Here is a 220,826-nt window from a genome sequence, read left to right as displayed (position 1 = left end):
GGCTCTGACCGACCGCAAGCGATGCGGTGGATCGACGCCACCGCACTGAGCCGCCGACTCCTCCCGGACACCGTTCGAGATCGAGCGGTCTCCATCGGGGTCTCGACGCCGCGGACCGAGTACGCCTCCGGCGAGTGGATCCCGTTCCGGGTCACCATGCGGAACTCGATGCCGTTCCCGATCACGTTTCGGACCGCCTCGCCGATCCCGTGGACCTGGTCCGTCGACGGGGTGCGGGAGGCGTCGATCGCCTCGCTCCGGGACCCACCGGCCGAACCCGGAGAGTTCAAGTTCGGTCGCGGCGAGCGAAAGCGGTTCCCGAAGCGCTGGACGCAGACGTTTCGCGTCTCGAAGTCCGAGTGGGAGCGAGTCGGGCGAGGGGAGTACACGATCGGCGCGGGTCTCAACGTCGCGAACGCGTTCGAGAGGGGACTGTACGACGAGGTGACGGTGCGCGTCGTTCGAGGACGGGAGTAGAACCGAGGCGGCCGGATCGAACGTCGCCGTTCAGGACTGGACGCCCGTTTCGTCTCCTCGGAGTTCGACGTCGGCCGGATTGAACTCGAGCAGCGACGCGCCACAGTCGACACACCCGACCGTGAGGACCTCGTAGGACCGACAGCACGACTCGACCGTCCCGTCGCTCAGGCGTATCGTGCCGGCACATCGCGGACAGACGTCGTGAAACGAGCGAAGGGCCTTCAGTATCCCGAGACGCTGTACGAGCGGGACGTCGGTCCAGCGGTCGGTCCACTCCCGAAGGGTTCGTCGCCGGCGAGATCGGCGACGAGTGCCGCCTCTGAGGGCCACTTCCGGACGCGACGTCCGATCCTGAACGCGGGGTGCTCGCGTTCGAGTGCGGTGATCGAGTCAGGATCGGCGCCGAACACGTCAGCGATCCTCTTGCGGTCGATCCGATCGGACTCCAGCCTCGCGCTTCGGTCGCTGAGACGGCGGGCGAACGCGTCAGTCAGACACAGGTCGTCCTCGCGCTCACACGGCTCGACGGCGCCGACGTCGAGGAGGAACCGCTCGGGGTCGACCGCGTTCTCCCGCCGGTGTTCGAGTCTCTCGCCGGTCTCCCAGGTCTCCTCGCGTCGCTCGATGGAGTGGGAATCGAACGGCGTGACCGCGCGGTCGGGGAGGTATCGCTCGGTGAGCGTTGGCGTTCCGGGGACTAGATACCCGCGGAGGTAGATCGTGACCAGTGAGGAGAGGAGGGCGACGAGGCCGAGCGGAACGGACAGCAGGGCGAGAACGGCGCTCGCTACGAGGGCGATCAGTACGTTGACCGCGGTACAGGGGAGACACCGGTTTGCCCCCGTGTACTCCGGCCGTCGCAGCCGTTCGAGGGGCGAGTCGGGCAGGCTCGCCATGACCGGACGTCGGGTTCGGCCGACAAAAGCGGTACGGACCGTACTCCCGTCTCTCAGCGTTTCGGAACCTCGAGGGACGGGTCCCGACTTCCGATCGTGGCGAACTCGCCCCGTTCGGGCCCCATCGGACCGCGTCTCGGCTTCGAGCTCCTCGCTCGTGAGTCGGATTCGGAAGAAGTAGCGGGAGGTAGATTTGAACCGCGGTCGCAGCGAAGCTGCTCCCTGCTTCAAATCTACTCCGAGCGAGTTCGTCGGACACCGCTCTCACTCGCTACGCTCGTTCGAGGTAGCGTCCGATAGAATATAGCGGGAGGTAGATTTGAACTACCGATCTGCGGGTTATGAGCCCGCCGGAATCTCCTGGCTATCCCATCCCGCTACCAGTTCCTACCCCGGTAACACAGTTAAGAATTGTGATTCGGAACCGCAAGCCGGCGCCACGATCGTGCTACCGAGACCCGGACGGTACGAACAGCTATGACGCCGGCGTGAGCAGGTGGCGTATGACGCGACTCGCGCTGATCGCTCACGACGAGAAGAAGGACGACCTGATCGAGTTCGCCGGCGAACACGAGGAGCTGTTGTCGGGCTGTGAGCTCATCGCCACGGGAACCACCGGCAAGCGGCTCAACGACGAGACGGCGCTCGACGTCGATCCCGTGGAATCGGGGCCGCAGGGCGGCGACCTGATGATCGGCGCGGAGGTCGCGAAGAGGGCCCTCGACGGGATCGTCTTCCTGCGCGATCCGCTTCGGGCCCAGCCACACGAGCCCGACATCACCGCGCTGTTGCGCATCTGTGACGTCCACGAGACGGCGATGGCGACGAACCTCACGAGCGCGACGTTCCTGATCGAGGGGCTCGAGGGACGGGAGGCGTAAGAACTCCTGAGAATTCACGACACGGTCTACTTCGTTCGCTTTTCGCCATCCCTCCGATTCGACGGTGGGCGTGACGTCGGCGAGCGAGATCCGTCGGACGTCGCGGGTGGATCCGGCCGGAGGAATCAGGCGCCGCGCGCTCTGATCACGTCGACCGCCTCGGCGTCGATCGACTCGGTCTCGAGGAAGTGGGGGATGTAGTTCTGCTCCTCGAAGTCGCTTCGTTCGTCCTCGGTGCCGATGACACACCAGAGCTGGGGCCGTTCGGGGCCGTGCCAGTCGCCGTTCCGGGTGACCGAGAAGAGCACCATCTCCCGGTCGTCGTAGTCGATGATCCCCTCCTTCCTGATCCCGGGATCGCCGTGAACGATCAGTCGCTTCATGCCCGCGGCTTCGGGGGAGGGGAAATTAAGCGCTTCGAGTGATCGACAGAGCTTTCGGCCGGACGGTGGTAGACCGAGGCGATGAATCGGTTCCTGCGCGCGATCGGTGCCGGCGCCGCCGCGACCACGGTGATGATGTTCATCTTCCTCTTTACGGAGGTACAGACGCGATCACGCCTCAACGCACCCGACGCGATCGCCAGATTCGTCGGCCTCCCCGACCAACCGTTCGTGGGGTTCGTGATCTTCGCCGCGATCGGCGTGCTCGTCTGGCCGATCGTCTTCGTCGCGATCGAGGAGTATCTCGCGAGGCTACCCGGAGGTCGTGACGTCGCCATCCGGGGACTCGTCTTCGGGCTGGTGCTCTGGGTCGCCTTCCTCGTGCTCGGCACCGGCGAGCTGACCTGGCCGTTCGTGCTGCTCTACGTCCTCTTCACGCTGATCGGCCACCTCGCCTACGGGTTCACGCTGGGGGTCGTCTATCAGCGTTTGACCTGAGTTTCACGCCTCGGTCTCCTCGGGTTCGGCCTGTTGTACCTGCTCGAGGCGTGCCTCGAACCACTCCCACTCCTTGGTGAACTGTCCGTACTTCTTCAGCCCCCAGACGTCTGCGTCCATGACGATCCGTCCCCGGCGGTAGGACTGGACCATGTTCCACAGCCAGACGAGCTGTCCGAGCGCGAGCAGCGCGGCGCCGATGCTCGCGACCACCTGTAGCGGGAGGAACTCCACGGGGTAGGTCGCGGACCGCCGGGGCAACCCGATCAGTCCGACGATCAGCATGGCGAACGAGAGCAGGTTGACGCCGACGAAGCTCAGCACGAAGTGAACGATCGCGAGCGGCTTGTCGTACATGCGGCGGCTCATCAGCGGGAACCAGTAGTAGATGCCGGCGAAGATGGCGAACGCGATGACCCCGGCGACGATGAAGTGGAAGTGGCCGACCACGTAGTAGGTGCCGTGGACGAGCGTATCGACGGGGACCGATGCGAGGAACACGCCCGTCACGCCGCCGACGATGAACGTCGAGATGCCGCCGACGCAGAAGAGCATTGGCGCCTCGAGCCGGACGTTGCCGGTCCACATGGTGGTGATCCAGTTGAACACCTTCACCGCGCTCGGCACCGCGATGGCGATGGTGACGGCCATGAACGCCGACCGGAGGCGGGGGTCGATGCCCGTAGTGAACATGTGGTGGGCCCAGACGCCAAAGGAGAGGACGCCGATCGCCATCGTCGAGTAGACGACGAACTTGTAGCCGAAGAGCCTCCGACCCGCGAACTTCGGCAGGATCAGGCTGATCAGCCCGAACGGCGGCAGCACGAGGATGTAGACCTCGGGATGGCCGAAGAACCAGAAGAGGTGCTGGTAGAGGATGTAGCCGCCGTATTCGATGGCGAAGAAGGAGGTGCCGACGTTCCGATCGAGCAGCAGCATGATCAGCACGGCGCCCAGCAGCGGGAACGCGAAGAGGATGAGGCCCGCCTGGGTGAGCAGCGTCCAGGAGAAGATGTCGAGGCGCTCCCAGCCGACGTCGGGCGCGCGGTCGGTGAAGATGGTCGCGATGATGTTGATCGCGCCGAGCGTCGTCCCGATTCCCGAGAGGTGCAGGCCCAGCAACACCATGTCGATCTGCGCGTTGATCGTCTGGGTCGAGAGCGGTGGATAGAGCGTCCACCCGACGTCGATGGGTTTGAACGCGACGAGCAGCTGCGCGAGCGCGGGGCTCACCGGAGCGAGAAGCGCCGCCACCGTGTCGCTGAGGATGCCGAAGCGGATCAGCACCGCTGCGGGCGGCAGCACCCAGAAGCCGATGGCGTTGATCCGGGGAAACGCCATGTCGTCGGCGCCGATCAGCAGCGGGAGGAAGTAGTTCGCCAGCCCGAAGAGGATCGGCGTGGCGAACAGGAACAGCATCGTAATGGCGTGGGTGGTGAACAGCTGGTTGTACGTCTCGATGCCGAACACCTCCGCCTGCGGGGTGAGGAGTTCCGTCCGGGCCATCATCGCGTCCATCCCGCCCCAGAGGAACATGAACACGCCGAAGGTGAGATAGAGGATCCCGATGTCGCGGTGGTCGACCGTCGTGAACCACCGGATCAGGCCGGTCGGCTTCGACGTGACGAACCCGTAGCCGGTCGCGACGCCGCCGTCGGGGGAGACCTCAGAGGAGGACGACGCATTGCTCCGTTCGCCACCGTCGGTCATCACGGCCCCGACCCGTCGATCCAGGGAGCGGGCGATTCCAACGCAGAGCGTGAGGAGGAGCGCGCCGATGAGCGCCCCACCGAGGATGTCGATGTACATGCTGTGTCTGTAGCTTCGGCTCCGATAGTCCGCTACCGTCGGTTTCGGCGGGGAGAACCGTCGTCACGTCCGTCGGTTCCGAGCCCCTCCCAACGGTAGCAGTTCACGTCGTCCACTCAGGCCAGTACCCTAATCAACCTTTGCAGGGAGGACCGATACGACGGCCGGCAACCAAACGGGTTTTACCTTCGGCCTGCCAACCGGCGGGCAAGGCCATGCAGATCCCACGACGCTTCAACACGTACTGTCCGTACTGCAACGAACATCACCAGCACGAGCTCGAAAAGGTCCGCACCGGCCGCCAGACCGGAATGAAGTGGATCGACCGACAGCGAAAGCGCCAGACCGGCATCGGCAACGACGGGAAGTTCTCGAAGGTGCCGAGCGGCGGGAAGCCGACCCGGAAGACCGACTTCAAGTACCGCTGTGGCGAGTGCGGCAAGGCCCACCTGCGCAAGGGATGGCGCGCCGGCCGCGTGGAGTTCCAGGAGTAACCATGGCGGGGAGCTTTCACCGCGTCGCGTGTCCGGACTGCGAGAACGAACAGATCGTCTTCGGACGGGCCTCCACCGAGGTCGCCTGTGCCGTCTGTGGTCACACGCTCGTACGCCCCACCGGCGGAAAGGCCGATATCGAGGGCGAAGTGCTCGAGACCGTCGAGCACCGCTCGGCGGACCGGGACGAGCCCGGTGAGACCGCCGAGGTCCGATGAAGTACAGCGGCTGGCCCAACCCCGGCGAACTCGTCGTCGGCAAGGTCGATGAGATCGAGGACTTCGGCGTGTTCGTCGACCTCGAGGAGTACGAGGACAAGCGCGGCCTGATCCACATCAGCGAGGTCGCCTCGGGCTGGATCAAGAACGTCCGCGATCACGTCCGCGAGGGCCAGACGGTCGTCTGTAAGGTGCTCGAGGTCGACCGGGACTCCCAGCAGATCGACCTCACGCTGAAGGACGTCAACGAACACCAGCACAAGGAGACGATCCAGCGCTGGAAGAACGAACAGAAGGCCGACAACTGGATGTCGCTCGCCTTCGGCGAGGACGTCGACGAGGAGACCTACGGCGCCGTCGCGAACGAGCTCATCGACGTCCACGGCAGCCTCTACGAGGGGTTCGAACAGGCCGCGATCCACGGCCCCTCCGCGCTCTCGGAGACCGATCTCTCCGACGAGGAGGCCGAGGCGATCGTCGAGACCGCCCGCGAGAACGTCTCGGTGCCGTACGTGACGGTGACGGGCTACGTCGATCTGGTCTGTTCCACCGACGAGGGCGTCGACGCGGTCAAGGAGGCGCTACGGGCGGCGGAGGGCAACGGCGAGGTGAGCGACGAGATCGACCTCGAGGTCACCTACGTCGGCGCGCCCGAGTACCGCATCCGGGTGCAGGCGCCCAACTACAAGACCGCCGAGAGCGAGCTCGAGAAGAGCGCCCAGCGCGCGAGCGAGGCGATCGCCGCGCTCGGCGGGAGCGGGAGCTTCCACCGCGAGCGAAAGACCGACGACGAGTAGCGCGATGAAGTCCGACATCCGGATCTGTTTGGCGTGGCGTGCGCGCCACGACCGCCCGGTGTACACCCTCTCTCCGAGCTGTCCAGACTGCGGCGCGAAAGCGGTGAACAGCGCGCCGGCGCCGTTCAACCCCGAGGACCCCTACGGCGAGTACCGACGCGCTCTTAAGCGCCGGAGCCGCGAGTGAGGGCATGGACGACGTAGAGGTCGAGGTACTCGCCGAGCCCGAACTCGACGAGCCGGTGCTGATCGAGGGGCTCCCCGGCGTCGGGCACGTCGGCACCCTCGTCGCCGAACAGCTGATCGAGGAACGCGAGGGCGAACCGATCCGGCGGCTCTACTCCGAACACCTCCCGCCACAGGTGAGCGTCGACGAGTCCGGGCTGGCCGAACTGGTCTCCGTCGAGCTCCACCACGTCCCCACCGACGGCCGGGACCTGCTCGTGCTCACGGGCGACCAGCAGGCCGCGAGCGGCATCGGCCACTACCGTATCGCCGACGCCGTCCTCGACGCCGCCGAGGAGACCGGCGTCGAGCGCGTGTTCGCGCTCGGCGGGATCCCAACCGGCGAGCTCGTCGAGGACCACGCCGTCCTCGGGGCGGCCACCGACGAATCGCTGATCGAGACCCTCGAGGACGCGGGCGTCGAGTTCCGCGAGAACGAGCCCGAGGGCGGCATCGTCGGGATCAGCGGCCTGCTCGTGGGGCTGGGCGGCCGGCGTGGCTTCGAGGCGGCGTGTCTGATGGGAGAGACCAGCGGCTACCTCGTCGATCCCAAGAGCGCTCAGGCGGTGCTGGGCGTCCTCGAGGAGCTGCTCGGGCTCGACGTCGACCTCACCCAGCTCGAGGAGCGCGCCGACGAGATGGAGGACGTCGTCGAGCGGATGCAGGAGATCGAGAACCAGAACGTCCCGACCGACGACGACCTGCGCTACATCGGCTGACTCGGTCGGGAACCTTCTTTATCGTCGATCCCCTACGCCGGAGCGTGCAGTCGGATCCCGTGTTGGTCCTCCCCTGGTGGCTGGTCGTCGGCGTCCTCGTCGGGCTAGCCATCGGCGTCGTCATCGCCGCGGTCTTCGTGATCGGATCGCGACTCTTCCCCGACGACGAGCGGACGGACGGCGGCGTGAACGCCACGAGCCGAAAAGGCACGGAGATCCGTCACTATCTGCGGGCCATCGGCGAGGAGTTCGTCGAGGACTACGATCTGAACGGCCAGCCGGTCGCTTTCTACCTCCCCCGACGTGACGTGGCGATCACGTTCGACGCCCGCGCGTACTTCCGGATCGAGGCCAGCGACACCTACGCCGTACTGGTCGAACACGAGATGCCGAGCATTCACCTCGGACGACGCCTCCCGTTCGAGACGCCCGAGTTGACCACGAGGGCCGACGACGGGGAGACGACCGCCGCGTTCGCGCTTCTGGGGCTCGAGACCGACGCCACGGAGAGCGAGATCCGCTCGGCCTACCGCCAGAAGGTCAAACGCGTTCACCCCGACCAGGGTGGCGATCCCGAGACGTTCCGGCGGGTTCGCGACGCCTACACGACCGCACACGCCCACGCCGCCGACCGGGAGGGCGAGGCGACGGCGCCGGCCACCTCGTGAGCAGTGACTCCCGGGTTCGGTCGGCCCTCGCGCGATCCGACGGCCCACCCGCAATGGCCCGATCCCTGGAACGATGGCGTAAACCCGACAGCCTCATGGCCCGAGCCGCCGAGTGATTGCCCGTGCTCGAGGAGGCCGTCTTCCACGATCGTGCCGTCTTCTTTCCGGACACGGGAGCGCTCGTCCTCGCGGACGTCCATCTGGGCCGGGATCGCGCCTCGAACGTCGATCTCCCGCTGGGCGAGCGTGCGGACGTTCTCGACCGTCTGGAACGGCTGCTCGAGCGGTTCGACCCCGAGGAGGTGGTCGTCGCCGGTGACCTGCTCCACTCGTTCGACCGGGTTCCGTGGTCGGTCGAGCGAACCCTCGCCGCGATCGAGGAAGGCGTCGCCGAGGCCGGCGCGGCGCTGGTCGCCGTCGAGGGCAACCACGACACGATGCTCGGCTCGCTGCTCGAGACCGCTCCCGAACACGCCGTCGGCGAGGCGCTGGTCACCCACGGCCACGAGCTCCCGGACGCGGACGCGTCGCTGTACGTGATCGGTCACGAACACCCGGCGATCACGATCGAGGGCCGAAAGCGCCCCTGTTATCTCGTCGGTCCCGCCGTCCCCGGCGGCCGGGCGCTCGTCCTGCCGGCGTTCACCCGACTGGCCCCCGGAACCGACGTCTCGCGGAGGCGCCGGTTTCGCTCGCCGCTGCTCGCCGAGCCGGGCGAGTACCGACCGATCGTTCGCGACGAGGACGCCGATGAGACGCTGTGGTTCCCGCCGCTCGCGGAGTTCCGCGCCATGCTCTGAGCGTCCGAGGGCGCCTCGGCCGTCACTCGACGTCTTCGACGACCGCGTCAGCCGCGCGCGCACCGCCCTCCATCGCGCCCTGGATCGCCGACCACTCGACGTAATCGCCCGCGAGGTAGACCGGCCCCGACGGCGCGCGTACGTCGGGACGTTCCCTGTAGAAGCCGGGCGGTTGGACGAACTGTGCGAACGGGATCCGGTCGGTGTGCAGCGGGGAGAGCGACTCGAGGGAGCGTGCGGGGTACCACGAGGAGAGCGCCTCGCGGGTCCGTGCAGCGAGCTCCTCGTCGCTCTCGTCCGGTTCGCCGAGGAACGTCGCGCTCAACAGCGTCTCGCCGTCGGGCGCGTACTCCGGAGCGACGGCGGTGTGGTCGACGACGTGGTTCGGCGTCTCCCCGTCGGCGTTGAGCAGCAGCCGTCGACCCGCGTCGAGTTCGCCGTCGAAGGCGTACCACTGGGTGACACAGCCGCGCGCCTCGGTCGGGATCGACCCGACGCCGGTGAGTTCGCGGGCAGTGCGCGGGTCGGTCGCGACGACGACCGCGTCGGGAGCGAGGGTCTCGTCGCCGGCGACGACGGTCGCTCCCTCGCCGTCTCCCTCGACGGAGTCGACCGCTCGTCCGGTCTCGATCGCCGCGCCGGCCTCCCGGGCGGCGCCGGCGAGCTGTCGGCTGATCGCGCCCATCCCCTCCGCGGGGACGGCGATCTCCCCGCGCGCGAGCATCGTGAAGGTGTAGTCGAACGTCGCCGCCGAACTCGAGAGCGAGCGATCGAGCGTGATCCCGCCGTAGAAGGGCGCGGCGAAGTTCTCGACGAACCGCTCGGAGAAGCCGCGTTCGAGCAGCGCCGCCCGGATCGTCTGGTCGCCGCCGTCGAAGAGTGTCTCGGGATCGACGCCCGAGAGCCGGCGGCGAAGCGCGAGCGTCCGGAGCTTGTCGAGCGTCGACACCTCGGTGTTGACCGTCGACTCCGCGAGCGCCCTCGGATCGCGAAGCGGGTCCGAGAGGACCGAGCGGCTTCCGGGCCGGGCGAGCACCGCGCCAGGCTTGAACCGTCGCAGGTCGAGGGCGTCGTAGTCGAGTTCACGGCGGGCGGTCGGGTAGGCGGTGAACAGCACCTGAAAGCCCCGGTCGAACGTGTAGCCGTCCTCGTGGGTCGAGCGGACCCGGCCGCCGACCTCGGCTTCGCGCTCGAGCAGCGTTACCTCCGCACCGCGGCTCCCGAGCCGGCGGGCCGCGACCAGCCCCGCCAGTCCCCCACCGACGACCACGACGGACGCGTCCATGAGCGCGGTTGGGAGCCGACCGCCAAACCTCTGGCGGGTTCGACGGTCTCCGGCTCGTCCCTCGAACGTCCTCGTCACCGAAGACATTAGGCGTCCGCCGGCAAGCCACGGGTATGGAAACGACGGCCGCGTTCGCCGGGCTGACGTGCGTCGACTGCGACGGGCGCTTCGACCCTGAGGTGGCGACCCACCGCTGTCCCGGCTGCGGGGGGATCCTCGACCCGACCTACGAGTACGACGCGATCGAGGTCGATCACGGGACCTTCGACGAACGACCGTTCGAGTCGATGTGGCGCTACGAGGAGCTGTTGCCCTTCCCCCGGGAGGCCGCGGTGACGATGGACGAGGGGGCGACCCCGCTGGTCGACTGCCCGGGGATGGCCGACGAACTCGGCGTCGAGCGCGTGGTGATCAAGGACGAGGGCCGGAACCCGACGGGGAGCTTCAAGGACCGCGGTCAGACGGTCGCGCTGACGGCGGCGCGCGAACACGGCGCGAGCGACGTCGCGCTCGCCTCGGCGGGCAACGCGGGCCAGGCCGCCGCGGCGTACGCGGCGCGTGCGGGGGTCGACGCCCACGTCTTCCTGCCCGCGCGCTCGAACCACACCAACAAGGCGATGGTGAACGTCCACGGCGGCGACATGACGGTCGTCGGCGGGCGGATCGACGACGCGGGCGCGGCCTACGCCGACGCGATGGCCGAGGAGGAGTGGTACTCCGTCGGGACGTTCGTCACGCCGTATCGCCACGAGGGCAAGAAGACGATGCTCTACGAGATCGTCGAACAGCTCGACTGGGAGGTGCCGGACGCCGTCGTCTATCCGACGGGCGGCGGCGTCGGGCTCGTCGGGATGCACAAGGGGGCGAAGGAGCTCCGCGATCTGGATCTGATCGACGGGCTGCCGGCGATGTACGCCGCCCAAGCCTCGGGCTGTGCGCCGATCGTCGAGGCGTTCGAGGCGGGCCGCGGCCGCCACGAGCCCTGGGAGACCCCCGACACCATCTGCGGCGGGATCGAGATCCCCGACCCCGGGGCGAGCCCGCTGATCCTGGAGGCGCTGCGCGAGTCGGGAGGCGGCGCCGTTGCGACGGACGACGAGGAGATCCTCGAGAGCGCGATCGCCGTCTCGAAGGGCGAGGGATTGGAGATGGGCGCGACCCCTGCGGCCGCCGCGAGCGGCGCGTGGACGCTCGCGGCGGAGGGCGCGTTCGACGGGGACGACACCGTCGTGTTGCTCAACACCGCGAGCGCGAACAAGGACGCGGACGTCCTCCGGAGCCACCTGATGGGGAAGGGGATCTGAACGACCCTCCGCAGCATGGTAGCGCGCCGCCCTGGGTTAGACGAAGAATACATACGCTTTAGTCAACTCTAATCCGATGGAGATGTCGAGCGACGCACCGGAGGAGCGCCTCGAGACGACCCCTCGTCCCGAACGAGCCGAGGAGCCGCCCTATCCTCCCGGATCGAGAAACGAAGCGGAGACCGGGGTCGAGGACGCATGACGGGCTGGGTCGAGGTGCTGGTGATCGCCTTCGCCGCACAGCTGTTCGCGCTTCCCGGCGAGAAGGGACAGTTCGTCATCGCCGGACTTGCGACGAGGTTCCACCCGCTCGTCGTCGTCGCCGGCGCCAGCTGTGCGTTCGGCGGCTGGACGGTTCTCGAGATCGCGCTCGGCCAGGCGCTTCAAGGGGCGCTCCCGAAGCTGTACCTCGACGCCGCGACCGCCGCGCTGTTCGTCGCGTTCGCGGCGCTCCTGATCTACTCGGCGCCCGAGAAGGGCACATCGACTGCGACGGACGGCGGGCTGCTCCCTGATATCGACGTCGGCGACGGCGGTCGGCTGGCCGGGTTCGTCCCCTCGTTCTCGGTGATGGCGCTCGGCGAGTTCGGCGACAAGACCCAGATCGTCACCATCGGGCTCGCGGCCCGGTACGCCGAAGGGTCGGCGATCTGGCTGGGTGAGATGCTGGCGATCGTGCCCGTGAGCCTCGTGAACGCGTACTTCTTCGATCGGTTCGCCCATCGGTTGGAGGCGTACGACGGGAAGCGCTATCTCTACTTCTGTTCCGCGGCGGTGTTCCTCCTGTTCGCCGCGGACGTCGTCCTCGAGCACGCGATCGGCGTCTCGTTGCTTCCGCTGTAGGCGACGACGCACCGCCCGCTGGCGCGCGATTTTTGGTGGTTCGCGGTCGACGACGATACGTGTCGTCGATCGTCGCAGCCGTCGCCGGCGTCGTGCTCGGGCTCTCGCTCGCGGCGCCGCCGGGACCGATGAACGCCGTCATCGCCGAGGAGAGCGCCGTCCGAGGGTGGATCGCGGGATTTCGAGCCGGACTGGGCGCGATGAGCGCCGACGCCTGCTTCCTCCTCGTCGCGCTCGCCGGCGTCGCGACCGTGCTGCGGGACGCCCCGACGCTGCGGGCAGTGATGACCGGCGTCGGCGGCGTTCTCATGCTCTACTTCGCGCTCGACGCCGCCAGGAGCGCCCGCGAGTCGTTCGGCGGTCGCGAGGCCGGCCCCTCGAGGGGGTTTCGACGGACGTTCGTACTCTCGCTCACCAACCCGTATCAGGTCCTCTGGTGGCTCACGGTCGGCGTGACGCTGCTCGATTCCGGCAGCCTCGCGTTCACGGTGCCCGCCGCGGGGACGATCGCGGTCTCGACGGGGAGCGTCGCCATCGTCGTCGGCTTCTTCGCCGGGATCGCGCTCTGGATCACGGCGTTTCCCGCGACGCTGGTCGCGCTCGGCCGACGGATCGACGGGTTCGCGCCGCTGGTCGCGGGCGCGAGCGCCGCGGTGCTCGCGGGGTTCGGCCTGCTGTTTCTCTACCGGGCGGCCGTGACGCTATAGCCCCTCGGGCGGCTCGCAGTCCATCTCGGGCACCTCGCTCTCGAGCCACTCGCGAAACCAGCGCACCCGCTTGAGCCGCTCGTGGGCCATGCTCCGTGCGGTGTCGCTCTCGACGCGCGAGACCGCCTCCTTTCCGCGTTCGTACACCCGGTCGACGATCGTCGCGGCGTCCATGTGCGTTCGGGCCTCGTAGCCCATGCGAAGCAGCATCAGCGCGGTGCCGTTCGCGCCGACCTTATCGAGCAGGTCGGCCTCGATGAGACAGCGCGCCTCGAGCGAGACGGCGTCCAGTTCGCCCTGGTGGGAGTGGGCCTCGATCGCGTTACATACCCGGTCGATGAACGACCCGGGGACCGACGTTCGCGAGGAGAGGTACTCGCGGGCGACGCGCGCGCCCTCCTCGGCGTGGACGTCCTGGTCGGCGTCGAGTTTGGCGACGTCGTGAAACAGCGTCGCGACCCGGACCACGTCGACGTCAGCTCCCTCCTTGCGGGCGATCTCCGTCGCGAGCGAGAGGACGTTCAGCGTGTGGTTGAAGCGGTACTCCGCGGAGTGCCACGGGTACCATCGCATCCGGCCCCCCTCGTCCTCGTTCTTGACGCTCGCGTCGAGGTACTCGTAGACGAACCGCTTCATCGACTCGAACTCGGCGTCGGAGACGGGCGTCTCCTTGATTTCAACGCCCATAGAACCGCCTCCGCAGATCCGTGTCGTCGTTCATTGTTAACTACGAAGAGGTCTGTTTTACTCTTTAGCGTTACGACGGGACGGCGGCCGTTTCCCTCCGATCCCTCGTCGACGGCATCGACGCTTATGCGCGTCGAACGAGTACACCCCCCGTGACCGAACCGCTCTACCTCGAGGACTCGACGGTCAGAACGTTCGAGGCGACGGTCGAGCGCGCCGACGGCGAGCGCGTCGTCCTCGATCGAACCCACTTCTACCCGACGGGCGGCGGCCAGCCCCACGATACCGGCGTCCTCCGAACGGACGGAGGCCGCGCCCGCGTCGTCGACGTGCAGGGACGGAACGTGATCCACCACACGCTCGAGGGCGAAGTCCCCGAGCCCGGGACGACCGTCCGTGGTGAACTCGACTGGGAGCGCCGTCTGGCACACATGCGCTACCACACCGCCCAGCACCTGCTCTCGGCGCTGTTGCTCGCGGAGTACGACGCGCCGACGGTCGGAAACCAGCTCTACGCGGACCACGCCCGCCTCGACTGTCGGTATCCCCGGTTCGACGAACGGGACCTCGACGACGTCGAACGCCGGCTGAACGAACTGATCGACGAGGGTCGGCCGGTGCGGTGGTACACGCTCGAGCGCGAGAGCGCGGAGCGCGAACTCGATCCCAAGCGGACCCGTCTCGATCTCCTGCCCGAGTCGATCACCGAGGTGCGGATCGTCGAGATCGGAACGGAGCACGAGTCCGAGTCCGAGTCCGGCGGTCCGAACGGTCGCCGGTCGGCGGCCGGAGAGGCGTACGACAGGACCGCGTGTGCGGGCACGCACGTCTCGAACACGGCCGATATCGGCCGCGCGACGGTGACGGGACGACGGACGCAGGGAAGTGATGGGGAACGTCTCGAGTTCGTCCTCGGAGACGAATAGGTTATCTCGATCGGGGACGGAGGAAAGCCGTGCGCATCGAGAACAGCTTCATCTTCGTCGACGGGGTCGGCGAACGCACCGAACGGCGCCTGTGGGAGGCGGGAGTCACCCACTGGGACGCCTTCGCCGACTGCGACGTACTGGGGCCGAAGACGAACGCGAGCGTCGATCGGGCGCTCGAGGCCGCCCGCGAGGCGCTCGCCGCCGAGAACACGCGTTTCTTCGCCGATCGGCTCCCCGCGAAGCGTCGCTGGCGGCTCTTCGAGAACGCCCGCGAGAACGCCTGTTTCTTCGACATCGAGACCACCGGGCTGGATCGGTACTCCGACGAAGTGACGACCGTCAGCTTCCACCGCGGGGGCGAGACGCGGACGCTCGTCGCCGGCCGGAACCTCACGCCCGAGGCGCTCGATCGCGAACTCGATCGGGCGTCGCTGCTCGTCTCGTTCAACGGCGCGCGCTTCGACGTCCCCTTCCTCGAGACCGCGTTCGACCGCTCGATCGACACTCCGCACCTGGACCTCATGTACCCCTGTAAGCGGCTCGGCCTCGAGGGCGGGCTGAAGGCGATCGAACGCGAACTCGGCATCGAACGCGCTGACGACGACGTCGACGGCCGGGAAGCCGTCCGGCTCTGGCACCGCTACGAGCGCGGCGACGAGGACGCGCTCGATCGCTTGGTTCGGTACAACCGCGCGGACGCGCGCAACCTGGAGGCGATCTCGGGACGCGTCGTCGACGCGCTCGATCGCGAGGTCTTCGAAGCGTATCGCTAACCCGCCCGACTCGGTTCGGGGGCCCGCTCGAAGCGGCCGGTACGGCGATCCAGAGTACTCGGTCCGTCGGTCGGCCGATCCCGGTTGGACGAGGCCGATCTTATAGACCACGCACCGGCATGCCGGTCACTCTTGCGATTAGTGCGACAACATATCATATGACACGGGAGGTGGTAGTCGCGATCGACGACTCGGATCCGGCCAGGGCTGCCCTGGAACACGCTCTGAGACGGTTCGCCGACGCGACGATCACCGTTCTCCACGTGATCGACGCCGACCAGTCCGACGGCAGCATTCGCCAGCGAGTGCTCCCGACCGAGTACGACGCATACCGCAACGCGGCCGAAGAGACCGCCGAAACCGTTCTGGAGAACGCCCGCGCGTACGCCGACGAACACGGGTTGACGGTCACGACTGCCACGCGCTACGGCAGGCCCGCCCGTCAGATCGTCGCGTACGCCGAGGAGAACGACGTCGACAGGATCGTCATCGGGACCCACGATCGATCCGGGCTCTCGCGACTGCTTCTCGGCAGTCTGTCGGAGCTCGTCGTACTGCGGTCGTCGGTTCCGGTCACGACCGTGAGCGAACCGACCACCACCGGATCGACGACTCCGGCTCGGAAGGCTCACCGGGAACTGATCTCGAGAGTGACGGATGGATCTCCACCGTCCCTCCGACGGTGTCCGGGTTGTGCCGTCACCCTCCACACCCGATCGGAGTTCTGTCCAGGCTGTCTGGGGGTGACCCTCCCGCTCGGCCAAACGCCCGCCTGAGCCGTCGCTGCTCCGGAATCACGCCGGCCCGTTCCCCGACACCGTGGAACGGATCGCCGGGGATCGGTCGACCTCGCCGTTCGAGTCGGGAGGGACGAGCGAGTCTCGGCGGGCAGAACTGGCGACACGCCGCGAGGATCGTTCTCACTCCTCGAAGTCGTGTCCGTCGCTTCGACCCCCCTCGATCACGTGGGTCTCGATCAGGTTGCGGTGTGCGCGGCGGAGCTGCTCGGAGAGCGACTGGTGGGACGTTCCCCGTGATTCGGCGAGCTCGCCCAGCGTCGTTCGACGCGGGATGTCGTAGTAACCCAGATCGAACGCCTCGATCACCGTTTTCTGCTGGTTCTCGGTCAGGAGCGACGTCCCCTCGTCGCCACCTTTGGCCCGATAAACCCGGATGACGTCGACGGCAAGCCCCTCCCGTCGGCACTCCTCGTAGCTTCGCGAGAGCGACTCGTGCGTCGGGTACAGCAACCGGAAGAACCAGCAGTCCGTCCCGCCGGTCGCGTGGAGAACGGCGCCGCCCTCCTCGATCAGCCGGAGGACGACGTCGGCGTCCCGCGACCACTCCATCTCGTACAGGACGCTGCCGTCGCTCTTCTCGGTGAGCCGGCGGTAGGAGCCGACCGAGGGGTCGGCGTCGAACGCCGACTCGAGCCGGTCGACGCCGACACCGGAGACCCAGACGAACGGGGAAACGACGTCGTCGTGGGCGACGATCTCCTGAACGTCGAATTCGATCTCGTCGAACTGCGTCAGCGTGTCGCTCATCGCGATCCGGTCCGACGGGATTTCGAACTCCACGATGACAGCTGTCATTGGTCGTGTAAGACGGCGCTACCGGATAGCTATAGTGATCGTCGTACCGCCGTCGCTCCGCGGGGCCTCTCCTCTCGGGTTCGAGACCCACCTCACGTGGCGTCGGTCGTGAGGCGTAAATCGCGGCGACGCCTACCGGTGTCATGACCGTCGACGAGGCGCTGTTGTTGCGCGTCGGGATCGACACCGGCACCGGCGGCGCCCACGGCCCGCTGTTTCCCGACGGGCGCTTCGAGTACGTCCCTATCCCGGAGTCGAAGGAAACCGAAGAACGCCGGACGTACGCCGACCTCCTCGGACGCCACGGCGAGGCGCTCTCGACGTACGTCCCCCACCTCGCCGATCGCGTCCCCCATTACGACCCCGAGTTCACCACCTACACCTACGGCGACGTCGGGAGGATCAAGTGCTCACAGCTCTCGCGGCTCACCGATGGCGACCTGCTGGTGTTCTATGCCGGACTCGAACCGATCGACGGCTCGGGTCCCGCGCGGCTGTACGCCATCGGCTATCTCACCGTGAGCGAGGTCTGCGACCTCGAGGCGATGAACCGGGACGAGCGGACGGCCGCGTGCGAGCGTTTCCCCCACAACGCCCACGTGAAACGGGCGGCCCTCGGCCCGGACTCCCGGGCGAGCGACCGGTATCCCGTGATCGTCCGGGGGAAGCCGACGCGAAGCGGCCTGTTCGCTCGCGCCCGCCCGCTCGGGACCGACGAACGCCTCGTCAGACCCGAGGTCGCGCGGGCGATCGGGTTCGAGGGCGATCTGACCCGGGCGGGCGCGGCCCGGATCCTCGACGTCGACCGAATCGCGGAGATCCGGCGGTGGCTCGACGGCGACCTGCCGTGAGCGGGGCTTTTCACTCCCCCGCCCGCAGGGTTCGACATGGAGTTTCCCGCCGCCGAGACGATCACGGGGACGCTCGACCCCGTCGAGTTCCCGGAGTTCGCGACCGTCGAGTACGACCCCCCGACGCCCGAGTGTGACGACCCGGCCGCGGCCGCACACGAGGCAGTTGGCGACCTGCCGCTGGAGGACCTCCCGGCAGGCGCGACCGTCGCCGTCGGTCTGGGAAGTCGCGGCATCACCGACGTCGTCCCGGTCGCGCGGGCGACGATCGATGAACTGCGCGATCGGGGGTTCGATCCCGTCGTCGTACCCGCGATGGGCTCGCACGGTGGAGCGACGCCCGAGGGCCAGCGCGAGACGCTCGCGGGGATCGGACTCACCGAGGAGGCGCTCGACTGTCCGATCGACGCCCGGATGGAGGTCGAATCGGTGGGCGCCGGGAACGAACCCGTCTACCTCGCACGCGCGGCCCTCGAGGCCGACGCGATCCTCGCGGTCAACCGCGTGAAACCCCACACGAACTTCGACGGCCCGATCGAGAGCGGGCTCTGTAAGATGCTCGCCGTCGGTTTCGGCAAGCACCGCGGCGCGCAGGCGATCCACCGACGGGCGCTGGATCGCGGCTACGTCCCCGTCCTCACCGACGCCCTCGAGCGGATCCTCGAGTCGACGACCGTCCTAGGGGGGATCGCAATCGTCGAGAACTTCCACGACCAGACGGCTCGCGTCGAGGGCGTACCCGGGGATCGGATCCTCGAACGCGAGCCGGCGCTCCTCGAGCTCGCGCGCGAGGAAATGCCGACGCTCCCGTTCGACGCGCTCGACGTGCTGGTCGTCGACCGCATCGGCAAGGACGTCTCGGGAGCGGGGATGGACACGAACGTGATCGGTCGCTACGAGGTGCTCAACGCCGACGAGCCCGGGTCGCCGGAGATCGACCGAATCGTCGTCCGCGGGCTCACCGAGGCGACCCATGGCAACGGCCAGGGTATCGGGCTGGCCGACCTCACCACCGTCGACGTCCTCGAGTCGCTGGACCTGGATCAGGTCTACACCAACGCGCTAACGAGCAGTTCGCTCTCGAAGGCCCGCCTCCCGGTCGCGCTGCCGACCGACGAGCACGCGCTGACCGCGGCGGTCTCGACGATCGGCTCGTACGACCCCGCCGAGGCGCGCATCGCCTGGATCGAGGACACGGGCCATCTCTCGCGGTTTCGAGTCTCCGAGGCGCTGGCGGCGAACCTCCCCGAGCACTGTTCGACCACTCGCCACGAACGACTGGTCTTCGAGGACGGATCGCCCCGATTCGAGGATCGATAGACCCGCGCCGTTCGGCGAGTCCGGACGGCTCCGAACGACGCTCGAACCGATGGCGATTAACCCATCATTAGTAAAATATGTATGTTTTCTTATATTCGCCTATGAACGATCACCGATCGAACGCCACCAGGCGAACGGTCCTAGCGATCCTCGGTGCCGGGGCTCTCGCGGGCTGTCTCGAGCGTGACTCGAGCGAGGAGGTCGACGACGTCGCGAGCGCGTCGCCGGCCCCCGAATCGGAATCGAGCCCCGAGTCCGAAACCGAGCCGGAGCCGGAACCGGAACCCCGGGAACCGACGCTGTGGCTCGAGGAGGACTCACGGGACCGCTGTCGGGACGCCGGCGAGTCGTGGCGCGACTGCGAGGCGCTCGACGAGTGGGAGGTGCTCCAGGGATCGCTCGAGGTCGAGACGGACCGTACCTACGACGGCTCGCAGTGCGCGCATCTGACCGCCGATGGCGACGGGGGGACCGTCGTGCGGATCCCGATCGACGGCTACGACCTCTCGCGGACGACGTTCTCGCTCGCGGCGTACGTCGAGACGCCCGGCGACCACTACTCGCCGTTCTTCGACGTCAACGACCCCGCACACGACCAGCAGCTACACTTCCGCAGCCGCCACAAGATCGACGAGCCCGGCTGGCTTCGATACGATCTCGGAGTGACGTTTCGCTCGAACGCGGAGTCGGCCGACGAACCGTATCTCACCGTCGCCTGGTACGGAACCGACGTCGACTGGTACGTCGACGACATCCGCGCAGTGCCGGTCACCGAGGATCCCCACGTGATCGTCCAGTTCGACGACTCGCTGCGGACGACCTACGACACCGCCTATCCGATCATGCGCGAGTACGGGATCCCCGCGACGGTGTTCACGATCACCGGCCGGGTGGGCAACAGCCGGAGTCTCACCCTCGAGCAGATGCGGGAGATGCAGGACGACGGCTGGGAGTTCGGCAGCCACACGGTCTCCCACCCCCGACTGGGCGACCTCTCCCCCGAGGAACAGCGCGAGGAGCTCGAGGGATCGAAGCGGTGGCTGCTCGAGAACGGCTTCGAGGAGTCCGCCGGGCTGTTCGCCTACCCGTTCGGCTCGTTCACCGCGGAGACCGTCGACGTCGCTGCGGACTACTACTACTTCGCCACGCACGGCCAGCGCGGCGCGACCAACCGTACCGTCACGTCGCCGCTGTCCGCGAACCGTCATCCGGGCGACGATCCCGAGCGTTCGAAGGAGCTGGTGGACCTGTTGATGGACGAGACGGTGCCGACCGACACGCTGATCCTCTACTACCACGACGTGATCGAGGGCCACGAGACCTGGATCGATCCGAAGGGCTTCCGCGAGACGATGGCCTACATCAACGAGAAGGACGTCCCTCACCTGCGTACGAGCGACCTCTGGCGACACCAGCTGAACCGGGGTTGAACCGTCCCCGGCGACCGCCTCGGGACCGTCGATCGGTATACGCCCGTCGTCCGGTCGAAGGGGCGACGTCGGAGACTTCCGGAGAATGATTACACCACACTCTAGAATAAAATAACGAGTATCTTCATTAACGTCGCGTCGAGTCCCCTCAGAGGATGGGTGGGTATCCAGCGCATCGGAGTCGGGCGATATCGGTCGATGAACGTCGGACGGGCGGTACGAAGCGGGGGTTCACCTGATGGCGTCGAGACCTCGACGGGTCGTCAGCGAGTTCTTCACCGCGCTCGGCGCCGTCGCGAGTCGACTCGTCCAGCGATACCTCCGCTCGTGCTCGCGAACCAGGGGCCCTCGAGCCCGGGCGCGCTGGTGATGGCAGACGACTCCGGGACGGTCAACTTCATGCTCGACGCCGCCGGTTCGATCAGCATGACGACGTTCGTCCTCGATCCGGCGAACGCCCTCTCCAACGTCGTCCTGGTGCTGACGCTGCCGCTGATCCTGGTCGCACTGGCTCCCGATGCGGAGGCCGACCGGACGACACTGGACGGCGATCCGTTGTTCGACGCCAGCATCGCCGAGACGCTCGATCACTACTCTCCGCCGCCGCGCGAGAAGTACACCGCGGCCGACGTCCTCGAACAGTCCCCCCTCATCTCGATGGTGGCGGTGGTCATCGGAATGGCCTCCGTCGGGCTCTACTTCGCCACCGGCGGAGCGCTGACGCTGTTGTGGCTGCTCTTCTTCCTCATGATGCTGGGGCTGCTGGTTCACGTCCGCCCCATGGCGTTCCGGTCGAAGACCACCCGGACGACCCGGTGGGCGAACCACGTCGCGATCCCGTTCATGCTGTACGCGGTCGTCTTTGCGCTCCTCTCGGAGGCGGGGCTGTACGAGGCGGTCGGGAGCGCGCTCGCGCCCGGCGCGGTCGGATCGTTCCTCACGGCGCTCGGCCTCGGTCTCCTCATCCCCGATCCCGGCTCGGTCTGGGTCGTGGCGGGACCGGTGCTGGTCGGCGAGACGGAGCTCGTCACCTCGCTTGTGGCCGCCATGTACGGTGCGGGGCTCTCGAACCTCTGGCTCGGCTTCCTCTTTCTCGGAGTTCTCTCGATCGGCGGGTTCGACTGGCGCGAGTTCGTCCGCTACGCGGCGGTGATCACCCTCTACGTCTCCGTGGTGATCCTCTCGCTGGTGCTGGTGTTCTGATTCGGTTCTCCGCTCGATCGGCCGTTCCACCGAGCGGTCGCCTCATCGCTACGTCCCGGAAAAACGCGTTGAACGACCCTGAGTCGGGGCGATGGTGAACCGCGGTTGGCGCCCTTCGGTCGGTTCCGCGAGCCGAACCCCACAGTCGCCACGGAGGGAGGCGACCTTCCCGGGTCGACGTAGCGACCGGAGCCACCGAATCCCAACGCTTACTTCGCGTTCCGCGGTACTGGGGGCGTGGACGAAGTCGAACTGAGCACGGTCGTCTATCTGCCGCCCGAGGAGGTCTACGAGTTCCTCATCGACTTCCCCCGATACGCGAACTACTCCAAGTACCTCACCGACGTTCGCCAGCACGGCGACGGCTCGCCCGGCACGCAGTACGACCTCCGTCTGGCGTGGTGGAAGATCACCCACACGGCCCGGTCGGAGGTGACGGCGGTCGATCCCCCACACAGCATCGATTGGCGGCTCGTCAAGGACATCGACGCTCGGGGCCGGTGGTCGATCGAGGAGGTGCCCGAGGAGGCGCCCGAGGGGTACGAGACCGCCTCCCGGATCCGTCTGGAGGTCGGCTTCGACCCCGGCTCGGCCGACGGAAGCGCGATCGACCTTCCCCGGCTCGTCTCGATCGGCTGGGTGATATCGAAGGTCAAACCCCTCGTCCTCCAGGAGGCCGAACGCGTCGTCGAACGGGTCGTTGCCGACCTCGAGGGCGAGTCCCGCCCGATCGAACTGGTCGTCCACCAGAAACCGGACTCGATCTGAGGCCGAAGGGAAATACCCATACGCGGCGGCACCGAACCGCGCGACAATGACACTATCGGTGGTTTCGTGCGGGTGATCATCATCGGCGCGGGAGAGGTCGGCTCCTCCATCGCGGCCGATCTGTCCGATACCCATGAGGTCGTCGTGATCGACGTCGACGGCGACCGCGTCGACGAGCTGACCTACTCGGTCGACGCCCTCCCGATCAAGGGTGACGGTACCTCCGTGCCGGTTCTCGAGGAGGCCGGCATCGACGAGGCCGACATGCTGATCGCGAGCACCGACAACGACGAGACCAACATCGTCGCCTGCAGCGCCGCGAAGGCCGTGAGCGACGTCTTCACGATCGCGCGGGTGAAGAAGCCGGACCTGCTCGACACCTGGGAGCGCTCGGACAAGGCGTTCGGCGTCGACTTCATGGTCTGTACCGATCTGCTCGCCGCGGAGGCGATCGTCGCCCTCATCGGCCTGCCGGCGGCCCGCGACGTCGACCGCTTCGCAGGCGGGGCCGTCCAGATGGCGGAATTCCAGATCCCCGAGGACAGTCCCGTGACCGGCCACACCGTCGCGGAGGCCGATCGTTTCGACTCGCTCACCTTCGTCGGCGTGATCCGCGAGGACGACGTCGAGATCGCGAGCGGGGAGACCGTCCTCTCGGCGGACGACTACGTCGTCGTCATCGGCAGCCCCGAGAGCGTCCAGGGGTTCGCGGCCGAACTGACGCCGACCGAGACGCCCGACTCGGCCGAGCAGATCGTCATCATCGGGGGCAGCGAGATCGGCTTTCAGACCGCCCGAATGCTCGAGGAGCGCGGTCTGCGTCCCCGGCTGATCGAGTCCGATCACGACCGGGCGCGAGAACTCGCCGAACGGCTCCCGAAGACGATGGTCATGGAGAGCGACGCGACCGACATCGAGTTCCTCTCGCGCGAGCACATCGACGAGGCCGACGTCGTCGTGAGCGCGCTCACCCACGACGAGACCAACCTATTGATCTCGCTGCTCGCGAAACAGCTCGGTGCCAGACGGGCGGACGCGGTGGTCGAACACGGCGACTACGTCGATCTCTTCGAGGCGGTCGGCGTCGACGCCGCGGTCAACCCCCGCGAGGTGGTCGCCGAGGAGATCACCCGCTTCACCCACGAGGGGCGGGCGGAGAACGTCTCGCTGGTGCACAACGACCGGGCGGAGATCCTCGAGATCGAGATCGACGACGAGAGCATCCTCGCCGGCCGGAGCCTCGCCGACGCGATGGCCGATCTCCCGACGGAGGTGGTGATCGGCGCGATCACCCGTGACGGCGAGTGTATCATCCCTCGTGGGGAGACCGTCATCGAGCCGGGAGATCACGTCGTCGCGTTCATGAAGACCGAGTTCGTCGACGCCGTCACGGCAGCGCTGTGAGTCGGTAATACCTCTCCAGCGGTCTCGTGGAGGACGTCGGCGAGCGGCCCCGATCCACCGGCGGGCTCGGATCTCGGGATCCGATTCCGTCGGTGCGGTACGTATCTGTCGTCCGTCCGAAGTGCTGGTCGCATCCTCCCGATCGAGGGGTCGCTCGCGACCTACTCGACCTGGTCGCCCTCGTAGTCGCCACCGTATCGCATGAACATGTAGGCGAAGCCGAGGGTCGAGCCCAGCGCGACGGTGAGCGCGACCCCGACCGCCCGCGCCGCGCCCGGGAGCTGGACGCCTCCGGCGTCCTCCCCACCCTCGCCGCCACCCTCTGACTGGACCTCCTGGGTCTCGATGTCCTCGCCGACGGCGACGCCGCCGTGCATCCCCTGTCCGGTGTGGGGCTCACACTCGTACGTGGTGATGCCCCCCTCCTCGAAGGTGTTCTCGAAGGTGAACCCGGCCTCGTCGGTGACCTCGCTCGCGAACTCTCCCCCTTCGACCGCCGCGACGTTGTGGCCGCCGCCCTCGCCGGTCCACTCCCAGATCACGTTCGTGCCCGTGTCGACCCAGACCGCCGGCGGCGCGAACGCCAATCCGTCGTCGCCGGCGCCGACCTCGACGGTGGCCTCCTCCTGGCCGCGGAGGTCCTCGGTGCCGTCGTAGTTGTTCGCGTCCGTGACGAACGACGGCCAGGCGGGCTCGACGTTACCGCTCGCGCCGCCACTCTCGTTGCCGCCACCGCTTTCGTTGCCGCCGCTTTCGTTCCCTTCTCCGCTCTCGTTCCCCCCGCCGCTCTCGTTCCCCCCGCCGCTCTCGTTGCCACTCGCGTTTTCCTCCTGTGCGCTCGCCACCCCGCTCGCGGCGGCTGCTCCGGTAGCCGCGGTGGCGCCGAACGCCGTTTCCCGCATGAACGATCGGCGCGAGAGGTCCTTCGGATTCTCGTCGTCCTCGATCATACGCGGGGCTTGGGAACGCCCCGTACTGAATATGTTGGTTTGCCTCAGAACGCGTAGTCCCGCTCCCCCGTTTCGCTCTCGAGAAACGCCGTTAGAAGGTCGATCGTCGCCGCGACGTCCTCCGCGTGGGCGCTCTCGGTAACGGTGTGGAGATACCGGGTAGGGATCGAGATCGCACCTACCGGTTTGGCGCCCGCGGGCGTCTGGAAGCCCGCGGTGTCGGTGCCGCCGGCGGGCAGGATCTCGAACTGGTGGGGGATCGACTCCGACTCGGCGACCTCGCGTAGACGGCGGTGGACCTTCGGGCTGGTGATCACGCTCGAGTCCTTCAGCTTGATCGCCGTCCCCTCGCCGCACTCGGTGACGTACTTGCCGGCCTCGAAGCCGGGGACGTCGTTCGCGACGGTCACGTCGAGCGCGATCGCCAGATCGGGATCGAGATCGACACCCAGGGCACGAGCCCCTCGGAGGCCGACCTCCTCCTGGACGGTGGCGGCGAAGTGGATCGTCGGCGTGGGATCCTCGATCCGGCGTGCGGCCTCGATCATCGCGAAGACGCTCACCCGGTCGTCGAGCGCCTTGCCGGTGACGTGCTCGCCGACGCGTTCGGTGGTCTGAGAGAGCGTCACGGGGTCACCCGGCGAGACGCGCTCGTCGGCCTCCTCCGCGGGGAGCCCGAGGTCGATGCGGACGTCCTCGACCTTCGGGGTTCGCTCGCGTTCCTCCTCGTCGAGCGTGTGTGGCGGTGGCGAGCCGATCACGCCGGGGAGGTCGCCGTCAGCGCGAGACGGCGTCTCGCTGGCTCCCGATTCCTCGGACTCGGATTCGGGAACCTCGGTGTGGACGGTCACCCGCTGGGCCTTCAACACCCGCGCGTCGAACCCGCCGAGGGGGTCGACCGAGACGAACCCGTCCTCGTCGACGTGCGTGACCATGAAGCCGATCTCGTCCATGTGTGCTGCGACCGCCACCGAGAACTCGGAGTCGCCCTCGACGGTGCCGATCACGTTGCCCATCGCGTCCGAGCGGATCTCGTCGACCGCTCCCGAGAGCTCCTCGCGGACGATCCCGCGGATGCGGTCCTCGTAGCCGGGGACGCCGCGTTCCTCGGTGAGGCGTTTCAGGAGGTCGAAGTCGAAGTCGAAGTGGGGGTCGTCCGCCATACGCGTTCATGGCGGGTCGGCCGGCATAAATCACGAGGGGACCCTCTCGATGGAGCCGGCCAGATACGTACACTGGTGCTCGTTCGTTGAGACGACGGAAAGGATTTACCGAGATAGCGGGGAAGACGCGGTATGAGACGTGAATCGGCTGCCAAGGGCGTCCTTCCCGATCGCCTCCCGTTTCTCGTCTCCGCGCTCGGAGTTCTCGTCGCGGTCCTTCCGGTGGCGTATCTCCCCTCGTCCAGCGGGGCCCTCGCTTTCGTCATGCTCGTGGCGAAGGGCATCGCCGTCACGACCGGCCTCGGAGTGGTCGTCGTGGGTCTGTACTCGTATCGCACCGGCGATTCCCGACCGGCGGCGGTAGCGGGATCGGTGGTCGGCGGTCTCGTCGTCGTCGGCGTGGTCGGCGGTCTCGTGGAGTCGGCGAGCGGTCGCTTCGTCCCCATCTGGGTGTGGTTCTCGTCGGTGGTGCTAGTGGTTGGCGCCACTCCGATACTGATCTACCGGTTCGTCGACGGGCCGTCCCGCTGACCGACGGCTCTCCGGCGGCTCGCGAGCGGAGAACGGACGTCCGTGTCCCTTCCGGCGGAGGGAGTAGATGATGGAAACGGCACGTCTCACGCGTCCCGTTCGATGACGAACGCGGTGAACGACGCGAGCTGGTCGGCACGCTCCTCCTCGAGGGGAACGTTCGCGAGGTGGCCGCGTGCGGACTCGGCGAACGTGAGCGCCCGTTCGCGGGCGTACTCGATGCTGCCGGCGGTCTGGAGGATCTCGATCGCCTCCAGGACCTCCTCGCGCGAGTTCTCCTCGGCGTGGAGGATGGAGACGAGCCGGTCGGCCTCCCGTTGCTCCACGCTGTCGAGTGCGTGGATCACCATCAGGGTCCGCTTGCCCTCGCGGATGTCGTTGCCGAAGGCCTTGCCGAACTCGCCGGCCTGCTCGAGGCTGTTCTCGACGTCGAGGATGTCGTCACCGATCTGGAAGGCGATCGACATCTCCTCGGCGTAGGCGGCGACCTCGCGCTCGACCTCGTCGGGCTGGTCGGTGAGGATCGCGGCGAGGCGCGCGACGATCCGCCCGAGACAGCCCGTCTTGCACGCACACATCTCGAGGTACTCCGCCTCCTCGACGGTCGCCTCCCGGTTCCGGTGCCAGTAGATGTCCATGCCCTGTCCGAGGTGGGTGCGGTTCAGCTCGTAGATCAGCATGTCGTACGCCGCGAGCTGGGTCTCCGCGTCGAGGTCGCCGGGGTTCGCGTTGATCACCTTCAGCGGTAGGAAGTACATCGCGTTGCCCGCGTTGAGCGCGACGTCCTGTCCGAACCGGTGGTGGAGCGCGGGCTCGCCCCGGCGCATCTCTGCGCCGTCCTCGACGTCGTCGACGATGATCGTCCCGTTGTGGAGGAGCTCGGGAATGCAGGCGTAGAGCAGGTGGTCCTCGGGATCCGCGCCGAACCCGTCGAGCAGGAGCAGACAGACGACCGCCCGCCAGCGCTTCCCGCCCCGATCGAGCAGGTCCCAGATCGGGTCCGAGAGCGCACGCTGAATCGCGTCTGGATCGTGGCAGTAGCTCGCCGGCCCGAACCACTCGGCGAGGTAGTCCTCGTCGATCTCGCGGGGCAGGAGCTCCTCGAGCGCTCGATCGACGACCGGTCGCCACTCGGCTAGAACGTCCCGCATACCGCGGGACTCGACCGGCGCGGTCAAAAAGCTTCAGTTCCGTCGCCGTCGATCCCCCCCCGTTCCCAGTCGTTCCCGAACCCTTTTTGTCCGATGCGCGTACACACACGGCCGATGGCCGACAGAGACGAACTCCGCTCGCAGCTGTACGACGCCTTCGAAGGCGCCGACTATCCCGTTAAGAACCAGATGGACCTCGTCCCCGCGCTGCCCAACGGTCCCGCGACGAAGTTCGAGTCCGGCGACACCAGCTTCACCGCGATGGAGATCGCCAGCCGGCTGTCGGGTCACCAGGAGTTCCCCTACGAGGATCCCGACTCGCTCGTCGACGACGTGATGACCGGCCTCGAGGAGGAAGGGATGATCTGACGCCGCACTCGTCACGTCCCGGCCGGTACCGTCAGCCCACCGCCTCACACCACTCGTATGAACCCTTCACGACCGATTCGGTCGTCGCTCGCGGTCACGGTCGCCGTTGGACCGTGCCCGTACGTCTCCTGTCGCTTCAGTCGGAGTCGGGGTCGTTCGTAGAGCCTACTGTGCTCCCCATGGAAGCTATCGGAACGGAGTCATACTAGACTATGCTCCGAGGTATCCAATGATCTATGATGTAGGTCATGCCGATAGCAGCAACTACACCACCGTCGGAGACCGTCATCGAAGCGTTCAGAACCGAATTCAGAGGTGACGTGCTGGTCTCGACCGACGACGGATACGACGAGGCGCGTTCGATCTGGAACGCGGTGATCGACAAGGCGCCGGCGGTCGTCGTCCGGCCGCTCGGCGCGAGCGACGTGATGACGGCGATCGCGTTCGCCCACGAACACGACCTGGAGATCGCCGTTCGCGGCGGCGGGCACAACGTCGCCGGGAACGCCGTCTGTGACGGCGGCCTGATGATCGACTGCTCCGCGATGAGATCCGTCCGCGTCGATCCGAAGGCCAAGACTGCCTGGATCGAACCCGGCGCCCTCCTCCACGACGTCGACGTCGAAACCCAGGCACACGGGCTCGTTCTCCCGGGTGGGTTCGTCTCCTCGACGGGCATCGCCGGTCTGACGCTGGGCGGTGGATTCGGGTACCTCTCGCGGGCGTTCGGGCTGACGGTCGACAACCTTCGATCGGTCGAGTTGGTGACCGCCGACGGGCGGTTCGTCACGGCCAGCGAGGACGAGAACCCCGACCTGTTCTGGGCGCTTCGCGGCGGCGGCGGTAACTTCGGCGTCGTAACGGCCTTCGAGTTCGATCTCCACGAACTCGAGTCGACCGTTTTAGCGGGACCGATCGCTTACGACTTCGCGGACGCCCCCGCAGTGATGCGCGAGGTCGCGACGGCCGTCCGCGAGGCGCCCGACGAGGTCGCGTGTCTCATGGCGATCCGCAAAGCGCCGCCCGCACCGTTCCTTCCGGAGGAGGTTCACGGCGAACTGGTGCTGATGGTGGTGGTGATGTATGCCGGCAGCGTGGAGGCAGGGGAGAAAGCGCTCGCACCCATCCGTGGGATCGGGTCGCCCATCGTCGACGCCGTCGGACCGAAACCGTACGCGACGTTCCAGACCATGTTCGACGCGGCGACCGACGCCGGTGCGCGCAACTACTGGAAGGCACACTACCTGTCGGAGATGAGCGGCGAGGCCATCGACGCCATGTGTGACTACGCCATTACGATCGTCTCCCCGGAGACCACCATCGGCATGATGGCGCTCGGGGGCGAGATCTCGCGGCGGCCCGCTGGATCGACCCCGTACCAGCATCGGGACGCCGAATGGGTAGTGAACGTCCAGTCGCGCTGGCGCGAAGCGGCCGAGGACGACGTCCACATCGCCTGGGCGCGCGATCTGTTCGACGCCCTAACGCCACACGCGACCGGCGGAACATACGTCAACTTCATCAGCCACGACGAGGGCGAACAGCGCATCCACGATGCCTTCGGGACGGACGCCTACGAGCGACTGGTCGCTGTCAAGGCCGAGTGGGATCCGGAGAACGTATTCCACCTCAACCAGAACGTACGGCCGGCGGTCTGATCTCCTCCCGATGGCGTCTTCGTCTGTAGTGGTCGACGATCCTTCACCGAACGTTCGTAGGGACACGCGCCCGTCGTTCGGTACGCCGTTTTCAGCATACCCGTGCGTGTCGACAACGTCGCCGTGTTCCGTCCGGGAAGCCGCGAGTCCTCCGGTTTCGCTTCGAAACGCTTAGGCCCGCGCCGGCGTCACGCGGGAGCATGACCGACTGGATCGGACGGACGTTCACCAGCACGACCGGCTGGGACCACCTGGAGGACCTCGTCGACCTCGGGAATCGGATGGCCGGCACCGAGGGCGAGCGACGCGGCGCCGAACTCACCCGGGAGGCACTCTCGGAGGCGGGCGCTCGCGACGCCTCGATCGAGGAGTTCCCCATCCAGGGCTGGGAGCGCGGAACGAGCGAGATCCGCGCCGGCGAGACGGTCCAGGACTGTATCGCGCTCCCACGCAGCCCGAGCGAGGAGGCGGAGGGGGAGTTCGTCGATCTGGGCTACGGCCTGCCGGAGGACTTCGAGGAGAGCGACGTCGAGGGAAAGGTCGTGATGGCCAGAAGCGACGTCCCCGACCACTACGACCGGTACATCCACCGCCGCGAGAAGTACTACTACGCGGTCGAGGGCGGAGCGGCGGCGTTCGTCTACCGAAACCACGTCCAGGGCTGTCTCCCCCCGACGGGAAGCGTCGGGACGCCGGAGGAGCCGATCGGGGCGATCCCGGCCGTCGGCGTGAGCTCGGAGGTGGGTGCACGCCTCGCCCGTCGGTTCGAGGGCGACGAACTCGCGGTGGGGGTGGAGGCCGAGATCGGCGACGCCACGAGTCAGAACGTCCACGCCGAACTGGGCCCCGAGACCGACGAGCGCTTGCTCGTCACGAGCCACGTCGACGCCCACGACATCGCGGAGGGCGCGGCGGACAACGGCGCGGGGACGGCGATGGTCGTCGAACTCGCGAACGCGCTGGTCGATCGGGAGGACGAACTCGAGACCCGAGTGGAGTTCGTCGTTTACGGCGCCGAGGAAGTGGGGTTGATCGGCTCGGAGCACTACGCCGCGAACGCCGACCACGACGCGATCGAGGCGATCGTCAACAACGACGGGGTCGTCCGCGGACGAACCCTCGAGTTCTCCACTCACGGCTTTCCCGAGCTGCGCGAGGCCGCCGAGACGATCGGCGAGCGCTTCGGCCACCCTGTCGAGACGATTCCCCAGCAGGGCCCCCACAGCGACCATTGGCCGTTCGTCCAGTGGGGGGTGCCCGGCTACCACGTGATGAGCGACACCGGCGAGCAGGGCCGGGGCTGGGGCCACACGTTCGCCGACACGCTCGAGAAGATCGAGGTCCGGGACCTGCGCGAGCAGGCGATCCTGTTGACCGAACTCGTCGTCCACCTCGCGCGCGACGACGTCGAGATCGAACGCCGCTCGCCCGAAGCGATCGAGGCCGACCTCGAGGACGAGAACCAGGCCGAGGGCATGCGGGTGATCGGCGACTGGCCGTACGACGACTGATCCCGCATCCTTTTGCCGTCCGGCGTCCACCGTTCGACGTATGCGAAACCGAGTTCGGGCGGTCGGCGTGACGGCGCTCGCGGCCGCGCTTCCCGCCGCACAGGCGCCCCGTCGAGGGGGTCGCCGGTGACCGTCGGCGTCGTCCCCGGCGATGCCGTGGCGACCGACCTGCTCGTTGAAGCGATCGAGGCCGCCGGCGAGAGCGCCCGCGTGGGCGCACCCGGCACGCTCCAGGACGCGAAGCCCTCGACGTACGTGACCGTCGGCGAGGAGGCGCTGCTCGCGCTGGCGGACGAGCGGCCGACGGCACCCATCCTGCCGATCGGCGTGGGGCCGGGGATCGAGTCGCCGAACGGATCGGACGCCGCCGCCGCGGTCTCGAGCGCGCTCGACGGCGCCGGCGTCGAACGGCCGCATCCGCATCTGACGGTCGTCCTCGACGGCGAGCCGGTCGATACGGCGCTGATGGACGTGATGCTCGTGACGACCGAACCGGCCCGCATCTCGGAGTACGCGATCGAGCGCGACGCCGAACGCCTCTCCAGCGTTCGGGCCGACGGCGTCGTCGTCGCCACGGCGGTGGGGAGCCACGGCTACGTGGCCGCCGCCGACGGGCCGGCGCTCGTCGTCGGCACCGATGCCGTCTGCGTGGTCCCGATCGCGCCCTTCCACACCTCCGTTCCCTCCTGGGTCCTCGAGCCCGATGACGTCGCGCTGTCGGTGCTGCGCGACGAGGGCGACGTCTCGTTGCTCGTCGACGGTCACGATCGGGGGACCGTCGGTCGCGACGCCCGTCTCGAACTCCGTACCGACGGATCGATCCGGTTGTTGTGCGTCCCGGAGGGACGACCCGCCTACCCCTGACCGGGCGCAGATTGGAAACACTCTAATGGACGAACGACCGATACTGGCGCATGCAACCGCTACAGGTCGAAGCGGTCGACGCCGTGCTGGCGTCGGCCATCCCGTTCATCGTCCTGGTGCTCGCGATAGCCAACGTCGCAACGCGATATCTCGCCCACCGGCGCCACGTCAGGCAGGCCGACGAACACGGTGCGGACGGGATCGAGCGGTATCCGGTTCATACGGCGACGACGCTCGCGCTCGTGTTCGCGACGTTCTACTACGTCCTCGTCGATCTGCACTTCGGCATCCCGCTCGCGGCGTTCACGCTGACGGCCTTCGTCGCTGACTTCTTCGAGTACGAGGCGCGGCTGGTCGAGGCACGGACCGACCGACCGCTCGAAGCGCCGAAGGCGTCGATCGGCGCGTCGCTGTTCGTCGCCGTATACGCGGGTTTCATCGTCCTCGTCGTGCTGCTCGGTCCGTTCTGGAGCATCGTCATCTAACCGGCCCGCGCTCGGTTTTTTTAGTCGCCTCGTGCCGGTATCGGACGGCGTCTCGCCGATCCGGTGGTCGGCTACCGGTCGATCGGTCGATCGACCACTCGTCGTGAGAGCCGTACGGGGAGAGACCTGAGACGGCGGCGGGGACGAACGGCGCGTCGCTACTGGCGTTTCGGAAGCTGACTTCTAAGAACGGGGATCGGACGGATCTCAGTCCGCGCTCCGCTGGCGCTCCTCGTACGCCCGACGCCCCTCGCGGACGGCGGGGATGACGAACCAGAAGGTGAGCGCGCCGAGGATGCCGAACCAGACGGCGACGTCCTTGATGCCGATCAGGATGTCGGCGTACAGCCCGACGTCATCCGGGTTCGGCGCGACCAGCTGCGTGCCCCCGAAGCTCTCCGTGTTGAACCACGCCGCCACGATGAACCAGAACAGGCCGGCACTCGTCAGGATCCCGAACCCTTTCATGAACTCGTCACTCATGGTTCGAGTCTTCGGCCTCGCCGTCTTTAGCGTTTCCCATTCCCGCAGCCTGAAACCGAGTCGAGAAGGCGTACGTCACCGCGGAGGCGACGATCAGCGCCAGTCCGCCCAACGCCACGAGCGGTTCGATCTGCGCGAGATCGGCCTGGGCGCGATCGGTGGCGACGTCGAGGAGAACGAACCCGCCGACGACGCCGACCACCGCGAAGAGCGTCGAGAACACGGTGACGGCCTTGTAGACGCGCATCGGGACGACGACGCTTCGGTCGTCGTCGGAGCGTTCAGGGGACGGTTCCGACATGGAAGGACGTTACGCGGGAGACCGTATTACCTCGGCGGTCGAAGCCGGTAGTATCGCCGGTTGAGCGAGTACATGTACCCCTCGCGCATCGTCTTCAGGATGGCGTACGTGAGGAAGAACCCGATCAACGGCAGGAAGAAGACCAGGTTGAACACGAGCTCTCCCGGGATGAAGGTGATCATGTCCTCCAGGGGCAGGGCCGCGATGGTGATCGCGAAGATGATCCCGGCGACGCCCAGCGCCGCCCAGAAGGGCTCCTCGACTGGTCGACGGGCGGAGCCCTTGTTGAGGAACGGAACGATGGCGATGATGCTGACGACGACGACGTTCGCCATCACACCGTAGACGCGGTCGCTCACCAGCTTCTCGCCGCCGAGGATGGCGAGTTCGGGGTTGATCGGGTCGAGGTGGAGCAGGCCGTACGACCAGTAGAGATACCAGTCGGGAAGGATCACCGGCGGCGTCGAACTGGGGTCCGCGGCCTCCGGCATGTGTGGCGGCGCCGCCGCCGAGACGAGGAACATCATTCCCACGAAGAACGACGCCAGCGCGAGATTGCGGATCGTCTCGTGGGGCCACGTCGGGAAGGCGAGTACGTCGCGCTCGACGTACGTCGACTCCTGGCGGAGGTCCTGGTCCTCGCGGCGCGAGCGTTCGAAGTACTCGTAGGTCAGCCTGGACAGGCCCTGCGTTCGCTCCTTTCGCTCGCGCCAGGTGGGCGTTTCGTCGTCCGGCGGAACGGCCGGAACGCCGCCTCCGCCGTCGGTTCGGGGCTCTTCCCCCTCGGACTGTGAATCGGTTTCTTGGCTCATTGGTCGATCAGTGTGGCTCCGCGATTCCCTGCATCCAGACGATACCGATGTGGATGGCGATTAGCGCCGTCACCACGAACGGTAGGACGAACACGTGGAGGATGTACATCCGCTGGAGCGTCGGTGCTCCGAGGCTGAACCCGCCGAAGACCAGCTGGGCGACCCACTCGCCGATGAACGGGACCGACAGCGCCATCTCGACGCCGATCTGTCCCGCCCAGTACGACAGCTGGGTCCAGGGCAGCAGGTAGCCCGTGTACCCGAACGCCATCGTCAGACTGATCAGCACGATCCCGATCAGCCAGTTGACCTCCCGGGGCTCCTTGTACGAACCGGTGAAGTAGACCCGGAGCATGTGAAGGAACACGGCCGCGGTCATGATCTGGGCGGACCACCGGTGGAGGCTCCGGAGGAAGTACCCGAAGTTCATCTCCATCATGATCATCACGACCTGGTCGTAGGCGACCGTCGCCTCCTCGGCGGCGGCTGTCGACGGCGCGTAGTAGAAGCCGAGCAACGCGCCCGTTACCGCGGCGACGATGTACGCGATGGTCGAGAACGCGCCCAGCGAGTACAGCGGGTACCAGTACCAGAACTTGTTGTCGAGGTTGTACTGCTCCGTGTGGCTCTTGGGCATCTGGAGGTTGACCCGGTAGTACATCGTCTCGAGCAGCTCGAGGTAGTCGACCACGCGGAACCGCTTGTCGAGCCACATCAGCGTCATCAGGTAGCCCTGCTCGATGGGCGAGAGGTTACGCTCCTCCATCCAGCCGCGGTGGTCGTGCTCATCCTTGCGTTCGAGGCTCATGGGTACTAGTGCCCCCCTCCGCCGTCACCGCCCTCTTCCTCGCCGCCCCCGCCGCCCCCTTCCTCGGGAAGCTGGACGTCGTCGGGCTGCGGGAACGAGAGGAACGACTGCTCGAGGATCGTGAACGGGTCGTAGACCGACGCGTGACACTGACAGTAGATGACGTTACCGTCCTCGAACCGCTCGGCGGTATCGGAGACCTTGAAGCCCGGCACGCAACAGAAGTGCGTACAGACGTTCAGGTACGCGAACACCCCGTCCTGGGTGGCGGCCTCGAGGAACTCGTCTTCCTGGGCGGCCTCCTCGATCCGTGGGCTCCGCATGACGATCGCGTTGAGGACGTCGCCGCCCTCGAGTCCGTCCGAGCGCCACGTCGCGGCGGCGGGCTTGCCGGCTCCGTCCTCGCCGATCTCGTTGCCCCAGTCCTCGTAGTCGTCGAAGTGCTCGATGTTGAGCGGCTCGTCGGCCTCGAGCTCCGACTGCCACTCGTACTGGGTCTCCTCCGACGAGAGAAATCGGTTGTCCTGATCCGCACGCGGGAGCAACGCCGGCGAGGTCTGTTTCCCGCAGTACTGGAACCACTGCGAGGTGTAGGTGATCCCGCCGATCTCCTCCTCCGCCAGGTACTCCGTCTGTCCCTGGACCGTCTCCTCTTTGACCTCGGGCCACCGGCCGCTGATGACGCCCTCGTCGTCGATCTCGACCGGGATGATCGGCATCCCGCGCGGTGCGGGACCGTCGATCCGCTCGATCCCCATGAAGGGGGTGATTCCGCCGCCCGATCCCGTCGGAGGGGTCGCGGTGTTGACCGCCGCCGCCCCGGTCGAACCGATCCCGGCGATCGCCGACGCACCGACGACTCCCTTCACGAACCTCCTCCTGTCCGATTCAACCGGATACTTGTCTTCGTTTGCTGACATTGTTACTTCTTGTAGTACGGGTAGACCGCTCGTTTGAAGTGCTCCATCGCGCCGTCCGCGAACTCCTGACCCTCGGCGTGTTCCTCGCGCACGTAGAGGTCCTCCCACTTGCGTCGGCGCTTCTTGACGATCATCACGTCGGGGAGGAACTCCTTCCGGTAGAGCAGGAGGATGAACGCCAGGTTGATGAAGGTCATCGCGAGCAGCATCCCGAGGAAGATGTTCCCGTCCTGTGTCGTCCCCCAGGCCAGCACGAGCCCGTAGGTGAACAGCCCGACCATCACGACCTCGATGATGGTCAACACGACGATCGCGATCGCGGCGACGGTGCTCTCGCGGGCGGGCTCGTACCGGTGGATGTCTCCGTAGCTGTTGCCCGATGACGACATCTCAGTCCCCTCCTTTGGCGTGTGGCGACTCGCCGTACTTGAGCGTGAAGAACGTGAAGACCAGTGAGACGGAGACCATCAGGACGGCGCCGATGCCGACCCAGTGCTCCTGGACCTGAATGCCCATCTCGTGCGGGTCGGTCGCGACGCCCGTCTGGGCCTCCCGGGTCTCCACCTCACCGACGGCGACGCCGCCGTGCATCCCCTGGCCCGCGTGGGGTTCACACTTGTAGGTGTTCATCTGGCCGTCCTCCTCGAAGGTGTGCTCGAAGGTGAAGCCGGCCTCGTCGGTGACCTCGCTCGAGTACTCCTCGCCCTCCTCGCTGGCGACGTTGTGGCCGCCGCCCTCGCCGGTCCACTCCCAGATCACGTTCGTGCCCGCGTCGACCCAGATCGCCGGCGGGGCGAACGCCAGCCCGTCGCCGGCGCCGACCTCGACGGTGGCCTCCTCCTGGCCGCGGAGGTCCTCGGTCTCGCCGCTCGAGTACTCGTTCGCTTCGTCGACGAACTCCGGCCAGTCGGGCTCCTCGTCTCCCCCTTCCTCCTGGGCGGCTGCGCTCCCGACGGCACCCGTCGCACCGGCCGCCGTCGCGGCGCTCCCGACACCCGCTGCCGTGATAAATTCCCGCCTCTTCATACACACGACGGTCAGGACCGGGCTCGCATAAACCCACCGATGAGGGCGATGAACGGGGGCCGTGCGGACCGTTCCCGTCCGGCTATTCGGACCGCTCGCGTCCCTCTTCGAAGGGGACGATCTTCCCGTCCTCGACGGGGACGAAGTCGGGTCGCTCGGCCGAGCGCACCCCCGCCGATCGAAGCCGGTTCTTGTACTCCTCCGCACGGAAGCGATCCGACAGCCGAGCGTTGGCGACGATCAGGAAGAGGAAGACGCTGGCGACCAGGAAGATCACCCCTAGGAGGAGGACGACCACGCCGGCGTTGCCGCCCCCGCCGAAGACGGTTCCGCCGATCATGATCGCCCCCGCCGCGAGCAGTCCGAACGCTACTACCTGGAGCATCTTGTTGCCCAGGTCGCCGCTCCCCTCGGGGACTTCCTCCGGGTCGGGAAGCGACCAGTCCGCCGGAGGATCGGCCACCTCGTAGTCGTCCATCGAACAGAGCGCGACGCTCGGCTTGACGTCCCTGAGTACGGTCCCCTCGCCCTCGACGGTCCCGTCCGGGTAGACGATCGCATAGCCCTCGTCGGAGTAAGCCAGAAGCGCCGGAGCGTCCTCCTCGAGTCGTTCGAGCACCGCGAACACGTCCCGGCTCGCGATCCGCCCCTTGAGGTCCGCCTCGACCCGATCGAGCAGTTCGGGGCCGGTGATCCAGGAGTCGGGATCGAACGCGCTCTCCCACTCCTCGGGGCTCATCCGGTCCATCTCCGCCGGGCCGAACTTCTCGAAGTCGTACTCCTCGTCGATCGGACGCTCGACGCGTCGCTCGTCGTCGGGGGACTCGTCCTCGGAGGAACGAGCGTCAGCCATCGTTCGATATTGGGCCGGGACGGACATACGTGTTCCGGGAGCGAGTTCGGGTGGTTTAACGCGCCACGCCGCGTACCGTCGGCCAATGGTCGAACCGGTCGTCTGGGCGACGCTCGCCGCCCTGGCCGTGACGGCGAGCTTTCCCTTCTACCTCTACGGCGCGTGGATCATCATCGAGAACGAACCGGTCACGTGGTCCGTGCTGGTCCGCCACCTCTCCTTTATCCTCGTCGGGCTGGCGCTGACGACCGGCCCCGTTCTGGGATGGATGGCGCCCCGGCTGCTCGATCAGCTCACGGGGTTCGCCGCCATGCACGCCGTCTTCGGGCTCCAGGCGTACGCCTTCCTGGTCTTCGCGCTGACCGGGATCGTTCGGATCTTCCAGGCGAAGTACGAACACGACCTCTACGGCGATCCCGGCCAGGAGGTCGCGATCGACGATCTCCACGAGAACATGTCCGCGTGGCGCTTCCGGCTTCGCGTCGGCGTCGCCGGCTACGTCCTGTGTTGGCTGATCGCCTATCTATTGGGGATCGCCCAGTACGTGGTTCGCTACGTGCTGTAGCCGCGATCAGCGGTTGTTGAACGGGCGCTCGTCACGGTGGGCGTCGGGGTTCGCCGTCTCCTCGGCGGCGGCCTCCCGTTGTTCGTCCTCGTCGTCGAGCTTCTCCTCGGCCTCCTCCTCCTGGGCCCGTCGTCGCTCCTCCTCCTGTTCGCGTTCGACCTCCTCGTCGACGTCCTCCTCCGCGTCGGGGTCGCTCTTCTCCTTGGACAGTTCGACGTCGCGTCCGTGTTCGTCCCCTTCGGTCATAGCGTTCCGAGTTGAACGCCCAGGATCAAAGGCGTTTTCCACGCGCCCTCCGGGTCACCACGCCTCGCCGCTTGCCAGGTCGACTCCGCCGTCGAGCTTCGAGGAGGGACAGACGTCCTCGAGCACGCAGTCGCCACAGTCGGGATTGCGTGCCGTACACGTCGCCCGACCGTGGCTGATGCAGAGGTGGGTGAACTCCTGCCAGCGTTCTCTGGGAACTAGCTCCATCAGCTCGCGCTCGATCCGCTCGGGCGAGGACTCCTCAGTGATGCCCAACCGACGGCTGAGGCGCTGTACGTGGGTGTCGACGACGACGCCCTCGACGACCTCGTGGCCGTGCTGGAGGACGACGTTCGCGGTCTTTCGTCCCACGCCCGGCAGGTCGGTGAGCTCGTCCATCGTGTCGGGCACCTCGCCGCCGTGCTCGGAGACGATGAGCTCGCAGGCCTCGCGGATGTAGCCCGCCTTGTTGTTGTAGTAGGTGATCGAGCTGAGGTCCTCCGCGAGCTCCTCCTGGTCGGCCTCGGCGTACGCTTCGGCGCCCTCGTACTTCTCGAAGAGCTCTTCGGTGACCCGGTTGACCCGCTCGTCGGTACACTGTGCTGAGAGGATCACCGCGATCAGCAGTTCCAGTCGATCGGAGAACCGAAGCGAGATCGTCGCCTCGGGGTACTCCGCGGAGAGACGATCGACCACCTCGACGGTCTGCGCCTCGCGTGACTCCAGTCGGCTACCCATGACGGGGGTGGGGAGCGGATCCCTTTCAGCGGTTCGATCCGACCGGGCCGCCGATTCCGGGACGTTTAACCGTCCGTCCCCCGCGTTCACCGACATGAAGGCCACCGCGATCGCCCACCCCATCCAGGGGCTCGCGAAGTACCACGGGATGCGCGATCCCGAGCTCCGGCTGCCGTACCACGACAGCATCAGCGTCTGCACCGCCCCCAGTCACACGCGGACGACCGCCGAGTTCGAGTCCGACCGCGAGGCGGACGTCTACGTCGTCGACGGCGAGGAGCTCTCCGGTCGGGGCGCCGAACGGGTCGAGGCGGTCGTCGATCGGGTTCGCGAGCTCGCGGAGTTCGACGAGCGGGTGCGCCTCGAGAGCGAGAACTCCTTTCGTTCGAACGTCGGCTTCGGCTCCTCCTCATCGGGTTTCGCCGCCGCGGCGATGGCGCTCTGTGAGGCCGCGGGACTCGAGCTCTCGCGACCCGAGATCTCGACGGTCGCCCGCCGGGGCTCCTCGTCCGCGGCGCGCGCGGTCACCGGCGCGTTCAGCCATCTCCACACGGGACTGAACGATCACGACTGTCGCTCCGAGCGGATCGAGACGCCCCTCGAGGACGACCTGCGGATCGTCGGCGGGCTCGTCCCCTCGTACAAGGAGACCGAACAGGCCCACGAGGAGGCCGCCGACAGCCACATGTTCGGGGCGCGGATGGCCCACATGCACGGCCAGATCGCCGAACTGCGCGACGCGCTCCGTTCGGGCGACTTCGACCGCACCTTCGAGCTGGCCGAACACGACTCGCTCTCGCTCGCGGCGACGACCATGACCGGCCCCGCGGGGTGGGTCTACTGGCAGCCCGAGACGATCGAGATCTTCAACGCGGTACAGGAGCTCCGCGACGACGGCGTTCCCGTCTACTACTCGACGGACACGGGGGCGAGCGTCTACGTCAACACCATCGAGGAACACGTCGACCGGGTCGAGCGTGCCGTCTCCGGGTGCGGCGTCGACACCCACGTCTGGGAGGTCGGCGGCCCCGCCCGAATCGTCGACGACCCGCTGTTCTGATCGCCGCCGTTGCCGTCTGCCCGATCCGAACGGTGGTCCTTTATCGGGTGCGTCCCTAGCGGAAGCGATGCGCATCGTCGTCTGTGGGGCGGGCTACGCGGGGGTAACGCTGGCGCGCTCGCTCGAACGCCGCCTGCCGGAGGACGTCGAGCTCGTCGTCGTCGACGAGCGACCCTACCACCTCATCCAGCACGAGCTCCATCGGGTGATCCGGCGGCCCGGGCTCGCGGACGTGATCGCCGTGCCGCTCGACTCGCTGTTCGAACGCGCGACCGTTCGCGAGACCCGAATCGAGGCGATCGATGCCGACGAGCGGGTCGTCCGGTGTGCGGACGGCGAGATCAGGTACGACTACGCCGCGATCTGTCTGGGCGCGGAGACCGCCTACTACGGACTGCCCGGCGTCGAGGAACACTCGATCCCGCTCAAACGTCTCGAGCACGCCACCGAGATCCGCAAGCGCGTTCTCCCGCTGCTCGACTCGGGAGGGCGGGTGGTCGTCGGCGGCGCCGGCCTCTCGGGGGTGCAGGTCGCCGGCGAGCTCGCCGCACTCGCCCGCGAGGAGGACGCTCCGCTCGAGGTCACTCTGCTCGAGCGGCTCGACAGCGTCGCGCCGAACTTCCCCGAGAACTTCAGGACGGCGGTGACACAGGAGCTCACCGAGCGGGGCGTCGACGTTCGAACGAGGGCGGCCGTTCGGCGGACGACGGCCGACGTGATCGAGACCGACGACGGGCCGATCCCCTACGACGCGTTCGTCTGGACCGGCGGGATCCGCGGACCGGGCGCTCTCTGCGAACGGAGACCCCCGGTCAGAAGCGACCTGCGACTCGACGCGAGGACGTTCGTCGTCGGGGACGCGGCAAAGGCGGTCGACCGCGACGGGGAGGCGGTCCCCGCGAGCGCGCAGGCCGCGATCCGCGAGGCCCGCGTCGTCGCCGACAGCCTCGTCGGGATCGTCGAAAGCTGGGACGCGGGCGGGTTCGGTCCCCGACCCGAACGATTCGGCTTCGACTCGCCGGGCTGGCTCGTCAGCGTCGGTGACGGCGCGGTCGCGCAGGTCGGACCGTCCGTGTTACGGGGCCGGGCCGCCCTCGCGCTGAAGGCGAGCGTCGGCGCCGGCTATCTCTCCTCGGTGGGCGCGGTACGAAACGCGGTCGATCTCGTCGACGAGGAACTGGGGATCGCGGGGCTGGTCGATCGGGACTAGGCACCCGGAACGCCGAACGCGCCGACGCCGAGGCCCAGCACCGAGTTCAGGACGAACAACAGCACCAGCGCGGCGAGCCAGGCGACGACGCCGATGATGGTCGCGTCGACCCAGCCGCCGGGGTAGCGCCAGTTGATGACGCCGATCCAGACGATCAGCGCGATCACCGGGCCGAACAGCGGGATCCACGCGGTGAGTCCCCAGGCGATCGCCCCGAGAAGGGCCGTGATCACCGCGTGGCTGTAGTTCTGGATGTCCATGACTAGGCTGGCGCTGGCGTAGATCGCCAGTCCGCCGACCAGGAGCGCGATCAGGAACGCGACGACCGATCCCATCACTGCACCGTTCAGTACCATGTCTCCGTGTTCTTCGCTCCCACCTTTATATCCCATGCCGGCCCTATCAAGGGTGGATCGGTCGGCTGACGTGCGTCTGACGAACCGTTTAAGAAGCCGGGCCGGGACTATCCGACGATGAGCGACGACGGTCCCATGGATCGGGCCGGACCGGACGAACGTGCCTGGAGGGAGATCGTGGACCGAACCGTTCGGTCGGACGACGACTGCTGTGAGCTAGTGGACGGTCTGCGAGCGAGCCGCTCGGAGTTCGACGAGAACGCCGATGCCGACGCCGCCGGCGTCTCACGAGCCCAGACGGCGATGGCCGCGCTGATCGTCCTCGCGATCCCCGTGATCCTCTACAGCGACCTGGTGACGCCCAACGGTGCGATCAACTACGCCGGAATGGGAACCGGGCTGGTCCTGATGGTCGCCGCCGGCCTCGCGCATTTCTGATCCCCTCGTGTCGACGAATCGCGGGACTTAAGAACGAGACCCCCGAACCCCGAATCCAGGGCGCTTAGCTCAGTCTGGACAGAGTGCTTGGCTTCGGACAATTGACACGTTTGAAGAAGTCGGTTCCGTACAGCACTTTTCACCAGAATTCCTGTTGAACTCAACTCCTTCGCCGATTCTTCCCATAGCTCGACGAACGTCAATCGAACCGAAAACCGCACGCTAGCGAAGGATTCCAGACAATGTCAACCGAAGCTAAGGACTTTCCGATCGTTCCGCAACGAACGCGAGAAAAGCTGAACAACAGACAGCTAACTGATTACAAAACTCATCGCACATCACTCGTCAAATGGATGCTCAAACTCGGGCGCGATCCCGACCGAGCAATCGGCTACCAACCGACGACTGTAAGAGCACGATGCTACCACACGGACGCATTCTACAACTGGGTCTGGGACGAAGACGACCAGTACACTACTCACGTCACCCACGAACACGCGAACGAATACACCAGACAACTCGCATTTACCGACCATTCTGCGACCCACAAAACGAACCTCGTCAAATCAGTGAAGATGTTGTTCCGATGGCGCGAGTGGCAATTCGGTGAAAAGGGAGCCTGGAATCCACCGATCACATACGCGCGGACTGAGACGCAAACGACTCCGCGTGACTACCTAACGCGGAAAGAGCGACAGCGTCTTCGAGACGTCTCACTCGAATACGGGAGCGTCCCTCACTATAACGCGGTTACACCTGATGAACGAACGAGATGGAAACAACATCTGGCGAGACGGCTCGGCAAACCGATGCACGAGATAGGACCGGAGGAGTTCAACGAAGCAAATAGCCACAAGATCACGAGTCTCATTTGGACAGCGCTCGATACAGGGCTCAGACCGATCGAGGTCGAACGGGCGTCTGTCAGTTGGATCGACCCAGAAAACGCACTCCTTCGTATTCCAGCCGAAGATTCGGCAAAGAATACCGAGCACTGGCACGTCAGTATTCGTGAGCAAACCGCTCAGTTCCTCGAAAATTGGCTTCAAGAACGAGCTCTAATCGAAAAATACGACGACACTGACACGCTCTGGTTAACGCGCCATGGTAATCCATATCAGAGCACCTCACTCAAATTCGTGCTTCATAAGCTCTGTGAGATGGCCGATATTCCAATTGAAAACCGTCAGATGACGTGGTATTCTATCCGGCACTCTGTCGGGACGTACATGACGCGCGAAGAAGGCCTCGCCGCTGCCAAGTCCCAACTCCGTCATAAGAGCGTGAATACGACGATGAAATACGACCAGACCCCTGTCGAAGATCGACGTAAGGCCCTCAATAGAATGGGATGATTGCCTACGCAGATCCAGTATAATCACATGTAACGACATGTAGGTCGGTGCTGGTCGGACCAAGTTGCCGCGGGTTCAAATCGTTCCTCTCGTACTTTTCGTCTTTGGTATGGTCGGAGCGAGTTCAACGAAGAGCACGAATGGGACTACGAAAAATCACATGGAGCCGCTGGCCTCGATGTCCAAGCATTGATCGCGACAGTCGACTAACCTTACCAACTCTGACAACCACCACTCAGATACTATCAAGAAAATGAAATCATTTCGCTGTCATCTACGAACCTCTAGCATTCGTCGTGATTTGCCTATATCCGGGTACAAACACCTCATTGCACGGTTTTATCCATAGAAGAATCTATAGTGATAGTATCCTATTTTATCATTGAGCGGCACTCCGAATCATTCAAACCTATGGATCAAATGGAATTCGAATGCAAATATCCGACTCTGAGCGCTCTTCTTCCTGATGATCTGATAAATAGATGTGACGACGATCACCCTTTGAAAATTTGTATTGACCGAGATCGTGAACCCGCTTTAGAAATGTGGTCAAAACTGGTAGAGCAATCGCCGGCAGAAAAACTCGTGAAGACCTATGATAATAACCTTTACTCGCGCGGTAAGTTCAACGCATTCGTGACAGAGTTGTGGTGCTATCAGGCGCTAATACAGTGGTTGTGTGAGGATCCACAAGTGCTTGATCTCCCTGACAAGCAAGGGATGCCTGACTTTGCATGTGAGGATTTCGACGTTGATGCAACATTGTTACAAGAGGCAGATGAAGAATACCGCATCCGAAGAAAGCTAGAAGACGTGATGGATAACCTGCCTTACATTGGGAGATTATCATTGAAGTCGGAGTTCGATATTCAAGCGACAACCCATGAAAGGTGGAGCGAAAATGAAGAGGCAGTTGACGATTTCATTAATCTAATTGAGCAAGACTTGAATCCCGATGACCCCGAAACAATAGAAACCAACGCACTTCGGGTAGAATTTGAAGAAAAAGAACAGGGATCGTTTGCCTGGATAGGAACTTGGGATCGTAGGCGAGGAATAAAACCTGATGACGAAGGCAAGATCGCCGAACGGTTACGAACGAAGGCCGATCAACCTCGAAATGGTAGGCCATTGGTAGTGTTCATAAATTGTGAGCACACTTCTATTAGTTCCGCGGATGAAGTCCGTGATATTTTGATTGGAGAACCGTATGGATTCGCAATTCGAGAGAACGTAGATCTGTCACCAAGGGTTCAGTCTATTTCAAATGAATGGGAAGACTACCTAATTGAGATTAGTGCTATTCCTAATCCTAATGACAAGCGTGAGATAGCTTTTATTGAGAAAAGTGAGGATTCGAGTACTGGCAAATACCGAAGTTTCCCAGCAATTCGACCAGGTGATGAGGGAGTGTTTCAGGAGGATGACTTGGATCAAATTGCTGGCGTAATGCTTCGCATGAAAAATTCAAATGTTTGTTATATCCCAAATACATATACCAATACTGTCGATGCGAGATCCATCTACGAGAATTTAGGCTGGAAGTTGGAAACCTTTAAACTAACTTCAGAAGATCTGTAGCGCAATACTATGATAGAGACGATGAATATTTTATATGAGAAGAACTATTCACTTATATGGCAAACGAATTTCCGGAACAAGAGCTTCGAGAATTCATTTATCTGAATGATGAAAGTATAAACAGCCATCTTTCTTCTCTTGGTGTTGGACTAGAAACAGAGCATGTAACAGCTAGTTCAGACGAAAAAGAAACTACTAGTCGGTTCGCAGCTCTTGTTCCATCTCCTTTTGGCAGTTTTGGAGGTTCAGGAGGAGTTAGAAATGTGGATTTAGAAGAAACAGAACGTAATGTAGATATAACCGCACCATATAGATTCCAAGAATTAATTAGGCAAATAAAAGGTAGCTACGAAATCAAATTACCTGAACAAGGAGACGAGGTAAATTACGGAGATGTGGTGGCAATAGAAGGGATTGTGTCACCGCTTTCGCTCTTTCGATTCGAAATTGCTCAAGACTCTAATCTTACTCTTCAGCACTCAACCATAGCTATAATGAAACAAATGGAGAATTTCAGAAGTGTACTTGAAGATCATGGATTGAGTTCAGAACTAGATGAAATTAAGCGGCAGCAAGAGGGAGACAACGTAGTGAAAGACCCTACCGAGGTACAGGAAGCCCGATCTGATTTAACGGATACTTTTGTGAATATCTCGAAAGGACTCATCGGAGAAAGGGTACCTATCAGGGTAGATAGTCAAGGTAAGTTTAGAGGCCATTCTTACGGAGCTGTTTTAGATCGGAATCAGCTAAGAGTTCCAGTCAAACGAGCATTTTCTAAGCCAAAAAAGTATACAATATTTGGTAGAGTCGAAGATACGATCTCTGAATCTGAAGAATGGGATCCTATCGATACAACTAGGGTATTAGAGTCTTTTGCTAATGAGGATATAGGTATTAGTCGGTTTATGAAAGTTATCCGTAATATAGCGGAAGAAAACAAGGTCGAAATGTTAGATGAGCATGTAACAGTAGACGGACCGGCAACTGTAATTGATCCTCTCGCCGTCTACTGGTAAGAGATAGTTGGAAGAAACGAGACGAAAATTGGTGTGATCAACTTCTCTTTCAGACAGTCTGAGTTTTTCGAATAGTAATTTCTATATTAATCGCTATTCTAACACATAAATAGATGAGTTGGGGAGCGAAAATGCGATCTATTGTTAGCTCAGCTACTCTCTTATTTGTACTAATAGGCTTAGTAATTGGAGTTACAGTGTTTCTCCAGTACGTTAGCCAACAAACAATATTTACTGATGACTTAACCACTAATATCTTTTCAGGTTTGTTAGTTGCCTTCACTTATCTTCTCTACGCCGTTACCAGAAAACAGACTAGTATTTCAGAATCCCAACGAGAACTATTGAAACTCACATATCAACCACAGCTTCAACTTCGAATCCCACACGTCGAGGGGAACGAAATTAACATTCTAATCAAAAATAAAGGAAAAGGGATAGGGAAAAATTTTCGTCTTAGGATCGATCTCAAGTTAATGGATGGAACAAAAATAGAAGAGTATCGTCGCAATGAGGGGAGAGAACGTAGTCTGATACCTGTAGAAACTACGATCGAAAATGCGGAACATAGGTCTGCGTATGAAAGTACTAGTGAGATTCTTGAACCAGGTGAACAAGGGAATTACATAGTCAAACCACAGATGTGTGTTCTTGAACGTCTTGAGGACGAAACCACAATATCAACCTTGGCCTTCAAAATCATAAATTATTTTGAGGCGTTAGGAGGGGCAGAACGTCTTGCTAGCCGCTACTTTGATGATGAATTGCTTAGCATAAATTTCGTGGAAAAGAAGGACGAGGATAATTGGCTTAATGCCACTCTTCTTGCCCCGGTTTACAATCCATTCTGGGTACCCGCGTTGTCAAGAATGGATATCAACAACTGTGTTTATGCTCTTTCATTAGTGTATGAAGATGAGCAAGATGAGACACACATTGATATAATACAGCAAGGAAAAGTAAGAGATACAGAAAAACTGTCTAATACTGAGGATTTGATGGGTAATAAATATAGAACCGGAAAAGTTTCTATTACCGAGGGAGAAATCAGAGAAAGTATGGAGAAATCATATGTCTAACCGTTAGTAACGTGAAGATAGTCTCGTGCTAGCCTATATTGTCTAAGGCATCTCGTCGCCTCTTGGCGGAAACAGTGTCATTTGCCTTGATGATCAGAAAGAATCACGTATTCGGCTTGTAAAGGTAGAGTATCAAGTTATGGAAATAAATATTTCAAGCGTTTCATATGACTGTGGCAATCCGGATCTTACTGAATGGGGCGACTTCGTTCTCATTGGCCTGTGACCGAGTATTTCGATGTTTATGCCGTGTGAATTATTTCACTCTGTAGAGTAGGTACTGCCAATCGAAGAATATGCGGCCGCGAAGGCGGCAAAGAACGGGTATCCCTTAGCCCATTCGATCGAGGGCATCTCGTCGACGTTCAGTTGAGACGTTGTCGTACTTCATCGTCGTCTTGGGATCGCGGTGGCGAAGTTGCATCTGTGCCGCCTTTAGTCCTTCTTCCTCTGACATAGTTGTTCCAGTGCTGTGTCTGATCGCGTACCAAGTGAGACCCCGATCTGTAGTATCGATCCCAGCGATATCACAAACCTTCTCAAGGACGATTTTGAGCGAGCTAGATCCGTATGAAAGTTCCTGATGCCACACTCGTGGCACGTACGCACACGTTCTTGCATAGACTCAGTGCTTCAAACGTAGGAATTGGGATTCTCATGTCAGTCGAAAATGACAGCTCACGAAAACAGGTAACCCCACGTTCTCGAAACGTGGGACCCAGGCCTTGTGAATTTTATATAACAGTGATTGTAAGCAATTGCTCGAATAGGACCTCTACTATCGATCCAAAGTATAGTTGAGCTTCGAATAGCGAAGAGCTTCTCATCTGCCTCTTTTATTGTACTGGCACTGGTAGCATTGATCATGTCGAGATGGGATCACGCGAAGGAGTAAATCGCGGGAGTTAAACGGGGCTAGCCCGAAGCGGTTCGCGTAGGGCGCTTAGCTCAGTCTGGACAGAGTGCTTGGCTTCGGACCAAGTTGCCGCGGGTTCAAATCCTGCAGCGCCCACTTGCTTTCTCGTTGCATCAAAACCACATGACGGCATCGGTCCACTCGTAAATATTGTCAGGATGCGTATAGGGGATACATACGTGTTGCCTGTTGACTCCTCGCTGTCCTACGATTTTCCGGATACAAAGACGGTTTCGTAAATCGTTCTCATACCCGTACTGCCGCGACTCGGCTATAATAATATCATATTATTACCATATTTGCGATGCTTGAATAGCAGTAATCGAACATCTCTCGTCAGACCTGTCTGGTGCTGATGCTGGCGACGAGAATTGCCGGACTCGCAAAACCCCACCGAGTGTTCGGAAGGTGAACCTGTCTGAGTCGGGATGCCGCGCTACCAATTCTGATAGCATGGATGTAAACCGCCCAACCTCATCCCGTTCCATCGCGGAACAGGGAGTTCTCTCCCACGCTGGGGGAACTACAAACGACGCGGGTCGCCCGAACCGTGGTCGTTTACGAGGACCCCAAGGAACGGTCTCTCTTATCTCCTGAATGGTGGTAAGGGTTCGATACACGTTCGACAGAACCGATAGAGAGAGTCGTTGCAAGTCCCGCACTTCGAACAGGTCACGTTTACTCCCCCGTTCTCCAACAGCTGTGACGAGGTGGAATCACCCCCGTTCTGCCCGGACGGACTGCCCGGTATCTGGTGATTCTGGTTGTGGGGCTCGGCGAGAAGAATGTCCATCAGAACGGCTAAGCCAACGAGGATCCCGATTGAAAGCCCGAGATACAGGGCGATGTGGATAGTGCTCGGCATATGTTACAGATTTTAGTAGATGATAAAAACTTTCTCCGGAGCAACGAGAGGCCCATCCCGAGTTTGGAGATCGAACACTGAGTGATCTCCGAAATAGTGGTAAATCAGTTCTCGAGCGAAAAACCGTAGAATAGACTGTGGACCTCTCTGTATCCTCTCTAGAAGACAGTGAACTAAAAGACACTAGCTGTTATCCAGAGATAGAGGCATCCTGAACAAGCCTTTGCAAATGCATTTCAAAGAGGGCGATCGAGTACGAATTGATATTCCGGACCAATCCGGTCCTGACATCAAATCCCTGGAGAGCAGGGAATAATCGTTGACATTCTTCATGATGACGCTGAGTCTGAAACAGGGTATCGCCGAGCCCGTCCTCCGAGCCCGCCCAACACTCGTCTCTATCAGGGATCGAGGGACTCCCCGATCCCTTCAGTCATCTGGCTCGGTCTTCGATGGGGAGTCGTCCTTCGGTTCCGGCTGGAGCTGGCGGACGAGATTCAAATGCATCAGGTGAAGATGCATCCCGATTCCATAGAGGATGAGGCCCAGTCCAACGAACGTGAGTGGCATGAGTATCGCCCCGATCGCCTGTGAGGGACTACCGAGATTGGCGGGAAGGACGCCACCAACGGCCAACAGAAACGCACTCAGAATGACTCCCAATCCTGCGCGAATGACACGGGAGTACTGTCCGACCTGTTGAAGCCGCTCTTCGATCTCCTCTCGGGAGGGTGGTGATGTCTCGTGAGCCATGACTTACGACTCTTCTCTATTTCTCCTGAAGTAAAACCATGAGGGGGGAGTGGAGTTGGCGTTGGGTGCCGAGCCGAGGCCGTGTTCCGACAGGTCTCGGCGCGGTCACGCAGCACGTCAGCGCGGACCTGCCAGTGTTCGGCGTCATGACGGTCACACTCTTCAGCACGCTCCTCGCATGCTCCGGCACAGACTTCGGCACGTTCGGTGCTGTAGTTGCCGCCTCGTGTGCCGGGTCGTCACCTTCGTGCGATCGTCGGCCGGTCGGAGGGACTCTCGTCCGATACGACGAACGGGAGCTCAAGGGGTGCGCTCCAACGGCTCGCGCAATCGCCAGACGTCGGTCTCCGGATCGAGGCGATGTGGCTCGGACCCTCGTTCAGTGAGGATGCCGCTGTGGTAGAGCATCGCCTTCAGCTGGAAGACCGTCGGCGAGTGAAAGACGGTCCCGTCCCTCAACTCTCCGACTCGAAGATCGCCCTCTGCATCCAACACTCGACCACGCACGTCGTCGGTTCCGCGCAGGAACAGTTCGACTGTGAACGTCGGGTTCTGGACGTGCAACCACTCGACGAGGTCGACGAGCGATGGTTCGCGGATGCCGTCGTCATGCATGGTCTGGAGCTCCTCGACCAAGAGCCGGGTCGCCGGATACGCCCAGACGACGCGCCTGGTCAACAGCCCCCACTCCGGAGCGAGGTCACAGAACCGTTTCTGCGAGCGCTTCCAGTCGTCGAACGCTGTGAACGCGGCGTCGATCGATCCATAGCGCCCCAGCGCGAACCGGACCACCTCTTCGCCGAGCGGCGTGATTTCGGTGTGATCGGGTTTCTCCGCTATCAGTCCGAGGAAGACGACCCCGCGACGGGCGTCGGTCGTTGCTCCGACGACGTGTTCCGCGAGTACTCCGTCGGTATCGTCGCGGTGGTAGAGTGCGAGCGGAACGCCGAGATAGTTCTTCGGGTGATTCAGCCCGAACGACCCGTCAGTGACTCCCTGCACCGTGGCCTGAAACCGGATAGCTGCGGCGCCATCGGACGTCCGATTACCGACGACACGCGGGATCTCTAGCGGATCGACTTCCCCACCTGCATCGACTCCCAGTACGCCGATGTTGAGTTCGCGAGCGAGCGTCCGCGCCGATTGTGAAATCGCCTGGACGGGTGCTGCGACGTAAGCGGCGTTGGCCTCGTGGAGGCGATCGTACGCTTGGACCACGCCGCGTTCGACGTCGACGGTCCCCAAACCAGTGTACCCCTTGGCCTCGATGGCGATCAGTGGTGGTTGGTTCCCGAAGCGCTCCACAGCGAGGAGGTCCGACTCGAGGAGACGGACGCCAACGAGGTCGGGGTAGCCCGAACCCAGTTGAACGTGGTTGAACGGCGCGAGCTGCTCACGTACGTCCGGGGAAATGGGTTGGTCAGGGAGCCACTCGTCCATTGCAAACTGCGTATCCACGACCGAATAGGTCTGAGACTCGTCTTCGTCAGGAAAGAGGCGGCGCTTAGCGTGAGCGAGGACTTCCGGTTCCGGAAGAGATACTGCACTGGTCATACAGTTGGGTCTCGAGTAAACCGGATGAACGTTCGGTACCCTCGAGGAGAGTCGATTTGGACCGGTTCGTCTCGGTATGCACGGGTCAGTTACCTCACTACTCGTCGCTAGCCTGTCCTCTCGTCCGACGGATTCGGCTGTGTTCCTCCACGAGAGGTCGGTCGCATCTGACCGTCACTCGAAATTGCTGAGACAGTCCGTGGTCGTCGTTTGCTTGACTGGTCGGTGGAGAAGGGAATGCCCAGGTGCGCCGCGCTTCTGGGCCTGTTCGCGGGTTACCGAATCGTTCGATTGGATCCTCCCTGATAACAGATCCTCCACGAGATCGATGCAACGAAAAGTACTATAAACGTTCGCGCCATTCGCTGAACGACGGTAATTGATCATGGATGATAGACGACCAGCGGTAAATTGGAATCGGCGGAGGGTACTGGGGACTATCGGCGTTACGGTGACCGGCGGGTTTACGGGCTCTGTATCGGGGACGGCGGACACGAGTAGGGGTCTCGAGGGAGGTTCACCGCGTCCGGGGCCCGACGTACTTTACGACGAGCTAACCACCGCACCTCAGTTCGAGAACGGCGAACACTGGGATGCGGATCCGCTCTTGGTCTGTGGTACCGACGCCTACATCGACGGCGAGTATCTCTATCAGGATTACGTCCACGACGACTATGGCGCTAACACGACCGATGCGGTCGTCCCGCCCCATCCTCAGCCTAACGACGACACCGCCTACGGCGAGAACGGTGGGATGACGGGCGACGTCGTCTATCCAACTGATGATGAGACGTTTCATCACAACGCTGCCGATCTCCTCGAGTTCCGTGCCACGGTAGAGGGTAACCAGGTCCGCTACCGAATCACGCTCAACACGATGGTCGACCCGGAAGCGACGGGAATCGCCATCGGTATCGATCGTAGCGGGGACGGGGGTACTGACGACTGGGGCTATGGTATCGGCGAGCTCGGACCGCTTGGCTTGGACGACGTTCTCGTTACCTGGGGAACTGGCGCGGAATTCAACGGTGAACCGGTCGAGTCGACCGTTGATCCCGATCGAAATCAGATCGAGGTCGTCGTCCCGCGTGCTCCCGGCGAGGAAGTCTGGCGTCACTACCTGGCCGTCGGGCTGTTCGACGCCGACGAAAAACGGTTCAGAGCGGTCCAAGAACTGCCTGACGGGTCGAATCCGGGCGGTGCTCACGGTGAGAACCCACCGCCGATCTTCAACGTCGGCTTTCGCTTCGACGAGCCCGTCGGCGCACCGAACATCGACCGCGATACCGGTGAGATCACCGTCGATCTCGAAACCGGCGAGACGCTCGAAGACGGGACTGAAACCGGCTCACGTGGCCTGGGCTACGGCCATTACCGTGATCACGCCCAGGCCTCTGCCCTCGATAAGCGCGACATCAGCGAGTTCCATGCTGACATCGACTTCGAAAGGCTCCGGCGACGAGAGACCGAACGGCACGTCCCCGAATCGGGCTTCATGACCCGGCTGTATTCCTCACGCTACGAGTTGGGATCGGGAGTCGATACTGAGGAGGACGTCCTGCTCGGTCGAGTCCAGCCCTATGGGGTCTACGTACCCGAGAACCTCGAAACGGACGACCCCGCTCGGCTTCACCTCCACATGCATTCTCTGGGCTCGACCTACAACGAGTATGCCGTCCTGAGTCCGAACCTCTATCAACAGCTCGGCGAGGATCGGAACGCAATCGTACTGACCCCGGGTGGGCGTGGTCCCGCGGGTTGGTACCGCCAAGAGGCCGAGCTCGACGTTTTCGAAGCGTGGAACGACCTCGCGGCGTGCTACGAGATCGACTTCGATAACGTGACCCTCGGCGGATACTCGATGGGCGGGTTCGGCACGTTCCGTCTCGGAGCGTTCTATCCCGATCTCTTCGCGCGAACGTTCATCGTCGCTGCGGCGGCAAACGATACCTACGAAGGGAGCTCCGACCGGCTTCTCGATACGTTCCGGTCGCTTCCGGTCTTGATGTGGAACGGCGCCAACGACCAGCTCGTTCCGGCCCCTGCATATACGGCCACCCAAGAACGACTTCGGGAGCTGGGCTATCGCCACGAACTCGATGTCTTCCCCGGTTACGATCATTTCACGTTCGCGATCGATGACGAGTGGGGCCCCGGCCGAGAGTTCCTCAACGACTCGGAGGTACCTCGGCGTCCATCGGAAGTAACCTACCGTCGGATTCCCCGCTTCGATGCCGAGCAGTTCGATCTCGTTCACGATGGCGCGTTCTGGATCTCGGACATCGGAGTCGAAGGGAACGTCGACGATGGGACGATCAGCGTTCGATCGCTCGCGATCGGCGAGACACCCCCTGAAACGAATGATTACGAACGTACGGGTACTGAGCCTGCGCCTCATCAGAAGCGCGGCACCGAGTGGGATCTGCCGCGGGATTCTGCGCCGACGGAGAACGCCCTTGAGATCGACCTCTCCGACGTAACCCGGTCCACGATCTGGGTGACGGAGGCCGGATTAGCGTCCGAGGATCCGATCACGCTCCATCTCGACAGCGATCAGGAGGCAACGCTTCGACTCACTGACGGTGAACGGGAGGAGACCGTCGAGGTACCGACGGGCGAGAGCGAGCAGACGATTGAGCTATGAGGGAGTAGGTGACCTCTGCTCGTTACGCGTATAGAGCGCAGAACCCGGAAACCTCCCGCTCCAATCACCTATTATCTCAGAGTATATTCATAGAACATTAGTGGAGAAATACTAATATAATATTATTTATAAATAGGTATAAGACGTACGTTCATCGAATTCAGCAGGGGAGCTGAGAGGTAAGAGACGCCTCAGTCGGGTCCCCTCACGCCACGATCATCCATGCAACGTAGATCATTCCTGAAAACGGTCGGCGTCGCATCGATCGGCTTCGGAGCCATCGGAACGGCGAGTGCTGACCCGGATAGAGACAAGTATCGACCGGGTGGGCCACAGCTCGGCAGCCCGAAGTCGATCAATCTGAACGCCTTTCGCACGAACGAGGAGCTCACGAAAGAACTCGAAAAGATCGACCGAAAGAGCGGCCGTGTCTCGCTAGAGGAGATCGGCCGCTCGGCCGGTCGACATGACCCGATCTGGGAGGTCGAAGTCGGCGATGGCGATACGGTCGTCCATCTGATCACACAGATCCACGGGGACGAAGCGATCGGCACCGAGGTCGCGCTCAAACTGATCAAGAGCCTCGGCATGAGCAACTCACGACGGGTCGATCACATCCTCGACAACCTCTCGTTTACCATCGTTCCGCGGGTCAATCCCGACGGTGCGATGTATCACTATGACTTCGATAACGACGGTGACGACGAGTGGGTCGGGCGTCGTCAGAACACCCAGTCATGGAGCGAGACTGATTCACGATATCGGCCGTATTATCATTCCACTTCTCCCGGAGACAGCCCGGGTTATGACATGAATCGTGACTTCAACATCCGCCCACCGTCGGAGTTCGATCCGCAGACGGACGACCAAGAGGAGTGGTGGTCCGACCAACAGTACTTGGACATGCCGTATGAGGGCCATACACTCTTCGCGAGTGGTCTTCGGTTAGCGCCTGAAGTCAGGGCAGTCACGGAGTCGTTCATCGACGCTGACCCCGATTACGCGATCACACATCATCACAAGGGCGGGAGCCTATATCCGAACTCCGGCGACGGAAACAAACCCGCCGAACAGACCCTCATGAGCGTGATGGCGGCCTACGGCGAGGAGTATCTCGATCGTTCGCCGTTCTATCCTGCGGATCATGAGCCAGTTACCGAAGCGGTCAACCCGTTTCTCGACTACGAGACGAGCACGCGTTCGATTCGGCTGAACTCGCTGGTAATCGACGCACTCGCCGAGCGGGGCAACAGCGTCTTCGATAGCATCACTCGGTACGGGTATTATCCGCTTTGGGGGTCGTACCTCGACGGCCTGTGTCCGAACATCGCCAATGGTGGCGACGGCGTCGCAGGGATGCTTTACGAAGTCGCCTATCAGACAGATGATCTCGGCCAGAAGGCCATTGGCCGGCAGATGGAACTCACGAAGGTCGGATTTCTCGAATCGTTCGACGCGCTCGCCGACGATCCCGAACTGAGCGACTACAGCGTCGAGACCTACTTCGACGCTCCGCTATATGGTGAGGAGGTCGAACTGCGATGACAGAGCTATCCCTTCACCGCCGACGCGTGCTGAAAGCAGCAGGGGGATCGCTTGGCGCTCTCACGCTGGGATCGTCGCTCGCAGCAGGTGATTCGACCCAGCGGTTCATCGTTGACAGCAAAGGCCTTCAAAACGACGACGGCCTCGAGATCGTCCATGATTTGAGTCCCGTCGATCTCCTCGTAGTGCGGGCAACCGAAGCACGGCTCGACGATTCACGAGCCGCCTTTGTGTCGGACAGGCGGATGGCACGCGGTCCGTATCAGCCGGTGCGGCAGGACAGATTCGAGTATCCCGAGGAAGGAACCGATCTCTTCGGCTATCAGTGGGACAAGCATGATCAGGGGGTTCCAGAGGCCCACGAGATCACTAGAGGGGAGGGCACTCGCGTCGCGATAATCGATACCGGTATCGCGGCTGGTCACCCCGATCTCGATGGCCAGGTCGATCTCGATCTCTCGAAGAGCTTTGCTAGCGATGAGTATGGAGTCGGAGAGCCGTACGGCGGAGCGCACGGCACACACGTTGCGGGTATCGTTGCTGCTAACGATCGGAGAGACGGTGGTGTCGTCGGTTCCGCTCCAGGCACGGACCTCGTCGATCTGCGTGTCTTCGATGCGGTACTCAGTAGCCGGGGTCGACAGGATCTGCCCCCTGAGTACTGGGGCGAGACGTGGATGGGATCGGTGATTGCGGCTCTCGTCTATGCTGCCGAGATCGGTTGTGACGCTGTGAACCTCAGCCTTGGCTGGACGTGGGAGATGCGCAGCGAAGGCTGGGGGGAATTCTGGGGGCGAGTCCACCAGCGAGTCGGGAACCATGCACGGCGACGAGGGACACTCCACACCCATGCAAGTGGCAACTGGGGTGAGAGCCTCCAGTTCAACCAAGACGAAACGGACTCGTCCCAGACTGCTGGTGGCATCACGACCAGTGCGACCGGCCCCGTCGGCTTCGATCCCGAGACTGGCAACTACGAGGAACCCCCGTACTCACCGGCGACCTACACGACACACGGCGTCGGTGCGATCGATCTTGCCGCTCCAGGTGGGAAGGGCGGTGATTCCAAATACGATAACGTCGTGAACACGGTAGCGTATCCGAACTTCGCCGAGGACGGTGCCTATCTCGGCACCGACTACGGATACGGCTGGTTTGCGGGAACGTCAATGGCTGCACCACAGGTAGCGGGGGCGGCTGCCCTCGTGAAAAGCGCCAATCAGCACTACAACAGCAACCAGGTCAGAACGACTTTGCTACGGACTGCTGAGATTCCTGACGACTACGAGAAGAAATACTACGGACGAGGTGGCTATCTCGACACCGCAGCAGCGCTACAGGAGTGAATCGTCTCCCGGAGGAGATCTCCTTCCATTGCGTTCGATGCGTCAGCTAGTGACTCAGGAGGATAGACCTCCGGCCAACTGGTCAGCAGGTGGTCCGTATCGACGTACATCCGTGACAGCCCCATCTCGACCCCAGAGATACCGACTGCTATTCGGTCATCACGGAGAGTCAGTCCACATGGAACGGATGGATCGAGGCGGGTCGAGATTCCGCCCGACGAAGTAGGGCGTCTCCAAGACCGGTCCATACCTTTTCTAGTCCACGCTAGGATCGCCAGCCAGTCCGGGGGGAGTGACCGGATCGTCCTCGATGTCGTAGCTGCTGATGGTCCTACTGCCCCTCGAACCACTCCATCCCTTCGAGCGAGATCTCGTACGTGTCGTCGCGTTCGCAGTACCGGATCACGTACTCGGTCGGGTAGTATCCGGCCGTGGGGAAGACCGCCGGCGTTTCGACGGGTACGCTGACTTCCCCCTGCTCGAGGAACTGATCCGACCGGAGGAACTCCTCAGTGATCATCGGTTCGGTGAACGTGAGTTCGCCAGTTCCATCGCCGCTGTAGGTGTTGACCGAGACCGTGGATCCATCCGGTCCGATCGGTAGATCGACCGTCCCATCCGGCTCGTCCAAGTCGATGCTCGGGTCATACACGCCGTAGATGTAGGTGTGGGTGAACGTCCCTCCCGGATGGAACTCGGGCGTGTTCTCGTTGTAGATGTGTTCGCCCATGTTTTTGATGATGAACCGAGGTTCCTCGTAAACGTAGTCGGTGGGGAACTGCTCCTCGGGGAGGTCGTAAGTCGCAACTCCGACCAGCGGGAGCGGCCCGGGAGCGGTGATGGCCTCTACGTCAGCCTCCTCCACGAAGTAGAAGTGGAGGTCGAAGTGGGGTACGGACCAAATGCCGACCGGCGGGTGGCCCTGTGGGTTCCAGTCGATCCCCGCGAACGTGTAGTTCAACCCCTCTACGTCGGGGAAATCGAGATGGAAGTGCTCCCCCTCCGGGAGACCGGTGAGATGGTCGAATGCATCTCCCGTCATCCGAATGCTGAGCCGTATCGGCTTGTTTGCCTCGTTGACCGTGGCCGACGTCCAGACGTTGTCGCTGCCACTGCCGAGGACGTCGACTCCTTCTCCGACTGCGGTCTCGGGAGCGCCTCGATGTGACGGCCGAGCACCAGCTACCCCGCTAAGAGCCATCGATCCGATGAGTGTAGCACCGACTCCCTGGAGCATTGTTCGCCGGTTGATTCCTTGTGAAACGAAGTATGATGACGTGTTCATCATCATCATTAACTATTACTTATGAAGGCATAAAGAGGCGTGAATAGTGTTAGCAGTAGTCCTAGATCGATGAAGGAGTGAGAGCTCACGAGCAGGTCCGACATCGCCGACCCATCGGATGAAGCGCTTCCTCTCGGACCACAGAGACACCGTTGGCACGGATCGGTACGTCGTCCGAGCGTAGTTGCTGCTCGCGAATCGACGACTAACCAGGAACGCGGCCGCTGATGACGTTCGCGGTCGTCCCGAGAAGGTCCCTGCGGGGCTCGCCATACACCGTTGTGATCCGGCGAACGAACATCCCGTACCGTCCATTCGAGATGGCCTCCGGTGCCCTTTTCTGAGATCGATCCGACCCCTTGCATGTCAGTTCGTCTTTAGGCTAGCCTAAAATCCGGAGCCTTTATCATCTTTTAGGCAAGCCTAAAGTACGGATGCGACGAGCAAGTATACAAGCGACGACCGCCGCAGCGGTTCCGACCTGGTACGGAGGGAGCGGCCGATGAGCTACCGGGATACGGGAAACGCCACGATACTCTCTCAACAGGCCGAGCGGGAATCGAACGCGCGAACGTATCCACGTCACCTTCCCTTGGCCATCCGCGAGGCAGAAGGACTACGCGTGACGGACATGGATGGGAACGACTACTACGACTGTCTCGCCGGGGCAGGCACGCTCGCGCTCGGGCATAACCACCCCCGAGTAATCGAGGCGATGGAACGAACGTTGGATGCTAATCGACCGATCCATACCCTCGATGTCTCTACGCCGACGAAAGAGCGGTTCGTCGACTCGCTCTTCGAGAGTCTTCCCGACGAGTTCAGCGAACACGCAAAGATTCAATTCTGTAGCCCCGCCGGTACGGACGCCGTCGAGGCGGCCTTGAAGCTCGTCAAGACTGCGACGGGAAACCGGAGCGTGCTGGGGTTCCAGGGCGCCTACCACGGGATGACGAACGGCGCGCTCAGCCTGATGGGTGATACCGATGCCAAGGAGCCGATTCCAGGGCTGATGAACGACGTCCATCACCTCCCGTATCCGTCCGACTATCGCTGTCCCTTCGGTATCGGCGGCGAGGAGGGGCACCGAACGGCCAGCCAGTACGTCGAGGGACTCCTCTCGGATCCCGGAAGTGGCGTTCCGGAGCCCGCCGGAATGATCCTCGAACCGGTTCAGGGCGAGGCGGGCGCCGTCCCCGCTCCCGACGAGTGGCTCCGGGAAATTCGACGCATCACTCGCGAGCGCGACGTTCCGCTGATCCTCGATGAGATCCAGACGGGCCTCGGTCGCACGGGCGAGCTGTACGCGTTCGAACGCGCTGATATCTCGCCCGACGTCCTCACGCTCTCGAAGGCCATCGGCGGCGGTCTGCCGCTCGCGGTCGTCGTCTACGACGAATCGCTCGACGTCTGGGAGCCGGGCGCTCACGCCGGTACGTTCCGCGGCAACCAGCTCGCGATGGCCGCCGGCGAAGCGACGATCGATCACGTCCTCGAGCACGACCTCGCGGATCACGCCGCCGGCGTCGGCGCACGCCTGCGTGACCGACTCGAATCGACCGCCGGACGGTTCGACGCGATCGGCGACGTGCACGGTCGCGGCCTGATGCTCGGCGTCGAGTTCGTCGACCGGGATGCCGACTGGAGCGGGCCGGGTCCTCACGCTCCGAACGGCGACCTCGCCGAGTCCGTACAGGCCGAGTGTTTCGATCGCGGTCTCATCATCGAACTCGGCGGTCGGGAAAGCGCCACCGCGCGGTTCCTCCCGCCGCTGATCGTCTCCGCGAAACAGATCGGCGAGATCGCGACGATCTTCGACGAGGCCGTCGCGTCCGTCCTTGAGGGGCGGAAAGGAACCCGAGAGGTGAGCGCATGAGCACGGACGGACTGTTTCTGGGAACCGACCGCGGCGACGCCGAGTACAGAGCGGCGATGAAGCAGGCGATCGACGCCGTGCTCGACGTGGTCGCGGATCGCGAGGACCCGTACTCGGGTGCCGCTCCCGACGCGCTTTCGGAGTCCCTCGGCGACCCCGTCGTCCCCGAGGAGGGACGCGGTCTCGAGACGACGCTCGACGAGGTCGCCGAACGGGTACTGGCACACTCGGTCGACCCGTCGAACCCGCGGTGTGGAGCCCACCTCCAGTGTCCGCCGATGGTTCCGGGACTGGCCGCCGAGGCGCTGCTGTCGGCGACGAATCAGTCGCTCGACTCGTTCGATCAGGCGCCCGCCGCCACGGTGGTCGAAGAGCGGGTCGTCGACGCGCTCTGTGACCTGTTCGACCTTCCCAGGGAGGCGGACGGCGTCTTCACGAGTGGCGGCACCCAGTCGAACTTCCAGGCGCTGTTGCTCGCCCGCGATCGGTACTGCGCCCGCCAGTTCGACCGAGACGTCCAAAACGAGGGCCTTCCCCCCGAGGCCGACTCGTTGCGGGTCCTCTGCTCGGCCGAAGCCCACTTCACCGCGAAGCAGGCCGCGCACCATCTCGGACTCGGCGAGGACGCCGTCGTTACCGTCCCGACGGACGGCGACCGTCGAATGGAGCCCGACGCGCTCGAGACGACGCTCGCGGCCCTCCGGGATCGAGGGGCCGCTCCGTTCGCTCTCGTCGGCACCGCGGGCACCACCGACTTCGGCAGCATCGACCCGCTCGACGCTCTCGCCGACTCGGCCGCCGAACATGGCCTCTGGTTCCACGTGGATGCGGCCTACGGCGGGGCACTCGCCGTGAGCGACGAGTACGGGGATCTCCTCGAGGGACTCGAACGGGCCGACTCCGTCGCCGTCGACTTCCACAAGTTGTTCTACCAGCCGATCAGCTGTGGAGCGCTCCTCGTTCGGGACGGCGGGACGTTCCGGTGGATGGCCCGCAACGCCGCCTACCTCAACCCCGAGGCCGACGACGACCGCGGGGTACCGAACCTCGTCGCGAAGTCCGTCCAGACGACTCGCCGGTTCGACGCGCTGAAGCCCTACGTCGCGTTCCGGACGCTCGGGCGGTCGGGGATGGCCGCCCTCGTCGAACGGACCCTCGCGCTGGCCGACGAGGTCGCCGAGTTACTCGGATCGGCCGACGACTTCGAACTGCTCGGCGATCCGACGCTGAACGCCGTCGTCTTCCGCTACCGACCCCACGAGGGGATGACCGACGAGGAGACGAGCCGGCTGAACGCCGCCGTCCGGCGGGAGCTCCTCGCGGACGGGCGGGCGGTCGTGGCCCGCACCGAGGTCGACGGCGCCACCAGCCTGAAACTCACCCTGCTGAACCCGACTGCGACCCTCGAGGACGTCGGAGCGATTCTCGAGGCCGTCCGCGACTGCGGGACGACGGTCAGCGGGACCCGGGAGGTGGCTGCATGAGCTCCGGCGTCGATCCACGCGTAATGGACGGGGTGACCGACGTCGATCCCGCCCAACGGGCCGACGCGGCGACCGTCCACGCCCTCCTCAACTGCTATCTCCGCGAGACCGGCGAGTACGACGTTCTCGATGGAGGTGCCGTCGGCGTCGAGCCCGGATCCGACGGCCTCCTCCGGGCGATGCTCCCCGAACAGGGCATCGAGCTGGTGGCGCCGCTCGCGTATCGTTCACCGACGGAACGACATCTGTTCGTGACGCCCGTTCGCTACCGGCTCCCGAACGGGACGGTCCAGCCGGTCGACGCGGCGACCCTCGCCGCGCTCGTCCTGAAGGACCTCTCGCTCGCCGGCGACGGTGACGCCGTTCCGGACGAACTGCTCGAGCGCGTCCTCCGGAGCAAGCAGAACGTCGAGTCGTTCGTCGCGACACGGGCCGACGACGACCGGCTCTACGCCCCGGAACAGTCGTTCCGGGACGCCGAGCAGGCGCTCGTTTTCGGGCACCATCGTCACCCCACCCCGAAGAGCCGGCAGGGAATCGCGGCGCGCGACCGGGCGACCTACGCGCCGGAGCTGCGGGGCTCGTTCCCGCTTCACTACTTCCGAGCCGAGCCGGATCTCGTGACGACCGACTCGGCGCTCGAGCGAAGCGCCGCGACCTGGGTGAACGACGCCCTCCGAGACGATCCGGCGGTGTCCGCGTCGTTCGTCGCCGAGCACGTCGAGAGCGAGGACGTTCTCCTGCCGATCCACCCCTGGCAGGCCGACTACCTCCTCGATCAGCCCCACGTTCGGCGTCACCTCGGCGACGGCCTCGAACACCTCGGCGCAGTCGGGCAGGAGTTCTACCCGACGACCTCGGTCCGAACGCTCTACAGCGAGACCGCGCCGTTCATGGTGAAGTCGTCGCTGCACGTGACGATCACCAATTCAGTCCGGACGAACAAGCGCCCCGAACTCGAGCGTGGCGTCGCCGTCGCCGAACTCCTCGACACCGAGTTCGGCGACGAACTGGAGGCGGCATTTCCCGCCTTCGATGTCGTTCGCGATCCCGCGTACCTCGCGCTCGACGTCGGCGATGACCGCGAGTCGGGACTGGAGACGATACTGCGGGCTAACCCGTTCCAGGGTAGGGCCGCCGAGAACGCGACCCCCCTGGCGTCGCTGTGCCAGGACGCCATCGCCGGTCCCTCGCGGCTCGGCCGGGTCGTCGCGGGAATCGCCGAGCACGAGGGCCGATCGACGGAGGCGGTCAGCGCGGAGTGGTTCCGTCGGTATCTCGAGATCGGGATCCGACCGGTGCTCTGGCTCTACCTCGTCCAGGGAGTGGGCCTCGAGGCCCACCAGCAGAACTCCGTTCTCACCCTCGACGAGGCGGGCTACCCCGACGCGTTCCGCTACCGGGACAACCAGGGGTTCTACTTCCCCGAATCGCTCCACTCGACGGTCGATGCGTATCTACCCGGGGTCGGCGAGCGTGCAGACACCGTCTGTGCGGACGCCATCGCGGACGAACGGCTCCGGTACTACGTGATCCTGAACAACGTTCTCGACCTGATCAACGCGTTCGGCTGTGCCGGACTCGTCTCGGAACGGCGGCTGCTGGGGTTGCTCCGCGAGGAACTCGAACGCGCTTGCGACCGGTACGACCGCCCCTCGTCGGACTTCCTCGAACCACTGCTCGAGTCACCGACGATCCCCTGCAAGGCGAACCTGCTCACCCGGTTTCGGGGGCTCGACGAACTGGAGAACGACCTCGAGAACCAGTCAGTCTACACTGACGTGACCAATCCGCTCGTCACCGAATTCGATCGACGACAATGACAGGACCAGACGCGATCATCGCGGCCGATTACGACTACCAGATCCACGACCGACGCATCGACCGAACGATTTCGCTCCGGCAGGCGACCCTCGAGCGTGACCTCGGCCGTCTTCACGCGTGGCTCGGCAGCGAACACGTGAAACCGTACTGGCAGCTCGACCTTCCCGTGCCGGCGTTTCGCGACCGACTCGTCTCGAAGCTCTCGGACGACCACCTCACGCCCTACGTCGGCTGTCTCGACCACGTCCCGATGAGCTACTGGGAGTGTTACCGGGCCGCCGAAGACGACGTCGCGAACCACTACGACGCGGCGCCGACGGACCGGGGCGTTCACCTGCTGATCGGCCCCGAGGAGTATCTCGGTCGGGGCTACGCCCGCCCGCTGTTGCGGGCCGTCGTCGCCATGCAGTTTCGCGACCCCGAGACCGATCGGGTGATCGCGGAGCCCGACGCCCGCAACGACCGCGCGATCGACGTCTTCGAGGACTGTGGGTTCGAACCCCGCAGGGAGTTTCGCTTCGAGAAGGCCGAGAAGGACGCCGTTCTGGTGGTCTGTGAGCGCGAGCGCTTCGAGTCCGCGATGCCCGGCGACGTCGGCGATATCGCCGACGGAGCGACCGCTCGAGCCGACGCCGAGGGTGAACACCGATGATCGAGACCGACGAAGGATCCGTCCACGACGTCGTCGGCGTCGGTCTCGGTCCGTTCAACCTCGGCCTCGCGGCCCTGCTCGATGGCCTCGAGGAGGACGTCGACGCCGCCTTCCTCGAACGCGACGCCGAGTTTCACTGGCACGAGGGAATGCTGCTCGAGGGGGCGACGCTGGAGGTGCCGTTCCTCGCGGACCTCGTGACGCTTGCGGACCCGACGAACCCCCATAGCTACCTCAACTACCTGCGGGAGCGAGGACGGATCTACGAGTTTTACTTCTACGAGACGTTCCAGATCCCTCGGCGGGAGTACGACGAGTACCTCCGCTGGGTCGCCGAGCGTCTCGAGAGCTGTCGATTCGAGCGGGAGGTCATCGCCGTCCGGTGGGACGACGACCGCGAGAACTACGTCGTTGCCGCCGAGCGCCCTGAGACCGGCGAACGCTTCGAGTACCGCGGAGAGCACCTCGCGCTCGGGATCGGGTCTCGACCGCGGGTTCCCGAACCGCTTCGGGGACACTCCGAGGAGGACGTCTTTCACACCGCGCGATATCGCCACAACCGCGATCGCGCGCTCGACGCGGACTCGATCACCGTCGTCGGCTCCGGCCAGAGCGCCGCCGAGGTGTTCCAGGATCTGCTGGAACGCCAGCCCGAAGGCGGCTACCGCCTCGATTGGCTGACCCGCTCGGAGGGCTTCTTTCCCATGGAATACTCGAAACTCGGCCTCCAGCACTTCACGCCCGAGTACATGCAGTACGTCTACGACCTCCCCCAGGACGTCAGAGACGACCTCGTGTCGGATCAGGACCTGCTCTATAAGGGGATCGACCCGGGGACGAGCGCCGAGATCTACGACCTGCTCTACCGGCGCTCGATCGGCGACCGGGAGCCGGACGTCGGGCTCTTCGCGATGACCGAAGTCCGAGACATCGAATCGATCGGCGACGCGTACGCGCTCGACTGTCACCAGTGGCAGGCCGAGGAGTCGTTCGTCCACGAGAGCGAGGTCACGATCCTCGGCACCGGTTACGAGCGGGTCGTTCCGTCGTTCCTCGCGCCGCTCGAGGACCGAATCGCGTGGGACGATCGCGGACGATTCCACGTGACCGAGGACCACCGACTCGAGATCGACCTGCCGGGGGACGTCTTCCTCCAGAACGCCGAACTCCACACCCACGGCGTCGGCGTTCCCGATCTCGGGCTTGGCTGTCATCGCAACGCGACGTTCGTCAACCGGCTGGTCGGCCACGAGCTCTACCCTGCGGACACCGACACCGTCTACCAGGACTTCTCGGTCGACCGATTCGTCGACCGCGCGCCAGGCGCCTCCCAGCGTGGGAGCGAATCGACCGCGAGCACGACGCCGACGCAGGACGATTAGTACGATGGATCCGAACGACACCACCCGACGGAACGCGCTAGACGCAGAGATCTGGGAGACGGTCGAACGCCGTCTTCTGACGAAGATGGTAGAGGAGTTCACCTACGAGGAGATCCTCACGCCACGACGAGTCGACGCCGGCGATGAGCGCGTCACCTATCGCTTCGATCTCGCCGACGCGGCGTACCGCTTCGAGGCGACCGAACGGCTGATGGACAGCGTTCACGTCCACGAAGGGACCGTCGAACGGCACGATGACGCGTGGGAGTCCCTCGACGATCCGCTCCGCCTGCTGCGGGACCTGGGCGAGGCGACCGAGCTCGAGGGACTCACCGAGGGCAACCTCGTCCGCGAGTACAAGCGCACGCTGCTGGCCGAGGCCCACGTCGAGGCCCGCCAGCGCGACCGGGAGGAGTTCGACCCGCTCGAACTCGACTACGCCCGTCTCGAGGGCGAGATGGACGGCCATCCGTGGATCACCTACAACAAGGGCCGGCTCGGCTGGGGATACGACGACTACAGGCGCTACGCTCCGGAGCGAAAGGAACCCGTGACCCTCTCCTGGGCCGCCGTCAGTCGGGAGAAGGCGACGTTCGTCGGCACCGAGGACGTCGACCACGACGCGCTCGTCCGGAGCGAACTGGGCGATACCTACGGCACGTTCCGGGACCGGCTTACCGATCGGGGGCTCGATCCGGACGCCTACTACTTCCTGCCGGTTCACGACTGGCAGTGGGACAACAGCGTCGTCCCGCTGTTCCCCGACGACATCGCCAGCGACGATATCGTCCCGCTGGGCGAAGGACCGGATCGGTACCTCCCGCAGCAGTCGGTCCGCACGTTCGTCAACCTCGACGACGAGGACAAACACCACGTGAAGGTACCGATGCGCATCCTCAACACGCTCGTCTGGCGCGGGCTGCCGGGCGAACGGACGGAGCTCGCGCCGACGGTCACCGAGTACATCCAGGGGATCTACGAGGACGACGAGTTCCTCCAGGACCAGGGACTGGTGTTGCCCGGCGAGATCGCCGGGATCAACTACGATCACTCGACGTTCACCGACATCGAGGACTCGCCGTACCAGTATCACGAGCTGCTCGGGACCGTCTGGCGGGAGTCGATCTACACGTTCCTCGACGAGAACGAGCGCGCGGTCACGCTCTCGGCGCTCATGCACGTCGACGGCGAGAGCGAGCCGTACGTCTCCCGGCTCGTCGAGCGTTCCGGCCTCACCACCGACGAGTGGCTCGAGGAGTTCTTCGACACCGTGCTCCCGCCGCTACTTCACTTCCTCTACCGCTACGGAACGGTGTTCTCCCCACACGGCCAGAACACGATCCTGATCGTCGAGGACGGCGTGCCGACGCGGCTGGCGGTCAAGGACTTCGTCGACGACGTGAACGTGAGCGATCGGTCCCTGCCCGAACTCGAGGCGCTTCCCGACGAGATGCACGCCGTGCTTCGAAAGGAACCGCCGGAGGGTCTCTGTCAGTTCATCTTCTCCGGGCTGTTCGTCTGCGTGCTCCGCTACGTCGCGGACGTCCTCGAGGTCCACGAGGAGTATCCCGAGGAGCGGTTCTGGGCCCATGCCCGGGAGGCGATCCTCGACTACCAGGCCCGGTTCCCCGAACTCGAGGAGCGCTTCGAGCTGTTCGACCTGCTCCAGCCGGAGTTCACGAAGCTCACCCTCAACCGCAACCGGATCTTCGAGTACGGCTACGACGACGCACCCGGTCGCCCGCACGCCTCCGAGCACGGGACGGTCACGAACGCGCTGTACGAAGTCCGGGACGTCGTTCCCGAGAGAGCGAAACAGCCAGGTGTTACCGACGAGTAGTTCGGAGCGGACGGTTGCGAACCATCTGTGCCTCCCGAGTGCGATCACCTCGTCCAGCGAATCGGTGTCGATGAACCGGTAGAGCGCCAGCAGCCCCTCCCTCACCCTCGTCGCCGACGAACCCTCGCTAGATCCCTCCGCACCTCCGGTGTCGAGAGGGGGAACGAAGGCCGTATTCGTCCCTCTCCTCCGCCGGAGACGGCGTCCGTTCGGTCCGCGAATCGCTCTCCCGTTCGACGAGCGTCAAAAACTGGTAGCGGACGGAACGCCCGCCGGCGCCGACGGGAACGACCGTAACCGGGAACGCAGGGAGCTCATCCATTCACCCTTCGTGACCCGTCGGTACCGTATGATCGCATTGTAATACGTGATAATAACCTTTCGGATCCGTCCTCCTCGGGGAGAACGGCGAGTCCCGAGGAGCGGCGAATCGGACGAACCCCGAGACGTCACCGACGGGCCGGTGCGGTTCGATCGGCGTGCCACGACCGCGACGGCGTCGGCGGCCGCACGTCCCGCGCGTTTATGCCGCCGGGCACACTCTTCTCCGCCAAACATGAGCAACGATCTCACGGTGGCCGAGGAGACCGTTCGGAAGGCCTGTGGCGAGGGAACGCTTCCTCAGATGGGGGTCATAGAACAGATCTGGGACGCGGACCCGATTCCGACCGAGCGGGTCGAGGACCGGGCGGCGACGGCGGTGGCCGATCTGGAATTCGAGGGGGTCCCGGACGGCGGCGAGGTGGCGATCGGCGCGGGCAGCCGAGGGATCGCGAACCTCTCCGAACTCGTCGCCGGCACGGTCCGGGGCGTCCGGGAATCGGGCTACGAGCCGTTCGTCTTTCCGGCGATGGGATCGCACGGCGGGGCGACCGCCGAGGGCCAACGCGAGAAGCTCGCGACCCTCGGCGTCACCGAGGACTCGATCGGCTGTGAGATCCGCGCGACGATGGACGTCGTCGAGATCGGACGCACGCCCGAACGGGACGTGCCGGTCTACGCCGACGCCCACGCCGTCGAGGCGGACGCGATCGTCCCCGTGAACCGGATCAAGCCCCACACCGACTTCGGCGGCGAGGTCGAGAGTGGGCTCTCGAAGATGCTCGTCATCGGCATGGGCAAGCAGGCCGGCGCCAAGACCGCTCACGACTGGGCCGTCGACTGGAGCCTCCGCAACATGCTCCCCGAGATCACCGAGCGACTGCTGGAGGAGCTCCCCGTCGCGGGCGGGGTCGCCGTCGTCGAGGACCAGCACGACGACACCGCCCTGATCGAGGGGATCCCGCCCTCGGGGTTCCTGCGGCGCGAGGCCGAACTCCTCGAGACGGCGCAGGAGCTCATGCCGACGCTCCCGTTCGACGCCGTCGACGTGCTCGTCGTCGATCGGATCGGCAAGGACGTCAGCGGCCAGGGGATGGACACCAACGTCACCGGTCGCCGACACTTCACCATCGACGAGCCCGAACCCGAGTCCCCCGACGTGAAGCGGATCTACGTCCGCGGCTTCACCGACTGGACGAAGGGGAACGCGATGGGGATGGGGGCGGCGGACTTCGCCCACCGCGATCTCCTGGCGGGGCTCGATAGCTCGAAGTCGCTGATCAACGCCATCACCGCGAGCACCGTTCGCGGAGTCCGTCTCCCGCCCGTGGTCGAGACGGACCGGGCGGGACTGATCGCCGCCCTCGGAACGATCGGCCCCGTGACCGGTGACGAGGCCCGCGTCCTCCGGGTCACTGACACGATGCGCCTGAAGCGGTGTTACGCCTCCGAGCCGCTGATCGAGGCCGCCCGCGACCGCGACGACCTCCGGGTCGTCGACGAGCCCGCCCCCGTCGGGTTCGACGACGAAGGGGAGTTCGTTGCCCCCTCGCCGGAGTGAGACCGGAGCCGACGCGGTCCGGGTCGTGACCCCTCGATCTAGATACGTAGCCACCCGAACGATCGACGGCTTCTAGCGTAGCTCCAACTGCTATGGTCGGGAGGAGTCTACTCGGTGTAAGAATGACGGAGATCCAACGAACCTCGATCGAGGTGGAGACGCAGACCCGAACGCCGAGCATGGCCGTCGTTGCCGCGGTAGCGGACGCGAGGGGCGTCGATCCGCTCCGACTCGAGCCGCTCGCGAACTCGATCGATCCCGAGGCGCTGGATCGGCTCTTCGCGGACACCTACGGCGGTCAATCCCGGATGGTCGGGCGCGTCACCTTCGAGTTGGCCGGCTGTGAGGTGACCGTAACGCGCGCCGACGGCGGCGCCGTTACGGCGACGGTCGCCGGAAACGGGTTGGAGGCCGTCGTCGAGGGGTGATGATACGAGACCGGAGCGAGCGAACGGACGGGTCCACGGACGGAAACGACGTCGAACGGTGTGTCAACTGCGGTGATCGGATCGAGACCGACGAGTGGCACCCCGTCGATACCGCTCGAGATGCCGACGGCGAGTTCGTGCTCGTCCAGTTCTGTACGGAGGCCTGTCGCGACGCATGGTCGAAGGAGTGACGCGCGACTCGCGTATCCCCTCGCCGGCCGGGCCGCCGCCTCGCGGCGGCCGTCCCTTCCCAGCACAATTTATTATATACTACAACCATACGGAACGAAAGGTTAAAACCCGAAACCCTCTTCACTAAGAGGGATAGCACATGTCCTCACTCGCAGCGGATGATCGACAGCATCGAGGGATCGGTGGCGACCGACGGGGTAGCCGGAACGCCCTCGTAGCGATCGGTGGCGAGCTATGAGTGGGGACGCCCTGGAGGCGACCCCGCCCGGAACGCTCGGCTTGGAGAGCGGCCTCGAGGCGCTTCGTTCGAGCCCCACCTTTCGCGGCCCCGTCGAACCGCTCGAGGGCCACGACACGAACGATCATCTCGCGCTGGTCTACGAGACGAACGAGGAGCGGTTCGCGGCCGTCGTTCCGTTCATGCAACAGGGGTTGGAGGAGGGTGAGCGGTGTCTGTACGTCGTCGACGAGAGCTCCGAGTCCGAGGTGCTCGAGGCACTGCGACTCGGCGGCATCGACGTCGACGCCGCCCTCGAGTCCGGGGCGCTGACGATCCACAGCGTCGAGGAGACGTACCTCAGAAACGGCACGTTCGAGCCCGACGAGATGCTCTCGTTCTACGCCGACGCCATCGAGGACGCCACCGCCGAGTACGAGGCGCTCCGGGTGGGCGCCGAGACCTCGTGGATCCTCGAGGAGGAGACGACGCTCGAGAAGTTCATGGAGTACGAGAGCAAGGTGAACGAGCTCTTCCACGGCGAGGACTGCATCGCGCTCTGTCAGTACGATCGAACGCAGGTCCCGGCGGAGACCCTCTCCGACATCGTCCGGATCCACCCCCATCTCGTCTACGACGACACGGTCTGTCACAACTTCTACTACACGCCGCCCGAGGAGTTCTTCGGCCCCGAACGGCCCGAACGCGAGGTCGAACGAATGCTGGGCACGCTACTGGATCGAACGCGGGCCAAAACGGCGCTTCAGGACCACGAGCGGTTTCTGCGCGCCCTCTACGAGACGACCGCCGATCCGCAAACGTCGTTCATGGCGAAGATCCGGAGGCTGCTCGAGATGGGCTGTGAGCGGTTCGATCTCGAGATCGGGTACTTCGCGCGTACCGGCGACGACACGTTCGAGATCCTCGAGGCGGTCGGCGATCACGAGCTGATCGAGGCCGGGGTCACGGATTCGCTCCGCGACACCTACTGCGAGAAGCTACTCGCGTCGTCCGGTCCGGTCTCCGTGATCGACGCCGCCGAGGTGGGATGGACTGACGACCCCGCATACGACCGGTTCGGACTGGACGCCTACTTCGCGACGACGGTCCACGTCGGCAGCGAGGAGTACGGGACCTTGTGTTTCGCATCCGAGACGACGTGTGAACGGCCGTATACGGACGCCGAACGCGCCCTCCTCGATCTGATGGGCCAGTGGGTGAGCTACGAACTCGATCGTCAACGCCGAGAGCGGTACCTGCGAGAGAGCTACGAGATCACGTCCGATCACACCCTTTCGTTCGAGAGAAAGCTCGATCGGCTGCTCGAGATGGGATGTGAGTGGTTCGGCCTTGAGATGGCCGGGCTGAACTACCTGCCGTCATGGGACGGATCGTTCCGACTGGAGAAGGGCGTCGGATTCGGGTCGGAGACCTCCTCGAACGGGCCCATCACGACGAATCCGAGCGAGGGGTGTTTCTGCCGACGGACGATCACGGAAAGCGAACCGGTTGCCATGACCGACGTACACGGGACCGACTGGGAGGACGATCGGATCCACCGTGAGGTGGGGCTGACGAGTTATCTCGGCACGAAGGTCACGAGCGGCACCTCGCTGTACGGGACCCTCTGGTTCGGAAGCACCGAGCCGCGCGAGCGTCCGTTCTCGGAGGCCGAACGCACCTTCATCGAACTGATCGGACAGTGGATCGGCTACGAGATCGAGCGCCGCGATCACGAGCGATCCCAGCGGGCGCTGTCCGAGATCGCGGCCGACACCGACCGGACGTTCGACAGGAAGCTGCGCGATCTGTTCGACCTCGGCTGTGAGCGGTTCGACCTCGAGCTGGGAGGGATCGCCCGCGTCGATCCCGAGACCGACCTGTTCGAGGTGGAGGCCGTGAGCGAGGACCACGAACACCTCGTTCCCGGGGCGCGAGTCGTGCTCTCGGAGACGTACTGTCGGGTGATCGCCAACGAGGGCGGGACGGCCGGCGTCACCGACCCCATGAACGACGGGTTCGCCGACACGAGAGCGTACGAGGAGTTCGGCGTGAGAGCCTATCTCGGGACGCGAATCGAACTGGACGGCGACCACGACCGGACGCTGTTCTTCGTCGCCTCCAAGCCCCGGGATCGGGAGTTCTCGGAGGCCGAGCGGACGTTTCAGCACTTGATGGGCCAGTGGGTGAAGTACGAACTCGAGCGCGAACGGCGGGAGGGTCGGCTGACCGCGCTCAACGAGATGAGTCGTGAGCTGACGGACGCCGAGACGCCCGACGAGGTCGCCGACTGCGTCATCAGGCACGCCCAGCGCGGTCTCCAGCTCCCGCTGACGACCGTCGCGTACTACGACGAGGACACCGGCGAACTGTCGACCGCCGCACAGACCGCGAGCGCGGAGGACGGGCTGCCGACCGCGACGCTCTGCGCTCCGGGAACCGGCGCGGCATGGGACGCGTTCGTCCTGAACAAGACCCGGTTCGTCGACGGCGACGGGAACGAACGGTCGGTCGGGACCCGCTTCTCCGAGGTCGCAGCGATACCGCTCGCGAGACACGGCGTGTTCCTCACCGCGTCGACGTCCGACGGGTTCGGCCCCAGCGAGCGGGACTTCCTCGGCACCGTCGCGGCCACGATCGAATCCGTCCTCACCCGGACGGAGCGAAAACGGCTCCTCCAGGAACGAGAGCGAACTCTGGAGTCCCAGAACGAGACGCTTCAGCGACTCAACCGAGTCAACGGCATCATCCGGAACATCGACCAGGCGCTCGTCCGCGCGTCTACGCGATCCGAGATCGAGGCCGTCGTCTGTACCCAACTCGCCAGAACGGGGCCGTACGATCTCGCGTGGATCGGCGGTTACGACGCCGTGACGGGCGATTTGACCCCTCGAGAACGCGACGGCGACGAGACGGGGGATCCCGACCTGACCGCCGACACCGTCGACGATGAACGAACCCCGACCGCCGGGGCGATCACGACCCGGGAGCCGCAGGTCGTCGACAACGTGCTCACCGACCCCCCGCTCGAGGAGTGGCAGAAACGAGCGCTCGACCGTGGTTACCGGTCGATCATCGCCCTCCCGTTGGTCTACAAGGAATCGTTGTACGGCGTTCTGACCGTGTACACGAGCCAGCCCGGCGTCTTCGACGGTCTGGAGGGAGCCGTACTCGAGGAGCTCAGCGACACGATCGCCTACGCGATGCACGTCGTCGAGAGCAGGCAGGCGATCGTCGACGACTCGACCGTCGAGCTCGAGTTCGACGTCGGCGATCTACGAGCGGACGTTACCGAACTCGTCGAGCGAACCGACGGCGAGTTCGAGTTCGAGAGCGTCGTCCCGCGATCGGACGGCTCGATCAGAGGCTACTTCACGATGCGCGGAGCGACGGCTGACGAGGTGAGCGAGGCGGCCCGGTCGCTCTCGCTCACGGACGTCGCGCTCGTCACCGAACGCGACGGGTCGGACGGCCCGGAGGGGCTGTTCGAGGCGACGCTCACCGCCGACTGCCCGCTCGTGACCGTGCTGGAACACGGGGCGACGCCACGGGGACTCACGGTGACGCCCGAGGAGGCGCGGTTCGTCGTCGAACTCGCCGCGCAGGCGGACGTCCGGCAGTTCGTCGAGCGGCTCCGGGCCCGTCACTCCGGAATGGAGCTGGTCGCCAAACGTGAACGCGAGCGCGAGCGAACCGCCACGACCCGCCAGGGGTTCGGAACCACGCTCTCGGACGAGCTGACCGACCGTCAGCTCGAGGTGTTGAAGACGGCCTACGCCAGCGGCTACTTCGAGTCGCCGCGCGAGCGAACCGGTACCGAGATCGCGACGACGCTCGACATCTCACAGCCCACCTTCAACACCCACCTCCGCACCGCCCACCGGAAGCTCTGTGGCCTCCTCTTCGAGGGTTCGGGCGGGTAGCCAGGTTCGAGCCACCGTCTCAGTCATCCGCGCTCGTGTTCGCGCGCCCCGTCCCGTCGACCACGAACGCGATCCGGTCGCACGGCCCGTCGGCGACGCTCATGTCGTGTGTCGTCAGGCCCACGGCTCTATCACGGTGATCTCGATTTCCGGGAGTAGCAGGCTACAAGGCGATGGACGGAGACGAGTCGTTCGTGAACGACGGGTCCCTCACCCGGATCGGCACCGCGTGCCTGCTCCTCAGTATCGGCTGGCTCCTCGTCGGCGGCGTTCTGGCACTGCTCGGAACGGTTCCCGTCCTCTGGGTCGGTTACGGTGTGGCCGTCGGATTCACGGTGGGAACGGTAGCGCTCGCCGCCGGTTCGCCGCCGGGTGACACCCCTCCGGAGGCGGCCGTCGGGGCCGGTAGCGCGCTCGCCGGCGTCGCGTGGCTCCTCATTGGGGCGGGAGCGTACCTCCTCACGGGGACGCTCCTGGCGATCGCCGTCGGCGCCGTTCTGCTGATCGGCGGCGTGCTCGTCTTCTCCCGCTACGATCCGGACGAGCGCGCGGTCGACGACTGGGAACGCGACCGATCCGAGCGATGACGGTCGAGGCTCACGGGGACGTGGACGGCTGCCGTCGCCGTCCGTAATGGCCGCCACGTCGATCTACCGAACGCCGGAGGGAGGGGCGTGGATCGAGGTCGCCACGCATGGCCGCGTTCACGCCGATCGAACCCGATCCGCGACCTCGCGGACGGTCTCGTACTCCGAGTCCGAGTACGCGATCACGCGGACGGCGTTCAGCCCCGTCGGTTCGTAGCGAGCGATCTCCTCGCAGACGAACCGTGCACCCTCGGCGAGGTCGAACCCGGCCGCACCCGTCCCAAGGACCGGGACGACGATCGACTCACAGCCCGAGTCGTCCGCCGTTTCGAGCGCGTTTCGTGTCGCCTCGCGGATGCTCTCCTCGGTCGCCCGGCCGTCTCCGTAGTGGGGCATCGCCGCGGCGTGGATCACGTACTCGGCGTCGAGGTCGTACGCGTCGGTGACGGCGACGTCCCCGAGATCGATCGGTCCCTCCGCCATCGCCGCCTCGTTGATCGGTCCGTTCGCGGCCCGTCGAAGCGCGCCGGCGACGCCGCTGCCCATCCGGAGGCTGGTTCCGGCGGCGTTCACGAGCGCGTCTGCCTCCTCTCGAGCGATGTCGCCCTGGACGACGGTGAACTCCATGTCGTGGCCGTACGCGCCGTTCGCACTAAAAATCCGAACCTCGGACGAACCGCTCGTCCCTCGATCCTACTCGATCCACCGCGTCCGTCACGTCCCGCTCGGCTCGTTCGCCGCGACGGACCGCTCCGAGGACGCACGCGAGCAGAAACAGGTCCAGTATTTCGACGGCGTGGCCCTCGAAGCCGGCGTCGTTGCCCTCGACCGCGGCGGTCTCATCGGGCCGTCGTCGGTCCCGATACGGCGAAGGGACGCTCGTCCCTTCTGATACTTCTCGACCGGACCCCGTCCCGGAACCGGGGAGACCGAACGGCTACGCGTCGTCCTCGCCCTCGTCCTCCTCGTCGGAGTCGAACCGGACGCGCTCCTCGGGGTGGGGTTCGACGTGGCTGAGGATCTCGTGGGGGACGTAACCCACGTTGTAGCCGTCCTCGTTCCGAAGCACGATGCCCCGCTCGTATTCTCTGAAGTCGAAACAGTTGATCTCCTCGTAGGCGTTCCCGGGCTTGAACACGACCTTCATACGACGACGGTTGCGACCGACCGCGACAAAAAACCCGTCCTTCGAGGACGGCGGATCGCGGACGTGGTCTCCGGAAGTCTCTGGACGCTCTTTCCATGCGCAGCGAGGGGCTTAATGGCCCAGCGGACCAACGGGAGGTATGAACGAGGAGACCGAGTACGCGACGTTCGCTGGCGGCTGTTTCTGGTGTATCGAGGCGGCGTTCGAGGAGCTCGGCGGCGTCCGCGAGACGACCTCGGGATACTGCGGCGGCCACGTCGAGGAGCCGACCTACCGGGAGGTCTGCAGCGGGAACACGGGCCACGCGGAGGCGGTCCGGATCGGCTACGATCCCGACGTGCTCGACTACCCCGACCTCCTGCGGGTGTTCTTCACCGTCCACGACCCGACGACGCTCAATCGCCAGGGTCCGGACGTCGGCACGCAGTACCGCTCGGCGATCTACCACCACGACGAGCGCCAGCGCGAGCTCGCGGCGGCGTTCATCGCGGAACTCGAGGAACGCGGCGCCTACGACGACGAGATCGTCACCGAACTCGAACCCCTCGGCACGTTCTACGAGGCCGAGCAGGAGCACCAGGACTACTACGAGAAGAACCCGAACGACCGCTACTGCACGATCAACGTCGACCCCAAGATCCGGAAGGTCCGCGAGCAGTTCGCCGAGAAGGCGAAGTAGCCACCGAACGCGGCGTTCCGAACTCGACGATCGGATCGGACGAGATACCGAAAACGTATCCCGATCCGCAGCACAGGGAACCCGATGACAGCGGGCGAACCGTCCGAGGACGACCGGATCTACTACTTCATCAGCGACCTCCACATCGGCGGTGACGAGCAGCTCGAGCACGTCGACTTCCTCGAGGAGCTGCTCGGCTTTCTCCGCGAGCTCGAGTCGACGGAGGAGAACGCGGAGCTGATCATCAACGGCGACGCGTTCGGCCTCTGGGAGTTCACCGGGGTAGAGGGGATCGAGAAATTCAACGTGCTGGTCGAGGGGTATCCGGAGCTGTTCGAGCAGCTCCGCGCGACCGGCGAGAACGTCCGGATCACGCTGATTCCGGGCAATCACGACTACGAACTCGCGGCCTACGACGAGTACGTCGAGCGCCTCGCGGCGTACAACGTAGTGCTCGAACAGGCGGAGTCGATCACGCGGCCGGTCGGCGACAGGTCGGTCTGGATCGAACACGGGATGCAGCGCGACCCGAACAACCGCGTCGAGGACTTCGGCAGCCCGTACGCCAGCCCGCTCGGCTACTACGTGAACCGCCACGTGACGAGCCGGGCGGGCAAGCTCTCGGATCTGGGTCGGTACAACTGGCTCAAGGACATCCAGGCCGTCTCGCCGACCGAACGGATCCCGATGTGGGTGATCTCGAAGTACTTCTACCGCGAGATGCATCCGGTGTTGCGCTACGCGGCGATACCGTTCCTGCTGCTGTTCGAGATCAGCGTGCTCTCCCTGTTCCTCCTGGGCCTCGATATGGCGGGGATCTGGTCGACCCCGGTCACGCTCGCCACCGACGCTACCGGACGACTCGGACTCATCGGGTGGGTGATCGACGGCCTGTTGATCGCCAACCTCGTCGTGGTCGCGCTGCTGGTGCTCGTCGCGATCCCGCTCTACCTCTTCGCCCGGGACGTACGGACGACGCTCGATCGCTTCGGCATCGTCAGGTCGGAGGAGCCGCGAAATCCGGACGAACCGTACGTCGAGGCGGCACGCGAGGTGTTCGAGTCGGCCCCCGAGACCGCGGCGTTCGTCTACGGCCACACCCACCGCCCGGCGGTGACCGAGGTCGACGACCGGGTCGTGATCAACACGGGGACGTGGCTCAAACGCCTTCACCGCCGCGACGTGGTCTTCGGGCTGTTGCCGCCCGTGTTCTACCCGTCCTTTCGCCTGAACTACGTCCGGATCTCCGAGTCGGCCGACGGCGTCGTCGTCGACTACCGGGTCATCGACAAGCCCGATCCGGTGAAGGAGGAACTGACGCTGACCGAACGACTGCTCACCCACCACAGACGGGTCGAGGCGGACGTCCCGGACCGGGTGGTCGTCGACGCCGGCGTCCGGATCACCGAGGACGCCGAGCGGGATTGATCGACGCTTCGGTTCGCCCGCGTCCGGATCGACCGAAGTCGTTCGGCCGTGATCGACGGGGGTCGTCCATCGAGAGAGCGTTGGCCGTCACCGCCGACGGTCACTCGGTCCGGGTTCGAGGCCGGCCGCTGGACGGACGATCGCGACGAAAAAACGGGACGTTGCCGCAGACGGCGAGTGGGTCAACGGGTTCGGTATTCGGCCTCGTCCCGTACCGGGCGTCGATCGAACCATGCAGTGTCCGCCCTCTCAGTGCCCGGTATGCTAACGTATGACACGAGAGCTTGTATTTCTTTCCGTTACTGTCACAGTACCAAGGTGAACGGCTCGACGTCGACGGCTCGAGAGTGCGCGGCGAACCTCGTTCGAGTCCACTCGGGTTCCGTCTAACGCCGAAGACGTCGGGGAGCGAATCGCCCGCCGCAACAGCTATGAACCGACCGTTCAATGTCGCGTGTATGGCGTCGTACTACGTGGTATCCGGCGACTCGGTCGTCGAGGGACCGTTCGAGACCCGCGACGAGGCGCGGAAGCGAAAGGCCGATCTCTCGACGAGCGACGTGGGCGTCACCTACCGGGTCGAACGGCGGTGAACTACCCCGTGTCGTTTGCTCACGGCGTTCGCCGTTCGCTCCGTGAGCGACGAACGTACCACCTGAAATCAGTTACTCCGTGGTCAGACGTACCAGCACGTCGTCCTCGTCGCGAGGGAACCGACCGCCGGCGCGTCCGTCGCGGTTCGACGTGATCGCGTATAGGTCGCCGTCTGGCGCCTGCCCCACGTGACGAATCCGTCCGAGTTCGTCCTGAAGCGTTCGTTGGGACACCGCCGTGTAGGCGTCGTCCATCCACCGGTCTTCGTATCGTGTCCCCTCCTCAGGGAGCTCGTCATCCCCCTCGAACAGATCGATGACGATCACCTGCTGTGAACGCAACCCGCCGACGAGTAGCCGGCCGCTGGACTCGGGGTTGGCGTCTCCGTTCTCGTAGATACTCATCCCCGATGGAGCCCACGTCTCCTCGGTACCGGTGTTTACGAGCGGGCGGTCGTAGTCGGAATCCGAGTACTCGTCGCCGTCTCGGGCTGCCGGCCAGCCGTAGTTCCCGCCCGCGGTCAAGCGGCTGATCTCGTCACGAGCCGTCGGACCGTGTTCGGCGACGATCGGGGTACCGCCCGGGAGCCAGTCGATCCCCTGTGGGTTCCGATGTCCGATCGTATAGCAGCGCGGCTCGTCGAACCCGGGATTCGCATCGCTCGGTTCGCCGTCCGGGGTCACCCGGAGGACGCTTCCGGCCATCGAGTCGGGGTTCTGTGCGAGATCAGTGTCGTTCGCGTCGCCGGCGAGAATCCAGAGGTCGTCCTCCGGACCGAACGCGATCCGTCCACCGTTGTGGATCCGCGCCGACGGTATTCCCTCGACGATCGTCTCCGCCTCCGGGTCGGTCGAACCATCCAGATCGTACCGAACGACGCGGTTGTCCCCTGCGGTCGTGTAGTAGGCGTACAACCGATCGTCGAGATCGCCGGAACCGAGCGCGAGTCCGAGCAGCCCGCCCTCGCCGCGCTCGGTGGCATCGGGCTCGAGTACCGTCTCGCGTTCACCGTTCCCGAGATCGACCCGACTGATGCGGCCGGAACGTTCGGAGACGAACGCCCCGTCTTCGCCGGAGAACGTCAGATCCCATGGCGTGTCGAGATCGGTGAGAAGGGGATCGACGGTGAACCCGAGGTCGGCTCCCTCCGGGCGATCCTCGTCGGGCTCGAGACCGAGACATCCCGCGAGTGCCGCCGTTCCGAGGGCAGCGACCGCACGCCGTCGAGTGAAGGTCATGGCCCCGGTACGGCCGTCGGGCGCAAAAGCCCGCCGTCCTCCCGATCGGAGAACGAGATATGTACCGCCCCGTCGAAACCGGATCATGCCGTCGAACTACGGAATCGCCGACCTGACCTGGCGGGAACTCGAAGCGACGATCGACGAGACGAGCACGCTGTTGCTCCCGGTGGGAAGCACCGAACAACACGGCCACCACCTGCCCCTCGGGGTCGACACCTACGTTCCCGAGGCGATCGCCGATCGGGTCGCGGAGCGCAGCTCCTGTCTGGTCGCCCCGTCGATCCCCTACGGCGTCAGCCCGCACCACACGTTCAAGCCGGGGACGGTCACCGTGGGGAGCGAGACCTTTCGACGGTACGTCCGGGACGTCTGTACCTCCGTCGGCGAGTGGGGCATCGAGAACGTGCTGCTGCTCAACGGCCACTACCTCGTCCAGGACCCCGAACTCGAGATCGTCGTACGCGACCTCCGCGTCGAGGACGGGATGCGGGCGTTCCACGTTCCGCTGGTGGATCTCTTCGACGACGTCGCCCGTGAGGTCCGCGAGAGCGAGCTCTCCTTTCACGCCTCCGAGTTCGAGACGAGCCTGATGCTCGCGCTGTTCCCCGATCTCGTTCACATGGATCGCGCGGAGGCCACGACCGCGCCCGACGCGCTGCCGCTGACCGACTACGACGCCCTGGGCGAGAACCGAGTGGGGTGGGCGCTCTCGGCCGAGGAGATGGCCGACCTCACCCCGACGGGGAACCTCGGCGATCCGACCGGCGCCACCGTGGAGACCGGCGAGCGGCTGGTCGAGGCGGTCGTCTCGAGGACGGCCGCGCTGGTCGACGCGCTCGAGGGGTCGTAGGACGGTCGACCGCCGCGTCGACGGAACGGAGACGGGCGATTTATCTCTCCCGCGGGTGGAGGGCGCACGATGGTCGGGACGAACGCGTCGCTGGGCGGACTGCTCGAACTCACGCGGCCGGTCAACGCCCTCGTTGCCGGCGTTCTGACGGGGATCGGGGCGTTCGTCGCCGGCGGACTGCTCGCGGCTCCGGCGGCGGCGGCCGCGGCCGTCGGCGCCACGGCGTTCGCGACCGCGGCCGGCAACGCGATCAACGACTACTTCGACCGCGGGATCGACGCGATCAACCAGCCCGACCGGCCGATCCCCCGCGGAGCGGTCTCGCCGCGGGCGGCGCTCGCGTTCAGCGCCGCGCTGTTCGCCGGCGCCGTCCTCCTGGCACTGACGCTGCCGGCGCTCGCGCTCGCCATCGCCGTCGTCAACCTCCTGTTGCTGATCGCGTACACCCAGCTGTTCAAGGGGCTCCCCGGCGTCGGTAACGCCGTCGTCGCCGCGCTCGGCGGGAGCACGTTCCTCTTCGGCGGTGCGGCGGTGGGCGACGTCGCCGCTCCTGGCGTGCTGTTCGTGCTGGCGGCGCTCTCGACCTTCACGAGGGAGGTGATCAAGGACGTCGAGGACCTCGAGGGCGACCGCGAGGAGGGACTCAACACGCTGCCGATCGCGATCGGCGAGCGACCGGCGCTCTGGGTAGGGACTGCGTGTCTGCTCGTCGCCGTCCTCGCGAGCCCGCTTCCCTACCTGCTCGGCGCGCTCGGCGTGACCTACCTGCTCGCGGTGCTGCCGGCGAACGTCGTGATGCTCGCGGCCGCCGCCTCGAGCTTTCGCGACCCGACGACGGGTCAGAAGCGTCTGAAGTACGGGATGTTCCTCGCGGCGTTCGCGTTCGTCGTCGGACGAGTCGCGCTCGAGATTCCCGGGGGGATCTAAGCGACCGGTCGACGGCGTCGATTGCCCGACCCAGAAGGGTTAATTCCCGCGCCCGTCTCGAACCGCGTATGCCCGTCGAGAGCGATGCCGAGCTGCGTGAGCTGCTCGGCCTTCGCACCGTCGCGGTGGTCGGCTGTTCCGCGACGCCCGGCAAGGACGCCCACGAGAACCCGAGCTATCTCCTCGAACACGGCTACGAGGTGATTCCGGTGAACCCCAACCGCGAGACGGTATTCGGCCGGGAAGCGTACGACTCGCTCTCGGACGTCGATCGGGAGATCGAGGTCGTCAACGTCTTTCGTCCCAGCGAGGAGGTCTCGGACGTCGTCGATCAGGTGCTCGAGCGCGAGGACGTGAAGGTGCTCTGGCTCCAGTTGGGCATCTCGGATCCCGACGCCGAGGCCCGTGCCGAGGACGCGGAGATTCACGTCGTCTCGGACCGCTGCATGAAGGTCGAACACCAGCGACTGCACGCGCCGTAACACCGCCTCGAGACGTCCTGGCGTCCGGCGGCCGTCGCGTGTCTCCCGGCTCCGGAGCCACTCGGCCCCCGACGTGGAGCCAGCGCACGATCCCCGCGGAACCGAATCCGGAGCAGTGGCGAACCCGGTCGTGAACCACGGCCCGGGCTCGACCGCTCCGCTCGACTCGGTAGTCACGTAGCGTCTCCTCGAACACGATACGGCACGAACGTTCATCGCTTCGACTCTCCGCCAATGTCAATTATCTCCTATATTTAGGAAATCTCATATTACCGTAGATATACTCTAGAACATGGTACGACGACCGACGAGATCCGCTATCGAATTCCCGAGGCGAAACGGGTGTTGGGGTGATTGAGCATGCCACGAACGCGTTTCGTCGTCGCGGTGGTGCTCACCGCAGTCATGGTCCTGGGCGCCGGTTGCGCCGGCTTCGGAACCGATGGTCCCGCCGATCCCTCGGAGGTGTCCAACGGGGACGCGGACGACCAGGAGAACGAGAGTCCGAGTAACGACACGGAAGCCACCAACGAGTCCTCGTCGAACTCCTCCGACGACTCGAACGAGCACGACGAGACGGATCCACCCGAGTCCTCCGACGAGGACGACCCCGATGAGTCACCTGCCGTTGACGGGTCCGACGACGGCGGATCGGCGGACGGGACCGAGGGTACCGATAGCACCGGCGACGCCGAGGAGAGTGACGACGCCGACTCCGGAACGAACTCCGGCCAGGAGGACACCGCTAGCTCGGACGACGGCAACGGTGACACAGCGAACGACGGCAACGGCGACGACGCTCCCGCCGAGAACGGAGGCGACGGTGACGGCGGTGAGGACTCGCCGGAGAGCGGTGATGAGAACGCTGACGGCGGCGATGGCGGCGACGCGGACAACGAGAGCGGCGAGGAGGAGCAAGTCTACACCCTGACGGTCGAGGCCGACTCGCCGGTGACGCTGGAACGGACTTGGGAGGACGCCAGCACGACCCGGGAGCCGACCGACGGCACCGTCGAGTTCTCGGTGATCGAGGGTAGCTACGCCCTCTCGGCCGGCGGATACCACGACGTCCCCGAGGAGATGGCGATCCAGGTCGACTCGGACACCACCGTCACCCTGCAGAGCGAGGACGGTGGGGAGATCGAGGTGAACGTCGTCGACGCCGAGACCGGCGAGCCGATCGAGGGCGCCGAGATCAGTGGCGTCTGCGACTGGTACTACTCCTCCGGTGACGCCTACGTGACCGGCGAGACCGACGCTGACGGCATCGCGACCGCCCACGCGGAGCTGGCGCCGACGGACTGTGACGCGACCGTCTCCGCCGAGGGGTACGAGAGCGAGAGCGTGGCCCTGTCGGTCCCCGACGACGACGGCGTGACGGTCGAACTCGAACCCGAGGTGTCCGAGACGCCCGAGACCAACACGCTGACCGTCGAGGTCACCAACGCCGAGACCGGCGAACCGATCGAGGGCGCCGCCGTCGAGGCCCACGGCGCCGACGGCGACCCCGGCGACACGAGGGACCTGCGATACGAGGCGCAGACGAACGAGAACGGCGTCGCCGAGATGGAGGTTCAGGCAGCCATGAACTACGTCATCACCGTCGAGGCCGCGGGCTACGAGACCGGCCACGGTGAGGTGTCCCTGGATCGTGAGACCAGCATCGAACTGACGCCTGAGGAGGGCGAGGAAATGAATAGCCATGATTCTTTGTCTGATCGGTAACTCGAACCGAGAGGGCATCGAACCAGAAAGATGGTAATATCGACATTCTCATGCCAGGCGAATGTATTAGCGATCCAGTTTCTTGATTAGGGCAGAATAATTCTCTCCAGATCGTACCTTTATATTGCACCCCCTTACACAATCAGAGAAGTCATGGTTGATGGAACGGATTACCCGGGATTCTCCGAGCCAGAGCAAGAAAAACCTCCGTTGACCAAAGAGGGTCTGAAGGACTCTCTTCTAATGTGGGGTCCTGCTTATCTTGAAGGGATCTTTGGATCACTCAAAATGACTACTGCTGCTTTTGCAGGCGCTTTGATTGCTGCCAATGTCGACCTCAATCTGCCAGCAGGGGATGCCTTTTCTTTTGCAACAGATTTGGCAGCCCTGTTTATAATGATATATTTCATGGAGTATCTACTCATCGGTCTCATTAATCGAGATTTCACCGATGAGAAATCCTAACTACCCCTCTGAAGTCCAGTAGATGACTATTGGCCATCCGGTCTTTCGCCCTTGTAGGATGTCTTTCCTAGCCCTGATCTAGAGATCTCTGATTGTCCTGATAGGCTTCCGCTCTGGTATTACTAGCGGGGTCCCAACGTCACCCATCATCCTTCCCACTCCTCGAACGACCGGTAGATTCCCTTCGAGAGGTAGCGCTCGCTCGAGTCGGGGAAGATCGTGACGACGCCGTCGTGGGGTGTGTCGATCTCGCCTCCTTCGATCCGTTCTGCGACTCCGCGGGCGGCGATGCTCGCCGCGCCCGCGCTCGAGGCGACGAGGTGACCCTCCTCGCTCGCCAACCGTTTGAGCTCCTCCTGGGCGGCTCGGTCGGTCACCTGGATCACCTCGTCGACCAGGTCGGGCTCGAACAGCTCGTTCGTCGTGGGGTCGTGGGTACCGATCCCCTCGGTCTTGTACTCCGCCTCCTCGACGTCCTCGCCCTTGGTCCCGGCGTAGAGCGACCCATCGGGTTCGACCGCCACGACGTGGGTCTCCGGGTCCTGCTCCAACGCGTACTTCGCGAGCCCCATCAGCGTCCCCGCGGTGCCACAGCCGGCGACGATCGCGCCCACCTCGCCGTCGAGCGCCTCGTAGATCTCCGGGGCGGTGGTCTCGTAGTGGGCCTCCGTGTTCAGCGGGTTCGAGAACTGCTGGGGGACGACGGCGTTATCGAGCTCCTCCGCGAGCCCGTGTGCGCGCTCGATCGCTCCGCCCATCCCCTCCGCGGAGGGCGTGTTGATCACCTCCGCGCCAAGCGCCGCCATCAGCTGCTGTTTCTCGACGCTGAAGCGCTCGGGGACGACGAAGATCGCCTTCAGATCGAGCTGGCCGGCCGCGACCGCGATCCCGATCCCCGTGTTGCCTGCCGTGGGCTCGATCACCGTTCCGCCCGGAGAGACGTCGCCGCGCTCGAGCATCCGTTCGAGCATGTACTTCCCGATGCGGTCCTTGACGCTGGCGCCGGGGTTGAACGACTCGAGCTTCGCGTAGACGGGCACCGACTCGGGCGCGGCGTTGATCGCGACAAGCGGCGTCCGGCCGACGGTTTCGAGAACGGACCCCTTTGGCTCCAGGTGGTCGGTCATCGTCCCCCCGATGCCCTCGGAGCTACTTAACTGGTCTCGCTTCCCGTGCCCGCGTCCTCGGTCGCTTTCGGGGTCTCGGACGGGTCGGCGTCGGCGGCCGCCCCGGTCCGTGTGCTCGCGTCGACGTCGTCGATCGAGGCATCGGTGAGCACCTCCTCGACGTCGATGCCTTGCTCCTCGGCGAGCGCCTCGAGCAGCGCACGGTTCTGCTCGTGTTTGACCTTCAGTTCAGTAACGGTATCGTGGGTGGTGTCGACCTTCACCCGGAGCTCCGCGAGCTGTTCGCGGAGCTCGTCGACCTGTGCGTACACCTGTTCGGCCTTGTCGGCGATGATCTGGATCTTCTTCGTCGTACTGCCCAGTCCCATGACTCGTCCGTTCGTCCCGCGAGTAATGGGTGTTGCGCTCGCGTTCGAACGTCTCCCCCGCTATCGAACGACCGTCACCTCACCGGCGACCCCTTCACGACGTCCTCGGCGACGTTATCAGAACGCATAGCGTTCTGATTGGCTCGAAGATCCGACGGATCTTCGAACGCTCCCCAACAGGATCTTCGAGATCCTCGAGCGGTCGTGACTCCCCATGACGATGCGGTCGACGTCGTTCTCTCGTGCGTACTCAACGATCGTGCTTCCGGGCGGACCCCGTTCGATGACCGTCGTGATCTCGGCTCCGTCTTGCTCCGCCCGCCGCTCCGCGTCGGCCAACAGCTCTTCCATCTCCTCACGGCGCCGTCCGGACGGATCGCCGGCCGCGGCTCCCTCGAGGCCGTGGCCGGAGCTGCCGGGATCGATCGCGTGGAGTAGGACGATTTCGTCGTCCGGATACTCCCGCAGGGCCTCCTCGAACGCCTCCGAGGCTGGGTCGGACTCGTCGAACGGAACGAGAACGCGCTGGCTCATGCGAAGGCGTATCACCGCCCACGGCCAATAGCCCGCGCCTGCGCTCGCGCCGCTCGCCTTCGGCCGGACGAGAACTGCGGTCGTCTCCCCGAGGTGGGTCGATCCGTCCGTTCCGAGAGCCGGGCGTTAATGTACGGGCGTTTCCTCTCCCCGGGCATGGACCTCACGCGTCGTGCCCCCCAACTGGGGATCGTCGCCTGTCTCGCCGCCATCGCCGTCGCGGTCGCCCCGTACGTTCTGCTCCCGGCGGATGCGAGCACGGGGATCGCCCGCTACTACGGCGCCGGCGCGTTCGGCCCCACGATCGTCGCGGTGTTCGCCGCCGTCAACGTCGTCGTCCTCGGCGCCGCCGTTCGCGAGCGCTCGGATCCGGTCACGATCGCCGGTGCCGCGCTGGTGATCGGGCTGTTCATGACGCTGATGTCGCTCGAGTGGATCGTCTCGCTGTCGCCCGAACGCGTGACGGGCATCACGACCCAGGACTGGCTCGTCTACCACCGCTGGGCGGTCCTGGCCTGCTCCGTTCTGGTCGCCGTCACCGCCGGGCTGTACGCCAGGGCGCTCGACGTGCTCTGAGCCCGCCGGCTCCGTCCGACAGCCTCTTAAGGACCGTTCCCCTACGATTAGATGGACTCAGGTCGGGCAGTTAGGCCCTGCTCGCAACCCGCACTACGGTCTTCAGCGGGGACCGAACCCCGGGTGCGTCCGGACCGACCGGCGCGGGCCCCGGGAGCCAACTGAGAAGCCTCGTCCGTCGGGGACAGCGGTCCGCGGCGAGCGTCCGCAGGGACGTGCCGCTGCGGTTGGTCGGTGGAAATCCGTCAGGCACGGAAGTGAGCAGCGGGCCACCGGACACCTGTCGCTCGACGGATCGCGGGGTGGAGAAGGCAACCGGGATTCCCCGCGCCGGAACGCCGGGCAACCCCGGGCGTCCACCATTCATATCGAATCCCTTCATCGAGCAGCCGAGCGGCCGGAAGGGCTATCACCGGCCTGCTCCGTCCCGCTACATGCTCGACTCGCACGAGCCGTCGTTTCGTCGACGGCTCCGCCAGTCGCTGATCACCGGCACCGCGATCACGATCCCGTTCGTCCTCACGCTGATCGTCCTCGGATTCGTCCTCAACTTCGTCGCCCAGACGTTGAACCCCGTCGTCTGGCTCGCCGACTACTCCGAGGTCGAGGTCGCCGACCCGATCGTCCAGGCGACGACGATCCTCACCCTGGTCGCGCTCGTGATGGTCGTCGGCGTCGTCGCCGAACACACCGACGGCGATCGGGTTGTCGGCGGTTTCCACGCCGCAATGGAGTCGATCCCCGGCGTGAGTTCGATCTACAACAGCTTCCGACGGATGAGCGACGTTCTCCTCGAGAGCGACGTCGAGAGCTTTCAGGAGGTGGTGCTCGTCGAGTTCCCACGGGAGGGGACGTTCGCGCTCGGCTATCTCACCGGCCGTCCGCCCGCGGAGGTGGTCGCGGCCGCGGGCTACGAGGAGATGCTCACGCTGTTCGTACCGCTCGCGCCCAACCCAGTGATGGGCGGCTTTCTGGTCTACGTCCCCGAGTCACAGGTGTACGACCTCGAGATGACCGTCGAGGAGAGCGTCCAGGCGATCATCACCAGCGGCGTCGCCCACAACGAGTCGGCCGCCGGGCGGACGGACTGAGCGAATCGATCACTCGGCGGGCTCGTTCGCGCTCGCCTGCGCGCCGATCGTATCGGCGCTGCCGACCGAGAGACCGCCCTCGAGGACCCGATAGGGGTAGGGGATGTCGATCCCCTCGGCGTCGAAACGCTCCTTGACGGCGGTGACGTACTCCCCCTGGACCTTCATGAAGTCCGCCCGCGAAGGGTCGGCGATCCAGAAGCGCGACTGCAGTCCGACGTCCGAATCGTTGAGCTCGGTCAGCCGAACCGACGGCTCGGGGTCGTCGAGGATCTCGTCGTGCGCGCGTGCCTCCTCGATGATGATGTCGGTCGCCTTCTGGATGTCGTCGTCGTAGCCGATACCGAAGACGAACTTCCGGCGGAGCTTGTCCTTGGCGACGGGGTTCTTCACCGCGTTGTCGGTGAGCTCGGAGTTCGGGACGGTGACGAGTTCGTTGTCGAAGGTGCGCACCCGCGTCACGCGCAGGCTGATGTCCTCGACGACGCCGGAGTACTCGCCCTCCTGCCACTCGATCCAGTCGCCGATCCGGAAGGGTTTCTCGGTGAAGATGAACACGCCGGCGACGAAGTTCGAGATGACCGACTGCATCGCGATACCGATCGCGAGCGCCGCGGCGGCGGCGATCGTCGCGAGCGACGTGAGGAAGTTCCCGTATCCTCCGAAGCCGAACGCGGCCGCGATCGCCCCGAACAACACCCCGAACCAGACGAGCTTCTTCAGTGGACGGCGGGCGTGTGGTTCGAGATCCCGGGTCTCGAAGGCTCGATCGAGCAGGGGGAGGACCACCACACGGCCGAGGAACACCAGGGCGACGAACGCGACGAGAAAGCGGATCGCACCGTCGATCGCCGCGGCGGGTCCCGGGCGAAGCCCGACGTCTACGAGGGCCCCCTCCAGGACCATCAGTGATACACCGCCGTGTTCCCACGCGTCTCGATCAGCGTCGCGTCGACTCGGTCCGCGAGCTCCTCGGCGAGCTCCTCGACCGTCGTCCCGCCGCGGGCCGCCCGGTGGAACTTCACCTTCACCAGCTCGCGGTCGTCGAGCTGGTCGCTCAGCTCGTCCGTGACGGCGCCGATCCCGCTCTTCCCGACCCAGACGGTCACGTCGACGTCGTGTGCGTTCTTCCGCAGCTCCTGTCTGTCCATGGCTGGTCTCACGTCCGACATACAGGGGCTCCACACTTTGAACGTTCGACTTCGCCACGCCCTACCGGCCGGCGGCCGAGGTGTGAGCCACTCGGTCGTCTCACTCAGTCGTAGGGGTAGCGGTGCTGGGTGCCGCAGTCACACGTGACGACCACGTGGCCGTCGCGCAGGCGAACCCGGGCGTTTCGGCCCGGCCGGTGGTACCGGTCGCACCGATCACAGGTCGAGCGTTCGAACTCACGGGGAAAGCGCAGCCGGTTCCGCTCGGCGATCCGCCGCGCGAGCGAGACGTACTCGCGCGCCAGGTCGTCGTCGCCGTCGGCCGCGGCTGACGCGGCGAGCGTCTGCAGCCGGTCGATGCGTTCGCGGGCGATGGACATCGCTCCTCGACGGTTTCGCAAGAAGGTATATGGCTCGTGCGGTCGGCGCTCGACCGTGCCGGCTCAGTCCTCGAGCGCGTCGGCGATGCGCTCGAGGTGGCGATTGACGTCGCGGACCTCGTCGCGGAGCTGTCGGACCTCGCGCGTGAGCTCCTCGTTGCCGCCCTCGGCGCCGCCCGGACCGCCGGGGCCGGCACCGGGACCGCCCGCGCCGGGGCCGCCGCCCATGCCGCCGGGACCGCCGCCGCCACCCATCATGCCGCCCATCATCTGCGCGAACGGGTTGCCGCCCATGCCGCCGGGGCCACCGCCACCGCCCATCATCTCTTCGAGGCGCTCCTCGCGCGACCCCTCGCCTTCGCCGCCCTCGCCCTCCTCGGCGCGCTGCTCGCGGATCTCCTCGACGCGCTCTCGGAACGATTTCTCCTCCTCGCCGCCCTCGCCCGGTTCGGCGTTCTCGTCGTTCTCGTTTGCCATACTCCCGCGTTCTCCGGCCGAACCGAAAAGCGTTGGGTTGTCCCTCGCAAGCCGCCGGCAGTGGTCCCGACGGCCGGCGTTCCATGACGCCGGGATCGACACCGTGGCGCCCACTACCCGAACGCGCCCAGGCTCGACTGCAGCGAGCGCTCGACCGGCCCCTCGCTCACCTCGTATCCCACGAGGTCGCGCATATCGACGGCGTACGTCGTCCCGCCGCGTTCGAGCACGAGCACCCGGCCCTTCGTCCCCCGCACGACCCCGCTCGCGATCGTCTCTCCCACCGGTCGCTCGTCGAGCTCGAGGCCGTACTCGAGGGCGACCGTCTCGATGGGGTCGTACTCCTCGAGCAGCGCCGCCCACGCCGCGGCGTCGACCGGCTCGGCCAGCCCGCGGACCTTCGTCGGGACGCGCACGCTGTCGCCGACCTCGCGAGCGATCTCGCTCTCGATCTCGCGGGCGATCCGTCCGTTCGAGACGGTGTGGAGGTGGGCCGCCCGATCGGCACCCTGCTCGCGAAGGCGGGTGTCGAGCCGCCAGGCGCGGGTCACACCCACCTTGAAGGTGGCCGGCGTGAACGCCGCGAGGTACACCGCGTGCTCCTCGAAGCAGTCCATCTCGTCCTTGAGACAGACGCCGGTACACCGCGCACAGACCCAGGTCCGGGAGTGTTCCTCGCAGTAGGGTGCGCGCGCGTTCGCGCATCCGTGGTGCTCGCCGTCGACGATCGTGCCCGCACACCGGCGCTCGCCGAGCGCGTAGGCGAGTTCCCGCCCGACCGGAAGCGGCTCGCGCACCGGCTCGCCGTCGGCCGCGAGCACCAGCGCGGGCTCGCTCTCGCCGGTCCCCACGTCGTAGCCTACGACCTGCACGCTCTCCGGTAGCGGCCGACGGTAGAAAGGGATAGCGCTCGCTACGGAGTCGAGTCGACGACCTCCGACGGCGCGCGGTGGCGCCGCTTCGAGAGCCCTCCGGACCCGAAGCGACCGCGGGCGAAGGCTTATCTTCCGATCGGCCGTCGTCGTGTCATACGATGACACCGCCCTCCGACGGCCGTCGTTTCGACCCGTCGCCGGCGTTCACGGAGCGGGCGAACGTATCGGACGGGTCGATCTACGAGGAGTTCGAGCAGAACTGGCCCGAGTGCTGGGAGCGGGCGGCCGACCTGCTCGAGTGGCAGGAGGAGTACGACACCGTCCTCGACGAGAGCGACGCCCCCTTCTACGAGTGGTTTCCCGATGGCGAACTCAACGCCTCCTACAACTGCGTCGACCGCCACGTCGAGGAGGGCCGGAAGAACCACGCGGCGATCCGGTGGGAGGGAAAGCTCGGCGACCGGCGCACCTACACCTACCAGGACCTCTACAGGGAGGTGAACGAGTTCGCCGCCGCCCTCCGGGGACTCGGGGTCGAGGAGGACGACGTGGTGACGATCTACCTCCCGATGATCCCGGAGCTGCCGATCGCGATGCTGGCGTGTGCGCGCATCGGCGCGCCCCACTCGGTCGTGTTCGCGGGCTTCTCGGCGGACGCTCTCGCGACCCGCATGAAGAGCGCCGACTCGGAGCACCTGATCACCTGCGACGGCTACTACCGCCGTGGTAACGCGTTCGACCAGAAGAGTAAGGCCGACAACGCCCTGCTCGATCTCGACGCGAGCGCGACCACCGTCGTCGTCGACCGGCTGGACGAGAGCGTCGGTCACGTCCTCGCCGATCGCCAGCACGACTACCGGGAACTGATCCGATCACGGGCCGGCGTGACCGTCGAACCGGTGGTTCGGGACGCGGGTGACGTGTTGTTCGTCATGTACACCTCCGGCACCACCGGCGATCCCAAGGGCGTCGTCCACTCGACCGGCGGCTACCTGGCGTACTCGGCGTGGACGACCCAGACCGTGCTGGACGTCAAGCCGGAGGACACCTACTGGTGTTCGGCGGACATCGGCTGGATCACCGGCCACTCCTACGGCGTTTACGGTCCGCTCGCGCTCGGGACGACGAGCGTGATGTACGAGGGGTCCCCCGACTACCCCGACCGATCGCGGCTCTGGGAGATCATCGAACGCAACGCCGTCGACGTCTTCTACACGGCGCCGACGGCGATCCGAGCGTTCATGAAGTGGGGCCAGCAGTACCCCGATCGCCACGACCTCTCCTCGCTCCGATTGTTGGGAACCGTCGGCGAACCGATCAATCCTCGTGCCTGGCAGTGGTACTACGAGCACGTCGGCAACGGAGAGTGCCCGATCGTCGACACGTGGTGGCAGACCGAGACCGGCGGGATGATGGTCACTACCCTCCCGGGGGTTGGAACCATGAAACCCGGCTCGGCCGGCCCGCCGCTTCCGGGGATCAGCATCGAGGTCGTCGACGAGGAGGGAGAGCCGGTCCCGACCGGCGAGTCCGGCTACCTCACGGTCGACAGGCCGTGGCCCGGGATGCTCCGAAGCCTCTCGGATGACGACCAGTTCTTCGAGGAGTACTGGAGCCGGTTCTCGGATCCCGACAACGACGAGTGGGTCTACTTCTCCGGCGACGGCGCGAGGATCGACGAGGACGGTTACGTCACGGTGTTGGGCCGGGTCGACGACGTGCTGAACGTCTCCGGACACCGTCTGGGTACCATGGAGATCGAGTCGGCGGTCGTGGACGTCGAGGGCGTCGCCGAGGCCGCCGTCGTGGTCGGTCGGCAGGGCGGCCATGGGGGGACGGTCCACGCCTACGCCAGCACCGAGCACGGCTACGAGGGCGACGGGGAGCTTCGCGAGCAGATCGTCGCGGGCGTCGAGGACGCCATCGGACCGTTCGCCCGACCCGATCGGGTGATCTTCACCCCGGAGCTGCCGAAGACGCGGTCGGGGAAGATCATGCGGCGGCTGCTCGAGGACATCGCGAACGAGGAGGAGCTCGGCGACACCTCGACGCTTCGCAACCCCGAGGTCGTCGGCGAGATCGAGGCGGCGGGCCGCGAGGACTGATTCGGGCTTTCACGAGACGACGAAATGACATAGCACCTGCGTTTCGACCGATCGGACGACGGCGACGATAGCTTTACCTTCGCACTTTTACGATACTACGAAACATGCACGTACGCCCCGCCGAGGACGGACGCACCCACGCCGTTCGGCTGGCTCCGGAGGAGTACGGCGAGCTGTGTGGCGCCGCCACGACCCACCGCAAACGCCTCCTCGTCCGACTCGGCGGCGAGAGCGGCCTCCGGGCCGCCGAGATGACGCGCGTGCGCCCGAACGACCGTCGTCCGGCGCCCGGGGAGTCCTCGGGTGCGTTTCTCGCCGTCCCGGACGAGGCGTCCGACGGTCGGGAGGCGTACCTCCCGCCGGGCGTCGACCGTGAGTTCGAGCGGTACGTCAACAGCAACGGCGTGGCCGCTGGGACGCCGATCGTCGACGTCTCGCCGCGGCGCGTCCAGATGCTGATCAGCGAGGTCGCGAGCGAGGCCGCGGAACGGACCGGCGTCGAGGACTTCCGGAAGGTGTCGGCCCACGATCTCCGGCGCTACTTCGCGAGGACGCTGCTCGAGGAGCGGGACGTCGACCCCCGGATCGTGCGGGCGGTCGGCGGCTGGCGGAGCTTCGATGCTCTGGAGTCGTATCTCGACCCGCCGACGGACGCTGAGGTCGTCGAGGCGTTCGATGCCTCGGGCTCCTCGCCGTTCGCCTCGCTCGATGCGGTCCTGATCGACGCCTCGACGCGATCTGACCTCGAACGGGGCGTCTGTGAGTCCCTCGCGAGCGGCGGCGCGTACGCGTTCGCGTGGATCGAGGGTACCGCGCTCGGCGATCGGTCGGCATCGCCGCGCGCCGTAGCCGGGATCGACGCCGAGGAGCTGGCTCCGCTTCGATCGCGGCTCCCCGGTGCGCTCGAGGACTGCGTCTCGATCGACGCCCGTTCGATCGAGGAGACGTCGGCGGTCGTGGCGGTGCCGGTTTCCTACGGCGAGACCCGCTACGGCACGCTGGCGCTCGCGCGTTCGCACGGCGACGTCGACGCCGAGGAGCGCGAGCGGCTGCTCCTGCTCGGGAGACGCGTCGGTCACGCGATCACCGCGATCCGTCGTCGAAAGCTCCTGCTCGCGGACGCAGTTCTCGAACTCGAGTTCCACAGCACCGATCCGAACGCCTTCTTCGTCGCCGCGTCGGACCGCTGTGAGTGCCGGCTCGATCTCGAGTCGATCGTCTCCGTCTCCGACTCCGCGCTGCTGTTCTACCTGACGCTGATCGACGGCGAGGCGGCGGACGTCTTCGAGCTCACCGAGGAATTCTCCGGCGTCGAGGAGTGGCGACTCGTCGAGCAACGCGACGGCGGGGCGCTCGTGGAGTTCGTCGTCACCGGCGCCTCGCCGATGCTCGTGTTGACCGACTCGGGGGCGTCGATCACGGAGGCGACGTTCGATCGGGGAAACGCGCGCCTCGTCGCGGACTGTGCGTACGACGCCGACCTCAGAGCCCTCGTGAACGGCGTGACGAGTGCCTTCCCGGCCACCGAACTCGTCGGCAAGCAGGCGACCGATCGATCGGCCGGGACCGTCCACGGGTTCCGGGAGAGCGTGAAGGACCGCCTGACCGACCGCCAGCGAGCGGCGTTGCGGGCGGCGTACTTCGGTGGCTACTTCGACTGGCCCCGCGGCAGCACCGCCGAGGAGGTCGCCGACGCCATGGGCGTCTCGTCGCCGACGTTCCACAACCACCTCCGGAAGGGGGAACGCGAACTCCTCCAGGCGCTGTTCGACGACTGATCGTCCGCGATCGGACGGCGTTCCGTTCTGCGCTCCTCAGAACGGAGAGAACCTGGCGATGACGGTCGGTTTTGCACACCTAGATCCCAACGTTTACTATGACTGTTCTGTATTGACCTGTCGTACCATGGCAGGAGACAACGAGGACGTGCAGCTCGAGGCGCGGCTCGAAGAGCAGGACAGCTTCGATCCGCCCTCGGCGTTCACGGAACAGGCGAACGTATCGGACGAGTCGATCTACGAGGAGTTCGAGCAGAACTGGCCCGAGTGCTGGGAGCGGGCGGCCGACCTGCTCGAGTGGCAGGAGGAGTACGACACCGTCCTCGACGAGAGCGACGCCCCCTTCTACGAGTGGTTCCAGGACGGGAAGCTCAACGCCTCCTACAACTGCGTCGACCGCCACGTCGAGGAGGGTCGTGGCGACGAGATCGCCCTCGAATGGGTCGGCGAGCCCACCGACCAGACGCGCACCTACACCTACGAGGAGCTCCAGACGGAGGTGAACGAGCTCGCGGCCACCTTCCGCGAGATGGGCGTCGAGGAGGACGACGTCGTCACCATGTACCTGCCGATGATCCCGGAGCTGCCGATCGCGATGCTGGCGTGTGCGCGCATCGGCGCGCCCCACTCGGTGGTGTTCGCGGGCTTCTCCGCCGACGCTCTCGCGACCCGCATGAAGAGCGCCGACTCGGAGTACCTGATCACCTGCGACGGCTACTACCGTCGCGGCGATCCCCTCGACCACCTCGAGAAGGCGAACGAGGGGCTCGAAAGCGTCGATCACGACACCACGACGGTCGTCGTCGACCGTCTCGGCGACGAGGGCTTCGGTCACGACCTGAGCGAGGACCAGCACGACTACGAGGAACTGGTCGCCGAACAGGAGGGCGCGGAGGTCGAGCCGGTGACCCGGGATGCCGAGGACATGCTGTTCATCATGTACACCTCGGGCACCACCGGCGAGCCCAAGGGCGTCAAACACACCACCGGCGGCTACCTGGCGTACTCGGCGTGGACGACCCAGACCGTGCTGGACGTCAAGCCGGAGGACACCTACTGGTGTTCGGCGGACATCGGCTGGATCACCGGTCACTCCTACATCGTCTACGGTCCGCTCGCGCTCGGGACGACGAGCGTGATGTACGAGGGTACTCCCGACTATCCCGAGAAGGACCGGATGTGGGAAATCGTCGCGGACTACGAGGTCAACCAGCTCTACACGGCGCCGACGGCGATCCGGGCGTTCATGAAGTGGGGTCAGCAGTACCCCGATCAGCACGACCTCTCCAGCCTGCGTCTGCTCGGGACCGTCGGCGAGCCGATCAACCCCCGCGCCTGGAAGTGGTACTACAAGCACATCGGCGGGGAGGACTGCCCGATCGTCGACACGTGGTGGCAGACCGAGACCGGCGGGATGATGGTGACCACTCTCCCGGGGGTCGGAACCATGAAGCCCGGCACTGCGGGCCCACCGCTCCCGGGCATCAGCGCCAACATCGTCGACACCGACGGCAACGAGGTCGAGGCGGGTCGAGCCGGCTACCTCACGGTCGATAAGCCGTGGCCGGGGATGCTCCGAACGCTCTATCAGAACGATGAGCGGTTCCTCGACGAGTACTGGAAGGAGTACTCGGATCCGGACAGTGACGAATGGGTCTACTTCCCCGAGGACGGCGCGAAGATCGACGAGGACGGCTACATCACGGTGTTGGGCCGGGTCGACGACGTGCTGAACGTCTCCGGACACCGTCTGGGCACCATGGAGATCGAGTCGGCGATCGTCGGCGTCGAGGGCGTCGCCGAGGCCGCCGTCGTCGGCGGCGACCACGAGATGAAGGGCGAGGCGGTCTACGCCTACGTCATCACCGAGGACGGCTACGAGGGCGACGAGGAGCTTCGCGAGCAGATCGTCGCGGGCGTCGAGGACGCCATCGGACCGATCGCCCGACCCGAACAGGTGGTCTTCACCGACGAACTGCCGAAGACGCGGTCGGGGAAGATCATGCGGCGGCTGCTCGAGGACATCGCGAACGAGGAGGAGCTCGGCGACACCTCGACGCTTCGCAACCCCGAGGTCGTCTCCGATATCCAGCAGAAAGTGCAGGGCGACTAAGCCGGAGTGATTTTTCGATGAGCATTATATCCAACGCGGCCGTGCGGGAAATAAACATACCGGATAATCATGTCAAATAGAGACAAGCACGACGAATCGGACCAACCACCGATCGAGACGGACGGTGGTATGTCCGACGTGGAGAGAGAACGGCAGATCGACTACCTGGACGTGGAGATCAACCTGTTGAGTCCCGCGACGCCGTTCATGCGCGACCACCTTCGGGTCATCTGGACGGGGTTCGCCATCTGGGTCTTCACCACGTTCGGGCCGATCACGCTGACCCGGATCGCACCCGATCTGATGACGAATCAGATGCCGGTACTCGGTTTCCCGATCCACTACTTCTCGATCGCGATCGGCGGCCCGACCGCCGCGCTGTTGCTCGCGGTCTGGTACGCCCGCAAGCGCGATCAGATCGACGAGAAGTACGGCATCGAACAGCACGTTGCCGAGCCCGAACCGACGGAGACGGTCGCTGAGGATGCCGCGGCCACCGATGGGGGTGTCGAGGAATGACGTCAGCGCTGACGTCAACGAGGATCCTCCTGCAGGGGGACGCCGCGTTGCTCCCGGAGGGACTGGACATCGGCTTCAAGCTCATCCCGGCGATCATGGTGCTCGGGATGATGGGGCTGTTCCTCGCGATCGGGTTCATGTTCAAGGTCGCCGACACCGACGACATGTGGGTCGCCGGCCGGTCGATCGGGAACCTCGAGAACGGGATGGCGATCGGCGCCAACTGGATGTCGGCCGCGTCCTACCTCGGGATGGCCGCGTTGATCGCCCTCTCGGGCGTCTACGGTCTCGCGTTCGTCGTCGGCTGGACGACGGGCTATTTCATCCTGCTCATCTTCCTGGCCGCGCAGATGCGCCGGTTCGGGAAGTACACCGCGCCGGACTTCGTCGGGGACCGCTTCAACTCCGACGCCGCGCGTGCGCTCGCGGCGATCACGACGTTCCTCATCGGGTTCGTCTACGCCATCGGCCAGGCCCGCGGAATGGGGCTGGTCGGCATGTACGTCCTCGGCGACATCAACAACGTGGTTCCGATTCCGGGGCTGAGCGCGTACCAGGCCATGATGATCCTGTTCATGATCATCACGGTCGGCTACCTCACGCTGTCGGGGATGCTGGGCGCGACGAAGAACCAGGCGGTCCAGTACGTGATCCTCATCGCCGCGTTCCTGATCGGCCTGCTGGCCACGGGCTGGGCGGGCGGTTTCTCGACGATACTGCCCCAGATCGAGTACGGCCAGCTCATCAGCGAGCTTGACTCCGAGTTCTCCGATCCGTTCGCGGGCGGCAGTTACTACCTCTGGATTGCTACCTGCTTCAGTCTGATCTTCGGGACGTGCGGGCTCCCACACGTGCTCGTCAGGTTCTACACGGTCGAGAACGAGCGCGTGGCCCGTTGGTCCTGTACCTGGGGTCTGTTCTTCATCTGTCTGCTGTACTGGAGCGCTCCCGCGTTCGCGGCGTTCGGGACCGCGCTGTACGGGAGCGAGGTCGGCGCGGTGTACGGTGAGAACGGCATGTCAGGCGCCGCGGCCGACGTGATCGTCGTCCTGGCGTCGCAGCTCGCGGGACTGCCGACGTGGTTCGTCGGCTTCGTCGCGGCGGGCGGGATCGCAGCGGCGGTCGCGACGGTCGCCGGCCTGTTCATCGCCGCCTCCTCGGCGATCTCCCACGACATCTACGCGAACATCATCAACGAGGACGCGACCCAGCGCCAGCAGGTGCTCGTCGGTCGGCTGAGCATCATCATGATCGGTCTGCTCACCATCATCTTCGCGATGGACCCCCAGCAGCCGATCGCGGCACTGGTCGGGTTCGCGTTCTCGCTGGCGGCCATCGTGCTGTTCCCGATGTTCTTCCTCGGACTCTGGTGGGAGAACTCGAACCGCCAGGGTGCGCTCGCCGGCATGGTGTCGGGGCTGATCCTCTGGTTCATCCCGATGCTCAACGAGGGCAACTTCGGGATGGTCAACGGCGGTGAGGGGTTGGGAATCGAGTTCCTCGCGACCTGGATGCCGGCCATCGGCTCCGCCCTGATCGCCATGCCGATCGTGGTCGTCATCATGATCGTCGTCTCGCTGGTCACGGACGAGCCGCCGGAGCGAACCAAGATGATGGTCCGTCAGTGTCACAGTCCCGACCCGATGCCGAAGGACATGACCGCGGCGGACGTCGTCGCCGAGAAGAACAGCGGCAACCGCGAAACGCCCGCGGACGACTAGATCATGTACGAACGCATACTCGTTCCGACGGACGGAAGCAGGGTCGCGGAAGCGGCGGTCGACCACGCGGTCGACATCGCCGAGAAGTACGGCGCGGAGGTTCACGCGCTGTTCATCGCGGACACGGACGCCATCGCCTACGGCCTCGGTACCGAGCAGGTCGATCGCATTCGCCAGGGCAACTTCCAGGGGATGACCGAACTCCGCGAGGACGCCGAGGCCGCCACCGGATACGTGAAAGAGCAGGCCGAGGCGGTCGGACTCTCCGTGGTCGAACGCCATGCGGGCGGTCAACCACACGACATGATCGCCGACTACGCCAAGGAGAACGACGTCGACCTCGTGGTAATGGGGAGCCACGGCCGCTCGGGGGTTCGCCGGGTGCTGCTCGGGAGCGTCACCGAACGAACGCTTCGGTCCACCCGCGTGCCCGTGCTCGTGGTCGATTACGTGAAGGATGACGAGTAGATGACGCCTCCCCTCTCGGAGGCGTGAGGTGAACGCTTTCCGTCGTCGGTTCCGGAACGTCCCACCACCGGACGTTTCTTCGAGGACACTCCCATGAGAATCACAGATCGCATCCAGAAGCACGTCAGCGAGAACAGGACCGGAATGGTCTACGACCTGGTGTTCGCCATCGTCTGGGTCAGCGCAGTGTCGTTCCTGTTCGAGTCCGTCTTCACTAGCGCACCCACCTGGGCGTTCTACATGTTCATGCTCGCGGGGATCCCGGCGTACTTCGGGTTCTTCATCTCGCTGAATCTGGCTCGGGAGCAGGAGTCGTAGCTCTCGGACGATCGTCGCGGCTCGATTGCATCACGGATTCCGGGCGCCGGGTTTGGCGTCTCACTCGCCGTCTCTCGCGGCGAGATACTGCTGTCTCAGGCGGAAACACAGGACGCTCGCGGCGCCGAAGATGACCGGGAGCGCCAGGTCTCCAAGTGACCCCGACAGGGCCGGGAGAACGGTCATCCCGGCCATCAGCGCGAACACGAACGCCAGGAGTCCGGTTATCGGGATGGCGAACCCGTCGGAGAAGGCGCCGTCGTCCCGGTTCGGCCTACTTGCCATGCCCGCGGTTCGGACGGCTCCCGATTAAAGACCTCGCATCGTCATCTCCGGGACGGAGCGGGAACCGAAACCGCCTACCCGATGCCGATCCGAGCGGAGACATGCAGGACACACCCGAGGTCTGCGTCCTCCGGTTCGGTCACCGCCCCGGCCGGGACGACCGGATGACCACCCACGTCGGGCTCACGGCACGGGCGCTCGGTGCCGACCGCGTGGTGTTCCCCGACAACGCCACCCAGTCGTGCGAGACCGTCGAGGACATCACTACTCGCTTCGGCGGTCCCTTCGACGTCGAGCTATCGGGCTCGCAGAAGGCGTTTGTCCGCGACTGGGAGGGAAGCGTCGTCCACCTGACGATGTACGGCGAGCGGATCCAGGACGTCGAAGGCGAGATCCGCGAACGCCACCGCGAGGGCTCACTGCTGGTCGTCGTCGGCGGCGAGAAGGTCCCCTTCGAGCTCTACGAACGCGCCGACTGGAACGTCGGCGTCACCAACCAGCCCCACTCCGAGGTGGCGGGACTCGCGGTGTTCCTCGACCGGCTGTTCGAGGGACGCGAACTGGATCGCGACTGGGTCGACGCCGAGCGCCGCGTGATTCCGCGCGAGACCGGCAAGCGCGTCGAGGAGGGGTAGGCCGCGTTCGGGGATCGGATCGCGTTTCGATGGCGCCGAGGCGCTCCGCGGGCGCGCTCAAAAGACTTAACCGCTGGACGGGCAAACGGGCTTGCAATGGCTTTTGAGGATCTACTCGAGGACCCCGTCATCCAGAAGTACCTCCACGAGCTCGTGGGTCCGAAGGGGATGCCGGTCGCGGCCGCCCCGCCGGACGGCGAGGTCACCGACGAGGAGCTGGCCGAGGAGCTCGACTTGGAGCTCAACGACGTCCGCCGAGCGCTGTTCATCCTGTACGAGAACGACCTCGCCTCCTACCGTCGGCTGCGTGACGAGGACTCGGGCTGGCTGACCTATCTCTGGACGTTCGAGTACGAGACGATTCCCGAGAACCTCGCCGAGGAGATGGAGCGGCTGCTCGACGCGCTCGAGGAGCGCGAGGAGTACGAGCGGAACCACGAGTTCTACCTCTGTGAGATCTGCTCGATCCGTTTCGAGTTCGGCGAGGCGATGGACTTCGGCTTCGAGTGTCCCGAGTGCGGATCGCCGCTGGAATCGATGGACAACGACATGCTCGTCGATGCGATGGAACGTCGGATCGCGGAGCTCCAATCGGAGCTCAACGTCGAGGCGTAATGGTCGTCCTTGCAACCAAGCTGACGGTTCACGCCGGCGCGCGCGAACGCGCCCTCGACGGCCTCCGCTCGCTCGTCGAGAACGCGATCGGCGACCTCGAGGCCGACTACGAGATCGGCGTCCGTCACGACGACTTCCCGACCGTAACCATCGAGGGCGAGGACGCGGTCGCCGCACGGAACGCCCTCCGCGAGGAGTTCGGCGAGATCACCGAGGAGTTCGAGCCCGGCGAGACCTACGTCGGCACCCTCGAATCGTGGGACGACGAGGGGTTCGTCCTCGACGCTGGCCGTCCGATCCGCGTACCGACGAGCGAACTCGGCCTCGGACAGGGCCGGCCCGCCCAGCTGGTCGAGCGGTTCGGGCTGGTCCAGCACCTGCCGATGGAGTTCGTCTACGGCGGTGAGCGAACCCACGGTGACGGTTCGCGATCCTCGTCGGGTTCCGGATCCGACGGCGACGACGAGGAGCCCCCGCGGCTCTCGGACGCGGAACGCGACCGGCTCTTCGAGTGGACGCGCGGACCCGGACGTGTCAACGTCAACAGCGCCACCCGTGGACAGGTTCGCGCGACCGTCAACCGCGCGGGCCACGCGAAGGACATCGTCACGGTCGAGCGGCTCGGTCTGCTCGAGCAGAGCGTCGTCTGTCGCGAGGGGACGGACCCGCCGGGACTGCTCGCGGCGATCGGTCCGCACCTCTCCTCGGAGCTGCGCTGTGTCATTCCCCAATGAACCGCCGCCTGCTCGCCGCCTTCTCGCTGTTGGTCCTCGTCGCCCTCGCGGGCTGTGCGGGGTTCGGCTCCGTGACCGACGACGAGGGCCTCGAGGAGGACGCGGAGTACGACTGGGACACCGACGCCGACGCGACCATCGACGTCGGGGACGACGAGTACCAAGCGGTCTACACGATCGAGGGTCGCTCGACGGTGCGACTCTACGAGTCGACGCGTTACGGCAACGACCGGCCGATCGACGTTCGGGCGGTACAGTTCCGCTATCCCGACGGCACCGTCGTCGGTATGGAGGAGATCGAGGTCGAGGAGACCCGCTCTGAGGTGTACGTCCGCCTGCCCGCGGAGGAGGGACAGCTCGCGTTCACCTCGGATTCACGCTCGCGTAACTTCCAGACCGACACGTTCGTCGATGGCTCCTACGAGGTGATCCTTCCGCCGGGCTATCGCGTCGACAACTTCGTGCTCGCGACGATCCGTCCCGGCGGCCACGAGACGACGCTCAACGAGGAGACCGATCGGGTCCACATCCGCTGGGACGAGATGGACGCCGACTCGATCACCGTCCGGTACTACCTCGGGCGCGACGTCTACCTCTTCGGCGGGCTTGTGGTGGTGGCCTCGATCGGCGCGATCATCGGACTCGGCTACGTCTACCGGCAGATCCAGGAGCTCAAACGCCGACGCGAGGAGATGGGACTCGACGTCGACGTCGAGGACGACCGCGACGGTCCCCCGCCCGGCATGCGCTGACGGCCGACGGCGGTAAGCGAACCCATGGCGAGCGCGAGCGAGGCGAGCGCGATCCACATCGGACCGTCTCGCGGTCCGAGGATGGTTCGCGCTCCTCGTCGGAGCTCCGCTCCGACGGCGAGTATTTACGCCGCGCGTTCGAACCGCCGGTATGCACGTCGCGGTCGTCACCGTCGGCGACGAGATCCTGGCGGGCGATACCACGAACACCAACGCCGCGTGGCTCGGCGAACGGCTCTCGGAGCGCGGCGTGAGCGTCGAGCGCGTCACCGTCGTTCCCGACCGGGTGGCCGACATCGCCCGCGTCGTCAACGAGTACCGCGCGGCGTACGACGCCGTCATCGTCACCGGCGGCCTCGGGCCGACGCATGACGACCTGACGATGGAGGGGGTCGCCGCGGCGGTCGGACGCGAGGTCGAGACCCACCCCGAGGCGCTCGAGTGGCTCCTCGAGGAGGGCGGCTACGAGCACGACGACCTGGCGACGGGCACCGCTGACCTCCCGCGGGGCGCGCGCCCGCTCCACAACGAGGTAGGGGTCGCCCCCGGCGCCGTGATCGAGGGGATCTACGTCCTGCCCGGCGTCCCCGCCGAGATGAGGGCGATGTTCGAGTCCGTCGCCGAGGAGTTCGAGGGCGAGCCTCGCCACGTCCGCACCCTCCACACCCCCGAGCCGGAGAGCGCGCTCGTCTCACACCTCGTCGAGGTCCAGGAGCACTTCTCGGTGACGGTGGGTAGCTACCCCGGCGACGACGTCCGGCTCAAGCTCACGGGAACGGACGAGTCGGAGGTGGAGGCGGCCGCGGACTGGCTTCGAGAACGGGTGCCGACCGAGTGACCGCCGGAGCGGACGCTCGCTTCGCATAGAAACGGTTCGGGATGGACGCCGCAGACGAGCGAGGATCGTTCATCGCGACCTCGACATCGGCGTCGACCAGATGCCGGGACTCGGGTGGACGATCCCGGAGGCGTCTGTATCCGCCGTCCTATCGGTAGAGGTGGAAGAGCCAGGCGAGCGTGATGGCGATGCTCGCGACGAGCGTGATCGTGCCGAGGACGCCGATCGGATAGGTGCCGTACTGGCTCAACGGGAGCGCGAACGCGAACGCGAGCGGGTTCATGTCCGTGGCTGTGTGGCGCTGTTTCATAAGTGTTCACGACTCGTTCCGCGGCCGTCTCGAGGGCTCGTCGCTCCCCATGGGGCCTCCCTCGATCGGCACGCAATCAGCGTGGTGGTATTTCGATCGGGAATCTTCACGTAGCTACGGCCGGAGATACGACCATGCGACGCATCGGCTTCGTCTGCAATCCGATCGCGGGAATGGGGGGTCGGGTCGGCCTGAAGGGAACCGACGGGAAGGTCGAGGAGGCCCGCGAGCGGGGAGCCGAGCCGCGCGCGCCCGAACGGGCGACCGAGGCGCTCTCGGCGCTCCGCGAGCGTACGACCGACGTCGAGCTGCTCGCTTGCGCCGACCCGATGGGCGCGAGCGAGGCCCGCGCGGCGGGCTTCTCGCCGGAGGTCGTCTACGAACCCAGCGGCGAGGAGACGAGCGCGGCCGACACCCGCGCGGCAGCCCGGGAGTTCCTCGAACGAGGGGTGGAGCTCGTGCTGTTCGTCGGCGGCGACGGTACCGCGACCGACGTCGCGGAGACGATCGACGAGCGCGACGGGGGGACGCCGATGCTCGGGGTGCCTGCGGGCGTGAAGGTCTACTCTTCGGTCTTCGGCGTCACGCCCGCCGACGCGGGTCGGATCGCCGCTTCCTTCGAGACGACCGAGCCCCGCGAGGTCAGCGACATCGACGAGGACGCCTACCGCGAGGGCGAGGTCCACACCACGCTCCGGGCGGTCGTCGACGTGCCGGTCGCCGAGGCGCTCCAGTCGTCGAAACAGCTCGGCGGCGGCTCGGTCGAGGGACTCGCGGCGGCGTTCGCCGAGGAGGTCGAGCCCGGAACGACGTACGTCCTCGCGCCGGGCAGCACCGTCGGCGCGATCGAGGAGGCGCTTGGCGTCTCGGGTTCGCCGCTCGGCGTCGACGTGTGGCGGGCCGTTCCCGAATCCGAAGCGGCGGATTCCCGAGCAGGTCGGGAGGCCGAGCGTGGCGAACTGCTGGTCCGCGACGGGGGCGAACGTGAGATCCTTGAGGCGCTCGGCGATCGGAACGTGATCGTCGTCTCGCCGATCGGCGGGCAGGGGTTCGTCTTCGGGCGGGGCAACCAGCAGCTCTCGCCGGACGTGATCCGCCGGTGTGAGGTGGAGATCGTCGCCTCGCGCTCGAAGCTCGACACGATCGGCGTCCTCCGGGTCGACACCGGCGATCCCGACCTCGACGAGGAGCTTCGAGGCTGGACCCGAGTGCGGGTCGGTCGGGTCGAGCGCCGGATGATGCAGGTGGTCTGATCCGCGCCAACGATAATGAGACATATAATGTGGAAGTGGCGAATATTAATATCACCCGGGGCATACCCCGCCACATGGATACGAGAAAGGTCCAGCGGCTGGGGCCGTCGACGCTGGCGATGACGCTGCCGGCCGAGTGGGCGAAGGAACACGGCGTCGAGAAGGGCGACGAGGTGACGCTTCGCCGGGGAAGCAAGGGCGCGCTGACCGTGATGCCCGAGTCGGCCGACCGCGAGGAGAGCGAGGCGATCATCCACGCCGACGAGCTAGACGCCACCGCCGTCGAGCGGGCGATCGTCGCACAGTACGTGCTGGGCCGGCGGATCATCCACGTGAACCAGGAGGAGGGCGCGCTCTCCTCGGACCACATCAACGCGGTCTACCGCGCGGAGACGCAGCTGATGGGGCTGGGCGTCATCGAGGAGACGCCCGAGAGCATCGCGATCCGCTGTTCGGTCGATCCGGAGGACTTCACGCTAGACAACCTACTCATCCGCCTCGAGAACACCGGCAGCACGATGCGCGGCGAGGCGGTCAAGGCGCTCGCGATGGGCAATCCCGACCTCGCACAGCGAGCGCTGAACCGCGAACGCCAGGCCAACAAGATCTTCGTGCTCCTGTTGCGCCTGATCTTCACCGCCTACCAGAACCCCACGCTCGCGCGGGCGGTGGGCCTCGACGACGGTTTCGCGCTGATCGGCTATCGATCGATCGCGAAGAACCTCGAGCTCACCGCGGACAACGCCGAGGACATCGCGGAGATCGTCCTCGAGTCGGAGAACCACTCGCTCAACGTCGACAGCGCGACCGTCCGGCGCATCCGGGAGTTCACCGACCGCGTCAACGAGATCACCGCGCTCGCGGTCGAGGCCGCCGTCGAGCGCGACTACGACCGGACCATTCAGGTGCGCGAACTGTTCAAGGAGATCTCGGACCGGGAGAGCGAGATCCTCGACGACCTCCCGGAGATGTCGAACGAGGACCTGCTCCAGGTCCGCGAGGTGCTCGTCAGCCTCCAGCAGACCGCCCAGTACGCCATGCGAAACGCGGAGATCGCCGCGAACCTCGCGCTCAACGAGGAGTCAGAGCATGTCTCCATTCGCTGAGTTCGGCCCGCAACGAGCCCGCGATCCGTCGCACCGTTCGGCGGACAACCGCAACACACTAACCGCCCCTCGGAGTACGGACGGACATGGAACGGACGGCCGCGGTCTCGGACAGGGGTATGGGTCTCGGGCTGCTCTTCGGCCTCGTCGCCGTCGGTGGAGCGCTAGTCGCACTCGTCCTCCCCGGCGGGCTCGCGAGTGCGTGGGGGTTCGCGGCCGCGATGGTCGCGGGGATGCTCTCGGTGCTCGCGATCCACCTCTACCTGTGAGCGAGCCGGTATCGACGCCGGGACCCTACCTGTGAGCGGAAATCGTTAATAACTCCAAACCCCTAGGAATGCCGATGAGCGACATCACGGACGAGGACCGTCGCATCCTCGATTATCTCTCCGACAGCGTCTCGGCCGGCGAGCAGTACTTCCGGTCGAAGAACATCGCCGCGGCGCTCGGCCTCTCCTCCAAACAGGTCGGCGCGCGGCTTCCCCACCTCGACGAGAAGTCCGACGAGGTCGAGATCGAGAAGTGGGGACGCTCGCGCTCGACGACCTGGAAGGTCACGCTGAGCTGATTCCTGCTCCGCTTCCGGCGTCTTTTAGGAACTGGCCACCCCACCGTCGAGCATGACCGTCCGGGTAGAACGACGTTTCGAACTGCCGGCACCGTGTGAGGAGGTCTGGGCGTTCATCTCGGACCCGGAACAGCGCGCACGCGCGATAAGCGTCGTCGAGGACTACGAGGTCACCGATCCCGAGGGGCGATCGGCGACGTGGCACGTCGCCCTCCCGATACCGGTCGTGAGACAGACCGCCCGCGTCGAGACCGAGGACGTCGAGCGCGATCCGCCCCGGTTCGTGAAGTTCGTCGGTCGCTCGAAGCTGATGCGCGTCACCGGCGAGCACAGTCTCGAGGAGACGGAAGACGGCTGTATGCTCGTAAACGAGTTCGTCGTCGACGGTAAGCTGCCGGGCGTCGAGCGCTTCTTCAAGAAGAACCTGGACGACGAGCTGAAGAACCTCGAACGCGCGCTCAGGGAGCACCTCGACGAATGAGGCTCGCGCTGGCCCAACTCGGCGTCGAGGGCGGCGAGACCGAGCGGAACCTCGAGCGCGCGCTCGAGGCGATCGACGAGGCCGCCGATCGTGGCGCGGACCTCGTGGCGCTGCCGGAGGTCTTCACGGTCGGCTATTTCGCGTTCGATCGGTACGCCGAATCGGCCGAGGGGCTCTCGGGGCCGACGCTCTCGCGGATCGCCGACGCGGCCGCCGACCGCGGAATCAACGTGCTGGCGGGTACCGTCGTCGAGGACCTGGCGGAGACGGCCACGATGACCGACCTTCCGACGCCCGCCGACGAGGGGCTGGCGAACACCGCGGTCCTGTTCGATCGCTCGGGCGAGCGCCGTGCGGTCTATCGCAAGCACCACCTCTTCGGCTACGAGTCCGCGGAGGCGGAACTGCTGGTCCCCGGCGAGAACCTCGACGGTGCGGTCGCCGAACTCGAGGGGTTCACCGTCGCCACGACGACGTGTTACGACCTGCGGTTTCCCGAACTCTACCGGGAGTTCGCCGAGCGAGGCGTCACCCTCGTGCTCGTGCCGAGCGCATGGCCCTACCCGCGGGTCGAGCACTGGACGACGCTCTCGCGGGCTCGCGCGATCGAGAACCAGCAGTACGTCGCGACGATCAACGGCAGCGGCGAGTTCTCCGATGCGACGCTGCTGGGTCGATCGACCGTCTTCGATCCCTGGGGGACGACGCTCGCGAGCACCGGCGACGAGCCCGCTCTGGTGTTCGCGGAGCTCGATCCCGGTCGCGTCGAGCGCGTTCGCGAGGAGTTCCCCGCCCTGCGCGATCGACGACGCTGATGTGATACGCTTATATGGCTCGCGCCCGAACCAAGAACTGCCCGAAAGCGCTTTTCTCGCTTGACGGCAACAACAGATCCGGTCGGCACGCCCCCGTTGGGCCGCCCGGGGGCAGACGCCACTCGCACCCGCCACCTCGTTTCCGTACATTCCCGAGCCTCGGCTCGCTTCGCGACGTCCTCTCTCTCGTCGGCTCCCCGTTCGAATCCGATCGAGAACCGCCGACCGGCGTCGTTCCGTCAGTCGCCCGCCGTTCGTGGTTCGACGTTCCGGTTCAGAGAGGACTGGTTTTCGGGTCGTATTTCGTCTTCACGTCGACCAGCCGGTCGTAGTTCCCGCCGAACAGGAGTCGTGCCGGCTTCTCGACCATGTCGAGAAGCCCCGTAGCGACCTGTGGCGATCCCCGCAAGCCCCCGTGAACCCGGCCTACGTTCGTGGCGATAGCGGGGTCCTTCCCGTCGGGCTCGAAGGTGAGCGTGTACGATTCGTCCCGGTGCCAGAACGCGGTGGCGTTACGAGACACGTCGCCGATCGCCTCTGGAAGGGTCGACCGTTCGTAGCCAGTTCGACGGATTCGGAGACGGATCGATCGCCGGCCCCGTCGATCGGTCAGTCCTGGCTGGTGGTGATGTCGGCCGAGAGCCCCTGGGCCATCTCGATCTCCTTCGAGTTGTTCAGCGTGAACGCCGTCCGCTCGGTCACCGCCTCGATCGCTTCTCGGGCGGAGGGATACCCGTTACCCGACTTCTTCACCCCGCCGAACGGCAGGTGGACCTCCGCGCCGATACACGGTAGGTTCGCGTACGCCAGCCCGATCTCCGCCCGATCGCGGAACGCGTTGATCTGGCGGTAGTCCTCCGAGATGATCGCCCCCGCCAGCCCGTAATCGGTGTCGTTGTGGATCGCGATCCCCTCCTCGACGTCGCCCTCGTACTGCATGAGTGCGACGTGGGGGCCGAACACCTCCTCGTGGGTGCACCGAAGCGGTTCGTGGGGGTCGGCCTCGTAGACGAACGGCCCGACCCAGAACCCCTCCTCGCTTCCCTCCGGGATCTCGCCCTCCGCGAGCTCCGTTCGGTCGACCAAGACGTTCACGTCCTCCTCGCGCGCGAGATCGTTGTACTTCCGGACCTTCTCGCGGTGCTCGGCCTCGATGAGCGGCCCCATGAACGTCTCCTCTTCCAACGGGTCGCCGACGGCGACCTCTTCTGCGAGCTCGACGAAGCGTTCCTTGAACTCGTCGTAGACGTCCGCGTGTACGATCAGCCGCTCGCTCGAGACGCAGCGCTGGCCCGTCGTCTTGAAGGAGGACATGACCGCCGAGTGGACGGCGACGTCGAGATCGGCCTCTTCGGTGATCAGGATCCCGTTCTTGCCGCCCATCTCGCAGGCCGCCAGCTTCCCGGGCTCGCCGCCGACCTTCCCCGCGATCTTGTGGCCGACCTCGGCGCTGCCGGTGAACAGAACGGTGTCCACTCTAGAGTCCTCGACGATGGCGTTCCCGGCGTCGCCGAAGCCCTGGATCATGTTGAACACGCCTTCGGGAATGCCGCTGTCGTCGAACATCTCGGCGATGATCTGGCCGCACCACGGCGTCTGCTCGGCGGGTTTCCACACCACCGTATTGCCCTCGACGAGGGCGATGGCCATGTGCCAGAAGGGGATGGCGACGGGGAAGTTCCAGGGCGTGATACAGCCGACGATGCCGCGAGGTTTGCGGCGCATGTAGGCGTCCTTGGCGGGGATCTCGCTGGGGACGACGTCGCCGTGGGGGTGGCGGGCGTTGCCGGCGGCCCACTCGACCATGTGCCAGGCCTCGGCGACGTCGGCCTTCCCCTCGCTGATCTCCTTGCCGCACTCCTGGGTGACGATCTCGCCGAGTTCGTCGTGGCGGTCGCGGAGTTCGTGGTAGATCTCCCAGAGGTACTCGGCACGATCGATGTAGGAGAGGCTGCGCCACTCCTCCTGGGCGTCGTCGGCGGCCGCAAGCGCGGTATCGACGTCGGCGTCGGTACCCTGGTGGAACTCGCCGAGGGTCTCACCGGTGGCGGGATTGACGCTCTCGAAGGTGCGGTCGCCGTCGCCGTCGGTCCACTCGCCCCCGATGTAGTGCTGTGCGGTGCTCGTTAGCTGTTGGCTCATGACGCTCGAAGATCGGGTAGGAGAGAATAAAAAGATGCCCGTCAGTCCGCCCGCTTCTCGATCTCGCCCTTCACGTGGGTGGCCTCGAAGTCGTGATCCGGACGGAGGCGGACGAAATCGAGGAAGTCACGCGCCGCGAGCAGTTCGTCGGCGTCGTAGACCTCGGTCGCGATCTCGACGGCGCGTCTCCCGCCGATCGCGGGCTCGAGGGTCGCGAGTGCCGAAGCCAGGTCGTAGGCGCGGGCGGTCGCGAGGCCGTCCTCCCGAACGTTCGTCGCGTCGATGAAGTAGAGCTCGCCGTCGTGGACGAGCACGTTCTCGCCGCGCAGATCGCCGTGGGCGAGGTTGTGGTCGTGCATCAGCGAGAGCGCCTCGAACAGATCGGGAGCTAGCTCCTCGACCTCCGCCGGCTTGAGGTCGTCGAAGGTCCGGAACTCGGGGAGGTACTCGAGCATCAGCACGCCGACCTCGCCGACGCCGAACGCCTCGATGGGTTCGGGCGCGTTGATCCCGATCTCGCGGACCTTCCGGGTGGCCTCGAGTTCGTGCTGGCTCATCGCGAGCGGGTCCTCGAACCGCTCGAAGAAGCCCTCGGCGCCGCGCGAGAAGACGCCGAGGTTACGCGCGCCGGTGAAGACCGCGTGAACGAGCGCGTTCTGCGGACTGATCACCTTCACGAACCACTCGTCGTCGACCACACAGGGCGTCGAGAGCCAGTTGTCGGCCTCCAGCACCGAGAGCTTGACCTGATCGCGGTCGTAGCGTGTAGCAATCTCGCGGGCGACGCGTTCGAGCTGTGACTCGTCGACCTGCCCGCGGATCAACCGACGAATCTCCATTCCTCGAAGGGAGGCGTCCCAGGGATTTAGACGCTTCGTGGTCCTCGCCCCGACCGGACGAACTCGACCGTACGGAGAATCCCCGACCTCGTCCGGTCGGGCGACGTCACCGTTCGATCAGGGGTGTCGTCGAGCGTCGAACCCGCCGAGGGGATCACCGAGCCCGGGAGCTTCGCGGTCCGTGACATGGGCCGGATCATCGCGGCGGGGAAGGTGCTCAGCGTGACCGAACGCGAGCGATCGCCTGACCCAACGAAACCTTGACCTCGGTTCCTCCTGATCGTAGGGTATGGACTTCAGGCTCCCCGACGAACACCGAATGATCCGCGATACGGTCCGGGACTTCTGTACCGAGGAGATCGAGCCGATCGCCCAGGAGATCGAGTCGGAGCACCGCTATCCGGAGGAGGTGTTCGAACAGCTCGCCGGCCTCGACATGATGGGGGTGCCCGTGAGCGAGGAGTACGGCGGACTCGGCGGCGACCAGCTCATGTACGCGCTGGTCACCGAGGAGCTCGGGCGGGTCTCGGGGTCGATCGGCCTCTCCTATGCCGCCCACGTCAGCCTCGCCTCGAAGCCGATCGAACTCTTCGGCACGGACGAACAGAAGGAGGAGTGGCTCCGCCCGCTCGCGGAGGGCGAGTACGTCGGCGGCTGGGCGCTGACCGAGCCCGGCAGCGGGAGCGACGCCTCGAACATGGAGACGCGAGCGAAGAAGGAGGGCGACGAGTACGTGCTCGACGGCACCAAGCAGTTCATCACGAACGCCTCGGAGGCGGGATCGATCCTCGTGAAGGCCGTGACCGATCCCGACGCGGGCTACGACGGCATCTCTACCTTCATCGTCGACCCCCGCGAGGACGACGGCTTCGAGGTGACGACGATCTGGGAGAAGATGGGACTGAACGCCTCACCCACGTGTGAGATCGCCCTCGACGACGTCCGAATTCCCGAGGATCGCCTGCTCGGCGAGGAGGGCGACGGCTGGGAACAGACGAGAAAGACGCTCGACGGCGGGCGGATCAGCATCGCGGCGCTCTCGGTGGGGCTGGCCCAGGGCGCCTACGAGGCCGCCCACGAGTACAGCCGCGAACGTGAGCAGTTCGGCCAGCCGATCTGTGAGTTCGACGCGGTCCGGAACATGATCGTCTCGATGCACCGCAAGACCGAACGCGCACGGCTGTTGACCCACCGTGCCGCCGACACCTACGACCGCGGCGAGGAGGTCACCCGGGAGAGCGCGCTCGCGAAGCTCGACGCGAGCGAAGCGTGTCGCGAGGTCGCGGAGGACGCCGTCCAGGTGCTGGGAGGGTACGGCTACACCGAGGACTTCGCCCCTCAGCGTTTCTACCGCGACGCGAAGCTGATGGAGATCGGCGAGGGAACGAGCGAGATCCAACACCTCGTGATCGGACGGGAGCTGGGGCTGTAGTCCGGTTCCGGAATCGCCGGGTACATGCCCGATCCCTCCGTCGGTATCGGTGAATGGGAGCGAACGACGAGAGCGTCTTCGACGTCTATCGCGATCGGGTCGAGCGTCCGCTCGTCCGGCTGTTCCGCGTCTACGGTCGCCCGGAGATCGAGTGGTTCGGCCTCGGCATGGCTGCGAACGTCGTCGCCCGGATCGCGAGCCTGCTTCCCCCGCTGGTCCTCGGGATCGCCATCGACGCGATCTTCGTCGACACCGAGCCGTTCTCCCTGCCCGTGGTCCCCGACGCGTGGCTTCCGGCGACCCAGTCGGGGCAGTTCTGGTTCTCCGTCGCGCTCATCGGCGGGGCGTTTCTCACGACGGCGCTGTTCACGTGGGTCTACGGCGTCGCCGCCAACGTCTTCGCCCACCGGGTGATGCACGCCGTCAGGACGGACAGCTTCGAGCGGATGCAACGGCTCGACATGCCGTTTTTCGACGACAAGCAGACCGGCGAGGTGATGAGCGTGCTGAACAACGACGCCTCCAACCTGGAGGTGTTCCTCGACGACGCGCTGCAGAACTCCGCTCGCCTCGGCGTGATGGTACTGGGGATCGCCGCCGTGCTGTTCTACCTCAACGCCCAGCTCGCGTTCGTCACCCTCGTCGCGGTGCCTGCGATGGTGCTGTTCACGGTGTGGTTCATGCGGGCGGTCGAACCCATCTACGTCGCCCAGCGCGCAAGCGTCGGCGATCTCAACACCCGTCTCGAGAACAGTCTGGGGGGGATCCAGCTGGTCAAGACGGCCAACACCGAGGCCTACGAGACCGAACGCGTTCGCCGGGCCTCCTACGACTACTTCGAGCGGACGATGGAGGTGATCAAGCTCAACTACGTCTACCGACCCGGCATGGAGCTGCTCGCAGGGGCCGCGTTCGCCGCGACGTTCGTCGTCGGCGGGATCTGGCTGTATCTCGGGACCGCCGATCTTTTTCTCCGGCGAGCTGACCGTAGGGACGTTCGTCACCTTCCTGCTGATGACCCAGCGGATCGTCACGCCGCTCGCGGAGGTCTCGAGCATCGTCGACCAGTACGAGAACGCCAAGGCCTCGAGCGAGCGCGTCTTCGGGCTGATGGACGTCCCCGTCAGGATCACGGACGCCCCCGACGCCGTCTCGCTCGACGACCCCGATGGACGCGTCGAGTACCGCCACGTCGACTTCGCGTACCCCGAGAACGCGCTCGCGGCGGCCGAGGGAGAGTCGTCGGGCGAGCGGGTGCTCCACGACGTCGACTTCGTCGCCGAGGCGGGCGACACCGTCGCGTTGGTCGGGCCTACGGGCGCGGGGAAGTCGACGCTACTGAAGCTCCTGCTTCGGCTCTACGAGGTCGACCGCGGCGAGATCCGCGTCGACGGCCACGACGTCCGCGAACTGACGCTCTCCAGTCTGCGGAGGTCGATCGGCTGCGTCGGCCAGGACGCCTACCTCTTCGACGGCACCGTCGCCGACAACGTCCGGTACGGAAACTTCGAGGCGAACGACGAGCAGGTCCGTGAGGCCGCGAAGGCCGCCGAGGCCCACGAGTTCATTCGGGACCTGCCCGAGGGCTACGACACCCGGATCGGCGAGCGGGGCGTGAAGCTCTCTGGCGGCCAGCAACAACGGCTCTCGATCGCCCGGACGATCCTCCAGGATCCCGAGATCCTGATCCTCGACGAGGCGACCAGCGACGTCGACACCGAGACCGAGCGGCTGATCCAGCGCTCGCTCGACGACCTCACGGCGGACCGAACGACGTTCGCGATCGCCCACCGCCTCTCGACGGTGAAAGGTGCCGGTACGATCCTCGTCCTCGAGGACGGCCGGATCACCGAGCGGGGAACCCACGAGGAGCTGCTTGACCTGGGTGGCACGTACGCCGCCCTCTGGGGCGTGCAGGCCGGTGAGGAGATTGCCTCCGGGTCTGCCGGTACATTCGAGGACTGATCCGACCGGGGCGGCGCGGTGGCCGGTGCGAACGGGATCGCCACCTCCGGCGATCCCGCGAGCGGAGCGGGGAAAGGCTGGCGTCCTAAGCGAGCGATTCCGATCGGAATCGCTCGCAAGCGGTCCTGGCGGAAATAAAAAGGGCGAACAGCCGCTGCCAAGCGGCTGTGAGGGCTTTTGTGGGGATGAAAAGGGCGAACAGCGCGAGGTCGCGAAGCGACCTCGCTGGCGAACGGGACGCATAGCGTCCCGTGAGCGGAGGCCTGCCAAGGCCGAGCGAGGCTTTCTAGAACCCGATCGCCTGACCGTCGCGTCGGGGATCGGAGCCGCCGATCAGCGTACCCTCATCGTCGCGGTGGACGATCTGTCCTCCGCCCCAGTGGCCGCCCTCGGCGAAGAAGTCGTCCTCCTCGATCACGTCGTGGCCCCGCTCCCGGAGGTCGTCGATCACGCCGTCGGGAACCCGCGAGCTCTCGAGGGCCACCCGGTCGCCCTCGAGCCACCGAAACCGGGGGGCGTCGAGGGCGGCCTGCGGGTTCAGCCCGCTATCGACGAGGTTCGCGACGACCTGGAGGTGGCCCTGTGGCTGCATCGATCCGCCCATCACGCCCCACGAGGCGCGGAACTCGCCGTCCTCGCGAAGCATCGCGGGGATGATCGTGTGGAACGGCCGCTTTCCGGGCTCGAGCGCGTTCGCGTGGTCGGGATCGAGGCTGAAGGAGTGGCCGCGGTTCTGCAGCGCGAACCCGCCCGCGGAGAGTCCGCTGCCGAAGCTCATGTAGACGCTGTTGATGAGCGAGACGGCGTTCCCCTGCGGGTCGACGACGGAGAGGTAGACCGTGTTCGCGTGCTCGCCCGCCTTCGCGCCGTAGCTGCCCGCGCGCTCGCCGATCTCTCCCGCCCGTTTCCTCGCGTACTCCTTCGAGCGCATCGTCTCCGTAGGGACCGCGACGCGGTCGGGATCGCTCACGTGGGCGTAGCCGTCGGCGAACGCGAGCTTTATCGACTCGATCAGGTGATGCAGGCGATCTTCATCGGCGGGATCCGGATCGATACCGAGCTCCTCGGCGACGTTCAGCGCCTCCAGGGCGACGATTCCCTGGCCGTTCGGCGGGTGTTCGAGCACCTCGACCCCTCGGTACTCGGTGCTGATCGGCTCGGTCCACTCGCTCCCGTGATCCTCGAGATCCGAGAGCGCGAGGGTGCCGCCGTGTTCCTCCACCGTCTCGATCACCTCCTTCCCGAGATCGCTGCCGTAGAGCGCCTCGGGCCCCTCGCGAGCGATCCGCTCGAAGCTGTGTGCGAGTTCGGGGTTCGAGAATCGCTCTCCCGGGGCTGGCGGCCGTCCGTCCTCGAGAAATGTCTCGGCGGTTCGGTCGAACCGTGCGATCCGGTCCGTGGCGTTCGCCCACTGGCGTGCGACGTACTCCGTGACCGGCACGCCTCCCTCGGCGTAGCCGATCGCCGGCTCGAGGACGTCCGCGAGCGAGAACGAGCCGTACTCCTCGATCAGGGTCGCCCAGGCGTCGAGCGCGCCCGGCACCGTCACGGGCAGGCCGCCGTTTTCGGGCATCACGGGCTCGCCGTCCTCCTCGGCATCGGTACGCTCGCGGTAGCTCTCGAGGTCGGCCGCGGCGGGCGCGCTCCCGCTGCCGTTGAGCGCGCGGTACTCGCCGTCGAACTGGGTGAGCGCGAACGCGTCGCCGCCGATGCCGGTCATGTGCGGCTCGACGACGTTTAGGACGGCCGCGGTAGCGACCGCGGCGTCCGCGGCAGTACCGCCGTTCTCGAGCGCGCGAACGCCCGCGCGGGCGGCGAGGGGGTGGCTCGTCGCGACCATTCCATTGGAGGCCATCGCCGCCGACCGCCGGCCGTCGAACCGCCAGGGGTACTCGAACTCCATGGCGGGCGTCAGCGCCGGGGCGTCTTGAATGGTGAAGAAGGGGCAAGCGGTCGTCGCGACCGCCGGCGGCGCGGTCGCCGGCGCGAGTGCGGGCAGCACGTACGCCGCCTGCACGAGCAGCGCGAGATCGAGAAGTGATCTCGCTGGCGAACGGGACGCTGCGCGTCCCGTGAGCGGGGTGGGGAAGGGCTGGCGTCCTAAGCGAGCGATTCCGATCGGAATCGTTCGCAAGCGGCCCTGGTGGTCTCCGAAAACCTCCGGTTTTCGGGACGCCAAGAGGCCGCGGAGCGGCCTCTTGTATCGAAATGCAAAGGGCGAGAAACGCACGTCAGTGCGTTCCAAGGGCTTTCGCTTTTAGGGGAAGACGCCGCCCTCCTCGAACGCCTGTGCCACCCGCCGGATGGCGACCACGTACGCGGCAGTGCGGAAGTTCGACACGTCGTTGTTCTCGTAGGCGTCGACGAGGTCGTCGAAGGCGTTGACGATCACCGTCTCGAGCTCGTCGTTCACGCGCTCCTCGTCCCAGTAGAACCGCTGGCGGTTCTGCACCCACTCGAAGTACGAGACGGTGACGCCGCCGGCGTTCGCGAGGATGTCCGGAACGACGAGGACGTCGCTCTCCGTGAGGACGTCGTCGGCGTCGGGCGTGAGCGGACCGTTGGCCGCCTCGACGATCACGTCGGCCTCGATATCGTGGGCGCGCTCCTCGTCGACGGCGTTCTCGAGGGCCGCGGGGACGAGCAGGTCCACGTCGAGCGTGAGCAGCTCCTCGCCGGCGAACTCGTCGGTCGCGCCCTCGAAGTCGACGACGCTGCCGGTCTCGTCCTTGTGGTCGCGTACGGCCTGCGTGTCGAGACCGTCCTCGTGGTGGATCGCGCCGCTGGAGTCGCTGACCGCGACTACCGTCGCGCCCTGCTCCTCGAGCAGGTTCGCGGCGATCCAGCCGGCATTGCCGTAGCCCTGGACGGCGACCGTCGCGTCCGCGACGTCGCGCCCGAGGTAGTCGAACGCCTCGCGTGCGGCGAGCATCGTCGATCGGCCCGTGGCCTCGACGCGACCCGCGCTGCCGCCGCTCTCGATCGCCTTGCCCGTCACCACGCCGGGTTCGGTCGTGTTCTCGAGGGTCTCGTAGGTGTCCTTGATCCAGTTCATCTCGGGCTGGCCGGTGTTGACGTCCGGCGCGGGGATGTCGCGGTCCTCGCCGATGAACGGGCGAAGCTCCTTCGCGAAGGAACGGGTGATGCGCTCGAGTTCCTTCTCCGAGTACTCCTTCGGGTCGATGACGATCCCGCCCTTTCCGCCGCCGTAGGGGATGCCGACGATCGCGGTCTTGTAGGCCATCCAGCCCGAGAGCGCCTTCACCTCGTCGCGCGAGACGTTCGGGTGGTAGCGGATTCCGCCCTTGTACGGGCCTCGGTCGCCGTTGAACTGCGAACGAAACGCCCGGAAACGCTCCAACGAACCGTCGTCGAGTTCGACGGTGAGGTTCGTCTCCAGCACGCGCTCGGGGTGTTTGAGCCGCTCGATCACGTCATCGCCGACGTCGAGATACGCCGATGCGTCGTCGATCTGCTCCTGCAGACTTTCGAAGGGGTTCGCCTCCTCGCTCATGGGATGGGATAATCGGCGACGTGCGTGTTAAGCATGCCGGGACGTGGAACCGGACGTACGTCTCGGATCCTCTAGGGGCTCCGATCGTCGGCCGCCGCGCGGGCGCGCTCGACGACCCGTTCGGCCTGGGCGATCAGCGGGGCGTCGATCATCTCGTCGTCGACCCGGAAGACGCCCCGTCCCTCCCGATCGGCGTCGTCGCGCGCCTCGAGGACGCGCTCCGCCCACTCCACCTCCTCGGGGTCGGGCGTGAACGCCTCGTTGATCGGGTCGACCTGCGCGGGGTGGATCGCCATCTTCCCGTCGTAGCCGAGTCCGGCGGCGAACCGTGTCTCCTCGCTCAGGCCCTCGCGGTCCTCGATGTCGGTATAGACCGTGTCGATCGCCTCCACTCCGGCTGCGCTCGCGGCGATCACGACCCGTTCACGGGCGTAGAGCACCTCCGTCCCCTCGCGAGTGCGCGTCGCGCCGACGTCCGCGGCGAGGTCCTCGGCCCCGAAGACGAGCGCGTCCGTAGCCTCGTGGGAGGCGATCGCTGGCGCCGCGAGCACGCCGGCGGCGCTCTCGACGAGCGCGAGCACCGGGAGCGGGCCGCCTCGCTCGCGTACCAGCCGATCGAGCCGATCGACGTCGTCGGCGCTCGCGACCTTCGGGAGCATCAGGCAATCGGGCCGAGCGCGCTCGAGGATCGCGAGGTCGTCGTCGAACTCGGGGTTGACCCGCACGCACACCTCGGCGTCCGGGTCGAATCGCGGATCGTCGAGGACCGCCGTGACGGCAGAGCGAGCCTCCTGCTTTCGGCCGGGCCCGACCGCGTCCTCCAGATCGAGGACGACGACGTCCGCACCCGACTCCGGCGCCTTTCGGAGCATCTCGGGGCGATCGCCGGGTGTGAACATGACGCTTCTTCTGACCATGCGCGATCGATCGGGCTCGATCCCCATCGGTCTACCCCTCCGGCGAGTCCAAGTCCTTACGGCACCATTGGACCAGTGTGAAACGCTCGTGAGCGAGAAGAGGGCGTTCGGCGAGGAACGAGCAGCGATCGCGGCGGTGTTCACCACTGCGCAGTCGCATCTCCGTGTCGTCTTCGTCTGCTTTCTGGCGGGCTTCCTGTTCTCCTTCTACGCGCTTCGCGTCTACGTCTGGGACCGGATGGCCGCGATGACCGAGTCACGGATGGATCCGGCGACTGCCGCGGCTCAGGAGATCGTCGTCCAGACGCCGTTCGACGTCGTCCTCCTCCAGGCGAAGATCGGTATCATCGCCGGGTTGCTGGTCGCGCTCCCCCCGTCGATCTACCTCGCGCGCGGCGAGCTACGGACCCGGGGCTACTGGCCGCGGGCGCCGATCGCCTTCCGGACGTTGTTCGCGCTCGGAACGGCTTCGTCGCTGCTGTTCGCCGGCGGCGTCGCCTACGCCTACTGGTTGTTCTTCCCCGTGCTCCTGGATTTCCTCGCGGCCAACGCGCTCTCGGCCGGCGTCGATCCGACCTGGTCGATCGTCATGTGGACGGAGTTCCTCCTCGTGCTCTCGGTCTCCTTCGGGCTGGCCGCACAGCTCCCGCTGGCGATGGCCGCGCTCGCGTACGCCGACGTCGTCCCCTACGAGACGTTCCGCGAGAAGTGGCGCCACGCCGTGCTCGGCATCTTCGTCTTCGGTGCGGTCTTCTCGCCGCCGGACCCGTTCTCACAGTTCATGTGGGCCGTCCCGCTGACGATCCTCTACGGGATCAGCCTCGCGCTCACCCGGGTGATCGTCGGCGTAAGTCGATCGACCACGAGCGTCGATTCGACGCTCCACGAACTCGAGGGAGTCGACGCTGCCGACGTCCGGGCCGCTCCCGACGCGACGTTCGCCGGACTCCCCGAGGAGGAGGCGCTGGCCGCGGCTCGGCGAGCGATGGATCGTGACGATCCGGCGGCCGCGGAGGCGATTCTGGAGCGGTTCGACGACGCAAGCGGGTCCGGGACCGTGGGCGCCCTGGATCGAGGAGGGACCGTCGACGAGAAGGGGACCGGTTCGGTCTGGCTCGCGGGTCTCCGCGAACTCGCGACCGAGGTACGCGAGGACGACGACGTCGGCGGCTACGCCTACGACCTCTACGCGGTCGCTGGTGCGCTCCGATCGAAGCTCCGGCGGCTCGTCCTGGTCTTCGGCGTCGTGCTGCTGGCGACGTTCGGCGTCCTCTACGAGGGTGGGTTCGGCCTGCTCGCGGGGCAGTTCTTCTCGCGCGTGCCCGCCGCCGTCCGGCTCGAGGAGTCGGAGCTCGTCGCGCTCCACCCCGTCGAGGTGTTGCTGTTTCAGATGGAGATCAGCACCCTCGTCGCCGTGCTGGCCGTCGTTCCACTGATCGCCTACTACGCGTGGCCGACGCTCGCCGAGCGCGAACTGGTCCGTTCCCGCCGTCGAACGATCCTCGTCTGGACCGGCGCCCTCGGTGCGACGTTCGTCGCCGCCACGCTCGTCGGGTACCTCTACGTCGCCCCCGCGCTGCTCTCGTACCTCGTCTCGGACGCGCTGCGGGCGGGGCTGATCGTCTCGTATCGGATCGACCGCGTCGCCTGGCTCGTCGTTTACACCACGGTCGGGTTCGGTGCGCTCGCGTGCGTCCCCGTGGGAATGTGGCTCCTCAACCGCATCGGAACCGTCTCCTACCGTGGCTACCGGGAGAACTGGCGGGAGGTCGCGATAAGCGTCCTCGTGCTCTCGAGCCTGCTCTCGCCTGGCGTCCTCTCGATGCTGCTGGCGGCGACGTCGACGATGCTCGCCTACGCCGTGGGGCTGCTGGGACTGTGGCTCCTCACCCTCGGCGGTCGATTCGACGTACCGATCGGACAGGAGTCGTAGCGGCGCGTCCCGATCCCACGTGCGTCGGTCGCCGGAACGGATTTTCCCGTTCGTCGGGTCGAACGTCCGGACGTGCCGGAGAACCGCGGCGTTTACGTCGGACCTTCCCCAACGGCAACCGTGAGAAGTCTGCTCGTCAGCGCGACGCCCCTCGTCGGCGAGGGAGTGATGCGGGGAACCATCGAGGGAATCCAGGCCGTCGTCGAGACGGCGACCGGCTGGCCCGGTATCGGCATCGTCTTCACCTACTCCTTTCTCATCGCGTTCGCGCTGCCGGGACCCAGCGAGATCGTCCTCGTCGCGCCGCTCGATATCGCCGAATCGCGGACGCTGACGCTCACGATCATCATCCTCACCAGCGCGGTCGGCAAGGCGCTCGGGAGCCTGTTCGCCTTCCACCTCGGACAGGAGGCGAAGAGGGCGGGACCGGTCACCCGGTGGATCGAACGCTCGCGCTTCGACGTCATCTCGTGGTCGGAGAGACGGGCCGTCGAGATCGCCCAGAAGTACGGCTACGTGGGTCTCGGACTCGCGCTCTGCGTGCCGTTCTTCCCCGACACCATCTCGATCTACGCGTTCGCCGTCCTCGAGGAGAGCTACCCGAAGTTCGCCGTGGCGACGTTCTTCGGCAGCCTCGGCCGGCTCGTCCTGACGGTGACCGTCTTCGGCGGCGCGATCAGCCTCCTCTGATTCACTGTCGATCGAACGGGACCGACCCTCGGTGAACGGATTCCACCGTCGTCACGAATCGCCGGCGGTCGGTCCCACGACCCCCACGGTTTTGCTCGTCCGCGTCGATCCGGGTGGTATGCCCGGTCTGTACTACGAGGAGTTCGAGGTCGGCGAGACGATCGAGCACGAGAAACGCCGGACGGTGAGCGAACGCGACAACCAGGCGTTCTGTGACATGACGATGAACCAGCAGCCGCTCCACCTCGATCGGGAGTTCGCCTCGGGGACCGAGTTCGGCGAGCGGCTCGTCAATGGCCTCTATACCATGAGCCTCGCGGTCGGACTCACCATCCCCGAGACCACCGACGGAACGATCGTCGCCAACCTCTCGTACGACGACGTCGAGCATCCGGCGCCGGTCTTTCACGGGGATACGATCCGCGTCCAGTCGACCGTGACCGACAAACACGAGACCAGCGACGGCGAGCGGGGCGTCGTCACGATGCACGTCGAGGCGTTCAACCAGAACGACGAACTGGTCTGTGCGTTCTCCCGGACCGTGCTCTCGCTCAAGGCACCCGACGGGGAGTGAACGGGAGAGATCGGATCCGATCGCGGGTCGTCGGACGATCAGCGACCCATCGTTCCGATCACGACGGCGTTGATCAGCGACGCGGCCACCCAGGGAATCGCGAGTCCGAGCGGGACGACGGCGGTGTACTCCCGGGGCAGGAGCTGCCGGCAGGCGAGGCCGATCCCGAGGGCGAACAGTTTGAGCGCGCCGAGCGCGACGTAACCGAAGCGCTCGAAGCCGGCTCGTGCGACCGGGTTCGACTCCGTGAGCCCGTTCTCGACGCCGTAGTAGGTCAAGAGGAGATCAGCGACCATCGACGCGGCGACGACCGCCCAGAGCGCGCCCTCGCGGCGCGACAGTACTGACCAGAGACCGCTCGCCGGCGCACGAACCGCTCCCTGTAACGACATCGGTTCGTGTTCGTAGCGCTACAGATATTGTTAACGACCGCCTATCGACCATCGGTGGCCGTCCGGTGCGGGCAGTTCCGGGAGAGTTCCTCGTCGAACACCGGGTGAGAACATCCTCCGAAAACGGCGGCCCGGAACACCAGGGACCGCGTTACAGGGACTTCTCCATACACGTGGCCGTCGTGGGACAGAGGTCGGTGAACTCGGTCGTTCGTCGGACGGCGTCCGGCGCATCGGATCGGTCGATCTCGATGTAATCGCGGCCCGAAAAGAACTCGGACGCGGTCGTCGTGAGCAGATACAGCGTCTCGACGCCGACGTCCCGAGCCTTGGTCTCCAGGCTCTCACACAGCCGCGCCCCGTAGCCGCGTCCGCGGACCGACCGGTCTACGACGACCGACCGGAGGAGCCCGACGCTCCCGTCGGTCTCGAGGCCCCCGATGCCGACTCTGTTCTCGCCGTCGTAGACGACGTAGAAACACTCGGGCTTCGATCGTACGTCCTCGGTAGGCAGCCCGTTCCGTTCGAGCAGCCGTTCGACGTAGGAGAGGTCCCCTCCGTCGGCCCGCCGGAGGTCGAGCGTCGTCTCGTCCATGCTCCCGTCTACCGATCCGGGGTGGCTAATACCTTCTCCAGCGTGGGTGGTCGTGTACGCGACCCCCGCTTCGCGGGCCCATCACGTGCCGGCAGCAGCCCTAACCACTCGACCCCCGAACCGGCCATCGTGAGCTCTACGGTCCTCATCACCGGCTGTTCGTCGGGCATCGGGAACGCGACCGCGCGAGCCTTCCGGGATCGAGGCTGGGAGGTGTACGCCACCGGCCCGACTCCGTCGGGGCTCGCCGACCTCGAGGAGATCGGCTGTCACACCGCGAAGCTCGACGTGACCGATCCCGGCGACCCGACGGTCGTGGTCGACCGGATCGTCGACGAACAGGGCCGAATCGACTGTCTGTTCAACAACGTCCGGGTATCGCTTCGCGATTCCCGCGGCCCATCAGAAATCGAAGATTTCTGAGGACGCGGGCTACGGACAGATCGGTCCGCTCGAGGAGCTCTCGACCGACCTGCTCCGCGAGCAGTTCGAGGTCAACCTCTTCGGCGCCCACCGGGTCGCGCGGGCGGTCCTCCCGCGGATGCGAGAGCAGGGTTCGGGCTGATCGTCAACACCTCGAGCGTCTACGGGCGGACCGTGATGCTCGGCCAGGGCGCCTACGCGGGCTCGAAGTGGGCGCTCGAGGGGCTCAGCGACACCCTCCGAACCGAAGTCTCCGATCACGGCATCGACGTCGTGACGCTCGAGCCCGGCCCCGTCGAGACGAACTTCGGAACGCGCGCGCTCGGAGATCGACAAGCTGGACCGCACCGGCGCCTACGAGTGGTTCTACCGCCTGTTCGACGCCGAGAAGTACGACCGGCGGTTCATCGACCGCGGGGTCGGTTACGTCCAGCCCGAGGACGTCGCCGAGATCGCCGAGAGCGACGACCGTCCGAGACGGCGGCTCGTCGGTCCCTGGAAATATGCGGTCTGGGTGGGCTACGTCGTCCCCGACGCGGTTCGCGACGCGCTCCTCCAGGGGCTCAAACGGCTTCCCTGACCCTAGAGCACCGTGCCGTGTTTCTTCTCGGGCAGCTCCTTCTCGAGGCCCTCGTAGAAGGCGAACCGATTGACCAGCTCCTCGCGCAGCGTGCTCGGGGGAACGATCTCGTCGATGACGACCTCGCTGGCCATCCGGTGGACGTCGATGTCCTCGCGGTACTCCTCGCGGAGTTCGCGCTCGCGCTCCGCGCGTTCCTCCTCGTCGTCGATCGCCTCCAGCTTGTTGTAGTAGACCGCGTTGATCGCGGCCTCGGGGCCCATGATTCCGATCTCGCCCGACGGCAGCGCGATCGTGCTCTCGGGGTCGTAGGCCGGACCGCTCATCGCGTAGATGCCGGCGCCGTAGGCCTTGCGGACGACGACGCACTGCTTCGGCACCGTCGCCGAGGAGGTGGCGTAGATCATCTTCTTTCCCTTCTCGAGGATGGCGTCCTTCTCGACGCCCGAGCCCGCCATGAATCCGGGCGTATCACAGAGGTAGAGGAGCGGAACGTCGTAGGCGTCGGACTTCCAGATGAACTCGGCGGCCTTCTCCGCCGCGTCGGGGAAGATCGCGCCAGCGCGGTGGTTCGGCTGGTTGGCGATGATACCGATAGGACGACCGTCGATCCGCGCGTAGGCGGTGATGATCTCCGCACCGTAGTCGGGTTTGAGCTCGAAGTAGCTGTCGCGATCCACGACTCGGTCGATCACGTCGACCATGTCGTAGCCCTTGTTCGGCTCCTGGGGGACGACCGAGTCGATCCCCTCGGGCGAGCGCGCGGGCGGCTTCGGCTTCCCTCTCGGGGGGTTCTCCCCCGCCTTGTCGGGCAGATAGGTGATCAACTGCGAGACGAGTTCGCGGGCGTGCTGCTCGTCACGGGCGACCAGATCCGCGCTGCCCGAGTGACGGGCGTGGACCTCCGGGCCACCGAGATCCTGCATGTCGATCTCCTCGCCGGTGACCATCCGCACCATTCTGGGGGACGCGATCGCCATCGCGCTCATCCCCTCGACCATCACCGTGAAGTCGGCGAAGATCGGCGTGTACGCCGCGCCGGCGATACACGGCCCGTAGAGCACGCAGATCTGGGGAACCCTCCCGGAAAGCATCGAGTGGTTGTAGTAGTACTTCCCGATTCCCTCCCGGTTGGCGAAGAAGCCTCGCTGCTGGTCGATCCGTCCCCCGGAGGAGTCCATTAGGTACAGGACCGGCTTTCCCGACTTCAGCGCGCGCTGTTGCATCCGGAGGAACTTCTCGACCCCCTTGCCGGCCATGCTGCCCGCCTTCACGGTGAAGTCGTTGGCCATGAAGTGGACCTCCCGGGAGTCGAACTCCGCCGCGCCCGTCAGCAGGCCGTCCGCCGGCAGCCGGTCCTCGGCGTCGAACTCCGCGAACCGGCCGTCCTCGAACAGCACTCCCTCCTCGCCGAACCAGAGGTCGAGACGATCGCGCACGAACAGCTTCCCCTGCTCGGAGAGACGTTCCTTGTACTTCTCGGGACCACCTCGTTCGATGTCGGCGATCTCCTCCCGGAGCCGTTCCTCGCGCTCGGTCGCCCCGAGGTCGTCCTCCTCTGGCTCCCTGACGACGGCGTCGCGGACCACCGTCGGCTCCTCCGCGTCGCCGACGTAGACCTCGATCTCGCCGTCGACGTGGCGTGCGAGCGCGGCGGCGATCGCCGAGGCCTCCTCCTCGGTCGCGCCCGCGCTGATCCGGACGTTCATACCCCGTCTGCGCGGGGCTATTTGAAACCGTTTTCCCTCCAGAACCCCGCCTCGAGGCAGTCCCGTGTTTTCGAGCACGGGATCGCCGTCACCGCTCGGATTCGGTCTCGCGGTCGCGGAGCTTTCGGCGCTGGATCTTGCCGGTCGTGGTCTGGGGGAGCGCCTCGACGAACTCGATCTCGCGGGGGTACTCGTACTTCGCGAGGTTCTCGCGGACGAGGTCGCGAAGCTCCTCGCGCAGCGCGTCGTCACCCTCGATCTCGCGAACCGGTTGGACGAACGCCTTGATGATCTCGCCGCGCGTCTCGTCGGGAACGCCGATCACACCCACCTGCTCGACTGCCGGGTGTTCGAGGAGTGCGCTCTCGACCTCGCCGGGGCCGACCCGGTAGCCGCTGGTGATGATCACGTCGTCGTCGCGCGCCTTGAACCAGACGTAGCCCTCCTCGTCGCGATAGCCGAGATCGCCCGTGAGGTGCCAGCCGTCGACGGTCGCCGCCTCGGTCTTCTCGGGCTGGTTCCAGTACTCCTCGAAGACGACCGGGTCGTCGTCGCGTCGGACGGCGATCGTTCCCACCTCGCCCTCGGGAAGTTCCTCGCCGGTCCCGGAGTCGACGACGGCGACGACGTGACCGGGGACGGGCTTTCCCATGCTGCCGGCTCGCGCCGGAAACCAGTCTCGACAGTTAGTGACGAGCAGGTTCGCCTCGGTCTGGCCGTAGAGCTCGTTGACGACGACGCCCTCGAGCTCCTCATCGGCCCACTCGAGAATCTCCGGCGTCAGCGGCTCGCCGCCCGAGCAGATCGCCTTCAACGCGAGGTCGTAGTTCGTCGCGGGGTCCTCTACGCCCATCATCATCCGAACCGCCGTCGGCGGCAGGAACGCGTCGGTCACCCCGAACTCCTCGAGCAGTTCGTAGGCCGTCCCGGCGTCGAACCCCTCCATCGGATAGCCGACGACGGGACGGCCGTAGTGCCACGCCGGAAAGAGGAGATCGCCCAGCGCGCCGATCCACGCCCAGTCGGCCGGCGTCCAGCAGACCGACTCAGTGAGGTCGCGCTCGAAGTACATGTAGAACGCCGGACAGTGGCCCAGCCAGACGCCGTGGGTGTGCAGAACGCCCTTCGGGGGGCCCGTCGAGCCGCTGGTGTACATGACGATCGCCGGCGTGTCGACGTCGGTCTCGGCGATCTCGAACCCGTTCGACCGTTCCTCGTGGACGGCCTCGAACCGCTCGACGCCCGTCGGCGGATCCTCGACGTCGACCGAGATCACGTGCTCGAGATCCGGACAGTCTCCCCGGACCGACTCGACGGTTTCGAGCACCGCTCGGTCGACGACGGCGGCCGTCGCCCCGCTATCCTCGAGGCGGTACCGCAGCGCGTCCTCGCCGAACAGCACCGACAGCGGCAGGCTGATCGCGCCCAGCTTCCAGCACGCTACGTGCGTGATCGGGTTCGCCGGCTTCTGGGGGGCGACCACCGCGACGCGGTCGCCTCGTTCGACGCCGCGTTCGGCCAATCCGTTGGCGAACGCGTCCGTGAGGTCGTCGAGCTCACGGAAGGTGTACGTCTCTCGGGTCCCGTCGGGGTAGGCCTGGTGGAGCGCCGGTCGGTCCACGTCCTCGTGCTTTCGAAGCAGGTCGCGGGCGGCGTTGTAGTCGTCCGGTATTCCGTCCCACGTGAACGCCTCGTACGCGTGTTCGTACGTCTCGCCGTCGGGATCGATCTGCCACGCCATGTCGACCCGTCTCGACCGCCTCGACATAGTTCTACGCTCGAACCCGGCGAGAGGCGAGCGCCGAGCGCCCCGACCCGAACGATCGCCGGTGCTTGCGAACGTCGGCCGGACCTTTTAGTGAAGCGCGTTAATTACATCTAATTAGCCATGTCGGAGAGTACTACGGGCGGTGACTTGACGGTGTCTCGATACGATCTAGCGCTCGGCCTGATCCCGGGTGCGTACGCGGCGGGCCTCCTCGCTCAGACGGTGCTCTCCGTCTCCCTGGTCGCGGCGCTCGTGATCGCCTCGCTGGTCGCGACGGCGGCGCTGGTCGACGTGCTCCTCGTTCACCCGCCGGTGTAGAGTCGTCGTGCCACGAGGCGTTCGACACGACGAACGCCAGCGTCTCACAGGGCGCGCTCGAAAGACCAACGTTTACGAGGCAGCGCCGACGGTTTCCACGTAGCGACGAAGACGAACGCACACTCTTTCATCATGAGCTCGAACACCCACGCCCTTCGCGAACGGATCGAAGCCGTCGAGAGCACCTCGGCCGACCGAACGAGTCTCGTCACTCTCGCGGTTCCGCCGAACGAGTCGCTCGAGGCAGCACACAACCGGATCGAACGAGACCACGCCGAGTCCGAGTACGGCGACTCGGGTCCCATGAACAAACACCTGAAGGACGCGCTCGAGGAGCTCCGACACCTCCTTCAGGATTACGACGAGACGCCCGAGAACGGGATCGTCGTCTACGCGGGCGTCACCGACGACGAGGAACTCGTGACGTACGTCTTCGACGACCTCCCGACGCCGATCGACGACCTCGTCTACGAGCACTCAAACGAGTTCGACGTCGGTCCGCTCGAGAGCCTGACCGAGCCCTCGTCGACCTACGGCCTGCTCGTCGTCGAACGAGGCGGCGCCGCGCTCGGCCGTCTCGAAGGCGAGGAGGTCGTCCCGATCGAGACGCTCGAGAACGAGATGGCCGAGGAGACCCCCTCGCTGGAGGGCGCACCCGAGGAGGCCGAGGGCGAGGCCCTCCAGGACCGCCAGGCCGAGTGGAAGGAGGGGTTCTTCGACGACGTCGCCGACGCCGCCGAACGCGCCTTCCTCGGCGAGGAGCCGGTCGACGAACTCCTGCTAGGGGGCACCGAGATCACGGTCGAGGAGTTCACCGGCGACGACCGCCTCGATCACCGCCTCCGCGATCGGATCGCTGGTACTTATACTGTGGAGTACGCCTCCGAACAGGGACTCCGACAGCTCGTCGACCGGGCCGAGGACCACCTCACCGCGGCCGATGACCGCCCGGCCCGCGAGGCGCTCGATCGGTTCTTCAGTGCGGTCGACGAGGGCGAGGAGGTCGTCTACGGCCGCGAGAAGGTCGAGCGGGCCCTGGAGTTCGACGCCGTCGGGACGCTCCTGCTCTCGGAGTCGGTCCCCGCGGAGGAGACCGGCGATCTGATCGAGCAGGCAGAGGAGATCGAGGCCGACCACGTCCTCGTTCCCACCGACCTCGAACGCGGCGAGCAGTTCGAACAGGCGTTCGGCGGCTACGGCGCGCTGCTTCGCTTCGAGATCGACTAGCGTCTCCCGCTCTCCTGCAGGTATCGGTATCGCTGACGACGAGTACGCTGGCTCCTGGAGGTGCATCCGGTGACTACTTTTCATGGACTGCACGAACCTCAGGGGCTGCAGAGCTGTCAGGAGATAGCTATCTGATTGCCGATCACGTAGTACTCGAACGGGGTATACGAAAACGACCTATGGCACAAGCACACAAACTCGATTGCGAGGCGGCACAGAACGACTGTCGGTTCATCATCCAATCGGAGGACGAGGAGGAGGCGCTCGAACTGGCTCAGCGACACATGCAGGAGTTCCACGGCAAGGACTTCACCGACGAGGAGCTTCGAGAGGGACATCTACAAGTCGTCTAGTAGAGGCGATCAGCCCCAACGGCGTCTCCCCTCGTTCGGTCGCCGGTATCGGCCGACAGGGAACGTCCCGATCGGGCAGCCCTGGCGTTCCTTCGGGTGTCGTGGGTCTGGAACGACGATTCTCGACGGAGAGAGACCGCTCTGTGACCGCCCGTTCTCATCGCGGCACCCCGCGAAACTGCCATCTACAGGTCGGGAAACTCCTGTTGATACGCCGTTCCGTCGAGCCGGTCCTCTCGAAGCGGCCAGAAGGCCAGAAGCGTCGCGGTCTCCCCGGCGACCGCTCGTGAGGTATGGGGGATCTCGGGAGGGATCGCCAACGCGTCGTAGGGTTCGAGTTCGACTCGCTCGCCGTCGACGAGGAAGTCGAGGCGCCCCTCGACGAGCATGTTCATCTGTTCGTACGGGTGCGTGTGGGGCTCGCCGTCCGGCTTTCGGGGACCGATTCGGGAGAAGCCGATCATCTGATCGATGCCGCGAAAGACGACCTGTTCGAACCCGGGCTCCTCGCGATAGGGCGTGACGTTCTGCAGGTCGTGTACGGCAGGAATCGCGGATCGGTCGTAGTCGCGTGGCATGTGCGGACGTCTCGAGTAGCTCAAATAAGACTGCTCGTTCTCGTCCTCCGACGTTCGAAACGGGATTCCTCGAGCGCGGTTCTGCTGGCGCTCGTTCGGCTCGTTTCGGCGGTGTCAGTCCAGTGCCTTCTCGAGTCGGTCGATCAGCCCCGTCGAGCCGACGTGGACCGGCGTCCGCTGGTGGAGGTCGGTCGGTTCGACCGCCAGTAGGGAACGCTCGCCGTTCGAGGACCGCCCGCCGGCACACTCCAGCACGTAGCCGACGGGGTAGCCCTCGAACTGAAGCCGAAGCTTGCCCTCGGGAGCCGACTCGAGCGCCGGATAACCGTAGATCCCACCGTAAGTCAGGATCTGGTTCACGTCGCCGATCATCGAGCCGCCGTATCTGAGCTTCAGGCTCGGGTCGGACTCGACCTCCTCGACGTACGCCGCGAACTCCTCGGGCCAGTCGGGGACGCGCCCGCCGAAGCCGTAGACCGTCGGGTCGTCGGGGAGTTCGACGTCCTCGCGGACCGCCTCGCGCTCGCCGTCCTCGACGACGTACTCCGTGACCTCGCCGTCGACCGCCGCCGCCATCGTCGTGATCGGGCCGTAGAGCACGTAGGCGGCCGCGATCAGGTGATCGCCCGCGGCGGGGAGTGCCTCGTCGTACACTCCCACTATGGTCCCCATCGTGTTGTTGGGCTTGAGGTTCGAGGAGCCGTCGAGCGGGTCGACGCCGACGGAGAGTTCACCTCCCTCCCCCGTCTCGACCACGCCCGCCCGCTCCTCGCTGGCGTACTCGTCGACGCCGTCGATCGCGCCCAATCGTTCCTCGAGCAGGTCGTCGGCGTACGCGTCGGCCGCCATCCGAACCTCGCCGCTGGGGTTGGTCTCGCTGCTCTCGACGCGTCTGCCGGGCAGCGCCGAGCGGATCTCGGGAGCACACCGTGCGACCGTCTCGAGGACCGCTTCGACGGTCGTCTCCGAGCGTGCGTCCATCAGTCGTCAGTCGCGGTTGCGGCCTCGGCTCCGCCGCCCTCGAGCGCCTCCTCGGCGGTCGCGCCCTCGAAGATCACCTTCTCGAGGCCGTCGAGGATCGACTCGGGGTCCTCGCGCTGGAAGACGTTGCGGCCGACCGCCAGTCCGGAGGCGCCGGCGTTCATCGCCTCCTCGACCGTCTCGAGGAACGCCCGGTCGTCGGTCTTCGAACCGCCGGACATGATCACCTTCGTCTTGCCGGCCATCGAGCAGGCGTGCTCCATCGCCTCGGGGCTGCCGGGGTACTTCACCTTCGTGACGTCGGCGCCGAGTTCGAGTCCGAGCCGCGTCGCGTACGATATCACGTCCGGCTTGGTGTCGTTCTTCAGCCCCTGGCCGCGCGGATACGACCACATGACGACGGGCATGTCGTGTTCGCGGGCTCCCTCCTGGATCTCGCGGAACTCCTCGGCCATCTCGACCTCGTGGTTCGAGCCGCCGTAGAGCGTGAAGCCGACGGCGTCGGCGCCCAGTTCGGCGGCGTAGTCGGTCGAGCAGTTCACCGCCGAGTCGTGCTCGCCCATCCAGAGGTTCGAGGTGCCGTTGAGCTTCAACAGCAGGTTCACCTCGTCCTCGTAGGAGGGGTAGTACGCCTCCGCGACCCCCTTCTGGACGGCGGTCGCGGTCACCGCGTCGTGCGTGGCGGTCTCGAAGATCCGTTCGGGATCCATCGTCCCGGGCACCGGTTCGAAGTCGACCGGCCCGTGCTCGAGCCCGTGATCGTACGCCAGGATCAGTATCTTTCCGTCCCGTGCGATCGGGGAGTCGGTCAGTGGAAGCATCTGTTTTGGAGTCGGGTAACATCCTATAAGAATGTACTGCCACCCTCCGGAATCCCGGGCTCTCGTCGCGTCAGTCGCTCGAAAACGAACGATCGTGGAGAGATCTAACTACCGAGATAGTAAACCTCTGACGGCACGCTTAGGAGTGGCGCCGTCGAAGCGCTCCCATGGTTCGAACGATGGACTCGATCGAGCGGGTCGGCGTCGTCGGCGCGGGTACGATGGGCAGCGGGATCGCGCAGGTCGCCGCGACGAACGGCTACGAGGTGAGGATGCGCGACGTCGAGGAGGGTTTCGTCGAGCGGGGGTTCGAGTCGATCGACGACAGCCTGGAGCGGTTCGTCTCGAAGGACCGGCTGAGCAGGGAGGAGGCCGACGCTGCCGTCGAACGCATCACCGGCACGACCGATCTCGCCGATCTCGCGGACTGCGACCTTGTCGTCGAGGCTGCCCTCGAGGAGATGGACGTCAAACGAGAGGTCTTCGCCGACCTCGACGGAATCGTCGACGAGGACGTGGCGCTCGCGACCAACACCTCCACGCTGTCGATCACGACCATCGCGAACGCGACGGACCGCGCTTCACGAGTGGTCGGGCTCCACTTCATGAACCCCGTCCCGATCATGGAGGGCGTCGAGGTGGTCGTCGGCGAGCGCACGGACGAGGAGACCACGGCGCTCGCCCACGCGTTCGCGGAGGCGCTCGGGAAGACCACCTGGGAGTCCGACGACAAGCCCGGCTTCGTCACCAACCGCATCCTGATGCCCTGGATCAACGAGGGGGTCCGTGCGTTCGACGAAGGTGTCGCCACGAGGGAGGACGTCGACGCGGGTATGCGACTGGGGACGAACGTCCCGATGGGTCCTCTGGAGCTCGCCGACCACATCGGGCTCGACGTCTGTCTGAACGCCTCGCGAACCCTGTACGAGGAGCTCGGCGATCGGTACAAACCCGCCTATCTCCTGAAACGGAAGGTCGAGGCGGGCGACCTCGGGAAGAAATCGGGACGGGGGTTCTACGAGTACTAAACCGTGGACCAGCAGGACGAGGAGCCCGCGGCGCTCGCCGACGAGCTTCACGCGGAGCTCGAGGCGACCGAGGAGCTCCCGATCGATCACCGCGCGAACCGGTGGCTCGGCGAGGCCCAGGCGGTCGCAGCAGAGATCCGTGAGGCTCCCGCCGAGACGCGCCGTGAGGGTGCACGGCAGGTGATCGAGCTACTCGAGTCGATCGAGGAGACGGGAAGCGAGGAGGCCGACGAGCGCATCGAACGCGCGCTCTCGCTCGCCGAACGGCTCGCGTGTGATACCGGTTAGCTTCGGGCTCGGTGAAACGGCTGTCGGTCGATCGCTCGGCGCAGTTCGGGGAGCGCCTCGCCGTCGGTCTCGCCGAGCGTCCGGCTGACGATCGCCTGGACCTCCTGGCGCGAGATCTTCACGCCCGTCTCCGAGAGGGCGTCCTCGGGCCGCTCGGAGAGCTCCCGAAGGGTGCCGACCGCGAGCAGGTAGGGGATCGCCCAGGCCGCGAGCCGGTTGCCGTCGGTCTTGGGGACCGCCTGGAGGTAGCGCTGGGCGTCGTCGAGGAACGTGCGCGCGTGGTCCGCTGTCCGCCGGACGACCGTCGCCGACTCTGCGACGTTCTCCTCGGCACAGACCGCCTCCTGGGCGACGCCCTCGCGTTCGAGCCAGTCGGCCGGGAGGTAGACGTTGTTCTCCTCGTGGACGTCGTCGTGGACGTCCTTCGAGATGTTCACCAGCTGGAGCAGCAGGCCGAACGACTCGGCGGTGTCGTAGAGCCGACGTTCGGTTCGATCCTCGACGCCGTCGCGACAGACGAGGTTGGTGATGAGCTTCCCGACGGTGCCCGCGGCGTAGTAGCAGTACTCCTCGAGTTCCTCGCGGCTCTGGATCCGGAGCCCGCCCTCCTCGGCGTAGCGCTCGACGAACAGCGCCATTCCGGAGACGAGCTCACGGACGGGGGGTCGGATCGCCTCCTGGACCGCGGCGGGCTGGCGTTCGAACGCCCGGAGCACGCGGGGAGCCTCCGCGACGACGTTCCAGTCGGCCGAGCGCTCCTCCGCCGCGGGGATCCACGGCTCGACGCGCTCCATGAACGCCGCGACGTCGGTCGGGTCCTCCGGATCGAGCAGCGCGTCGTACGTTCTGAGGATCGCCGTCTGCTCGGTCGGTGGCAGGTGGTTGGCGTCCTCGACGGTGTCGGCGACGCGACAGAGGAGATATCCGACGCAGATGTACGACGACATGGGCTCGTCGAGGACGTCGATGGTGAGCGCGAACGTCCGCGAGACGCCATCGACCGCCTCGTGACACCACTCGAGGTCGGCGGTTTCGGAAAGTGAACTCCGGGAGGATCCAGACATGGCCGTTACCGGTTCTATGCCGCGGAGATAAAAAAACCCACAGGACCTGTGCTCGCCGCCCGAGGGGTTTAGCACTGTCGTTCGTCCGAGGACGGATCACGGCACCGAACCGGACGAAGGCGACGCGAGCGTGCCGAGCGAGCCCCGATCGAACCGAAACCTAAAGCATCGACCATCGAGATTAGGTGGTATGGACTTCAGCCGCTCCGCCGAACAGCGCCAGATCCACGAGATGGTCGCGGAGTTCGTCGACGAGGAGGTCAAACCACGCGCGGGGGAGATCGACGAGAACGACGAGTTCCCCCACGACCTCGTCCGCGAGATGGGCGATCTCGGTTTGATGGGAATGCCGTTTCCCGAGAAGTACGGCGGGGCGGGCCTCGACTACCACTCCTACGCGGACGGGCTCGCCGAGATCTCGAGGGGATCTGGCGGGCTCGGCACCGTCGTCGCCGCCCACACCAGCCTCGCGGGCAACATGCTCTACGAGTTCGGCGACGAGAGCCAGAAGGAGGAGTACCTGGTGCCGCTCGCGGAGGGGCGAGAGGTGGGGGCGTTCGCGCTCTCGGAGGCCGGCGCGGGGAGCGACGTCCCCGCGATGGAGACCCGTGCCGAGAAGGACGGCGACGAGTACGTCGTCGACGGCGGGAAGCTCTGGATCTCGAACGGCTCGGTGGCGGAGACGATCACGCTGTTCGCGAAGACCGACCCCGAGGCCGGCAGCCGGGGGATCTCCTCCTTCGTCGTCCGGCCCGAGGAGGACGACGGCTTCCACGTCGAGGGCACCGAACACAAACTCGGCGACAAGGGCTGTCCGACCGCCGAACTGCGTTTCTCGGGGATGCGAATCCCCGAGTCCCGTCTGATCGGCGAGGAGGGTCGCGGCTTCGTCCAGGCACTGAAGACCCTGAACGGCGGGCGCATCACCATCGCCGCCCGCGGAGTCGGCCTCGCGCAGGCCGCGCTCGACGACGCTCGCGAGTACGCGGGCGAACGCGAGCAGTTCGACCAGCCCATCGGGGAGTTCCAGACGATCAAACACAAGCTCGCGGACATGGACACCAAGCTCCGGGCCGCGCGCCTGCTGATGCACGACGCCGCCGACCGGAAGATCCGCGGCGAGGAGTTCAGAAAGGAGGCCGCCCAGGCGAAGCTCTACGCCAGCGAGATCAGCAGGGAAGTCGCGAACGAGGCGATCCAGATCCACGGCGGCTACGGCTACACGCGGGACTTCGACGTCGAGCGCTACTATCGCGACGCGAAGCTCAACGAGATCTACGAGGGGACAAGCGAGATCCTGCGCAACACGATCGGCGACTCGGTGCTCGACTGACCGGATCGGTCCATCCGTCGCCGAGCGCTCGACGATCGGCCACCACCCCTGCCCCGGATCGCGAGCAGGAGCTGATCCCGATCGACGGGTTTGCCTTCCACCACCACGAACGGCTGGTATGAACGAGACGAGCGAGACGGCCGCCGAGTACTACGAGACCGACGCCGAGCGCGTCCTCGAGTTCGCGCGTGACGGCCGCCGGGCCTCGATCGCGCAGGACCGCTCGGGCTACGCGATGCTGATCGTCCGCGACGGGGCGGGCGAGGAGCGAGAGCGGTACTACGGCTTCGAGATGGCGCTCGATCACGCCGCCGAACTGCTGGGGGACGATCCGAACGATCTCCCGGTCCCGGACGCCGCCGCGGACATGGGAATGTAAGTAGGTAGAGGATAAATTCCGGCAGTCCTATAGGCACTCCTCGTCTAGGGGTGACGATGACAGGTGTTCGAATCGCTGGCACGGGTCATACGCACTTCGGCAAGTTCCCCGAGCGAACCGCTCGGGACATGTTCGCCGAGGCCAGCGACGGCGCGATCGAGGATGCGGGGATAGCGCGCGGAGAGATTCAGGAGCTCTTCTACGGCAACTTCATGGGCGAGGTCGCCGAGGACCAGGGCCACCAGGGGCCGCTGATGGCGGAGATCGCCGGCGTCCACGGCGCGGCGACCCGCTTCGAGAGTGCCTGTGCCTCGAGCGGGGCTGCCGTGCGCGAGGCGGTCCGGAACGTCCGCAACGGCGAGGTCGACGTGATGCTCGTCGGCGGCGCGGAACGCATGACCAACCTCGGCACCGCGGGCGCGACGAAGGCGCTCTCGATCGCCGCGGACGAACTGTTCGAGATCCGCGCGGGGATGAGCTTTCCCGGCGCGTACGCGCTGATGGCTAACGCCTACTTCGAGGAGTACGGCGGCTCGCGCGAGGACCTCGCGCACGTCGCGGTGAAGAATCACGCCAACGCGCTCGAGAACGACTACGCACAGCTCCAACGCGAGATCACCGTCGAGGAGGTGCTGGAGGCGCCGCCCGTCGCCGAGCCGCTCGGGCTGTACGACGCCTGCCCGATCAGCGACGGCGCGAGCGCGATAGTGCTCGTCAGCGACGAGTACGCGGAGGAGCACTCGCTCGACGCTCCGGTCGCGATCACCGGCAGCGGCCAGGGCGGCGACCGGATGGCGCTGGCCGATCGGGAGTACCTCGCGCGGACGCCCGCCGCCGAGGACGCCTCGAACGAGGCGTACGCCGACGCCGGGATCGACGCCGACGACGTCGACGTCGCCGAGGTTCACGACTGCTTCACCATCGCCGAGGTGCTCGCGATCGAGTCGATCGGCTTCTACGAGCCCGGCGAGGGGATCACGGCGGCGCGCGAGGGCGAGACGACCGCCGACGGTGACCGACCCGTGAACCTCTCGGGCGGTCTGAAGGCGAAGGGCCACCCCGTCGGCGCGACGGGCGTAAGCCAGGTCATCGAGGTCGCAAGCCTGCTCACCGGCGACCACCTCAACAGCGACGCCGTCCCGGACGCTGAGACCGGTCTGGTCCACAACGCCGGCGGCACCGTCGCTAGCACGACGGTCCACGTGTTGGAGGTGGCGAAATGAGCGAACAGACCGACGAGGGGTACGACGAGTGGCTCGAGGCGATCGCCGAGGGCGAGGCCTACGCCTTCGAGTGTCCGAACGGTCACGGCTCGCTCCCCCCGAGACGGCGCTGTCCGGAGTGTGGCGATCCGGAACTCGAACGCCGCGACCTTCCCGACAGCGGCACCGTCGACACGCTCACCACGATCCACGTCGCCACGCCCGACTTCGTCGACGACGCGCCCTACACGGTCGCGATCGTCGACTTCGGACTGGTGCGCCTGACCGGCCAGCTCCGGGGCGTCGAGGATCCCGAGGAGGGCATCCGCGTCGCCGCCGGCGTCGAGGAACGCGAGACGACGGGCGACGACCTACTCGTTTTTCGCCCCGCGTAGCTCCTCGCGAACGACGCCGACGAACTCGCGGGGGTGCTCAGCGTGTGGAAGCAGCCGCGCCCGATCGATCACCACGAGCCGAGCGTCGGCGGTCTCCGCTAGCGTCCGGCCCTGGCGAAGCGGCGTGATGTCGGCCTCTCGGCCCCAGATCAGGGTGGTCGGCACGTCGAGTCCCGAGAGCTCCTTGCCGAGGTCGATCGGCCGGTTGAGGAAGCCGCTGATGAACGATGCGGGCGCGTAGCGCGCCCCCGGCTGGTGGGCGCTCGTCCACTCGTACTCCCGTTTCTCCTCGCTGAAGTTCTCCATGTCGTAGTAGCCGTGATCCGCGCTGAAGTACCGGATCGCCGGTTTGCTCGTGACGAGGTTGTAGATCGCGGTGCCGACGACGGGGGCCCGCAGCAGCGATCGGAGGGCGGGTCGCTGCGTGGGCATCGCCGTCGTCGTCGGACAGACGAGGAGGAGCCGCGAGAAGCCGGCGTCCTCGGCGGCCTCGACGGCGTAGGCAGCCGACAGCGAGGAGGCCAGGCAGGCGGCGTCCTCGGTCGTGTCGCGTGCGAACTCGGCGACGAACTGTACGTACAGTGACCCCGAGTAGAGCAGCGGCGGACGCTCCGAGAGCCCGAAGCCGGGCAGGTCGGGTGCGACGACGTGGTACTCCTCGGCGAGCGCGTCGAAGACCTCCTCGAACTCCCGGCTGGAGGCGGCGGCGTTGACGCCGTGGATCAACAGCAGGTCGGGGTTGTCGGGGTTGCCCGCCTCGGTGTAGGCGACGTCGATGCCGCGCCAGCGGTAGGTGTGCTGGCGTCCCGACAGGGCGGGCTCGAGCGATCCTGCGTTTCCGGCGAGAGTGCGATTAGCGACGGCGGTGAGGCCGACCGCGGCCGCGGCACCACCGACCAGTCGTCGAAGCTTCATACCTCGTTCGTCGGTCGCCAGGGCCTTAACGCTGGTCGGACGGCGAACTCACGTTTCACTCGTAGTAGTAGCGTAAAATAGCCGAGTGACGTTCATCGACCCCGACCGTTCTGCCGGGAGAGCGGATTCCTGGAGGTGTACTGGATAGAGGGCGCGTATTCAGCAAGCGATTGTCCTCAATTGTAGTGGATGAAGGGCTATTAATGCGAGTGTATATCATTGAGGTTTTTAAATAACAGACCGATACAAAGCCAATGGTAACAATTGGTCAGGTCGTTCTTAGCGTAGCAACGGTACTCCTAAGTGTACTCCTCAGTGGCTTCCTCAGCTGGAGAATTTCAAAGGGGAAGCTTCAGATGAAGTATGAATGGGAGCGATATAGTGACGCTGAGGAATGGTGTGATGAGTTCATTCGGCTAATTCGAGAATTACAAGCAAATTATGAATACAAGTATCGGGTCTTGGATTCAAATATACAGAATTCTGGAGGTTGGATTCCAGGGAATGATCTGGACGAATACGGCTCAAGGGTGATGAAGCATCTAGCCAACAGACCGCCTCTTATATTCAATTTGATCGGAAAACGAGACGAAGGAGAAGTTGGAATATCCGATAATGCAGGCGCTATATCCCTATATTGTGGTATTCTCGCGGACGAAAACCTTCGAAGCATGGATGATGAGGTATCAGAAACGATGGCGGAATTGAAGGACGATCTCTACAATCCATGTGAGGATTTGATTAATGAAGTAATGGAACTCAGAAACGAGGATCTACAAGCAGACTTCAAAGAGTGATCCCCCGGGTACTGAACACAGCCTCTGCATTCAGTACGATATTTTTGGGCAGCTTCCCTACGGGGTCGATAGTTTATCCGGTAACGCCTGTTACCGATGTGGCGGCGTCTCCTCGCGCGCGTCGAGACAGCGTTCGAGCGGCGTCACGATCTCGTCGGCGACCGTGTACGGGTCGATCTCGCGGGCGGCGATTCGGTCGACCACCGACTCGATGCCGCCCCGACGCTCGAGTTCGTCCTCGAGCAGGTGGCCGGCGTCCTCGCGCAGTAGCGTCCGAACCTCCTCGGCGTATCGTGCGCGCGCCTTCTCCTCGAGCGCCCCCGACGACTCCAGGTACTCGCGGTGGGCCGCGAACGTCTCCAGGAGGTCGTCGATCCCCTCGCCGCTCGTCGCGACGGTCTCGACGATCTCCGGCTTCCAGCCGTCGTCCCCGTCGTTGCGGCCCTCGAGCATCTCCGAGAGCTGTTTCACGGTTCGATCGGCGCCGGCCATGTCGGCCTTGTTGACGACGAAGACGTCGCCGATCTCGAGGATGCCCGCCTTCAGCATCTGGATGTCGTCGCCGCTCTCGGGCTGGACGAGCACCGCGACCGTGTCGGCGGTACGGACGATGTCGACCTCGTTCTGTCCGGCGCCGACGGTCTCGACGATGATCCGGTCCATCCCGAAGGCGTCGAACGCCTTGATCGCGTCACCGGTCGCCGTCGACAGTCCCCCTAACTGCCCGCGCGCGCCCATCGAACGCACGAACGTGTCCATGTCGCCGGTGGTCGAGGCCATCCGGATGCGGTCGCCGAGCACCGCGCCGCCCGTGTACGGCGAGGAGGGGTCGACCGCGATCACGCCCACCGTGAGCCCCTCTTCCCTGTAGCTGAGCGCGAGCTTATCGACGAGCGTCGACTTGCCCGCGCCGGGGCTGCCGGTGATGCCGATCACCTCCGCGTCGCCGGTGTGCTCGTGGAGTCCCGCGACGAGGTCGCGATAGCCCGGCGCGCGGTTCTCGATCTTCGTGATCGTGCGCGCCAGCGCCCGGTGTTTGCCGGCCAGCAGCTGCGTGACTAGGTCGTTCTCGCTCTCGCCCGTGCTCATCGTTCGGGAGCGTTCTCGCGGACGAACTCGATCGTCTCCTTCATCGGCGTGCCCGGTCCGAAGATCGCGTCGACGCCCTTCTCCCTCAGCGGCTCCTTGTCCTTCTCGGGGATCACGCCGCCGACGATGATCAGCGTGTCCTCGAAGGCGTCGTACTCCTCGAGCCCCGCGACGATCTTCGGGATGAGCGTGTTGTGCGCCCCCGAGAGGATGGAGATTCCGAGCACGTCGACGTCCTCCTGGACGGCGGCCTGGACGATCTCGTCGGGCGCGTTGTGCAGCCCCGAGTAGATCACTTCGAACCCCGCGTCCCGAAACGCTCGCGAGATGACGTGTGCACCCCGATCGTGGCCATCGAGGCCGACCTTCGCGACGAGACAGCGGATCGCCCGCTGGTCGCCTTCGACGCTCACGCAACCCACCTCCGATCCGACGATCGGTTCATGTGCCCATTTCCCAACCGAGAACTTTCACTTTAACGGATGTCCGTGACGGTCTTCGCACCCCTCGAAGTAACTTCATTCGGTTACCTCGTGCGGGAATCCGTCCCGAATACGGTTTCTGACAAGGGTAATGCCTCTCGGCCGTATATCCCTCCTGTGGCCATCTCTCTGGACGTTTCGGGCCTCCGACGACTCGAGCTCTCCGTCAGCGAGGTGACCGGAGCGGTCGGAGACTCGATCACGGTGTTGCCGATAGTGGTTGCGATGGCGGCACTGACCGAGATCTCGCTCCCGCACGTGCTGTTGGCCTTCGGCGTCTTCCAGATCGTCTGGGGAGTCCGCTACGGCCTTCCGATCTCGGTCGAGCCGATGAAGGCGCTCGCCGCGCTCGCGATCGCCGGCGCGCTGAGCTACGCCGAGCTCGCGCTCGCCGGCCTCGTCCTCGGGGTCGTCCTGCTCGGGATCGGCACTACCGGAGCGCTCGCCGAGGTGGAACGGTGGATCGGCGAGCCGGTGATCCGGGGGGTGCAGTTCGCCGTCGCCCTCCTCCTGCTCGAGACGGGGGCAGGGCTCGCGCTCGAGGACCTCACCCTCGCGGCCGCGGCGGCCGTCATCGCGCTGGTCGCGATCGCGCTGGGACGCAGACGGGCGAGCGCGCTCGTCGTGCTGTTCGTTGGAATGGCTATCGCACTCGCGACCGCGGGCGTTCCGTCGCCGCGGCTTCCCGGCGCCCCGCCGCTACCGGCGATCGCGGGGGCGCTCACGTGGCGGACCGCCGACGGCGTCTTCGCCCAGTTGGCGATGACGATCGGCAACGCGGCGCTCGCGACCTCGCTTCTGTTCTCCGATCTCTTCGACCGGGAGGTCCCGGCCGACGAGCTCTCGACGAGCATGGGCGTGACGAACCTGCTCGCGGTTCCGGCCGGGGGGATCCCGATGTGTCACGGCTGTGACGGCGTCGCCGGGAAGTACGAGTTCGGCGCGCGGACGGGCGGCGCGAACCTCGTCCTCGGGGTCGGCTATCTCGCCCTCGTCCCGTTCGCCTCGGCGGCGTTTCTCGGCGCCTTTCCGGTCGCGATGCTCGGCGTCCTTCTCGTGATGATCGCCGTCTCGCTCGGCGCGAGCGTCCGGAGCTCGTCGAATCTCGCGCTCTCGGTCTCGATCGGGCTGCTCGCGCTCGTCTGGAACCTCGGCGCCGCCTTCGTGCTCGGTATCGTCGTCCACCTGGCGATCGAGCGCGCGAGACGGGGAGCCTGACCCAGTTCAGCGCTCGGCGGGGACGGCGGTGGTCGACTGGATCCAGGCGTTGTCGTTCTCCGCGTCCTGGATCAGGAAGATCGTGCTCGAGCCGTGGAGGTACTCCGTGTAGCGATAGCGCTCCGTCTCCGCGCGTTCACGCTCCATCGGATCGGCCCTCGACGATCGGTTTCTCGCTCATTATTTCAGCTAGGAAATGGTTGTGTATAAGCTTTCTAGGGTCTGGAATCCTCCCGCAGTCAGTCGGTTCGCGGGATCGCGTACGCGCCGACGAGCAGGAACGCGACGGCCAGGCCGGCCAGGACCGCCAAGTCCGCGAGCCACGGATCGCCGGTCGACGTCACCGCCCGCACGCCGCGTGCGAAGTACGTCAACGGCAGGAGGTCGATCAGCGGGCCCATCCACTCGGGCAGCAGCGCCGGCGGGACGAACGTCTCCGCGAGAAAGAGCATCGGCAGGGCGACGGTGTTCGCGGCGGCGATCACGCCGTCCTGGGAGTCGGCGACCCGCCCGAGGATCGCGCCGAACCCGCAGAACAGCGCCGTCCCCAGCGCGACGAACGGGACCAGCAGCGGCGAGGGGACGAACTGCGCGTCGGTGATCAGCAGGAGGACGACGAGGAGGACGGCGCTCGCCGCCCCCACGAGGACGACGTTGACGAGCGTGTGCGCGAGCAGCCACTCGGTACGCGAGAGCGGCGTCGTCGCCAGCTTCTCGAAGCGGGTGCCCTCACGGTGGCGCGCGACGGTACTCCCGACCCGCGAGAGCGGCGTGAACATCACGACCACGGCCAGATAGCCCGCGAGGTAGTACTCGGGAGGTTCGGTGAACAGCCCGCCGCCGGTCGGGTCGGTCCGCACGAGCGCGCCGAAGATCACGATCAGGATGACGGGGAAGAAGAAGGTGAAGAAGACGGCGGTCCGTCGGCGGACGAACGAGTGCCACGCCGCGCCGAACTCCGCACGGATCCGGGCGGTCGCGCTCATCGCGCTCCACCCGTCTCCGCGAGGGGGTTCCGTGCATGCGTCTCCGCGTCCCGTTCGCCCGCGAGCGCGAGGTAGACGTCCTCCAGCCCGGATTCGGTCCAGGTCAGCGACTCGTACTCGATGCCCGCGCGTTCGAGCGCCGCGACCGCCTCGCCGATCTCCCGAGGGCGGATCCCGTGGACGACCAGCCGCCGATCGTCCGCCGAGACGCGATAGCCGCTTCCGGCGAGCGCGTCGGTCCCGGCGTCGGTCTCGACGATCAGACGGCTCTCGCCGCCGTGTTCACGTACGAGTTCGGACGGCGAGCCGACCTCGACCAGCCGCCCGTCCGCGAGCAGGCCGACGCGGTCGGCGAGGCGTTCGGCCTCCGCCATGTCGTGAGTCGTCAGGAACACCGTCGTCCCGCCGGCGGCCAGCCTCGCGATCAGAGTTCGGAGATCGCGCCGGCCCGCGGGATCGATCCCCGTCGTCGGTTCGTCGAGGAAGAGCACCTCGGGATCGTTCACGAGCGCGGTCCCCACGCAGACGCGACGCTGCTGACCGCCCGAGAGCTTCTCGTACCACGTGTCGGCGTCATCGGCCATCCCGACCTCCGCGAGGACCTCCCCGACCGGCCGGGAGTCGTCGTAGAGCCCCGCGTAGTACTCCAGAAGCTCGCGCGCGGTGAGCCGCCGCGGCGGGGAGAACGACTGTGGGAGCAGCGCGATCCGCGAGCGGTCCACCTCGGCGGGCGGTGAGCCGAGCACCGACGCCCGCCCGCCGTCCGGCTCGGTGGTGCCGGTGAGCGCGCGCACGAGCGTCGTCTTCCCCGCGCCGTTGGGGCCGATGAGCGCGAACACCTCCCCCCGTTCGACCGAGAGCGAGACGCCGTCGAGCGCGAGGGCTCCGTCGTACTCACGGCGGAGGTCCTCGGCGACGAGCAGGTTCTGCATGTCCGAAGCCAGCGGCGGTACGGACCTAAGGGGTTCGATCCGCTACCGACTTTGCTGGTAGCGGTTCCGGAGGACGATGGCCGTGGCATTCATCGTCAGTAGCACGACGAGGAGCGTCACGACGCCGGCGGCCAGAACGCCGTAGCGGAAGTCCGTCTCGATCTGCGTCGACCACGTGAGGATCTGTCGGGGCATCGCGCCGGTTCGGCTGAAGAAGGATTCCGGCGAGACGCGCACGACGGCCGGGACGCCGATCATCAACAGGGGAGCTGTCTCGCCGATCGCCCGCCCCAGCGCGAGGATCGTCCCCGTGAAGATGCCAGCCATCGACTCGGGAAGCACGACGTTCCGAACGGTCTGCCACTTGGTCGCCCCCATTGCATACGAGGCGTTGCGTCGGGAGTCGGGCACCGACCGGATCGCCTCCTGAGTCGAGATGATCACGATCGGCAGGATCAGCAGCCCGACGGTGAACCCGGCGACGACGGCGGTGCCGACGCCCATGTTGAGGAGATTGATGAAGATCGCCAGCCCGAGAACCCCGTATACGACCGAGGGCACACCCGCGAGGTTCGCGATGTTGATCTCGATGAGTTCGATGAAACGACCCAGCTTACCGCCGGAGGGCGCGTACTCCTCGAGGTAGACCGCCGCGGCGATCCCGACGGGAAACGCCGAGACGACGATCACGATGAGGATGAGGACGGAACCGACGAGCGCTGGGTAGATGCCCGCCTCGACCGCCGTCGTGGAGTGTACCCCGGTGAGGAAATCGCGATTGAGCCACGTCTCCGGACCAGCAAAGTCTGCGAGGTCGGCGATCGCCGTCCCCGCGAGGATGCCCGCGACGACGACGACCGGGAACGCGAACCCCGAGGTGCCCTCTCCCTGACGGAGAACGCGATCGACGTACATCACCAGTGCCCCGACGACGGGGGAGACGGCGATGACCCAGGTAGCCGGAAGGACGCCAGCGACGGGCCCGATTACGAGGCCGAGGCCAGCGGCGACCAGCACGACTGCGAGGGCGATCGTCCCGGCGCGAGTGCTCTCGCGTCCCTTCCGGACGTACCAACCCGCGAGCGTCGCGATCGGGAGGGCAAAGGTCAACAGGAACATGACCGTCACCGTCGGTAGCGCAGGGGCTGAGAGGACGAGGTTCCGGAGGCTCGGGAAGAGCCCCGGGACCCCGACGAGTGCGAGGATGGTGCCACCAACGAGGAGGACGGTACGTTCGTCGGTTGCGTTCGGTCTGATCCGCTCGTGTGCCCGAACGAGCGCGACGACGATCGCCAGCGCGACGACGAAGCCGAACCACATTCGGGGGGGAGCGACGTGTCGGAACAGCAGCCAGACGCCGCCCGCAAAGAGGCCCATGACGATCGGGAGTCCGAGTGCGGTGTAGGCGACCCGTCCGGCTGCGGGGTCCCGGCGATAGTAGTACGCACCCAGTCCCAGCATGGGCAGGAGGACCGTCCCAGTGAACGTCAACAGCCACCCTGGATCGGCCGACAGCGGGGCGAACGCGTCGTTGAACACGTACAACAGAAAGACGAGCATCAGAAACAGCGCGAGTGCCGTCGCACCCAGACAGCCCCACTTGAACAGCCGGCCCGTCGTGCGGTCGATCGATCCGGCGTCGCCGAACCACTTGCCGACGTCGGTGGCGTCGCTCGCCATTATCGAGACACCCCCGTTCGGACCGCTTCGTGTCCCATCATTGGTACTCCTCCCGGTAACGCGCCGCGATGCGGTTGCTCAGCAGGTTCATCGTAAAGGTGATGACGAACAGCGTCAGCCCGATCGCGAACATGCTGTAGTACTCCGGCGAAGCACCCGTCGCGTCGCTCGTGACTGCGTTGACCATCGCCGCGGTCATCGTACGACCGGAGCTCGCGAGACTGCCGAACGGATCGAGCGGGTCGAACAGGTTGGTCTGGAGCCCGGCAGCCATGACGACGATCATCGTCTCACCGATCGCACGGCTGAGTGCGAGGATGTACGACGAGAAGACGCCCGAGACCGCAGCTGGAATCACGATCCCGGTCGAGACCTGGAACTTCGTCGCGCCCATTCCGTAGCCGGCCTGACGCAGCGAATCGGGAACGGCGCTCATGGCGTCCTCCGAGAGCGACGAGACCATTGGCACGATCAGGATCCCCACCATGACTGACGCACTGAGCAGGTTGAACGTGCCGAGTGGGAGCCCCGCGGCGCGGAGCCACGGGGTGAGATAGACCAGCGCGAGGTAGCCGTAGACGACCGTCGGGATCCCCGCGAGGATCTCGAGGGCCGGCTTGAGCACTGACCGCATCTGCGGGCTGGCGTACTCCGAGAGGTAGACGGCGGCGGCCGTCCCGATCGGAATCGCGACCAGCGCGGAGACCACGGTAACCGTAAGCGTCGCGCTCACGAGCGGCCAGACGCCGTACTGGCCGCTTCGTGGCTCCCAGTTGGTTTCGGTCAGAAACGAGACGACGTCGACCGCTTCGAACCCGAAGAAGGTGATCGTATCATACGTGAGCGTGACGAGGATACTGAGCGTGACCAGCACCGTCAACGCGGCGCACGAAAACAACAAGAGCTTGATCAATCGTTCTTGTATTCCACGGCCGACCGAACCGTAGGTTATTGACTCACTCGCTGTGCCTGAGTTTCCGCTCATCGTCGAACCATGTCTAATATCTATCGTATTCGTGTGATGCTGTTCGTTCCCGATTCAGACCGCGGGCGAAACGGACGCTGAAATGGGATGTCGGTCGCTCCGTCGTCGCGTGCAGCCCGTCGATTACTGGTACTCTTCGAGCGTCGAGAGGTTCTCGTCTACTTGCTCGGAGTTCGACGGAACGTAGCCGATCTCCTCGCCGATGAACGACTCGTCGGAGTTATCGAGGTAGTACTCCGTGAACGCGTAGACCTGTTCTTTCTCGCTGAGCGAGTTCCCACTCGGGTAGATGAACAGCGGCCGCGCCATCGGGTAGTCGCCGGCCTGTGCGGCTTCGAGGCTTGGCTCGACCGGCTCATCGCCCTCGCTTTCCGCGACGGCGAGCGCCTTGACGCGGTCCTGGTTCTCCTGATAGTACGCGAAGCCGAAGTAGCCGATCGAGTACTCGTTGTTTTCTAGCCCTTCGACGATGATGTTGTCGTCCTCGGTCGGTTCGTAGTCGCTGCGGTGGTTGCCGGCCTCGCCGACGACGTTCTCGGTGAACCAGTCGAAGGTACCGGAGGTGTCGTCCGGACCGAACAGCTCGAACTCCTCGTCGGGCCAATCGGAGTTGACGTCGGCCCACGTCTCCGCACCGCCTTCCTGCCAGATCTGGGCCATCTGATCGTAGGTCATGCTGTCGACCCAGTCGTTGTCGGGGCTGACGGCCATCGTCAGCGCGTCGCCGGCGACCTGGAACTCGACGGGTTCGACGCCGTTCTCCTCACAGCTCGCGGATTCTTCCTCCTTGATCGGTCGCGAGGCACCGTTGATGTCGGAGTTACCCGGACAGAAGTGGTTCTCGAAGCCGCCGCCGCTTCCCGTGGAGTCAACGGTCACGTTGACGTCGGGGTTCTCCTCCATGAAGTTCTGTGCCATCTGGTCCGAGATGGGAAACACCGTGCTCGATCCGGTGACGATGACCTCGCCCGAGAGGTCGCTATCGCCGTTTCCGCCCCCGCCGCCGAGTCCCTCGTCACCTGAACCATTATCGCTCGACCCCTCGTTGTTAGCACAGCCAGCGATCGAGAGTGCGAGCGCAGTCCCCCCCGCCGCGAGCACGTTTCGACGCGACACCGCTCCGCTTCGCCCGTCGGCTTGATCGTCCGTCATCACTCGAGACGTTTCGGCGATTGGTTAAGTACGATGCTATGATATATATATATCAGATGGGAAGGCTCCGGACGGCTAACCATCGGTATTCGCTCCGGGTCGATCGCGAGGGAGAGGTGACGAGAACTGCCGTTATGAGGATCTTCGACGGGTCGAGGGCGAAGTACGGATTTCGGATTGGACTCCGTACGTGTCCCGAATTCAACCGGTCATCGACCGATCGACGGACGGCGGTGTCGACCGGATCTCGAACTATATATCGACCGGGCCGGGACGGCGGCCGGAGTCCGACCATCGACGTCCCGTGCGACGACCGGATCGCATCCCGAAGGAATGGCCGCCACGGTGAGCGTTTAGGTACTGGGATCCGAGGAGCCACCATGGAGTACCACAGTCTCGGTTCGACCGGCACCGACGTCTCGAAGCTGTGTTTCGGCACGTGGCGCTTCGGAAAGGAGAGCAACGGCACCGTCGAGACCAGCAGGGAGGAGGCACACGATCTGCTCGATACCGCATGGGATCACGGGATCAACTTCATCGACACCGCGAACGTCTACGGCACCCCACACGGGACCAGCGAGGAGTACATCGGTGAGTGGCTCGCCGAGCGCGACCGGAGCGACTTCGTGCTCGCCTCGAAGGTCTACTTCCCGTTCGACGGCTGGGGCGAGCCCGGACCGAACGACTCCGGTCTCGGTCGAAAGCACATTCGCGAGCAGATCGAGGGGACGCTCGATCGGCTGGGAACGGACTACCTCGACGTCTACTACATCCACCGCTGGGACGAGGAGACGCCGATCGAGGAGACGCTCGACGCGCTCGACACGCTCGTCGATAAGGGGAAGGTCAACTACCTCGGCGCCTCGACGATGGCCGCCTGGCAGCTGACGAAGGCGCTCTGGAAGTCGGAGGTCGAGGGCTTCGAACGCTTCGACGTCACCCAGCCGCTGTTTCACGCCGCCTACCGCGACGACGTCGCCGACTACCTCGAGGTCTGTGCGGATCAGGACCTCGCGGTCTGTCCGTACTCGCCGCTCGCGGGCGGCTTCCTCACCGGAAAGTACGAGAAGGAAGGCGAGGAGGTCGTTGGCCCCGAGGGATCGCGCGCCGACCTCGACGAGCGCTTCGAGGACTACTACGTCTCCGATCGAGGGTGGCACGTGCTCGACGAGATCCGCACGGTCGCCGACGAGGTCGACGCCACCCCCGCACAGGTCTCGTTGCGCTGGCTGATCGACCAGGAGGAGTTCTCGTGTACGCCGATCGTCGGTGCACGCACGACCGACCAGCTAGAGGAGAACGTCGGTGCGGTCGAGGTCGACCTCTCGCGCGAGCAGCGCGAGCGCATCGACGACGCGCGCTACGAGGAGGAAGGCCGGCGCTTCGGCCACTAGCGGTCCCGTCCTCCTCGTTCCCAACGTTCCCTCGGGTCGTCGGGCGGCTCCCGCTCGGACTCGGGTTCGTGCTCGCGCTTGAACGGCCGCCAGTAGAGCAGCGCCACCGTCGCCAGGAAGATCGCGGTCCCGGCGACGTAGGACTGGAGGCTCGTCGCCGCCGCGGCGCCGGCGCTGCCGAACGCGCCGACGAAGATCGGCGCGATCAGCGGCCAGACACAGGAGAGACACGAGAACAGTCCGACGACGCCACCGATCGCCGATCCGGCCGCGTCGAGCAGCGTCGCGTAGACGAGGTAGGCGAGCGCGGCGTAGCCGACGACGAGGAAGGGGACGAGCGTGAAGCGCACGAGCGTCCCGTTGTACGCGAGGACGGGTCCGACGCCGGGCGTGAGCATCGAGACGTCGAAGCCGGTGGGCGCCTCGGGGTGGGCCGTCCAGAGCATCCCGCCGAGGACGAACAGCGCGAGGAGGTAGACGCCGGCGACGACGCCCACGAGCCGGCGGTGGCGGCGCTCGCGGGCGACGGGATCGGTCCGCACGATCGCCCAGAGGCCGACGTTGATCCAGACGAACGGGTAGACGAGGCCGAACGGGTCGTCGACGCTCGCGCCGGAGGCCAGCAGGTATGCGGCGACGAGCAGGACCTCGGCGTTGACGAGCGCCGCCCCGTAGAGCAGCGTCGACGTTCGGGGCTGGAAGCGCTCGGGGAGCCATCGGAGGGCGTCGGGCGTCTCGTGTCCGGTCTCGATCATAGGACCAGTGCGTCGGCGATGATCGCGAACAGCAGCATCCCGAGGTAGGCGTTCGAGGCGTGGAACGACCGCATCGCCGCACCCCGGCTCTGCTCGCGGTGCAGCCGCAGTACCGCCCAGAGGAACACGCCGCCGAAGACGACGCTCGTCGCCGCGAACAGCCAGCCGAGGGTGTCGACCGCGGCGAGCAGGCTCGCGCCGATCAGCGTCGCCCCGAGATAGACGACGATCTGCTTTCGGGTGGTGCGCTCGCCCCGAACCACGGGCATCATCGGGAAGCCGCCGCGCTCGTAGTCGTCCTTGTAGGCGAGCGCGAGGTTGTAGAAGTGCGCGGGCGTCCAGCAGAAGATCACGCCCGCGAGCACGAGCGCGGGCAGGCCGATCTCGCCGGTGGCGGCGGCCCAGCCGATCAGCGCGGGTAGCGCGCCCGCCGCGCCGCCGATCACCGTGTTCTGGACGGTGTTCGGCTTCAGCACGAGCGTGTAGATCACGCTGTAGAAGACGATCGCCGTCAGCCCGAGCACGGCGGCGAGCGCGTTGACGAAGACGTAGAACGTCGCGAGCGAGGCGATCCCCAACAGGGTGCCGAACGCCAGGGCGTTGCGTACGGAGACGACGTCCGTCGCGAGCGGCCGGTCGGCGGTGCGCTGCATCCGCCGGTCGACGTCGCGTTCGAGCACGTGATTGAAGGTACCGCTCGCGCCGATCGCGAGGACGCCACCGGAGAGGGTGGCGACGATCGTTCCGACCGAGAGCGCTGGGCCGGCCGCGAGCGCCATCGCCGCGGCCGCGACCAGACAGAGCAGCCACATCAGCCGCGGTTTCATCAGGCTGAAGTACGCCAACAGCGTCGTGCGAACTCCGTTTTCGGTCGACATCGACTCGACGGCCGTCGGTTCGCCGGTCGTCGGCGTGTCGGGGTCGCCCGTCTTGGTCAGCGGCTCGTCGCGCTCGCGCGTGGGGAAGCGTCGTTCGAGCGTCCACGCCAACGCCACGAGCAGTCCGCCGAAGATGGCCGTTCCGACCAGTAGATGGATCGCAGAGATCGTCGCGGGAGTACCGGCGGTCGCGGCGAGCGCGCCGATCCCGATCTGGACGGGGTAGAGCACTGCTGAGAGCGCGAGCGCCGCGCGGATCCTCGTCGAGGGCTCCGCTCGGAAGCCGACGACGGCGGTGACGAGCACGCCCAGTCCGACGACCAGCGCAACGACCCGGTGGAGCCACGCCAGCGTCGCGGCGCCGCCGTCGGGGAGCAGGCTGCCGTGACAGGCGGGCCAGGTCGGACACGCGGCGGCGGCGTCGGTCAGCGCGGTCGTCGCGCCGACGATCACCAGGAGGTAGACCCCCATCGTCGTGACGGCGAGCAGGGGGAGAAATCGGCTCCGGGCTCGCGGTTCCATAGTCACGTCTACCGGAGCTTTCGGCCCGGCGTACTTAGGCTCCGCGGTCGGTTCCTCCGGGGCGAAACGCACAGATTTATGCCCGTTCTCGCAAAGGACGGCGTATGGAACGGACCCGGAGTGCCCTTATACTGACGTTCTGTATCGGGCTGCTGGCAGCCGCGGCCGAGCCCGCCGCGGCCGCCAACTCGGTCAACGACCAGCTCATCAGCGATCTGAACAACGTACTCCTGTACGCCGCGATTCCGATCACGCTTCTCACCCAGGCGGCGCTCTTCTACGCGATCTACAAGTTCCGAAAGAACGACGAGCCGAACCCGACGAAGGAGAACCGCCGGCTCGAGATCACGTGGACCGTCGCGACCGCGATCGTCCTGCTGTTCGTCGGCCTCGCCTCCTACCAGGTGATGGCCAGCCCCTTCATCGAACACCAGCAGAACGACACGCCGGCCGAGGACGCAGTCGAGATCGACGTCGTCGCGTTCAACTACGGCTGGAACTTCGTCTACGAGGATGAAGGCATCGAGTCGACCGGCGAGGCGACGATCCCGACCGACACCCAGGTCTACTTCAACGTCGGGGCCGACGAGGAACAGAACTCCTACATACACGGGTTCCACGTCCCCGATCTGGGGCTGAAACAGGACGCGAACCCCGGCGAGATCAACACGGTGAAGACCGAGGTGTACAACGAGGGCGAGTACCAGGGCTACTGCTCGAAGTACTGCGGCGTGGGCCACTCGAACATGTACTTCACCATCAACGCGGTGAGCGAGGACGAGTACCAGCAGTGGGTCCAGGAGCAACAGGAAGGCGGCGGTGAGGGCGGCGAGGGCAACGAGTCCGCGGGCGGTAACGAGTCCGCGGGCGGCAACGAATCTGAGGGTTCGGCGACGGAAGACCCGGCCGACGAGGAGAACGAGTCCGGCGGGGAATGAGCCGTTAACGCCGGAAACGTCGACGCCATAGAGGACGACCGAACCTCCGTCGCTGTTGTTGCCTGATCGAATTGCGCCGGTATCGAGTTCAGTCGACCGTCAGCGGATCCCCCACGATCTCGATTCCGTACCGATCCAACTGCTCAGCGACGCGGCTCATCTGCTCGTCTACCTCCGAATCGTCCGGGATCGTCCACGATTCGGCCGGACTTCCGACCGACGCCCACAGTCGTTCGAGGCCGGGTTCGCGAACGAACACGAGCCACCGCGTCTCCTCTTCGGTGAGGTAGCTGTGAGGGAGGCCGTGCGGCGCGAAGACGGTCGGTCCGTCGGTCACGGTGAACCGCTCGCCACCGATCACCCGTCGCTTTCAGGACCGTGAGCGACCCAAGCGACCAGTACGCATCGCCTTCTCCAGCATCGATCATTCACGCTCGGGCCGACTCGTCGTTCGCTCCCATGGATCGCTAGAGGTCAGTTGCCATAATAACGTAGACCGCATCTCGATGAACCGTCCAGGGAGACACCCAGCCGTCGGCCCGTTGCTGAACGTAGTCTCTACGTACCGTCAGAAGGTGTAGACTACCCGATCGGTCCGTGACCGATGGAGGTCCCCGGAGCCGACTGGTCGTTTCTCGAACCGAGGGCGATCGACGACCCCTGCTCCGCGGGATCTCCTCATCCGATCCGAGGGGGATGCAGTGTTATTAGTGCTCCCGCCGTACGTCGATCCATGCCAGAGGAAGTGCTCTTCGAGACGGAACGGTCCCACTCCCGCGAGGAGATCGCCACCTACCTCCGCTCGGTCGCGGACAAACTCGACGACGGTGGCGACCTCACGCTCAGTTCGGGCGACGAGTCGGTGGAGCTCGCGGTTCCCGACCGGCCCACGTTCGAGGTCAAGGCCGAACGGGAGACGAACGGATCGACGGAGCTGAGCGTCGAGTTCGAACTCGAGTGGAAGGAGGGAGATAGCAGCGGGGACGACGGCGACCTCTCGATCGAGTGATCGAGAACGGCCATCGGTGAGTGGCCCTCGTTACGGCCTACCTGCGAAAAGCACGGCGAACACGGGTCTTCGCGGGGAGGTCGACGCGTCTTTTCGGTAGCCGTCCGATTCGAAAGGGGATCGGATATGAAAAGGCATTACGCCTCTACTGTGTCACTGTCCGTCTCATCCAGCCGGCCGAGTAGATCCACCACTGTCCTGAATTTGGGCCCTTTGGACACCTGATTCCGGTCTCGGTCCCACTCGATCAACCCGGCGTCCTCGAGTTTCGGGAGATGGATGTGATACAACGCAAGCCGTACTGATTCCGGATCCGCCTCCGGACCTGCGTCGTCGGAGGGAGGGATGGCGGTGGTGGAGCCCTCCTCCAGCAGAGTCGTTAACAGACGGTGGCGATGACCGTTGGAGAGCAGTTCGAAGACTGCGTATCGGTCGACGGTCTGTGATCCGGACTTGGTGTCACTCACTCCCGGCGATAGAGCACTCGGGGGGATGATCCTCTTGCCTGCCATATCAGGGTTGGATTCAAAAGAGACGCAGTAGGGGGCATTGGAGCGTGGCCGATCGTTGACAGCGGATATCGTTCAGTCGGAGAGTTGTCTTCCGTCGTTCACGTCGTAGATCCGCTGAACGTCGACGGGGTTTCTCCCCACAGAAGTCGACGTCCGCGTTCCCGTCAGATCACTGCGCCGACGTACAGCACGACGACGAGGAAGATCCAGACGACGTCGACGAAGTGCCAGTACATCGAGACGGTGCTGACGCTCGTGTGTCGGTCGGCGGAGTACTGGCCGTAGAGCGCGCGGACCAGCACGATCGCGATGAGCACCGCGCCCATGGAGACGTGCAGCCCGTGCAGACCGGTCAGTCCGTAGAAGGCACTGGCGTAGAGCGCCTCCTCGGCGGCGGCGAGCGTGAAGCCGTAGTGGACGATGAACTCGTAGTACTCGTAGCCCTGGCCGGCGAGGAAGATCACGCCCAGAAGCAGCGTCACGGCGAGCCCGAGGATGAAGTTCCGTCGGTTGTCCTTTCGGAGCTGGACGTGCGCCCAGTGGATGGTACCGCTGCTCAGGATCAGGATGAGCGTGTTCGCGAGGACGAGCTCGCTGACGATGGGGATCTGGACGGAGCCGAGCGTCACCGTTCCGGAGACGAGCGGCCCGGCGATCACCTCGAAGTCGGCGGGCGGCCACTCGGCGACTCGGATCTGGAAGTAGTAGACGAACACGGCGCCGAACGTCGCGACCTCGGTACAGAGGAAGAGCAACATCCCCCACCGGAGGGTGTTGTCCTCGCCGTGTGCGTCCGCGTCCCAGAACGCCTTGATGAACGCGTGGTACGTCCAGCCGTAGAGCCCGACGAGAAAGACGCCGACGCTCGCGAGGAACACGCCGCCGCCGACGGCCGGCAACAGCGGGAGCCCGCCCAGACTGAGGATGGTCAGCGCGGCTCCGACGTAGATGCCCGAGGCGCCGATCGCAGTGATGAACGGCCACCAGCTGGCCTCGCCGAACCCCTTCGGCCAGTCCTCGACGGCCGGGAGGTGGTGGCCGTGGTCGTCCGCGGAGTCTTCGGAGACGGTCATGGAGGTGGCTTCTGCGTCGATTACCAAAAAGCCTCCCAACCACGTCCGCCTGGGTCGCAAGCTACAACCTCCCCCGCCGGCTACGGCCGACCATGTCGGAGCCCGCGTTCGACCGCGACGCCGAGGACGCGAAGGCGTGTCCACACTGCGGCCGGCCGTTCTCCCGCGCGCGATACCGCGTCCTCCACGTCGGTCTCGAACACTACGACCGGCTCACGGACGGGGAACGCGAGGCGTTCGTCTCCGAGTACCGTTCGGAGACCGCCGAGATCAAGCGATTTCGACTGAAGGCGCTCGCGATGCTGATCGCGCTCTACTTCACGTTTCTCTATCTCTATCTCGCCATCGCGTAGTTCGATGGGTTTTCGAGGGCGAGGTCCCTACCGGAGACATGGAAGAACAACCCGGGCTGAGCGATCAGTACCGAAAGGCGAGCCCCTGGCCCCTGTTCATCGCGGTCGGACTCGCGATCGCCGAGGTGGGGGTGTTCCTCGACGTGGTCGCGTTCGCGGTCGGCGGACTGCTCCTGTTCGTCGGCAGCATCGCCGGCATCCTGAACGAGGCGGGCTACCTCGCGACGCCGTGGCCGTTCGTCGGCGGACTGGGCATGCTCCTCGCCGTCATCGGCATCGCGATCATGCTCCTCTATCCGGGCGACGGCGGCGCCATCGACGTCGGCCTCCGCGCGGTCGCGATCGCGATCGCGGGCGTACTCTGTATGGGAGGGTCGATCCTGGGTCGGGTCCTCCTTCGCGATCGGGCGGCGCTGTAGGACCGGCGAACCACTACCTATTTGATCGATGCTCTCGAAGCCGGCGTATATGAGCCGACTGCTCGACGACCGAGTGTTCAACAAGGAGACCTTGCTCGACTCGACGGTGAACCTCGTCCCGTTCGGCATCCTGCTGTTCTTCTTCCTCCTCTTCGCGGTGGCGACGCCTCAGGGCTGGCGTGACGGGTCGCTGATGAGCATCTACATGTGGACGATCATGATCAGCATGATCTGGGGACTGCTCCACCTCACGTACGCGACCGCGAAGCGCATCTAACTCCGACCCAACCCGACGGCGCGGGTAGATCGTAGCGAGCGAAGCGTTGCCGTCCCGCGGTCGCACGATCCGTCGCGGGGCGGAACCTAACCTTTCATTACGCTCCACCGCTGAGCATGGTTCATGCAGGTAGACGGGCAGATAGTCTTGACAGTGTTGATGGGGTTGTTCCTGCTGGCGGTGGCCGGTTGGATCGTCCGCCTCGAGGACTGGCGATCCTACGCGCCGCTGACGACCGCTGGCGGGCGCGCCGTCGACGATACTGCCTACGAGACCGAGGAGAAACCCGGCGGCATCGTCCGATGGCTCACCACCGTCGATCACAAGGACATCGGCATCCTCTACGGCCTGTTCGGGACGTTCGCGCTGGCGTGGGGTGGAGCGATGGCGACGCTCATGCGAACCGAGCTGTTCACCCCCGAATCGGTGCTGCTCGAAGCCACGACGTACAACGCGCTGATGACGAGCCACGGCATCACGATGCTGTTCCTGTTCGGGACGCCGATGATCGCGGCGTTCGCGAACTACTTCATTCCGCTCCTGATCGGCGCCGACGACATGGCCTTCCCCCGGGTCAACGCCATCGCGTTCTGGCTGCTGCCGGTGGCGGGGATCCTGATCTGGATCCCGTTCCTTCTGCTCTCGGTCGGCGTCGAACCGGCCCAGACCGGCTGGACGATGTACCCGCCGCTGTCGATCGAGCAGGGTGTACTCGGCGTTGACTTCATGCTGCTGGGACTGCACCTCTCGGGGATCAGTGCCACGATGGGTGCGATCAACTTCATCGCGACCATCTTCACCGAGCGTGCGCCCGACGTCGGCTGGGAGCGCCTCGACATCTTCTCCTGGACGATGCTCACCCAGTCGGGACTCATCCTCTTCGCGTTCCCGCTGCTCGGCAGCGTCCTGATCATGCTGCTGCTGGACCGGAACCTCGGGACGACGTTCTTCACCACCGACGGCGGCGGCTATATCCTCTACCAGCACCTCTTCTGGTTCTTCGGCCATCCCGAGGTCTACATCCTCGTACTGCCGCCGATGGGGCTGATCAGCCTGATCCTGCCCCGCTTCGCGGGCCGGAAGCTCTTCGGATTCAAGTTCGTCGTCTACTCGACGCTCGCGATCGGCGTTCTCTCCTTTGGCGTCTGGGCCCACCACATGTTCACCACGGGCATCGACCCCCGCATCCGGTCGGCGTTCATGGCGGTGTCGCTCGCCATCGCGGTGCCCAGTGCGGTGAAGGTCTTCAACTGGATCACCACCCTATGGGCGGGTCGCCTCCGGACGACCGTACCGATGCTGTTCTGTCTGGGGTTCGTCTCGAACTTCATCATCGGCGGCGTCACCGGCGTGTTCCTCGCCTCCATCCCGGTCGATAAGGTCCTCCACGCGACCTACTACGTGGTCGGTCACTTCCACTACATCGTGATGGGCGCGATCGCGTTCGGGCTGTTCGCGGGCGTCTATTACTGGTTCCCGCTCGTCACGGGGCGGATGTACCAGCGTAAGCTCGGACTCATCCACTTCTGGCTCTCGTTCGTCGGAACGAACGTGACGTTCTTCGCCATGATCCTGCTGGGCTACGGCGGCATGCCCCGGCGATACGCGGAGTACCTGCCCGGCTTCGCCACGCTCCACCAGATCACGACCGTCGGCGCCTTCCTCATCTTCATCGGCGGTATCGTCTTCCTCTGGAACATGGTCCAGTCGTACCTCGAGGGGCCGCTCATCCAGAACGGCGATCCGTGGCACCTCAAGGAGGACGGGCTCACGACCAACGAGTGGACCTGGTTCGAGCGCAAGATCGAAACGAGGCTCGCGGACGGCGGCGAGGAGGCCGAGGCGATGACCGACGGCGGTCGAGCGGACGACGTCGAGGAGTAGTCGGAGTCGGTCACGAAGCCGTTCTCGTTCTCTTCCGTCTCAGCCCGTCGCGACGATGAAGAACGCCGTCACCGCCATCAGCACGGCGATGCCTCCGAGAACGAGCGCCAGCAGCTCCTTTTCGGTCAGCTCTCTGTCGAGCATGTACACGCTCCGGCCGTAGGAGGGAAAGCCTCATCGCTTCGCCGTCCTAACCGCGCCCGTGAACGAATCCGCCGTCGCCGAGGATGCCGGTCGCGTCCCGGGTCGTCGAGTCGTCGTCGCCATCTACGCCGGACTGGTCGCGTTCGCCGCCGTGATGGGGATCATCCTCGGGATCGTCGTCGAGGACCTCCAGTCGGTCGCGCTGTTCGGCCTGATACCGATCCCGCCGACCCCGATCGGTCTCGCCGTCTACGGGGCGGTCACGATCGGGGTCGTGTTCGGGGTGCTCCTGCTTCTCGTGATGTACGTCGCCCCCGAGGACTGACCGTCGGGCAGTGCGCTGGGAGTACCGAGCGTCCCGGCGACGTCCCGCGCGTTCGACGGCCCCACCCGTGAGGTATCGGTAGCGCCGCCCGTCTCACGGCGGCGTGGCACGGTGTCGAAACGGCGGGTACCCGCACTCACCCTTGACCCACCATGCTCTCCTCGTCCTCCCACTCGCGCTCGCGGAGCTCGAACTTCTGGGTCTTGCCGGTCGCCGTCGTGGGGAGGTTTTTGACGAACTCGACCTCGTGGATGACCTTGTAGCCCGCCAGGCGCTCGCGGGTGAACTCCGTGATCTCCTCGGGAGTCACGCCCGGGTCGTTGGGGTCGCCGCTGGCGGGTACGATGAACGCCTTCGGCGTCTCACCCCACTTCTCGCTGGGTGCGGGGATCACCGCCGCGTCGGCCACCTCGGGGTGGTCGAACAGCGTGTCCTCGAGCTCGATGGTAGAGATGTTCTCGCCGCCGGAGATGATGATGTCCTTCTTCCGGTCCTGGATCGAGAGCATCCCGTGTTCGTCCACCATGGCGAGATCGCCCGTGTGGTAGTAGCCCTCCAGCCGATCGTTGAACGCCTCCTCGGTCGCCTCGGGCTTCTCCCAGTAGCTGTCCATCACCTGGTTGCCCCGGACGACGATCTCGCCGATGGTGGCGTCGTCGCGGGGGACGTCCTCGCCGTCCTCGTCGACCACTCGCACGTCGGTGCCGAGGTAGCCCAGTCCCTGGCGTTTCTTGATCGAGAACCGCTCCGAGGCGTCCTCGTCGAAGAGGCGTCGACAGTCGGAGGTCGTGATCAGCGGGCCGGTCTCGGTCGCGCCGTAGACGTGTTTGAGATACCAGCCGAACTCGTCCTCGACGGCCCGGATGGTCGCCTCGGGCGGCGCCGCACCGGCGGTCGCGACCCGGACGGGGTTCGCGCCGATGGTCTCGGGGTCGTGCTCGTCGTAGTAGTCGCTCAGCATGTTGAGCACCGTCGGCGCCGCACACATGTACGAGACGTCCTCCTGGCGGATGGCCTCGAAGATCCCCTCGGCGTCGACCCCGCGGGTACAGACGTGTCTCGCGCCCATGCCCGTGATGGCGTAGATGTGGCCCCAGCCGTTGACGTGGAACATCGGCAGCGTCCAGAGGTAGACGTCGTCGTCGCGGATCTCCTGGTGGGTGCTGACCAGATAGGCGTGGATCGTCTCCGCGCGGTGGGTCCGACACACCCCCTTGGGATCGCCGGTCGTCCCCGAGGTGTAGTTGATCGTGATGACGTCGTCCTCGCTCATCTCGGGGCGATCGTACTCGCCCTCGCGGTCGATGAGCGCCTCGTAGTCCTCCCAGTCGCCCTCCGTGGCGTCGGCGTCGTTCGAGACGTAGAGCTCGGTCGGCACCGACTCGCGGATCGGTTCGACCTTCTCTGCGTGTTCGTGGTCGGCGACGATCGCCGTCACGCCCGCGTCGTCGAGGATGTACTCGAAGTCGTCCGGCACCAGGCGGTAGTTGAGCGGCGTGTGAATCGCTCCGAGCTGCATGATCGCGTAGGCGGCCTCGAGGTGATAGTGGGTGTTCGGATCCAGCACCGCCACCCGGTCGCCCTTCTCGACGCCGCGCTCCTGGAGGGCCGCCGAGAGCCGGTCGACCCGGTCGCCGAGCTCCTCGTAGGTGAAGCGCTCGCCCGTCGTCGCCACGACGGCCTCCTGATCGCCGTAGTGATTCCGTGCACGATCTAGAAAATCCGTCGTCAGCAGTGGCTTGTGCATGGTCTGGTTCGAAGTTACTCACAAATCGTGATATACGTTTCCGTCGAGTCCGCACGCGATCAGCGTGCCAGCCCGGCGGTCTCCTGGTACCGGCCGTGCTCGGCCTCGAAGACGTCCATGATCTCGCCCATCGTCGCGTAGGCCTTCACCGCGTCGACGACGTACGGCATCACGTTCTCCCCGTCGCGGACCGCCGACTGCAGCTCCGAGAGACACGTCTCGACTGCGCTATCGTCGCGTTCCTCCTTGACCTCCTCGAGTCGCTCGAACTGGCGTTCGGCGGCGGCCTGCTCGTCGACGTGGAGGACCTCGGGGCTCGTGTCCTCCTCGATCGTGTAGCGGTTGACGCCGACGACGACCTCCTCGCCGCGGTCGACGCGCTCCTGGTACTCGTAGGAGGCGTCCTGGATCTCGCGGTGGAAGTAGCCCTCCGAGATCCCCCGGAGGACGCCGTCGCGGACCGAGCCCTCGCCCATCTCGCGGATCTCCTCTAGATACTCCATCGTCCGACGTTCGGTCTCGTCGGTCAGCGCCTCGATCGCGAAGCTCCCTCCCAATGGGTCGACGATGTCGGCGGCGCCCGACTCCTCGGCGATGATCTGCTGGGTTCGGAGCGCGACCCGTACCGCCTCCTCGGAGGGCAGCGCAAGCGCCTCGTCGAAGGAGTTGGTGTGGAGGCTCTGGGTCCCGCCGAGGACGCCCGCGAGCGCCTGGATCGTCACGCGGGCGACGTTGTTGAGCGGCTGCTGGGCCGTGAGCGACTGGCCTGCCGTCTGGGTGTGGAACTTCATCCGCTTGGATTCGGGTCGCTCGGCGTCGTACCACTCGTCCATGAGCCGGGCGTAGATCCGCCGGCCGGCGCGGAACTTCGCGACCTCCTCGAAGATGGAGTTGTGGGAGTTGAAGAAGAAGGAGAGCTGCGGGGCGAACGAATCGATCTCGAGTCCTCGGTCGAGACAGTCCTCGACGTAAGCGAAGCCGTCCGCGAGCGTGAAGGCGAGCTCCTGAACGGCGGTGGAGCCGGCCTCGCGGATGTGGTAGCCCGAAATCGATACCGGACTGAACTTCGGGGTCTCCTCGACGGCGAACTCGATGGTGTCGGTGACCACCTTCAGGGAGGGCTCCGGGGGGACGACCCACTCCTTCTGGGCGATGAACTCCTTGAGCATGTCGTTCTGGAGGGTACCGCGCACCTCCTCACGGGGGACGCCCTGCTGGTCGGCGAGCGCGACGTACATCGCGTAGATCACCGCGGCCGAGGGGTTGATGGTGAAGCTCGTCGAGACCTCGCCGACGTCGATCCCGTCGAACAGCACCTCCATGTCGCGCAGCGTGTCGACGGCGACGCCCTCCTTTCCGACCTCGCCCTCCGAGAGGGGGTCGTCGGAGTCCTTGCCCATCAACGCGGGCATGTCGAACGCCACCGACAGTCCCGTCTGGCCCTCGTCGATCAGATAGTGAAAGCGCTCGTTGGTCTCCTCGGCGGTGCCGAAGCCCGCGAACTGGCGCATCGTCCACGTCCGTCCCCGGTACATCGTCGGGTACGGTCCGCGGGTGTAGGGCTCCTCGCCGGGAAAGCCGAGATCCGCCTCGTAGTCGAGGTCGGCGACGTCGTCGGGCGTGTAGAGCCGGTCGACCTCGAGGTTCGAGACGGTCGCGAAGCGCTCCTTTCGCTCCCCGTGGGCCTCGAGCAGCGGATCGAGGGTCTCCTCCTTCCACCGGGACTTCGACTCCCGTATCTGGGAGAGCTCGTCGTCGTCGTACATGGTCGCGTCCTTTGTCACGGTTCTGTATTAAGGTTCCGTCGGATCGGTGAATCCGATCGACGGAACTGGCGCGTAGTGCCGTCAGAACGGCAATCTCCTCGATCGACGACAGTGACTCTCGCGAGGATCGTCGAGTCGATCACGCGAGTCGATCGGAACGCGGCGGGATCCTCCACGAACTGGCGTCGATCCCGGCGAGAGCGGTACTACACCGGCATCGAGTAGGTGTTCTCGCGGTAGGCATCGTCGCCGATCGTCGTCCGGCCCTCCCCCGTTTTCTCGAAGCCGAACGATCGGTAGAAGGCGTTTCCCGGTTCGTTCTCGCTGAGGACCAACGCTCGAACTCGCTCGACGTCCCGGTCGGCGAGCGCATCGACCGTCCACGTCAGCAGATCTGTTCCGATCCCCCGACCGCGGTGATCCGGTGCGACGTACAGGCGGAGGACGGTGCCCGTTTGCGCGTCCCAGACGATCTGAGCGAACCCGCCGATGTCGCCGTCGACCGTCTCGAACACCGCGATCAGCGCATCGGTGCTCTCGATCTCCTCCTCGAGACGGTCAGGGTCGTACCATTCCTCGACCGCCTCCTCTGCCGTCTCGCGGCTCAGTATCTCCGGGTAGTCCGTTCGCCAGGACTGCCGGGCGACCCGCCTGATGCCTTCGATGTCGTCGGTCGTCGCTCCCCGGATTGCCATGTATGAGCATAGCACGATACGGCGATTAGTTCTTTCGGTGAATGTGGGGGGAGGGGAACGCGAGAACGCCCGGTTCGCTCGATTTTGCGGGTGAGCTGCGGCGAGACCGACGACGGACGGAACGTCGAGGAAGAGGGAGGCTCCCTCCGGTTGAGACGATGGGAACAGTTAGTTCGATGGCGATTTTTCATAGCGTATGGATACCGAGAAGCAACTCTACGAACAGGAAGCGACGGGCTGGAAGCGTGGGTTGTACGACGATGTCAAAGCCACGTTTCGAGCTCCGATCGTCAACTGGATCTTCCGGACATCGATGGCTAACCATCCGGAGTTCCTCCGTCACGCGTGGGCTCAAGTAAAGCCGTTGTTCCAGACTCGGGCATTCGGTCGGTTTTCAGTTCGGTATCGCGATACTGTCCTCTCAACGATGTCGGAAGCCCACGAGCTACCAGTGTATCGCCGTGAAGACGTTGATCTGCCGCCGGCCGAGTATGGGGAACTTCGGGGCCAAATCGCAACCTTCGACGTCGTCGCACCGCGACTCGCAGCACTGTTCGAAGTCATCGACCGGGGGCTTCACGGCCGTCCGATCGGTAACGATCCGGATCCGAGCTACGCTGCGACTGCACCGCTACCCGACTGGCTCGATCGAGATCGTGGCCGGCCCCCCACCATGATCGCGTTTGACGACGTTCCTGACGAGCTGCGGACGGTCGTGGAATCGATCCAGTCCTTTCACGGGATCGACACTGGTCTTCCGAGCATCTATCGCTGTCTAGCTCAATGGCCGGAGTTCCTCACGCCGCTTTGGACCGATCTCGAGCCGGCGTTGACCACTGATACGTTCACGAACGCCTGCGATGATGTCGCGACACTGACCGACGACTACGTCGATTCACTCCAGTACACCCCACAGCTCACACCGGCCGTACTGAACGACCGAGGTTTCGACGAGCGGACGGTCGACGACTTACGGGGACTGTTCCGGTCGTTCAACTCCGGACCGATCGAGACGGTCATCCCGGTGTTGGTGCTATCGGCAGCCGCCGTCGATGCGACGGGCGAACGATCGGTGCTCTGATCGGCGACGCCGGTTTTCCGTCCGCTCTCTATGGAGAGAGCCCCTTCCGTAGTTTTATAGTGGGAGCCGTGGATTCCATACCATGTCATTGGATACCACGCGGTGCGAGACGATAACGGTCGATTCGTATGGGACGCTGGTCGACCCGAGCGCCGCTGAACGAGCACTCGCCGATACGATCGATGACCCACGGCCCGTTTCCGATCTGTGGCGCACCCGTTCGTTGTTCTACACCATGGTCAGCAACTACGTCGACGCCTACCAATCGTTCTACGAGATGAACCGTGATGCCCTCCAGTACGCCCTCGAAACTCACGCCGTCGAGGTGAGTGCGGATCAGCGGGACGAAATCCTTTCGGTTTATCACGAATTGGACCCCTTCGAGGACGTTCGATCAGGAATCGAGCGGCTGATCGAGGGCGGGTACGACGTTTACGTCCTCTCGAACGGAAACCCCGAGATGCTCACCTCGATGGTCACTCATGCCGATCTCGACGACCTGATCGCCGATACGATCAGCGCACACGAGATCGAGACGTTCAAGCCGCACGTCGAGATTTATCGACACGCTGCCGGCCGAACTGGGACGCCCATCCGGAACATCACACATGTCGCTGGGCCTTCGTTCGACGTCCAGGGAGCGATGCACGCGGGCATGCAAGGCGTCTGGCTCAACCGCAAGGGTGGTTCGTGGGACCCGTTCGCTTCCGATCCGGACTCCACCGTCGAGACGTTCCATGACGTCGCCGACGAACTAGGTGTGTAGCTCGTCGTTTGTCCTGGAATCCGAACGACCACACCGCGCCGCCTCCGGAGACCTCCACGTCTCGAAAACGGGTGTCACCGGTAGCGCCCGGTTAGTCACCGTAAACTGCCGGTCAACCGAGGACCCACGGTCCCCCTCACGCCTTCCGATACTCGAGGTAGCTGAAGACGGCAAGCATCACCCACCCGATTCCGATGAGAGCCGTAATCCGATCGCCCCAGTGGACTGCGAGAACGCCCGTACTGATGCCGATCACCAGCCATACGCCCGTTCCAACCCGGGTTCCGAACAGCCGCGTATGATGGTCGTTATCGCTCACCAGGGCTGGATTCCCCACCAGAGGATCGGCAACATGAGCACTACGAGGACGATAAGCGGAGCGGCGCTGGTAAAGCGATCGATGTCATCGTCCGGGTAGCCATGCATTTCGTTGATGAGCGCCCGGTTGGACTCCGGATCGACGTTTAGAGCGTCGATCCGCTCAGCGATGAGCGAAACGACTACGAACGTGATGATCGAGAGCGGGAATGCGATCATGATCGCGTCGATACCGAGCAGAGCCGTCAGTCCTTCACCGCCGGCTCCGATACCGCTGAACGCATGCGGTGAGAGTACGAGAACGGTGACGAACCCGACGAAACTGGACGCGATCGCACCGTACCGGTTCACACGAGCCGACCAGACACCGAACACGATGACCGGCGTGATCGCGGCTGCACTGATCGCGAACGCCCACAGGATACTAACGACGAGGAACGCTGGTGGGTCGAGTGCGATCAGCGCGATGAGGAGACCGGCACCGAGGACTGACGCGTATCCGAACTGGGTCTTACGGTCCTCGGAGACTTCGAGTTCGAGGGCCTCGATAACGTCGTTCGCGACGGCGGCGCTGATCGCGAGCATGTGTCCGCTCACGGTTGAGAGACCGCCAGCGATCGCACCGGCGACGACGTAGCCAGTGATCGAATCGCCGTTGAAAGCGAAGTTGAGATAGAAGATCATCTTGTCCAGGTCGGCGTCCGCGATCTCGTACCCCTCGTTTCCGAGCCAGAAAACGCCGGCGAACGCAACGGAGTACATCGTCGCGAACATCAGCGCGGTGACCGTGATGAACCAGAAGACGGTCCTACGACCGGCTTCGACGTCACGACTGGTGAAGATACGCTGGGCCAGATGGGGCATGCCGATGGGGCCGAGTGCCATTGCGAGGAACATCGCGAAGTACCAGCGGGTGTCGAACGCCATGTCGAAGAATTCGGGATTGGCTCGCTGCATCTCCGGTACGAGGTCGCCGTAGCCAAGCGGCGGAAAGAACCAGCCACTCGAACCGAGCTGATTGAGGACGAACATCATCGGAATGAACGCCGCGGTCAACATGATCCAAAACTGTAGGGCGGAGTTGTACGAGACACCCCACATGCCGGCGATCACCACGTATCCCGTCACCAGCGCCGCGATGACGAATAGCGAGAGGGTGTAATCCCAGCCGAACAGGATCTCCGTGATCTGCGCGAGACCGATGAACTGTCCCAACGCGTACATTAGCATGACGAACACGATGAGCAGAGCCATTACGATCGACATCGTGTTGCCGTACCGATCCTTACAGAAGGTCGCTGGCGTATAGGAGCCCAACCGGCGGAGCGTCTGCCCGTAGAGAATGACGATCAGCGGGATCGACAACAAGAAGTTAGTCCAGACCGCCAGAAACGGGATCTGGACCGTTAACATCAATGCGACGACACCCATAAACGTCGCCAGACTTTCCCACGTTGCGGAGATCGCAGATCCGTTGACGAACGGACCGATGGTCCGTCCAGCCACCATGTAATCGTCAGTCCCCTGGATCCGGTTTTTCATGAAGTAGCTGATCCCGTAATAGACGACGAAGGTCGTGAGGAGAATCGCGAGAGGGATCGCGAGTTCAGCAAACGTCTCCTGAAATGGGTATTCCCCGGCCTGCTGAAGCGGCTTAACCATCGATATCACTCGGCTCGGTACTCGTCTCGCTAACGTCAGCTCTCAACCGTTCTTTCTCGTCTATAATCGCCGTCGTGATATATCGATAGTACACCGCGTATAGAACGAACATCGCGGCCGGACCACCCGCGACCAGCCAGAAGTAGTGAAACGGGAAGCCCAACACCGTGAAGTCCGGCGTTCCAAATACGGTGAACCAGATCCCGCCGTGTATCACGCTCGTCAACGCCACGAAAGCGCCTATCGTCGCGCCTGCCTCCTTGGTATGTGTCTGCATACCTATCTCGTCATATTACAGCTATTAAATCGTTGTGTTCGTGTAGAGAACGGGCGTCTACAGCCCGATTGAGACGATAGGGATCAGCGATGGAGGGTTCGGTGAGGCAGGCCGTATTCGAACGACGGAAGGGACGTCATTTTTCAACCGGAGAGAGTTCCTTAACCGTCCGTTCGGCGAGGTCGTCCGCTGCTTGTTCTGGGATGGTGATCAGGGGGCGGTCGATGATCGATTCCTCGAGGAGTTCGCGGAACTGATTCCGTGCGCTCTCCGGTGTACCCGCGATACCGAGATCACGAACCATATCGTCGGTCACGAGGTCCACGGCTTCACCTCGATCACCCGCTCGCCATCGTTCGGCTATCTCGGTAGTCTCGTTCGGATAATAGGGTTCCACCGCTCGTCTGTACCCTTCGGAACTCGACGTGTAGTACGCGATATGACCCCGGAGTGCTTTCCGGGCTCTCTCGTCGTCGTCGCTTACGGCTGCAGGGACGTATGGCGCGATCGTTATGGAATCCGGATCGCGTCCGGCCTCTCGAGCCGTTTCCGCGATGGTCTCAAAGGCGTCGTTCAGCTTGAAGAGGGGGATGTTATGAGGAATCCAGCCGTCACATAGTCTACCGACGATCCGGCGATTCGCCGGCCCGAGAGCAGCGAAATAGATGGGGATGTCCCGTCCTAACGTGGGTACGCCAGTAACGCTGACCAGTTCGCCGTCATAGTCGATTCGATCATTCTCGGTCGTAGCGAGTCGTTGGATCAGGTCGATCGTTTCGTGGGCCCGACGCGCGGGGCGATCGAACTCCATGCCGTGAATGTTCTCGATCGCTGTCGGCGTACTCGGGCCAACCCCGAGGTAAGCCCGTCCGTCTGAGACTCGGTCGAGGGTCGCAGCAGTCATCGCGAGTACTGCCGGCGACCGGGAGTAGATGTTCAGGATCGCAGTGCCGATTGCGATCTCCTCCGTTCGGCATGCGATCTCCGTGAGCTTGACTACCGAACTGGTCCCCCACAACTCCCCCATCCAAACCGAGTCGTATCCCCACCTCTCGGCGTTAATGGCGAGTTCGGTCGGATCCCGCTCCAAGTTCCGCGGAATGACTACACCTGGCTGCATACGATCTGCACACTCCGTCCCATGATAAAACACCTCATTTATGAGTCGGATGAGAGAACACCGACGGATCCGTATCGCCGACGTTGAAACGCCGAACCGGTGGTTCGATTAGAGGTCTCGAGCGATCCTACGATCGTTGAGAAAATCGATCGCCCGCCGTGAAGCTGCATCGCCTGTTCGGCGTTACGTACCGTGACTTCAGTCGCTTTCGTCTTCGCCAGGTCGTCCTGGCGATCCGACCTAGCTCCCGCGGGAACGCGACCGGCGCTGAGGACCCGCTTCGCCGACGAAAACGTTATACGATACGGTTTCACATGTCACGGTATACCAGGCGATCAACGATGAACGTAGACATGACGACCCTCGACTTTCTCGATCGTGCGGTTGACGTCTACGACGACGTGACCGGGGTGATCACACACGACGGGACCGAGTACAGCTACGCCGAGTTCGCGGAGCGCGTCAATCGGGTGTCGAACGCGCTCCTCGACTCAGGGATCGGGAAGGGAGATCGGGTCGCGCTGCTCTCGCCGAACACCCACTACTTCCTCGAGACGCTCTACGGCGCGAACCAGATCGGCGCGACGTTCGTTCCGATGAACTACCTCCTCGTTCCCGAGGACTTCGAGTACATCCTCGGCGACTGTGAGGCGGGGATCGTCATCGCCGACTACGAGTACGCGGAGAACGTCGAGGCGATTCGGGACGCGGTCCCCACGGAGCGCTTCGTCGGCTACCAGGCTGACGAGATCGAGGGCGATTGGACCGACTACGAGGAGTGGATCGCCGACCAGTCGAGCGCTCCGCCCGAACGACCCGAAATCAGCGAGGACGACGACGCCTCGATCAACTACACGTCGGGGACGACCGGCGACCCGAAGGGCGTCGTCCGCACCCACCGAACCGAGCACTGGCACGCCCTCGTGTTGAACCAGCACATGGAGATCCGCGACGACGACACGTATCTCTGGACGCTGCCGATGTTCCACTGTAACGGCTGGGGCCACACCTACGCCATCACCGGAACCGGCGGGACGCACGTCTGTCAGCGCACGTTCGATCCGGAGGGAACGTTCCGCCGGGTACGCGACCACGACGTCTCGTTCATGTGTGGCGCACCGACGGTTCTGAACCGGCTCATCGCCCACCACGAGGAGCACCCGGACGTCGAAACGACCGGCGATCGCGACGTCCGCCTGGCGACGGCCGGCAGCGCGCCGGCGACCAGCACCATCCGAACCATCGAGGACGAGATCGGCTGGCGGATCATTCACATCTACGGGCTGACCGAGACCGCGCCGATCGTCACCACCTCGAACTCCCCGCGGCGGCTGGCCGAACGCGGGCGCGACCTCAAGGTGAACCAGGGCAGCGAGACGCTCTGTACCGACGTACGGGTGGTCGACGAGGACGGCGTCGACGTGCCCCGGGACGGGACGAGCATCGGTGAGATCGTCGTCAAGGGCAACCAGGTGATGGATCGGTACCTGAACAAGCCCGAGGCGACCGAGAAGGCGTTCAACGCGAAGCTACCGGGCTACTTCCACACCGGCGACCTCGCCACCATCGACGAGGACGGCATGGTCTCGATCCAGGACCGCGAGAAGGACATCATCATCTCCGGCGGCGAGAACGTCTCCTCAATCGAGGTCGAGGACGTGCTCTACGACCATCCCGACGTGGCGAAGGCCGCAGTGATCCCGACGCCCAGCGAGGAGTGGGGCGAGGCCGTCACCGCGATCGTCGTCCGGAAGTCGGGCACCGACCTCGCCGGCGAGGACCTCCGGGAGTTCGCGGGCGAACGACTCGCGCGCTACAAGGTCCCGAAGAGCGTCGAGTTCGTCGACGACCTCCCCGAGACCGCCACCGGGAAGGTCCAGAAGTACCAACTCAGGGAGGACTACTGGGAGGGCGAGGAACGCCGCGTCGGAATGGGATGAGCCGCCGAGGCGGTCCGAGCCCAACGACGCCACTCCGACGGATCCGGCTCGGTACGGCCGAGTCCCGGTCGATCACTCCTCCTCGCTTCCGCCCCCTTCGAGGAAGGTCTGGGTGGCGTCCCGACACTCCTCGGAGAGGGACGCTCGCGCGAGCGCCCCGGCGATCCGGTCCTCGTCGCCCGTGCTGGGTTTTCCCGCGAGGGCGTGGCGCTTGGTCAGCCGTATCGACTCCTTCGGGGACCGAACCACATCGTCGACGAACGCGGAGACGGCGTCGGTCAGCTCCGACCGTGGAACGACCCGGTTGACGAGCCCCCACTCGAGTGCCGTCTCCGCGTCGATCGGCTCGCCCGTCAGCGCGAGCTCCATGCTCCGTTTCTTCCCGACCAGTTCGGCCATCCGCTCGACGGCGTACGGCGGATACGCTCCGATACGGGTCTCCGGGAGCGCGAACGTCGCGTCCTCGACCGCGACCGCGAGATCCGACGCCGCCACGATCTCACAGCCGCCGCCGTAGGCGAGCCCGTTGACCGCCGCGATCACCGGAACGGGCAACTCCTCGATGCCGAACAGCACCCGCCGGAGCTCGACCGCGAGTTCGCTCACGTCGTCGGCGCTCTCCATCGCGTCCAGAGTCTCGATGTCGTCGCCGGCGCAGAACGCCTCCTCGGTGCCAGTGATCACCGCCACGCGCGCCTCCTCGCTCGCCCGGTCCAGCTCCCCGTAGAGCTCGCGCCAGCCGTCGAGATGTAACGCGTTCATCTTCGCCGGTCGGTCGAGCCGGATCCAGACCGCCTCCCCGCGGACGCTTCGCTCTATCATACCTGGGAAGGGTGGTCGGCCGACAAAAAGTCTCTCCCGATCGACGTACTCGGGACGGTTCGATGGACGAGGAGAGAGACCGGGAGTCCGAGAGTCGCGAGACGCTCCGTCGTCACTGCAGTCGCTCGATCGTCTCGACCAGCGGGTGGCGGGCGTAGTCGACGACGTCGATGTCGTCGATCGAGGTGAGGCCCTCCTTGCGCGCGGTTCGCTCCATGCCGAGTTCGATCTCCTCGTCGATCACGATCACGTAGGCATCCATCTTCTCGATATCGAGGCTGTGGGCGGCCATGACGCGGTGGTGACCGTCGGCGAGCAGTGTCCGGCCGTCGACGTCGATCACGACCAGCGGTTCGGCGAGTCCGCGCTCGAGCTCGTAGCGCCGTCCCTCGAGTTCGTCGGCGTACACCTTGCCCTGGGTCGGGACGAGGTTCTCGAGGCGGACCTCGTGGTGTTCCTCGCTGACGGTGATGTCGTGGATGCTCTCGAGGGTCCGGACGAGTTTTCCCACCTTCTCGGGGGTCGCACGCTCGATCTGGCTCCGGATCACGTCCGCGTTCGAGATGATTCCCACGAGGTTGCCCGCGTCGTCGACGACGGGCAGCTTCTGGATGCCCGACCGGAGGATCACGCGGGCGGCGTCGATCACCTTCATCTCCGGGTGGGCGACGATCAGATCCGTGCTCATCACCTTGAAAATCGGTTCGCCGTCGTCGGCGAGAAGCAGATCGCGCGCGCTGACGAACCCCTCGACCTTCCGTCCCTCGCAGACGGGAAAGCCGCTGTGTTCGGTGCTCTCGGCGATCCGTTCCGATACCTCGACGACGGTCGCGTCGGGCGAGACGGTCGTCACGTCGCGCGTCATGTACTCGTCGACGCGGGGCTTGCCGTCGGTGACGCCGAGGTTCATACCCCCTCCACGACGGCGGTTCGCAAAAACCCAGCGCTACGGCGTGTCCGCGCGGTCCCACCACTCGTCGAAGTCGTCGGGGAGTCGCACGCGTCCCCGGCGACGAGAGGAGAGCGTCTCGAAGAACCGCTCGTCGATGACCTCACCGACGATGCGGGTCAACAGTTCCTCGTCGTCCTTGGTCTCCTCGCCCAGAAATCCCAGCGGGATCTGTGCGCCGGCCATCGTCGCGTGGCCGCCCGCGCTGCCGATCTGGTCGAACGCCTCGCGGAGCGTCTCGCCGATGTCGAGGTCGGTCCCCCGGGCGCGCGCCGAGAGGTAGACCGTGGCGTCGCGAAAGCCGTAGACCAGCGTCGCGTCGACCTCCTCCATGCCGAGGAGCCGATCCGCCGCCTGCGCGAGCGCGTCGCGGTCGCGCACCCTGCCGATGCAGGTCGTACAGACCCGATCACGGATCCGTCCGTTGCGGATCGCCTCCGCGAGCGTATCCAGGGTCTCGGAGCTGATCGTCGGCCGTTCGACCTGGTCGAGGACGCCGTTGTCGGCCAGCGGAACGAGCTCGGCCGCGGCCTCGAAGTCAAGCTGAACGAGCCCCCGCGAGAAGTCGTCGGTGTCGGTTCGGATGCCGAACAGCAGCGCGGTCGCCGTCGTCTCGTCGATGGGGACGTCGAGACGTCTGAAGTACTCGACCAGCATCGTGCTCGTCGAACCGACGTCGCTCCTGACGTCGACGTGGCGGCCCTCGACCGGCCCCGGCGAGGGGTGGTGGTCGATCACGACGTCGACCCTCGTCTCCTCCGGCAGTTGGTCGTTGACGCCCGGAAGCGAGTGATCGACCAGCGCGACGGCGTCGAACTCCTCTATCTCCGTTGGATCGTCGAGTTCGCGCAGGTCGAGGTCGAGCAGGTTCACCAGCGCTCGGTTCTCCTGGTGGGAGATGGCGCCGAAGTAGCACGCCTCAGCCTCGGTGCCAACCGCCTCGGCGAGCGTCGCGAGCGCGACCCCGCTCGCGATCGCGTCCGGGTCCGGATTGTCGTGGAGTACCACGCCCAGCGTCCCGTCGACGTCCGAGAGCAGCGTCCGCAGGCGCTGGGCCCGGCGGGCGGATCGCCCGAGGACGGTCTCGTCGACGTGTGCCCTGAGCGTCGACCCCTGTTCGACGACCGTGTCGGCGTGCTCCTCGATGCGAGCGAGTTCGTCGTCGGTCGGTTCCCTGCCGCCGTAGGCGACGATCGGGACGTCCCCGAACACCTCGCGCGCCGCCCGAGCGATGTCGGCGTTTCGCGACGGCGAGTCGGTGCCGACGAACACGCTCGCGACCGGTTCGTCGATCTCCCGGAGCACGTCGGGGTCCGCGGGGTCGGCGGCCGTGACCGCGACGCCTCGACGAGGGAACTCGCGTTGCTCGGGATCGGCCGTCACGACGTGGAGTCGTCGCTCCCCACGCTCCATGGCGAGTTCGACGAGCGCGTGCCCGACGGTGCCGGCGCCGCATCCCAGAAGCAACCGAGAGGGCATGTATCACGCGATACCTCTCGCGAACGGTAAAGCCTATCGTCAGGAGGACGGGACGGCGTGGCGATCGATTCGGATCTCCGATCCGACCTGCTCGCCTTCGCTACGCTCAGGCGAGCAGCGAGGCGGCGGCGGTCTGTGCGGCGTCGACCACCGGGAAGAACCCCGGCAGCAGCGCGACGGTCACGATCGCGGCGGTGAGGATCCCCACGTACAGTCCGAGGGGCTGGTCCGCCATCTCGAACTCGGTCACCGGGTCCTCGATCCAGATCGCTCGCACCAGCCGCGAGTAGTAGAACAGCGAGAGCGCGCTGGTGAGCGCGCCGACGGCGGCGAGCCACCAGAAGCCCGCACCCACGGCGGCGCTGAAGAGCACGTACTTCGTGAGGAAGCCGCCGCCGATCGGCAGGCCGGCCAGGCTGAACATGAACACGGTCACCGCGACGCACGCGACGGGTGCCCGTCGCCAGAGGCCGTTGTAGTCCTCGAAGGTCCGGCCGACGCCCCAGTGTTCGGCGAGCGCGATGAACAGGAACGCCCCGGTGTTCATGAAGCCGTAGACGAACAGGTGCATCATCGCCGCGCCGAGCACCAGCGAGTCCTGCCCGCCGCCGAGCGCCGCGAGCCCGATCAGCACGTAGCCCGCGTGGCCGACCGACGAGTAGGCCAGCATCCGCTTGACGTTCTCCTGCATCGCGGCCGCGAAGTTGCCGAGGATCATCGTCAGGACGGCGAGCACCTGGAAGATCAGCACCCAGTCGATCCCGAGCGCCGCCATCGCGTCGAGCGGGAACGCCTCGATGAACACGCGAAAGGCGACGACGAAGCCCGCCGCCTTCGACGCCGAGGAGATGAACGCGCTGACGGGCGTGGGAGCGCCCTCGTAGGCCTCGGGTGCCCAGAAGTGGAACGGCACGCTCGCGGTCTTGTAGGCGAAGCCGCCGACGAGCATCAGCACGCCGAAGCCGAGGACGCCGACGTTCTCGGTCTCGGAGACGCCAGCCGCGACGGCGTCGAGCTGCATCGAACCCGTCGTGGCGTAGACGAGGCTGATCCCGTAGACGAAGATCGCCGACGAGAGCGCGCCGATCAGGAAGTACTTCAGCCCGGCCTCGACGCTGCCGCGGTTTCGCTTGAGGAACGCGACCAGCGCGAACGACGAGAGGCTCGAGAGTTCGAGGCTGATGAAGACGGTGATGAGGCTGTTCGCGTGGGCCATGAGCACCATCCCCGTCGCGGCGAGCACCACTAGCGAGTAGAACTCGCCCTGGTGGGGCTGGCCGATGAGGTAGTCGTAGCTCGAGACGATCACCATCGCGGTGACGCTCGTGACGATGAGCGTGAAGAAGAGGCTCGTCCCGTCGACGACGAGCTGGTCGCCGAGCAGCGCGAGCCCGTCGGGTTGGCCGACGCCCGCGAGCAGGAACCAGCCCGCCACGGTCAGCGAGACGAGCACGCCGACCAGCGAGAGCCCGGCGAGCACGGTGCTGTCGTCACTGTCGGGGTCGATACTGTCGACGAGGAACAGTACCATCGACAGGACCGCCAGCACGACGGCCGGCGCGAGCGCGATCCAGGTGGAGGCCTCGGTGACCATCAGGCCCCACCTCCCAGTTCGACGACCGGATCAACTGCGTCCTGGATCATGGTGAAGAAGACGTCGGGGTCGACGCCGAGGACGATGATCAGCCCGATCAGCACGAACAGCGGCGCCACGTCGTGCAGCGGCGCACGTCCCACGTCGTAGTCGGTGTCGAGCCTGTACGGGCCGAACAGCGTCCGCTGCATCGCAAAGAGCAGGTAGCCCGCGACGATCACGATGCCGAACATCGCGATCGCGGTGAAGACGGGCGCCCCGGGGAGCACGGTCGACTGGAACGCCCCCAGGAAGATCAGGAACTCGCCGGCGAAGCCGGCCATCAGCGGCAGTCCCATGTAGCCGAACGCCGCGGCGACGAGGATGCCGACGGTGATCGGCATCCGATCGGCGATCCCGGAGATGTCGCCCACCATTCGGGTGTGGGTCGCGTTGTAGATCACGCCGACGGCCATGAACATCAGCCCCGAGATCAGGCCGTGGGCGACCATCTGGAACGTCGCGCCGCCGATCCCGTAGACGGTGAACGCCACCAGTCCGAGGATGACGTAGCCCATCGAGGAGATCGAGGAGTAGGCGACGATCCGTTTGAGGTCCTGCTGGGCCAGCGCGAGCAGCGCGCCGTAGATGACGCTCACGACGCCGAAGGCCGCGATCGGCACCGCGAGCGTGATCGCGACGTCGTAGAGCATCGTGAAGTTGAATCTCAGGAGCGCGTACGTCCCCATCTTCAGCAGGACGCCGGCCAGCAGCACCGACACCGGCGTCGGCGCCTCGACGTGGGCGTCGGGCAGCCAGGTGTGGACGGGGAAGATCGGCACCTTCACCGCGAAGCCGAAGAAGATCGCGATAAAGGAGAACAGCGCCAGCGTCTCGGCACCGACCGCGCCCAGCCCGCTCAGTTCGCCGGCGTGGAGCGCCTGTGTGATCTCGGCCATGCCGAAGCTCGAGACCGAGTCGCCGAGCCCGAACAGCAGCGCGACGAAGCCGATGAACATCACCAGGCTGCCGACCTGGCTGTAGACGAAGAACTTGATCGCGGCGTACTTCCGTCGGGGACCGCCCCAGACGCCGATCAGCAGGTACATCGGGATCAGGACGGCCTCCCAGAAGACGAACCAGACGAAGAAGTCGAGCGCGGTGAAGACGCCGAGCAGGCCCGTCTCGAGGAAGAGGATCAGGCCGTAGAACTGCGAGACCCGCTCCTCGATCGGCGTCCACGCGCTCAGGATCGCGAGCGGGACGAGCACGGTCGTGAGCAACAGGAGCGGAAGGCTCACGCCGTCGAGTCCGACGTGCCAGTTGATCGCGTAGGGTTCGAGCGCGATCCACTGGAACTGCGACTCGAAGGCGACGTTGCCTCCGAGCAGGGCGTTGCCGCTGCCGTCGAACCCGCTCCACAGCCAGAGCCCGCCCGCGAGCGGGAGCAGGCTGAGGACGAACGCGACCTGCGGTGCGTACGCCTCGGGCGTGATGAAGACGACCAGTGCTGCGACGAGCGTTACCGCCATGAGTGTCTCGATCAACATTCAGAACCACCCTCCGTAGATGCCGAAGCCGATCAGCAACACGACCAGCGAGGTCGCGATCAACGCGGCGTAGTTGGTGACGACGCCGGTCTGGAGCCGTCGGAGCCGGTCGCTTCCGGTCAGGCTCACGCTGCTCGTGCCGTTGACGACGCCGTCGACCACGCTCTGGTCGAACGTGTCCGCGCCACGGGCGACGCGTCGGGTCAGGCCCTCGGCGAGCCAGACCTGGTACTCGTCCTGGTAGTAGTTGCTCGCGAGCACCGTCTTCGCGGCGCCGAGGCGATCGGTGTGTCGTTCCGGCGCGGGACCGCGATACAGCGCCACCGCCGTACCAACGCCCGCGAGCGCGAAGAGGAACGTGACCGCGCCGGCGATGAGCGGGCTCAGCTCCGCGTGGTGGACGTCACCGAACTCCTCGGCGAGCTCCGTGTACGTCGAGTAGCTGAGCGCCTCGGGGCCGCTGTCGAGCCACTTGGTGAGGTAGGTGATGTCCGCGCCCGTCAGCTCCGCGACCGGCACCATGTTGACGAAGCCCGCGACGACCGCCAGGATGCCAAGCACGACCAGCGGGAGCTTCGTGTTCCACCGGAGCGCGACCGGGTGTTCCGCGTGGTCGCTACGGGGCTCTCCGTGGAACGTCAACAGCACCATCCGGAACGTGTAGAAGCCGGTGAAGAACACCGCCAGCAGCCCCATCGCGTAGGCGGCGAGCATGATCGGGTCGTCGAGCCCGACGATCAGCGCGTCGTAGACGATCTCGTCCTTGCTCCAGAAACCCGAGAACGGGAAGATGCCCGCGAGCGCGAGCGAGCCCGCGAGGAACGTGTAGTAGGTGACGGGCATCTCGTCCTTCAGCCCGCCCATCTTCCACATGTCCTGCTCGTGGTGCATGCCGATGATGACCGCGCCCGCTCCGAGGAACAGCAGCGCCTTGAAGAAGGCGTGGGTCATCAGGTGGAAGGTCGCCGCGACGTAGCCGGCGACGCCCAACCCGAGCATCATATAGCCGTACTGGGAGATCGTCGAGTACGCGAGCACCTGCTTGATGTCGTCCTTGACGACGCCCATCGTCGCCGCGAACAGCGCCGTGAAGGCGCCGGTGAAGGCGATGATGCTGAGCGCCGTCGGGCTGAGCGCGTAGAAGCCGAACATCCGCGCGACGAGGAAGACGCCGGCGGCGACCATCGTCGCCGCGTGGATCAGCGCCGAGACCGGCGTGGGACCCTCCATCGCGTCGGGCAGCCAGGTGTGAAGCGGGAACTGTGCGGACTTACCCATCACGCCGCCAAGGACCAACAGGCCGAGCACCGTTACCCAGGTCTGGGCGTCGTAGCCGAACAGCGTCTCGCCGCCCTCGACCGCCTCGAGGGCGAGCTGCGGGAACGAGCCATCACCGGCGAACTGCGCGGTGCCGAACGTCGCGAGGATCCCCACGACGCCGATCAGGAAGAAGTAGTCGCCGAAGCGGGTGACGAGAAACGCCTTCTTCGCGCCGCTCGGGGGCGCCTCCTCGCGGAACCAGAAGCCGATCAGCAGCCACGAACAGAGCCCGACGAGCTCGAAGAACATGAACGCCATCAGCAGGTTGTTCGCGAGGACGAACCCGAGCATGCTGAACGTGAAGAGACCGAGCCCGGCGTAGTAGCGCGGCAGGCCGGTCTCGCCCTCGTCGTTCATGTAACCCAGGCTGAAGACGTGGACCAGCATCGCGATCAGCGAGACGATCACGAGCATCATCGACGACAGCGGGTCGATCAGGATGCCGAACGTGAGCGAGATAGTCTCCTCGCCGACGCCGGTGACCCACGTGTAGATCGTCCGGTCGTAGAACTCGCCGCCCGCGACGGCCAGCATCGCCCACAGCGAGAGCAGGAGCGAGCCGCCAGTCGCGATGACGCCGACGTAGCCGCCTCGCTTCGGCAGGTAGCGGCCTGCCGCGAGGGCGATGACGAACGACGCGAGCGGGAACAGTGCGATCAACGGTGCGTAGTCGAAGACTCCTACCATCTTACCACCTCATCGTCGCCGCCTCGGTCACGTCGACGTCGCGGAAGTCGCGGTACAGTACCAGGATGATGCCGATCCCGATCGCGACCTCCGCGGCGGCGAGCGCCATCACGAACAGCGCGAACGTCTGGCCCGTGACGTTGCCCCACTGCAGCGAGAAGGCGACGAAGTTGACGTTCGCTGCGTTGAGCATGAGTTCGACGCTGATCAGGAACATCAGCGCGTTTCGGCGCGTGAGCACGCCGAACAGGCCGATACAGAACATGCCGGCCGAGAGCACCAGATACCACTGGACGGGAACGAGCATCTGGGTCGGCATCGGAGCGACCATTCAGTCGTCACCTCCCTCGAACTGCCCGCGCTCGGGGACGAGCTCGTCGGGGCTGTCGTCGACGTCGCGCCGTGCCAGCATCACCGCGCCGTCGAGCGCCGCATCGAGCACGATCGCGATCATGAAGAACGCGACGATGAACCCCTCGGCGGGCACCTCGCCGGCGTCGATGTTGAACAGCGCGTAGCCGATGTTGGCGGTGACGTTCGTCCCCGCCGGGAACCCCGTTGGCGCGGGGAACGACGAGGTCAGGAAGACGAACGTGAACAGGGCGAAGAGCGCGACCGCGGCGAGCCCCGGCAGCAGGTGGCCGCCGATCCGCAGCTTCGGTCGCGTCGTCACGACGATCTCGCCTCCTCGGGTTCGGACTCGCGCTGTCCGCGGGTTCCGGGCTGTGCTGCGTCGGTCTCGTCGTGCGTGAGCATCACGGCGAACGTGATCAGGATCAACACCCCGCCCACGTAGACGAGGATCTGCATCGCCGCGAGGAACTCCGCCTGCAGCGTGACGTAGTGGATCGCGACGCTGAGCAGCGACACCCCAAGCAACAACGCCGCGTGCCACACGTCCTTGACGAGAACGACGCCGAGGCTGCTCGCGAGCGTCACCCCAGCGAACAGCGCGAACGCGATCGTCTCATAGAGTACCATCTAGTTTCACCTCTCTCTTGCACACCCTTTGAAGATTTCGAGACGGGTGCGGATCTCTACTGGTAGTCGACCTCGCCCTCGCCCTCGCCGATCCACGCACCGCGATCGGGCTCGCGGGACTCGAGGGGGTCGATGTCCTTGTACCACGGGACGTTCCCGAGCTGTTCCTTGTTGTAGACGAGGTCCTCCTTCGTATCGCCCGTGAACTCGAAGCTCTGGGTCAGCAGGATCGCGTCGACGGGGCAGACCTCCTCGCACAGCCGGCAGTAGATGCACTGGCCGATGTGGAGGTTGTACTGCTCGCCGTTTCGCTGCTCGTCCATCACGATCTGGATCGTGTCGTTCGGACAGACGTTCTCGCACTGGCGACACCAGATGCAGCGCTCCTGACTGAACTTGTGGACGCCCCTGAACCGGGGGCTGACCTCGGGCGCGACGTCGGGATACTCGACGGTGAACGTGTTGCCGTCGAGCGCGTGTTTCATCGTCGTTGCCATCGATTTGAGCATTCCGATCATGTTATGCGATCAGCACCCCCACGATGATGGCCGTGAGCACCAGGTTGGCGAAGGAGAGCACGAGCATCCCCTTCCAACCGATCTCGATCAGCTGGTCGATTCTGACCCGCGGTATCGCCGAGCGGGCCCACTGCGTGAACAGGAACACCGCCCAGATCTTGATGATGAACCAGACGATGCCCGGCAGGACGGGGCCGGCGGGTCCGCCGAGGAACAGCGTCGCGACGATCGCCCCACCGAGGAAGATGTGCAGGAACTCCCCGAGGTAGATCAGCACGAAGTAGACCGAGGAGTACTCGGTCTGGTAGCCCGCGATGATCTCGGTGGGCGCCTCGGGCGTGTCGAAGGGGTTACGTCCCACTTCGGCCATGTTCGCCGTCAGGAACAGCACGAACGCGAACGGGTTGATGAAGGCGTACCACGAGGGGATGCCCACGCCCGCGACGGTCGCGAGCGGCTCGGCCTGTGCGGCGACGATCTCGCTCATCTGGAGCGTGCCGGCGAAGATCACCACCGACGCGCCGGTGACGATCAGCGGGATCTCGTAGGCGATGTTCTGGGCGACCGAGCGCAGCCCGCCGAGCATCGAGTACTTGTTGTTCGACGAGTAGCCACACATCAACAGCCCGATGCTGGCGATCGATGCGACGGCGAAGACGAACACCAGCCCCGCCTCGGGATCGGCGAGGTGGATCCCGCTTCCCATCGGGATCACCGCGAAGCCGAGCATCGCCGAGGCGGCGACGACGATCGGCGCGAGGTCGTAGGCCGGTCGATCGGCCCCCTCGGGGATGATGAGCTCCTTGCTCAGCAGCCGGACGGCGTCGGCGACGATGATCAGCAGGCCGAACGGGCCGACGCGGTTGACCGCGATCCGGTCGGTGAACGCCGCGGTGATCTTTCGTTTGGCCCACGGACCCGCAACGCCGGTCATCGCCAGCATCAGGTTGCCGACGAAGAACGCGGCGATGAACGCGGCGATGAACTCGCCGACGATGCCGAACTGGCCGAGCCCGGTGAGCTCGGCGACTCGATCGGGCAGGAGCACCTCGCTCTGGTTCGGGCTCTGAAGCGGCGCGAGCGGGAGACCGACCATCTATCGATCGACCTCCCCGAGGATGATGTCGAGGCTGCCCAGCGCCGCGATCATGTCGGCGAGGTACTCGCCCTCGGCCATCTCTCCGAGCGCGTGGAGGTTGTGGAAGCAGGGGCTGCGGATCTTGAACCGCGCCGGCGAGTCGGTCCCGTCCGAGCGCATGTAGATCCCCAGTTCGCCCTTCGCGCCCTCGACCGCGCGGTAGATCTCGGCGTCGGGATCCGGACGCAGCGTCCGGGGGACGTTCGCCTGGATCTCGCGTTCGTCCTCGGGCCAGTCCTCGAGCAGGTCGATACACTGCTCGATGATCCGCGCCGACTGCTCGACCTCCTGCATGCGCACCATGAACCGCGAGAAGTTGTCGCCGCCGTCCTCGGTGATGACGTCCCAGTCGAGCTCCTCGTAGTAGCCGTAGGGGTCGTCGCGGCGCACGTCGTAGTCGATCCCCGATCCGCGGGCGACCGGGCCGGTCACGCCGTACTGCTTGGCGACCTCCGGATCGAGGATCCCCGTGCCGATCGTCCGGGTCTGGAAGATCTCGTTCGAGGAGACCAGGTCGTGGTACTCCTGGACCGCCACCGGCAGCTCCTCCAGGAAGTCCCGCACCTTCTCGAAGAACTCCTCTCGCGGTTCGGGGAGGTCCCAGACGACGCCGCCGACCCGGAAGTAGTTGAGCATCATCCGCTGGCCGGTGAGGTCCTCGAGGATGTTCTGGACCTTCTCGCGGTCGCGCATCGCGTACATGAACGTCGCGGTGAAGTCGCCGTAGATGTCGAGCGCGAACGTTCCGACGGCGAGGAAGTGCCCCATCATCCGGCCGAACTCGCACGACATCGTCCGGAGGATCTTCGCGTACTCCGGCACCTCGACGTCCGCGAGGTCCTCGATCACGCGGGCGTAGGCGTACTCGTTGGTGGGCTGTGAGGAGTAGTCCCAGCGGTCGGGATACGGCATGATCTGGTGGCGATACGTTCCCTGCTGGGCCATCTGCTCCTCACACCGGTGGAGGTAGCCGATGTCGGGCTCGACGTCGACGACCTGCTCGCCGTCGAGCACCGTCTTCAGGTGGAGCACGCCGTGGGTCGCCGGGTGGTGTGGACCGATGTTCAGGAACATCGTGTCCGACTCGGCGTCGTGGTAGTCGTCGGCGATCGGGTTCTGGTGCTCCGCGAGCGTGACGATCTGCGGGCGGTCCTGGTCGTAGTCGCGCGAGAGGGGGTGACCCTGCCAGGTCTCGGGCAGGAGGATCCGACGCATGTCGGGGTGGCCCTCGTACCGGATGCCAACCAGGTCGTAGGCCTCGCGTTCGTGCCAGTCGGCGGTACGGTAGACCGGTTCTGCGGTCTGGCTGACGGGGTTGTCGCGGGGCGTGGGGACGACGACGCCGACCTCCTGGGTACGGTCCTCGTACTTCGTCAGGTAGTAGATCGACTCGTAGCGGTCCTCGTACTCCTGGGGGACGAGCAACGAGAGGTGGTCGAAGCCCGCCTCGTCGCGCAGCGCGAAGAGGACGTCCTGGACCTCGTCGGGGCGGATGACGAACGCCTCGGTGCCGCTGTGGGTCTCACGACCGAGGACGTGTTCGCCGAGTAGCTCCTCGATCGCGTCGTAGTCGACGGTGCCTTCCGCGACGTAGCTGTCCGGTTGTCGTGGTTCTTCGAGACTCATGGTGAATCGGCCCAGTTGTACCGCATGACGAGGTCGTCCTCGTCGATTCGGTCGGCGAGCTTCTCGATCAGCTCGTCCTGCTGGAGGTCGCCGAACTGTTCGAGTTCGTAGGGTTTGACCACGACCGGCGAGGACTCGCCGTTCGCGATCCGCTCCTGGAGCTTGACGACGCCGTAGACCAGCGCCTCGGGGCGCGGCGGGCAGCCCGGCACGTGGATGTCGACCGGGATGACCTCCTCGGCGCCCTTGATCACGTTGTAGCCGCCCTGGAACGGGCCGCCCGAGATGGCGCACGAGCCCATGTTGATGACGAACTTGGGCTCGGGCATCTGGTCGTAGACGCGCTTCATTCGGGGGGCGAACTTCGAGACGATCGTCCCCGGGATGATGATGACGTCGGCCTGTCGGGGCGAGGCCCTCGGGACGCCGGAGCCGAAGCGGTCCAGGTCGTGTTTGACCGCGTAGGTGTGCATCATCTCGAGGCTACAGCAGGCGATGCCGAACTGCAGCATGAACATCGAGGAGCCCCGCACCCAGTTCATGAACTTGTCGAACTTGGTGAGGATGAACGGCGAGGAGCCGAACGCCTCGCGCAGCCGCGAGTTGAATCGGTCGTCGGTGGCGCCCATGCGCGCCTCTCTGGTCTTGGTCTGCGGATCGGTGCTGCCGGTGATCGCGTCCCGTGGTGTGTTGCTCATTGTAGTCGGCTCCGTTTGTCCGCATCCGGTGTCTTGACCCACTCTACCACGCCGCTACGCCACGCCCAGATGAGCGCGACGACGAGAACGGCGATGAACACCAGCATCGGTCCGAGCGCGTGGAGCAGGCCGACCCGCTCCACGGCGTCGCTGTAGATGACCGTCCAGGGGAAGATCAGGAGGGTCTCGATGTCGAAGACGAGAAACAGCAACGCGACCATGTAGTACTGTATGTTGAACCGAATTCGGGTCGTTCCGGTCGGAACCTCGCCGCTCTCGTAGATGCTGCTTTTGCTCAGTTCGGGAACCGACGGTCGAAGCAGCGCCGATACCGCCATCATGCCGAGCGGAATCAGCACCCCCACCAACGCCAGCGCCCCGACTGCTATCCAGGTACTCATTTACGATGTCTCCGTAACGTTCGAGGCTTTGAATCCCACCACTATAAGCGCGTTCATTGCTGCGATCTCGTACCCGTCCATGGCAAGCCTTACCGGTCGGATCGCTCCCGGAAGGCAGGGGTTCCCGACTCGTGAAGCTCGCGCGAGACCGCCGCGACGTCCTCCTGGAGATCGCGGTGGTACTCGAGCAGTCTATCGCGCAGCTCCTCGTGCTCGCGAGCGACGATCTGGACCGCCGACAGCGCGGCGTTGAACGACTTGCCGGCGTCGACCGCCACGAGCGGCGCGCCCGTCGGCATCCCGATCACGGAGTCGACCGACTTTTCCTGGACCGGGACGCCGATGGTCGGAACGGGGTAGGCGAGCGAGGCGGTCATGTTCGGCAGGTCCGCCGACTTGCCGCCCGCGCCGGCGATGATCACGTCGAGGCCCCGATCGGAGGCGGTGCTCGCGTAGGCGTCCATCAGCTTCGGGGTGCGATGGGCCGAGACGACGTACGTCTCGAAGGTGAAGCGCGCCGCTGGCGGATCGTCGTAGTCGGTCAGCTCCTCGAACCCCAGTTCGACCAGCGCCTCGTAGGCGCCGAACATCGTCTCGAGGTCCGAGTCGCTGCCCATCACGATCCCCACCTCGGGACGCTCTTCGGGTTCGCGCTCGCGCTTTGCCTCCCGTTCGAGATCCTCGATCAGTCCGCGGACGCCCTCGGTCGTCATGCTTCGAACTCGACGTACCGTCGGTATGTACGTGCCGACTCGAGTAGCTCGTCGAGCGAGTCGTTCTCCTCGCCGAGCACGGTGAAGTGGCCCATCTTCCGCAACGGACGCACCTCGCGTTTGCCGTACCAGTGGAGGTGGACGGACGGCTCGGCCAGCAGCTGTTCGCCGCCCGACAGGCGCGCCTCGCGGGCCCGCTGCTCGTCGCCGAGGAGGTTCTTGCTCACGACGGGATCGCGAAGCGCCGTCGAACCAAGCGGTAGTCCCAGCACGGCCCGAACGTGCTGTTCGAACTGCGAGCTGTCGGCGCCCTCGATCGTCCAGTGACCCGAGTTGTGCGGACGCGGGGCGATCTCGTTGACGAGGATCTCCCCGTCCCACTCGAACAGCTCGATCCCGTAGGTCCCGCGGCCGTCCATCAGCGAGAGCACGTCACGGGCGACCGACTGTGCCCGCTCGCGGATCGCCTCGTCGGTACGGGCCGGAACCACGGTCTCGCGGAGGATCTCCTCCTCGTGGACGTTCTCGCCGACGACGTACGTCGCGATCTCTCCTTCTCCTTTGACGCCGATCACCGACAGCTCGCGGTCGAACTCGATCATCTCCTCGACCATCGCCTCGCCGCCGATCTCCTCGAGGGTCGCCTCGGCGTCGGCGGGGTCGTCGATCGGGGCGTTCCCTCGACCGTCGTAGCCGCCCCGGCGCGCCTTCACCATCGCCTCGCCGCCGAGTTCCGAGAGCGCGTCGCGCAGGTCCTCGGCGTCCGAGACGGCCCGGAACTCGGGGACGGCGATCCCCGCGTCCACGAGCGCCCGCTTCTGGACGAGCTTGTCCTGGATCGTCCGCAGCGTGTCGGGCGAGGGTTCGACGGGAACGTCGCGTTCCTCGCCGGCCGACTCGAGCACGTCGGGGTCCGCGAGCTCGATCTCGAAGGTCAGCGCGTCAGACCGTTTCACGAGCTCACGGATCGCCTCCGGGTCGTCGAAGTCGGCAACGATCTGGTCGCGCGCGACCGGCGCGGCGGGACAGTCGGGGGTCGGATCGAGGACGAGCAGCTCGACGCCGAGCGGGGCGGCCGCCTCGGCCATCATCCGGCCGAGTTGGCCGCCGCCGACCACTCCCAGCGTCGGTCCCGGTGAGGACAGTGTGTACATGCGCGAGGCTCCGCGCGCGCTCGCTAAAAAGCCCACCGTTCCGTCCGCTCAGCCGAGCACGTTCGCGCTCCAGCGTGCGAGCGGGTCGCCGGTCTCGCGCATCCGTTCGAGCAGCCGCCCTTCGAGGTCCGTCCGGACGTCCTCGTACGCGGGGTGGTCGATCAGGTTGTTCAGTTCGGCGGGGTCGGCCTCGAGGTCGTAGAGCTCGTTGCGGTCTGGACCGTTGTGGACGTACTTGTAGCGTTCCGCCCGGAGCATCCGCTGGGAGTAGAGGCCGAACTCGTCGCCGTGGTACTGCGCGAAGTGTGCGTCGGGCCAGTCCTCGGGGACGTCCCCGGAGAGCAGCGGCCGGATCGACCGGCCATCGACGTCGGGGATCTCCGCTTCGGCCAGATCGACGAACGTCGGCATCAGGTCGTGCAGCGAGACGAACTCTTCACAAACGGAGCTGGCCTCGACGACGTCCGGCCAGCGTACCTGCAACGGGATCCGGTAGGTGTCCTCGTACATCAGCGGCCCCTTGTTGAACTGACGGTGGGCTCCCGTGAAGTCGCCGTGATCCGAGCCGTGGATCACCATCGCGTCGTCGAGCCCCTCCTCCTCGAGGGCGTCGAGGATCCGGCCGGCCTGGTCGTCGATCAGCGTGGTGAACCCCCAGTACTTCGCGATCGCTTCGGTCCACGTCTCCCAGTCGAGCGCGTCGGCCCCGCGGTAACGGAGGTACTGCTCGTGGACGGCCGGTTTGCCCTCGAACGTCTCCGCGTAGCTCTCGGGGCGTTCGATCTCGTCGGGGTCGTACATCGAGGCGTACGGCTCGGGAACGACGTAGGGGTGGTGTGGTCCGTAGAGGTCCGCCCGGAGGAAGAACGGCTCCTCGAACCCGCTTCGCAGGCGTTCGATCGCCTGCTGTGCGATGTAGTACGGGCGCGTGGCCTCGACCGGCACCGGGTCGGTAGCGGCGACGAGCGTCGGCCGCTCGCCGCCCGTGTAGATCCGATCCTCGAGGTTCCCCTCGTCCACGTCGACACCGAGTTCCTCCCGGTGGGCCTCGAAGTCGCCCGCCAGGTCGGCGTCGTGGTGACGATCGGCCCCGCCGCGGTACTCGAAGCCGAAGTCCTCGGGCCCCTGATCGCGCCCGACGTGCCACTTGCCGACGTAGGCGTTCGTGTAGCCCGCCTCCGAGAGCAACTCCCCGAACGTCGGCAGCTCCGTCGGGAGGTTCGGCTGGATCGCGTCGGACTCGTGGGAGTTGTTCAGCATCCCGTGGTTGTGGGGGTAGAGCCCCGTGAGCAGCGACGCCCGCGCGCTCGAGCAGATACTGATCGGGGTGTACGCCCGCGTGAATCGCATTCCCTCCTCGCTCAACCGATCCAGGTTGGGGGTCTCGACGGGGGAGCCGGGGAGGGTGAGGTCGTAGCGCTCCTGGTCGGTCAGCAGGAAGAGAACGTTTGGACGATCGCTCATAGGTAGCCCAGATCGCGAAGCCGGCCTTTGGTGGCGTCGGTCATCTCTACCTCGCCGCCGCCGTCGGCGTGCTCGAAGGAGTCGACCCAGGCGTCGAGGCGGTCGTCGAACTCCTCGACCAGCGCCGGCTCGTCATCCGCGAGGTCGACCGTCTCCTGGGGGTCGCGCTTGACGTCGTAGAGCTCCTGGAGCCCGTCGGAGGCGCGGAGATACTTGTAGTCGTCCGTCCGGATCGCCCGCAGCGAGCGGTCGTACTCGTAGACGGCCTCGGGGATCTCGCCGAAACGCTCCTCGAGCTGTTCCATCGAGGGCTGAGGGGCGACGTACTCGGCGAACACCGCCTCGCGGGGCTCGTCGCGCTCGAGCAACGACCGCCCCTGTGCCTGCTCGCGGGCCGCCGGCGCGTCGAGGTCGGCGACGTCGAGCAGCGTCGGGAACAGGTCGAGCAGTTGAACGAGTTCGTCCTCGCCCGCGGCGGGGTCGAACCCCTCGCCGTGGACGATCAGCGGGACGTGCAACAGCGTGTCGTAGACGTTGTACTGGTGTCCGAAGAAGCCGTGATCGCCGATGTTTTCGCCGTGATCACCACAGACCACGAGCACGGTGTCCTCCCACTCGCCGGCCTCGATCAACGCCTCGCGCAGCGAGGCGATCTGCGAGTCGAGGTAGGCGAGCTCTCCCCGATAGAGTCCGCGCAGCAGCGAGAACTCCGTCTCGGTGAGGTCGTACTCGTCGACGTCGTAGGCGCGTGGCTGCTGTCTGATCTCGCGTGCGGTCTCGTAGCTGCCCTCGGGGAGGAACCGTTCTGCGACCTCACGGGGCGGGCTGTACTCGACGTGGGGCTCGATGTAGTTCGCGAAGCAGAAGAAGGGGCGATCCCCCTCGCGCTCGCCGAGCCAGTCGGCGAGCATGCTCGTCGCTCGCTCGGCACCGTCGTCGTCCGTTCCACGGATGAACTGGTCGTAGAAGGCGTTCACGCCGTTCACCAGTGGGTTCCCGTCGAGCAGCCGCGAGAGGAAGGCGTCGACCTTTCCGCTCGAGTGTTTGATCCGGGTGAGCTCTCCCAGGTCGGTGCCCGACTGGATGAACTGCCAGGTCCGATAGAACGACTCGAACCCGCGCGCGAACCCGAACTCCTCGGTGAGCCACGTGTTGCTCGACACTCCCACCGTCTCGTAACCCGCTGCCGAGAACGCCTCCGCGAGCGTCGTCCACTCCTCCTCGAGGTACGTATGGTCGCCGTGGGCACCGTGCCTCGACGAGTACGTGCCCGTAAAGAGCGAGGCGTGCGACGGCAGCGTCCACGGGGCACTCGTGAACGCCCGTTCGTAGGCGACCCCCTCATCCGCGAGCTCCGCGAGCGTCGGCGTCAGGGAGGGATCCGCCGGGACGGTGTCCGTCGCTCGAGCCGTGTCCATGACGACCACTGCAATGTTCGGTTGATCCATCATATCTTCTCCATCGTCGAACGTGGAGTCGTCATCTACTGGGGTACTGCATGATAAATACGGAAGGCCTGCGTGCGCGTCCTCTTCACATCCATATCACCGTTTCCGGCGGGTGTAGAGGAAGATTCAATCCCAAATCACTTGATACAAATATAGATCGGTAGATGAAAACCGGCGATCATCATATAAATCCCACGGTATGGCAGGCAGAAGTTCGACCCGGAGGAGCGTCCTACTCAGAACGGAAGAAGTCATGAATCCCGTGCCAGACGACGTCCTCCTTCCCTGTCACTGGCTCCGTAAGGAGTTCAGCGCCGACAGAATGGAGTTCAGACGGGACGACGACCGGTTCACCATCTCCGCGGTACGAAGCGAGGGATGTCCGCCGCGTTCCGATCCGTCCTCGAGCCATGGGTGGGAGCTTCGCTGTCGCCAGCGCGCCGGCGAGGCGAGCAGCGCCGTTACCATCGGGTACGTAACTACAAGGGAGGTCGCACTCGATACCGTACTGAAGCATATGGAACGCATCAACGAGACGATCGAAGGTGAGGTCGGCCTCTCATCGGGCGCGATGGTCGACCTGCTCGCCGGGAGGACCACGATCGACGATCTCGACGACCGAACGCGGACGACGAAGCGCATCGCCGAAGAACTCAGTCCATGACGAACCCGGGATCGGCGGCGCTCAGCGACCGCGTTACCGACGCGTTCTCGGATCGCGACCTCGTCGTCGTCTCGAACCGCCAGCCGTACGCCCACGACTACGACGACGGCGAGATCACCGTCTCCCGTCCCGCCGGCGGGCTGACTGCCGGTCTCGATCCGGTGATGCAGCGCGCGGAGGGGACGTGGATCGCCTGGGGCGACGGCGACGCCGACTTCGAGGTCGCCGACGAGGAGGGACGAGTGCGCGTCCCGCCGGACGATCCCTCCTACACCCTCTCGCGGGTCCGCCTCTCCGAGGAGGACGTCGAGGGCTACTACTACGGCTACAGCAACCGCGCGCTCTGGCCGCTCTGTCACGGCATGATCGGTACCGCACGCTGTGACGGTCGCGACTTCGAACACTACCGGCAGGTCAACCGTCGGTTCGCCGACGCCGTGGTCGATCGGATCGACGATGACGACGACGCCCTGATCTGGTTTCAGGACTACCACTTCGGACTCGCTCCACGGATGGTCCGCGGCGACGTCGGTGGCGCGGTGTTGACGCAGTTCTGGCACATCCCGTGGCCGACGTGGGACACCTTTCGCGTCTGTCCGTCCGCCGAGACGATCGTCGCGAGCCTGCTCGCGAACGACCTGCTGGTCTTTCACACCCCGGAGTACGTCGGGAACTTCCTCGACTGCGTCGAGGCGGCGGTCCCCGAGGCGACGGTCGATCGTTCGAACGGTGCGGTCGCCTACGACGACCACACCACCACCGTCGTGGCGTTCCCGCTCGGGGTCGACGCCGGTCGAATCACCGATCTGGCCGAACGCGACGCCTGGCCGGATCTCGAACGGCGCCACCGACTCGAGGACCGGACCATCGCACTCGGCGTCGATCGGTTGGACTACACCAAGGGGATCCCCGAGCGAATCGATGCGCTCGAACGGTTCTTCGAGGACCACCCCGAACGGCGCGGCGATCTCACCTACGTTCAGAAGGGGACGGGGAGCCGTGAGGAGATCGAGGCCTACCAACACCTGCAGGACCGGGTCGACCGCTCGATCGAGCGAGTCAACGACCGGTTCGGAACCGACGACTGGCGGCCGATCATCCGCGTCCAGGAACACCTCCCGAAGGAGGAGCTGTACGCGCTGTACAGACATAGCGACCTCGCGCTGGTCACGCCGCTTCGCGACGGGATGAACCTCGTCGCCAAGGAGTTCGTCGCGGCCCAACTCGACAGCGAGGGCGTCCTGTTGTTGAGCGAGTTCGCGGGCGCCCACGAGGAACTCGGTGACGACGCGGTGACGATCAACCCCTACGACACCCAGGGGGTCGCCGACGCCATCGACCGAGCGCTGGCGCTCCCCGAGGAGGAGCGACGCGAACGCATGACGACCCTTCGTGAACGGGTGAACTCGTACGACCTGGTGGCCTGGATGGACGACGTGCTCTCGGCGGCGCTGGACTGTGAGGGGAACCGCGACGAAATCGTCTCCGAACATGCCTGAGACCGCCGCACTCCCCCGGTTTGACGACCACCGAGACGAGATCCACGAGCGGATCGCGAACGCGCCGGGACTCGTCCTCTGTGTGGACTTCGACGGTACGCTCGCGCCGATCGAGACCGATCCCGACGCCCCCGAGATCACGCCCGAGAACCGGCGGATGCTCGAGGCGTTGCGAGAGCACGATCGCGTCCGCGTCGCCGTCGTTAGCGGACGTGCGCTCGACGACGTCCGCGAGCGCGTCGGCATCGATGGACTCGCCTACGCGGGCAACCACGGTCTCGAACTCCACCGGAACGGTTCGACGACGGTCCACCCGGTCGCCGTCAAACGACGCCGGCGGCTCCGGCGAATCGTCGAGCACCTCGAGGACCGCCTCGCACGGATCGAGGGGGCCGCGATCGAGGACAAGGGGGCCACCGTGACCGTTCACTTCCGCGAGACGCCCGACGAGCGGGTCGAGGAGGTCGTCGAGGCGGTCGAGGAGAGCGTCGAACGCTTCGGCGACGGCGGAATCCGATGTACCGACGGCAAGCAGATCCTCGAGCTCCGTCCGGCGGTCCGCTGGCACAAGGGAATGGCCGTCTCGCTGATCGCGGCGTCCCAGCCCGACGACTGGTTGCCGATCTACATCGGCGACGACACCACCGACGAGTCGGCGTTCCGCGCGGTGCTGCCCGAGGGGATCGCCATTCACGTCGGCACCGGCGAGACGGACGCCAGCTACCAGATTCCGACCCAGTCGGGCGTCGCAGAAGCGCTCGGCGCGCTCGGCGAGTGGCTCGACGACCCGACTACGCGCCCCATCACTTCTACAGATCCATGAGTCGCTATCCACGTGAAGCACGCAGCGCACGAATCAAGTGTATCGACTGCAACGCCCCAGTGACCCGTACGACCGACGGGCAGTACGTCTGCGTCGAGTGCGGCGGATCGCCGCTCGAACGGCGTACCGATGCGCCGCCGACCGACTGATCGATCGCCCTACTCCTCGTCCTCGTTCTCGTTCTCGATCCCGAGCACGTCGCTGAGCTCCTCGGTTAGCTCCTCGCGACTGAGGTTGGCCTGGATGTCCCGTTCCTTCGCGAGCGACTGTAGCTCGCGGTAGGAGAGGTCCGCGAGCTCGTCGGCGGTCTCGGGAACGTCGTCGTCCTCTTCATCTTCCTCGTCCGTGTCCTCGGTCTCGTCTTCCTCACCCTCCGCCTCCTCGTCCTCATCTCCTTCGTCTTCCTCCTCTTCGTCGCCTTCTCCTTCGCCTTCCTCGTCCTCCTCTTCGTCGCCTCCCTCGTCCTCATCTCCTTCGTCTTCCTCTTCATCCTCTTCATCTTCCTCGTCCGTGTCCTCGGTCTCGTCTTCCTCGTCCTCATCTCCTTCGTCTTCCTCGTCCGTGTCCTCGGTCTCGTCTTCCTCGTCCTCATCTCCTTCGTCTTCCTCCGCGGCCTCGTCTCCTTCCGACCCCTCGTCACCGTCTCCTTCCTCGGCGTCCTCTTCGGTCTCCTCGTCCGCTTCCGACTCGTCGCCATCGTCGCTGCTGAGTCCCTCCTTGATGGCATCCCCGATGCCGATCTGGCTGCCGAGCGAGTCACCGTCGTCCTCGTCGTCTTCGCCGTCGCTCTCGTTACCGTCTCCTTCCTCGGACTCCTCGGCGTCCTGCTCCTCTTCCGACTCGTCCGCTTCCTCGGTTTCCTCGTCTTCCTCGTCGCTCTCCGAGTCCACGGACTCGCTCTCCTCGGCTTCTTCCGCTTGTTCATCGTCCGTCTCGTCTTCACTCTCACCCTCATCGCCGAGTGTACCACTCACAGCGTCTGCGACGAGATCGCCGGAGAGCTGGTCCTTGCCGATGGATTTGAGGTCCTCCTTGAGTGACGCCCGAGCGTCCGGGTTCACGAACAGCTCCCTGAACGCGTCTCCGATCGCCCCTTTAACGTCCTCGATTAGCTCGTCGATCGAGGGGCGCTCGGAGATCGCTCGTGCGATGACCTCCCCGAGTTCTCGGCCGAGTGCCGCCCCGAACTCGCGACCGAGAACCGCGGCGATCTCCTTGATCGCCACGTTGACGTCCTCTCGTTCGGCCAGCTCGCCGAGATCGGCTTCTTCGAGTAGATCACCGATGTCGATGGCTTCGAGCAGCGTCCCGGTATCGATGGCCTCGATGATCGACTCGTTACTCATGATCGCCACCTCGTCGATAGAGCGCTCCTTATGATCATCCTTTTACGTCCTCATTCTTCGTCTTCGTCGTCCTCGTTACCGTTCTCGTCCTCGCCTTCCTCCTCGTCGTCTTCATCCTCTTCGTCGCCTTCGTCCTCCTCGTCTTCATCGTCCTCCGGTTCGTCGTCGTCTCCATCTTCATCCTCTTCGGACTCCTCGTCTTCCTCCGTCTCCTCGCGTTCGTCTTCGTCCTCGGTCCCCTCTTCCTCGTCTACGTCGCTTTCGCCCTCGCCTTCGTCTTCGTCTTCGTCCCCGGTCTCCTCTTCCTCGCCTTCGTCTTCTTCGTCCTCGTCTCCTTCCTCCTCGATAGTCAGCGAGACCGCTTCGTCGTCGCCTTCAATGGTCATCTCGTCTTCGGCACTGCCGCCCTCGGCGTCGGCTTCGATGGTGTAGTCACCGCTTTGGAGCTGGAGGGTCACCTCGCCATCCTCGTCGGTTTCGTCGGTTTCACCGCCCCCGATCAGACTTCCCAGGAGGCCACTGTCCTCGTCTTCGACGGTAACGGTCGCATTCTCAACGGGATCGCCGTCTTCGTTCTCGACCGATACCGTCAGCTCGTGTGTTTCCTCTTCCTCGTCCTCTTTGCTCCCTCCGCGGAGCCGTTCCGTGACCATCCGCCCGACCAGTTCGCCGATCTGCCTGCCGATGATCGCACCGATCGCGCGGCCGATCGCCTCGCCGAGGTTCTTGTCGTCCTCGTCGACGGCGTCTTCCAATTTCGTGCCTTCGAGTAGTTCCTCCGTGTCGACGCTCTCGAGCATCGAGCTACCGGTATCGTCGTCGCCGTTGTTGGTTTCACTCATGGGTGTCAGAGCCTCCCTTCAGTAGTCGCGTACGGCCGTGGTTCATCCCGCTTCGTACAGTACGTTCTCGACCCTCGCCGCCGGATCGATCGGTCCGTCGTACCGTCGGTTCGATCGATGATCGAGATAGCTGATAGCTTCCCCTCATCTGTGATCAGTCATCCCCGTCCGACCCGTCTTCACCGTCCTCTCCCTCGTCGCTCTCATCCTCGTTTTCGTCGTCCCCCTCGGCTCCGTTTTCGTCGTCCCCCTCGTCGCCGTTCTCCTCGTCGCCGTTCCCTTCGTCCTCCTCCTCTTCGTCCTCCTCCTCTTCGTCTCCCTCATCTTTCCCTTCTTCGTCCTCCTCGCTCTCGGATAGCTCCTTTACGATCATCTCCGCGATCTCTCGACCGATGATCTCGCCGAGCTTTTGACCGGCGATCTCGCCGAGGGCGCGCCCGATCGCTACCCCGGTGTTTTCCTCGTCCTCGTCGAAGGCGTCCTCCAGTTGTGTTCCCTCGAATATCTTTTCGAAATCGATGTCTCCGATCGCCGATTCGAGGGGTTCGAGCATCGACGGACCGTCGCCGTTACCGTTGTCGTTTCCGTTGTCAGTACCGTTACCGTTGTCGTTTCCGTTATCACTCATGGTGTTCTCGTAGGTTCTACAGCCGCGTGCGTTCGTAGTCTATACCGTCGCAGACCTCGTCGTCGATCCGCAGTGGCGAATCCGTCGGACCGGACTGTAGCCCGTCCGCCAATCGAAGCAGTCGAAGGGATCCTCTCATGAGACGACTCACTCGGCTGCTTCGGTCTCCGTTCCGTTCGACTCGTCGTTGGTCGGCTCATCGCCCTCCGACTCGCCGACTAGTTGCTTGATCAGTTCGTTGAGCATCTCCTCGACCGGGATGGACGAGAGCAGCATACTAACCGGGTCGGTCAGCCAGTTCAGGACGTTGCGTATCCAGTTCGAGATCCTGCTTGCTACGTTGCGTACCCAGTTCGAAATTCTGGTTGCGACGTCACTCATCCGGTTCGAGATCCTGTCTCCGATGCTGCTCGCCCATTCGGAGACGCTGCTTACTCGATCCGAGATACTGCCGACGATGCCGCTCAGCAGACCGTTCTCGTCGTCTGCTTCCCCTTCGTCTTCAGCGCCTCCGCCGATCAGACCACGCAGTCGGGCGATCGCTTTTTCCACGGAGTTCCCGAGGCGATTCACGACGGCACGCAGCCCGTCGGCCGGCACTCCCAGGGCGTCCCGAACGCGACTCCCGACGCTTTTCAGCCAGCTGATCGGCGAGGTCAACGCGTTTCGGACCCGACCCAGCGCGTTCCGAAGTGCACTGATCGGCGAGCTCAGGACGCCCCAGACCCGACCCAACGCGCTTCGAAGCGCGCTGATCGGCGAGGTCACTACGTCCCAGACCCGGCTCGCAGCACTGCGTAGCGCGCTGATCGGGGCTGAAAGCGTGTTCGCGATACGGGTTCCGAGGCTGCGCAGCCACTTGAACGGCTTTTTGATCTGGTTCCAGAGCCACTTGAGCGGCGAGGTGATGTAGCTCAACAGGTTCAGGACGGAGTTGAGCAGGCGATTGAGCAGCCCTGACAGCGGGTCCAACAGCCCCGCGACCGCCGACAGCAGGTTCCCGAGCAGGTTCCCCGGTCCGGTGATCGCTCGGATGTCCAGCACGACCTCGTGGAGATCGACCTCGAGTCCGAGGAGGTCGAGAAACAGTCCTTCGAGATCGAGATACAGCACTGTCGACCCACGGTCGGTCCCGTGGCTTGCGGATTCGTCCTCGTCGACCTCGCCCTCGGCCTCCTTCGGACCTTTCCGGCCCTCCTCCTCCTCTTCCTCTTCTTCCTGCTCGACGTCGAGGGTGAGCGTGGCCTCTTCGTCCCCGCCCTCGATCTCGACTGCTTGGTCGTTCGTTTCGTTGTCGGCCTCGACCGTGACCCTGTACTGGCCCTCCGCTAACTCGAAGGAACTCTGACCGCTATCGTCGGTTTCGGCCTCGGAGGGCTGCCCACGAAAGCCCTCGATGACGCCCTTGTCCCCGCTTTCGACCGTGATCGAGGCCCCTGGGACGGGGTCGCCCTCGGCGTTCTGGACGGTCACCATCAGATCGTACGTCTCCTCGTCCGGAACGACGGTGAGCGTGATCTCCTCGTCGTCCTCGAGGGTGAACTGCTCTTCGGCGCTCCCCTCGTCGGCGTCGACCTCGACGGCGTAGTCGCCGTTTTCAAGGAGGAAGGTGGCCTCGCCGTCGGTCCCGGTATCCTGCCGTTCACCCGATTCGAACGCGTCGCCGTCCTTGTCCTCGACCGTGACGGTGGCTCCCTGAATGTACTCGCCCTGGTCGTTCTCGACGGTTACCGTTAGCTCGTACGTCTCTTCGTCGGCTTCTCCTTCTTCTCCATCCGCCTCTTGGTCACCTTCATCCTCCGCTTCCTCTTCGCCTTCTTCCTCTCCACCCTCGTCCCCCTCTTCGTCTTCTTCTCCTTCACCCTCTTCGACGTCGAGAGAGAGCGTGACCTCCTCGTCGTCACCGTCGATATCGACCCGCTCTTCGGCCTGCTCGTCGTCGATTTCGGTTTGGACGCTGTATTCGGCGTTCTCCAACTCGAAGGAGGCTTCGCCGCTGTCGTCCGTTTCTGCGTCTTCGGCCTCGTCGAGAAACCCCTCGATGAGGCCCATGTCCTTGCTCTCTACCGTAAGGGGTGCCCCCGGAACGGGCTCGCCATCCTCGTTCTCGACGGTTACCGTCAGCTCGTGTGTCTCCGGTTCGTCCTCCCCGTTCCCGTCGTCCTCTTCTGACGCTTCACCTTCGCCTTCGGCTTCTCCATTTTCCCCGTCCGCTTCGTCCTCAGCTTCGTCGTCCTCTCCATCGCCCTCCGGTTCGTCCTCCCCGTCAGTTTCGGACTCTTCTTCCTCGTCGTTTTCTTCGGGCGTTTCTACTTCGCCGTCTCCGTCATTCCCACCGTCGCCGTTCTCGTCCGCTTCGTCGCCCCCACCCGCCTCGTCGTCGTCCTCGGGTTCACCGCCATCGGGAAGTAATACGCGCACACCGGTACCATCCTCGTTATCGGTTGTCGATTCCTCACCCATCACTCTCCCGTATCAACGGACTCACTTAAAAAGGGTGCTTGCAGGAGGTTCCGGTCAGTCGAACGCGGGAGTGAACGACTTTCGACAGTCGATACAGACGTGCGAGTCCCTGTTGAGCGCGTCCGCATTCGCGTCGCTGAGGGCGTCCAAGCTCGCGAGTATCGCGGCACCGACGCCGGCCTTGTACACCGCGTCCTCGCTGTCACAGGAGGGGCATTCGATCGAGCTACCGTCCTCCAGCGTGGCGATTCGACGTTCGAGACGGTCGACGCGAGCCGCGAGGTCCTGTATCGCGTCCTCGTCGTCCTCGTCGGCCTGCGCGATCATCTCTACCGCCTCCGAGAGCTCGACCGGCTCGTCGATCCACGGGACGTTGACTTTCTCACTCTCGCTCATAGACGTCTCTCAGGCCCCGAGGCGTTAAAGAACATCCGACCGTGTGACAGGAGCTAGATGTCCTGTTCCATGTCGTCGCGCCGGTATCTGTGGGTCCGCCGATAGCCGGTGACCGTCCGATCCTCGTCCAGCGTGATCTCGTAGCGGCCGAGGATGTCCTGCGTGTCCGGGACGCTGCTTCGTTCGATCACCTCGACGGCGACGCGCCAGCCGTCGTCTTCGCGGTCGATGGCGAGGATCCCGCTGAGGGGATAGCCGACCACGTCTTCAGCGATGTTTCGGACTTTGTTTCGGATCTGACCGATCTCAGTGTCGTCGATGTTGGTTTCGTCGTCTGCCATATCTGTTTCCTGGTCTTCACCCGCGTCCGTTGTGTCTTCTTCGGTCTCCTCGCCCCCCTCGATCGTCTCGTCGTCCGAGTCGTGCTGATAGCAGTAGCCGTCGCTTTGAGCGGGTCGCGTACACCGCTCACCGTCCGCGGTGAGCGCCTTACACTGTTCGTCGTCGGAGGCGGACATCGTCGGATGGTCCCGTCAGGCTACTGGGCTTCGGCGGAGGCCTCGATCTCGATGTCCTCGAGGTCGTCGAGGTCGCCCTCCTCCTCGGCGGCCTCGATCTTCGAGATCTCCCTCGCGTAGTGGAGGAAGGTGTCGACCGACGCGATCACGACACGGGCTTCGACGGTGAGGATCTCGATCCCCACCAGCGAGACGCGTACCCAGATGTCGATGACCGCACCCTTGTCCAGGATCCGGTCGAGCACTTCCGCCAGACTTGAGGTGCTGGGTCTTGCTTGACTCATACTGTTGTCCCTCTGGGTCAAGGGGTGCCTCACACATGTACCTTATCGTTCGGCAGGCAGTTGCAAGCGCACCACTGTTTATAACTTCGAGCCGATAGGTATTACAGGACACGCGGGGGAACAACACAGCATGGGAGACACTGCGCTATACGCCTACGGGGTCATCGAACGCGAGGACGTCGAGTTCGAGACCGACGGCGTGAACGGGGCCGAGCGGGCCTACACCGTCGGCTACCAGACCCTGTCGGCGCTCGTCACCGACATCGACACCGTCGAACCGGAGCAGTCCGACGAGAACACGCGTGCGCACGACGAGGTGCTCCAGCAGTTGCTCCAGTACGACGGCGGCCGGACCGTCGTACCGATGCAGTACGGAATGGCGTTCAAGAACGCCCGAACCCTCAAGAGCGTGCTGCGCGAGGCCCGTCCCGCGTTCACCCGCGCGCTTCGGGAGGTCGAGAACGACGTCGAACTCGGTCTGAAGGTGCTCACCGAGGAGGGCGCCGAGGTCGACGAGGAGGCGATCCGCGAGGAGGTGACCGAACGGTTCGACGAACGCGCGATCAGCGTAACCAGCGACGACCTGTTCAGCGACCGGCTGATCGTGAACCGCTCGTTCCTGATCGACCGCGACGAGCGCGAGGCGTTCGACCGCGCAGTCGGGGAGTTCGAGGACGACCACGAGGAACTGCTCGTTCAGTACACCGGTCCATGGGCGCCGTACAACTTCGTGGACATCGAGATCGGGGCCCAGAGATAATGTTCATTCTCGACGACCTCCTGTTCAAACCGTTCATCTCGATCCTCGACGCGCTCCACACCCTCGCGATGAACGAGCTCTACGACGTCGAGGCGATCCAGGACGAGCTGAAGGAGAACCAGCTCCTCTACGAACTCGGAGAGCGTTCGAAGGAGGAGTACGAACAGCGCAGACGCGAACTCGAGGAGGAGATGGAGATCGCTCGTGCGGCCCACGAACAACTCCGAAACAAGACGATCGAGATACAAGGCTAATGAACGACGAACACGACGAACACGACGACCGAGAGACCAGCCTGTTCGGCGCGATTCGACACGTGATCGACTCGCTGGTCGACGCCGAACGCGAGGGTAGGAGCGGCGCCCAAGGCACCGGACGGATCCCGAAGGGACACTTCACGACCCAGTACGGCTTCTCGGGGCGGATCGGCTCCTCGGAGTCGTCCGAGGAGGACGGGGGGTCGACGCACCGAACCGAGGAGGAGTCGCCGTATCTGGTCGACGTCCGATACGACGACGCGGACGAGGAGCTGCTGGTCGTCGCCGACCTCCCGGAGGTGGAGGCCGACGAGCTGACCGTCGGCCTCGACCGTGACCGAAACGAGCTCGTCATCGGCGTCGAGAACCGGTCGGTCGACCGGATCGAGCTCCCCTGGCCCGTCGCCGACGTCGAGAGCCGGTTCCAGCACGGCGTCCTCGAGCTCCGGTTCACGCCGGAGGAGGAAGAGCGATGAGCGACGACGGCCTGAACGTCGAACAGCTCGCGGAGCACTCCGAGACGATCGGGAGGCTCCTCACGGACCTGAAACGGGCGATCGTCGAGGACGACGACCAGACCGATCTGATCGAACTCGCGGAGGATCTGTGGGACGTTCTCGACGAGACCCAGGACGTCCTCGAGACGATCGACTTCGAGGAGGTACCCGAGGCGATCGACCTCGAGGAGCTCGGCGAGAACGTCGACATCGAGGACATCCCCGAGGGACTGCTCGACGAGGACGAGACCGCGATCGAACTGAGCACCGTCCGCGAGGCGGTCAACCTCCGGGAGCTGTGGGACGCGGTCGATCTCATGGAGCTTCGCGAGGAGAAACAGCAGCTCGAGAACGAGGTCGACGACGTCACCTCCGACGAGGGCGAGGACGACGGCGGCCTGCTCGGCGATGACGGTCTCGTCGGGGACGATGACGACGGCGGTCTGTTGGGTGACGACGAGGAGGACGACGGGCTGCTCGACACCGACAACGTGATCGGCACCGAGGGTGCACACGTCCAGTTCGACGCCGAGGCGCGCCAGGCGTTCCTCGAGGACAAGATCAAGACCGCCGTCGAGAAGTTCCGATCGGTACTGCTCTCGACCCACGACAAGCTCCACAGGCTCTACGAGCTGAACCAGCAGAAGCTCGGCCAGCCGGGCCGCCAGCCCGACTCGCTGAACCCGACGGCGTACTCGTCGCTGCCGCCGGGGCCGGTCCCCGACTCGGCCTCGACGCGGCGCTCGACGGTACCCGCGCAGGTGAAGTACTCGAAGGTGGAGAACCCCCGGCGGATCTACGGGCGTCGGTTCACGAAGGAGAAACGAAAGGCCGACGCTGACGAGAACGGATCCGAGGCGACGAACCGGACGGACGAGGACGAAGACGAGACGACCGACGCAGACGAGGAATCCGAGGCGATCGAGGTGGAAAACAATGAGTAGAGACTACGGAAGCAGTGCGAAACCCACGCGCAAACAGGCCGACCTCGCAGACGTACTGGAGATGGTGCTCGACAAGGGCATCGTGATCAACGCGGACATCGCCATCACCGTCGGAGAGACCGAGATGATCGGCATCGAGATCCGCGCGGCGATCGCCTCGTTCGAGACCGCCGCGAAGTACGGGCTCGCCTTCCCCAGCGGCACCGACATGCGTCGGGTCGAGCAGGCCTCCGGCCGCGAGCCCCTCGAGGGAGAGGACGGCGAGACGATCGACCTCGGGATCGAGGCGAGCAAGGGCGGCGCGAGCAACGAGGATGGGACGGACTCCCCGCAGAACCCGCCGCGAAAGCGACCCGATCCGCGGACCCCGGTCGACGAGGGAAGCGTCGACGCCGAGGCGAGCGACTTCCTTGGAGACGAGGACTCCGAGGACGGCGACGCCAATGAGGGAAGCGACGCTGACGGGGAGGCCGACGACGCGGGGGGTTCGGAGGAGTCATGAAACACATCGAGCTCGACGAGGACGAGGACGACGGCGGCGCCTCGGGGCTGCTCGCGCTCGTCGTGACCGTCATCGAGCTGCTGATCGAGACGATGGAACGCGAGGCGATCCGCCGGATGGAATCGGGACAGCTCGACCCCGAGGAGATCGAGCGGCTCGGCGCCCAGCTACAGGCGCTCGAGGAGGAGGTCGCGGCGATCAAGGAGCGAGAGGGAATCGAGGACGACGTCGAGCAGCTCCGGGGCGACCTCGACTCGCTCGTCACCGACGCGGTCGAGCAGGTCCGCGATCAGGAGCTCCCGGAATGACCGACACAACCGACCCCGGCGGCGCGAACGCCGACCTCGAGTTCGACGAGGGACGATATCTCTACTGTGCGGTCCGCGCCGCCGACGACGAGAGCTTCACCGCGGAGGGGATCGAGGACGGAACGACCTCGCTTCTCGTCCGGAACGGGATCGGCGTGGTCACCCAGCCCGTCGACTCCGTCTACGACTCCGACGACATGACGCGGGTTCGAAGCTGGCTGTTGGCCCACCAGCAGGTCGTCGACGAGGCCGGCCAGCGCTTCGGTACGCCGCTTCCCTTCCGGTTCGACACGATCATCAAAGGCGACGACGAGACGGTCTACGAGTGGCTCGCCGAACGTCGCGAGGAGATCGACGACGCCCTCGAGACGCTCGCGGGCCGGTGGGAGTACCGCATCGAGGTCCGGTGGGACGAGGCCTCGATGCGCGAGACGGTTCTCGAGGGGGACGAGGAGCTTCAGGAGCTCGCGGCACGCACCGAGGAGGCGAGCGAGGGGACGGGGTACCTGCTCGAGAAGCAGTACGAACAGCGGCTCAACGAGCGCCTTCAGGAGCGACGCGACGCGGTCGCGGAGACGCTCTACGGACTCGTCGAACCCCACGCCGTCGAGATCCAGCGATCGGGCGGCGGCTCGAACGTCGTCTCGACCGAGACGGACGACGAGCTCGATCGGGTCGCCCAAATCTCGGTGCTCGCCCCCCGCGAGAACGAGGAGGCGATCGGGGAGGCACTCGAGGAGATCAACGGACGTCCCGCCCACGAGGTACGCTACACCGGCCCGTGGCCGCCGTACAGCTACGCGCCACAGATCGGGGGTGAGGCCCAGTGAAACCGACCAAGGAGCCCGACCACGCGATCGTCGACGTGCTCGACGTGCTTCTGCGCGAGGGAGCGATGATCCAGGCGGACGTGCTGATCACGGTCGCCGACATCCCGCTGATCGGGATCAACCTCCAGGCGGCGATCGCGGGGATGACGACGATGACCGAGTACGGCTTCTTCGAGAACTGGGACGTCGAGAAACGCCGCATGAGCGAGGAGCGACGCTCGTCGTTCGGCAAGCGGCCCGCGCCGACGGTCCCACACTCCGACGCCGAGTCGGATTCGGACTCCGACTCCGACTCCGACTCCGGCTCCGACGAACGGTAAGCTCTTTGCCGGCGGTGGGCCACCCTCGCGTATGGTCACGCTCGGACTGGTGGTCGCGCGGTTCAACCGCGAGGTCACCGAGGCGATGGAGGAGGCCGCCCACGAGGCGGCCGCTGACCGGGGGGCGACGGTCGAGGAGACCCTCTACGTTCCCGGCGCGTACGACACGCCGCTCGCGGCCGATCGACTGGCGCGCCGCGAGGGAATCGACGCCGTCGTGGCGCTCGGCGCGATCGTCACGGGCGCCACCGACCACGATCGGACCATCGCCGACGCCGCCGCACGCGGGCTGACCGAGGTGAGCCTCGACCGCGACGTCCCCGTGACGTTCGGAATCTCCGGTCCGGGGATGACCGCCGACGAGGCCCGGGCGCGAACCGATTACGGCGCACGCGCCGTCGAGAGTGCGATCGACCTGATGGAAGAACTATGAGCTTCGAATTCACGAACCGTATCGGCCGTGTCGAACCGAGCGCGACCCTCGCGATCAGCCAGCTGGCCTCCGAACTCGAGGCGGAGGGGGCGGACGTCGTCGACCTCTCAGTGGGCGAACCCGACTTTCCCACGCCAGAGAACGTCGTCGAGGCGGGTAAGGAGGCGATGGACGCCGGCCACACCGGCTACACCGGCTCGAACGGCATTCCCGAGCTGCGCGAGGCGATCAGCGAGAAGCTGCGGGGTGACGGCCTCGAGTACGACCCCGAGAAGGTGATCGTCACCCCCGGTGCGAAACAGGCGCTCTACGAGACGTTCCAGACGCTCGTCGACGACGGCGAGGAGGTCGTCCTGCTGGACCCGGCGTGGGTCTCCTACGAGGCGATGGCGAAGCTCGCGGGCGGCGAGCTCTCGCGGGTCGACCTCTCGGCCCACGACTTCCGCCTCGAGCCCGCGCTCGAGGACCTCGCCGACGTGGTGAGCGACGACGCCGCGCTGCTGGTCGTCAACTCCCCGAGCAATCCGTCAGGAGCCGTCTACTCCGACGCCGCCCTCGAAGGGGTGCGCGACCTCGCCGTCGAGCACGACGTCGCGGTGATCGCCGACGAGATCTACGAGCGCATCACCTACGGTGCGGACCCGACGCCGCTGGCCTCGCTCGAGGGAATGGACGAGCGGACGGTCACGATCAACGGCTTCTCGAAGGCTTACTCGATGACCGGTTGGCGGCTGGGTTATCTCGCCGCTCCCGAGGAGCTCGTCGACGAGGCGAGCAAGCTCCACTCGCACTCGGTCTCGTGTGCGACGAACTTCGTCCAGCACGCCGGAATCGAAGCGCTCGAGAACACCGAGAGCGACGTCGAGGAGATGGTCGAGGCGTTCGAGCGCCGACGGGACCTGCTGGTCGAGCTGTTCAAGGACCACGGCATCGAGGTCCGCGCGCCCGAGGGTGCCTTCTACATGATGGTACCCGTCGACGACGACGACCAGGCGTGGTGCGAGGGCGCGATCCAGGACGCCCACGTCGCGACCGTGCCGGGAAGCGCGTTCGGCACGCCCGGCTACGCACGGCTCTCGTACGCCAACAGCGAGGAGCGGATCCGTGAGGCGATAGACCGGCTGGCGAGCGAGGACTACCTGTAGCCGATACGGATCGGGAGCCCACCCGTCTCCGAGTTATTGGACATCTGGTGAAAACGGCGTACTGAATGAGGGCGCATATACAGCACAACCAGGACTGAAAGAGAACCCCCCTGACTCATCACCTACGGTTTCTTTCCTGAGGGGACTCGATCCTCATTTTCGAGTATGCGTTTCAAATTCTCGCCCTCTTCTCGCATGTGCGTTCGGACGGCGTCGAATTCTCTCTTGTTGAGCCGAGCACCGATCGGTCCAGTTCGTACTTTGATTCGCTGGGTAAGTTCACAGCCGTCCGGACGAGTATTGATCGTGAAGCTGATGTGAGGCATAAGCAGCCCGATCAGTAGTGACGTCGGCTTGAACTCCATGTATCGATCGGGAGTCACCTTTACGAACTTTACCGTCTTTTTCTGTAACTTTCCTGCAATCCGTTCCTCGAAATAGGCCTCCGCGCCCTGTTCCAACCCAACCCCCTCTATCCAGCGGAACGTGATGTGATCGGGGTGCCAGCGCTCGTAGTTCTCCTCCATCTCCTCGAAAAATCGATAGACTTCTTCCGAAGGTGTCTCAACAGCTGTGGTCTCTTTCAATATCATTCTTGACTTAAAAATACTGTCTAACCCTAAATAGCTGCGCGTAGAATCCTGGTATGCAACCTTCGTGTGGACCAGCGGAGTGTCTATACACTCGAAACAGCAAATCACCGCGTTTTCCATGGGTAGGTTGGTACGCTGCTGCATACACCCTCTGTATTCAGCACGTCGGTTCGATGGATCCCTAACCTGATAATCAGAGAGCATGCGGACTTTTGCTCGTTCGAAGTAGGCCACCTCGTCACCGATAATCGCGAGTTTCCGTGTTGGATGAAGTCACACACCCAATCATCGCCGGCGACGATGTAGCCGCCTTTGACTTAATGAAGCGTTCAGTTCCTCCGTGTATCGGGGGTAGGATTCATTTATGACGGGAGAGAACGATTCAGTAATGGTGATGTGATAGCATGGCAACCGAGGACACTACCAGATACAACACACGGATCGAGACGAATCGGTGGGAGTCCTTTACTCGCTTGGCGTTCTCCTACTTCGCTGATCCGGAGTATGATGTCGAACGGGAGTTTAAGCTCGAGGAGGGAAGCTATGAACTCCGGTTTACGGACGAAGACAGGGATGAGGAAGTGGTCTTTGTCTACGGCGGAAGTCCGCCTGATATGACTCAGGAGTACCTTCAGCAGATGCAGAAGGTGTTCGAGGGATCGACAGATCTAACGAACGCCTGGACGAACATGTTGAAATGACCTGGTCCAGCGAAATCAAATCAGACGCTTATCTGGAGTTGGGCGAGAACGGCCTTGCCCTCGTCGTCGGCAGCGTCGCCGAACGGGCGGTCGGAGGGGCGAAGAGCGCCGTCCTCGTCGTTCGGCCGTAGTTCAGAGCCCCAGATGAAGGCGATCCCGGGGGTCGTGACGACCGCGAGCAACGGTTCCGACGGCGTACCGACGCGGAGGACGTCGGCGAACGTGTAGCCATCGGGGGCGTAGACCGGTAGGTTCGGCTGGTAGCCGACGGGGGTCATGAACGCGGTCGAGGCGGCGAAGGTGACATCGATACAGTCGGTACTTCACTGACCCGAAGGACTAGTTGACCGAGCCTCCGGCTTTGCCCGATCTTCGGCCTTCGAGTTGCGTATCCCTTCCGTCGTTAGAACCGGCGTGCTGAATGGAGAGTGCGTATCGTACAGACGGTCGGAGCCGTAGCGACCGCTCGTTACTCGAATTCCGTGCTCTTGGATTCGTAGACTCTCGTCAGTTTACCGGGCGTCAGTCGGTGAGTGGCATCGCGTATCGCCTCGAACTGCTCTAACACCTCCGTCGAATCGACGGATCCCTCGCGTCTCGTCCGTGATTCCTCTCGAGGCATATCGTACAGACGATTCATCAATCGCTCGACGGTGTGCGCGTCAGTTTTCGACTCGACCTCGAACGTCGCCTCGTACTCGTCCATCCGTGTAGATCGTTCGCCCAAGGCATGACGTTTGGTTCTACGGAGTAGCGGAACGCCCGCGATCTACCGATCCGAGTGGCTCCACTTCGTCTCCGGCTCGTCACGACGGTGCCTACATCCCCTCTGTTCATCATGACGATCCCGTTAGATCAGTTATCCGTTACACCGGGATGGGTGTAGGATCACGTCATTCCATACTATGAGAGCCGCGAGGCGACGTCGGCCTCGGTGACGATGCCGACGGTCTCGCCCGTGTCGGTCACCATCACGGCCTTGTAGTGGTCGAGTAGGTTGCCGATCTCGTCGAGCGTCGCCTCCCGGGACACCGTGGGAAAGCTCTCGCCCATGTGTTCGACGACCGGTTCGTCGCGGGCCTCGGCGTCGAGGTGGACGAGGTCGCTCTGGCTGATGCTCCCCACGGGAATGCCGTTCTGCAGCACGGGAAGCTGGGAGTACGCCTCCTCGTCCATCCGCTTGACCGCCTCGCGGATCGCGTCATCGGGTTCGACGTGGATCACTTCGGTGTTCATCAGTTCGGCCGCGCGGACGATGCCGCCCTCGGCCTCCTCGAGGGCGTTGACGATCCGGCGCAGCGTCGAGAGGCGCGGATCGACGTCGCCACCCTCGATCCGGGCGATCAGCGGCTGGGAGACGCCCGCCCGTTCGGCGAGCGTGCTCTGGGTCAGATCCAGCTCGATCCGGCGTTCACGCAGATCCTGGGGGGACGGGAGATCCATACCGATTCATAACTATAGGTTATACTAAAAGGTTGGGTTGCGGGGAACCTTCATGAACGTCCGCTCTGTACCGACGCGTATGCCAGGTGGAACCGATCAGACGCTTCGTCCGTTTCTCTGGAGAGCAGAACGAATGTTTCCCGATCGGGAGGTCGTCTCCCGAACCGCGGACGGTATCGAACGCTACGACTACGAGACCTACGGCGAGCGCGTCGCCCAGCTCGCTCACGCCCTCGATGAGGCGGGGGTCGAACAGGGAGACCGCGTAGGGACGTTTTGCTGGAACCACCATCGTCACTTCGAGACCTACTTCGGCGTCCCGAGCGTCGGCGCACAGCTCCACACGATCAATCCCCTCCTCCCGGATCATCACCTCGAGCACATCGTGAGCGACGCCGAGGACCGCGTGTTGTTCGTCGACCCCTCGCTGGTCGAGAAGCTCGAGGGGCCCGCCGAGAGCGAGACGTTCGACGTCGTCGAGCAGTACGTCATCATGGGCGACGCCGTTCCGGAGACGTCGCTCTCGCCCGTGACCGACTACGAGTCGTTCATCGCGGACCAGCCGACGGAGTACGACTGGCCCGACCTCGACGAGGACCAGCCCGCGGGGATGTGCTACACGTCCGGGACGACGGGCAACCCCAAGGGCGTCGAATACACCCAGCAGATGCTCTGGTCACACACGATGGCGACGCTGCCCGCCTCGGGCCTCGACATCCGTGCCGAGGACGTCGTGATGCCCGTCGTCCCGATGTTCCACGTCAACGCGTGGGGGATGCCCTTCACCACCACTGCGGCCGGCGCGAAGCACGTCTATCCCGGGCCGTCGCCGGAGCCGGCGGACCTCGCGAAGCTCATCGAGGAGGAGGGTGTGACGCTGTCGGCGGGCGTTCCCACCGTCTGGCTCGGCCTGCTCGAGTACGGTCGCGAGAACGAAATCGACCTCTCCAGCCTCGAACGGCTGATCATCGGCGGCAGCGCCGCCCCCGAGAGCCTCATCCGGACGTTCGACGAGGAGTACGACGTCGAGGTGCTCCACGCGTGGGGGATGACCGAGATGTCGCCGATCGGCAGCGTCTCGCACCTCAAGCCCGGCATGGAGGAGTGGGACGACGAGCGCCGCGACCAGAAACGCGCGAAACAGGGACTTCTCGTACCTGGCCTCGAGATGCGCGTGATCGACGAGGACGGCGAGGAAGTCGAGTGGGACGGCGAGGCGTTCGGCGAACTCTGGGTGCGCGGCCCCTGGGTCACCACGGAGTACTTCGAGCGCCCCGAGGCCACCGAGGAGGACGTCGAGGACGGCTGGCTCAAGACCGGCGACGTCGTGACGATCGATCCCGAGGGCTACATCAAGATCGTCGACCGGGCGAAGGACGTCATCAAATCAGGCGGGGAGTGGATCTCCTCGGTCGAACTCGAGAACACGCTGATGGGCCACGACGACGTCGCCGAGGCGACCGTGGTGGGCGTTCCCCACGAACGCTGGCAGGAGCGGCCGGTCGCGTTCGTCGTCCCTGCCGGGGGGGCCGACGAGGGGACGTTGAGCGAGGAACTGCTCTCGATGGTCCGCGAGGAGTACCCCAAGTGGTGGACGCCCGACGACGTGCTGTTCATCGACGAGGTGCCGAAGACCTCGACCGGGAAGTTCGACAAGAAGGTACTTCGCGAGGAGTACAACGACCAGTCGCTGGTCGAGGGGAACGTCCCCGAGGAGGCGGCGCCGGACGCGACCGACTAACCCTCCTCCTCGCCCGTTTCGATCGTCTCGATCACCGAGAGAGGGACGTCCCGGAGCGCCCCGCCGACCTCGCTCTTGGCGATCCGCTGGGCGTGCTCCGTCCCGTCGGCGTTGAACACCGTCATCTCGAGAACCAGGCCGACGAGCGCGGTGTCGGCGGCGATGTACGCCGAGTCGAACGGCTCGCCGCAGGCCGGACAGGGGGTCGCGCCGACCTCCACCTCGACGTAGTCCATCTCCTGTTGGTTCAGTCGCTTTCCGGCCTCGCTCACGGCGACGCCGATGGCGTCGTCGATCTCGTCGACGTCCCGTACCAGCCACGCCGCCTCCATCACTACGAGATAGTTCATGCCCTCCCCTCGCTCGCGCGGCGGGGAGTGTGTTGCGGTTCGAGCGCGCACGTGAACCCGATGATCGCCATACGTTACGGATGAGGCTCCGCTCGCCAACGGGCGTGATTCGACGCTCGCCGGGTCTCGTCGGATCGAGGACGACGCGTCGATCGGACGAGGACTCGAATCCGAGAACCGCACGACGGAAGCGCTCTCGAGTAACGGAGAAACGATCGTTACGTTCTCGGTCGGCGACAAGATTTATATAGGGATGGGATGTGAGCGGGGAGTAGCAGATGATCGATCGAACGTACCGGACACTGCTGTTCGCCCTGTACCAGTCGAGCGTCGCCGTCGGGATCATGCTCCTCCCGGTCGCGGTGATGATGAAGCGCGTCGGCCTCAGCCTGCCGATCCACCGCCTCGTCGAACTCACCGAACGCGCCTACGAGTCCCGCAACGCGACGGAGTGATCTTCCGAAACGAGTGGGTTTATCAGTCCGCGGCGGCAACTGCGGGTAATGCGAACGCCAGATCATTCGGACTTCTCCAACGGTGCACTGTCGTCCGCCGGTCAGCCCAACCCCTACGAGCCTGAGCTCGGCACCCTCCCCGACGCGGAACTCCCGGAGGGCGCCGACGCCGCGGAGCTCAAGACGGGGACGACCACCGTCGGCCTGCGGGCCGAGGACGGCGTCGTCATGGCGACGGACATGCGTGCGAGCCTGGGCAACATGGTCTCGAGCAAGACCGTCCAGAAGGTCGAGCAGGTCCACCCCACGGGTGCGCTCACCATCGCGGGCTCGGTCAGCGCCGCCCAGTCGCTGATCGACACCCTGCAGGTCGAGGCCAATCTCTACGACAACCGCCGTGGCGAGGTCATGAGCATGACCGCGCTCTCGACGCTCACCCGGAACCTGCTCCGAAGCGGTGCCTTCTTCATCGTCGTTCCCGTACTGGGCGGCGTCGACGACGAGGGTCCCCACGTCTACAGCATGGACGCGCTCGGCGGTACCACCGAGGAGGACTACGCCGTGAGCGGCTCGGGCTCGCAGTTCGCGCTCGGCGTCCTCGAACAGCACTACGAGGAGGGCCTCGACGTCGAAGAGGCCCGCGACGTCGCGATCCGCAGCGTCAGCAGCGCAGTCGAGCGCGACACCGCCAGCGGCAACGGCCTCAACATCGCCACCGTCACCGACGACGGCGTCGAGATCGAACGCTACGAGGACTTCGAAGGCCTCGACGCCTTCTGACCGTCCGGCTCGGTCGGCGCTTCGAACCGTAGGTAGCGACGGCGCGTATCGAACGGATCGATCGTACCCGATGCGGTCACCTCCTCTCATTTCGGACGGCCCTCTCGACGGAGCGACGGCCATTCGGGTGGCGCGGATGCAGGCGGCAGAACGACGACCAAAACGGGACGAGGAGCGCTACGCTGACGCCGATCAGCGCGATCCCCTCGCGTCGGTGCGCATCTCGTGTCCCCTCGACTCGAGGGCGACCCCGACGGCAGCAACGACGTGACCACGGACCGTCGGTTGAACCGTCGAAAGCCCGTTGCGGAACGGGCGGTTCGATCGTCCTCACCACTCGCCTATCCGATCGTGCTTGAATCGGCCGATGGCTGAATCGACGGAATCCGAACGGTCCTATCGGGTGTCCCAGTCGGCGAACCCACCCTCCAACAGCGTCTCGCGCTGGTGGCTGATGTACTCGCGCTGGACGGCGTGGATCGCCTCGCCGATCGGTTCGCCGTCCTCGACCCGTTCCTCGACCCGCGCGTGGCGCCACTCCGCAGGGGATCGACCGTGACGGGCGCGGTGTCGAAGCGGCCAGAGATACTTCTCGACCTCGGTGTCGGAGAGCCCGCGGAGCTTCAGTCCATCGCGGGCGTGGTCGAACAGATCCGAGTAGATCGTCTCGTAGTCGGTCGTCTCCTCGCCGTTGGTGGTGATCCACGAGAGGTCGGCCGCGAGCCCGTCGCGCATCGCCGTGTAGAAGTTCTCGCGGGCGTCGTTCCAGTCCAGTCCGACGACGGGGTGTTCGCGCCGCGGCAGGCTCTCGAGCAGTCCGGCGAAGACGGCGAGAAACGCCACCGAGTCCCGGACGGTGGGCTGGGCGCCGATGGGGCGGAACTCGATGCGGGCGTTCGCCGCAGAGCGAGTCGCCCCGTCGAAGACGGGCCGGACCCACCGCCAGTAGGTGCCGTGTTTCAGCCGAAAGTGGGCGAACTCGTCGTCGAACCGGTCGGACGTGCCGGCGGGCATCGGGACGATGGTGTCGTCGGCGACGACGCGGTCGACCGCCTCCTCGACGCTCGAGAGGTCGTGCGGGAAGCGGACCTTCCCCTCGGGACTCTCGTTCAGCACCGACTCGAAGACGGGGATTCGGTTCGCCATCCACGCGTCGTCGAGGATCCGCTCGTCGAGGACGTCGTCACGAGAACCCTTCGAGTTCTGGTCGGCCCGCGAATCGGACGATTCGCGAACGTCGTAGAGATCCGGCGGGAAAAAGGGCGAGTTCGCACCCATCGCCAGCAGCGGGCCGGCGATGCGCAGCGCGTAATTGAAGTAGGTCGGAAGGTCGTCAGCGTGAGGGACCTGATAGTGGGGCTGGATCGAGGTGATGAGGCTCTCGAGCATCACCGTCTCCGAGACGAGCGAGACGTTCGGCACGTCGAGGCGCTGGGACGGCGTCGTCTCGCCCTCGGCGTTGGCCATCGCGTGATACCTGACGGAGTCGCTCATGTTGGTCGCGATCCGGATCCCGCCGTCCTCGACGTAGTCGGTGAGATAGTCCTGCGCCGTCTCACCCTCGGGGGGGATCGTCCAGAGGCCGTCGCTGACTAGCGTGATCCCCTCGGGCCGGGTACAGTCGAGCGCGGTCGCGAGCCGGCTTCTGATCTCGGCCTCCTGGGCGAGGAGCCCGTCGGCGTTCAGTGGCTGGGGGCTGGTCGACATCTCGGCGTTGTGTAGTCCGAGCTCCTTCTCGAAGCCGATGTACTCGAGCAGCCGACGGGGAACGCGCCTGAGCGCGCTGGTCTCGTCGTCGACCGCGTAGAACTCGTACTCGAAGCCGACGATCGCCTGTGGGTTGTCGAAGACACCCTCGGCGAGCCCCTCGATGAGCACGTCCGCCTCCTCGGCGGCTCGCCGGTGAAACGTCGTCGCGTCGATCGCCAGCGCGTCCCGCACCGCCGCCGCCAGATCGGACTCGGTCATTGCCCCCAGTCGGCAGTCGACCCCCTTCAATGTGGGAGTGTTGTGTCGGACTACTGGTCGCGGGCCTCGTCAGGGACCCCCGTGATCCGCCAGCGAATCCGCCGCCAGATCGGGACGCCGGCGAGCATCTGGCGTCGGCGGACGTAGCCAACGACGTCGTCCATCCCGTCGAACGACAGTAGCTCACGCCGGATCTCGTCGCGTTCGGCCTCGACGTCGTCGTATGCGAGTCCCTTGTCGACGAGGGCGCGAACGGTCTCCGAGCGGCTCTCGTAGCCCTCCTCTTGGAGGTCGGATATCTCTCGCACCTGTGACTCGTGGAGTGTGAGACTTATCTTCTCCTTTCCCATATCCTTCGATAGCGAGACGTTCGGTTGAGCCTGCGGCCGGCGTCTGCCGGGCGTTCGCGAAGCGGCGCTCGGAGAAACCGCACGACTACAGGCAATTTAACGCGATCCACAACCTCGAAGCGCGGCCGGTCCCTCGAGAGGACGGCGAATCGCAACGTCGCCTACGGATTGCGGAACGTTTGGTTGCCGCGTAGTAATCCCCGCAAGGGTCATGGCCTCGAACGCGATGAAAGGACAACACGACCTCGAAGCCACACTCGTACCGGCACAGCTCCAAGAGATACCCGACTTCCTCGGGCAGGTGCTCAGCGACCTCATCCTGCTGATCCCCCGACTGATCGGCGCGCTGATCATCCTGTTGATCGGCTGGTTCGTCGGCCGAATCGTCGCTCGCGTCGTCAGCACCCTCGCCGACCGTACCGAGATCGATCGTCGGACGATGCAGACGCCGATCGGCGACATGCTCGGCGGGACCGAGCGGACGATCTCGAACGCCTTCGGGACGGTCTCGGCGTACTACGTCTACTTCCTCGCGATCCTCGCCGCGGCGAACGCCCTGCAGATTCCGCTGCTCTCGGCGTGGATCGCCGACGCCGCCTCGTATCTGCCGGCCTTCATCGCCGGGTTGCTGATCATCGTCGTCGGTTTCATCGTCGCCGACTTCGTCGGTGACGTGATCGAACGAACGCGGGCGACGACCCACTCGGGAATCACGTCGGTGATGGCGAACGGGGTCCGTGTCTTCCTCTACTTCATCGTGATCGTGGTCGGCCTCGATACGATGCAGGTGGACGTCGGGATCCTCTACATCTTCGCGGCGGCCATCGCCGGCGGCCTCGGTCTCGCGCTCGCGATCGGCTTCGGCATCGCCTTCGGCTTCGGTGCGCGTGACTACGTCGCCGAGAACATCGACGACTGGGCCGGCCAGGCCAGCGCCCAGGTCGAGACGCCGGACACTCGCCCCGAGACGCGCGGATCCGGCACGAGCGGGACGAACCCCGACCTCGACGACTGAATCGCCGTCTCGCGTCCCCTTCTCGTTCGCTCGGTCACTGATCCTCGGCGAGTCCCGCCAGTCGCTCCGAGATCCCCGTACCCGGACGGCGTCGACGCTAATAGACGACGTCTTCGAAACTACGGGTCTCACCGCTCACCGAAAAACGAGACGTGCTTCTCACGGTTCTCGAGAGGATCGTTCCCCTCCTTCAGGGCTCGGCGATCTCGATCTCGTCGTCGTCGATCCGCGTTATCCGCTCCTCCTCGATCGGGTATGACTCGTCGTCACTGCCCCACCCGAGACTCGATCTGACCCGCTCCGCGAGCCCCGGGCTGGGATCGACGTAGAGGGTCCCTCCCTGAACGGTGGAGACGACACCGACCTCCTCGCCACGGGCGTTCACCACGGTCTTACCCGTCTCGGCCTCGGTGGCCCTGGTCGACGGTTCGGCCGGTTCACCCTCCGACCCGATACCGGATGCCGTCGCTTTCGTCGGCCCAGACGCCGCCGTGTCCGTGCCCGTGGATCCGAACTCCTCGTCGGTCGTCGCGTCGATGACCGCGCGTTCGTCCGGGTCGCGATCGATGACCTCGCTCTCGACTATCTCGCTCTCGACGAGTCGGCCGTCGATGCGCTCGACGCTCTCGATGTCGCTCCGGATGCGAATCCGATCGACGACCTCCGTCTCGACGACGCGCCGTTCGACGACCTCCGTTTGGAGGACCTCGCCCTCCACGAGCGTCGCCGACTTGAGATCTCGCCTCACGATCTCGTTCTCGACGATCGTCCCGTGTTCGAGCCCGCTGTCCGCGAGTTCGACCGTCGGCTCTCCCGTCGTCGGTTCGCCGATCGCGTCGGACCGATCCTCCGATCGCTCCCGTTCGACGGTCTCGCGGTCCACCACCTCGCTCTCGACCGTGTGTGCCTCGAAGACCTCCTCGGTCACCTGGCGGGTCTCGAGCACCTCGGTCTCGATGGTCTGGTCGTCGACGATCTCGCACCGTTCGATCTCCCGGCCGACGACCTCGCTGTCGAGGGTGTTTCGTTCGACGATCTCGCTGTCGACGACCCGGCTCCGGACTCGGTCGGTTACGACGACCTCCCGTTCGACGATCTCGGTCCTCGTGATCTCGGTCTCGGCGACCTCACCCTCCTCGACGGCGCTCTCGCCGCTTACGTCCTCGATGTGATCCACCGCGTTGGTGCGTTCGCTTGCTCCCTCGACACGCGTCGCTCCCCCGTGTCGTCCATCGGCGTTCCACGCCGGTCCCGACCGTTCGGCTTCGAACACGGCCTCGTCCACCTCGCGTTCGCGGTCGATGAAACGACAGAACCAGCGCTCGTTTGGGTCGTCCCTGGCGGTCTGGTAGACGAACGAGAGGTTCTCCTCCTCGAAGATCCGGAAGAACGCCTCCCAGGTGATCTCCTCGACCGACTCGTCGTCCGTGCCCTCGGGAACGACCGCGAGGCTGCCGGGGTCGTCGCCGGTGGGCTCGGTCACCCGAGCCGCGGTCGAACCGCGCTCCTCGATCCAGCGCCTGATCGTTTCGTGATCCGTCGTCGTCTCGATGCGCCCGTTCTCCGTCGAGTCTCCCACCATGTATTCGATCCGTCTATTCACACGACCCGTTTGCCTTTAGCCCTACCGTGTGCGAACACGCCTCCCACGGGTGGTCGACTCCGGATCGGTGACCACGGATCGAACCCTCGCGGTTCGGGACGAACGCCGGTCGGACACATCCCGACGCGCCGTCGGACGGTCGAAGGCCGACTCCTCCCGAGATCGACGCCGGATCCGCGTCCCCGCGCGTGACTGCTGCCGTCGAAACGCGGCCGGTACACACATGAGTGATAACTATCAACAACGACGACTGATGGAAACCCAGCAGTCGGAGGAGGTTAGCACCGAGTCCGTGGACGCCCTCTCGAAGGACGAGATGTTCCACCTCCTGTCGAACCGCCGCCGTCGCGACACGCTCCGGTACCTGACGGGTCGCGACGAGCCCGTCGACATGCGTGACCTCGCCGAACAGGTCGCCGCCTGGGAGCAGGAGACGACCGTCCAGCAGCTCTCCTCGCAGGAGCGCCAGCGCGTCTACATCGCGCTGTATCAGACGCACCTCCCGAAGCTCGACGACTACGGCGTCGTCACGTACGACCAGTCCCGCGGGATCATCGAGCGAACCGAGCGCGCGGATCGGCTCGCACCGTATCTCGACGAGTCCGACGAGCCGACTCACGCCGGCCGACCGCGGCTATCAGCAGTCGGTACGTACGAACTCGCCGTCTACGTAGCCGGTCCGACGGTCCTCGTCGTCGGTTGGCTGGGGCTGCTTCCGGCGTTCGTGCTGCTCGTTGCGACTTGGACGGCGCTGATCGCCGTGGCGCTCGCTCATCGAGGCGGCGACCGGTGGTCTCGTGCCGTAGACTGACGGTGCGCGTCGTGCGCTCCGAGGGCGATCCCTTCCCGTTTGATCGTCAGTGTCATCGGGCGAAAGTCGGGAGCTGAGCCGGCCGTCTCGGTTTCCCGCTCTATTTACGTCTGATTCGACGATAAGACGATCCCATACTCGTCTATATTTAAGATAACTGGTAGTATGTCCGTAGACACTTATCAGATCAGAAACATTTATGCGCGAACGATCCGTGGTTTGGATGAATGCTCGAGAAGTGGGGGGGAAGCCGAACGTCACTAGCGACGCGTGAGCGCATCCGGGAGACGATCGGGGTGATCGGCCCGTTCGCGGTGCTGGTCGTCACGTTCCTGTTGACGGGCTGGGCGCTTCGCGCGACGATCGACCTCGGGACGGAGCCGTTGATGCAGTACCGGCTCTTCTTCGAACTCATCGTCGCCGGCTTCGTCATCTCCCTGCTGCGTAGCAAGGTCGGACTCGTCACCTACGGCGTCTTCGGGCCGATCATCATCTCGTACATGCTGCTCGAAAGCGGCGTGTTCTGGGGAACGTTCCTCTTCGTCAACCTCTTTCTGATCGCGCTGGTCACCTACGTGACGATCGAGCCGTTCAATCTCGGCACGGCCCACCGCATCGGAACGATGATCGTGACCGTCGGGATCGCCATCACGGTCATCCACCTCATGGCCGACCTGCGAATACTCTCCGACACCCTCGACGGCCTCGGCGTCTTCTTCCCGGCGATCATCACGGGCTGGTACGCCGACCGCTTCGCTCGTGACCTCAACGAACGCGGCTGGCGGTCGCCCTCGATCCGATTCATCTGGACGATCGTCTCGATACTGACGGCCTACCTCGTCCTTCGCAACGAGGCGCTCGTGAACTGGTTCATCCACACGCCCGAAGCCTGGGTCGCCGTGCTGGTCGCGAACGTCTGGTTCGGTTCGCGGGGATCGCTCCGATTGAAGGAGTATCTCCGGTTCAGACGGCTGTTCGATCGCCCCGTCGTCACCGAGTTCTTCATCGCCCTCAGAACGCGACTGCACAACGCTCGGACGTACGTCGCTCGTCTGTTCGGCAGCGATCGGAACTACCTCGAGGAGAACGACGTCCTCGCGATCCGGCGACGGAATCAGTACATCAACGAGTACAACCCGCCGGAGCTGAACCCGATTCTCGATAAGGTGTCGATGAAGAAGGCGTTCCACGACGCCGGCGTACCTACCCCGGAGACGTATCTCGTCGTCGAAGAGCTCTCCCAACTCGATCTAGCGGAGCGTCTCCTCGAGGACCGAGAGGAGTTCGTCATCAAGCCCGACAGCGGCTACGGCGGCGAGGGGATCATCGTCGTTACGGGACGAACCGAGTCGGGAGCGTACGACACCTCCAAGGGCACGCTCGCGAAGGACGAGCTCCTCGGCCACATGCGGAACATCATCGAGGGCCAGTACGCCGAGATGGGTCTGCGCGGAAACGTGCTCATCGAACAGCTCATCGAACCCGACGATTTCCTGTTGGACATCGCCGGACTCGGCGTCCCCGACATTCGCGTCATCGTCTTCAAGGGTTATCCGATCATGTCGATGACGCGGCTGCCGACCGAGGAGTCGGATGGCGCTGCGAACCTCCACATGGGCGCGATCGGCGTCGGCCTCTCGATCGCCTCCGGCCAGGCGCTCGGCGGCTATCAGAGCCGCCAGAAGTGGTTCGAGACCCACCCCGATACGGGCGTCGACCTCCAGGAGTTCCGGATCCCCGGCTGGGACGAGATCCTCGAGGTGGCGACGCACGCAACGGCGGTTTCACGGCTCAGATACGCCGGCGTCGACATCGTCATCGACGAGGAACTCGGCCCCGTCGTTCTGGAGGTGAACGCCCACCCCGGGTTGGGCATCCAGAACGCCACGTTCGAGGGTACCCTCGAACGGATCGACGCGATCGACTCGCTGCCACCGTCGTACGAGTTGAAGTCGGCCGACGAGAAGATCGAACTCGCCCGACGCTGGGATGAGAACGGCTGGGAGGTGCCCGGCGATGCTGAGTAAGCGAGAACAGATCGCCGCGCTCGTCGCGGTCGGACTGCTGTTACCCGCATCACTGTTCATCGGTGATCGAGCAGTGTCCATCGCACCCCCCTTCCTCGATCAGGGTGCGGTCATGCTCACGATTCCAACGCTCATCTTCTTCGTGATCCCGCTCGCCTTCCTCCTCTTCGTCGCGTACGCAGCGCTCAGTTACGCCCGTGACCGGAGCCCGCCCGACCGCCGGTAGCGATCTCATCGATGAACTCGTTGGATCGACCTCCTTGCGGAATCGAACGGGCGACGGGAGGTATCGAGCAACAAGGATGCTCACACTGGGATGCTGATCCGCTGTTGCGTCGTCGGGCCCGCCAACCTCGATTTCGGGACCGTTCCTGTTTCCGACCCATCGACGCGAATCGGATCCTGTTGCCGTACGTTTCGTCCGGACGCGAGCCGACACGGCGACGGCTCACGCTCACGGAGCTCGTCGAACGAGATCACCGAGGCGAGACCACCGCACGGTAGGGAACTATCGACCGACTACTCGGGCTTCCAGTCGAGCCTGATGGAGACGGTCTCGCGGCTACCCCGAAGCACCGAAGAGCCCTCGCGGACGCCGATCTCGTAGCCGATCGTCTCAGGAGGCGAGAGGCGGACGTGCCTGTTGCCGACGGAGACGCTGATCTCACTGCCTTCGTCGTCCTCGTCGCTCTCGGCGTCGAGTTCGTCCGCGAGCGTGCGGAGCTGTTCTACGGCCTCCGATCGGCTGAGTCGTTCCTCGTTGAGGGTCTTCTCGGCCCCGGCCGTCGGTTGGAGCGGTGCCCGAATGAAAAACACGGACACGATCGCGGGAGCGCGGCTTTGCGCTCTCGATCGACGAGTGATCCTCGTCGTTCGAGGGGTTCGCGGTCCCGCCGAGTCGCGGATTCCGGACCCATGAGAACGCAGTGACCTGCCGACGAATCCCCTGACCCGGTTCGGGCCCCTGGGATTGATGCATCGCGATCCCCGAGAGGGCGTAATGGAGTACGATCGGGAACTCGGACGACGACTCGGGCTCGGACTCGTTCTGTTGGTGCTGTTCGCCGTCACCGCCTACGTCATCGAGGCGTTCCTCGCCGTGGTCGTGTTCGCGGTCTTCCTCTACTACTCGGTCCGCCCGATCCACCGGTTCCTCCGTCGGTTCGGCCTCCCGCGGCGGTTGCGGGCGCTGCTCTCGATCGTTCTCTTCGGCGTCCCCTTCCTGATCCTGCTCGTCTACACGATCGCGATCATCGTCATCGAGGCCCAGTCGTTCATCGCGACCTACGACATCCAGGACCAGGTTCTCAGTCAAACCCTAGAGCAGGTCGACATCGCCACGTTGGATCTCGAGACCCTGCAGCAGACGATCACTACCGCGGGTGCTCAGGGGTCGATCCTCACGGCGCTGTTCAGCCTCTCTGGCGCGCTGAGCATCGTCAGCAGCGCGCTCATCCAGCTCCTGATCCTCGTCGTCATCACCTACTACATGCTCGTCGACGGACCGCGACTACGCGAGTGGGTCGTCGCGAACTTCGACGACACCGGGATCGTCCGCGAGTACTTCGACGAGATCGATCCCGAGCTCTCGATGACGCTCTTCGGCAACATCGTTAACGTGTTCATCACTGCGATCGTCGCCGTCATCGTCTTCTTCACCTACAACTTCTTCGCGCCCGGCGCCGCCCAGATACCGTTTCCCGGCCTGCTCGGTGCGCTGGCCGGGATCGGGAGTCTGATCCCCGTCATCGGGATCAAACTCGTCTACGTCCCCGTCGGAATCGGGCTCGCGGCCGCCGTCTTCGCGGCCGGCCAGACCGCACTCCTGTTCTACGTCGGGGTCTTCCTCGTCGTCTCGGGGATCTTCGTCGACTTCATCCCCGACTTCTTCATCCGCGCGCTCATCAGCGGCGACAACACCCACACCGGGATGCTAATCCTCAGCTACATCGTCGGCCCGACCGTCTTCGGCTTCTACGGGATCTTCCTGCTCCCGATCCTGCTGATCCTCCTCATCAACGCCACCCAGATCCTCCTGCCGTACGTCCTCTGGGGCGAGAACACGCCCGCACACCAGACGCGGCTCGGTGAGTTCGGCGGGCCGGAGCAGGAGTCGCCGGTGACCGTGGACCACGAGGAGGAACCGACGCCGGTCGTCGACGACTGACCCGGGTCCCGATCCCCGTCTCGAGGGTTCGAGTCTCGAGCGCTCACGACGGGTCGACTCCGGCGGTTCGCGAGTTCGTCGACCGGGATCACGGTACGGCGGCGAAGATCCGCGGTGAGGCCGTTTCACGCGCTGTACAGACGTGTGGGAGCCGCCTCTCGGCTACAGCACGCCCATCTCGTCCAGCCGCTCGGGGAGGTAGGTGTCGGTGACGAAGTCAAGCCCGCGGGAGGCAAGCGCCTGTTGTTCTGCCTTCTTGCCGATCTCGAGTTGGAGCTCGATCTGCTCTCGCCAGTAGTCGGTCTGGAACCGGGGGTCCTCGAGTTCGTTCTCGAGGGCGTTGACGTCCGAATCCGAGAGCGGGTCCGTCGGGAGGTCGTACTCGACGATGTCCGAGGGCTGGATCCCGACGAACTGTGCCTCGGGCGTCGCGAGGTACTCCGAGAGGTGGGCGGACTTGATCGAGCCGTACGCCACGGAGCCGAAGATGCGATACGACCACGGGTCGCCGTCGGTGAAGACGGTGACGGGAAGCTCGAGCTCGTCGTGGAGCCGCTTGGTGATGCGGCGGGTCGCACGGGCGGGCTGACCCTTGAGGTGGACGACGATGACGTTGTAGTCCTCGTCGAAGCCGTTCTCGACGAGCCGATCGCGCATCCCGCCGGTCTCGACGCAGAGGATGAACTTCGCGTCGTTGTCGAGAAACTCGATCGTGTCGGGGTTGTTCGGGATCTGGTAGCCGCCCTCGCCGACGTCCTCCTGACAGTGGATGACTCGTTCTCCGCGGCGGGTCTGCTCGCGGAGCTCGAGCGGGCCCATCAGCGTCGCGCCCGACTCCTCGGGGCGCATGTGGAAGTCCTCGCGGGTGACCTCCGAGACGATCTCGAGGTCCTCGATCAGCTGGTTGGACTCGTCCTGGTCGTTGAACTGCGCCTCCTCGTTCTCCCAGCTCTCCGAGAGGTAGTAGAGCTCACGAAGCGTCGAGGAGCGGTCCTCGCCGAGCTGTTCGGCGAGGAAGTCGATGGTGTAGATCGCCTTCAGCAGCTTGCGGGCCCCGCGGACGGAGTTCGCGCTGCGGGTGCTGTG

At 65.2% G+C, this 220,826-nt stretch carries 236 protein-coding genes, 2 tRNA genes, 1 other RNA gene and 6 pseudogenes (2 of these 245 running past the window's edge); 135 read left to right on the top strand and 110 right to left on the bottom strand.

The features are described from left to right. Positions 1-477 carry the 3' portion of a hypothetical protein gene (locus V0Z78_RS13260; RefSeq protein ID WP_336345113.1) on the top strand. 69 nt of this gene lie to the left of the window's left edge, so only the last 477 of its 546 coding nucleotides appear in the window; its start codon lies beyond the left edge, outside the window; its stop codon occupies positions 475-477. A 224-nt stretch (positions 478-701) separates the two neighbouring features. Here V0Z78_RS13260 and V0Z78_RS13255 read toward each other — a convergent pair whose 3' ends face one another. Further along, positions 702-1,376, bottom strand: coding sequence for a hypothetical protein (locus V0Z78_RS13255; RefSeq protein ID WP_336345112.1), 675 nt, complete (start codon positions 1,374-1,376; stop codon positions 702-704). Positions 1,377-1,680: 304 nt separating this feature from the next. After that, positions 1,681-1,755: transfer RNA gene (locus V0Z78_RS13250), tRNA-Met, on the bottom strand. 124 nt (positions 1,756-1,879) lie between these two features. Between V0Z78_RS13250 and V0Z78_RS13245 the strand changes: the two genes are divergently transcribed. Continuing rightward, complete coding sequence (locus tag V0Z78_RS13245) at positions 1,880-2,257, top strand: methylglyoxal synthase (protein WP_336345111.1); 378 nt, start codon at positions 1,880-1,882, stop codon at positions 2,255-2,257. A gap of 125 nt (positions 2,258-2,382) precedes the next feature. Here the strand turns inward: V0Z78_RS13245 and V0Z78_RS13240 are convergent, their stop codons facing one another. Then, positions 2,383-2,640, bottom strand: a complete 258-nt coding sequence (locus tag V0Z78_RS13240; protein ID WP_336345110.1) for an HAH_0734 family protein — start codon at positions 2,638-2,640, stop codon at positions 2,383-2,385. Between the two features lie 81 nt (positions 2,641-2,721). Between V0Z78_RS13240 and V0Z78_RS13235 the strand changes: the two genes are divergently transcribed. Beyond that, the gene (locus V0Z78_RS13235; RefSeq protein WP_336345109.1) at positions 2,722-3,138 is read left to right on the top strand and encodes a DUF6789 family protein; all 417 of its coding nucleotides are present in this window, start codon (positions 2,722-2,724) and stop codon (positions 3,136-3,138) included. A gap of 3 nt (positions 3,139-3,141) precedes the next feature. On the opposite strand, the gene V0Z78_RS13230 is transcribed toward V0Z78_RS13235, so the two are convergent. After that, positions 3,142-4,947 (bottom strand): cbb3-type cytochrome c oxidase subunit I, encoded by a 1,806-nt coding sequence (locus tag V0Z78_RS13230; RefSeq protein ID WP_336345108.1) that lies wholly within the window; start codon positions 4,945-4,947, stop codon positions 3,142-3,144. A 215-nt stretch (positions 4,948-5,162) separates the two neighbouring features. On the opposite strand from V0Z78_RS13230, the gene V0Z78_RS13225 reads away from it, so the two are divergent. The 7 genes from V0Z78_RS13225 (at position 5,163) to V0Z78_RS13195 (ending at position 8,868) form a co-directional block, all read left to right on the top strand. Then, the gene (locus V0Z78_RS13225) at positions 5,163-5,441 is read left to right on the top strand and encodes a 50S ribosomal protein L44e (RefSeq protein WP_336345107.1); all 279 of its coding nucleotides are present in this window, start codon (positions 5,163-5,165) and stop codon (positions 5,439-5,441) included. A 2-nt stretch (positions 5,442-5,443) separates the two neighbouring features. Beyond that, the gene (locus V0Z78_RS13220; RefSeq protein ID WP_336345106.1) at positions 5,444-5,659 is read left to right on the top strand and encodes a 30S ribosomal protein S27e; all 216 of its coding nucleotides are present in this window, start codon (positions 5,444-5,446) and stop codon (positions 5,657-5,659) included. Then, positions 5,656-6,456 (top strand): translation initiation factor IF-2 subunit alpha, encoded by an 801-nt coding sequence (locus V0Z78_RS13215; protein ID WP_336345105.1) that lies wholly within the window; start codon positions 5,656-5,658, stop codon positions 6,454-6,456. The genes V0Z78_RS13220 and V0Z78_RS13215 overlap by 4 nt, the downstream gene beginning before the upstream one ends. 4 nt (positions 6,457-6,460) lie before the next feature. Continuing rightward, positions 6,461-6,643, top strand: a complete 183-nt coding sequence (locus V0Z78_RS13210; RefSeq protein WP_336345104.1) for an RNA-protein complex protein Nop10 — start codon at positions 6,461-6,463, stop codon at positions 6,641-6,643. Positions 6,644-6,647: 4 nt separating this feature from the next. After that, positions 6,648-7,400 carry a proteasome assembly chaperone family protein gene (locus tag V0Z78_RS13205; RefSeq protein WP_336345103.1) on the top strand — a complete coding sequence of 251 codons (753 nt, stop codon included), beginning with the start codon at positions 6,648-6,650 and terminating at the stop codon, positions 7,398-7,400. A gap of 44 nt (positions 7,401-7,444) precedes the next feature. Next, on the top strand, positions 7,445-8,068 hold the full coding sequence (locus V0Z78_RS13200; RefSeq protein WP_336345102.1) for a J domain-containing protein: 624 nt from the start codon (positions 7,445-7,447) through the stop codon (positions 8,066-8,068). Positions 8,069-8,190: 122 nt separating this feature from the next. Further along, positions 8,191-8,868: a metallophosphoesterase gene (locus V0Z78_RS13195; protein ID WP_336345101.1), complete on the top strand. Its 678-nt coding sequence runs from the start codon at positions 8,191-8,193 to the stop codon at positions 8,866-8,868. Between the two features lie 22 nt (positions 8,869-8,890). Here the strand turns inward: V0Z78_RS13195 and V0Z78_RS13190 are convergent, their stop codons facing one another. Continuing rightward, positions 8,891-10,153, bottom strand: a complete 1,263-nt coding sequence (locus V0Z78_RS13190) for an NAD(P)/FAD-dependent oxidoreductase (RefSeq protein ID WP_336345100.1) — start codon at positions 10,151-10,153, stop codon at positions 8,891-8,893. A gap of 113 nt (positions 10,154-10,266) precedes the next feature. Between V0Z78_RS13190 and V0Z78_RS13185 the strand changes: the two genes are divergently transcribed. The 4 genes from V0Z78_RS13185 to V0Z78_RS13170 all read left to right on the top strand — a co-directional run bounded on the left by V0Z78_RS13185 (position 10,267) and on the right by V0Z78_RS13170 (position 13,007). After that, entirely contained in the window at positions 10,267-11,457 is a 1,191-nt protein-coding gene (locus V0Z78_RS13185; protein ID WP_336345099.1) for a threonine synthase, read from the top strand. Positions 11,458-11,533: 76 nt separating this feature from the next. Next, the gene (locus tag V0Z78_RS13180; RefSeq protein WP_336345098.1) at positions 11,534-11,659 is read left to right on the top strand and encodes a hypothetical protein; all 126 of its coding nucleotides are present in this window, start codon (positions 11,534-11,536) and stop codon (positions 11,657-11,659) included. After that, positions 11,656-12,300: a TMEM165/GDT1 family protein gene (locus tag V0Z78_RS13175; protein WP_336345097.1), complete on the top strand. Its 645-nt coding sequence runs from the start codon at positions 11,656-11,658 to the stop codon at positions 12,298-12,300. The genes V0Z78_RS13180 and V0Z78_RS13175 overlap by 4 nt, the downstream gene beginning before the upstream one ends. Positions 12,301-12,359: 59 nt before the next feature. After that, positions 12,360-13,007 (top strand): LysE family transporter, encoded by a 648-nt coding sequence (locus V0Z78_RS13170; protein WP_336345096.1) that lies wholly within the window; start codon positions 12,360-12,362, stop codon positions 13,005-13,007. Here the strand turns inward: V0Z78_RS13170 and V0Z78_RS13165 are convergent. Continuing rightward, a complete protein-coding gene (locus V0Z78_RS13165) occupies positions 13,002-13,694 on the bottom strand; it encodes an HD domain-containing protein (protein WP_336345095.1) in 693 nt (230 codons plus the stop codon). The genes V0Z78_RS13170 and V0Z78_RS13165 overlap by 6 nt on opposite strands. A 152-nt stretch (positions 13,695-13,846) precedes the next feature. On the opposite strand from V0Z78_RS13165, the gene V0Z78_RS13160 reads away from it, so the two are divergent. From V0Z78_RS13160 to V0Z78_RS13150, 3 genes and pseudogenes are all read left to right on the top strand, one after another. Then, positions 13,847-14,620 carry an alanyl-tRNA editing protein gene (locus V0Z78_RS13160; RefSeq protein WP_336345094.1) on the top strand — a complete coding sequence of 258 codons (774 nt, stop codon included), beginning with the start codon at positions 13,847-13,849 and terminating at the stop codon, positions 14,618-14,620. A gap of 29 nt (positions 14,621-14,649) precedes the next feature. After that, a complete protein-coding gene (locus tag V0Z78_RS13155; RefSeq protein WP_336345093.1) occupies positions 14,650-15,396 on the top strand; it encodes a ribonuclease H-like domain-containing protein in 747 nt (248 codons plus the stop codon). Between the two features lie 158 nt (positions 15,397-15,554). Then, positions 15,555-15,974 (top strand): annotated as a pseudogene (locus tag V0Z78_RS13150) (universal stress protein); the annotation flags it as partial. 342 nt (positions 15,975-16,316) lie between these two features. Here V0Z78_RS13150 and V0Z78_RS13145 read toward each other — a convergent pair. Next, entirely contained in the window at positions 16,317-16,991 is a 675-nt protein-coding gene (locus V0Z78_RS13145) for a helix-turn-helix domain-containing protein (protein ID WP_336345091.1), read from the bottom strand. 143 nt (positions 16,992-17,134) lie between these two features. Here V0Z78_RS13145 and V0Z78_RS13140 point away from each other — a divergent pair, with 143 nt between their 5' ends. From V0Z78_RS13140 to trkA, 6 genes are all read left to right on the top strand, one after another. Further along, positions 17,135-17,842 carry an Nmad3 family putative nucleotide modification protein gene (locus V0Z78_RS13140; RefSeq protein ID WP_336345090.1) on the top strand — a complete coding sequence of 236 codons (708 nt, stop codon included), beginning with the start codon at positions 17,135-17,137 and terminating at the stop codon, positions 17,840-17,842. 36 nt (positions 17,843-17,878) lie between these two features. Continuing rightward, positions 17,879-19,162 carry a nickel pincer cofactor-dependent isomerase, group 22 gene (locus V0Z78_RS13135; RefSeq protein WP_336345089.1) on the top strand — a complete coding sequence of 428 codons (1,284 nt, stop codon included), beginning with the start codon at positions 17,879-17,881 and terminating at the stop codon, positions 19,160-19,162. A gap of 101 nt (positions 19,163-19,263) precedes the next feature. Continuing rightward, on the top strand, positions 19,264-20,592 hold the full coding sequence (locus tag V0Z78_RS13130) for a polysaccharide deacetylase family protein (protein ID WP_336345088.1): 1,329 nt from the start codon (positions 19,264-19,266) through the stop codon (positions 20,590-20,592). A gap of 369 nt (positions 20,593-20,961) precedes the next feature. Further along, entirely contained in the window at positions 20,962-21,795 is an 834-nt protein-coding gene (locus V0Z78_RS13125; protein WP_336345087.1) for a TIGR00366 family protein, read from the top strand. 237 nt (positions 21,796-22,032) lie between these two features. Then, on the top strand, positions 22,033-22,563 hold the full coding sequence (locus tag V0Z78_RS13120) for an SRPBCC family protein (RefSeq protein WP_336345086.1): 531 nt from the start codon (positions 22,033-22,035) through the stop codon (positions 22,561-22,563). A 66-nt stretch (positions 22,564-22,629) separates the two neighbouring features. Further along, positions 22,630-23,967 (top strand): Trk system potassium transporter TrkA, encoded by a 1,338-nt coding sequence (trkA, locus tag V0Z78_RS13115; protein WP_336345085.1) that lies wholly within the window; start codon positions 22,630-22,632, stop codon positions 23,965-23,967. A 161-nt stretch (positions 23,968-24,128) separates the two neighbouring features. Here trkA and V0Z78_RS13110 read toward each other — a convergent pair whose 3' ends face one another. Then, positions 24,129-24,917 (bottom strand): halocyanin domain-containing protein, encoded by a 789-nt coding sequence (locus V0Z78_RS13110; RefSeq protein ID WP_336345084.1) that lies wholly within the window; start codon positions 24,915-24,917, stop codon positions 24,129-24,131. 44 nt (positions 24,918-24,961) lie between these two features. Then, a complete protein-coding gene (locus tag V0Z78_RS13105; protein ID WP_336345083.1) occupies positions 24,962-26,080 on the bottom strand; it encodes a M42 family metallopeptidase in 1,119 nt (372 codons plus the stop codon). A 132-nt stretch (positions 26,081-26,212) separates the two neighbouring features. On the opposite strand from V0Z78_RS13105, the gene V0Z78_RS13100 reads away from it, so the two are divergent. Beyond that, the gene (locus tag V0Z78_RS13100; RefSeq protein ID WP_336345082.1) at positions 26,213-26,611 is read left to right on the top strand and encodes a hypothetical protein; all 399 of its coding nucleotides are present in this window, start codon (positions 26,213-26,215) and stop codon (positions 26,609-26,611) included. 86 nt (positions 26,612-26,697) lie between these two features. On the opposite strand, the gene V0Z78_RS13095 is transcribed toward V0Z78_RS13100, so the two are convergent. Continuing rightward, positions 26,698-27,762, bottom strand: a complete 1,065-nt coding sequence (locus V0Z78_RS13095; protein ID WP_336345081.1) for a polyprenyl synthetase family protein — start codon at positions 27,760-27,762, stop codon at positions 26,698-26,700. Positions 27,763-27,876: 114 nt separating this feature from the next. Here V0Z78_RS13095 and V0Z78_RS13090 point away from each other — a divergent pair, with 114 nt between their 5' ends. From V0Z78_RS13090 to V0Z78_RS13070, 5 genes are all read left to right on the top strand, one after another. Continuing rightward, positions 27,877-28,131: an MTH865 family protein gene (locus V0Z78_RS13090; protein WP_336345080.1), complete on the top strand. Its 255-nt coding sequence runs from the start codon at positions 27,877-27,879 to the stop codon at positions 28,129-28,131. A 248-nt stretch (positions 28,132-28,379) separates the two neighbouring features. Further along, on the top strand, positions 28,380-29,789 hold the full coding sequence (locus tag V0Z78_RS13085) for an FAD-binding oxidoreductase (protein WP_409338703.1): 1,410 nt from the start codon (positions 28,380-28,382) through the stop codon (positions 29,787-29,789). A 200-nt stretch (positions 29,790-29,989) separates the two neighbouring features. Continuing rightward, positions 29,990-31,300 carry a M28 family peptidase gene (locus V0Z78_RS13080; protein WP_336345078.1) on the top strand — a complete coding sequence of 437 codons (1,311 nt, stop codon included), beginning with the start codon at positions 29,990-29,992 and terminating at the stop codon, positions 31,298-31,300. Between the two features lie 126 nt (positions 31,301-31,426). Next, positions 31,427-32,164 carry an NAD(+)/NADH kinase gene (locus V0Z78_RS13075; RefSeq protein WP_336345077.1) on the top strand — a complete coding sequence of 246 codons (738 nt, stop codon included), beginning with the start codon at positions 31,427-31,429 and terminating at the stop codon, positions 32,162-32,164. 50 nt (positions 32,165-32,214) lie between these two features. Then, a complete protein-coding gene (locus V0Z78_RS13070; RefSeq protein ID WP_336345076.1) occupies positions 32,215-32,649 on the top strand; it encodes a DUF7313 family protein in 435 nt (144 codons plus the stop codon). Between the two features lie 207 nt (positions 32,650-32,856). Here V0Z78_RS13070 and V0Z78_RS13065 read toward each other — a convergent pair whose 3' ends face one another. From V0Z78_RS13065 to V0Z78_RS13030, 8 genes are all read right to left on the bottom strand, one after another. After that, on the bottom strand, positions 32,857-33,132 hold the full coding sequence (locus tag V0Z78_RS13065; RefSeq protein ID WP_336345075.1) for a DUF7314 family protein: 276 nt from the start codon (positions 33,130-33,132) through the stop codon (positions 32,857-32,859). Further along, complete coding sequence (locus V0Z78_RS13060; RefSeq protein ID WP_336345074.1) at positions 33,125-33,433, bottom strand: DUF7315 family membrane protein; 309 nt, start codon at positions 33,431-33,433, stop codon at positions 33,125-33,127. The genes V0Z78_RS13065 and V0Z78_RS13060 overlap by 8 nt, the downstream gene beginning before the upstream one ends. 26 nt (positions 33,434-33,459) lie before the next feature. Beyond that, positions 33,460-34,245: a cytochrome b family protein gene (locus tag V0Z78_RS13055; RefSeq protein ID WP_336345073.1), complete on the bottom strand. Its 786-nt coding sequence runs from the start codon at positions 34,243-34,245 to the stop codon at positions 33,460-33,462. A gap of 7 nt (positions 34,246-34,252) precedes the next feature. Beyond that, on the bottom strand, positions 34,253-35,053 hold the full coding sequence (locus V0Z78_RS13050) for a cytochrome b (RefSeq protein ID WP_336345072.1): 801 nt from the start codon (positions 35,051-35,053) through the stop codon (positions 34,253-34,255). A 5-nt stretch (positions 35,054-35,058) separates the two neighbouring features. Then, the gene (locus V0Z78_RS13045) at positions 35,059-35,922 is read right to left on the bottom strand and encodes a ubiquinol-cytochrome c reductase iron-sulfur subunit (RefSeq protein WP_336345071.1); all 864 of its coding nucleotides are present in this window, start codon (positions 35,920-35,922) and stop codon (positions 35,059-35,061) included. 53 nt (positions 35,923-35,975) lie between these two features. Continuing rightward, positions 35,976-36,362, bottom strand: coding sequence for a DUF7318 family protein (locus V0Z78_RS13040; RefSeq protein ID WP_336345070.1), 387 nt, complete (start codon positions 36,360-36,362; stop codon positions 35,976-35,978). A 1-nt stretch (position 36,363) separates the two neighbouring features. Continuing rightward, positions 36,364-36,999: a halocyanin domain-containing protein gene (locus tag V0Z78_RS13035; protein ID WP_336345069.1), complete on the bottom strand. Its 636-nt coding sequence runs from the start codon at positions 36,997-36,999 to the stop codon at positions 36,364-36,366. Positions 37,000-37,081: 82 nt separating this feature from the next. Continuing rightward, the gene (locus V0Z78_RS13030; RefSeq protein WP_336345068.1) at positions 37,082-37,852 is read right to left on the bottom strand and encodes a DUF7319 domain-containing protein; all 771 of its coding nucleotides are present in this window, start codon (positions 37,850-37,852) and stop codon (positions 37,082-37,084) included. Between the two features lie 85 nt (positions 37,853-37,937). Here V0Z78_RS13030 and V0Z78_RS13025 point away from each other — a divergent pair, with 85 nt between their 5' ends. Next, entirely contained in the window at positions 37,938-38,417 is a 480-nt protein-coding gene (locus V0Z78_RS13025; protein ID WP_336345067.1) for a DUF7321 family protein, read from the top strand. 6 nt (positions 38,418-38,423) lie between these two features. On the opposite strand, the gene V0Z78_RS13020 is transcribed toward V0Z78_RS13025, so the two are convergent. Beyond that, positions 38,424-38,663 carry a hypothetical protein gene (locus V0Z78_RS13020; protein ID WP_336345066.1) on the bottom strand — a complete coding sequence of 80 codons (240 nt, stop codon included), beginning with the start codon at positions 38,661-38,663 and terminating at the stop codon, positions 38,424-38,426. Between the two features lie 54 nt (positions 38,664-38,717). Beyond that, positions 38,718-39,401, bottom strand: a complete 684-nt coding sequence (gene nth, locus V0Z78_RS13015) for an endonuclease III (protein WP_336345065.1) — start codon at positions 39,399-39,401, stop codon at positions 38,718-38,720. A 94-nt stretch (positions 39,402-39,495) separates the two neighbouring features. Between nth and mvaD the strand changes: the two genes are divergently transcribed. Beyond that, positions 39,496-40,461: a phosphomevalonate decarboxylase MvaD gene (gene mvaD, locus V0Z78_RS13010; protein ID WP_336345064.1), complete on the top strand. Its 966-nt coding sequence runs from the start codon at positions 39,496-39,498 to the stop codon at positions 40,459-40,461. A 67-nt stretch (positions 40,462-40,528) separates the two neighbouring features. Continuing rightward, entirely contained in the window at positions 40,529-41,671 is a 1,143-nt protein-coding gene (locus V0Z78_RS13005; RefSeq protein WP_336345063.1) for an NAD(P)/FAD-dependent oxidoreductase, read from the top strand. On the opposite strand, the gene V0Z78_RS13000 is transcribed toward V0Z78_RS13005, so the two are convergent. Then, a complete protein-coding gene (locus V0Z78_RS13000) occupies positions 41,668-42,027 on the bottom strand; it encodes a hypothetical protein (protein WP_336345062.1) in 360 nt (119 codons plus the stop codon). The genes V0Z78_RS13005 and V0Z78_RS13000 overlap by 4 nt on opposite strands. A 117-nt stretch (positions 42,028-42,144) precedes the next feature. Between V0Z78_RS13000 and V0Z78_RS12995 the strand changes: the two genes are divergently transcribed. The 5 genes from V0Z78_RS12995 to V0Z78_RS12975 all read left to right on the top strand — a co-directional run bounded on the left by V0Z78_RS12995 (position 42,145) and on the right by V0Z78_RS12975 (position 47,499). After that, positions 42,145-42,465 carry a hypothetical protein gene (locus tag V0Z78_RS12995; protein ID WP_336345061.1) on the top strand — a complete coding sequence of 107 codons (321 nt, stop codon included), beginning with the start codon at positions 42,145-42,147 and terminating at the stop codon, positions 42,463-42,465. A gap of 242 nt (positions 42,466-42,707) precedes the next feature. Next, a complete protein-coding gene (locus V0Z78_RS12990; protein WP_336345060.1) occupies positions 42,708-43,820 on the top strand; it encodes a tyrosine-type recombinase/integrase in 1,113 nt (370 codons plus the stop codon). Positions 43,821-44,231: 411 nt separating this feature from the next. After that, positions 44,232-45,401, top strand: a complete 1,170-nt coding sequence (locus V0Z78_RS12985) for a hypothetical protein (RefSeq protein WP_336345059.1) — start codon at positions 44,232-44,234, stop codon at positions 45,399-45,401. 56 nt (positions 45,402-45,457) lie between these two features. Further along, positions 45,458-46,420, top strand: coding sequence for a DUF6414 family protein (locus V0Z78_RS12980; protein WP_336345058.1), 963 nt, complete (start codon positions 45,458-45,460; stop codon positions 46,418-46,420). A 113-nt stretch (positions 46,421-46,533) separates the two neighbouring features. Further along, positions 46,534-47,499: a hypothetical protein gene (locus tag V0Z78_RS12975; protein ID WP_336345057.1), complete on the top strand. Its 966-nt coding sequence runs from the start codon at positions 46,534-46,536 to the stop codon at positions 47,497-47,499. 331 nt (positions 47,500-47,830) lie between these two features. On the opposite strand, the pseudogene V0Z78_RS19070 reads toward V0Z78_RS12975, so the two are convergent. Continuing rightward, a pseudogene (locus V0Z78_RS19070) lies at positions 47,831-48,070 on the bottom strand (tyrosine-type recombinase/integrase); the annotation flags it as partial. A 366-nt stretch (positions 48,071-48,436) separates the two neighbouring features. Between V0Z78_RS19070 and V0Z78_RS12970 the strand changes: the two are divergent. Further along, positions 48,437-48,511: transfer RNA gene (locus V0Z78_RS12970), tRNA-Arg, on the top strand. 490 nt (positions 48,512-49,001) lie between these two features. Here the strand turns inward: V0Z78_RS12970 and V0Z78_RS19225 are convergent. The 4 genes and pseudogenes from V0Z78_RS19225 to V0Z78_RS12960 form a co-directional block, all read right to left on the bottom strand. Beyond that, the gene (locus V0Z78_RS19225) at positions 49,002-49,208 is read right to left on the bottom strand and encodes a DUF7577 domain-containing protein (RefSeq protein WP_457852011.1); all 207 of its coding nucleotides are present in this window, start codon (positions 49,206-49,208) and stop codon (positions 49,002-49,004) included. An 896-nt stretch (positions 49,209-50,104) separates the two neighbouring features. Further along, positions 50,105-50,260, bottom strand: a pseudogene (locus tag V0Z78_RS19065) (four-helix bundle copper-binding protein); the annotation flags it as partial. 73 nt (positions 50,261-50,333) lie between these two features. After that, positions 50,334-51,587 (bottom strand): hypothetical protein, encoded by a 1,254-nt coding sequence (locus V0Z78_RS12965; protein ID WP_336345056.1) that lies wholly within the window; start codon positions 51,585-51,587, stop codon positions 50,334-50,336. Between the two features lie 553 nt (positions 51,588-52,140). Next, positions 52,141-52,386 (bottom strand): hypothetical protein, encoded by a 246-nt coding sequence (locus V0Z78_RS12960; RefSeq protein ID WP_336345055.1) that lies wholly within the window; start codon positions 52,384-52,386, stop codon positions 52,141-52,143. 78 nt (positions 52,387-52,464) lie between these two features. On the opposite strand from V0Z78_RS12960, the gene V0Z78_RS12955 reads away from it, so the two are divergent. From V0Z78_RS12955 to V0Z78_RS12945, 3 genes are all read left to right on the top strand, one after another. After that, on the top strand, positions 52,465-54,231 hold the full coding sequence (locus V0Z78_RS12955) for a dienelactone hydrolase family protein (protein WP_336345054.1): 1,767 nt from the start codon (positions 52,465-52,467) through the stop codon (positions 54,229-54,231). A 222-nt stretch (positions 54,232-54,453) separates the two neighbouring features. After that, complete coding sequence (locus V0Z78_RS12950; protein WP_336345053.1) at positions 54,454-55,776, top strand: M14 family zinc carboxypeptidase; 1,323 nt, start codon at positions 54,454-54,456, stop codon at positions 55,774-55,776. Then, the gene (locus tag V0Z78_RS12945; protein ID WP_336345052.1) at positions 55,773-57,122 is read left to right on the top strand and encodes a S8 family peptidase; all 1,350 of its coding nucleotides are present in this window, start codon (positions 55,773-55,775) and stop codon (positions 57,120-57,122) included. Before V0Z78_RS12950 ends, V0Z78_RS12945 begins: the two co-directional genes overlap by 4 nt. A gap of 331 nt (positions 57,123-57,453) precedes the next feature. Here the strand turns inward: V0Z78_RS12945 and V0Z78_RS12940 are convergent, their stop codons facing one another. Then, on the bottom strand, positions 57,454-58,164 hold the full coding sequence (locus V0Z78_RS12940; protein WP_336345051.1) for a hypothetical protein: 711 nt from the start codon (positions 58,162-58,164) through the stop codon (positions 57,454-57,456). Between the two features lie 745 nt (positions 58,165-58,909). Here V0Z78_RS12940 and V0Z78_RS12935 point away from each other — a divergent pair. From V0Z78_RS12935 to V0Z78_RS12885, 11 genes are all read left to right on the top strand, one after another. After that, positions 58,910-60,283 carry a diaminobutyrate--2-oxoglutarate transaminase gene (locus V0Z78_RS12935; RefSeq protein ID WP_336345050.1) on the top strand — a complete coding sequence of 458 codons (1,374 nt, stop codon included), beginning with the start codon at positions 58,910-58,912 and terminating at the stop codon, positions 60,281-60,283. Further along, positions 60,280-61,767, top strand: a complete 1,488-nt coding sequence (locus V0Z78_RS12930; RefSeq protein WP_336345049.1) for a pyridoxal phosphate-dependent decarboxylase family protein — start codon at positions 60,280-60,282, stop codon at positions 61,765-61,767. Before V0Z78_RS12935 ends, V0Z78_RS12930 begins: the two co-directional genes overlap by 4 nt. Next, positions 61,764-63,590, top strand: a complete 1,827-nt coding sequence (locus V0Z78_RS12925) for an IucA/IucC family protein (protein WP_336345048.1) — start codon at positions 61,764-61,766, stop codon at positions 63,588-63,590. The genes V0Z78_RS12930 and V0Z78_RS12925 overlap by 4 nt, the downstream gene beginning before the upstream one ends. After that, positions 63,587-64,243, top strand: coding sequence for a GNAT family N-acetyltransferase (locus V0Z78_RS12920; RefSeq protein WP_336345047.1), 657 nt, complete (start codon positions 63,587-63,589; stop codon positions 64,241-64,243). Before V0Z78_RS12925 ends, V0Z78_RS12920 begins: the two co-directional genes overlap by 4 nt. After that, on the top strand, positions 64,240-65,625 hold the full coding sequence (locus tag V0Z78_RS12915; RefSeq protein WP_336345046.1) for a lysine N(6)-hydroxylase/L-ornithine N(5)-oxygenase family protein: 1,386 nt from the start codon (positions 64,240-64,242) through the stop codon (positions 65,623-65,625). Before V0Z78_RS12920 ends, V0Z78_RS12915 begins: the two co-directional genes overlap by 4 nt. A 4-nt stretch (positions 65,626-65,629) precedes the next feature. Continuing rightward, positions 65,630-67,465: an IucA/IucC family protein gene (locus V0Z78_RS12910; protein WP_336345045.1), complete on the top strand. Its 1,836-nt coding sequence runs from the start codon at positions 65,630-65,632 to the stop codon at positions 67,463-67,465. 556 nt (positions 67,466-68,021) lie between these two features. Next, on the top strand, positions 68,022-69,347 hold the full coding sequence (locus tag V0Z78_RS12905; protein WP_336345044.1) for a nickel pincer cofactor-dependent isomerase, group 22: 1,326 nt from the start codon (positions 68,022-68,024) through the stop codon (positions 69,345-69,347). A gap of 122 nt (positions 69,348-69,469) precedes the next feature. Continuing rightward, complete coding sequence (locus tag V0Z78_RS12900; protein ID WP_336345043.1) at positions 69,470-69,775, top strand: HalOD1 output domain-containing protein; 306 nt, start codon at positions 69,470-69,472, stop codon at positions 69,773-69,775. Further along, positions 69,775-69,966: a DUF7576 family protein gene (locus V0Z78_RS12895; protein WP_336345042.1), complete on the top strand. Its 192-nt coding sequence runs from the start codon at positions 69,775-69,777 to the stop codon at positions 69,964-69,966. The genes V0Z78_RS12900 and V0Z78_RS12895 overlap by 1 nt, the downstream gene beginning before the upstream one ends. A gap of 235 nt (positions 69,967-70,201) precedes the next feature. Then, a complete protein-coding gene (locus V0Z78_RS12890) occupies positions 70,202-74,107 on the top strand; it encodes an MEDS domain-containing protein (RefSeq protein ID WP_336345041.1) in 3,906 nt (1,301 codons plus the stop codon). 194 nt (positions 74,108-74,301) lie between these two features. After that, on the top strand, positions 74,302-74,694 hold the full coding sequence (locus V0Z78_RS12885) for a hypothetical protein (protein WP_336345040.1): 393 nt from the start codon (positions 74,302-74,304) through the stop codon (positions 74,692-74,694). A 117-nt stretch (positions 74,695-74,811) separates the two neighbouring features. Here V0Z78_RS12885 and V0Z78_RS12880 read toward each other — a convergent pair whose 3' ends face one another. Continuing rightward, positions 74,812-75,321, bottom strand: a complete 510-nt coding sequence (locus tag V0Z78_RS12880; protein ID WP_336345039.1) for a macro domain-containing protein — start codon at positions 75,319-75,321, stop codon at positions 74,812-74,814. On the opposite strand from V0Z78_RS12880, the gene V0Z78_RS12875 reads away from it, so the two are divergent. Further along, positions 75,320-75,586, top strand: coding sequence for a hypothetical protein (locus tag V0Z78_RS12875; RefSeq protein ID WP_336345038.1), 267 nt, complete (start codon positions 75,320-75,322; stop codon positions 75,584-75,586). The genes V0Z78_RS12880 and V0Z78_RS12875 overlap by 2 nt on opposite strands. 45 nt (positions 75,587-75,631) lie before the next feature. Here V0Z78_RS12875 and V0Z78_RS12870 read toward each other — a convergent pair whose 3' ends face one another. Further along, positions 75,632-75,841, bottom strand: a complete 210-nt coding sequence (locus tag V0Z78_RS12870) for a hypothetical protein (protein ID WP_336345037.1) — start codon at positions 75,839-75,841, stop codon at positions 75,632-75,634. 139 nt (positions 75,842-75,980) lie between these two features. Here V0Z78_RS12870 and msrA point away from each other — a divergent pair, with 139 nt between their 5' ends. From msrA to V0Z78_RS12855, 3 genes are all read left to right on the top strand, one after another. Further along, on the top strand, positions 75,981-76,520 hold the full coding sequence (gene msrA, locus V0Z78_RS12865) for a peptide-methionine (S)-S-oxide reductase MsrA (RefSeq protein WP_336345036.1): 540 nt from the start codon (positions 75,981-75,983) through the stop codon (positions 76,518-76,520). An 84-nt stretch (positions 76,521-76,604) separates the two neighbouring features. Beyond that, positions 76,605-77,948 (top strand): metallophosphoesterase, encoded by a 1,344-nt coding sequence (locus V0Z78_RS12860; protein ID WP_336345035.1) that lies wholly within the window; start codon positions 76,605-76,607, stop codon positions 77,946-77,948. Between the two features lie 458 nt (positions 77,949-78,406). Next, positions 78,407-78,541 (top strand): hypothetical protein, encoded by a 135-nt coding sequence (locus V0Z78_RS12855; protein ID WP_336345034.1) that lies wholly within the window; start codon positions 78,407-78,409, stop codon positions 78,539-78,541. Positions 78,542-78,613: 72 nt separating this feature from the next. Here V0Z78_RS12855 and V0Z78_RS12850 read toward each other — a convergent pair whose 3' ends face one another. Then, on the bottom strand, positions 78,614-79,780 hold the full coding sequence (locus V0Z78_RS12850) for a PQQ-dependent sugar dehydrogenase (protein WP_336345033.1): 1,167 nt from the start codon (positions 79,778-79,780) through the stop codon (positions 78,614-78,616). A gap of 85 nt (positions 79,781-79,865) precedes the next feature. Here V0Z78_RS12850 and V0Z78_RS12845 point away from each other — a divergent pair, with 85 nt between their 5' ends. The 5 genes from V0Z78_RS12845 (at position 79,866) to V0Z78_RS12825 (ending at position 84,232) form a co-directional block, all read left to right on the top strand. Further along, entirely contained in the window at positions 79,866-80,633 is a 768-nt protein-coding gene (locus tag V0Z78_RS12845; protein WP_336345032.1) for a creatininase family protein, read from the top strand. Between the two features lie 69 nt (positions 80,634-80,702). After that, on the top strand, positions 80,703-81,560 hold the full coding sequence (locus V0Z78_RS12840) for a geranylgeranylglycerol-phosphate geranylgeranyltransferase (RefSeq protein ID WP_336345031.1): 858 nt from the start codon (positions 80,703-80,705) through the stop codon (positions 81,558-81,560). Positions 81,561-81,628: 68 nt separating this feature from the next. Beyond that, positions 81,629-82,042, top strand: coding sequence for a CoA-binding protein (locus tag V0Z78_RS12835; RefSeq protein ID WP_336345030.1), 414 nt, complete (start codon positions 81,629-81,631; stop codon positions 82,040-82,042). Between the two features lie 360 nt (positions 82,043-82,402). After that, positions 82,403-83,767, top strand: coding sequence for a carboxypeptidase regulatory-like domain-containing protein (locus V0Z78_RS12830; protein WP_336345029.1), 1,365 nt, complete (start codon positions 82,403-82,405; stop codon positions 83,765-83,767). A gap of 153 nt (positions 83,768-83,920) precedes the next feature. Beyond that, a complete protein-coding gene (locus V0Z78_RS12825; RefSeq protein ID WP_336345028.1) occupies positions 83,921-84,232 on the top strand; it encodes a hypothetical protein in 312 nt (103 codons plus the stop codon). 146 nt (positions 84,233-84,378) lie between these two features. Here the strand turns inward: V0Z78_RS12825 and V0Z78_RS12820 are convergent, their stop codons facing one another. The 3 genes from V0Z78_RS12820 to V0Z78_RS12810 all read right to left on the bottom strand — a co-directional run bounded on the left by V0Z78_RS12820 (position 84,379) and on the right by V0Z78_RS12810 (position 86,261). Further along, positions 84,379-85,359 (bottom strand): PLP-dependent cysteine synthase family protein, encoded by a 981-nt coding sequence (locus V0Z78_RS12820; protein WP_336345027.1) that lies wholly within the window; start codon positions 85,357-85,359, stop codon positions 84,379-84,381. A gap of 26 nt (positions 85,360-85,385) precedes the next feature. Continuing rightward, positions 85,386-85,727 (bottom strand): DUF5798 family protein, encoded by a 342-nt coding sequence (locus V0Z78_RS12815; protein ID WP_336345026.1) that lies wholly within the window; start codon positions 85,725-85,727, stop codon positions 85,386-85,388. Between the two features lie 117 nt (positions 85,728-85,844). After that, positions 85,845-86,261 (bottom strand): universal stress protein, encoded by a 417-nt coding sequence (locus tag V0Z78_RS12810; protein ID WP_336345025.1) that lies wholly within the window; start codon positions 86,259-86,261, stop codon positions 85,845-85,847. Between the two features lie 156 nt (positions 86,262-86,417). Here V0Z78_RS12810 and V0Z78_RS12805 point away from each other — a divergent pair, with 156 nt between their 5' ends. The 3 genes from V0Z78_RS12805 to V0Z78_RS12795 all read left to right on the top strand — a co-directional run bounded on the left by V0Z78_RS12805 (position 86,418) and on the right by V0Z78_RS12795 (position 87,928). After that, positions 86,418-86,837, top strand: a complete 420-nt coding sequence (locus tag V0Z78_RS12805) for a DUF7548 family protein (RefSeq protein WP_336345024.1) — start codon at positions 86,418-86,420, stop codon at positions 86,835-86,837. A gap of 49 nt (positions 86,838-86,886) precedes the next feature. Continuing rightward, an RNA gene (gene ffs, locus V0Z78_RS12800) (signal recognition particle sRNA) lies at positions 86,887-87,199 on the top strand. 72 nt (positions 87,200-87,271) lie between these two features. Further along, entirely contained in the window at positions 87,272-87,928 is a 657-nt protein-coding gene (locus V0Z78_RS12795; protein WP_336345023.1) for a DUF502 domain-containing protein, read from the top strand. 9 nt (positions 87,929-87,937) lie between these two features. On the opposite strand, the gene V0Z78_RS12790 is transcribed toward V0Z78_RS12795, so the two are convergent. The 5 genes from V0Z78_RS12790 to V0Z78_RS12770 all read right to left on the bottom strand — a co-directional run bounded on the left by V0Z78_RS12790 (position 87,938) and on the right by V0Z78_RS12770 (position 90,808). Continuing rightward, entirely contained in the window at positions 87,938-88,834 is an 897-nt protein-coding gene (locus tag V0Z78_RS12790; protein WP_336345022.1) for a mechanosensitive ion channel family protein, read from the bottom strand. Next, positions 88,834-89,079 (bottom strand): YhbY family RNA-binding protein, encoded by a 246-nt coding sequence (locus V0Z78_RS12785; protein ID WP_336345021.1) that lies wholly within the window; start codon positions 89,077-89,079, stop codon positions 88,834-88,836. The genes V0Z78_RS12790 and V0Z78_RS12785 overlap by 1 nt, the downstream gene beginning before the upstream one ends. Before the next feature lie 104 nt (positions 89,080-89,183). Next, positions 89,184-89,459 (bottom strand): ribonuclease P protein component 4, encoded by a 276-nt coding sequence (locus V0Z78_RS12780; RefSeq protein WP_336345020.1) that lies wholly within the window; start codon positions 89,457-89,459, stop codon positions 89,184-89,186. A 63-nt stretch (positions 89,460-89,522) separates the two neighbouring features. Then, on the bottom strand, positions 89,523-89,936 hold the full coding sequence (locus V0Z78_RS12775) for a hypothetical protein (RefSeq protein WP_336345019.1): 414 nt from the start codon (positions 89,934-89,936) through the stop codon (positions 89,523-89,525). 113 nt (positions 89,937-90,049) lie between these two features. Further along, a complete protein-coding gene (locus V0Z78_RS12770) occupies positions 90,050-90,808 on the bottom strand; it encodes a DUF2797 domain-containing protein (protein ID WP_336345018.1) in 759 nt (252 codons plus the stop codon). A 161-nt stretch (positions 90,809-90,969) separates the two neighbouring features. Between V0Z78_RS12770 and acs (V0Z78_RS12765) the strand changes: the two genes are divergently transcribed. The 7 genes from acs (V0Z78_RS12765) (at position 90,970) to V0Z78_RS12735 (ending at position 99,833) form a co-directional block, all read left to right on the top strand. Further along, positions 90,970-92,916, top strand: coding sequence for an acetate--CoA ligase (gene acs, locus V0Z78_RS12765; RefSeq protein WP_336345017.1), 1,947 nt, complete (start codon positions 90,970-90,972; stop codon positions 92,914-92,916). A gap of 104 nt (positions 92,917-93,020) precedes the next feature. Then, complete coding sequence (locus tag V0Z78_RS12760) at positions 93,021-94,694, top strand: bacterio-opsin activator domain-containing protein (protein ID WP_336345016.1); 1,674 nt, start codon at positions 93,021-93,023, stop codon at positions 94,692-94,694. 127 nt (positions 94,695-94,821) lie between these two features. After that, positions 94,822-96,807: an acetate--CoA ligase gene (acs, locus tag V0Z78_RS12755; protein ID WP_336345015.1), complete on the top strand. Its 1,986-nt coding sequence runs from the start codon at positions 94,822-94,824 to the stop codon at positions 96,805-96,807. Positions 96,808-96,936: 129 nt separating this feature from the next. Beyond that, complete coding sequence (locus tag V0Z78_RS12750) at positions 96,937-97,326, top strand: DUF4212 domain-containing protein (protein WP_336345014.1); 390 nt, start codon at positions 96,937-96,939, stop codon at positions 97,324-97,326. Beyond that, entirely contained in the window at positions 97,323-99,047 is a 1,725-nt protein-coding gene (locus tag V0Z78_RS12745) for a VC_2705 family sodium/solute symporter (protein ID WP_336345013.1), read from the top strand. The genes V0Z78_RS12750 and V0Z78_RS12745 overlap by 4 nt, the downstream gene beginning before the upstream one ends. 3 nt (positions 99,048-99,050) lie before the next feature. Then, positions 99,051-99,515, top strand: coding sequence for a universal stress protein (locus V0Z78_RS12740; protein ID WP_336345012.1), 465 nt, complete (start codon positions 99,051-99,053; stop codon positions 99,513-99,515). 93 nt (positions 99,516-99,608) lie between these two features. After that, positions 99,609-99,833, top strand: a complete 225-nt coding sequence (locus V0Z78_RS12735) for a hypothetical protein (RefSeq protein WP_336345011.1) — start codon at positions 99,609-99,611, stop codon at positions 99,831-99,833. Between the two features lie 60 nt (positions 99,834-99,893). Here the strand turns inward: V0Z78_RS12735 and V0Z78_RS12730 are convergent, their stop codons facing one another. After that, a complete protein-coding gene (locus tag V0Z78_RS12730) occupies positions 99,894-100,118 on the bottom strand; it encodes a hypothetical protein (protein WP_336345010.1) in 225 nt (74 codons plus the stop codon). A gap of 101 nt (positions 100,119-100,219) precedes the next feature. On the opposite strand from V0Z78_RS12730, the gene V0Z78_RS12725 reads away from it, so the two are divergent. The 5 genes from V0Z78_RS12725 to V0Z78_RS12705 all read left to right on the top strand — a co-directional run bounded on the left by V0Z78_RS12725 (position 100,220) and on the right by V0Z78_RS12705 (position 103,692). Continuing rightward, positions 100,220-100,753 carry a tRNA (cytidine(56)-2'-O)-methyltransferase gene (locus V0Z78_RS12725; protein ID WP_336345009.1) on the top strand — a complete coding sequence of 178 codons (534 nt, stop codon included), beginning with the start codon at positions 100,220-100,222 and terminating at the stop codon, positions 100,751-100,753. 96 nt (positions 100,754-100,849) lie between these two features. Then, on the top strand, positions 100,850-101,368 hold the full coding sequence (locus tag V0Z78_RS12720; protein ID WP_336345008.1) for a transcription factor: 519 nt from the start codon (positions 100,850-100,852) through the stop codon (positions 101,366-101,368). Beyond that, on the top strand, positions 101,368-102,102 hold the full coding sequence (locus V0Z78_RS12715; RefSeq protein ID WP_336345007.1) for a DUF2110 family protein: 735 nt from the start codon (positions 101,368-101,370) through the stop codon (positions 102,100-102,102). The genes V0Z78_RS12720 and V0Z78_RS12715 overlap by 1 nt, the downstream gene beginning before the upstream one ends. Further along, a complete protein-coding gene (locus tag V0Z78_RS12710) occupies positions 102,099-102,854 on the top strand; it encodes a DUF5803 family protein (protein ID WP_336345006.1) in 756 nt (251 codons plus the stop codon). The genes V0Z78_RS12715 and V0Z78_RS12710 overlap by 4 nt, the downstream gene beginning before the upstream one ends. A gap of 151 nt (positions 102,855-103,005) precedes the next feature. Further along, complete coding sequence (locus V0Z78_RS12705) at positions 103,006-103,692, top strand: competence/damage-inducible protein A (protein ID WP_336345005.1); 687 nt, start codon at positions 103,006-103,008, stop codon at positions 103,690-103,692. Positions 103,693-103,840: 148 nt separating this feature from the next. Here the strand turns inward: V0Z78_RS12705 and V0Z78_RS12700 are convergent, their stop codons facing one another. Next, complete coding sequence (locus tag V0Z78_RS12700) at positions 103,841-103,975, bottom strand: hypothetical protein (RefSeq protein ID WP_336345004.1); 135 nt, start codon at positions 103,973-103,975, stop codon at positions 103,841-103,843. Between the two features lie 161 nt (positions 103,976-104,136). Between V0Z78_RS12700 and V0Z78_RS12695 the strand changes: the two genes are divergently transcribed. From V0Z78_RS12695 to V0Z78_RS12670, 6 genes are all read left to right on the top strand, one after another. Continuing rightward, the gene (locus tag V0Z78_RS12695; RefSeq protein WP_336345003.1) at positions 104,137-105,255 is read left to right on the top strand and encodes an ATP-NAD kinase family protein; all 1,119 of its coding nucleotides are present in this window, start codon (positions 104,137-104,139) and stop codon (positions 105,253-105,255) included. 74 nt (positions 105,256-105,329) lie between these two features. Further along, on the top strand, positions 105,330-106,361 hold the full coding sequence (locus V0Z78_RS12690) for a phosphate uptake regulator PhoU (RefSeq protein ID WP_336345002.1): 1,032 nt from the start codon (positions 105,330-105,332) through the stop codon (positions 106,359-106,361). 86 nt (positions 106,362-106,447) lie between these two features. Beyond that, on the top strand, positions 106,448-106,630 hold the full coding sequence (locus V0Z78_RS12685; RefSeq protein WP_336345001.1) for a DUF7525 family protein: 183 nt from the start codon (positions 106,448-106,450) through the stop codon (positions 106,628-106,630). Positions 106,631-106,704: 74 nt separating this feature from the next. Further along, entirely contained in the window at positions 106,705-106,929 is a 225-nt protein-coding gene (locus tag V0Z78_RS12680; RefSeq protein WP_336345000.1) for a DUF7123 family protein, read from the top strand. Between the two features lie 52 nt (positions 106,930-106,981). Further along, positions 106,982-107,410 carry a CoxG family protein gene (locus V0Z78_RS12675; protein ID WP_336344999.1) on the top strand — a complete coding sequence of 143 codons (429 nt, stop codon included), beginning with the start codon at positions 106,982-106,984 and terminating at the stop codon, positions 107,408-107,410. Further along, on the top strand, positions 107,407-108,225 hold the full coding sequence (locus V0Z78_RS12670) for a carbon-nitrogen family hydrolase (protein WP_336344998.1): 819 nt from the start codon (positions 107,407-107,409) through the stop codon (positions 108,223-108,225). The genes V0Z78_RS12675 and V0Z78_RS12670 overlap by 4 nt, the downstream gene beginning before the upstream one ends. Positions 108,226-108,499: 274 nt before the next feature. Here the strand turns inward: V0Z78_RS12670 and V0Z78_RS12665 are convergent, their stop codons facing one another. The 3 genes from V0Z78_RS12665 to V0Z78_RS12655 form a co-directional block, all read right to left on the bottom strand. After that, positions 108,500-108,595: a BBE domain-containing protein gene (locus V0Z78_RS12665; protein ID WP_336344997.1), complete on the bottom strand. Its 96-nt coding sequence runs from the start codon at positions 108,593-108,595 to the stop codon at positions 108,500-108,502. Between the two features lie 239 nt (positions 108,596-108,834). Then, positions 108,835-110,367, bottom strand: a complete 1,533-nt coding sequence (locus V0Z78_RS12660; protein WP_336344996.1) for an aldehyde dehydrogenase family protein — start codon at positions 110,365-110,367, stop codon at positions 108,835-108,837. A 41-nt stretch (positions 110,368-110,408) separates the two neighbouring features. Further along, positions 110,409-111,206 carry an RIO1 family regulatory kinase/ATPase domain-containing protein gene (locus V0Z78_RS12655; protein ID WP_336344995.1) on the bottom strand — a complete coding sequence of 266 codons (798 nt, stop codon included), beginning with the start codon at positions 111,204-111,206 and terminating at the stop codon, positions 110,409-110,411. 81 nt (positions 111,207-111,287) lie between these two features. On the opposite strand from V0Z78_RS12655, the pseudogene V0Z78_RS12650 reads away from it, so the two are divergent. The 3 genes and pseudogenes from V0Z78_RS12650 to V0Z78_RS12640 all read left to right on the top strand — a co-directional run. After that, positions 111,288-111,470: pseudogene (locus V0Z78_RS12650) on the top strand (hypothetical protein); the annotation flags it as partial. 25 nt (positions 111,471-111,495) lie between these two features. Then, positions 111,496-112,638, top strand: coding sequence for an acyl-CoA dehydrogenase family protein (locus V0Z78_RS12645; RefSeq protein WP_336344994.1), 1,143 nt, complete (start codon positions 111,496-111,498; stop codon positions 112,636-112,638). Between the two features lie 53 nt (positions 112,639-112,691). Next, positions 112,692-114,603: pseudogene (locus tag V0Z78_RS12640) on the top strand (ABC transporter ATP-binding protein). Positions 114,604-114,889: 286 nt separating this feature from the next. On the opposite strand, the gene ggt reads toward V0Z78_RS12640, so the two are convergent. The 3 genes from ggt to V0Z78_RS12625 all read right to left on the bottom strand — a co-directional run bounded on the left by ggt (position 114,890) and on the right by V0Z78_RS12625 (position 119,034). Next, positions 114,890-116,506, bottom strand: coding sequence for a gamma-glutamyltransferase (ggt, locus tag V0Z78_RS12635; protein WP_409338740.1), 1,617 nt, complete (start codon positions 116,504-116,506; stop codon positions 114,890-114,892). Between the two features lie 354 nt (positions 116,507-116,860). Next, positions 116,861-118,117, bottom strand: coding sequence for a Glu/Leu/Phe/Val family dehydrogenase (locus V0Z78_RS12630; protein ID WP_336344992.1), 1,257 nt, complete (start codon positions 118,115-118,117; stop codon positions 116,861-116,863). A gap of 71 nt (positions 118,118-118,188) precedes the next feature. Then, a complete protein-coding gene (locus V0Z78_RS12625; RefSeq protein WP_336344991.1) occupies positions 118,189-119,034 on the bottom strand; it encodes an HpcH/HpaI aldolase/citrate lyase family protein in 846 nt (281 codons plus the stop codon). 88 nt (positions 119,035-119,122) lie between these two features. On the opposite strand from V0Z78_RS12625, the gene V0Z78_RS12620 reads away from it, so the two are divergent. The 3 genes from V0Z78_RS12620 (at position 119,123) to V0Z78_RS12610 (ending at position 122,231) form a co-directional block, all read left to right on the top strand. Then, complete coding sequence (locus V0Z78_RS12620) at positions 119,123-120,967, top strand: twin-arginine translocase subunit TatC (RefSeq protein ID WP_336344990.1); 1,845 nt, start codon at positions 119,123-119,125, stop codon at positions 120,965-120,967. A gap of 168 nt (positions 120,968-121,135) precedes the next feature. After that, entirely contained in the window at positions 121,136-121,657 is a 522-nt protein-coding gene (locus V0Z78_RS12615) for a YqaA family protein (protein ID WP_336345185.1), read from the top strand. Between the two features lie 118 nt (positions 121,658-121,775). Continuing rightward, positions 121,776-122,231 carry a MaoC family dehydratase gene (locus V0Z78_RS12610; RefSeq protein ID WP_336344989.1) on the top strand — a complete coding sequence of 152 codons (456 nt, stop codon included), beginning with the start codon at positions 121,776-121,778 and terminating at the stop codon, positions 122,229-122,231. Between the two features lie 38 nt (positions 122,232-122,269). Here V0Z78_RS12610 and V0Z78_RS12605 read toward each other — a convergent pair whose 3' ends face one another. Both V0Z78_RS12605 and arsN2 read right to left on the bottom strand, forming a co-directional pair. Continuing rightward, positions 122,270-122,623 carry a DUF5658 family protein gene (locus V0Z78_RS12605; RefSeq protein WP_336344988.1) on the bottom strand — a complete coding sequence of 118 codons (354 nt, stop codon included), beginning with the start codon at positions 122,621-122,623 and terminating at the stop codon, positions 122,270-122,272. Positions 122,624-122,774: 151 nt separating this feature from the next. Next, positions 122,775-123,218: an arsenic resistance N-acetyltransferase ArsN2 gene (arsN2, locus tag V0Z78_RS12600; protein WP_336344987.1), complete on the bottom strand. Its 444-nt coding sequence runs from the start codon at positions 123,216-123,218 to the stop codon at positions 122,775-122,777. A gap of 126 nt (positions 123,219-123,344) precedes the next feature. On the opposite strand from arsN2, the pseudogene V0Z78_RS19060 reads away from it, so the two are divergent. Next, positions 123,345-124,221 (top strand): annotated as a pseudogene (locus V0Z78_RS19060) (SDR family oxidoreductase). 2 nt (positions 124,222-124,223) lie between these two features. Here V0Z78_RS19060 and V0Z78_RS12585 read toward each other — a convergent pair. Together V0Z78_RS12585 and V0Z78_RS12580 are read right to left on the bottom strand one after the other, a co-directional pair. Then, complete coding sequence (locus V0Z78_RS12585; protein WP_336344985.1) at positions 124,224-125,930, bottom strand: acyl-CoA carboxylase subunit beta; 1,707 nt, start codon at positions 125,928-125,930, stop codon at positions 124,224-124,226. Between the two features lie 88 nt (positions 125,931-126,018). Beyond that, positions 126,019-127,671: an AMP-binding protein gene (locus V0Z78_RS12580; RefSeq protein WP_336344984.1), complete on the bottom strand. Its 1,653-nt coding sequence runs from the start codon at positions 127,669-127,671 to the stop codon at positions 126,019-126,021. A 147-nt stretch (positions 127,672-127,818) separates the two neighbouring features. Between V0Z78_RS12580 and V0Z78_RS12575 the strand changes: the two genes are divergently transcribed. From V0Z78_RS12575 to V0Z78_RS12565, 3 genes are all read left to right on the top strand, one after another. Further along, positions 127,819-128,016, top strand: a complete 198-nt coding sequence (locus V0Z78_RS12575; protein WP_336344983.1) for a hypothetical protein — start codon at positions 127,819-127,821, stop codon at positions 128,014-128,016. Between the two features lie 132 nt (positions 128,017-128,148). Next, the gene (locus V0Z78_RS12570; RefSeq protein ID WP_336344982.1) at positions 128,149-129,243 is read left to right on the top strand and encodes a baeRF10 domain-containing protein; all 1,095 of its coding nucleotides are present in this window, start codon (positions 128,149-128,151) and stop codon (positions 129,241-129,243) included. 179 nt (positions 129,244-129,422) lie between these two features. Beyond that, positions 129,423-129,596: a DUF1059 domain-containing protein gene (locus V0Z78_RS12565; protein ID WP_336344981.1), complete on the top strand. Its 174-nt coding sequence runs from the start codon at positions 129,423-129,425 to the stop codon at positions 129,594-129,596. 185 nt (positions 129,597-129,781) lie between these two features. Here V0Z78_RS12565 and V0Z78_RS12560 read toward each other — a convergent pair whose 3' ends face one another. The 3 genes from V0Z78_RS12560 to V0Z78_RS12550 form a co-directional block, all read right to left on the bottom strand. After that, on the bottom strand, positions 129,782-130,174 hold the full coding sequence (locus V0Z78_RS12560) for a cupin domain-containing protein (RefSeq protein WP_336344980.1): 393 nt from the start codon (positions 130,172-130,174) through the stop codon (positions 129,782-129,784). A 114-nt stretch (positions 130,175-130,288) separates the two neighbouring features. After that, positions 130,289-131,155 carry a class 1 fructose-bisphosphatase gene (locus V0Z78_RS12555; RefSeq protein WP_336344979.1) on the bottom strand — a complete coding sequence of 289 codons (867 nt, stop codon included), beginning with the start codon at positions 131,153-131,155 and terminating at the stop codon, positions 130,289-130,291. After that, positions 131,155-131,976 (bottom strand): class I fructose-bisphosphate aldolase, encoded by an 822-nt coding sequence (locus V0Z78_RS12550; protein ID WP_336344978.1) that lies wholly within the window; start codon positions 131,974-131,976, stop codon positions 131,155-131,157. The genes V0Z78_RS12555 and V0Z78_RS12550 overlap by 1 nt, the downstream gene beginning before the upstream one ends. 167 nt (positions 131,977-132,143) lie before the next feature. Here V0Z78_RS12550 and V0Z78_RS12545 point away from each other — a divergent pair, with 167 nt between their 5' ends. Together V0Z78_RS12545 and V0Z78_RS12540 are read left to right on the top strand one after the other, a co-directional pair. Further along, positions 132,144-133,004 carry a 3-hydroxyacyl-CoA dehydrogenase family protein gene (locus V0Z78_RS12545; RefSeq protein WP_336344977.1) on the top strand — a complete coding sequence of 287 codons (861 nt, stop codon included), beginning with the start codon at positions 132,144-132,146 and terminating at the stop codon, positions 133,002-133,004. 3 nt (positions 133,005-133,007) lie between these two features. Further along, on the top strand, positions 133,008-133,292 hold the full coding sequence (locus tag V0Z78_RS12540) for a hypothetical protein (protein ID WP_336344976.1): 285 nt from the start codon (positions 133,008-133,010) through the stop codon (positions 133,290-133,292). On the opposite strand, the gene V0Z78_RS12535 is transcribed toward V0Z78_RS12540, so the two are convergent. After that, positions 133,289-134,356, bottom strand: coding sequence for a phytoene/squalene synthase family protein (locus V0Z78_RS12535; RefSeq protein ID WP_336344975.1), 1,068 nt, complete (start codon positions 134,354-134,356; stop codon positions 133,289-133,291). The two genes, V0Z78_RS12540 and V0Z78_RS12535, sit on opposite strands and share 4 nt — an antisense overlap. 190 nt (positions 134,357-134,546) lie before the next feature. On the opposite strand from V0Z78_RS12535, the gene V0Z78_RS12530 reads away from it, so the two are divergent. From V0Z78_RS12530 to V0Z78_RS12515, 4 genes are all read left to right on the top strand, one after another. Further along, positions 134,547-135,689 (top strand): acyl-CoA dehydrogenase family protein, encoded by a 1,143-nt coding sequence (locus V0Z78_RS12530; RefSeq protein WP_336344974.1) that lies wholly within the window; start codon positions 134,547-134,549, stop codon positions 135,687-135,689. 118 nt (positions 135,690-135,807) lie between these two features. After that, on the top strand, positions 135,808-136,068 hold the full coding sequence (locus tag V0Z78_RS12525) for a DUF7111 family protein (protein WP_336344973.1): 261 nt from the start codon (positions 135,808-135,810) through the stop codon (positions 136,066-136,068). A gap of 56 nt (positions 136,069-136,124) precedes the next feature. Continuing rightward, entirely contained in the window at positions 136,125-137,291 is a 1,167-nt protein-coding gene (locus V0Z78_RS12520; RefSeq protein WP_336344972.1) for a thiolase domain-containing protein, read from the top strand. Then, positions 137,288-137,665: a Zn-ribbon domain-containing OB-fold protein gene (locus tag V0Z78_RS12515; RefSeq protein WP_336344971.1), complete on the top strand. Its 378-nt coding sequence runs from the start codon at positions 137,288-137,290 to the stop codon at positions 137,663-137,665. Before V0Z78_RS12520 ends, V0Z78_RS12515 begins: the two co-directional genes overlap by 4 nt. On the opposite strand, the gene V0Z78_RS12510 is transcribed toward V0Z78_RS12515, so the two are convergent. Beyond that, on the bottom strand, positions 137,642-138,580 hold the full coding sequence (locus V0Z78_RS12510) for an alpha/beta fold hydrolase (protein WP_336344970.1): 939 nt from the start codon (positions 138,578-138,580) through the stop codon (positions 137,642-137,644). The genes V0Z78_RS12515 and V0Z78_RS12510 overlap by 24 nt on opposite strands. Before the next feature lie 254 nt (positions 138,581-138,834). Here V0Z78_RS12510 and V0Z78_RS12505 point away from each other — a divergent pair, with 254 nt between their 5' ends. Beyond that, a complete protein-coding gene (locus V0Z78_RS12505) occupies positions 138,835-139,377 on the top strand; it encodes a hypothetical protein (protein WP_336344969.1) in 543 nt (180 codons plus the stop codon). Positions 139,378-139,467: 90 nt separating this feature from the next. Here the strand turns inward: V0Z78_RS12505 and meaB are convergent, their stop codons facing one another. Both meaB and V0Z78_RS12495 read right to left on the bottom strand, forming a co-directional pair. After that, complete coding sequence (gene meaB, locus V0Z78_RS12500) at positions 139,468-140,466, bottom strand: methylmalonyl Co-A mutase-associated GTPase MeaB (protein ID WP_336344968.1); 999 nt, start codon at positions 140,464-140,466, stop codon at positions 139,468-139,470. After that, on the bottom strand, positions 140,463-140,879 hold the full coding sequence (locus V0Z78_RS12495; protein ID WP_336344967.1) for a cobalamin B12-binding domain-containing protein: 417 nt from the start codon (positions 140,877-140,879) through the stop codon (positions 140,463-140,465). Before V0Z78_RS12495 ends, meaB begins: the two co-directional genes overlap by 4 nt. Before the next feature lie 186 nt (positions 140,880-141,065). Here V0Z78_RS12495 and V0Z78_RS12490 point away from each other — a divergent pair, with 186 nt between their 5' ends. Next, on the top strand, positions 141,066-142,166 hold the full coding sequence (locus V0Z78_RS12490) for a putative sulfate/molybdate transporter (RefSeq protein WP_336344966.1): 1,101 nt from the start codon (positions 141,066-141,068) through the stop codon (positions 142,164-142,166). Positions 142,167-142,172: 6 nt separating this feature from the next. On the opposite strand, the gene V0Z78_RS12485 is transcribed toward V0Z78_RS12490, so the two are convergent. The 6 genes from V0Z78_RS12485 to V0Z78_RS12460 form a co-directional block, all read right to left on the bottom strand. Continuing rightward, positions 142,173-142,313, bottom strand: coding sequence for a hypothetical protein (locus tag V0Z78_RS12485; RefSeq protein WP_336344965.1), 141 nt, complete (start codon positions 142,311-142,313; stop codon positions 142,173-142,175). Positions 142,314-142,405: 92 nt separating this feature from the next. Continuing rightward, positions 142,406-143,152, bottom strand: a complete 747-nt coding sequence (locus V0Z78_RS12480) for an ABC transporter permease (protein WP_336344964.1) — start codon at positions 143,150-143,152, stop codon at positions 142,406-142,408. Continuing rightward, on the bottom strand, positions 143,149-144,084 hold the full coding sequence (locus V0Z78_RS12475) for an ABC transporter ATP-binding protein (RefSeq protein WP_336344963.1): 936 nt from the start codon (positions 144,082-144,084) through the stop codon (positions 143,149-143,151). Before V0Z78_RS12475 ends, V0Z78_RS12480 begins: the two co-directional genes overlap by 4 nt. A gap of 42 nt (positions 144,085-144,126) precedes the next feature. Continuing rightward, on the bottom strand, positions 144,127-145,764 hold the full coding sequence (pstA, locus tag V0Z78_RS12470) for a phosphate ABC transporter permease PstA (protein WP_336344962.1): 1,638 nt from the start codon (positions 145,762-145,764) through the stop codon (positions 144,127-144,129). 37 nt (positions 145,765-145,801) lie between these two features. Continuing rightward, positions 145,802-146,749 (bottom strand): phosphate ABC transporter permease subunit PstC, encoded by a 948-nt coding sequence (gene pstC, locus V0Z78_RS12465; protein WP_409338702.1) that lies wholly within the window; start codon positions 146,747-146,749, stop codon positions 145,802-145,804. A gap of 123 nt (positions 146,750-146,872) precedes the next feature. Beyond that, complete coding sequence (locus tag V0Z78_RS12460) at positions 146,873-147,901, bottom strand: PstS family phosphate ABC transporter substrate-binding protein (RefSeq protein WP_336344960.1); 1,029 nt, start codon at positions 147,899-147,901, stop codon at positions 146,873-146,875. Between the two features lie 380 nt (positions 147,902-148,281). Between V0Z78_RS12460 and V0Z78_RS12455 the strand changes: the two genes are divergently transcribed. Continuing rightward, positions 148,282-149,295 carry an aldo/keto reductase gene (locus V0Z78_RS12455; RefSeq protein WP_336344959.1) on the top strand — a complete coding sequence of 338 codons (1,014 nt, stop codon included), beginning with the start codon at positions 148,282-148,284 and terminating at the stop codon, positions 149,293-149,295. Here the strand turns inward: V0Z78_RS12455 and V0Z78_RS12450 are convergent. Continuing rightward, positions 149,292-150,050 carry a DUF7546 family protein gene (locus V0Z78_RS12450; RefSeq protein ID WP_336344958.1) on the bottom strand — a complete coding sequence of 253 codons (759 nt, stop codon included), beginning with the start codon at positions 150,048-150,050 and terminating at the stop codon, positions 149,292-149,294. The two genes, V0Z78_RS12455 and V0Z78_RS12450, sit on opposite strands and share 4 nt — an antisense overlap. Continuing rightward, on the bottom strand, positions 150,047-151,399 hold the full coding sequence (locus V0Z78_RS12445; protein WP_336344957.1) for a heme o synthase: 1,353 nt from the start codon (positions 151,397-151,399) through the stop codon (positions 150,047-150,049). Before V0Z78_RS12445 ends, V0Z78_RS12450 begins: the two co-directional genes overlap by 4 nt. A 155-nt stretch (positions 151,400-151,554) precedes the next feature. Here V0Z78_RS12445 and coxB point away from each other — a divergent pair, with 155 nt between their 5' ends. Continuing rightward, positions 151,555-152,388, top strand: coding sequence for a cytochrome c oxidase subunit II (coxB, locus tag V0Z78_RS12440; RefSeq protein WP_336344956.1), 834 nt, complete (start codon positions 151,555-151,557; stop codon positions 152,386-152,388). Positions 152,389-152,476: 88 nt separating this feature from the next. On the opposite strand, the gene V0Z78_RS12435 is transcribed toward coxB, so the two are convergent. After that, positions 152,477-152,725 (bottom strand): cupin domain-containing protein, encoded by a 249-nt coding sequence (locus V0Z78_RS12435; protein WP_336344955.1) that lies wholly within the window; start codon positions 152,723-152,725, stop codon positions 152,477-152,479. A 396-nt stretch (positions 152,726-153,121) separates the two neighbouring features. On the opposite strand from V0Z78_RS12435, the gene V0Z78_RS12430 reads away from it, so the two are divergent. Beyond that, positions 153,122-153,397 carry an amphi-Trp domain-containing protein gene (locus V0Z78_RS12430; RefSeq protein WP_336344954.1) on the top strand — a complete coding sequence of 92 codons (276 nt, stop codon included), beginning with the start codon at positions 153,122-153,124 and terminating at the stop codon, positions 153,395-153,397. Between the two features lie 137 nt (positions 153,398-153,534). Here the strand turns inward: V0Z78_RS12430 and V0Z78_RS12425 are convergent, their stop codons facing one another. Together V0Z78_RS12425 and V0Z78_RS12420 are read right to left on the bottom strand one after the other, a co-directional pair. Next, entirely contained in the window at positions 153,535-153,864 is a 330-nt protein-coding gene (locus tag V0Z78_RS12425; protein ID WP_336344953.1) for a DUF7344 domain-containing protein, read from the bottom strand. A gap of 209 nt (positions 153,865-154,073) precedes the next feature. Then, positions 154,074-154,982: a cytochrome c oxidase subunit 3 gene (locus tag V0Z78_RS12420; protein ID WP_336344952.1), complete on the bottom strand. Its 909-nt coding sequence runs from the start codon at positions 154,980-154,982 to the stop codon at positions 154,074-154,076. Positions 154,983-155,074: 92 nt separating this feature from the next. On the opposite strand from V0Z78_RS12420, the gene V0Z78_RS12415 reads away from it, so the two are divergent. The 5 genes from V0Z78_RS12415 (at position 155,075) to V0Z78_RS12395 (ending at position 158,384) form a co-directional block, all read left to right on the top strand. After that, positions 155,075-155,335, top strand: a complete 261-nt coding sequence (locus V0Z78_RS12415; protein WP_336344951.1) for a DUF7410 domain-containing protein — start codon at positions 155,075-155,077, stop codon at positions 155,333-155,335. A 38-nt stretch (positions 155,336-155,373) separates the two neighbouring features. Then, positions 155,374-155,754 carry a DUF7541 family protein gene (locus V0Z78_RS12410; protein ID WP_336344950.1) on the top strand — a complete coding sequence of 127 codons (381 nt, stop codon included), beginning with the start codon at positions 155,374-155,376 and terminating at the stop codon, positions 155,752-155,754. 49 nt (positions 155,755-155,803) lie between these two features. After that, entirely contained in the window at positions 155,804-156,031 is a 228-nt protein-coding gene (locus V0Z78_RS12405; protein ID WP_336344949.1) for a DUF6684 family protein, read from the top strand. Between the two features lie 123 nt (positions 156,032-156,154). After that, the gene (locus V0Z78_RS12400; protein WP_336344948.1) at positions 156,155-157,915 is read left to right on the top strand and encodes a cbb3-type cytochrome c oxidase subunit I; all 1,761 of its coding nucleotides are present in this window, start codon (positions 156,155-156,157) and stop codon (positions 157,913-157,915) included. A gap of 202 nt (positions 157,916-158,117) precedes the next feature. Next, a complete protein-coding gene (locus tag V0Z78_RS12395; protein ID WP_336344947.1) occupies positions 158,118-158,384 on the top strand; it encodes a DUF7520 family protein in 267 nt (88 codons plus the stop codon). 136 nt (positions 158,385-158,520) lie between these two features. Here the strand turns inward: V0Z78_RS12395 and V0Z78_RS12390 are convergent, their stop codons facing one another. The 3 genes from V0Z78_RS12390 to V0Z78_RS12380 all read right to left on the bottom strand — a co-directional run bounded on the left by V0Z78_RS12390 (position 158,521) and on the right by V0Z78_RS12380 (position 162,592). After that, on the bottom strand, positions 158,521-160,131 hold the full coding sequence (locus V0Z78_RS12390) for a long-chain-fatty-acid--CoA ligase (protein WP_336344946.1): 1,611 nt from the start codon (positions 160,129-160,131) through the stop codon (positions 158,521-158,523). A 59-nt stretch (positions 160,132-160,190) separates the two neighbouring features. Then, positions 160,191-161,897, bottom strand: coding sequence for an acyl-CoA mutase large subunit family protein (locus V0Z78_RS12385; RefSeq protein ID WP_336344945.1), 1,707 nt, complete (start codon positions 161,895-161,897; stop codon positions 160,191-160,193). 206 nt (positions 161,898-162,103) lie between these two features. Beyond that, positions 162,104-162,592: a GNAT family N-acetyltransferase gene (locus V0Z78_RS12380; protein ID WP_336344944.1), complete on the bottom strand. Its 489-nt coding sequence runs from the start codon at positions 162,590-162,592 to the stop codon at positions 162,104-162,106. A 196-nt stretch (positions 162,593-162,788) separates the two neighbouring features. Here V0Z78_RS12380 and V0Z78_RS12375 point away from each other — a divergent pair, with 196 nt between their 5' ends. After that, positions 162,789-163,673 carry a halocarboxylic acid dehydrogenase DehI family protein gene (locus tag V0Z78_RS12375; RefSeq protein ID WP_336344943.1) on the top strand — a complete coding sequence of 295 codons (885 nt, stop codon included), beginning with the start codon at positions 162,789-162,791 and terminating at the stop codon, positions 163,671-163,673. Positions 163,674-163,755: 82 nt separating this feature from the next. Beyond that, a complete protein-coding gene (locus V0Z78_RS12370; protein ID WP_336344942.1) occupies positions 163,756-164,439 on the top strand; it encodes a haloacid dehalogenase type II in 684 nt (227 codons plus the stop codon). A 136-nt stretch (positions 164,440-164,575) separates the two neighbouring features. On the opposite strand, the gene V0Z78_RS12365 is transcribed toward V0Z78_RS12370, so the two are convergent. From V0Z78_RS12365 to V0Z78_RS12345, 5 genes are all read right to left on the bottom strand, one after another. After that, positions 164,576-164,758, bottom strand: a complete 183-nt coding sequence (locus V0Z78_RS12365; RefSeq protein ID WP_336344941.1) for a hypothetical protein — start codon at positions 164,756-164,758, stop codon at positions 164,576-164,578. Beyond that, positions 164,755-166,419 (bottom strand): sodium:solute symporter family protein, encoded by a 1,665-nt coding sequence (locus V0Z78_RS12360; RefSeq protein ID WP_336344940.1) that lies wholly within the window; start codon positions 166,417-166,419, stop codon positions 164,755-164,757. The genes V0Z78_RS12365 and V0Z78_RS12360 overlap by 4 nt, the downstream gene beginning before the upstream one ends. Next, positions 166,412-166,696, bottom strand: coding sequence for a hypothetical protein (locus V0Z78_RS12355; protein WP_336344939.1), 285 nt, complete (start codon positions 166,694-166,696; stop codon positions 166,412-166,414). Before V0Z78_RS12355 ends, V0Z78_RS12360 begins: the two co-directional genes overlap by 8 nt. Positions 166,697-166,832: 136 nt before the next feature. Further along, positions 166,833-167,816: an LLM class flavin-dependent oxidoreductase gene (locus tag V0Z78_RS12350; RefSeq protein ID WP_336344938.1), complete on the bottom strand. Its 984-nt coding sequence runs from the start codon at positions 167,814-167,816 to the stop codon at positions 166,833-166,835. A gap of 38 nt (positions 167,817-167,854) precedes the next feature. After that, positions 167,855-168,130 carry an acyl-CoA dehydrogenase family protein gene (locus V0Z78_RS12345; RefSeq protein WP_336344937.1) on the bottom strand — a complete coding sequence of 92 codons (276 nt, stop codon included), beginning with the start codon at positions 168,128-168,130 and terminating at the stop codon, positions 167,855-167,857. A 27-nt stretch (positions 168,131-168,157) separates the two neighbouring features. Here V0Z78_RS12345 and V0Z78_RS12340 point away from each other — a divergent pair, with 27 nt between their 5' ends. Further along, the gene (locus V0Z78_RS12340) at positions 168,158-169,756 is read left to right on the top strand and encodes a long-chain-fatty-acid--CoA ligase (protein ID WP_336344936.1); all 1,599 of its coding nucleotides are present in this window, start codon (positions 168,158-168,160) and stop codon (positions 169,754-169,756) included. A 72-nt stretch (positions 169,757-169,828) separates the two neighbouring features. Here the strand turns inward: V0Z78_RS12340 and V0Z78_RS12335 are convergent, their stop codons facing one another. From V0Z78_RS12335 to V0Z78_RS12250, 18 genes are all read right to left on the bottom strand, one after another. Further along, positions 169,829-170,578, bottom strand: coding sequence for an enoyl-CoA hydratase/isomerase family protein (locus tag V0Z78_RS12335; RefSeq protein ID WP_336344935.1), 750 nt, complete (start codon positions 170,576-170,578; stop codon positions 169,829-169,831). A gap of 112 nt (positions 170,579-170,690) precedes the next feature. After that, a complete protein-coding gene (locus V0Z78_RS12330; protein ID WP_336344934.1) occupies positions 170,691-171,488 on the bottom strand; it encodes a CBS pair associated ParBc domain-containing protein in 798 nt (265 codons plus the stop codon). Positions 171,489-171,524: 36 nt separating this feature from the next. Then, entirely contained in the window at positions 171,525-173,006 is a 1,482-nt protein-coding gene (locus tag V0Z78_RS12325) for a DHH family phosphoesterase (protein WP_336344933.1), read from the bottom strand. 106 nt (positions 173,007-173,112) lie between these two features. Next, the gene (locus tag V0Z78_RS12320) at positions 173,113-174,600 is read right to left on the bottom strand and encodes an NADH-quinone oxidoreductase subunit N (protein WP_336344932.1); all 1,488 of its coding nucleotides are present in this window, start codon (positions 174,598-174,600) and stop codon (positions 173,113-173,115) included. Continuing rightward, positions 174,600-176,129, bottom strand: a complete 1,530-nt coding sequence (locus tag V0Z78_RS12315) for a complex I subunit 4 family protein (RefSeq protein WP_336344931.1) — start codon at positions 176,127-176,129, stop codon at positions 174,600-174,602. Before V0Z78_RS12315 ends, V0Z78_RS12320 begins: the two co-directional genes overlap by 1 nt. Continuing rightward, a complete protein-coding gene (gene nuoL / locus V0Z78_RS12310) occupies positions 176,130-178,136 on the bottom strand; it encodes an NADH-quinone oxidoreductase subunit L (RefSeq protein ID WP_336344930.1) in 2,007 nt (668 codons plus the stop codon). Position 178,137: 1 nt separating this feature from the next. Continuing rightward, positions 178,138-178,443, bottom strand: a complete 306-nt coding sequence (nuoK, locus tag V0Z78_RS12305) for an NADH-quinone oxidoreductase subunit NuoK (protein ID WP_409338739.1) — start codon at positions 178,441-178,443, stop codon at positions 178,138-178,140. A 24-nt stretch (positions 178,444-178,467) separates the two neighbouring features. Further along, a complete protein-coding gene (locus V0Z78_RS12300) occupies positions 178,468-178,809 on the bottom strand; it encodes a proton-conducting membrane transporter (protein WP_336344928.1) in 342 nt (113 codons plus the stop codon). Next, a complete protein-coding gene (locus V0Z78_RS12295) occupies positions 178,806-179,117 on the bottom strand; it encodes an NADH-quinone oxidoreductase subunit J (protein WP_336344927.1) in 312 nt (103 codons plus the stop codon). Before V0Z78_RS12295 ends, V0Z78_RS12300 begins: the two co-directional genes overlap by 4 nt. Before the next feature lie 56 nt (positions 179,118-179,173). Beyond that, the gene (locus V0Z78_RS12290; protein WP_336344926.1) at positions 179,174-179,635 is read right to left on the bottom strand and encodes a NuoI/complex I 23 kDa subunit family protein; all 462 of its coding nucleotides are present in this window, start codon (positions 179,633-179,635) and stop codon (positions 179,174-179,176) included. A 1-nt stretch (position 179,636) separates the two neighbouring features. Then, on the bottom strand, positions 179,637-180,731 hold the full coding sequence (locus tag V0Z78_RS12285) for a complex I subunit 1/NuoH family protein (protein WP_336344925.1): 1,095 nt from the start codon (positions 180,729-180,731) through the stop codon (positions 179,637-179,639). Beyond that, positions 180,732-182,399: an NADH-quinone oxidoreductase subunit D gene (locus tag V0Z78_RS12280; protein ID WP_336344924.1), complete on the bottom strand. Its 1,668-nt coding sequence runs from the start codon at positions 182,397-182,399 to the stop codon at positions 180,732-180,734. Continuing rightward, positions 182,396-183,097 (bottom strand): NADH-quinone oxidoreductase subunit B, encoded by a 702-nt coding sequence (locus tag V0Z78_RS12275; protein WP_336344923.1) that lies wholly within the window; start codon positions 183,095-183,097, stop codon positions 182,396-182,398. Before V0Z78_RS12275 ends, V0Z78_RS12280 begins: the two co-directional genes overlap by 4 nt. After that, positions 183,094-183,498 carry an NADH-quinone oxidoreductase subunit A gene (locus V0Z78_RS12270; protein WP_336344922.1) on the bottom strand — a complete coding sequence of 135 codons (405 nt, stop codon included), beginning with the start codon at positions 183,496-183,498 and terminating at the stop codon, positions 183,094-183,096. Before V0Z78_RS12270 ends, V0Z78_RS12275 begins: the two co-directional genes overlap by 4 nt. 89 nt (positions 183,499-183,587) lie before the next feature. Continuing rightward, positions 183,588-184,211 carry a 5-(carboxyamino)imidazole ribonucleotide mutase gene (gene purE, locus V0Z78_RS12265; protein WP_336344921.1) on the bottom strand — a complete coding sequence of 208 codons (624 nt, stop codon included), beginning with the start codon at positions 184,209-184,211 and terminating at the stop codon, positions 183,588-183,590. Beyond that, positions 184,208-185,365, bottom strand: a complete 1,158-nt coding sequence (locus tag V0Z78_RS12260) for a 5-(carboxyamino)imidazole ribonucleotide synthase (RefSeq protein ID WP_336344920.1) — start codon at positions 185,363-185,365, stop codon at positions 184,208-184,210. The genes purE and V0Z78_RS12260 overlap by 4 nt, the downstream gene beginning before the upstream one ends. A 48-nt stretch (positions 185,366-185,413) precedes the next feature. Next, complete coding sequence (locus V0Z78_RS12255; protein WP_336344919.1) at positions 185,414-186,829, bottom strand: sulfatase-like hydrolase/transferase; 1,416 nt, start codon at positions 186,827-186,829, stop codon at positions 185,414-185,416. Next, positions 186,826-188,277, bottom strand: a complete 1,452-nt coding sequence (locus tag V0Z78_RS12250) for a sulfatase (protein WP_336344918.1) — start codon at positions 188,275-188,277, stop codon at positions 186,826-186,828. The genes V0Z78_RS12255 and V0Z78_RS12250 overlap by 4 nt, the downstream gene beginning before the upstream one ends. Positions 188,278-188,530: 253 nt before the next feature. Between V0Z78_RS12250 and V0Z78_RS12245 the strand changes: the two genes are divergently transcribed. From V0Z78_RS12245 to V0Z78_RS12230, 4 genes are read left to right on the top strand one after another with little or no spacing between them, the layout of a single operon-like run. Beyond that, complete coding sequence (locus V0Z78_RS12245) at positions 188,531-188,941, top strand: hypothetical protein (protein WP_336344917.1); 411 nt, start codon at positions 188,531-188,533, stop codon at positions 188,939-188,941. Beyond that, on the top strand, positions 188,938-190,440 hold the full coding sequence (locus V0Z78_RS12240; RefSeq protein WP_336344916.1) for an alpha,alpha-trehalose-phosphate synthase (UDP-forming): 1,503 nt from the start codon (positions 188,938-188,940) through the stop codon (positions 190,438-190,440). The genes V0Z78_RS12245 and V0Z78_RS12240 overlap by 4 nt, the downstream gene beginning before the upstream one ends. Then, the gene (gene otsB / locus V0Z78_RS12235) at positions 190,433-191,263 is read left to right on the top strand and encodes a trehalose-phosphatase (RefSeq protein ID WP_336344915.1); all 831 of its coding nucleotides are present in this window, start codon (positions 190,433-190,435) and stop codon (positions 191,261-191,263) included. The genes V0Z78_RS12240 and otsB overlap by 8 nt, the downstream gene beginning before the upstream one ends. Then, positions 191,260-191,412: a hypothetical protein gene (locus V0Z78_RS12230; protein WP_336344914.1), complete on the top strand. Its 153-nt coding sequence runs from the start codon at positions 191,260-191,262 to the stop codon at positions 191,410-191,412. Before otsB ends, V0Z78_RS12230 begins: the two co-directional genes overlap by 4 nt. Positions 191,413-191,421: 9 nt before the next feature. Here the strand turns inward: V0Z78_RS12230 and V0Z78_RS12225 are convergent, their stop codons facing one another. From V0Z78_RS12225 to gvpA, 7 genes are all read right to left on the bottom strand, one after another. Beyond that, on the bottom strand, positions 191,422-192,609 hold the full coding sequence (locus tag V0Z78_RS12225) for a hypothetical protein (protein ID WP_336344913.1): 1,188 nt from the start codon (positions 192,607-192,609) through the stop codon (positions 191,422-191,424). A gap of 50 nt (positions 192,610-192,659) precedes the next feature. Next, positions 192,660-193,451, bottom strand: coding sequence for a carboxypeptidase-like regulatory domain-containing protein (locus V0Z78_RS12220; RefSeq protein WP_336344912.1), 792 nt, complete (start codon positions 193,449-193,451; stop codon positions 192,660-192,662). A 154-nt stretch (positions 193,452-193,605) separates the two neighbouring features. After that, on the bottom strand, positions 193,606-194,079 hold the full coding sequence (locus V0Z78_RS12215; protein ID WP_336344911.1) for a hypothetical protein: 474 nt from the start codon (positions 194,077-194,079) through the stop codon (positions 193,606-193,608). 147 nt (positions 194,080-194,226) lie between these two features. Then, positions 194,227-196,542 carry a carboxypeptidase regulatory-like domain-containing protein gene (locus tag V0Z78_RS12210; RefSeq protein ID WP_336344910.1) on the bottom strand — a complete coding sequence of 772 codons (2,316 nt, stop codon included), beginning with the start codon at positions 196,540-196,542 and terminating at the stop codon, positions 194,227-194,229. A 54-nt stretch (positions 196,543-196,596) separates the two neighbouring features. After that, positions 196,597-196,938, bottom strand: a complete 342-nt coding sequence (locus tag V0Z78_RS12205; protein WP_336344909.1) for a hypothetical protein — start codon at positions 196,936-196,938, stop codon at positions 196,597-196,599. A gap of 53 nt (positions 196,939-196,991) precedes the next feature. Then, a complete protein-coding gene (gvpO, locus tag V0Z78_RS12200; protein ID WP_336344908.1) occupies positions 196,992-197,456 on the bottom strand; it encodes a gas vesicle protein GvpO, halophile-type in 465 nt (154 codons plus the stop codon). A 20-nt stretch (positions 197,457-197,476) separates the two neighbouring features. Then, the gene (gvpA, locus tag V0Z78_RS12195; protein ID WP_332099299.1) at positions 197,477-197,740 is read right to left on the bottom strand and encodes a gas vesicle protein GvpA; all 264 of its coding nucleotides are present in this window, start codon (positions 197,738-197,740) and stop codon (positions 197,477-197,479) included. Between the two features lie 130 nt (positions 197,741-197,870). On the opposite strand from gvpA, the gene V0Z78_RS12190 reads away from it, so the two are divergent. Genes V0Z78_RS12190 through V0Z78_RS12145 form a run of 10 tightly spaced genes read left to right on the top strand, consistent with a single transcriptional unit; the run spans position 197,871 to position 203,736 of the window. After that, positions 197,871-198,500: a GvpL/GvpF family gas vesicle protein gene (locus V0Z78_RS12190; protein WP_336344907.1), complete on the top strand. Its 630-nt coding sequence runs from the start codon at positions 197,871-197,873 to the stop codon at positions 198,498-198,500. Next, a complete protein-coding gene (gvpG, locus tag V0Z78_RS12185) occupies positions 198,500-198,754 on the top strand; it encodes a gas vesicle protein GvpG (RefSeq protein ID WP_336344906.1) in 255 nt (84 codons plus the stop codon). The genes V0Z78_RS12190 and gvpG overlap by 1 nt, the downstream gene beginning before the upstream one ends. After that, positions 198,754-199,233 carry a gas vesicle protein GvpH gene (gene gvpH / locus V0Z78_RS12180; RefSeq protein WP_336344905.1) on the top strand — a complete coding sequence of 160 codons (480 nt, stop codon included), beginning with the start codon at positions 198,754-198,756 and terminating at the stop codon, positions 199,231-199,233. The genes gvpG and gvpH overlap by 1 nt, the downstream gene beginning before the upstream one ends. Further along, positions 199,230-200,198 carry a hypothetical protein gene (locus V0Z78_RS12175; protein ID WP_336344904.1) on the top strand — a complete coding sequence of 323 codons (969 nt, stop codon included), beginning with the start codon at positions 199,230-199,232 and terminating at the stop codon, positions 200,196-200,198. Before gvpH ends, V0Z78_RS12175 begins: the two co-directional genes overlap by 4 nt. Next, positions 200,191-200,700 (top strand): gas vesicle protein GvpJ, encoded by a 510-nt coding sequence (gvpJ, locus tag V0Z78_RS12170; RefSeq protein WP_336344903.1) that lies wholly within the window; start codon positions 200,191-200,193, stop codon positions 200,698-200,700. The genes V0Z78_RS12175 and gvpJ overlap by 8 nt, the downstream gene beginning before the upstream one ends. After that, positions 200,697-201,008, top strand: coding sequence for a gas vesicle protein K (locus V0Z78_RS12165; RefSeq protein ID WP_336344902.1), 312 nt, complete (start codon positions 200,697-200,699; stop codon positions 201,006-201,008). The genes gvpJ and V0Z78_RS12165 overlap by 4 nt, the downstream gene beginning before the upstream one ends. After that, entirely contained in the window at positions 201,005-201,838 is an 834-nt protein-coding gene (gvpL, locus tag V0Z78_RS12160) for a gas vesicle protein GvpL (protein WP_336344901.1), read from the top strand. Before V0Z78_RS12165 ends, gvpL begins: the two co-directional genes overlap by 4 nt. Next, positions 201,835-202,158 carry a gas vesicle protein GvpM gene (gene gvpM / locus V0Z78_RS12155; protein WP_336344900.1) on the top strand — a complete coding sequence of 108 codons (324 nt, stop codon included), beginning with the start codon at positions 201,835-201,837 and terminating at the stop codon, positions 202,156-202,158. Before gvpL ends, gvpM begins: the two co-directional genes overlap by 4 nt. A 31-nt stretch (positions 202,159-202,189) precedes the next feature. Beyond that, on the top strand, positions 202,190-202,591 hold the full coding sequence (gene ribH, locus V0Z78_RS12150) for a 6,7-dimethyl-8-ribityllumazine synthase (RefSeq protein ID WP_336344899.1): 402 nt from the start codon (positions 202,190-202,192) through the stop codon (positions 202,589-202,591). Further along, positions 202,588-203,736 (top strand): pyridoxal phosphate-dependent aminotransferase, encoded by a 1,149-nt coding sequence (locus V0Z78_RS12145; protein ID WP_336344898.1) that lies wholly within the window; start codon positions 202,588-202,590, stop codon positions 203,734-203,736. Before ribH ends, V0Z78_RS12145 begins: the two co-directional genes overlap by 4 nt. Positions 203,737-203,858: 122 nt before the next feature. Here the strand turns inward: V0Z78_RS12145 and V0Z78_RS12140 are convergent, their stop codons facing one another. Then, complete coding sequence (locus V0Z78_RS12140; protein ID WP_336344897.1) at positions 203,859-204,473, bottom strand: SRPBCC family protein; 615 nt, start codon at positions 204,471-204,473, stop codon at positions 203,859-203,861. Between the two features lie 260 nt (positions 204,474-204,733). On the opposite strand from V0Z78_RS12140, the gene V0Z78_RS12135 reads away from it, so the two are divergent. Further along, complete coding sequence (locus V0Z78_RS12135; RefSeq protein WP_336344896.1) at positions 204,734-205,030, top strand: hypothetical protein; 297 nt, start codon at positions 204,734-204,736, stop codon at positions 205,028-205,030. 20 nt (positions 205,031-205,050) lie between these two features. Here V0Z78_RS12135 and V0Z78_RS12130 read toward each other — a convergent pair whose 3' ends face one another. Both V0Z78_RS12130 and V0Z78_RS12125 read right to left on the bottom strand, forming a co-directional pair. Further along, positions 205,051-205,308 (bottom strand): hypothetical protein, encoded by a 258-nt coding sequence (locus tag V0Z78_RS12130; protein WP_336344895.1) that lies wholly within the window; start codon positions 205,306-205,308, stop codon positions 205,051-205,053. A gap of 625 nt (positions 205,309-205,933) precedes the next feature. Continuing rightward, entirely contained in the window at positions 205,934-206,473 is a 540-nt protein-coding gene (locus V0Z78_RS12125; protein ID WP_336344894.1) for a CBS domain-containing protein, read from the bottom strand. 79 nt (positions 206,474-206,552) lie between these two features. Between V0Z78_RS12125 and V0Z78_RS12120 the strand changes: the two genes are divergently transcribed. Continuing rightward, the gene (locus V0Z78_RS12120) at positions 206,553-208,214 is read left to right on the top strand and encodes a long-chain fatty acid--CoA ligase (RefSeq protein ID WP_336344893.1); all 1,662 of its coding nucleotides are present in this window, start codon (positions 206,553-206,555) and stop codon (positions 208,212-208,214) included. Here the strand turns inward: V0Z78_RS12120 and V0Z78_RS12115 are convergent. Further along, the gene (locus tag V0Z78_RS12115) at positions 208,211-208,564 is read right to left on the bottom strand and encodes a DUF555 domain-containing protein (RefSeq protein WP_336344892.1); all 354 of its coding nucleotides are present in this window, start codon (positions 208,562-208,564) and stop codon (positions 208,211-208,213) included. The two genes, V0Z78_RS12120 and V0Z78_RS12115, sit on opposite strands and share 4 nt — an antisense overlap. A 278-nt stretch (positions 208,565-208,842) precedes the next feature. Between V0Z78_RS12115 and V0Z78_RS12110 the strand changes: the two genes are divergently transcribed. The 3 genes from V0Z78_RS12110 (at position 208,843) to V0Z78_RS12100 (ending at position 210,070) form a co-directional block, all read left to right on the top strand. Then, a complete protein-coding gene (locus V0Z78_RS12110) occupies positions 208,843-209,019 on the top strand; it encodes a hypothetical protein (protein ID WP_336344891.1) in 177 nt (58 codons plus the stop codon). Between the two features lie 48 nt (positions 209,020-209,067). After that, positions 209,068-209,799: an archaeal proteasome endopeptidase complex subunit beta gene (gene psmB, locus V0Z78_RS12105; RefSeq protein WP_336344890.1), complete on the top strand. Its 732-nt coding sequence runs from the start codon at positions 209,068-209,070 to the stop codon at positions 209,797-209,799. Positions 209,800-209,935: 136 nt separating this feature from the next. Further along, a complete protein-coding gene (locus tag V0Z78_RS12100) occupies positions 209,936-210,070 on the top strand; it encodes a hypothetical protein (RefSeq protein ID WP_336344889.1) in 135 nt (44 codons plus the stop codon). 125 nt (positions 210,071-210,195) lie between these two features. Here V0Z78_RS12100 and V0Z78_RS12095 read toward each other — a convergent pair whose 3' ends face one another. After that, positions 210,196-211,767, bottom strand: a complete 1,572-nt coding sequence (locus V0Z78_RS12095; protein ID WP_336344888.1) for a hypothetical protein — start codon at positions 211,765-211,767, stop codon at positions 210,196-210,198. Between the two features lie 50 nt (positions 211,768-211,817). Then, the gene (locus V0Z78_RS12090) at positions 211,818-212,117 is read right to left on the bottom strand and encodes a hypothetical protein (RefSeq protein WP_336344887.1); all 300 of its coding nucleotides are present in this window, start codon (positions 212,115-212,117) and stop codon (positions 211,818-211,820) included. A 226-nt stretch (positions 212,118-212,343) separates the two neighbouring features. Between V0Z78_RS12090 and V0Z78_RS12085 the strand changes: the two genes are divergently transcribed. Continuing rightward, complete coding sequence (locus V0Z78_RS12085) at positions 212,344-213,132, top strand: mechanosensitive ion channel family protein (RefSeq protein ID WP_336344886.1); 789 nt, start codon at positions 212,344-212,346, stop codon at positions 213,130-213,132. A gap of 190 nt (positions 213,133-213,322) precedes the next feature. Here V0Z78_RS12085 and V0Z78_RS12080 read toward each other — a convergent pair whose 3' ends face one another. Continuing rightward, positions 213,323-214,714, bottom strand: coding sequence for a hypothetical protein (locus V0Z78_RS12080; RefSeq protein ID WP_336344885.1), 1,392 nt, complete (start codon positions 214,712-214,714; stop codon positions 213,323-213,325). A gap of 274 nt (positions 214,715-214,988) precedes the next feature. Here V0Z78_RS12080 and V0Z78_RS12075 point away from each other — a divergent pair, with 274 nt between their 5' ends. The 3 genes from V0Z78_RS12075 to V0Z78_RS12065 all read left to right on the top strand — a co-directional run bounded on the left by V0Z78_RS12075 (position 214,989) and on the right by V0Z78_RS12065 (position 217,799). Continuing rightward, positions 214,989-215,546: a DUF7344 domain-containing protein gene (locus V0Z78_RS12075; RefSeq protein ID WP_336344884.1), complete on the top strand. Its 558-nt coding sequence runs from the start codon at positions 214,989-214,991 to the stop codon at positions 215,544-215,546. A gap of 227 nt (positions 215,547-215,773) precedes the next feature. Next, on the top strand, positions 215,774-217,573 hold the full coding sequence (locus V0Z78_RS12070; protein ID WP_336344883.1) for a sugar-transfer associated ATP-grasp domain-containing protein: 1,800 nt from the start codon (positions 215,774-215,776) through the stop codon (positions 217,571-217,573). Beyond that, positions 217,563-217,799: a hypothetical protein gene (locus V0Z78_RS12065; protein ID WP_336344882.1), complete on the top strand. Its 237-nt coding sequence runs from the start codon at positions 217,563-217,565 to the stop codon at positions 217,797-217,799. Before V0Z78_RS12070 ends, V0Z78_RS12065 begins: the two co-directional genes overlap by 11 nt. A 293-nt stretch (positions 217,800-218,092) precedes the next feature. Here the strand turns inward: V0Z78_RS12065 and V0Z78_RS12060 are convergent, their stop codons facing one another. Continuing rightward, entirely contained in the window at positions 218,093-218,395 is a 303-nt protein-coding gene (locus V0Z78_RS12060; RefSeq protein WP_336344881.1) for an amphi-Trp domain-containing protein, read from the bottom strand. 178 nt (positions 218,396-218,573) lie between these two features. Between V0Z78_RS12060 and V0Z78_RS12055 the strand changes: the two genes are divergently transcribed. Next, positions 218,574-219,740, top strand: a complete 1,167-nt coding sequence (locus V0Z78_RS12055; protein WP_336344880.1) for an AI-2E family transporter — start codon at positions 218,574-218,576, stop codon at positions 219,738-219,740. Positions 219,741-219,902: 162 nt separating this feature from the next. On the opposite strand, the gene V0Z78_RS12050 is transcribed toward V0Z78_RS12055, so the two are convergent. Continuing rightward, positions 219,903-220,826, bottom strand: the 3' portion of a protein-coding gene (locus V0Z78_RS12050) for a DNA topoisomerase IV subunit A (RefSeq protein WP_336344879.1). The gene runs 177 nt beyond the window's last position; only the last 924 of its 1,101 coding nucleotides appear in the window; the start codon falls outside the window, past its right edge; it ends in the stop codon at positions 219,903-219,905.

This window comes from Halalkalicoccus sp. CG83 (assembly GCF_037081715.1).
Classification (GTDB): domain Archaea; phylum Halobacteriota; class Halobacteria; order Halobacteriales; family Halalkalicoccaceae; genus Halalkalicoccus; species Halalkalicoccus ordinarius.
The sequence above is the reverse complement of the archived record's forward strand: the minus strand, read 5'-3'. Positions and strand labels throughout refer to the sequence as shown.

Bases quoted from the DNA above. Each gene is read 5' to 3' on its own strand.
- V0Z78_RS13255 (WP_336345112.1), bottom strand. From the start codon at position 1,376: ATGGCGAGCCTGCCCGACTCGCCCCTCGAACGGCTGCGACGGCCGGAG.
- V0Z78_RS13245 (WP_336345111.1), top strand. From the start codon at position 1,880: ATGACGCGACTCGCGCTGATCGCTCACGACGAGAAGAAGGACGACCTG.
- V0Z78_RS13240 (WP_336345110.1), bottom strand. From the start codon at position 2,640: ATGAAGCGACTGATCGTTCACGGCGATCCCGGGATCAGGAAGGAGGGG.
- V0Z78_RS13235 (WP_336345109.1), top strand. From the start codon at position 2,722: ATGAATCGGTTCCTGCGCGCGATCGGTGCCGGCGCCGCCGCGACCACG.
- V0Z78_RS13230 (WP_336345108.1), bottom strand. From the start codon at position 4,947: ATGTACATCGACATCCTCGGTGGGGCGCTCATCGGCGCGCTCCTCCTC.
- V0Z78_RS13225 (WP_336345107.1), top strand. From the start codon at position 5,163: ATGCAGATCCCACGACGCTTCAACACGTACTGTCCGTACTGCAACGAA.
- V0Z78_RS13220 (WP_336345106.1), top strand. From the start codon at position 5,444: ATGGCGGGGAGCTTTCACCGCGTCGCGTGTCCGGACTGCGAGAACGAA.
- V0Z78_RS13215 (WP_336345105.1), top strand. From the start codon at position 5,656: ATGAAGTACAGCGGCTGGCCCAACCCCGGCGAACTCGTCGTCGGCAAG.
- V0Z78_RS13210 (WP_336345104.1), top strand. From the start codon at position 6,461: ATGAAGTCCGACATCCGGATCTGTTTGGCGTGGCGTGCGCGCCACGAC.
- V0Z78_RS13205 (WP_336345103.1), top strand. From the start codon at position 6,648: ATGGACGACGTAGAGGTCGAGGTACTCGCCGAGCCCGAACTCGACGAG.
- V0Z78_RS13190 (WP_336345100.1), bottom strand. From the start codon at position 10,153: ATGGACGCGTCCGTCGTGGTCGTCGGTGGGGGACTGGCGGGGCTGGTC.
- V0Z78_RS13185 (WP_336345099.1), top strand. From the start codon at position 10,267: ATGGAAACGACGGCCGCGTTCGCCGGGCTGACGTGCGTCGACTGCGAC.
- V0Z78_RS13180 (WP_336345098.1), top strand. From the start codon at position 11,534: ATGGAGATGTCGAGCGACGCACCGGAGGAGCGCCTCGAGACGACCCCT.
- V0Z78_RS13175 (WP_336345097.1), top strand. From the start codon at position 11,656: ATGACGGGCTGGGTCGAGGTGCTGGTGATCGCCTTCGCCGCACAGCTG.
- V0Z78_RS13165 (WP_336345095.1), bottom strand. From the start codon at position 13,694: ATGGGCGTTGAAATCAAGGAGACGCCCGTCTCCGACGCCGAGTTCGAG.
- V0Z78_RS13145 (WP_336345091.1), bottom strand. From the start codon at position 16,991: ATGACAGCTGTCATCGTGGAGTTCGAAATCCCGTCGGACCGGATCGCG.
- V0Z78_RS13140 (WP_336345090.1), top strand. From the start codon at position 17,135: ATGACCGTCGACGAGGCGCTGTTGTTGCGCGTCGGGATCGACACCGGC.
- V0Z78_RS13135 (WP_336345089.1), top strand. From the start codon at position 17,879: ATGGAGTTTCCCGCCGCCGAGACGATCACGGGGACGCTCGACCCCGTC.
- V0Z78_RS13130 (WP_336345088.1), top strand. From the start codon at position 19,264: ATGAACGATCACCGATCGAACGCCACCAGGCGAACGGTCCTAGCGATC.
- V0Z78_RS13125 (WP_336345087.1), top strand. From the start codon at position 20,962: ATGGCAGACGACTCCGGGACGGTCAACTTCATGCTCGACGCCGCCGGT.
- V0Z78_RS13110 (WP_336345084.1), bottom strand. From the start codon at position 24,917: ATGATCGAGGACGACGAGAATCCGAAGGACCTCTCGCGCCGATCGTTC.
- V0Z78_RS13105 (WP_336345083.1), bottom strand. From the start codon at position 26,080: ATGGCGGACGACCCCCACTTCGACTTCGACTTCGACCTCCTGAAACGC.
- V0Z78_RS13100 (WP_336345082.1), top strand. From the start codon at position 26,213: ATGAGACGTGAATCGGCTGCCAAGGGCGTCCTTCCCGATCGCCTCCCG.
- V0Z78_RS13095 (WP_336345081.1), bottom strand. From the start codon at position 27,762: ATGCGGGACGTTCTAGCCGAGTGGCGACCGGTCGTCGATCGAGCGCTC.
- V0Z78_RS13090 (WP_336345080.1), top strand. From the start codon at position 27,877: ATGGCCGACAGAGACGAACTCCGCTCGCAGCTGTACGACGCCTTCGAA.
- V0Z78_RS13085 (WP_409338703.1), top strand. From the start codon at position 28,380: ATGCCGATAGCAGCAACTACACCACCGTCGGAGACCGTCATCGAAGCG.
- V0Z78_RS13080 (WP_336345078.1), top strand. From the start codon at position 29,990: ATGACCGACTGGATCGGACGGACGTTCACCAGCACGACCGGCTGGGAC.
- V0Z78_RS13070 (WP_336345076.1), top strand. From the start codon at position 32,215: ATGCAACCGCTACAGGTCGAAGCGGTCGACGCCGTGCTGGCGTCGGCC.
- V0Z78_RS13065 (WP_336345075.1), bottom strand. From the start codon at position 33,132: ATGAGTGACGAGTTCATGAAAGGGTTCGGGATCCTGACGAGTGCCGGC.
- V0Z78_RS13060 (WP_336345074.1), bottom strand. From the start codon at position 33,433: ATGTCGGAACCGTCCCCTGAACGCTCCGACGACGACCGAAGCGTCGTC.
- V0Z78_RS13055 (WP_336345073.1), bottom strand. From the start codon at position 34,245: ATGAGCCAAGAAACCGATTCACAGTCCGAGGGGGAAGAGCCCCGAACC.
- V0Z78_RS13050 (WP_336345072.1), bottom strand. From the start codon at position 35,053: ATGAGCCTCGAACGCAAGGATGAGCACGACCACCGCGGCTGGATGGAG.
- V0Z78_RS13040 (WP_336345070.1), bottom strand. From the start codon at position 36,362: ATGTCGTCATCGGGCAACAGCTACGGAGACATCCACCGGTACGAGCCC.
- V0Z78_RS13035 (WP_336345069.1), bottom strand. From the start codon at position 36,999: ATGAAGAGGCGGGAATTTATCACGGCAGCGGGTGTCGGGAGCGCCGCG.
- V0Z78_RS13030 (WP_336345068.1), bottom strand. From the start codon at position 37,852: ATGGCTGACGCTCGTTCCTCCGAGGACGAGTCCCCCGACGACGAGCGA.
- V0Z78_RS13025 (WP_336345067.1), top strand. From the start codon at position 37,938: ATGGTCGAACCGGTCGTCTGGGCGACGCTCGCCGCCCTGGCCGTGACG.
- V0Z78_RS13020 (WP_336345066.1), bottom strand. From the start codon at position 38,663: ATGACCGAAGGGGACGAACACGGACGCGACGTCGAACTGTCCAAGGAG.
- nth (WP_336345065.1), bottom strand. From the start codon at position 39,401: ATGGGTAGCCGACTGGAGTCACGCGAGGCGCAGACCGTCGAGGTGGTC.
- mvaD (WP_336345064.1), top strand. From the start codon at position 39,496: ATGAAGGCCACCGCGATCGCCCACCCCATCCAGGGGCTCGCGAAGTAC.
- V0Z78_RS13005 (WP_336345063.1), top strand. From the start codon at position 40,529: ATGCGCATCGTCGTCTGTGGGGCGGGCTACGCGGGGGTAACGCTGGCG.
- V0Z78_RS13000 (WP_336345062.1), bottom strand. From the start codon at position 42,027: ATGGTACTGAACGGTGCAGTGATGGGATCGGTCGTCGCGTTCCTGATC.
- V0Z78_RS12995 (WP_336345061.1), top strand. From the start codon at position 42,145: ATGAGCGACGACGGTCCCATGGATCGGGCCGGACCGGACGAACGTGCC.
- V0Z78_RS12990 (WP_336345060.1), top strand. From the start codon at position 42,708: ATGTCAACCGAAGCTAAGGACTTTCCGATCGTTCCGCAACGAACGCGA.
- V0Z78_RS12985 (WP_336345059.1), top strand. From the start codon at position 44,232: ATGGATCAAATGGAATTCGAATGCAAATATCCGACTCTGAGCGCTCTT.
- V0Z78_RS12980 (WP_336345058.1), top strand. From the start codon at position 45,458: ATGGCAAACGAATTTCCGGAACAAGAGCTTCGAGAATTCATTTATCTG.
- V0Z78_RS12975 (WP_336345057.1), top strand. From the start codon at position 46,534: ATGAGTTGGGGAGCGAAAATGCGATCTATTGTTAGCTCAGCTACTCTC.
- V0Z78_RS19225 (WP_457852011.1), bottom strand. From the start codon at position 49,208: ATGGACATTCTTCTCGCCGAGCCCCACAACCAGAATCACCAGATACCG.
- V0Z78_RS12965 (WP_336345056.1), bottom strand. From the start codon at position 51,587: ATGACCAGTGCAGTATCTCTTCCGGAACCGGAAGTCCTCGCTCACGCT.
- V0Z78_RS12960 (WP_336345055.1), bottom strand. From the start codon at position 52,386: ATGAAACGTCTCATCATCAGTTGGATAGACGACGTCGCCCGTCATCCC.
- V0Z78_RS12955 (WP_336345054.1), top strand. From the start codon at position 52,465: ATGGTCGACCCGGAAGCGACGGGAATCGCCATCGGTATCGATCGTAGC.
- V0Z78_RS12950 (WP_336345053.1), top strand. From the start codon at position 54,454: ATGCAACGTAGATCATTCCTGAAAACGGTCGGCGTCGCATCGATCGGC.
- V0Z78_RS12945 (WP_336345052.1), top strand. From the start codon at position 55,773: ATGACAGAGCTATCCCTTCACCGCCGACGCGTGCTGAAAGCAGCAGGG.
- V0Z78_RS12940 (WP_336345051.1), bottom strand. From the start codon at position 58,164: ATGACGGGAGATGCATTCGACCATCTCACCGGTCTCCCGGAGGGGGAG.
- V0Z78_RS12935 (WP_336345050.1), top strand. From the start codon at position 58,910: ATGAGCTACCGGGATACGGGAAACGCCACGATACTCTCTCAACAGGCC.
- V0Z78_RS12930 (WP_336345049.1), top strand. From the start codon at position 60,280: ATGAGCACGGACGGACTGTTTCTGGGAACCGACCGCGGCGACGCCGAG.
- V0Z78_RS12925 (WP_336345048.1), top strand. From the start codon at position 61,764: ATGAGCTCCGGCGTCGATCCACGCGTAATGGACGGGGTGACCGACGTC.
- V0Z78_RS12920 (WP_336345047.1), top strand. From the start codon at position 63,587: ATGACAGGACCAGACGCGATCATCGCGGCCGATTACGACTACCAGATC.
- V0Z78_RS12915 (WP_336345046.1), top strand. From the start codon at position 64,240: ATGATCGAGACCGACGAAGGATCCGTCCACGACGTCGTCGGCGTCGGT.
- V0Z78_RS12910 (WP_336345045.1), top strand. From the start codon at position 65,630: ATGGATCCGAACGACACCACCCGACGGAACGCGCTAGACGCAGAGATC.
- V0Z78_RS12905 (WP_336345044.1), top strand. From the start codon at position 68,022: ATGAGCAACGATCTCACGGTGGCCGAGGAGACCGTTCGGAAGGCCTGT.
- V0Z78_RS12900 (WP_336345043.1), top strand. From the start codon at position 69,470: ATGACGGAGATCCAACGAACCTCGATCGAGGTGGAGACGCAGACCCGA.
- V0Z78_RS12895 (WP_336345042.1), top strand. From the start codon at position 69,775: ATGATACGAGACCGGAGCGAGCGAACGGACGGGTCCACGGACGGAAAC.
- V0Z78_RS12890 (WP_336345041.1), top strand. From the start codon at position 70,202: ATGAGTGGGGACGCCCTGGAGGCGACCCCGCCCGGAACGCTCGGCTTG.
- V0Z78_RS12875 (WP_336345038.1), top strand. From the start codon at position 75,320: ATGTCGTGGCCGTACGCGCCGTTCGCACTAAAAATCCGAACCTCGGAC.
- V0Z78_RS12880 (WP_336345039.1), bottom strand. From the start codon at position 75,321: ATGGAGTTCACCGTCGTCCAGGGCGACATCGCTCGAGAGGAGGCAGAC.
- V0Z78_RS12870 (WP_336345037.1), bottom strand. From the start codon at position 75,841: ATGAAGGTCGTGTTCAAGCCCGGGAACGCCTACGAGGAGATCAACTGT.
- msrA (WP_336345036.1), top strand. From the start codon at position 75,981: ATGAACGAGGAGACCGAGTACGCGACGTTCGCTGGCGGCTGTTTCTGG.
- V0Z78_RS12860 (WP_336345035.1), top strand. From the start codon at position 76,605: ATGACAGCGGGCGAACCGTCCGAGGACGACCGGATCTACTACTTCATC.
- V0Z78_RS12855 (WP_336345034.1), top strand. From the start codon at position 78,407: ATGGCGTCGTACTACGTGGTATCCGGCGACTCGGTCGTCGAGGGACCG.
- V0Z78_RS12850 (WP_336345033.1), bottom strand. From the start codon at position 79,780: ATGACCTTCACTCGACGGCGTGCGGTCGCTGCCCTCGGAACGGCGGCA.
- V0Z78_RS12845 (WP_336345032.1), top strand. From the start codon at position 79,866: ATGCCGTCGAACTACGGAATCGCCGACCTGACCTGGCGGGAACTCGAA.
- V0Z78_RS12840 (WP_336345031.1), top strand. From the start codon at position 80,703: ATGGTCGGGACGAACGCGTCGCTGGGCGGACTGCTCGAACTCACGCGG.
- V0Z78_RS12835 (WP_336345030.1), top strand. From the start codon at position 81,629: ATGCCCGTCGAGAGCGATGCCGAGCTGCGTGAGCTGCTCGGCCTTCGC.
- V0Z78_RS12830 (WP_336345029.1), top strand. From the start codon at position 82,403: ATGCCACGAACGCGTTTCGTCGTCGCGGTGGTGCTCACCGCAGTCATG.
- V0Z78_RS12825 (WP_336345028.1), top strand. From the start codon at position 83,921: ATGGTTGATGGAACGGATTACCCGGGATTCTCCGAGCCAGAGCAAGAA.
- V0Z78_RS12820 (WP_336345027.1), bottom strand. From the start codon at position 85,359: ATGACCGACCACCTGGAGCCAAAGGGGTCCGTTCTCGAAACCGTCGGC.
- V0Z78_RS12815 (WP_336345026.1), bottom strand. From the start codon at position 85,727: ATGGGACTGGGCAGTACGACGAAGAAGATCCAGATCATCGCCGACAAG.
- V0Z78_RS12810 (WP_336345025.1), bottom strand. From the start codon at position 86,261: ATGAGCCAGCGCGTTCTCGTTCCGTTCGACGAGTCCGACCCAGCCTCG.
- V0Z78_RS12805 (WP_336345024.1), top strand. From the start codon at position 86,418: ATGGACCTCACGCGTCGTGCCCCCCAACTGGGGATCGTCGCCTGTCTC.
- V0Z78_RS12795 (WP_336345023.1), top strand. From the start codon at position 87,272: ATGCTCGACTCGCACGAGCCGTCGTTTCGTCGACGGCTCCGCCAGTCG.
- V0Z78_RS12790 (WP_336345022.1), bottom strand. From the start codon at position 88,834: ATGGTCCTGGAGGGGGCCCTCGTAGACGTCGGGCTTCGCCCGGGACCC.
- V0Z78_RS12785 (WP_336345021.1), bottom strand. From the start codon at position 89,079: ATGGACAGACAGGAGCTGCGGAAGAACGCACACGACGTCGACGTGACC.
- V0Z78_RS12780 (WP_336345020.1), bottom strand. From the start codon at position 89,459: ATGTCCATCGCCCGCGAACGCATCGACCGGCTGCAGACGCTCGCCGCG.
- V0Z78_RS12775 (WP_336345019.1), bottom strand. From the start codon at position 89,936: ATGGCAAACGAGAACGACGAGAACGCCGAACCGGGCGAGGGCGGCGAG.
- acs (WP_336345017.1), top strand. From the start codon at position 90,970: ATGACACCGCCCTCCGACGGCCGTCGTTTCGACCCGTCGCCGGCGTTC.
- V0Z78_RS12760 (WP_336345016.1), top strand. From the start codon at position 93,021: ATGCACGTACGCCCCGCCGAGGACGGACGCACCCACGCCGTTCGGCTG.
- acs (WP_336345015.1), top strand. From the start codon at position 94,822: ATGGCAGGAGACAACGAGGACGTGCAGCTCGAGGCGCGGCTCGAAGAG.
- V0Z78_RS12750 (WP_336345014.1), top strand. From the start codon at position 96,937: ATGTCCGACGTGGAGAGAGAACGGCAGATCGACTACCTGGACGTGGAG.
- V0Z78_RS12745 (WP_336345013.1), top strand. From the start codon at position 97,323: ATGACGTCAGCGCTGACGTCAACGAGGATCCTCCTGCAGGGGGACGCC.
- V0Z78_RS12740 (WP_336345012.1), top strand. From the start codon at position 99,051: ATGTACGAACGCATACTCGTTCCGACGGACGGAAGCAGGGTCGCGGAA.
- V0Z78_RS12735 (WP_336345011.1), top strand. From the start codon at position 99,609: ATGAGAATCACAGATCGCATCCAGAAGCACGTCAGCGAGAACAGGACC.
- V0Z78_RS12730 (WP_336345010.1), bottom strand. From the start codon at position 100,118: ATGGCAAGTAGGCCGAACCGGGACGACGGCGCCTTCTCCGACGGGTTC.
- V0Z78_RS12725 (WP_336345009.1), top strand. From the start codon at position 100,220: ATGCAGGACACACCCGAGGTCTGCGTCCTCCGGTTCGGTCACCGCCCC.
- V0Z78_RS12720 (WP_336345008.1), top strand. From the start codon at position 100,850: ATGGCTTTTGAGGATCTACTCGAGGACCCCGTCATCCAGAAGTACCTC.
- V0Z78_RS12715 (WP_336345007.1), top strand. From the start codon at position 101,368: ATGGTCGTCCTTGCAACCAAGCTGACGGTTCACGCCGGCGCGCGCGAA.
- V0Z78_RS12710 (WP_336345006.1), top strand. From the start codon at position 102,099: ATGAACCGCCGCCTGCTCGCCGCCTTCTCGCTGTTGGTCCTCGTCGCC.
- V0Z78_RS12705 (WP_336345005.1), top strand. From the start codon at position 103,006: ATGCACGTCGCGGTCGTCACCGTCGGCGACGAGATCCTGGCGGGCGAT.
- V0Z78_RS12700 (WP_336345004.1), bottom strand. From the start codon at position 103,975: ATGAACCCGCTCGCGTTCGCGTTCGCGCTCCCGTTGAGCCAGTACGGC.
- V0Z78_RS12695 (WP_336345003.1), top strand. From the start codon at position 104,137: ATGCGACGCATCGGCTTCGTCTGCAATCCGATCGCGGGAATGGGGGGT.
- V0Z78_RS12690 (WP_336345002.1), top strand. From the start codon at position 105,330: ATGGATACGAGAAAGGTCCAGCGGCTGGGGCCGTCGACGCTGGCGATG.
- V0Z78_RS12685 (WP_336345001.1), top strand. From the start codon at position 106,448: ATGGAACGGACGGCCGCGGTCTCGGACAGGGGTATGGGTCTCGGGCTG.
- V0Z78_RS12680 (WP_336345000.1), top strand. From the start codon at position 106,705: ATGAGCGACATCACGGACGAGGACCGTCGCATCCTCGATTATCTCTCC.
- V0Z78_RS12675 (WP_336344999.1), top strand. From the start codon at position 106,982: ATGACCGTCCGGGTAGAACGACGTTTCGAACTGCCGGCACCGTGTGAG.
- V0Z78_RS12670 (WP_336344998.1), top strand. From the start codon at position 107,407: ATGAGGCTCGCGCTGGCCCAACTCGGCGTCGAGGGCGGCGAGACCGAG.
- V0Z78_RS12665 (WP_336344997.1), bottom strand. From the start codon at position 108,595: ATGGTCGAGAAGCCGGCACGACTCCTGTTCGGCGGGAACTACGACCGG.
- V0Z78_RS12660 (WP_336344996.1), bottom strand. From the start codon at position 110,367: ATGAGCCAACAGCTAACGAGCACCGCACAGCACTACATCGGGGGCGAG.
- V0Z78_RS12655 (WP_336344995.1), bottom strand. From the start codon at position 111,206: ATGGAGATTCGTCGGTTGATCCGCGGGCAGGTCGACGAGTCACAGCTC.
- V0Z78_RS12645 (WP_336344994.1), top strand. From the start codon at position 111,496: ATGGACTTCAGGCTCCCCGACGAACACCGAATGATCCGCGATACGGTC.
- ggt (WP_409338740.1), bottom strand. From the start codon at position 116,506: ATGGAGTTCGAGTACCCCTGGCGGTTCGACGGCCGGCGGTCGGCGGCG.
- V0Z78_RS12630 (WP_336344992.1), bottom strand. From the start codon at position 118,117: ATGAGCGAGGAGGCGAACCCCTTCGAAAGTCTGCAGGAGCAGATCGAC.
- V0Z78_RS12625 (WP_336344991.1), bottom strand. From the start codon at position 119,034: ATGGTCAGAAGAAGCGTCATGTTCACACCCGGCGATCGCCCCGAGATG.
- V0Z78_RS12615 (WP_336345185.1), top strand. From the start codon at position 121,136: ATGCGGGGAACCATCGAGGGAATCCAGGCCGTCGTCGAGACGGCGACC.
- V0Z78_RS12610 (WP_336344989.1), top strand. From the start codon at position 121,776: ATGCCCGGTCTGTACTACGAGGAGTTCGAGGTCGGCGAGACGATCGAG.
- V0Z78_RS12605 (WP_336344988.1), bottom strand. From the start codon at position 122,623: ATGTCGTTACAGGGAGCGGTTCGTGCGCCGGCGAGCGGTCTCTGGTCA.
- arsN2 (WP_336344987.1), bottom strand. From the start codon at position 123,218: ATGGACGAGACGACGCTCGACCTCCGGCGGGCCGACGGAGGGGACCTC.
- V0Z78_RS12585 (WP_336344985.1), bottom strand. From the start codon at position 125,930: ATGAACGTCCGGATCAGCGCGGGCGCGACCGAGGAGGAGGCCTCGGCG.
- V0Z78_RS12580 (WP_336344984.1), bottom strand. From the start codon at position 127,671: ATGGCGTGGCAGATCGATCCCGACGGCGAGACGTACGAACACGCGTAC.
- V0Z78_RS12575 (WP_336344983.1), top strand. From the start codon at position 127,819: ATGTCGGAGAGTACTACGGGCGGTGACTTGACGGTGTCTCGATACGAT.
- V0Z78_RS12570 (WP_336344982.1), top strand. From the start codon at position 128,149: ATGAGCTCGAACACCCACGCCCTTCGCGAACGGATCGAAGCCGTCGAG.
- V0Z78_RS12565 (WP_336344981.1), top strand. From the start codon at position 129,423: ATGGCACAAGCACACAAACTCGATTGCGAGGCGGCACAGAACGACTGT.
- V0Z78_RS12560 (WP_336344980.1), bottom strand. From the start codon at position 130,174: ATGCCACGCGACTACGACCGATCCGCGATTCCTGCCGTACACGACCTG.
- V0Z78_RS12555 (WP_336344979.1), bottom strand. From the start codon at position 131,155: ATGGACGCACGCTCGGAGACGACCGTCGAAGCGGTCCTCGAGACGGTC.
- V0Z78_RS12550 (WP_336344978.1), bottom strand. From the start codon at position 131,976: ATGCTTCCACTGACCGACTCCCCGATCGCACGGGACGGAAAGATACTG.
- V0Z78_RS12545 (WP_336344977.1), top strand. From the start codon at position 132,144: ATGGTTCGAACGATGGACTCGATCGAGCGGGTCGGCGTCGTCGGCGCG.
- V0Z78_RS12535 (WP_336344975.1), bottom strand. From the start codon at position 134,356: ATGTCTGGATCCTCCCGGAGTTCACTTTCCGAAACCGCCGACCTCGAG.
- V0Z78_RS12530 (WP_336344974.1), top strand. From the start codon at position 134,547: ATGGACTTCAGCCGCTCCGCCGAACAGCGCCAGATCCACGAGATGGTC.
- V0Z78_RS12525 (WP_336344973.1), top strand. From the start codon at position 135,808: ATGAACGAGACGAGCGAGACGGCCGCCGAGTACTACGAGACCGACGCC.
- V0Z78_RS12520 (WP_336344972.1), top strand. From the start codon at position 136,125: ATGACAGGTGTTCGAATCGCTGGCACGGGTCATACGCACTTCGGCAAG.
- V0Z78_RS12515 (WP_336344971.1), top strand. From the start codon at position 137,288: ATGAGCGAACAGACCGACGAGGGGTACGACGAGTGGCTCGAGGCGATC.
- V0Z78_RS12510 (WP_336344970.1), bottom strand. From the start codon at position 138,580: ATGAAGCTTCGACGACTGGTCGGTGGTGCCGCGGCCGCGGTCGGCCTC.
- V0Z78_RS12505 (WP_336344969.1), top strand. From the start codon at position 138,835: ATGGTAACAATTGGTCAGGTCGTTCTTAGCGTAGCAACGGTACTCCTA.
- meaB (WP_336344968.1), bottom strand. From the start codon at position 140,466: ATGAGCACGGGCGAGAGCGAGAACGACCTAGTCACGCAGCTGCTGGCC.
- V0Z78_RS12485 (WP_336344965.1), bottom strand. From the start codon at position 142,313: ATGGAGCGTGAACGCGCGGAGACGGAGCGCTATCGCTACACGGAGTAC.
- V0Z78_RS12480 (WP_336344964.1), bottom strand. From the start codon at position 143,152: ATGAGCGCGACCGCCCGGATCCGTGCGGAGTTCGGCGCGGCGTGGCAC.
- V0Z78_RS12475 (WP_336344963.1), bottom strand. From the start codon at position 144,084: ATGCAGAACCTGCTCGTCGCCGAGGACCTCCGCCGTGAGTACGACGGA.
- pstA (WP_336344962.1), bottom strand. From the start codon at position 145,764: ATGGCGAGCGACGCCACCGACGTCGGCAAGTGGTTCGGCGACGCCGGA.
- pstC (WP_409338702.1), bottom strand. From the start codon at position 146,749: ATGAGCGGAAACTCAGGCACAGCGAGTGAGTCAATAACCTACGGTTCG.
- V0Z78_RS12460 (WP_336344960.1), bottom strand. From the start codon at position 147,901: ATGACGGACGATCAAGCCGACGGGCGAAGCGGAGCGGTGTCGCGTCGA.
- V0Z78_RS12455 (WP_336344959.1), top strand. From the start codon at position 148,282: ATGGAGTACCACAGTCTCGGTTCGACCGGCACCGACGTCTCGAAGCTG.
- V0Z78_RS12450 (WP_336344958.1), bottom strand. From the start codon at position 150,050: ATGATCGAGACCGGACACGAGACGCCCGACGCCCTCCGATGGCTCCCC.
- V0Z78_RS12445 (WP_336344957.1), bottom strand. From the start codon at position 151,399: ATGGGGGTCTACCTCCTGGTGATCGTCGGCGCGACGACCGCGCTGACC.
- coxB (WP_336344956.1), top strand. From the start codon at position 151,555: ATGGAACGGACCCGGAGTGCCCTTATACTGACGTTCTGTATCGGGCTG.
- V0Z78_RS12430 (WP_336344954.1), top strand. From the start codon at position 153,122: ATGCCAGAGGAAGTGCTCTTCGAGACGGAACGGTCCCACTCCCGCGAG.
- V0Z78_RS12420 (WP_336344952.1), bottom strand. From the start codon at position 154,982: ATGACCGTCTCCGAAGACTCCGCGGACGACCACGGCCACCACCTCCCG.
- V0Z78_RS12415 (WP_336344951.1), top strand. From the start codon at position 155,075: ATGTCGGAGCCCGCGTTCGACCGCGACGCCGAGGACGCGAAGGCGTGT.
- V0Z78_RS12410 (WP_336344950.1), top strand. From the start codon at position 155,374: ATGGAAGAACAACCCGGGCTGAGCGATCAGTACCGAAAGGCGAGCCCC.
- V0Z78_RS12405 (WP_336344949.1), top strand. From the start codon at position 155,804: ATGAGCCGACTGCTCGACGACCGAGTGTTCAACAAGGAGACCTTGCTC.
- V0Z78_RS12400 (WP_336344948.1), top strand. From the start codon at position 156,155: ATGCAGGTAGACGGGCAGATAGTCTTGACAGTGTTGATGGGGTTGTTC.
- V0Z78_RS12390 (WP_336344946.1), bottom strand. From the start codon at position 160,131: ATGCACAAGCCACTGCTGACGACGGATTTTCTAGATCGTGCACGGAAT.
- V0Z78_RS12385 (WP_336344945.1), bottom strand. From the start codon at position 161,897: ATGTACGACGACGACGAGCTCTCCCAGATACGGGAGTCGAAGTCCCGG.
- V0Z78_RS12380 (WP_336344944.1), bottom strand. From the start codon at position 162,592: ATGGCAATCCGGGGAGCGACGACCGACGACATCGAAGGCATCAGGCGG.
- V0Z78_RS12375 (WP_336344943.1), top strand. From the start codon at position 162,789: ATGGATACCGAGAAGCAACTCTACGAACAGGAAGCGACGGGCTGGAAG.
- V0Z78_RS12370 (WP_336344942.1), top strand. From the start codon at position 163,756: ATGTCATTGGATACCACGCGGTGCGAGACGATAACGGTCGATTCGTAT.
- V0Z78_RS12360 (WP_336344940.1), bottom strand. From the start codon at position 166,419: ATGGTTAAGCCGCTTCAGCAGGCCGGGGAATACCCATTTCAGGAGACG.
- V0Z78_RS12355 (WP_336344939.1), bottom strand. From the start codon at position 166,696: ATGCAGACACATACCAAGGAGGCAGGCGCGACGATAGGCGCTTTCGTG.
- V0Z78_RS12350 (WP_336344938.1), bottom strand. From the start codon at position 167,816: ATGCAGCCAGGTGTAGTCATTCCGCGGAACTTGGAGCGGGATCCGACC.
- V0Z78_RS12340 (WP_336344936.1), top strand. From the start codon at position 168,158: ATGAACGTAGACATGACGACCCTCGACTTTCTCGATCGTGCGGTTGAC.
- V0Z78_RS12335 (WP_336344935.1), bottom strand. From the start codon at position 170,578: ATGATAGAGCGAAGCGTCCGCGGGGAGGCGGTCTGGATCCGGCTCGAC.
- V0Z78_RS12330 (WP_336344934.1), bottom strand. From the start codon at position 171,488: ATGAACCTCGGCGTCACCGACGGCAAGCCCCGCGTCGACGAGTACATG.
- V0Z78_RS12325 (WP_336344933.1), bottom strand. From the start codon at position 173,006: ATGCCCTCTCGGTTGCTTCTGGGATGCGGCGCCGGCACCGTCGGGCAC.
- V0Z78_RS12320 (WP_336344932.1), bottom strand. From the start codon at position 174,600: ATGGTCACCGAGGCCTCCACCTGGATCGCGCTCGCGCCGGCCGTCGTG.
- V0Z78_RS12315 (WP_336344931.1), bottom strand. From the start codon at position 176,129: ATGTTGATCGAGACACTCATGGCGGTAACGCTCGTCGCAGCACTGGTC.
- nuoL (WP_336344930.1), bottom strand. From the start codon at position 178,136: ATGGTAGGAGTCTTCGACTACGCACCGTTGATCGCACTGTTCCCGCTC.
- nuoK (WP_409338739.1), bottom strand. From the start codon at position 178,443: ATGCTCGTTCCCGTCCAGTGGTATCTGGTGCTCTCGGCCGGCATGTTC.
- V0Z78_RS12295 (WP_336344927.1), bottom strand. From the start codon at position 179,117: ATGGTACTCTATGAGACGATCGCGTTCGCGCTGTTCGCTGGGGTGACG.
- V0Z78_RS12290 (WP_336344926.1), bottom strand. From the start codon at position 179,635: ATGATCGGAATGCTCAAATCGATGGCAACGACGATGAAACACGCGCTC.
- V0Z78_RS12285 (WP_336344925.1), bottom strand. From the start codon at position 180,731: ATGGTCGGTCTCCCGCTCGCGCCGCTTCAGAGCCCGAACCAGAGCGAG.
- V0Z78_RS12280 (WP_336344924.1), bottom strand. From the start codon at position 182,399: ATGAGTCTCGAAGAACCACGACAACCGGACAGCTACGTCGCGGAAGGC.
- V0Z78_RS12275 (WP_336344923.1), bottom strand. From the start codon at position 183,097: ATGAGCAACACACCACGGGACGCGATCACCGGCAGCACCGATCCGCAG.
- V0Z78_RS12270 (WP_336344922.1), bottom strand. From the start codon at position 183,498: ATGAGTACCTGGATAGCAGTCGGGGCGCTGGCGTTGGTGGGGGTGCTG.
- purE (WP_336344921.1), bottom strand. From the start codon at position 184,211: ATGACGACCGAGGGCGTCCGCGGACTGATCGAGGATCTCGAACGGGAG.
- V0Z78_RS12260 (WP_336344920.1), bottom strand. From the start codon at position 185,365: ATGTACACACTGTCCTCACCGGGACCGACGCTGGGAGTGGTCGGCGGC.
- V0Z78_RS12255 (WP_336344919.1), bottom strand. From the start codon at position 186,829: ATGAGCGATCGTCCAAACGTTCTCTTCCTGCTGACCGACCAGGAGCGC.
- V0Z78_RS12250 (WP_336344918.1), bottom strand. From the start codon at position 188,277: ATGGATCAACCGAACATTGCAGTGGTCGTCATGGACACGGCTCGAGCG.
- V0Z78_RS12245 (WP_336344917.1), top strand. From the start codon at position 188,531: ATGAATCCCGTGCCAGACGACGTCCTCCTTCCCTGTCACTGGCTCCGT.
- V0Z78_RS12240 (WP_336344916.1), top strand. From the start codon at position 188,938: ATGACGAACCCGGGATCGGCGGCGCTCAGCGACCGCGTTACCGACGCG.
- otsB (WP_336344915.1), top strand. From the start codon at position 190,433: ATGCCTGAGACCGCCGCACTCCCCCGGTTTGACGACCACCGAGACGAG.
- V0Z78_RS12230 (WP_336344914.1), top strand. From the start codon at position 191,260: ATGAGTCGCTATCCACGTGAAGCACGCAGCGCACGAATCAAGTGTATC.
- V0Z78_RS12225 (WP_336344913.1), bottom strand. From the start codon at position 192,609: ATGAGTAACGAGTCGATCATCGAGGCCATCGATACCGGGACGCTGCTC.
- V0Z78_RS12220 (WP_336344912.1), bottom strand. From the start codon at position 193,451: ATGAGTGAAACCAACAACGGCGACGACGATACCGGTAGCTCGATGCTC.
- V0Z78_RS12215 (WP_336344911.1), bottom strand. From the start codon at position 194,079: ATGAGTGATAACGGAAACGACAACGGTAACGGTACTGACAACGGAAAC.
- V0Z78_RS12210 (WP_336344910.1), bottom strand. From the start codon at position 196,542: ATGGGTGAGGAATCGACAACCGATAACGAGGATGGTACCGGTGTGCGC.
- V0Z78_RS12205 (WP_336344909.1), bottom strand. From the start codon at position 196,938: ATGAGCGAGAGTGAGAAAGTCAACGTCCCGTGGATCGACGAGCCGGTC.
- gvpO (WP_336344908.1), bottom strand. From the start codon at position 197,456: ATGTCCGCCTCCGACGACGAACAGTGTAAGGCGCTCACCGCGGACGGT.
- gvpA (WP_332099299.1), bottom strand. From the start codon at position 197,740: ATGAGTCAAGCAAGACCCAGCACCTCAAGTCTGGCGGAAGTGCTCGAC.
- V0Z78_RS12190 (WP_336344907.1), top strand. From the start codon at position 197,871: ATGGGAGACACTGCGCTATACGCCTACGGGGTCATCGAACGCGAGGAC.
- gvpG (WP_336344906.1), top strand. From the start codon at position 198,500: ATGTTCATTCTCGACGACCTCCTGTTCAAACCGTTCATCTCGATCCTC.
- gvpH (WP_336344905.1), top strand. From the start codon at position 198,754: ATGAACGACGAACACGACGAACACGACGACCGAGAGACCAGCCTGTTC.
- V0Z78_RS12175 (WP_336344904.1), top strand. From the start codon at position 199,230: ATGAGCGACGACGGCCTGAACGTCGAACAGCTCGCGGAGCACTCCGAG.
- gvpJ (WP_336344903.1), top strand. From the start codon at position 200,191: ATGAGTAGAGACTACGGAAGCAGTGCGAAACCCACGCGCAAACAGGCC.
- V0Z78_RS12165 (WP_336344902.1), top strand. From the start codon at position 200,697: ATGAAACACATCGAGCTCGACGAGGACGAGGACGACGGCGGCGCCTCG.
- gvpL (WP_336344901.1), top strand. From the start codon at position 201,005: ATGACCGACACAACCGACCCCGGCGGCGCGAACGCCGACCTCGAGTTC.
- ribH (WP_336344899.1), top strand. From the start codon at position 202,190: ATGGTCACGCTCGGACTGGTGGTCGCGCGGTTCAACCGCGAGGTCACC.
- V0Z78_RS12145 (WP_336344898.1), top strand. From the start codon at position 202,588: ATGAGCTTCGAATTCACGAACCGTATCGGCCGTGTCGAACCGAGCGCG.
- V0Z78_RS12140 (WP_336344897.1), bottom strand. From the start codon at position 204,473: ATGCAGCAGCGTACCAACCTACCCATGGAAAACGCGGTGATTTGCTGT.
- V0Z78_RS12135 (WP_336344896.1), top strand. From the start codon at position 204,734: ATGGCAACCGAGGACACTACCAGATACAACACACGGATCGAGACGAAT.
- V0Z78_RS12130 (WP_336344895.1), bottom strand. From the start codon at position 205,308: ATGACCCCCGTCGGCTACCAGCCGAACCTACCGGTCTACGCCCCCGAT.
- V0Z78_RS12125 (WP_336344894.1), bottom strand. From the start codon at position 206,473: ATGGATCTCCCGTCCCCCCAGGATCTGCGTGAACGCCGGATCGAGCTG.
- V0Z78_RS12120 (WP_336344893.1), top strand. From the start codon at position 206,553: ATGCCAGGTGGAACCGATCAGACGCTTCGTCCGTTTCTCTGGAGAGCA.
- V0Z78_RS12115 (WP_336344892.1), bottom strand. From the start codon at position 208,564: ATGAACTATCTCGTAGTGATGGAGGCGGCGTGGCTGGTACGGGACGTC.
- V0Z78_RS12110 (WP_336344891.1), top strand. From the start codon at position 208,843: ATGATCGATCGAACGTACCGGACACTGCTGTTCGCCCTGTACCAGTCG.
- psmB (WP_336344890.1), top strand. From the start codon at position 209,068: ATGCGAACGCCAGATCATTCGGACTTCTCCAACGGTGCACTGTCGTCC.
- V0Z78_RS12100 (WP_336344889.1), top strand. From the start codon at position 209,936: ATGCAGGCGGCAGAACGACGACCAAAACGGGACGAGGAGCGCTACGCT.
- V0Z78_RS12095 (WP_336344888.1), bottom strand. From the start codon at position 211,767: ATGACCGAGTCCGATCTGGCGGCGGCGGTGCGGGACGCGCTGGCGATC.
- V0Z78_RS12090 (WP_336344887.1), bottom strand. From the start codon at position 212,117: ATGGGAAAGGAGAAGATAAGTCTCACACTCCACGAGTCACAGGTGCGA.
- V0Z78_RS12085 (WP_336344886.1), top strand. From the start codon at position 212,344: ATGAAAGGACAACACGACCTCGAAGCCACACTCGTACCGGCACAGCTC.
- V0Z78_RS12080 (WP_336344885.1), bottom strand. From the start codon at position 214,714: ATGGTGGGAGACTCGACGGAGAACGGGCGCATCGAGACGACGACGGAT.
- V0Z78_RS12075 (WP_336344884.1), top strand. From the start codon at position 214,989: ATGGAAACCCAGCAGTCGGAGGAGGTTAGCACCGAGTCCGTGGACGCC.
- V0Z78_RS12070 (WP_336344883.1), top strand. From the start codon at position 215,774: ATGCTCGAGAAGTGGGGGGGAAGCCGAACGTCACTAGCGACGCGTGAG.
- V0Z78_RS12065 (WP_336344882.1), top strand. From the start codon at position 217,563: ATGCTGAGTAAGCGAGAACAGATCGCCGCGCTCGTCGCGGTCGGACTG.
- V0Z78_RS12055 (WP_336344880.1), top strand. From the start codon at position 218,574: ATGGAGTACGATCGGGAACTCGGACGACGACTCGGGCTCGGACTCGTT.